The organism is Micromonospora sp. NBC_00860, assembly GCF_045207375.1.
Taxonomy (GTDB): Bacteria; Actinomycetota; Actinomycetes; order Mycobacteriales; family Micromonosporaceae; genus Micromonospora; species Micromonospora vinacea.
Map to the genome: position 1 here is coordinate 6,516,822 of NZ_CP108825.1, position 226,261 is coordinate 6,743,082.

Here is a 226,261-nt window from a genome sequence, read left to right on the forward strand (position 1 = left end):
GTGCAGGTGGTACGGCTCGTCGTCGTGCTCGATGAGCTGGGGGAGCGCCTTGTGCTCCAGCAGCAGGCCGTTGACCACCGCGACGATCTCGGGTGGCTCGGCGTACCAGATGCGGCGCAGTTGGGGCCGCAGGTCCCGGACCGCCCGCAGTTCGGCGTCGGTGTGCTCGTGCCGGCCGCTGTAGGAGTAGCGGACGAAGAACGCGTCCAGCGCCGCGATGTCGGGCAGTAATTCACCGTCCCGACCCGCGGTGTTGACCAGCGCCGCGGCGGCGATCAGCGAACACTCGGTGTCATGAGCGAATAGCAACTTGACTCCTGTCATGGCTTCCGCCTAGCGTCATCAGCACGAGGATAGTTTGCTCATGACATGGTGCCCATCCCGAGGAGCGCGACATGCACTCACGACCTGCTGCCGGCGTCGGGTTGGCGCTGCTCTCCGCAGTCACCTTCGCCACCTCCGGAACCTTCGCACGGTCGCTCATCGACGCCGGCTGGTCGGCCGAAGCCGCGGTGATCGCCCGCGTCGGCGTGGCCGCCCTGGTGCTGGCGATCCCGGCCCTGCTGTCGCTGCGAGGCAAATGGGACGTGCTGCGGAGCAACGCCACCTCCATCGGGTTGTTCGGGCTCCTCGGAGTGGCGCTGGCCCAGGTGTGCTTCTTCAACGCCGTGCGCTACCTGCCCGTCGGTGTCGCGCTGCTGCTGGAATACCTGGGCATCATCCTCGTCGTGGTCTGGATGTGGCTACGGCACGGGCAGCCGCCCCGCCGACTCACCGTCGCCGGGTCGGTGGCCGCACTGGCCGGGTTGGCGTTCGTACTCGACCTCGCCGGCACCGCCGACTTCCACCCGGTGGGCGTGCTCTGGGGGTTGGGCGCGGCGTTCGGCCTGGCCGGATACTTCGTGCTCGCCGGCCGGGTCGACCCCCGGCTGCCCTCGGTCGCCATGGCCAGCGGCGGAATGGCCGTCGGCGCCGCCGTGCTGCTCCTCATCGGGCTGACCGGCCTGCTGCCGCTGCACGCCACCTTCGGCGAGGTCACCTTCGCCGGGCAGCCCACCAGCTGGTTGGTGCCCATCGCCGGGCTGTCGCTGGTGGCCGCCGTCATCGCGTACCTCGCCGGGATCGCCGGCACCCGGATCCTCGGCCCCCGCCTGTCGTCGTTCGTCGGACTGACCGAGGTGCTCTTCGCGGTGCTGATCGCCTGGCTCTTCCTGAACGAGCTGCCCACCGGCTGGCAGTTGTTCGGCGGCGCGCTGATCGTCGCCGGAGTCGCCCTGGTACGCCTCGACGAGTTGCGAGGGTCGCCCGCGACGCCCGCGCCGGTCACACCCGAGCCCGAACTGGCGCTCGACGGGCGGTGAGGTTCGGCGGTCCTACTCCTGATGGTCGGCGCTTGTCGGCGGGCGGTGAGTTCGACGGTCGGTGAAAGAGTGGGCGTCGTGCTGACCACTGTGGTGTTCGATGCTGACGAGACGCTGCTGGACCTGCGTCCGGCGGTCACGGGCGGGCTGATGGCCGTCCTCGACGAGATGCGGCGACGCACATCGGCGGCGGCCGGGGTGACGCTCGCCGACCTGGAGTCGGACTGGCGCGCGGTCTTCGGCGAACTGAGCGCCCCGGTGACGGAGATCCGGCGCGCCGCACTGGCACGGTCGCTGGCCCGCGCCGCGCTGGTCTACCACCTGGACGAGATCGCCGACCTCTTCTTCGCCCAGCGCTTCGCTCTCACCCGACCGTTTCCCGACGTACCGCCAGCGCTGGCCACGCTGCGCCGCCAGTACACGCTGGGCTTCGCCACCAACGGCAACAGCCGCGCCGAACGGTGTGGGCTCGATGGCGAGTTCGCCTTCGAGTTGTACGCGCACGAGAACGGCCTGCCCAAGAAGCCGGCCCCGGAGTTCTACGCCGCTGTCGTCGCGGCGGCCAGGGTGCCAGCCGGGCAGATCGTGTACGTCGGCGACTCGTGGGAGCACGACGTGGTGGCGCCTCAGCGGGCCGGCCTGCGGTCGGTGTGGCTGAACCGGCTCGGCCTGCCCCGCCCACCCGGCTGCACGCCCGACGCCGAGGTCTCCAGCATGGCCGATCTGCCGGCCGCACTGGCGAGATTCACTGCCATAACGGGCGCTCAACTGGCGTAATCCGAAACGATGTTGTGTGATGGCTGCCACGTCCCTCAACGAGAGGATCCGATGTGGTGAGCAAGCGCTTCACCGCCCGCACGGTCGCGACCGCGGCAGTGCTGGCACTTACGGCTACGGGGTTGGGTGTACCGGCCAACGCCGCGCCGAGCGACTCCCGCACCTTCACCGTCGTCGCCGAGGATGGCGTCGCCGCCGACACGGCCATCGCCGCGATCCGGGCAGCTGGCGGCACTGTCGTGTCCCGGTCCGACGAGGTCGGGATGTTCCAGGTCAGCAGCGACCGGGCCGACTTCGCGACCAGGGCGACCGCCGCGCCGACGCTTATCGGCGCCGCCGAGCAGAAGGCCATCGGCCGCAAGCCGAAGCTGGACCGGGTCGAGCAGGAGCACCTGACGGCCGGTGCCCGTGCCGGTGCTGCCGGTGCTGCCAAGAAGGGCGCCAAGCTCGATCCGCTCGATGACAAGCTGTGGGGTCTGGAGATGATCCAGGCCGATAAGGCCCGCAAGATCGAGCCGGGCGACCGTCGGGTGACCGTCGGCGTACTGGACACCGGCGTCGACGCCAGCAACCCGGACATCGCGCCGAACTTCAACTGGTCGCTGTCGCGCAACTTCGCGCCCGACCTGACCGACGTGGACGGCCCCTGCGAGGTGTCGAGCTGCCTCGACCCGGTCGGCACCGACGACGGCGGGCACGGCACCCACGTGGCCGGCACCATCGGCGCCGCGGCCAACGGCTTCGGCCTCTCCGGCGTCGCCCCGAACGTCTCGCTGGTCGAGCTCAAGGGCGGCCAGGACTCCGGCTACTTCTTCCTCGACCCGGTGGTCAACGCGCTGGTCTACGCCGGCCGGTCCGGCATCGACGTGGTCAACATGTCGTTCTACGTCGACCCGTGGCTCTACAACTGCACCGCCAACCCGGCCGACTCGCCCGAGGACCAGGCCGAGCAGCGGGCCATCATCAAGGCGATGAAGCGGGCGCTGATCTTCGCGCACAACAAGGGCGTCACCCTCGTCGGTGCGCTCGGCAACAACAACGAGGACCTGGGCGCGCCGCGTACCGACGTCACCAGCCCCGACTACGGCGCCGCCCCGTACCCGCGACCGATCGACAACGAGAGCTGCTGGGACCTGCCCACCGAGGGCCCGCACGTGATCGGTGTTTCGTCGGTCGGCCCGTCCGGCAAGAAGTCGGACTTCTCCAACTACGGCACTGAGCAGATCTCGGTCGCCGCGCCGGGTGGTTGGTTCCGGGACGGCTTCGGCACCGACACCTTCCGTACCGACGCCAACATGATCCTCTCCTCGTACCCGAAGCACGTGCTTCAGGAGGAGGAGTCGGTCGACGCCGACGGCAACATCGTCGCCGGCTTCGAGAACTCGGTCTTCAAGCAGTGCAAGGCCAACGGTGAGTGCGGCTACTACACGTACCTCCAGGGCACCTCGATGGCGTCCCCGCACGCCGCCGGTGTCGCCGCGCTGATCGTCAGCCGGTACGGCAAGGCGCAGGGTCGGACTGGCTTCGGCATGTCGCCGGACCAGGTCGAGCAGCACCTCTACCGCACGGCCGCCGAGCACGCCTGCCCGGAGCCGCGCCTTCAGCAGTACCGCAACGAGGGCCGGGACGAGACCTACGACGCGTACTGCGCCGGTGGGGTCAACTTCAACGGCTTCTACGGCTACGGGATCGTCGACGCCTACGCGGCGGTGAAGACCCCGCTCAAGCCGAACGCCCGCCCGTAACGCACATCGCACTGCGGTGGCGGCCCAACCGCCACCGTCCCCCGGGGCCCGGTCGACACGTCGTCGACCGGGCCCCGGGTCGTCTGGGCCTGTTGTCACCGGCCGTCGCCCGACGCCCGACGCCCAGCGCCGTCGCCCGACGCGCGGCCATGATCGACTCGGTTTCCTTGAAGGCGCGGTGTTGGCGCCTGAAGGATGGCGCGGTTTCCAGGAACCCGAGTTGATCCTGGTCATCTGGGCGATCCCTGTCGCCAGCCACGGCTGGCCAGCGCGTCGCGTACCTCTCGAAGCACCGCCGGAAACTCGCCGTGCAGCCGTCGGCTGGTCACGTGCAGGACCAGCCAACCCGCGGCGACCAGCTGATTCAGCCGACGGCGATCGCGGTGCAGTTGCTCCGGGTCGGAGTGCCACTTCCCGTCGTATTCGACCGCTACCCGGTACTGCGGCCAGGCCAGATCGGGGTGCAGAACAACGCCGGTGGGCAGGCGTACCGGATGTTGAACCGCTGGGCGCGGCAGCCCACCCAGCACCAACCGCACGCGCAGCTGTGACTCCGGCGGAGACTCGGCTCCGCCGTCGGCCAGGTCGAACACCCAACGTGCTCGTCGCCCACCGGGCCGGTCAGCATTGCGGGCAGCCATGGCGGTCAGGGTGTCGCGTTCGGCCAGCCCCTGCCCGAGCAGCGAGTCGACTATGGCGACCGCCCGGACCGGGTCGAGCCAGACCGCCGTCTCCCAGGCGGCCCGCCCGGGGTCGGATCGGGCGATTGGGAAGTCCCGCCCCATGGTCCTGGGCGTGCTCGCCGCCGCCCACCCATCGCCCCTACCGGCCGCCACCATGCCCCCTGCTCCGACGGACACGGTGGCCGGGCGGGACAGGTGCCGTGCTGGGCGTGGCGACAATCCCCCGGCAGGTGGGCGGCCTACTCCCGTAGGTCGCCCTGCATCACGTGGACGTTCTGCGCTCGGCGGTCGTTCTGCGTCCGGCGGTCGGCCTGCACCTGGGAGTCGGCCTGCGTTTGGCGGTCGACTCATGGCTGATTGGCGGCCTGCGTCTGGTGGCCGGCCTGCGTCTGATGGTCGTCTCGTGCCTGCCGGTCGTCGTGTGGTTGGCGCGGCCAGCTCAGCGCTCTCACTCGCCATCAGCGGGATGATGGCGTTGACGTGCACGCGGAGGCCGCGCTGTGGGCCGATCCGCAGCGGTCGGGGCACGAGGACGTGCACATCGTCGGTGAAGCTCGCGGCATGTTGGACGCCGTGCAGGTAGGCGGCCGACGGACCGCCGACCACCACTCCGGGTGGGAGCCGGAGGAGGGCGGCGCGACACGCGAGGGCGTGGTCCCGGTCCAGCCGCGAATCGGCGTAGATGTCGTGGCGCAACCGCACCCAGGCGGAGTTGCGCAGCTGATGTTCGGTGAGCAGGCCGTCCCGGACAGCGTCGGAGCCGCGGAAGACCTGCCAGGCCAGGGCATCGGGGCGATGCGGACGTGGGGGCATGTCGAGCAGCGTGCCGACCGCCGACCGGCCACCGAAACCCCTGTGGACAACCCGGCCCGCGCGTGCCGCCGGACCTGTGGACAACCACGAATCCGCCTGTCGATCGTGCTATGGCACCGGCGGAGTGGCCGACCAATCAGGCATTCGGGCCGCCGATGTGCCGTGATCCACTCGCGTTCCTGGAAGTCGGGCGGTCGCCGGCTCTGGGACACCGCGACTTCCGTGAACCCGAGTTGATCAAGCCACGGGAGCGGGCGGTGGGCGGCGGCGAGGGGGCCCGGGGGTGAGGTGGGTCGGCGCTCGGGGTCAGCTGAGGGCGGTGGCGATGGCCCGGGCGGCGGCCAGCACCTGCGGGCCGATGGTGTCGACGTCCAGTGGGGCGAGCGCGACCACGCCGACGCTGGCCTCCAGGCCGGGTACGCCGAGCACCGGTGCGGCCACCCCGTACGCCCCGGCCTGCAACTCTCCACTGCTGCTCACCGGCTCCGCCACCCCGGCTCGGCCGGCCAGGATCGCCCGGCCCGCCGCTCCCCGGTCCAGTGGATGCCGTGCCCCGGCCCGGTACGCGACGTGGAACGACGTCCAGCTCGGCTCGACGACGGCCAGGGCGACGCCCTCTCCACCTTCGACGACGGTCAGATGCGCGGTCGCGCCGGCCTGTTCGGCGAGGCGGCGTAGCGCGGGCAGCGCGCCCTCGGCGAGCAGCGGCTGGGCACGTCGGGCCAGGTGCAGCAACCCGGCTCCGAGGCGCAGCCGACCGTCTCCGTCGCGGCGCAGCATGCCGTGGCCGGTCAGCGCACTGACCAGTCGGTAGACGGCGGCCCGGCCGACGCCGAGCCGATTCGCGGCCTCGGTGACGGTCAGACCGCCAGGGGCGTCGGCGACCAGGTGCAGCAGCCGCAACCCCCGGTCCAGCGTCTGCGACGTCTCCCCGCCCCGCCCGGCAACCGCGTCGGTCCGTCCCGCGCCAATCTCGGCCGGCCCGGAGGCCGCGTCGGCCGAGCCGGAGGCCCGCCCGAAGGCCGCGTCGGCTCGCCCTCCACCTGCGTCGGCCGAGCCGAAGGCCGCATCGATCGGCCCGGCGGCCCGCCCGGAGGCCGGGTCCGTGGGGGTGGTGGGGTTGGCTGGCGGGTCACCGGAGCCACCGGAGCGTGCGGTCGCATCCACGCCTGGCAGCGTACGACCCGGCACCGGCGGACCCGGACAGGCACGGACAGCTACCCTTGTACGGTGACGCTACGCCTGTATGACACCGCCACCCGATCGGTGCGGGACTTCGTCCCGCGGGAAGCCGGCAAGGTGGGGGTCTACCTGTGTGGTCTCACCCTCCAGGCCCCGCCGCACATCGGTCATCTTCGCTCCGGCGTCAACTACGACGTGCTGCGCCGTTGGCTGCTGGCCGCCGGCTACGAGGTCACCTTCATCCGCAACCTGACCGACATCGACGACAAGCTTCTGGTGAAGGCGGGTGAGCAGGGTCGGCCGTTCTGGTCGATCGCGTACGCCAACGAGTTGCTGCTGGCCGAGTCGTACCGGTCGTTGAACGTGCTGCCGCCCACCTATGAGCCACGCGCCACCGGGCACATCCCGGAGATGCACGAGCTGATCACGAAGTTGATCGCCGACGGGCACGCGTACCCGGCGACTGACGGCTCCGGCGACGTCTACTTCGACGTGGCGTCCTGGCCGGCGTACGGGTCGCTGTCGGGTCAGTCTCCGGATGCCATGCAGTCGGCCGGGGACGCCCCGGATCGGGGCAAGCGGGACCCGCGCGACTTCGCGCTGTGGAAGGGCGCCAAACCGGACGAGCCGGCGGACGCCTACTGGCCCTCGCCGTGGGGGCTGGGCCGTCCGGGCTGGCACATCGAGTGCTCGGCGATGTGCTGGCGTTATCTCGGTCCGGAGTTCGACATCCACGGCGGTGGCCTGGATCTGACGTTCCCGCACCACGAGAACGAGATCGCCCAGTCCAAGGCGGCCGGGTTGCCGTTCGCCCGCTACTGGGTGCACCACGGCCTGCTGAGCATCGGCGGGGCCAAGATGGGCAAGTCCGCAGGCAACGCGCTTGACCTGGCGTACGTGGACTCGCTCGGGGTGCGGCCGGTGGAGCTGCGCTACTACTACGCCGCCGCGCACTACCGCTCGGTGATCGACTACTCCGAGGATTCGCTGCGCGACGCGGCCACCGCGTACCGGCGGATCGAGGGTTTCGTGCAGCGGGCCGCCGAGCGGGTCGGTGGTGGGCAGCTCGGTGAGCTGCCCGCCGGCTTCGTCGCGGCGATGGACGACGACCTCAACACGTCCGCCGCGCTGGCCGTGCTGCAACAGCACATTCGGGACGGCAACACCGCGCTGAGCGTCGGCGACGATGTGACCGTCCGCACCACGCTGGCCGTGGTGCGGGCAATGCTGGATATTCTCGGGATCGACCCCCTCGACCCGGCCTGGACCGGCGGCGGCCGATCGGACGATCTTCGTGCCGTGGTGGACTCCCTGATCGCGCTGGCCCTGGAGCAGCGTGCGCAGGCGCGGGGCCGCAAGGACTGGGCCGCCGCGGATGCGGTGCGTGACCAGCTCAAGCTGGCCGGCGTGGTGGTCGAGGACACCCCCCAGGGCCCCCGTTGGACTATTGGAGAGCAGGACTGATGGCCGGCAACTCGCAGCGCCGTGGCCGGCGACTGACGTCGAAGGCAGGCGCCCCCAAGGGCACCGGCGGCAAGAACAAGGACTCGTTGGCCGGGCGGGGTCGCACCCTGCCCGCGGACGAGCGGCCGTGGCACAAGGGCTACTCGGGCACCGAGAAGCTGCCCCAGCGCACCGCCTGGAAGCAGGACAAGGAGCGCCGCGCGGCGGCCGAGGAGGGGCGCGCCCCCAAGATCGGTCAGCCCGGTAGCAAGGACACCACCTGGGGCCGGGGCGGCGGTCGGGGCGTACCGGTCGGTCGGGGTGCTGCCACCGGCGGACGGGGCGGCAAGCCCACCGGGCGGTCTGGCCCCCGGGTCACGCCGGGGCGCAAGTCCAACCCGTCCAAGGACACCCCGGAGCTGCTGGTCGGGCGTAACCCGGTGCTGGAGGCGCTGCGCGCCAACGTGCCGGCGACGGCGCTCTACACCGCCCAGGGCATCGACATGGACGACCGGATCAACGAGATCATCCGGACCGCCGCCGACCGGGGCATCGCCAACCTGGAGATCAGCCGCGCCGAGTTGGACCGGATGACCGGCGGAGTGCTGCACCAGGGTGTCGGCTTGCAGGTGCCGCCCTTCGCGTACCAGCCGTTCGAGGACATGGTCGCCGCTGCCCTGGAGCAGCAGGCTCCGTTGCTGGTCGCGCTGGACGGTGTCACCGACCCGCGCAACCTGGGCGCCGTGATCCGGTCGGCTGCCGCGTTCGGTGCGCAGGGTGTCTTCGTACCCGAGCGTCGCGCCGCCGGGATCACCGCGACCGCCTGGCGGACCAGCGCCGGCGCGGCTGCGCGGGTGCCCGTGGCGCAGGTGACCAACCTGACCCGGTCGCTGAAGGCGTGCCGCGACGCCGGCTTCATGGTCGTCGGCCTGGATGCCGACGGCGACACCGACCTCTACAACCTGGAGGCCGCTGTCGGTCCGCTGGTGGTGGTGGTCGGTTCCGAGGGGCGCGGCCTTTCCCGCCTGGTCGGGGAGACCTGCGACCTGACCGTCAGCATCCCGATGATCTCCGAGGTCGAGTCGCTCAACGCCAGCGTGGCCGCAGCGGTCGCCCTGGCCGAGGTCGCCCGCCGGCGCTCCGTCGAGCTGTAGCGCACGTCGACGAAGGCCCTCTCCCGCCGAACGCGGGAGGGGGCCTTCGTCGTCAGGCGCCCAGGCAGGGTGAAGAACCGCTTCGGGTACGACGAAGGGGCGGCCCGCCGAAGCGGACCGCCCCTGTCGGTACGGCGTTACGTCAGATCCGGCCACCGGTGGAGGCGTGGAAGACGTGGCTGCGACCGGCGACCGGCTTGACGAACACGGTGTCACCCATGTTCGGCATGTTGCGCCGGTCGGTGCGGACGACGAAGCGCTCCGAGTTGCCACCCAGCGCGGCGTGGCCGTAGACGTTGGCGTCCGAGCCGAGGTCCTCGACCAGCTCGACCACGACCGGCATGCCGCCCTCGGTCGGGCTGACCAGCTCGCAGTCCTCCGGGCGGAAGCCCACGGTGACCTTGCCGTCGCCACCCTCGGCGCGGGCCGCCTCGACCTGCTCCCGGGTCAGCGGGATCTGCAGCTCGGCGAACTCGGCGCCCCGCTCGTTCAGCGGAACGGTCTTGATGTTCATGGCGGGAGAACCCATGAAGCCAGCGACGAACACGTTGGCCGGGGTGTCGTAGAGCGCCCGCGGGGTGTCCACCTGCTGAAGGACACCGTCGAGCAGCACCGCGACCCGGTGACCCATGGTCATGGCCTCGACCTGGTCGTGCGTGACGTACACAGTGGTGACGCCCAGCTTGGCCTGGAGCGACGCGATCTGGGTACGGGTCTGCACGCGGAGCTTGGCGTCGAGGTTCGACAGCGGCTCGTCCATGAGGAAGACCTGCGGCTCGCGGACGATCGCCCGGCCCATCGCCACACGCTGACGCTGACCACCGGAGAGCGCCTTCGGCTTACGGCTGAGGTACTCCTCCAGCTGGAGCAGCCCGGCCGCCTCCTTGACCCGCCGGTCGATCTCCGACTTGGAGGTCTTGCGGAGCTTGAGGGCGAACGCCATGTTCTCGTACACCGTCATGTGCGGGTAGAGGGCGTAGTTCTGGAAGACCATCGCGATGTCGCGGGCCTTCGGGGGAAGGTGGGTGACGTCACGCTGGTCGATGTAGATCGAACCGGCGTCCACGTCCTCCAGGCCGGCGAGCATCCGCAGGCTGGTGGACTTACCGCAACCGGAGGGGCCGACCAGGACGAGGAACTCGCCGTCGCCGATCTCGAGGTCCAGCTCGTTGACGGCGGGACGCTCTTGGCCCGGGTAGACCCGGGACGCCTTGGAATAGGTGACCGTAGCCATGGTGAAGCGCTTCCTTTCACCGGCAGGAACGTGCCGGACGATCCGAGTGAAGGAGCAACCGGCACGTGTCCGTGCCGGTCAGCGGACGGCGGCCGGTCGCGGGGGCGCCCGATCATCGTCCGTGTCAGTGAACCGTAAACGCGTTTACCCCTGCTGCCAAGGCGGGGGTCCGCCGAGCCCACCAGGCGGGCTACGCATTCCGGTCACTCGGGCACGGTCAGACATCAATCGACGCAGCGTCAAACGGTTGTGCGTCGGGTTGTTGACGATTCCCGTTGTCGGGAGGCCACGCGATCGGGATATTCGGACGTCAGTCGCTATGCTGACCTCGACGCACGCGCCCCTGTAGCTCAGCTGGCCAGAGCACTCGCCTTGTAAGCGAGATGTCGCCGGTTCGATCCCGGCCGGGGGCTCCAATTCCATCAGACCTTTCCGAGTGGCGCTGCCACGAGGGTTCTCGTGGTGACCGTCAGGTGGTCGGCTGAGGCCGTCGGATGAACTGTTGGTCGCGAGCGGTGACCGAGGCCGTTGGGCTGGCCGCTCGGAGGACGACATCGAGGACCAGGTCGGGATCCGCCAAGTAGGCGCCGCTGGCCCATGCGGCGTTTGCCTCGATCACGGCCCAACGTCCGTCGACCAGTCCTACGTCTACGACGATGGCGGAGGGCAGGGTGTGCCCAAAGCCGGCGACGAGATCGGTGCCGAAGGCCAACGCGTCGGGCGACGGCGGGCCGAGGTGCAACCGGCCGTGCGCGGCGTACTGGCTGCCGGTGTGGACGACAGCGTCGAGCAGGTGCAGCCGGTACTCGGCGGTGAAGTCGACGATGTCGCTGACGAGCACCGGAGTTCGTCGCTCGACGGCATCCGGGCCGGGCAGACGGGAACCGTCGGTGTAGATCATCGCCGTGATGTTCTTGTCGTTGGGGGACTTGATGAACGCCGGTCGACGGAGTTCGTATGCCTCGCCGATGGTCACCAAGGTGATCTCGCGGCGGGTGAGTTCACGGGGTAGGCCGGTCAGCCAGCCAGGCGCAGCCTCCAGGGGCGCGATCCCGAGCAGTGGTGCGACGACGTCAGCGAAGCTCGGTCCCGCATGGAGGTGGTCAGCACGCAGTCCGGCAGGTACTTCGAAGGTGGGCAGCTGGACGGTCTGTAGACCGCGTCGATGGGCGGCGTCGCGCAAGCTCTGAGCCGAGGCTGTCAGGCGCGGCGGCAGGACGAGTGTCACGGCCGATGATCCTGCCCAATGCGCCGTCACAGTTACCAGTCCGGTCAGCGGTTTCTCGACCGGCGCGGGCTGTGCCTCTGCCGGCCCGCTCCGAGGGGCACCGACGCGCTGGTGGGGCCGCCGACTTCTACTACCGCTAGTGACAGCTCAGCCGTACCCGGCGGTAGCCTGGGCTGCGGCGGCGAGCGAAGTGAGGCCGGGGGGTCGATGAGTCGCGCTGTGGAGGAGTCGAACCGGGCGATGCTGCGCGCACGGGACGCGATGGACCGGGCGTACGCCGAGCCTCTGGACATCCCGGCGCTGGCCCGGATCGCGCACGTCTCGGAGGCGCACTTCATCCGTACCTTCCGGGCCACCTTCGGTGAGACCCCGCACCGCTACCTGCAACGTCGCCGGGTGGAGCGGGCGATGGCGCTGCTGGTGGAGACCGACCGGGACGTTACGGACATCTGTTACGCCGTCGGCTTCGGCAGCCTGGGTACGTTCAGCCGGACGTTCCGGCAGATCGTCGGGCAGTCGCCCTCGGATTTCCGGCGTCAGCGCGTCGCGCCGGCCAACGTGCCGTCGTGCTTCACCAAAGCCTGGACCCGACCCAGCAGTTTTGGATAAGCCGCAGGTCACGGTCTACCTCTAGCGTCATGGGCATGACGATGAACGCGATCAGCCGCTCCCAGATCTACGTCCTCGACCAGGACGCCGCGCTTGACTTCTACGTCAACAAGCTCGGCATGGAGGTCAACACCGACCAGGACCTCGGCTTCATGCGGTGGCTCACGGTGAACCTGCCCGGCGACCCGGAGCGGGAGATCCTGTTGGAGAAGCCGGGCCCGCCCGCGCTGGACCCGGCCACCGCCGAGCAGGTCCGGGAGCTGCTCACCAAGGGTGCCCTCGGCGGGTACCTCTTCATGACCACCGACGACGCCCGCAAGACGCACGAGGATCTTGTGGCGAAGGGCGTCGAGATCACCGACGAGCCGACCGAGCGCCCGTACGGGATCGACTTCGGCATCCGGGACCCGTTCGGCAACCGGATCCGCATCGGCCAGATGTTCCCCCGGGCGTAGGGGGCGGGTGATGAGCCAGGCCGCGACGTTTCCCGTGGTACGACCGGCAGCTGTTGGTCGGGACCGTCTGCTGCTGATCGGCGGGGTGCTCGCCGGCCCGATCTTCGTCGCCTCGGCGATCGTGCAGGCGGCGACCCGGGACGGCTTCGACTTCCGTCGTCACCCGGTCAGCGTGTTGAGCACCGGCGAGCTGGGCTGGATCCAGATCGTCACGTTCCTGGTCACCGGCGTGCTCTGCGCGCTGGCCGCTCAGGCGCTGCGCCGCCGTACCGGCACGGGGTCGGTCTGGCTGCCCCGGCTGCTCGCGCTGTACGGCCTGGGCCTGGTCGGGGCGGCGATCTTCAGCGCCGACCCGGCCGACGGGTTCCCGACCGGTACGCCTCGGGGCGCCGGTGAGATCAGTTGGCACGGGGGCCTGCACTTCCTGGTGGCGGCGGTGGCCTTCGTGTCGCTGATCGTGGCGACGGTGGTGGCCGCCCGTCGGGCCGCCCGGCAGGGTGCGCGCGGTCGAGCCGCGTACAGCCTGGTGACCGGGATGTTCTTCGCGCTGGCGTGGGTGACGCTGATCGTTCGGCCGGCACCGGCCGTGATGGTGGCGTTCGGCCTGGCGGTGACGGCCGGCTGGCTGTGGGTGTCGGTCACCTTCGCGCGGGCGACGTCCGGTCGGGCCGACTGAGCCGACAGGCCGCAGGACCGGGAGGTGCGGGTGGAACCCGTACCTCCCGGTGTGTTGAGGTGAGGGCCATGGTGACCCGGTTGCTGTACCTGACCCGACACGCCGAGCAGGACCTGTCCGAGCTGAGTGGGACCGATGCCGGCGAGCCGGACACCGGCCTGTCGGAGCGCGGGCGGCGGCAGGCCACCCTGCTGGGCGAACGACTGCGAGCCCGCCGGTTCGCCGCTGTTCATCACGGGCCGCTGCGCCGGGCCGCGCAGACCGCCGAGCTGATCGCCAAGTCGCTGCCCGAGGTTCCGGTGTACGAGACGGAGCTGGCCGGTGACCACCTCCCACACGACACGGACCCGGCTGGCCTGCCGCCCGCGTACGCCGAATTCCTGACCCAGTTCTCGGAGGCCGAGCGGGTCGACGGGCCGCGAGTGACAGCGGACGCGGTGCGGCGGTTCGCCGGTCCGGTCGGTGAAGGGCCCGCTGGCGGCGAGCCGGTCCGCGAACTGGTCGTGACGCACAGCTTCCTGATCGCCTGGCTGGTGCGGCATGCCCTCGACGCGCCGGAGTGGCGGTGGTTGGGTTTGAACTCGCACAACGCGGGGCTGACCGTCATCCGGTACAGCGCGGCCGGCCCGCCGAGTCTGATCGCCGTCAACGATGTGGCCCACCTACCGCCGGAGCTGCGCGGGACCGGCCTGCCGCCGGACTATCTGACGTAAGTCTCGGTGGTTCGCAGGAGCAGGTTGACCACCGCCTGGGTGGCCGGCGGTGGGGTTCCGTCCTCGGGGCAGGTGGTGTATCCGGTGTCGTTGCTGGCCACGCTGAGGCGGTAGTGCATCACGTCCGAGCACCTGGTCGCGGTGGTCGGCTGCCGGGCCTCGGTGGCGAGCCGGGGGTCCGCGGTCAGTCCCGCGAGGGTGCCCTGGTCAGCAGGGGTGAGCCGTCCGTTGCGCCGACCGCCGGCCCGGTCTGTCACGGTCCACTGACCGTCCGGCTCGACGACGATGGACTCACCGCGCCCGGCGAAGCCGCCGGAGATTCGCAACGTCACCCGGGGGGCCACACCGCTGGTCCCGGCGCTGACCGTCGGGGCGGTGGTCGGCTGCGAGGTGCCGGTGGTCGGGTCAGCCGGGCCGGTAGCGGTGGTGGTCGAGGGTTGGGTCGGGGTGGCGGTGGGGGCTCGGTCGACGCTGGTGCAACCGGTCAGGAGCGCGGCCAGGAGCGCTACCGTGGCGACGGTCGTCGATGCGGGTCTCATCTCCGTCGGACGCGCGACCCCAACCGTTGGTTCCCCCCAGTGCGCCTGTGCCGCGCCTGACCGATCGTCTTCGCTATGGTCGCCGCACCGGCGCGCGACGCCGGCGGCCAGATTGGCGGCGTCGCTCCAGGTGACGCGGGAAGGAGCGGATGTGTCGGACGCGGAGTTGACCGTCGAGGTGGCCGGGCCGGTCGCCACCGTGGTGATCCACAATCCGGCCCGGCGCAACGCGATGACCGCGGCCATGTGGCGTCAGCTCCCCGAACTGCTCGACCGCCTGGAGCCCGACCCCGCGGTACGGGCGTTGGTGCTCACCGGCGTGGGCGACGCGTTCTGCGCGGGCGCCGACCTCGGTGACCTGGCCGAGCTGTTGGACGCCGGTGACGCCAGCATCGCGGTGACCGCCGAGGAACGGCTGGCCCGGTTCTCCAAGCCGACAATCGCGGCCATCCGCGGCGCCTGCGTCGGTGGTGGGGCTCAGCTCGCTGTCGCCTGCGACCTGCGGATCGCCACGGACGACGCCCGTTTCGGCGTACCGCCGGCCCGACTCGGACTGGTCTACCCGGCGCCGACGACGCGCCGACTGGCCCGGCTGGTCGGCCCGTCCGCCGCCAAGCATCTGCTGTTCACCGCCGAGCTGATCGACGCCGAGCGCGCTCTGCGGATCGGTCTGGTCGACGAACTGCTGCCGGCCGACCGGCTCGCCGCACGGGTGGACGAACTGACCGCGACCATCGCCCAACGATCGCCGCTGAGCATCGCCGCCGCGAAGGAGATCATCGACGAGCGGGCCGAGCCCGCACGGATCGCCTGGTGGCACCGGAAGGTGGCGACCACCGGCGAGGCCCGCGAGGGGGTAGCGGCGATGACCGAGCGGCGTACGCCCCGCTTCGCCTGGCGGCCACCGACCGGCGACTGACCTCTGCGGGTGGCGCCGCGAGCCGCTCCCACTCATCGCAACACCTCGATCCCGGGTACCCGGAACCCAGGTCGGTACGGCAGGCTGTCGGTCGTGCAGCGTGATCAGTTGCTTGCGGGCCGCTACCGGCTCCTGGAACGCCTCGGCAGTGGCGGAATGTCGGCGGTGCACCGGGCGTACGACGAGGTGCTCGAACGGGACGTGGCGGTGAAGGTGCTGGTCGCCTCGGACACCAACGCCCGACAGCGGATCCGGGGCGAGGCCAAGGCCGCGGCCCGGCTGTCGCATCCACACGTCACGAGCGTCTACGACTACGGCGAGTCGGCGCTGGACGGTGCCCAGGTCCCGTTCGTGGTGATGGAACTGCTCGGCGGGCACACCCTCGAACACCGGTTGGTGGTCGGGCCGTTGCCGCCACGCGCCGGTCTGCGGGTGTGCGCCGAGGTGGCCTCGGCGCTCGCCGCCGCCCATGAGCAGGGTTTGGTGCACCGCGACATCAAGCCGGGCAACGTGATGCTCACGCCGACCGGCGCGAAGGTGCTCGACTTCGGCATCGCGGCAGCCGCCGGCGCCCCCGAGATCGACTTTGAGGGGCGGCTGCTGGGCACACCGGCGTACCTGGCGCCGGAGCGGTTGCTGGCCGGCGAGGTGCTGCCGGCCAGCGACGTGTACGCCCTCGGTCTGCTGCTGCACCGGGTGCTCACCAGCCGGCTGCCCTGGCCCGCCGAGGCGCAGACCGGGATGCTCCGCGCGCACACGCACGTCGAGCCGGACCCGCTGCCCGAGATCGACGGTGTCCCGCCCGAGGTGCACCGTCTCTATCGCTGGTGCCTGGCCGGCGATCCCGCCGACCGCCCGCCGGCCGCCGACGCGGCCCGCATCCTGCTCGCCGCCGCCAGCGGAGCCGCGTCCGAGGGCGCCGCCGTTGTCGCCGCCGAACCGGCGGCAAACGTCGCCGAGCGGACCGGCACCGCGACCGGCACCGAGCCGACCGGCGTTGAATCGGCCGACAAAGGACCAACTGGCGAAGGCTCGGTTGGCACCGCGGCCGGCGCCGGGCCGGCCCGCGACTCGGCGGCGCCGATGAGGCGCGGGCCGTGGCGTCGGCGGCGGGCCATCCTGACGGTCGGCGGTGCCGTGATCGCCGCGGTGGCGTTGGCCGGGTCACTTGGAGACTCCAGCAATCGTCGACCGGGGCAGAGCGCCGCGCCGACCGGCAGCGGTCCGGGCACCACCACTGTGGGGATGCCCCGCAGCGAGGAGCCGACCGACGCGCTCGACGCCGGACCGTCCGCAGTGCCGCCGACCAGGATCACCGCGCCCGCTACCCGGAGCGGCCCCGCGACCGGCCCGGGCGGAACAGTGGCCCCGGGCCCGACGCCCACCACCGCGGGCCCGACCCCGACCCGGGCCACGCCGACTCCCACCCCCGGCGCCGGCGTACCCGTGGACGCTCGCGGCGGGACGGTCACCGTTCGCTGCGTGGGGAGGTCGGTCGAGGTGGTCGAGGTGGTGCTCGCGCCCGATTTCCGGGTCGAGGCGTACGACCCGGGGCCGGCGAGGCAGATCGTGGTCGAGTTGACCTCCACGGCGTACCGCAGCGAGATCCGGGTGCAGTGCCCCAACGGCCAACTGAAGTCGAAGGTCAAGGAAGGCGCCGCCTGATCGGGGGCCGGCGGGTGCCGCGCCCGGGACGTACCCGGGACGCGGCCCCCCGTTCCCGCCGGCCGGTCCGTCACCGCCCGGCCAGCGCCCCCCAGCCCGGGTTCACCGGCTCGCGGCGCAGCGGCATGCCCGCCTCCGCTGGCGTCCGGTCCCCCTTGCGCTGGTTGCAGGCGTAGCAGGCGGCGGTGGTGTTTCGCCAGGTGTTCCGGCCGCCGCGTGAGCGGGGCAGGATGTGGTCGATGGTGGAGGCCGAGCCACCGCAGTACGCGCAGCACCGATCGTCGCGGCGCAGCACACCGGCGCGCGACCAGGCCGGCCCGGAGTTGAACCTCCACCGGGTGACCACGAAGCGGACCAGCCGTACCACCCGGGGCATCGGGAAGACCCCGATCACCCGGTCCGGCTCGGCCTCGTGGATCTCGGCCACCCGACGGCAGAGCATTCGGACGGCGTGTTGGACGGTGACCCGGTGCAGCGGGCCGAGGTCGGCGTTGATGACGAGGACGGCGTCCACCGGGACTCCTTTCCAAAGGTGCCGGACAGCAAGAAGCCGCCCGGTCCGGCTGTCGGACGGGGCGGCTCGGCGCGTACGGGTACGCGTCAGTCGGGCCGGCCCGCCCGGGGACCTTCCGCTCGGCAACCGTCACCGGGCAGCGTCGACGGCACGGTGGTGACGTGCGACATCGTCATGAGCTGCTCCCGCGGTGGTGGTTGACCTTGCGCGCTCACGGTAGGTCGACGCGGGAGGCAGGGGCAACGTATTTCGATCGGCCGGTCTCTACGGGACGCCGCTGGCGGCGGGTGCGGGGAGTCGCTTTCGCCGCGACCTGGGCGGTGGTCAGGGGCCGGTTCAGCCGCAGTGACATCCGTGCGGTGAGTTCGCTGTCCAGCAGGGGCCGGTTGACCTCACCGGCGACCGCCAGGGCGGGCCCGGAGACCGACCGCCAGATCGCGGCCAGCCCGGCACCGAGCCCCACCAGGGCGACTGTGGCCCGGGTGGTCGGTGAGCCGGCGGCCGCGGCGGCACTCACCCCGACGACAGCGAAGAGCACCAACAGCAGGGGTACGAGCACCGGCCAGAAGATGCCCCGGGCCGCCTGCGCCACCAGCCGCCGGTCCCGGATGATCAGGTTTCTGGCGATCACCGCGTAGTCATCCTCGTCGAGCAGGTCACGCGGGTGCAGACCGCCGGTGAGCACGTCACGCCAGAGGTCACCCTGGCCGCGCAGCGCCCGGCTCAGGGCGGCGGGTGTCGGCTCGGTCGGGTCGCCGTGGCCGGACCGGTCGACAGCGCTCGCCCAGGCGGCCAGTGACCGGCGCACCACTGCGGCCGAGTACGGCGGCAGCACGCTGGCCAGCTCGTCCAACCATCTGCTGATCTGGACCTGTCGGCCGCCGAACTGGCGCAGCAACTGTGTGACGTCGCCGGCCCGGACGGTGTCGGCCACTGATCGGCCCAGCCGGTAGGCCAGCCCGACCCTGTGGTTGGCGGCCATCGCCCACCGCAGCACCTCCACGTTGAGGTCGTCGAGGGCGAGCAGCAGCGGCACCGGGTCGGTGGGGTCGGGCTGACCCAGGTCGGGCAGCAGGGCTCGGGCGGCGGACGTGTCGGGTACCGGCCCGGTGTGCCGGGTGAGGTCGGCGATCTGGGCCAGGGCGACGTCCACCCCGTCCAGGTACATCCGCATCCGCCGGTGGGCGGACATCTCGGTGAGGTTGGAGAGTTTGGCAGGTGGTACGGCCGGGCGGGTCTCGGTGAAGGCGCGCGGCTCGGCGTGCTGCCCGTGGTGGTAGGCGTCCGCCATCCACCAACCCAGCCGGAGCGCGGTGACGATGCAGGCACGCTCGTCGCGGATCAGCGGGGACGCGTCGTCGCGGCCGATCTCGTCGATCGACGAACCGTTCTCCGCGCCGGCGCGGTGCAGTGGTGACATCTCCCGCTGCCCTCCCGCCCGGCCGATCGACGGTTGATCATTCGAGCGTACGGCAGCGCACGGTGGCTTATGTTGTGTTTTGTCGATTTGGCCTGCCGGCCAGCAGCCCACGCGGTCGGATCGAGCGCACCGGCTCGGCCGCACCACCCTCGGCACGCAGGATGTGGTTGGCGGCGATGATCCCGGTCGCGGCCGAGCGTTCCATCAACGCGCTCGGGAAGTCCGTCGCGATGCCGTCGCCGGCCAGGTAGAGGCCGTTCGCGTCGGTGCGTACCCCCGGTCGCCAGGCGTGGCTGCCCGGCGTGAACGCCGGCGCCTGCGCCTCCACCCGGGCCCGCAGCTCGCGGACCCGCAGGTCGCCGGCCTCCGGCCAGAGCGCGACCAGCTCGCGGCGCATCCGCTCGGCCAACTCCTCGGCCGGCACGCCGGGCTCGCAGGCGTACGCGTGCAACTCGATCACCGACCCGCCGGTCTGCTGCGCCCAGCGCCGCGGCTCGTTCTCCAACCGGTGGTAGAGCGTCACCGAGTCCAGAGTGGGCTGGCGGGACACACCGCTGAACACCGCCCGCTCGGCGGCCACGTCCCCGTCACACCAGTACCGCGCCACCGCGTACGGCGGGCCGGGGGTGCCGAAGGCCGGCATCCTCCTCGCCAGGTCGGGGGCCTGCTCGGCCAGGTCCGGGGAGGCGGCGACCAGCGCGGCGAGCGCCGGCGGGTCGACGGCGAGCACGACGTGCCCGGCCGGATGGCTGCCGCCGTCGGTGGTCGTCACCCGCCACCCCTCGGCGTCGCGGTGCACCCCGGTGGCGGCGTAACTGGTGAGCACCCGGCCGCCGTGCTTCTCCACGTGCCGGGTCAGCGGCTCCCAGATCGCCGTGGCGTAGTCCTCGTCGGGGCAGTCGAAGGCCAACCCCTCCGGGTTGCCGAGCAGGTAGAAGTGGAACTGGGCGACCATCTCGGCCGCCGACATCTCCGCCTCGTGGTTGAAGAACGAGTGCGAGAAGACCTCGAACAGCATCGCCCGCGCCCGGTCCGGCAGTCGCAGCGACGCCAGCAACTCGTCGGCGGTGGTGTCGTCCAGCTCGGCGTAGGTGCGCACCGGGTCGTAGCTGAGCAGCGGCAGCGCCGCGTCCCGGTCCATCAGTCGCAGGTCGGACAGGCGCAGGCTGGGACTGCGCAGCAGCAGCGCGAGCAGGTTCGCCGGCGGCGCGGGTGGCAACCTGCCGAACTCCTCGGTGGGCCACTGCTCGCTGAGGATCGGGTAGCCCGGAATGGGCTTGAGGAAGCCCAGGCCAGGATCGATCCGGCGGAGGATCGACCGCCAGTTGTAGTACTGCCGGAAGAACGCGTGGAAGCCGTGCTCGTTCTGCTGGCTGCCGTCGGCGAGCGCCTCCGGCCAGGCGCCCAGTCGACCGCCGAGCGTCGGTGCCGCCTCCAGCACGGTGACCGCCACACCCCGTTCGGCCAGCACCACCGCCGCCGACATGCCGGCGATGCCGCCACCCACCACGAGCGCCGTGGTCGGTCGTGGCACCCGGTCGGCGCCACCACCGCCCGGGTCCACCTGGTGCTGCCGTACGCCGATCAGCCGACCTACCACTTGCGACAGCGCCATGGGGCCCAGTCTGCCCCACCTCGGATCAGTCGGCTGGCAAGCAACGGCGGGGACGGTCGGAGGCGGGCCAGACGTACTCCAGGTCCTCCGGCACGTCGTCGCCGAACAGCGGGCGGTAGTGCGCCGGGTCCTTGCGCAGCAGCGACGAGCGGTGACTCAGGTGCAGGTCGTCGCGGCCAAGCCATGGTGGCAGCTCACCTGCTCGGGCCAGCTCGTCCTGGGTTCGGATCACGCCGGCCCCGCAGGCGGCGGCGAGGTCGACGGTCATGGTGGTGGCGCAGGTGTCGGCCCGCCCCGGCTCGGTCCAGACCGCGCACATGTCCAACCCGTAGCGGACGAGCGCCTCCTCGTACCCGGCCCACATCTTCACGGCCGGGTGGTTGCGCCAGCCGTACCCGGGTCGGGTGAGCCCGCGCAGCACCTGGATGGCCTCCACCCGCTGCTTGCCCAGCCGCTTCTGGTCCAGCGTGCGGGCGCTGGCCAGAAAGCCCGGGTACGGGAGGAACGTCTGCATGTCGCTGCTCTACCCGTCGCCGGAGCGGACATACCTGGCCACGGGATGATCCGGACGGGGTCGCCCACCATGGCCGTGCTGACTACGATCCGGGCATGGCTGAGCCGTGGCGGGACCGGGCGCGACGGGCGGTCGAGTGGAACTGGCGGCTGCGATCCGTCGGTGATCCACGCCCGCACTACGTGATCTGCGGGAAGGACGCGCTCGCCTACTACGTGGCCCGGGCGATGCTCGAAACCGAGCTGCCGGCGGGTGGGGCCCGGGTGACCGTCGTGGTCCCCGAGCGTTACCGCAGCAACGGGCCGGACGTGGCCGGGCTGCGCGGGGTCCGGGTGGTCCGCTCGGACCGGCTGGATGTGGCGACCTTCGAGGCCGCCGGCCTGGCCGGCGCGACCGGGCTGGCCCTGCTGCAGCAGGACGACGTGGGCAACCTGCACGCCGCGCTCTGTGCCCAGGCCGTCGACCAGCGGGTCCGCCAGGTGCTGCGGATGTTCAACGGCACCCTCGCCGACGGCGTACGCAAGCTGCTCAAGGCCCCGGTCGAGGTGCTCTCCGACGCCGAGATGGCCGCGCCGGCCTTCGTGGCCGCCGCGCTCAACGAGGTCGACCCCAGTTCCTTCCAACACCGGGACAAGACGCTGCGGGTGGCGCGGCGGGCCGACGTCCGACCGCAGGACGTGGTCTGCGCGCTGGCGCACCTCAGCGAGGTGCAGGGGGTGGAGCTGCTGCCGGCCGAGCAGGCCGGCGCCGACCTGGTGCTCGCCGAGGCGACCGGCCAGCCGCCGGGCACCGAGGTCGCCGCCCGCCGGCTGGTCCGCGCGCGTCGGCGGCGCCGACCGGTCGCGGTGGTGATGGGTGCGGTCCGCGGCTTCGCCACCCGCAAGATCGGCATCGCGGTGATGGCGGTGCTCGCGCTGATCGCGGTGCTGGGGGCGTTGATCTCCCGTGCCGAGGACGTCTCCCCGCTGGAGGCGCTGTACCTGACCCTGGTCACCACCCTCAGCGGCGCCGACCCGGACACCACCAAGACGGCGGACGCACAGATCATGCAGGTGGTGCTCAACCTGGCCGGGTTGGCGCTGATCCCGCTGATCACCGCCGTCGTGGTGGACGGCATCGTCAACGCCCGGCTGGCCCTGCACACCGGCCGCCTGCAACCCGCGCGGGTCGGGCACGTGGTGGTGATCGGCCTGGGCAACGTCGGCACGCGGGTGATGGCACAGCTGCGCGAGTACGACGTCGAGGTGGTGGCGATCGACAAGGACCCGGAGCCGCGCGGCGCGGCCCTGGCCCGCCAACTGGAGGTGCCGCTGATCGTCGGTGACGCCGCGTTGCCGGAGACGCTGGCCTCCGCGTCGGTGGCCGACTGCCAGGCGCTGGTGGTGGCGTCCACCGACGACGTGGCCAACCTGGAGGCGGCGCTCGCCGCCCGCGATCTCCGTGCCGACCTGCGCGTGGTGCTTCGGCTCTTCGACGGTGACTTCGCCGAACGGGTGGAGGAGACGTTCGCGCTCGGGGTGTCCCGGTCGGTCTCCTACCTGGCCGCCCCGGCATTCATCGGGGCGCTCACCGAACGTGCCGTGATCAGCACCATCCCGGTCGACAGGCACGCGCTGCCGGTCGCCGAGGTGCCGGTCGCCCCCGGTTCCGAACTGGACGGTCGGCCGCTGGACGTGGTCAACCGGGACGGGCAGGTCCGGCTCATCGCGCGTACCCCGGCCGGTGGTGCCAAGACGATCTGGTGGAAGGACCTCGATCCCCGGCAGGTGATCTTCGCTGGTGACCGGCTGACGGTGGTCGCCCGGCGTCGCGGGTTGGACTGGCTGACGCGGCAGTGCGCCCCGCCCGCCCACCCGGTCCCGGTCCCTCGGCCGGGCGGGGTTCCCGGCGGGTTGAAAACCCCAGCGGCGGCGTCTCCTCCGGTGCCCGGTCCGACGGACTCCGGGGTCGCCGCGTCCGCGCCCGGCGCGGCTCATCCCGTTCCCCCCGCCGAGGGTGGCTCTTCGACGACCAACGGCGGCCCACCTGACGAATTCGAGCTGACCCGCCGGCATGACGGGACCGGCGAGGCGAGCTGACACCATCCGGCGCGGCCAGAAACGGCCGGCACTGAGCGACAATCCATGGCATGCGTTTCCGCATCCTGGGGCCGACCCAGGTGGTGCTGGCCGACGGGCGAGAAGTCCCCGTGGGCGGTCCGCGGCTGCGCGCGTTGCTGGCGCTCCTCCTGCTCGACGCGGGCCGGGTGGTCTCCGCCGAGCGCCTGATCGACGGCCTGTACGGGGAGCATCCGCCCCGGGGCGCGGCCAACGCGCTCCAGTCCCAGGTGTCGCGGCTGCGCCAGGCCCTGCCCGCCGGGCACGACCCGGTCGAGTTCCACCCGGCCGGCTACCGCCTCGCGGTGGATCCCGAGGACGTCGACGCGTACCGGTTTGAGCGGCTCGCCGAGGCGGGGCGTCACGCGCTCGCCGACGGCGACTGGACCCGGGCGTCGGCGGTGTTGCGTGAGGCGCTGGAGCTGTGGCGTGGTCCCGCTCTGGCCGATGCCATCGGCCCTGCCGGCGCGCCCGTGCAGGCGGCCCGGTTGGGCGAGCTGCGGCTGGCCGCCATCGAGGATCGGGTCGAGGCGGACCTGGCGTTGGGGGCACACGGCACGCTGGTCGCGGAGCTGCGAGAGCTGGTCGTCGCGCATCCTCTGCGGGAGCGCTCGCGGGGCCAGCTCATGCGCGCCCTGGCCGCGCTGGGTCGGCCGGCCGAGGCGCTGGCCGAGTTCGAGGACGCCCGGCGCGCCCTGGCCGAGCAGTTGGGTGCCGACCCGTCGGCGGAGCTGGCCGCGATCCACCTCGCGGTGCTGCGTGGCGAGGAACGCGGAGCGGCCGAACGGGCGCTGCCGGGCCAGCTCACCACGTTCGTCGGCCGGGAGGAGGAGCTCAAGCGCGTCGGCGAGCTGCTCGGTGAGCGTCGGCTCGTCACCCTCACCGGCCCCGGGGGAGCGGGCAAGACGCGCCTGGCGATCGAGGCGGCGGGCCGGGTCGACGGGGAGGTCCGTTTCGTCGAGCTGGCCGGGCTGGCCGATGGTTCCGACGTACCGCAGGCGGTGCTGAGCGCGCTCGGCCTGCGTGACGCAGGCCTGCGCGCCCCGGCCGAGTCGGGCTGGCAGACCACCGACCGGCTGGTCGAGGCGCTGGCCGAGCGGCGACTGCTGCTGGTGCTCGACAACTGTGAACACGTCCTCGTCGACACGGCCCGGCTGGCGGCCCGGTTGCTGAGCGCGTGCCCGGCGATGCGCGTCCTGGCCACGAGTCGGGAGCCGCTCGGGCTGGCCGGTGAGGCGCTGTGCCCGCTCACCGGGCTCGCCCTGCCACCGCTCGGCGCGTCCGCACTGGATGCCGACGAGTACGCGGCGGTCGGCCTCTTCGTCCAGCGGGCCGTCGACGTCGCGCCCGACTTCACTGTCACGCCGGTCAACGTCGAGATGGTGTTGCGGATCTGCCGCAGCCTGGACGGCCTGCCGTTGGCGATCGAGTTGGCCGCCGCGCGTCTGCGGGCGCTGTCCGTCGCCGAGGTGGCCGCCCGTCTCGACGATCGGTTCCGGCTGCTGTCGACGGGCAGCCGGGCCGTGTCGCCGCGACACCGCACCCTCCGGGCCGTGGTCGAGTGGAGCTGGGATCTGCTCGACGACGCCGAACGGGAAGTGGCCCGACGGCTGACCGTCTTCGCCGGTGGGGCCACGCTGGAGGCGGCCGGGCGGGTCTGCGGCCTGCCCACCGCCGGGTTCGTCGACGCGCTCACCGGTCTGGTCGACAAGTCCTTCGTGGAGATGACCGGCGGTCGGTACCGGATGCTCGAAACGGTGCGGGCCTTCTGCGCAGAGCGCCTCGCCGAGGCCGGTGAGGCCGACCAGCTCCGCCGCGCGCACACCGCGTACTTCCTGGAGTTCGCGTGGACCGCCAGCGACCACCTGCGGTGCGCGGAGCAACTGCACTGGTTGCGACGGCTCGACGCCGAGCGGGACAACCTGCATGCGGCGTTGCGCCGGGCCACGGCCGCCGGTGACGTGTCCGACGCGGCCGGAATGGTCGCGGCCCTGTCGTTCTACTGGTGGCTGCGCGGCATGCGCGGGGAAGGGGCGCGGCTCGCTGCCGACGTCCTCGAACTGCTCGGCACCGAAGCGCCGCCGGGGCTGGGTGAGGAGTTCGCCCTCTGCGTCTACAACGCCTCGCTCGCGGGCTCCCTCCACCTGCCGTCCCTCGGGACGCAGTCGTCAGTGATCCGCAGTCTCGACCGGCCACCGCGACAGCCGTTCCTGCTGTACCTGTCGGGGATCTCGACCGGGCCGCCGTCCGGCGGTGCCGAGGATGTCGACGAGCTGATGGCGGAGCTGCGGCGGCTGGTCGGCCCGGACGAGTGGATCAACGCGCTCGGCGCGATGGGCAGCGGCTCAGCGCTGATGTGGAGCGGCCATTGGGACCGGGCCAGGGCGGCGCTGGCCACCGGGCTCGACGGCTTCCGCAGCACCGGGGACCGATGGGGCACCATGATCACGCTCGGTGCTCTCGGCGAACTGGCCGCCTGGCAGGGCGATCCTGAGACAGCGGGCGCCCACATGGATGAGGCCATGGGATTGGTCGAGGCCCTCGGGTCGGCCGTCGACCAGGCCGACATGCTGCGTACCCGGGGGGAGATAAGGCTGCGCGCCGGTGACCTCGCGGCGGCGCACGACGACTTCGCCACTGCGCTGCTCCTCGCGCAGCGCAGCGGCGCGCCCGAGTTCGTGGCCAGCGCCCGACTGGGCCTCGCCCAGGTGGCCCGCGTGCGCGGGGACCTGGCAGCGGCGAGGCGGTTCTGCGAGGAGGCGCTGACCGGCGGCCTCACCGGCTGGTACGTCGGCGAAGCCGCCCGTGCGGAGATCATTCTCGTCCTGAAGGAGATCACCGAGGCGGAGAAGGCCGGTGCGCCGCCGTCAGCGGACGGTGCGTGATCCGTCAGCGCCCGACCGCATCGTGGGGGCATGACGACATTCGAGGTGGTCGCCGAGGGGCTGGGCAAGCGGTACGGCCCGACCCGCGCGCTCGACACGTTCGACCTGGCAGTGCCGGCCGGCACGATCCACGGACTGCTGGGGCCGAACGGCGCGGGCAAGACGACGGCCGTACGGATCCTCACCACGCTGCTGCGCTTCGACACGGGACGGGCCACAGTGGCCGGGTACGACGTGCTGCGCCAGCCGGACGAGGTGCGCGCCCGGATCGGGCTGACCGGGCAGTACGCCGCGGTCGACGAGATCCTCAGCGGCCGACAGAACCTGGAGCTGTTCGGCCGGCTGTTCCGACTCGGCCGACGGGAGGCCCGCCGACGCGCCGGTGAACTGCTGGAACGGTTCGGGCTCGACGAGGCGGCGAGTCGCTCCGCCGGTGAGTACTCGGGTGGGATGCGCCGCCGTCTGGACCTCGCCGCCAGCCTGATCCGCACGCCGCGCGTGCTCTTCCTGGACGAGCCGACGACCGGCCTGGACCCGCGCAGTCGCAACCAGGTGTGGGACCTGGTCCGCGGTCTCGTCGCGGACGGAACCACCGTGCTGCTCACCACGCAGTACCTGGAGGAGGCCGATCAGCTCGCCGACCGGATCTCGGTGATCGACACCGGTCGGGTGGTGGCCGAGGGGTCGCCGGACCAACTGAAGGCGATGACCGGCGGCGACCGGATCGAGGTGGTGGTCCGCGACGCGGCCGAGTTGAGCCGCGCTGCACGCCTCGTCGCGTCGACCTGCGGCGCGGAACCCGAACTCGACCCGGAGGTCCGACGGCTCAGCGTACCGGTGCTCGATCGCGTCGCCGGCCTGGTCGACGTGGTACGCGCGTTGGACGACGCCGGGATCGCGGTCGAGGACATCGGCCTGCGGCGCGCGACGTTGGACGAGGCGTTCCTGCACCTGACCGGGCACCGGCCGGACGAGACCCCCGAACCCGTCGGGGCTGGACGAAAGGTGGACGTGGCATGACCACCGCTATCGCCGACGGCTGGACGATGACCAGGCGGAACATGACCCATGTGGTCCGCGCGCCGGAGGAGCTGATCCTCTACTTCTCGCTGCCGATCATGTTCGTGCTGGTCTTCGGGTACGTGTTCGGCAGCGGCATGCAGGTGGCCGGTGGTGGTGACTACCGCGAGTTCCTGCTGCCGGGGGTCTTCGTGATGACGATGCTGTACGGGTTGGGGGCCACCGCGACCGGCGTGGCGCTGGACCTCAGCCGGGGTGTCGTCGACCGGTTCCGGTCGATGCCGATGGCGCGGTCCGCCCTGATGACCGGTCGCAGCGCCGCCGACCTGCTGCGTGCCCTGCTGGAGATGTCCACCCTCCTGGTGTGTGGCCTACTCGTCGGGTGGCAGTGGCGACAGGGCGTCGGCAAGGCGTTGCTCGCGGTCGGGCTCCTCCTGCTGCTGCGGATCGCCATCACCTGGGTCGGGATCTACCTGGCGTTGTTGGTCCGCAACCCGGACACGGTCGGCGTGATCGTCTTCCCGGCGGCGTTCCCGTTGAGTGCCATCTCCAACGTCTTCGTGTCACCCGAGCTGATGCCTTCGGTCATCGGGACGATCTCGGAGTGGAATCCGTTGTCGGCCACCGTCGCGGCGATCCGCGAACTGTTCGGCAACCCGGGCCTGGGTGGCGACTCCTGGCCGGCGGAGCACGCGATGCTGTTGGCGGTGTTGTGGCCGGTGCTGCTGATCGCGACGTTCGCCCCGTTGGCCGTGCGCCGATACCAGCGGTTGAGCCGCTGACTCCGGCCGCCTGCCACTGTCAGCGACGCGCCCGCAGAGCGTAGAAGGCGGCACCGGCGGCGAGCACAGCGAAGCCGGCGAGAACGCTGCCCAGCGGCAGGTTGACCGCCAGCAGCAGACACCCGGCCAGCCCCAGGCCGGCGAGCACCTGCACCGGCAGCCGACGACCAGACTCGCGGCCCAGGGTGAGCGCCGCCGCGTTGGTGATCGCGTAGTAGACGAGCACAGTGCAGCTGGAGAAGCCGATCGCGTCGCGGACGTCGCCGAGCAGCACCACCACGATCACCACGGCGGCGACCGCCAACTCGGCGCGGTGCGGCACCTGGTGCACCTGGTGCACGGCGGCCAGCGCGCCGGGCAGGTCACGGCGGCGGGCCATGGCGAGGGTGGTCCGGCCGACCCCGGCGACCAGGGACAGCAGCACCCCGACGACGGCGATGGTGGCGCCGGCGCGGACCACCCACGCCAGGCCGGGCAGCCCGGCGGCGGTCACCACGTCGACCAGGGGCGCGGCGGAGCCGGCCAGCCGGTCGGCACCGAGCACGCCGAGGGCGACCACGGCCAGCACCAGGTAGATCACGAGCACCACCCCGAGCGCCAGCGGCACGGCGCGCGGAATGGTCCGCTGCGGGTCGCGAACCTCCTCGCCGAGCGTGGCGATCCGGGCGTACCCGGCGAAGGCGAAGAACAGCAGCCCGGCGGCGGTGAGCACGCCCCGCGCCGATCCGCCGGGCTCGCCGAGTCGGTCCAGGTGCACCGGCCCGCCCACCACCCCGACGACGGTGACCACTGCCAGCACCGCGAGCACCAGCACGACCAACGCCCTGGTCACGGTGGCGGTCTTGCCGATGCCGCGCAGGTTCACAGCGGTCACCGCGAGCACCGCGCCGGCGGCCACCAGCCGGGCCTGGCCCGGCCAGAGGTACGCCCCGACGGTCAACGCCATCGCCGCGCAGCTCGCCGTCTTCCCGACCACGAAACCCCAGCCGGCGAGGAACCCGGCGAACGGCCCGAGGCGCTCCCGGCCGTAGACGTAGGTGCCGCCGGACTCCGGATAGCGGGCCGCGAGCCGCGCCGAACTGGTCGCATTGCAGAAGGCGACGAAACCGGCCAGCACCAGCGCGGGCAGCAGGCCGGCGCCGCCGGCCGCCGCCACCGCCGGGCCGAAGACCACGAAGACGCCCGCGCCGAGCATCGAGCCCAACCCGATGACAACCGCATCGGGTACGCCCAGCCGCCGCGCCAGTTGATCCACGATCCAAGACCCTAGGGGTACGAGGTGAACGGCCGGTCCCACCCGCGTAACCGGCCGGGGAGCGGCACGCCGTCCCAGGGCGCCCGGTACAGCAGCCGGTCCAGGATCAGGCCCAGCAGCAGCCCGGCCACCGAGTCGGTCAGCCAGTGCCAGCCGAGGTAGGTGGTGGTGGTGAGGACGACCAGCGGCGGCACGACGCGGATCACGGTGACGAGCCGGGTCGGTAGCTGGCGGCCGAAGCTGCGGGCCAGCGGGGCGAGCAGCAGCGCGATGACCCCGTACCAGACGATGGCGTTGGCGACGTGCCCCGACGGGTAGGACTGGGCGAACCGCACCGGCAGGTCGTCGTGGAACAGCGGCAGGGTCTGCTCGGGAGTCAGGAACGGCTCCTTGACGCTGGCGCTCGGTGCCGCCCGCGCGGTCCAGATCTTGAGCGGGCCGATCGTCAGGTTGGTCAGCACGAACGCGACCACCGGCGGCAGGATCGGTCGCACCGACCGCAGCCGGACGGCCAGCAGCACGCCCAGCCCGGCGGCGATCAACGTGAGCGGGGTGCCCTGCCCGAGGAAGTTCAGCACCCGGGCGACCCAGTACGCGGCGGCCGGCCGGTGCCCGTCGGCCCAGTCGGCGATTGCCCGGTCCAGCCCGAAGAGTTGATCGGCGGCGAGCGCCACTGTCAACCCGACCAGACCGACCAGCAGGAGCGCGTCGAACCACCAGCCGGCCGGGCGGACGGGCCGTAGCCGCAGGTCACGTCGTACCGCTGTGGGTTTGAGCACGCGACCACGCTACCGGCCCGGCGCGAGGCCGGGGTGTGCGGCGCTGTGGGCCCAACCACGATCAGGAGCGGATGCGGGGGGCGACCAGTCATGCTTGTGCCCGTGCGGATCACGTCTGCCCTCGTGGACCCAGCGCTGCTCGACCTACCCTGGTCGACACCGCTGGAAGAGTGGCCTGCCCAACACCTGGTGGCGCTGCCGCAGGGCATCTCCCGGCACATCGTCCGGTTCGTCCGGTTGGGCGACTACGTGTACGCGTTCAAGGAGACCCGCGAGCGGATCGCCGAGCGGGAGTACGACCTGCTGCGGGCCCTGGAGCGGATCGACTTTCCGTCGGTCGAGGCGGTGGCGGTCGTCGCCGACCGGCAGACCGAGGACGGCGAGCCGCTCGAATCGGTGCTGATCACCCGGCACCTGCAGTTCTCGTTGCCGTACCGGGCGCTCTTCTCGCACACCCTTCGGCCGGAGACGATGAGCCGGCTGCTCGACGCGCTCGCCGCCCTGATCGTGCGGATGCACCTGACCGGCTTCTTCTGGGGCGACTGCTCGTTGTCGAACACGCTGTTCCGCCGGGACGCGGGCGCCTTCGCCGCCTACCTGGTGGACGCGGAGACGGGCGCCCTGCACAACTCGCTCTCCAACGGTCAACGTGGTGAGGACCTGGAGATCGCCCGGGTGAACATCTTCGGTGAGGCGCTGGACCTTCAGGCCGCCGGCCTGTTGCACGAGTCCATCGACCCGGAGGTGGTCTGCGAGGAGGTCGTGCAGCGCTACGAGCGGCTCTGGCACGAGATCACCTATGAGCAGGCGATCGAGCGGGAGGCCCGGCACGACATCGAGGGCCGGATCCGCCGCCTCAACGAGCTGGGCTTCGACGTCGCCGAGGTGGCCATGTCGTCCATCGACGGCGGGCGGTTCCTGGTTCGGCCGAAGGTCGTCGATGCCGGCTACCACACCCGGCGGCTGTTGCGGCTGACCGGGCTGGACGCCGAGGAGAACCAGGCCCGCAAGCTGCTCAACGACCTGGACGCCTACCGCGCGGAGAGCGACCTGATCGACGAGCAGCAGGCCGCCCACCGCTGGCTCACCGAGGTCTTCGAGCCGGTGGTCCGGGCCGTCCCCGCGCACCTGCGCCGCAAGCTGGAGCCGCAGGAGCTGTTCGCCCAGATCATCGAGCACAAGTGGTTGCTCTCCGAGCAGGCCGGCCGGGACGTCGGGATGCGCCACGCGGTCCAGTCGTACCTGTCCGACGTGCTGGTGCACCGCCCCGACGAGCAGGCCGTCCTCGGCGTCGAAGTTCCCGCCATCGGCTGAGCTGGGCCGCCGCCTGCCGTTGGCAGTATGGGATAGCGGCCCTTTGGAGCTGATGTCGTAAACGAATCGGCGCCCGGCGGTCGCACGCCCGGCGGTCGCACGCCCGGCGGTCGCACGCCCGGCGGTCGCACGCGCGGTCGCCGCACGCCCGGTCGCCGAACCCGTCGGCACGAGGCTGATGTTCGCCAGCAGGCCGATGTCGTAAACGATTCAGCTCCAAAGGCAATGCCGCGTACACATCGGACCCGGCCGAGACGACCCGGCGGATGCGAGCGGCGACGGGGACACCCCCGTCACTTCACCCAGGAGCCTCCGCGCAGCACGCGCACCACGTTGAGGTCGTCGTCGAGCACCACAAGGTCGGCGCGGAGACCCACCTGGAGGGACCCGACCCGGTCGCCGAGGCCGATGGCCCGCGCCGGGGTGGTGGCCACCATCCGTGCGGCGTCGGCGATGGGGATTCCAGCGTTCACGGCGTGCCGCAGCGCGGCGTCCATGGTCAGCGTGCTGCCCGCGATCGCGCCGTCGCGGGCCAGCCGGGCCACCCCGTCGGCGACGGTGACGGCCTGGCCGCCCAGCTCGTACTCGCCGTCGGGCATTCCGGCGGCGGCCATCGCGTCGGTGATCAGCGCGGCGCGGTCCGGGCCGGCGGTCGCCGTGGCGAAGGTCAGCATGCCGTCGTGCAGGTGCACCCCGTCGGCGACCAGCTCGCAGATCACTGTGGGCGCGTCGAGCAGGGCCACCACCGGCCCCGGCTCGCGGTGGTGCACCGGCCGCATCCCGTTGAACAGGTGGGTGCCGACACTGGCGCCGGCGGCGACCGCGGCGCGGGTCTGCTCGTACGTGGCGTCGGTGTGACCCACCGCCGCCACCACCCGCTGCGCGGTGAGCAGCTTGATCGCCTCCAGCGCGCCGTCGCGCTCCGGGGCGAGGGTGACCATCCGGATGGCACCGCGACCCAGCTTGATCAGCTCGGCCAGCTCGTCGGTCGACGGGTCACGCAGGTACTCCGGGTTCTGCGCGCCGCAGCGGGCGGCCGACAGGTACGGCCCCTCGAAGTGGACCCCCGCCAACACGCCCTCGTCGACCAACGGGGCGAACGCCTCGGTTGCCGTACGCATCAGCGGGAAGGGTGCGCTGACCAGGCTTGCCAGCAGTGTGGTGGTGCCGTGCGAGAGGTGGAAGTCGGCCGCCTTGCGGGCCTCGTCCGCGTCACCGGTGGTGAAGGTGTGGCCGCCACCGCCGTGCGTGTGCATGTCGACGAAGCCGGGCAGGATCCAGTGCCCGTCGCGCACCGACGGATACTCGGCCACCGCTGTGATCCGATCGCCGTCCCACTCGACGCAGCCCTGCCGGACGACTCCGGTCGGGGTCACCACTCGGCCGTTCACCCGTACGGTCATCGCTTCTCCTGAAGGTCACGGACACCGACGGCGTCCAGGGCGAGCAGGGCGGCACCGAGGCAACCGGCCTCGTCGCCGAGGGCTGCCGCGACCAGCTGCGGCTCCCGGTGGAAGGTCATCCGTTCGTGCAGCGCCGCCCGCAGAGGCTTCAGCAGCCGGTCCCCGGCCTGGGCCAGGCCGCCGCCGAGCACGATCGTCGCCACGTCGAACAGCGCCTGCCCGCTGGCGAGGCCATCGGCGAGCGCCTCGATCGCCTCCTGCCAGACCTGGCCGGCCAGCGGTTCGCCGGCCGCGGCCCGTTCGGCCACCTCTGCCGCGGTCACCGGCACGTCGGCGGTCTCGCCGGCGAGTTCGGCGTAGCGGCGGCCGATCGCGGCGGCCGACGCCATCGCCTCCAGGCAGCCGGGTCGGCCGCAGCCGCAGCGCGGACCGTCGGGCCGGACCAGGATGTGGCCGATCTCCCCGGCGGCGCCGTGGGCACCCACCGCGGCCGTGCCGTCGACCACATGCGCGGCGGCGATGCCGGTGCCGATCGCCACGAACAGCACGTGCCCGGTGCCGCGTCCAGCGCCGAGCCGGGCCTCGGCGAGACCACCGACCCGCACGTCGTGGCCGAGCGCCGTCGGCAGGCCGAGCCGCGTCACCGTCAGGTCCCGCAGGGGTACGTCCCGGAAGCCCACGTTCGCCGACCAGACCGCGACTCCGCGTGCCTCGTCCACCACCCCAGGCACGGCGATGCCGACAGCGATCGGGGTGAGCCCGTCGGCGCGGGCCTTGTCGGCCAGCCCACCGGCCACGTCAAGGATGGTGCCGACCACGGCGGCCGGGCCGCGTGCGGCGTCGGTGGGGTGCCGCTCGGTGCGGACCACGACGCCGTCCGGGCGGACCAGCGCGCACTTCATGCCGGTGCCGCCGACGTCCAGCGCAACGACCACGCTGTCGTCGGTCATGGCGCGAGAACCACGGACCGGGTCAGGTGTCGGGGCGCGTCCGGGTCGAGACCCCGGCTGGTGGCCAGCGCAACCGCGAAGCGCTGGGCCAGGATCAGGTCGGCCATCGGGTCGACCGGGGTACGGCCGGCGGACCAGCTGCCCAGCACCGTGCGCCAACCGTGCGTGCGGCTGTGCACGAAGGCCGCGCCGGTGGCGGCCACATCCTCGGGCAGCCCGTCGGGCAGCTCACCGAACGCCCAGACCAGCCGGCCCGGCGCGGCGACCGAGATGGGGCCGTGCCGGTAGTCCATCGCCGGGTACGCCTCGGCCCAGAAGGTGGCCGCCTCGCGACACTTCAGCGCGGCCTCCTGGGCCAGCCCGATCGTCCACCCCCGACCGAGGAAGGTGGCCTGCTCGATGGTGGCCGGGTCGATCGGCAGCGGGGACCGCACCGCCACCTCCGCGTCGGCGGCGAGCGCGGTCACCGGGTCGCCGAGCTGGGCCCGGAGCAGGGCCAACGCGGTGGTCGCGAAGCGGGTCTGCACCACCGACCGTTCGTCGGCGAAGGGCATGGCCACGGTGGCGGCGGCCAGCTCGACCGCCGGGGACGTGGGGTCACCGACGATGACCGTGGTGGGTGTCTGTCCGCGTAGCGCGGCGAGCAGTTCCAGCACTTCGGTGGTGGTGCCGGAACGGGTGATCGCGATCAGCCGGTCGTAGCGGCGGCCGGCGGGGAACTCGGACGCCTGGAACGCGTCGGTCTCACCCTGGCCGGCCTGCTCGCGGCGGGCCGCGTACGCCATCGCCATGAACCACGACGTGCCGCAACCCACGACGGCGACCCGCTCCCCGGGACGCGGCAGGTCACCGCGTACGACCTCGGCCAGCCTGGCCGCCTCCCGCCAGCAGTCGGGTTGGCTCGCGATCTCCGCGTCCACGTGCGCCATGGGAAACTCCTCGCAGGGCCGGTCGGTGCTCAATACGGCTCGTTAGACCCGCATTTCGCGCGTTATTCTGCGCGAACGCAGGTGACCATGGCAACCGGCCGGTCGATCGCGCAGGTCAGTCTTTTGCGCCAGCCTAGTTTCGCGCACTAGTGTGCACGCAATCAATCACCGTCCGTGCAGTTGCTGGGAGGGCCCCCGCAGTGGACCGGTACGCCAGATGGAACGCGTTGCTCGAAATGCTGACCGACAACGGCCGGGTCAGCGTCGAGGCGGCAGCCGAGCGGCTGGACGTCTCCCAGGCCACCATCCGGCGTGACTTCGACCAGCTCGCGCAGCAACAGATGATCACGCGAACCCGGGGTGGCGCGGTCGCCAACGGCGTGTCGTACGACCTGCCACTGCGCTACAAGACGGCCAAGCACTCGGCCGAGAAGCAGCGGATCGGGGCTGCCGCCGCGGCGCTCGTCACGCCGGGCACCGTGGTCGGCCTGAACGGCGGCACCACCAGCACCGAGGTGGCCAGGGCGCTCGCCGTACGGCCGGACCTGAACACCAGCGCCGAGGGCGCCCAGCTCACAGTGGTGACAAACGCGCTGAACATCGCCAACGAGCTGCTGGTCCGATCGCGGATGAAGGTCGTGGTGGCCGGCGGCGTGGTGCGACCGAAGTCGTTCGAGTTGGTCGGCCCGCTGGGCGGGGCGTTGCTGCGCGAGGTCACCCTGGACGTCGCCCTGCTCGGGGTGGACGCGATCGACCCGCAGCTCGGCGCTGCCGCCCACCACGAGGGGGAGGCGGCGATGAACAACCTGATGGTGGCCCGCGCCAAGCGCGTGGTGATCATCGCTGACTCGTCCAAGCTGGGGGGTCACGCCTTCGCCCGGATCTGCCCGGTCGAGCGGGTGGAGACGCTGGTGACCGACTCCGGTGCCGCGCCGGAGGTGGTGGACGCGTTCCGCGCCGCCGGTGTGCAGGTCGTCTGCGCCTGAGCGGTCACGCTCCGTCAATGAATTAACCCGTTCGGCGCGTCGATGCATACCGCGTATTGCGCGGTCCTGCATACCGCGTATGGTGTCGGCTGTCACGCCCACCCATCGGGGGAGGTGCAGCTTGCCAGCTGTCCTGGAGATCGAAGGTCTACGTAAGACGTACAAGAGTCGTCGACGCGGCACCCGCAACGCGCTCGACGGCTTCGACATGCGGGTCGACGCGGGGCAGGTGCACGGCTTCCTCGGCCCGAACGGGTCCGGCAAGACGACCACGCTGCGTACCCTGCTCGGCCTGATCCGACCCGACGGCGGCCGGATGGCGCTGCTCGGGCACGAGGTTCCCGACGCGCTGCCCACTGTCGCCGGCGAGGTCGGCGCGATCGTGGAGAGCCCGCAGTTCTTCCCGCACTTCACCGCCCGGGACACGCTGTCCCTGCTCGCGGGGGCGGGCGAGGTGCCACAGATCCGGGTCGACGAGGTGTTGGAACTCGTCGGGCTACGCGACCGGTCGGGTGAGCGGGTCAAGACGTACTCGTTGGGCATGAAGCAGCGGCTCGCCGTGGCCTCGGCCCTGCTGAAGAACCCGAAGCTGCTCATCCTCGACGAGCCGGCCAACGGCCTCGACCCGGGCGGCATCCGGGAGATGCGCACGCTGATGCGCACCCTCGCCGAGTCCGGAATGACAGTGGTGCTGTCCAGCCACATCCTCGGTGAGATCCAGCTGATCTGCGATTCGGTCACCATCATCTCGCTGGGCCGGCGGGTCGCGTTCGGCCCGGTCGACGAGGTGCTCGCGCAGCACTCGTCCGGTGCGGTCCGGATCCGACTGGAGGCGGTCAGCGACCTGCCGGTGGCCACCGAGGCGCTCACCGCGGCGGGGATCCGGGTCACCGGTCACCCGGACCACCTGATGCTGGCCGGCGTCGACAAGCCGGCGTCGGTGACCCGACTGCTTGCTGAGAAGAACCTCTACGTCAGTGAGTTGGCGCCGATCGCCGTCGACCTGGAGAGCGTCTTCCTCGAACTGACCGCCACCGCGCCGGTACCCGGACAGCACCGGCAGGTCGACGAGTCCATGAAGGTCGGTGGGACGGGTCAGCCCGGTCCCGCCGGGGGAGGGTGGGGCGCGTGAGCCTCTTTCGTACCGAGCTGCGCCGGCTCAGCAAGCGGCGTTTCACCCGCTACATGTCGCTGCTCGGCCTGCTGGTGCTGGCCGCGGTGGTGGTCGGGGTGTTCTTCACCAACCAGAAGATCGACGCCGGCCAGCTCGCCCAGGCCGAGCGTCAGGCTGACCAGCAGTACCAGGAGCAGGTGCGCTGGAGCGAGCAGGAGCGCGCCGCGTGCGAGCAGGCCAAGACGGCCGGCACGGCGACCGACGGCCGCTACCCGCCCGACTGCTCGATGATCACGGCCCCGTCCCGGGACCAGATCGAGGCGAGCTGGTTCCTGCCCTCGACGTTCGACTTCAAGGAGACGTTCGACGAGACACTGATCCCGTTCGCGGCGATCCTCGCCCTGGTCGGGTTCGTCATCGGCGCGTCCTTCGTCGGCGCCGAGTGGAGCACCGGCGGCATGATGAACCTGCTGCTCTGGCGGCCGAAGCGGCTCACCGTACTGCTCACCAAGCTGGCCGCGCTGCTCACCGGCATCCTGGCGGTGACGCTTCCGGCCGCGGTGCTGTGGTTTGCCGGGTTCTGGGCGGTCGCCAACTTCCGGGGCAGCACCGAGAAGATGACCTCCGGGGTCTGGCAGTCGTTCATGCTGACCGGTGTACGCGGCGTGGTGCTGGTGTTGGTGCTCACCACCATCGGCTTCGCCCTCGCCTCGCTGGGTCGGCACACCGCGATGGCCCTCGGTGGCGTGGTGGCGCTGATGGTGGTCGGCCAGTTCGGCCTGGGCATCCTGCTCTCCATGGCGGGCGTGCGGTTCGCCGAGGCGTGGCTGCTGCCCACGTACGCGCTGGCCTGGATGACGAAGACGGTCAAGCTGGAGGACTGGAACGCCTGCAACGCGACCTACTTCGGGGAGTGCAAGCCGGCCACGATGGAGATCACCTGGCAACAGTCCTCCGTCCTGCTCTCGGTCGGGGTGGTGGTGATCCTCGGGGCGGCGCTCTGGGCGATGCGTCGCCGCGACATCACCTGACCCGACCGAAGTGACGCGGCGCGGTCGGCCCGGCCGTCGGGGTTCCCGGCGGTACGGACCGGCCGCGCCGCCTGCTGCGTCAGTGGTCGCCGCTGACTAGGCTGAACGACATGTCCGCCGACACCACCCCGGCCGCCCCCGAGCCGTCCATCGACGCTCGTCCGGGTGAGGTCACGGGTGCCGCCGGGCCGACCGTCCCGAATCCCCGACCCGCGCCGCCCATCGAGACCGACGAGTCGGCGTCGCCGGCGGACGAGTCGGCGCAGCCCGCTGATCCCGCGCCGGGGTTGACCGAGCGGGAGCGGGCCATCCTCGCCTTCGAGCAGCAGTGGTGGCGGCACGCCGGCGCCAAGGAGCAGGCCGTCCGGGACACCTTCGGGATCTCGTCGACCCGGTACTACCAACTGCTCAACGGTCTGCTGGACAATCCGGCCGCCCTCGCCGCCGACCCCGTGCTGATCAGCCGACTCCGCCGGTTGCGCTCGTCGCGCGCCCGCAACCGCCGCCGTTGACCTCTACGCGCCGGGGCAGGAATGTCGCCGGGCCCAAGGGGTACGCGGGCAGCCGGAGGCGACGGAGGGGACGGGCTATGACGGGCAGCAATCCGGCGGGGGAGCACCGGTGATGCGGGTACGCTCCGCGTCCGCGCCGGCCCCGGGCCGGCCGGTCAACGAGGATCTGGTCTTCCGGTTCGGCCCGTTGGTCGGTGTCCTGGACGGCGCGACGGTGCCGGACGGCTTCGACACCGGTTGCGTGCACGGGCCCGAGTGGTACGTCCGGCACCTGGCCGCCCGGATCGGCGTCGCCGAGGCGGTACGCCCGGCCGCCCGGCTGACCAGCAACCTGGCCGCGGCCATCCTCGCGGTCCGCGCCGACCACGGCGGGCAGTGCGACCTGGACCATCCGGGCACCCCGTCCAGCACTGTCTGCCTGCTGCGGGACTGCGGCGACCAGGTGGACTACCTGGTGCTCTGCGACAGCCCGCTGGTCCTCGACACGGGCGGGCAGGTCAGCGTGGTCACCGACAACAGGCTGGACGCGGCGATGGCGGAGCTGCGGGAGACGGTGGCCATGGTGCCGGGCGGCGCGGCGGACCCGGTCACCCGGTTCCGGCACGCAGTGAGCGTGCAGCGGGAGCGGATGAACCGTACCCACGGCTACTGGGTGGCGGCTTCCGACCCGGACGCCGCCTTCCACGCGGTCACCGGGACCGCACCCCGGCACGGTCCGGGGGCGCTACGGCGGGCGGCCCTGCTCAGTGACGGCGCGTCCAGCGCGGTGGAGCAGTTCGCGTTGACCGACTGGGCCGGTCTGCTGGACCTGCTGACCGCCGACGGTCCGGGCGCGTTGATCGACCGGGTGCGGGACGCCGAGCGCGACCACCCCGATCGGCTGCGGCGGCACAAGTCCACCGACGACGCGTCCGTGGTGTTCTGCGAGTTCGGGTAGCCGGTTTGAGCGTTCGCCACCCGTCCGGGTGACAACAGAGCGTGATGCGAAACACCCGGGCCGCCCGACCGGCCGGTACCGCTGACCAGACCGCCAGTGGATGGCCAATGGGGTGGACTTCGGCCGATGAGGGCGGCAGACTGCGGCACGTGGCGGGTGCGGTCCGGCTGGAGCCGGTGGACGAACGGAACCTGGAGCCGTTGCTCTCCGTAGCGGCTGCGGAGGCGGAGCCCGGTGATGTGATGCCCCCGGTCGAGGCGCCCGCCGGCTGGTCGCTCGCCCGTCGCGAGGCGTTCCGGGATTTCCATCGGGCCAGCTTCGGCGGGCTGGACGGCCCGACCGGTTCGCAGATGTACGCCATCCTCGTCGGCGGCGAGGTGCTTGGCATGATCCGGATGACGCGCTGTGACGAGCCGCGCACTGTGGAGACCGGGATGTGGCTCGGCCGGTCGGCACGGGGGCAGGGGATCGGCGCGGCCGCCCTGCGGGAGTTGCTGAACGCCGCCGCTCGGGCGGGTATGCGGGCGGTGGTCGCCGAGACGACCCCGGACAACATCGGCGCCGTCGCCGTACTCGAAAAATGCGGTGCGAAACTGCGCGAGGACGGCGGCAAGGTACGCGCCGAGATCTGCCTCGACTCGACGCCGCCTGCTCGCTGAGTCGCCCATGGGGCCGGCGACGACCACAGCGGGCCGCCGCCGACCGCCTGGATCAGGCCGGCAACCTGACGATGTCGTAGTCGGTGCTCGGCGTCGACTCCACGTCGAACCGGCCGTTCACCACGTACAACGCTGAGCCGAGCAGGTCGCCGGTGGCCGGCGACCGCAGCTGCGGGCCGGTGACCTCGCGCTGCACCACTCCGGCGGTGTACCCGGCGTTCATCCGGACCACCGCGACGACGTTGGTCAGGTTGCGGATCACGTACAGGGTGCGCCCGCGCAGCACCAGCCCGTCGGCCCGTTCCACCGAGTAGCCGCCCAGGTCGACGAGGCGGCTGCCGCCGGTACGCGGGTCGACGCGCACGAGTTGACCGGTCAGCATCTGCGCGACCAGCAGATCGCCGTCCGGCAGTGCCACGATCCCGTTGTGGTAGACGTCCGGGGTGGCGGCCGGACCGCTGAGTTGCAGCACCCGGAAGGCGGTGGGGGCCGGAAGCCGGCCACCCGGGCCGAGGGGCACCACGTAGAGCACCTGCCGCGCGGAGTCGGTGAAGTAGACCGCCCGCTGGGTGATCACCAGGTCGTTGACGTAGCTGCCCGGCACGTCGGTGAACTGGTAGTGGGCCAGCTTGGTGCCGGTGTCGGCGTCGTACACGCTCGCGCCGCCACCGGAGAAGTCGGCGGTCCACAGCCGTCCCTGCGGGTCGAGCTTGAGGCCCGCCTTGTCGGTGCCGGGTGTGCCCGGGATCAGCACCGAGCCACGGCCGGTGCGTAAGTCACCCCGCCAGACCGCACCATCCAAGATGGAACCGACGAACACTGTGGTGCCCCGGCCGATCGTCAGCCCTTCCGGGGTGAACCCGTTCGGCAGCGCGATGCGGGCCGGGAACGGCTTCGCCGGATGAGCCGCCGCTGGTGCGCCGACCGAGACCAGTGTCGCCGCCGCCACGAGGGGGATGAGGAGGAGGGAGAGCCGCTTGCGCAAGGAACACCACCTGACGTCGCAGTGGATGACTCCACTGAGGAATGTGACGTACTAGGAACGTCCCGGGCACGACGAAAGGTTGTACTGCTCTGATCACTCCCGGTTGGCGGCGTACGCGGCCAGGGCGGCGACCTGGCCCGGGTCCAGCGACGGGCGTACCCGGGCCCGTGCCGTCGACACGTGCCCGGCGGTGACCGTGGCGGCGGCGAGCGACTCCCGCATCGCCGCGAGCGCCGCCTCGCGGACCAGCGCCGCGCAGTCCGCGGCGGAGAAGCCGGTCAGCTCGTCCCCGAGGGCGGACAGGTCGACGTCCGGCGCCAACGGCACCTGCCGGGACGCGGCCCGCAGGATCTCCGCGCGGGCGGGCCCGTCCGGCGGTGGCACGTAGACCAGCCGCTCCAGCCGGCCCGGCCGCAGCAGCGCCGGGTCGACGAGGTCCGGCCGGTTCGTCGCGCCGACCACCACCACGTTGCGCAGCGTCTCGATCCCGTCCAACTCGGTGAGCAGGGCGGCGACCACCCGGTCCGTGGTGCCACCGTCGGTGGCCTGGCCACGGACCGGCGCCAGCGCGTCCACCTCGTCCAGGAAGATCAGGGTGGGGGCCGCCTCCCGGGCCCGACGGAACAGCTCGCGGACCGCGCGTTCGCTCTCACCGACCCACTTGGAGAGCAGTTCGGCGCCCTTCACCGACAGCACGTTGGCCCGCCCCGACCCGGCCAAAGCGGTGACCAGGTAGGTCTTGCCGCAGCCCGGCGGCCCGTAGAGCAGCACGCCGCGCGGCGGCTGCACGCCGAGCCGGGCGAAGGTGTCCGGGTAGGTCAGCGGCCACAGCACCGACTCGGTCAACGTCTGCTTGACCTCTTCCAGGCCACCCACGTCGTCAAGGGTCACCGACGCCAGATCCAGTGTGGACGCCGCCATGGTGGTGGGCCGGACCACCTCCCGGGCGGCGGTGAAGTCGGCCATCGACACGGTCGGCGTCTCGGCGGACTTCTGTCGCAGCGCGGCGCGTACCCCGGCCTCCCGGACCAGCGCGGCCAGGTCCGCCGCGACGAACCCGGGGGTACGCCCGGCCACCTCGTCCAGCCGGACGTCGTCGGCCAACGGCACCTGCCGGGTCAGCACTGTGAGCTGTTCGCGGCGCAGCGCCTGATCCGGGAGCGGAACGCTGATCCGCAGCGACAGCAGGTCGGGGGAGCGCAGTGCCGGGTCGACCGCCTCCGGCCGGCCGGTGGTGCAGACCACGGCGACGCCGGCGCGGATGCTCTCCGCCAGCACCTGACGGAACACCGTCGCGACCGGACCGGGATCGTCAGCGGGGGCGAGCGCCTCGACGTCGGTGACCAGCAGCACCGCCGGCCCGCCGGCCCGGGCAGCCGTCGCCGCGTCGCGCAACCGCTCGGCGGCGGCCTGACTGGCCAGCGCGGCCACCTCCGGTGCCCAGAGCGGGTGAACGCGGGCACCGACCCGGGCGGCCACGGCCCGGACCAGCGCCGACTTTCCGGAGCCCGCCGGGCCGACGAGCAACACCCCCAACGAGATGGTGGTGCCGAGCCGGCCCAGCACCTCCCGGTGGTGGAAGCCGAGGTCCAGTAGTTCGGTCAGCTCCTCGGCCTGCGCCCGCAGCCCGGGCAGCTCGTCCACGTCGGGCGCGTCCTCGACCGGAACCGGGTCGGCGCTCGGACCCGGCCGGGCCGGCGCGGTGCCGACCGGGGCGGGCCCGCCGTGGGTGGTCGCGCCGTGCTCCCAGGCGACCGATGTGCCCATGGTGACCAGCGCACCGGCCGCCGGCTCGACAGTGACCACCTTGAGCAGGGTGCTGGTCCAGGCGAACCCGACGGTGTTGGCGAGGCTGCGTCGCGCCGCCTCGACCAGGCTGCGGACCGAGGCGTCCGGCAGCACGTCCTGCGGCAGCAGCGACACGTCATCCCCGGCGGTGAGCACCTTGCCCAGCAGGGCGAGCCGGAGCATCTCCGGGGTGACCGCCGCGATGACCCCCACCGGCCCGGCCAGGACCACCCGGGTCGCCGGAACCAACGGCGTCGGGCTCACCCGCACCTGACCGCCGTCGCGCAGACCCAGGTTGCCCAACGTCAGGTCGTCGGCGTACAGCAGGGCGCTGCTCGCGCCCGGCCCGGCCGCCGCCGCGATCCCGGCCGTCTCCCGGCGGCCGGCGAGGCGGACCGGGTCGCCGGGGCGCAGCCCCAGCGCGGTCAGCGCCTCCGGGTGTAGGCGCACGATGCCACGTCGGGCGTCCAGCGCCGCCGGCCGCAGGCTCGCCGTCAAGGTCAGGTCGGGTTGCGCCACTGCCCGACCGTAGCCGCCGGCAGCCACCCCCGCCGGTCAGCGCCGCGGATCCAGCTCGTCCAACAGCGTCGGGTCGCTTCGGATCAGCTCGGCCAACCGGGCCGCCGGGTCCGGGGTCAGACCGTCCGGACCGGGCGCCCAGGCCGGTACCGTCCGGCCGGAGAGCGGCCAGGCCGGCGGGGGTTCCACCGGCGTCGGCGGGGGCACCGGTCCGACCGTGACGTTGGGACCGTCCCAGGAGACCCGCATCGGGTACGTCCGCCCGGCGTGCTCCACCTGCACTGTTACCACCAGCCCGGGGTAGGCCCCGACGACCTGACGGACCGCCTCGGCCACCTCCTCGACCGGGCCCCATCCGGCCACCTCGCTCGGGGTCTCCACCCCCGCGTGCCGGCCCGGCCGGGCGTTGCGGGTGTCGCCGCCGAGGCCGGGCGGGCTCGACGGTGCGGTGGTGTCGTCGCGGTCGGCGGCCCGACGGCGCGACGCCTCCTCACGTCGGGCCAGCCGGGCCAGCGTCTCGTCCAGGTCGCCCCTCACAGATCACCTCTTCCCGCCACGGCCGGAGCTGGTCGGCTCAGGCCCTCCTGTCCCGGGTAGCGCGGTCCAGCGCGCGGTCCAGGACGACCAGTAGGGCGTCCCGCACCGAGAGCCGGTCGCGGGCATCGAATTGCACCAGGGGAACATGATCGCCGATAGCCAGTGCCCAGCGGATCTCACTGAGCTCCAGCGCCAACCGCCCGTCGAAGGCGTTGACCCCGACGACGAACGGCAGCCCGGCCCGCTCGAAGAAGTCGATGGCCGGGAAACAGTCGTCCAGCCGTGCGCTGTCCGCCACCACGAGGGCGCCGAGCGCTCCCCGGGCCAGGTCGTCCCACATGAAGCCGAACCGGGTCTGCCCCGGCGTGCCGAACAGGTAGAGCTTCAGGCTGCGGTCGATCGTCACGCAGCCGAAATCCATCGCCACGGTGGTGGTGGTCTTCGTGGACCGGGCACCCGGGTCGTCCACGCCGATCCCGGCGGTCGTCATCTCGGCCTCGGTGGTCAGGGGCGCGATCTCGGAGATCGCACCCACTGTGGTGGTCTTGCCCACCCCGAACCCGCCGGCCACCAGGATCTTGACCGGGATCGGCGGTGCGGCCGGCTTACCGGCAGGAGGCGGCACCGACCCCGTCCCGGACGGGGGCCGGTACGGCGGCGGTGCCGTCGGCGGTGGGCCGGCCCGCCCGACTATCGGCCCGGTGCCCGGGGACATGCCGTAACGGGCGGCGGCGCTGTTCGCGGCGACCCCGCCGAGCGGGGCGACCGGCCATTCAGGAGATCGCACGGAGTCCATCAATCACTCGCAGGATGAGATCGGGGTCGACAGCGTCGTCGGTGTCGGTGACGTGCACGTCCAGGTGCCCGGCGGCCCGTAGGTCGCCGACCAGGACCCGGGTCACGCCGAAGTGCAGTCGGGCGCGTGCCGAGATCTCGGCCACCGAGATCGGCTCGGCGCAGAGCGCGATGATCGTCTGAAGTTCCGGTGCCAGCAGGGCGCCGGGGGTGCCGGCCCACCAACCACTGTCCATGCGGGCGGTCACCTGGGTCTCCAGCCCGATCGCCGGGTCGGCGCCCGCCACCCGCCCCGAGGTGAGCACGAACGGACGGGGACCGGGCGGCTGGCCCCCGTCCGGCTCCGGCTCGGGCAGGGCCGGGGTCGCCGCCGAGCCGTCCCCGGTCGGGGGTGGCGTGCGCAGGTACGGGCGGATCCGAACCCTGGGTTCCGGATCCGGATCCTCGCCGGCGACGTCGGGGCTCACTGCTGAACGGCGTTCTTCAATTCGACGATCAGTCGCGGGGTCAGGGCGCCACCGGCCCGCCCGGCGAAGAGCGTCATCTCGTACGCGACGGTGCCCAGGTTCGCCGAACGGTCGGCGACCACCCCGAGCACGGAACCGCTGCTGATCGCGCTGATCAGCAGGTAGCCGTCGGCCATGTCGACGATCACCCGGTTCAGGCCGCCGAGCGCGTACCAACTGGCGGCCCCACCGGCGAGGCTGGTCATCCCGGACACGACGGCGGCCAACCGCTCCGCGTTGGACCGGTCCTTGATCGCCGACATGGCCATCAGCAGACCGTCCGAGGAGACCGCGATCGCCTCCAGGACCCCGGCCGTGCTGGAGGTGAAGGAGTCCAGCAGCCAGTTGAACGTACGGGCCTCCGGGCTGAGGTCCCCATTGGCGCTGGGCTGACTCTGGTCGACGTTTTCGTGCAGGAAGGGGCTGGTCACCGTGATGATCCTTCTTCGTTCCGGTGGTCGGGGCTGACTTCGCGGAGAGCGCGGGCGACGCCCGCCTCGAACTCGCTGATGAGGTCGCGGACCTCGGCCGGGTCGCCGAGGTGGGTGATCGGCGGTTGGCAGGCCGGGATGGCGGTGAGGTTCGCCCCCGGTACCCGTCGGCTCAACCGGGGCCGCTCCGGTGCGACGTCAGTAGAGCCGCCACCATCCGGCACCGTGGGGCCGGCGCCTCCCGGGGTGATTGGCAGGTCGACTGTCATGCCCGGGTCCATGACTGCTGCCCCGGCACCGGCCGACGGGTCGTTCGCCGTCCGCGCCGGCGCACCGCCGAGGCCCGTTGCCCCGTGCAGTTCGGCGCGGCGTACCCCGGCCTGGAAGGCCTCGACCAGTGCGCGGGCGGCGGCGGGGTCCGCGCCGGTGGCGTCCACCGGCCGGGTCGTCGCGGCGGTGGCGTGCAGAGTGGCACCGGGCACCCGCTGCCGCACCCGTGGCCCGGCCGGCTTGCCCGCCGGTTCGGGGCTCGGGGGTTCGGGAGCGGCCTGCTCCGGCTGGCCCTGCCCGAACGCGTTCCAGGACGGGCCGGCGTCCAGGCTGCGGGTGGCACGGCTGAGCAGGTCCGAGTCGAAGCGGGCCGGCACGGCGACGGCCACCGCACGAGGCTGCGCGTCCTGCTCGGGGTCGGGCGTCGGCGTCGTACGCCGGTCCCGGGCCGGCACCGCGGCGCGGGCCACGGTGGCCCCGGCCCGGTCGGCGCGGCGTAGCACCAGCGACGCCGACGGGATCTCCAGCTGCGCGGTCACCCCACCGCCGCCGGTGGCGGCCAGGGCAACCTGCCAGCCGTGCCGACGGGCCAACCGGCCCACCACGAAGAGACCGAGCACCTCGGTCGGGGCCAGGTCGAGCCGTTCCCGGCGGGTGAACCGGGCGTTCTCCTCAGCCAGCCGTTGCTCGCTCATGCCGATGCCGTGGTCCACCACTGTGATCCGCGCGCCCAGGCCGGACGTCTCGGCGGCCACCAGCACCCGGGTGTGTGGCGGCGAGAAGACTGTGGCGTTCTCCATCAGCTCGGCCAGCGCCAGGACGAGGTCACCGACCACCGCCGGCGCGGCCGAGACGCCCGCCGGAACCTGCACCTCCACCCGGGTGTAGTCCTCGATCTCGCCGAGCGCCAACCGGACCACGTCGGCCAGCGGCACCGGCGCGGTGTGCGCGTCGGCCCCGGCCGAGCCGGAGAGCACCACGAGGCTGCCGGCGTTGCGTCGCAACCGGCTGGAGATGTGGTCGAGGCGGTACAGGTGCTCCAGCCGGCCGGGGTCGGCCTCCTGCTGCTCCAGCCGGTCGATCAGCGCGATCTGGCGACCCACCAGGTTCTGGGTACGCCGCCCGACGTGGCCGAACATCTGGGCCACGTTGCGCCGGCCGGCGACCTGCCGCTCGACCAGCTGCGCAGCGGTGTTCTGCACCCGGTCGAAGGCCCGCGCCAGGTCGCCGATCTCGTCGTTGGCGCGGATGTCCACCGGTTCCAGACGGACCGCCTGCGGTTTCTCCGACTCGTCGTCGGTGACCCGGACCAGCTCCGCCTCGGCGACCCGGGCGACCCGGTCGGCAGAACGGGTGAGTCGGGTCAGCGGTCGGGCCACCGTCCGCGCCACCGCCACGCTGAGCAGCACCACAAGCGTCAGGATCAACGCCGTCACGGCACCGACCAGGTACGCGGCGGTCAACGCCCGCCGCTGCTCGGCCGTCACCTCGGCCAGCACGTCGGCGACCAGCTTCTTCTCGACGAACTGACCGAGCCGGATCATCGTGCGGACGGCCGGGAAGAGCGCCTCCAGCGGCACGTCACGGACCGCGCCGGCCGGATCCCGGGCGCTGGTGACCAGGAAGTCGGGGCTGGTACGCGCGGCCACGGCCGCCTCGTTGAGCTGGGCCACAGTGAGCTGCTCGGGCGTGATCAGGCTGCGGAAGCGGGCGTTGTCGACCTGGAGCGCGGCGATACAGGCCACGTACCCCGCCGTGGTGTCGGGGGTGCCGATCGCCTTGACCAGCAGGCTCAGGGTGGCGCAGGCGCCCAGGCCCTCGTCGGCGCGGAGCAGCCCGTCGAGGGCGAGCACCTGACGACCCGGCAACGTGTTGGTGTCCACGCTGAACGACAGACGCAGCGACTCGATGATCCCCTTGTTGACCGGGCCGAACGCGTCCATCACCTGACCCGGGTTGGCGGCCTTGGCCAGGACGGCCGTCCGCAGGTCGATGAGGCTGGACACGCCGTCGAGGGCGCTGTCGACCTGGTCGGTCAGCGCGTCGCTCCGTGCCGCCCGGAGGTCGGCCACCCGGTCGTCCACGTCGGCGGACTTGCGGACCAGCTCACTGCGGTCGACCCGGCCGAGCAGGAAACCGACGGAGAGGATGCGTTCCTGTTGGAGGTCCTGGACCAGGCTGCCGACCCGGCTGGCGAGCCGTACCCGTTCGGCGGTGTCGGCGGCCCGCTGTGCCGCGGCGACCCGGTCGAGCATCACCGGCACGGCCAGGCCGACCATGCTGAGCAGCGGAATCACCACGAGCAGCGCGAGCTTGCCGCGGATCCGGAGCCTACCGAGCAGCATCGAATGCCCCCCACGGCGCGGTCTCCGGGTCACGGGCCGCACCGGCCGGCTGCAACGCACGGGGCTCGTCGACCGGCGGTTGCCAGAGGTCGTGGTGCGGTGGGGTGTCCGGACTCTCCGCGTGGGTGGCGGCCAGGGCGGCCCGACGTCGTGCCCGGCGACCGGCGGCGACCAGCAACGCGGTGAGCCAGCCCAGCAGCAGGGCGGCGGCGACCGCCGCCCCGACGGTCAGCCAGCGGTCCCGGTTGAGCCGATCGATGCGCTCGACAAGCAGCGCGTCCAGCTCGTTGAGGATGACCGGTTGGAGTTGGCGGGCCGAGCGGTGCGAGTTGAGGGCGGCGGCACTCAACTGCCCCGGGTTGACCACGCCGGTGTCCTTGCCCGGCAGCGAGTACGCGGCAAGTGCCTCCACCGAACGCTGGTAGGTGTCCAGCGGGGTCAGCACGTTGGCACCGAGGTCGGTGCTCTCCGAACCGTCCACGGCCGAGCGCAGGTTGTCGACGAGGTCGGCGGCGGGTGTCAGGGCGGTCACCCGCAGGCCGGTCAGCTCCATCAGGCCGCGCGGTTGCTCGGCGGCCGGCCGGCGGGAGACCAGCGTGCCCAGGTCGGCGAGCCGGCCGGCGGCGACCACCGCCTCGGGCAGCTCCTGGCCGACGCTGTCCTGGAGGAAGAACGAGTCGGCCTCGGGGTCGCGGACCAGCCCGGAGCTTTCCCTGACCTTCCGGTGCAGGGCCAGCAGCAGGTCGGAGACCTCGCCGTACGCGGTGTACGCGGCCTCGGGGTCGGTGGCGCTCCGGCCGCGCAGCGCCTCCAGCTTGGCCCGTACGCCGGCCCAACGTTCCTGGCTGAGCAGCTCCCCGCCGATGCGGGCGTCGACCGCGGCGGCCTCCTCGACAGCCCCGTTCAACGCCTCCCGGGCGACGGGGCGGCCGTTGACCGCGTTGGACTGGGCCTCCACGAGGGCGTCGGTGACCGCCGCCAGAGCGGTGAGGTACTGCACGCCGAGTCGTTCCCGGGCGGCAAGGTCCCGGTCGGCGGTGATCTGCCGCCAGTTCGACGTGACGAGCAGGCCCAACGGTGCCAACAGCGCTCCGATGAGCAGCAGGGGCAGCAGTCGGCCCAGCGTGGACGGCCGTCGACGGGCCCGCGGCGCGGGGACTGTCATTGTGTGTCTCCTCCGGCGTGGGGCGCGGATGGGCGCCGGCGTCGAGCCAGCCGACAAGTCCCGTCCACCGGACCGGAAAACTAATCGAACCCCCGACTGGTCAGACCTCACTCAGCGAGTCAGGTTCGCGTCACTTCGAGCCATGTCACCATTTGTCCGCGTTGCCGGCACGCTCTGTGTCAGCCGTGGGTGTGACATGGAGGGATCGAGGTGGATATCCGCGATTGATCGGAATTCACGGGATCCGAATTCAACTCGCTGTGCCGCGCCGGACGCTGCGCGCTCGCACCCCACTCCGCACCGATCGGGGCAACCGGACGGACGTACGGCGGATCTCAGCCAACGCTCAGGCTCCGGGCCGTACCGTGTGCCGCATGACATCGCCGTCGCCGGCCGCGTGGTTCCGGCGTGCCCTGCCCACCCGCCGCCGCGCGACCGCCGCCGCGGTGGTCGTCGTGCTGTTGGCAGCCGCCGTGACCTGGGCGGTGTGGCCACAGGGACCGGGGGTACGCACCGAGAGCGCGATGCTCACCGTCCGCTCCGGACCGTCCGGCGACCAACCGGTGAACCTGGACACCACCTTCTACCTGCCGGCCGACGCCTCGTCCGGTCGGAAGGTGCCGGCGGTGCTGTTGGCGCACGGGTTCGGCGGCACGAAGGAGTCGGTGCGTTCCGACGCGGAGGAGTTCGCCGGGCGCGGCTACGCGGTGCTCACCTGGACCGCGCGGGGTTTCGGCCGCAGCGGCGGTGAGATCCACCTGGACAACCCGGACTACGAGGTGCGCGACGCGGAGCGGCTGCTGGACTGGCTGGCCGCTCGGCCGGAGGTGCGCACCGACGCCGCCGGTGACCCGAAGGTCGGTGTGGTCGGCGGCTCGTACGGCGGCGGACTGGCGTTGCTGCTGGCCGCCCAGGACCGTCGGGTCGACGCGATCGTGCCCATGATCACTTGGAACGACCTGTCCCGCGCGTTCCTGCCGGAAAGCACCGGCGCAGCGCCGACCGAGGGCGTGTTCAAGAAGGGCTGGGCGGGCCTCTTCTTCGGCGGGGGCGGCAACGTGGGCTCCGGCCCGGCCGGGCTCTCCGGCGGGACCGCCGCCCAGCCACAGGGCGCACCGGCGTCGGCCGGCCCACCCAGCCCCGGGCCGGGCGCCGGCCCGGGCACCGGTCCCGGGGGCGCCCCGGCCGGTGCCGCCGACCCGTCCTGCGGTCGGTTCGCGGCCGACGTGTGCGCCGCTTACCTGCGGATCGCCACCACCGGGCGCGCCGACCAGGCCGCCGTGGATCTGCTGCGACGCTCCAGCCCGGCCGGTGTGCTGGACCGGATCAAGGCACCCACCCTGCTGGTGCAGGGCGAGGCGGACACCCTCTTCCCGCTCGGCGAGGCCGACGCGAACGCGCGCGGCATCGCCGCCGCCGGCACCCCGGTACGGGTCGCCTGGTTCACCGGCGGGCACGACGGCGGCAGTGGACCCCGCTCGGACGAGGACCGGGTGAAGTTCCTGACCGTCCAGTGGCTCGACCACTACGTCAAGGGCGAGGGCGATGCGCCCGGCGACGACTTCACCTGGTCGCGGATCGCCGGCTTCGACGCGCTCGACAGGGGTCTCGTCGCCACCGGATTCCGCCGCGCCGACTACCCGGGCCTGACCGGCAACGCCCGTCGTGAGGTGACGGTCACCGGTCCGGCGCAGCCGATCGCGAACCCGCCGAACGGCAACCCGGCGGCCATCTCCTCCATCCCGTTCGCGGGCGGGCTCGCCTCGCTGTTGGACGGGGTGGCCGGCGACGTACCCGGTCAGCACGCCCGATTCGAGTCGACCCCGCTGACCGAGGCGGTCGACGTGTCCGGTGCGCCCACCGTCACAGTGCGGGCCGCGTCGCCGACCGGCGAGGCGGTGCTCTTCGTCAAGCTCTACGACGTCGACCCGGACGGCGCGGCCACCCTGCCGAACGGTCTGGTCGCCCCGATCCGGCTCACCGGCCTACCGCAGCGGGTGCAGGACTCCCGCCCGGTCACCGTGACGCTGCCCGGGATCGTCCGACGGGTGGAGGCCGGGCACCGGTTGCGGCTGGTGGTGGCCACCTCCGACCAGGCGTACACCACGCCCGCCGCGCCGACCGTCTACACGGTGGCCGCGGACGGCGCGGTCAGCCTGCCCACAGTCGACGGCGAGCCGATCCCCACGGCCGCGACGGTCTGGCGCTGGGTGCTCGCCGGCCTGCTCGCCGCCATCGTGATCGGGCTCGTCGTGGTCGTCGCCCTGGTCCGCCGCCGGCACCGCCGCCAGGACCGGTCGGTGCATCCGGAGTACGCGGACACCCCGCTGGCCGTGCGCGCACTGCGCAAGGAGTACGCGGACGGCTTCGTCGCGGTGTCGAACGTGGACTTCGAGGTGCACCCCGGTCAGGTGGTGGGTCTGCTCGGGCCGAACGGTGCCGGCAAGACCACCACCCTGCGGGTGCTGATGGGGCTGACTCAGCCGACCGCCGGGGAGATCTACGTCTTCGGCCGTCGGCTGGTGCCCGGCTCGCCGGTGCTGTCCCGGATCGGGGCGCTGGTGGAGGGGCCGGGCTTCCTGCCGCACCTGTCGGGTCTGGACAACCTGAAGGCGTACTGGCGGGCCACCGGGCGGCCGTGGGAGGACGCGCAGTTCGACGCGGCGCTGGAGATCGCCGGGCTGGGTGACTCCGTGCAGCGGAGGATCAAGAACTACAGCCACGGGATGCGCCAGCGCCTCGCCATCGCCCAGGCCATGCTCGGCCTTCCCGAACTGCTGGTGTTGGACGAGCCGACCGACGGGCTCGACCCGCCGCAGATCGCCGAGATGCGCCGGGTGCTCCAGCGGTACGCCACGGACGGCCGAGCGGTGCTGGTCTCCAGCCACCTGCTGGCCGAGGTGGAGCAGACGTGCACACACGCGGTGGTGGTGAACAAGGGCCGGATCGTGGCGTCCGGGCCGGTGGAGGAGATCGTGGGCGAGTCGCCGAGCGTGCTCTTCGACGTCACCGACCCGGTGGCCGCGCGGGCGGTGCTGGACCGGCTGCACGGGGTCCGGGTGTTGCCGGAGAGCGACGGCCAACTGGTGGTCGACACCAACGGCACGGCCCGCAGCGAGGTGGTGGCGGAGCTGGTGCGCGCCGGCATCGGGGTGGACCGGGTGGTGCCTCGGCGGCGCCTGGAGGACGCGTTCCTCGCCCTGGTGGGCGACAACTCTCGGGGAAGCGGTGACCGGTGATGGCTGTTACTGACGCGGGTGAGGCCCGCGGTTATCGGCCGTCGGCCACCATGCCGTTCGCGGCGGAGTTCCGTCGGCAGGCGTCCCGGCGGCGGACCCAGCTGGCGCTCGGGTTCATGGTGCTGCTGCCGCTGATCATCCTGATCGCGTTCCAGTTCAACTCCGGTGGCGACGACGACAACGGCAACAACGAGTTCGCCAGCCTGGTCGACCTGGCCACCTCCGGCGGACTCAACTTCACCCTGTTCTCGATCTTCGTGTCGGCGTCGTTCCTGCTGGTGGTGGTCGTCGCGCTGTTCTGCGGCGACACGGTGGCCAGCGAGGCGAGTTGGGGCAGCCTGCGGTACCTGCTGGCGATCCCGGTGCCCCGGGCGCGGTTGCTGACGGTGAAGCTGGTGGTCGCGCTCGCGTACTCGGGGTTGGCCCTGCTGCTGTTGGCCGGCACCGCGTTGCTGGCCGGCACCCTGCGCTACGGCTGGTCGCCGCTGCGCAGCACTGTCGCCGCCGAGCTGGAACCCACCGAGGGGCTGCTCCGGTTGCTGGCCGTGCTGGGCTACCTGGCGGTCGTACTCCTGGTCGTGGCCGGCCTGGCATTCCTGCTGTCGGTGATTACTGACGCCGCGTTGGGCGCTGTCGGTGGTGCGGTGCTGCTCTGGATCCTGTCCAGCATCCTGGACCAGATCACCGCCCTGGGCGCGCTGCGCGACTTCCTGCCCACCCACTTCAGCAGCGCCTGGTTGGGTCTGCTGTCGACTCCGGTGCAGACCGACGATGTGGTGCGTGGCTGCATCTCGGCGATCAGCTACGCGACGCTGTTCTGGGGGTTGGCGTTCTGGCGCTTCACCCGCAAGGACATCACGTCGTAGCGGGTCGGGTCACAGCCGGCCGTCGGGTGGGCTCACCGACGACGGCACCGCGCTCGGCGCCGGTGGCGGGGCCGGCCGGGACGGCACCGGCGTGGACGGGTCGGCCTTCTTCCAGGCGCTGACGCCGATCCGGCCGGTGTTGCCGAGGTCGATCGGCCCGTCCGGGTCGACCTCCTCGGCCGGCTGCCCGGCGGCGGGCGCCACGGTCAGGAACTCGCCGTTGGTGGCCACCACTGTCGAGTCGGTGACCAGGTTGCGCCAGAGCACCACGGCGGTGGCCCGCTCCCCGGCGGCGAGGGTGACCTCCCGGGGTGGTTGGTCGAAGCCGGAGGTGATTTCCTTGCCGCCGTTGACCACCCGCAGCATCACCGGCTCACGCTCCTCGTCGAACACGTGCAGCACCGGGTACCCGTTGAGCTGGTAGGGGCGCTCGCCGCAGTTGACCAGCTCCAGGCCGAGGGCGCGCAGGCCCATCGCGGCGTCCCCGCCGGTCGACCGGATCCGAACGCCGCTGGCCGGGCACCCTGCCGGCGGCTCGGTGCTGGCGGTCGGGCCCGCCTCCGCCCTCGCTGCGGGGGGCGTCCCGGTCGGGTCCCCGCCCTGGCCCCGATGGTCGCCAGGGGTGCAGCCGCCGAGCGTGAGAGCCATCGCGAACGCGGCGATGATGCGGCGCCGTGCTGCCGTGTCGCGGGAGACCATTCGTTGATCCTCGCCCACGTGGACGTGCCGCCGCCGCCCGGCCCCAACAGTCCGGCGCTGTATCGAGCTGCTCCTACCTGGGCCGGCTTCCCTGTGCATGGCACTGCCCCCGTCGATCATGGAGTTGTGGTGGGTGGCAAAGCACCTGGACCATGCCAAACCAGGCACCACAACTCCTTGATCGACGGGGGCGGGCTGACCCTCCTCCGCGATCTTGCACTTTCTGTCGCGACACAAGCGGGCATCTCGACCATATCGGCGACAGAGACTGCAAGATCCACGCGGGCGGGGGCGTACCCCGGACGCTCGCGGCGTGAGACTCGTGCGCAATCGCCTCCGTGGGCCGGCTGGCTGTAGTCAGAGGTCGAGCTGCACGGCCGCCCGCTTCACTGGCTGCTCGTCATCTCCGGTGCTGGGTCTGTGCCCTCCTTGTGGTGAAGTTGCTGTGTGGCGCCGCCCCCGGGCCGGGAATGCCCCTGATCCAGTTGGTCTGCGCGGCGTGCTGGTGCTGGTGCGGGTTCGGGTCCTTCGCCCGACCCGCCGCGCTGCTCGCCTGCCGGAGCCTCGCCAAGCGGCTTCGGCGGCGCGCCCGGTCAGGGGCGGTCGACGAACCTACGCCCGGGGGTCAGTCGACGAGCACGGTCGCGGCGGCGGGAACTCGCTGATGTCGTAGACGATTCAGCTCCAAAGGAGCGTCGGTGGCAGATGCCACCCGCCAACGGTGCCGTGCCGCCGGCCGACCGGCTGGTGCGGCCACGCGGACCGCAGCCGACGGGCGAGGGCGGGACGGTGTCAGGCCGGCGGGCGCTGGGTGAGGACCGCGTCCAGGAGGCCGGGGTAGAGCTTGTCCAGCTCGTCCCGGCGGAGCCGGACCAGTCGGCTGGTGCCGGCGGCCCGGGTCCGGGTCAGGCCCGCCTCGCGCAGCACCTTCAGGTGGTGGCTGCGGGTCGCCTTGGAGACGCCGAAGTCGAAGCTGCCGCAGGCGGACTCGCCGCCCTCGGCGAGCGCCCGGACGATCTGTAGCCGCACGTCGTCGGCGAGTGCGGCCAACACGCTGGTGACCGGTACGGCGGTCAGGTCGGGCTCGTGCGGCTCCATGTGACCAGTGTAACCATTGTTCGACAATAATCGAACAACACCCTATGGTCGGTGTCGTTGGTTCGACGATACTCGAACATTGGAGTTGCCGATGCGATCCCGCGCCACCGCGTACCCACTGGTCGCCGTGCTCGGCTGGGGCGTCATGTTCCCGATCCTGGCCAGCGCGCTCAACCGGGTCGACCCGCTCAACCTGACCACCGCGCGCTACCTGCTGGCCGCCGTCGTCCTGGTCGCCATCCTGCTGCTCCGGGAGGGTGCCGGCGCGCTGCGGCACGGTGGCCGGGCGCTGGAGGTGGTGGTGCTCGGAGTGGTCGGCTTCGCGGGCTTCAACCTGCTCACCAACCTGGCGCTCGAACACGCCGCCCCACAGCAGATCTCCCTCTTCGTGGCCACCACTCCGGTGATCACCCAGCTCGTTCGCTGGGCCCGCGACGGCGTACGCCCGAAGCCGCTCCTGCTGGCCCTCTCCCTGGTGGCGCTCCTCGGAGTCGGCCTGGTGATCACGCGCGGGAGCCTGGCCGGGCTCGGCCAGTTCGGACTCGGCGGGCTGATGATGGTCGGCGCGGTGCTGGGCTGGGGCATCTACACCCACGGTGCCAGCCGGTTCGGCGAGTGGTCCCCGCTGCGCTTCACCACACTGACAGCGCTCGCCGGCACGGCCGCCATGCTCGCCCTGAGCATCGGCGCCGACGCCGTCGGCTGGCAGCACGCGCCGGCCGCCGCCGACCTCGTGGCGGTCGCGCCGCAGCTGGCGTACGCCGTCCTGGTGGGTGCCGTGATCGCGGTCCTGGCCTGGAACACCGGCGTGCAACGACTCGGCGCCGCCAACGCCGCGCTGTTCATGAACCTCGTCCCGGTGACCACCTTCGCGGTGCAGATCGCCCGCGGCTACCGGCCGGAGCCCGTCGAACTGGTCGGGGCTGCCATCACGATCGCCGCCCTGATCGCCGCGAACCTCGCCGCCCGGCCCCGGACCGCGTCGCTGCCCCTGCCGAGCGCGGTGACGGACCCGGTCGCGGTGACCGACCCCGTGGCGGTGAGTGCCCGCTGACCCACTCTCTGGGATCTGCGGTAGCAGCGGCCGACAGCGTTGTCCTAGACTCGACGGCACAACTGAATACCTCATCCAGAGGGGCTGAGGGATACGGCCCGACGACGCCCCGGCAACCACCCCGCGCGCTCACCGCTGAGCGACCCGCGGGGCAGGTGCCAATTCCGTCCCCGCCGCACCGTGCGATGCGGGGAAAGATGAGAGGACTCTCGACATGACGTCGACGCTCGTCACCTCCGGCATCGACACCTCTGCCAGCCCCGCCCGCGCCCTGGTCTGCCGTGCCTGCTCGGCCCGCTACCCGCTCGCCGCCCAGCACGCCTGTTACGAGTGTTTCGGCCCCCTGGAAGTCGACTACGACACCGCCGCGCTGGCCACCGTCACCCGCGAGCAGATCGAGGCCGGCCCGAACAACATCTGGCGGTACGCCGCCCTGCTCCCCGCCGGTCAGGACCCGGCCAGCCGGGTCACCCTCGACCCGGGGCTGACTCCACTGGTGGCGGCCCCGCACCTCGCCGCCGAGCTGGGCATCACCGCGCCGCTCTGGGTCAAGGACGACAGCGCCAACCCCACCCACTCGTTCAAGGACCGGGTCGTCTCGGTGGCGCTCACCGCCGCCAGGGCGCTCGGCTTCACCCGGTTCGCCTGCGCGTCGACCGGCAACCTGGCCAACTCGGTGGCCGCCCACGCCGCCCGCGCCGGGGTGCCCTCGGTGGTCTTCATCCCCAGCGACCTGGAGCAGGGCAAGGTCATCACCACCGCCGTCTACGGCGGTGAGCTGGTCGCCATCGACGGCTCGTACGACGACGTCAACCGGCTCTGCGGCGAGCTGGTGGAGACCGACGAATTCGAGGACACCGCTTTCGTCAACGTGAACGTCCGGCCGTACTACGCGGAGGGCTCCAAGACCCTCGGCTACGAGGTGGCCGAGCAACTCGGCTGGCGGATCCCGGCCCAGGTGGTCATCCCGATGGCCAGTGGCGAGCTGCTCACCAAGATTGACAAGGCGTTCTCCGAGCTGGTGGAGATCGGCCTGGTCGAGGCGCCGGCCGGCGGCTGGAAGGTCTTCGGTGCGCAGTCCGCCGGCTGCAACCCGATCGCCACCGCGCTGCACGCCGAGACCGACACGATCATCCCGGTCAAGCCGACCGGGATCGCCAAGTCGCTCAACATCGGCGACCCGGCGGCCGGCCTGTACGCCCTGGAGGCGGTCCGCCGCACCGGCGGCTGGATGGAGTACGTCGACGACGACGAGATCCGTGCGGGCATCCGCGACCTGGCCCGCACCACAGGGGTCTTCGCCGAGACCGCGGGCGGGGTGACAGTGGCGGTGCTGCGCAAGCTTGTCGAGTCCGGCCGGCTCGACCCGACCGCCGAGACCGTCGTGTTCAACACCGGCGAGGGCCTGAAGACCATCGATGCGGTGGCCGGTCAGGTTGGTCCGACCCACCACATCAAGCCCTCGCTGCGCGCCGCCCGCGACGCCGGCCTCCTCGGCTGACCCCGGGGGGTCGAGTCGATCAGCGGGTAACTGGGTTTTCGCTGTGAGTGTGGAAAACCCGCCGCTACGGACTTGACGGCAGGAACCGGACGGCGCAAGATGCTCCGTGCGGGAGGGCATTTCGCCGAAGACTTTTGAAGTTCTTGCGACCCAACGCCGGAGGCGTTGTGCGAGTGTCCCTCCCGACCACGTTCGATCAGGCCAGCGATTAATTCGCTGGCCTGATCGCTTTTCCGGGGTGCACCCTCAGCGGCATGAGCATCACGATCGCGCCGTTCGACGGCGCCGACCGGACGTCGGTCGACGAGGCGTACCGGATCGGGGCGGCGACCAACGACGCCGATCTGTCGGACTTCCCGCCCTTCTGCCGCCGCCGCTTCGACGCGCTGTTCCACACCCCGATGCCCGGCACCCGGTCGCTCTGGGCGCTGGCCCGACTTGACGGCGTACCGGCCGGCTACCTCCAACTGGACCTGCCGCAGCTCGACAACACCGACAACGCCACCGCCGAACTGCTGGTGCATCCCGAACTGCGGCGCCGAGGGGTGGGTCGGGCCCTGCACGAGTACGGGCTGCGCCTGCTCCGCGAGCACGGCCGAAAGCGGGTCGTGGCGATGGCCGTCTCCGCGCTGCCCGGCGGGCCGGCCCGAAGCGTGGCGGGCGACGCGTTCGCCGCCGCGACCGGAGCCCAGCCCGCCCTCACCGAGGTGCGTCGCCGACTCCACGTCGGCGAGATCGACCGGATCGCCCTGCGGGCGGCGCTCGCCGAGGCCGGACCGCGAGCCGAGGGCTACCACTCGGTCTGCTGGCAGGGGACGACCCCACCGGAGTACGTCGCCGACATCGCCTACCTCGACGGCCGGCTGTTGATGGACGCCCCCATGGGCGACGTGCAGTGGGAGCCGGAGCAGGTGGACGCCGAGCGCATCCGCGGCAACGAACGGGCACTCGACGCGCGGGGCCGGCGGCGCTACCACCTCGGGATGCGGCACGAGGCGTCCGGCCGGCTGGTCGCCTGGACGCTGCTGGACGTGGGCGCCTCCGCCGACTGGCACGCGTTCCAGCAGATCACCATCGTCGACCCGGACCACCGTGGGCATCGGCTCGGCCTCATCGCCAAGGCGGAGAACCTGCACCATCTGCTCACCCACGAACCAGCGGTACAGGTGATCGACACCTTCAACGCCTCCAGCAACAGCTACATGGTGGCGATCAACGAGCAGCTCGGCTTCCGCCCGGTGGACTCCTGGACCGACTGGCAGCTCACCCTCTGAGCCGACCGTTCACTCGGCCGTCCGTTCCAGGCGCTCGACCAGCTCGCCGATCGCGGCGTGGAAGTCGTCGTCGGGAGTGAACCGGTGGCCCTGCACCGGTGGGGGCACGGTGTCGGTCGGTGGGATGAGCAGTCCCTTCGGATCCCGTACCCGACGGTCGACCCGGGCGGCCGGGTCGTCGGGTCCGTCGACGGACGGGACGAACACCGGTCCGCCCACCGCGTCGGTGTACCGCCACAGGTTGATCCACCGCCAGGCCAACCGGCCGCCGACCTCGCGCACCATTTCGTCGCTGACGTACGCCGGGAAGATCCGCCGGTAGCGGTTTCCGAGCGGGGAGCCGTAGGTGAGCAGGGCCACCCGCCGGCGGCAGTGCTCGGGCAGTTGGAGGACCGTCGCCGCCGCGAGCACGCTGCCGTGACTCTGCCCGGACAACACCACAGCGTTCCCGTCGGCGGTGAGCTGCCCGATCCGGCGGGTCAGCTCCGGGACCGCCCGTTCGACGTAGCACGGCGGGGCGAGTGGATGCGCGGCACGCGGCCAGAAGGTGGCCAGCTCCCAGAGCACCCCGACCAGCCGGATCGCGCCGGACCGGTAGGCGACCAGCCCCAGCACGGCGAGGATCGCGGCGAACAGCCCGACCAGCAGAGCGCCCAGGTCGGTCACGAAGATCACCGGACGGGCCAGCGGTTCGCCGCCCAGCTGCAGAGCGAGCGCACCCGGGCCGGGACCGACCAGCGAGAGCCCGGCCGCCGCGAGGGTGAGCAGTGCCAACACCACGTACGCCGTGGCCAGCAGCCCTCCGAGCCGATCCGTCAGCCGGGCGCGGACGATCGCGTCGCGGACGGCCCGAGCCCGCTCGGGGGCCGCCCGGGAGGCTTCCGGATAGTCCCGTCGCACCAGTTCCTCGGCCTCCCGGCGGCGACGATCCCGGCCGATCCGGGGTACGAGCAGTGCCGTCACGAGCACCACGAGCACGGCGAGGGAGAAGCCGAGGGTGGCCCAGCGGAAGGCGATCGGCGGCGACAACGGTGGCGCCCCGGGCGGCAGCGGCCGTGCGGGCGTCGGGCTGGAACCACGGTCCAGATACTCGGCGAGCCCGTAGGTCAGGCCCGAGTCGTAGGCGACGCCCAGCCCGATCGCGACGGTTGTCAGCACCGGCGCACCCAGCCCGGCCAGCAGGAAGAGGGGTCGGGGAAGGGAACGGCGCTGCACCACGACCACCAGGCCGAGCATCGCGAGCAGCACCACCTGCCCGGCGAACAGTCCGGCGGCCACCGTCCCGTACCCGGGCAAGGTTCCCTGGGCCGTCCACGGCGGCCGTGGCGCCAACGCGTAGCCCAGGGTCAGTACGGTGAGCGCGATGGCCGCCCAGCGGATGGTCCGCGAGCTCCACTGGTCCCGCTCTCCGCGCCGCTCTATCGCCGGCCGGCAGAGCAGCACCAGCGCGGCGGCGAGCAGCGCCACGTCCGCGGCCAGCAGCAGCCAGCCGGGCACTGTGGCGTCGTGCGGTGCCAGAGCCAGCAGCAGAGTGATGTTGAGCGTGCCCAGCGCCACCGCGACGTGAACCGAGCGCAGGCGGCGCAGCAGCGAGCGAGTGTCCCAGAAAGCGGGCGCGTCGAGCCGGTCCGCACCGACACCGGGCGACGGGTCGCTGTCCTCGGGAAGTTGCCAGGTCCGGGCACCGAGGCGCCAGATCAGGACGATCGCGATGATCGGCGGTACGGCCAGCAGCGCGAGCCGCTGCCCGGGTGGCACGCCGCCCAGCCAGGAGATCTCCCGCCGCCCCTCCAGACACCTCGGGTAGGCAGCGCACTGCCAGGCGATCAGGTCGACTGACACCCCGACGGCGGAGAGGACGTACATCGAGGTCATCGTCGCGGCGAGCAGTCGGCACAGCGCCCGCGCGGCCTGGCCGCCGCGACCGGTGACCGGAAGCATCCAGACGGCGATGTTGCTGAGCATGAACGGTAGGAGCAGGACCAGGGAGAACGTCCGGGTGGCGGTGCCGCCGGTCAGCCGGCTCCAGCGGTACGCCTCAAGCGTCACCCCGTCGCGGTCCGTAGGGGCACCGTAGCCGGGCCGCGGCCGGTAGAAGCCGGCGTTGTCGTCTCCGGCGACCCGCGCGACGATCGGTCGGTCGAGGATCGCCTCGGGTCCCTTGTCGGCGACCCCGTGCACCCGGATCTCGGTGATCCTCACCCGCCGCCCTCCCTGGCCGAAGGCCTGCGGTTACCCGCTGCCGCCGTGCGCAACCCCGCGGCCATCGGCGCTTCTGCTCCGGAACCCGACTGCGGCATGAGCCGCTGTCGGGCATTCGCGCTACTGCTCACGGACCGGGCTCAGGCATGATGGCGGGCATGACGGAGACCCCGCATCCCCTGTACGACAGGCACGCCGACACCCTCAACCGTGCGCTGACCGCGATCACGGAGCGGGGCTACTGGTCCGCCTATCCCGAATCCCCCAGCCCCCGGGTGTACGGCGAGACCGCCGCCGCCGACGGTAAGTCCGCCTTCGAGGCGTACCTCGGTGGTGACTTTCCGCTCGACCAGCCCGGCAGCGGCGACCGGGTCGCCACCGAGACGAGCCCGTTCGGGGTGGAGTTGGCGGTGCGGTACCCGCACGCCGGCCCCGGCGAGCTGATCAGCGCCGCCTCCGCCGCGCTGCCGGCGTGGCGCGACGCCGGCCCGCAGGCCCGGGTCGGCGTCTGCCTGGAGATCCTCGACCGGCTGCACAAGCACATCTTCGAGCTGGCCAACGCGGTGCAGTTCACCAGCGGTCAGGCGTTTGTGATGGCCTTCCAGGCCGGTGGCGCGCACGCGCTGGACCGGGCGCTGGAAGCGCTGGCGTACGCGTACGCCGAGATGACCCGGCACCCGGGCACGGCGGGCTGGGAGAAGGCCGCCGGCAAGGGTGACCCGCTGCGGATGACCAAGACGTTCCACGTGGTGCCGCGTGGGGTGGCGCTGGTGATCGGCTGCAACACCTTCCCGACCTGGAACTCGTACCCCGGCCTGTTCGCCTCGCTGGTCACCGGCAACCCGGTGATCGTCAAGCCGCACCCGCGCGCGGTGCTGCCGCTGGCCATCACCGTGAAGTACGCCCGGGAGGTGCTCGCCGAGGCCGGGTTCGACCCGAACCTGATCATGCTGGCGGCCGAGGCGCCCGGCGAGAAGCTCGCCAGCGACCTGGCCCTGCACCGCTCCGTCAAGATCGTCGACTTCACCGGCTCCACCGAGTACGGCGACTGGCTGGAGACGCACGCCCGGCAGGCATCGGTCTACACCGAGAAGGCCGGCCTCAACACCGTCGTCATCGACTCCACCGACGACTTCACCGGCATGTGCCGCAACCTCGGTTTCACGCTGACCCTCTACAGCGGGCAGATGTGCACCACCTCGCAGAACATCCTCATCCCGGCCGGAGGCATCGAGACCGACCAGGGGCACAAGAGCTTCGACGAGGTGGCCGGCGGAATCGCCGCCGCCGTCGGCAAGCTCACCGCGGACCCGGCCCGAGGTGTGGAGCTGACCGGCGCCATCGTCAACGACGGGGTGCTGGAGCGGCTGGCCGAGGTGACCAAGGTCGGCGAGCCGGTGCTGGAGTCGCGGACCGTCGCCCACCCGTCGTACGCCGACGCCGTGGTGCGTACCCCGACGATCGTCAAGCTGACCGCTGACGACACGGAGACGTACGGCCGGGAATGGTTCGGGCCGATCTCGTTCGCCATCGCGACCGACTCCACAGCGCACAGCCTGGAACTGCTGCGCCGGACGGTCGGCGAGAAGGGCGCGCTCACCGCCGGGGTCTACTCGACCGACGAGACCGTGCTGGACGCGACCGAGGCGGTGGCGGTCGAGGTAGGGGTGCACCTGTCCTGCAACCTCACCGGCGGTGTCTTCGTCAACCAGTCGGCGGCGTTCTCCGACTTCCACGGCAGCGGGGCCAACGCGGCGGCCAACTCGGCCCTGACGGACGGGGCGTACGTGGCCAACCGGTTCCGGATCGTGCAGTCGCGGCGTCATGTTTGATCTTTAGTTGCGGTGGGGGTTTCCGGGGCAGCCCGACCCACTCCGGGCGGTCAGGCTTGATCCCTGCGTGGGTCGGGCTGCCCCGGAAACCCTGCCGTGGGCACGGTTTCTCGGACGCTTCCGCTTTTTGAGGGGCATCAGACTGGTTCTGCCTTGGGATGAGTTCTCTTGGTTTAGGCGGTTCGGCGCATCTGTAGTTCGGTGAGGGCTGGGATGGTGGGGTGGGGGACCCGTACGCCGGTGTCCTTGAAGCCCAGGCGCTGGTAGGCGCGGTAGGCGCGGTCGTTGCCGACCACCACTTCCAGCAGCAGCTCCGGTCGGCCGCAGGCTCGGGACCAGGCGGCCACCCCGTCGATCAGTTCGCCGAGCAGCCCACTGCCGCGCCAGGTCGGCGTGACGTACACGGCGTAGATCACGGTCAGGCCGGGTTCGTTCGGGGCGGTGGTGCCACCGGCGTGGCCGACCAGCCGGCCGCCCGGGTCGGCGATGAACTGCGCGTTGCTGGAACCGGCCGAGGTGTACGCGACGCGGGCGGCGTACTCGTTGTGCGGTCGGGCCGCCGCGTCCGCAAGGGTCTCCAGAAAGGCCAACGGCGCGTCGGCCAGCATCTCCAGGCGCAGCGCCCGGGCCCGGGCGGCGTCCTCCGGTCGGACCCGGCGGATCTCCGCGAGCCGCAGGGCCGGCGAGCCCATGTCGGTGGTCATGCCCGCATGCCTACCACAGCGGATTTTCGTGGGCTGCGCCCGATAGCCGTCACCGCCGGGGGCGCCTCGGGGCCCTTCGCCCATTCGCAATGACGCGCGCGAATCCGGTGGATCGGGAATCCGACCGGTCAGTGCGGCTGCTTTGCCCCCGAAGTGTGTCTGATTTGTGGCAGTGCGCGGCCGTCAGTGCTCGTGTAACGTGCGATTTCGGTCACCTGATTCAATGGCGGTCATCGATCGCTGAGTCGGTGGTCGGGGCACCCGGCCGCGCCGTGCGCCGGGTCAGGCAAGACCGCGCAGAGTGAGGGAAGTGCACCGTGGCACAGGGCACCGTGAAGTGGTTCAACGCCGAGAAGGGCTACGGCTTCATCGCCGTCGACGGCGGTCAGGACGTGTTCGTCCACTTCTCCGCCATCGAGATGGACGGTTACAAGGCGCTGGACGACGGTCAGCGGGTCGAGTTCGAGGTCGCCCAGGGCCAGAAGGGCCCACAAGCGGAGCACGTACGCGTCATCGGCTGAACTTCCTGGCCGATTGCCCCGTGAGTCGGGGCTGCGGCAGGGGCCCGCAGCCGGGAAGATCGTGAACCGTTCCAGCCCAAGCTGAGGAGCGTTCATGACCGACCAGCCACCCCCGCCCACTCCGTCCCCCGGGTCGGGGGAGCCGGACCCGTCCTCGCCCGCCGGCAGCCCTGGCCACTCCGGTCCGCCGCCCGGCTGGGGGCCGGGCATGCCTCCGGCCGGCCACTCCGGTCCGCCGCCCGGCTGGGGGCCGGGCATGCCTCCGGTCGGCCAGGCCGGTCCACCGCCCGGCTGGGATCCCGCGCAGGGTGCCTGGGGTGCGGCCCCGCCGCCGCAGGGCTGGGTGTTCCCGCCCACCGGGGGTTACCCGCCCGGGTCGGGTCCCTACGGCGGGCAGCAGTGGTATCCGGGGGCGCCGGTTGGCTGGTACCCGCCGGGTTACGGGTTCGACCCGAACGACGCCCTGGTCACGCCGCCCGGTGCCGGCATCGGCGGTTGGTTCAACAGGTGCGGGGGAGCGCTGCGTCGGGGCTGGCGGCAGTTGGTGCCGATCATGCTGCTCACCCAGGTGCTGCCGGCGGCGGTGCTCTCGGTGATCGCCCTCGGGGTGGACCCGTCGGCGAAGTGGGCCGCCCAGGCCGATGGTGCTCCTGGCGCCGCGCTGCCGGACAACTTCGCCGCCGAGTTGGGGAGCCTCCTCCTCGTGCTGGTCGGCGGCAGCCTGTTGGTGGGCGTGGTGCAGGCCGTCGGGTGGGCCTCGGGCAGCTGGGTGATCACCCGCCAGGCCGCCGGCCAGCCGGTCAGCCTGGAGTCGGCGCTGCGCTACGGCCTTCGTCGGGCGCTCGGGCTGTGGGGCTGGACCCTGTTGGTCAGTCTGCTCATCGGCGTCGGTGTCTGTTTTTGCGTGCTGCCGGGCATCTACCTGGCCTTCGCGCTGAGCATGGCCGGCCCGGTCTATCTCTTCGAACGCCACAACCCGATCGGTCGTTCGTTCCGGATGTTCCACGACCGGCTCGGCCTGCTACTCGGGCGGGTCGCCCTGGTCGCCCTGGCGGTGATCATCGTGAGTGTGGTCTCCAGCTCCCTGGAGGGGGTGGGCACCTCCGCCTTCGGTACGGATCCGTTCGCGTCGCCGGGTAACGCGGCCGGAGTGGTGGTCGTGATCGGGATCACCGCCGTGCTGGCCCTGCCGGCCCACCTCGCCCAGATGATCGGTCTGCTGGTGACGTACGCCGAGCAGCGCGCCCATGAGGCGCCGGTGAACAGCCCTGGACTGGCTGCGGAACTCGGCTGAGCGGCGGCATCGTGCTTGCACTCGGCAGGGGAGAGTGCTAAACAAGTCATTGGCACTCGCATACCGTGAGTGCCAATGGTCGGGACGGTGGGGCCAGGTTGCACCGGCGTGGAGACGCCGGGGCGACACATGGCCGGTCGTCGCGGGCTATCCGGCCCGGCCGAAGGACGTCGTCGTCGCCAGGTGGCGACGTCCCAAGGTGCGTACACCAGGCGGCCCATCCGGGGCACACATCTCGGGTGGCCCGTGAGTGTCCAGGAGGACAACGCCGTATGGCCAAGATGATCGCGTTCGACGAAGAGGCGCGCCGCGGCCTCGAGCGGGGCATGAACCAGCTCGCCGACGCCGTAAAGGTGACCCTCGGCCCCAAGGGCCGCAACGTCGTGCTCGAGAAGAAGTGGGGTGCCCCCACCATCACCAACGATGGTGTGAGCATCGCCAAGGAGATCGAGCTCGAGGACCCGTACGAGAAGATCGGCGCTGAGCTGGTCAAGGAGGTCGCCAAGAAGACCGACGACGTTGCCGGTGACGGCACGACGACGGCGACCGTCCTGGCCCAGGCCCTGGTTCGCGAGGGCCTGCGCAACGTGGCCGCTGGCGCCAACCCGATGGCCCTGAAGCGGGGCATCGAGGCTGCTGTCGCGAGCGTCTCGGAGGAGCTGTCCAAGCTCGCCAAGGACGTCGAGACCAAGGAGCAGATCGCCTCCACCGCCTCCATCTCCGCTGGCGACAGCACCGTCGGCGAGATCATCGCCGAGGCGATGGACAAGGTCGGCAAGGAAGGCGTCATCACCGTCGAGGAGAGCAACACCTTCGGGCTGGAGCTGGAGCTCACCGAGGGTATGCGCTTCGACAAGGGCTACATCTCGGCCTACTTCATGACCGACCCGGAGCGTATGGAGGCCGTCTTCGACGACCCGTACATCCTGATCGCCAACAGCAAGATCTCGTCGGTGAAGGACCTGCTCCCGATCCTGGAGAAGGTCATGCAGTCGGGCAAGCCGCTGCTGATCATCGCCGAGGACCTGGAGGGCGAGGCCCTCGCCACCCTGGTGGTCAACAAGGTCCGTGGCACCTTCAAGTCGGTCGCCGTCAAGGCGCCGGGCTTCGGTGACCGCCGCAAGGCCATGCTGACCGACATCGCCATCCTCGCCGGTGGCCAGGTCATCAGCGAGGAGGTCGGCCTCAAGCTCGACGCCGCCAGCCTCGACATGCTGGGCCGCGCCCGCAAGGTCGTGGTGACCAAGGACGAGACCACCATCGTCGACGGTGCCGGTGACGCCGAGCAGATCCAGGGCCGGGTCAACCAGATCCGGGCCGAGATCGACAAGAGCGACTCCGACTACGACCGGGAGAAGCTGCAGGAGCGGCTGGCCAAGCTGGCCGGCGGCGTTGCGGTGATCAAGGTCGGCGCGGCCACCGAGGTCGAGCTCAAGGAGCGCAAGCACCGCATCGAGGACGCCGTTCGCAACGCGAAGGCGGCCGTCGAGGAGGGCATCGTCCCGGGTGGTGGCGTCGCGCTGGTTCAGGCCGGCAAGACCGCCTTCGACAAGCTCGACCTGGTCGGCGACGAGGCGACCGGTGCGAACATCGTCAAGGTCGCGCTGGACGCCCCGCTGCGGCAGATCGCCGTCAACGCCGGCCTTGAGGGCGGCGTCGTGGTGGAGAAGGTCCGTAACCTCGAAGCGGGTCACGGTCTCAACGCCGCCAACGGCGAGTACGTCGACCTGCTGGCCGCGGGCATCATCGACCCGGCCAAGGTGACGCGCTCGGCGCTGCAGAACGCCGCTTCCATCGCGGCGCTCTTCCTCACCACCGAGGCTGTTGTCGCGGACAAGCCGGAGAAGACCCCGGCTGCCCCGGCTGGCCCGGGTGGCGGGGACATGGACTTCTGAGTCCAGTTCTTACCCCGAACGGGGCGGGCCGCTGACGCGGTCCGCCCCGTTCGTCGTCAGGTCGGTAGTGGGCGCTGGTTGCGCCGTTTCTGTGCCCGGTTGTACGGCGGAGGCAGTGTGATCGGCGCGTCCACCATCTCCTGCGGTTCCTCGGCCACCGAAGGCTCGCCGTCGGTGCTCATCTCGGCCAGTTGCTCGGCGTCGCCGTAGTCGAGCCTGTCGAACGGCAGTTGTCCGGGGAGTTCACCCACCGGTTTCCAGGTGATCGGCGGGCCGTCCTCGGTCTGGTTGTCATCCGTGGTCATGGCTGCCTCCTCTACCAAAACGGTAGGGGGCGGCGATAGCCGATGCGGGCGAATGGATCTATGTCCTGTTTGTCCCGGTTACGCCGTCGGTAGGCTTCGCCGGTACAGGAAGAAGACCCGCTCGATCCGCGCTCCCGCGCTGCCCGAATAGAACGGCACCGGCCCCACCCAGCCAATCTGGGCCCGGTCCAGCCCCGCCGCCCGCTGGTCCCGCAGGCAACGCCGCAGCAGCACCCCACCGATGCCCGACCCCTCCGCGGCCGGCGCGGTGCCCATCGGCCCGAACCAACTCGGCCGGGACGACCCGTACGCGGCGAAGCCGAGCACCTCGCCGTCCCGCTCCGCCAGGTGACAACCGGCGTCGGCGCGCCCCACCGACCCGGCCAACTCGCCGTCCCACGAGCCGCCGAAGGTGGACCTGGCGAACGCCGTCAACGCCGGCAGGTCCGCAGGCTCCGCCCGGCGTACTGTGACGCCCTGGTCGGCCAGCCGCCGCTCCGCCGCCTCGGTGGACCGCAGTGCCGGCGACCCGTCGTACGACAGGTCGGCCGTCATGTTCCAGGCGGTCCGGTCCTGCTGGTAGCCGAGCGCGAGGGCGGCGCAGACCGCCGACGTGTAGCGGACGTCGATGCCCGGCCACGCGTAGTACGGCGGGTTTCCGGCCAGCAGCACCTCGATCGCCCCGCGCTCGCCGAGCACCCGCTCGGCCCGCTGGAGCAGCGCCCGGCCGACGCCCCGACGCCGCTGATCCGCACGGACCGCGACCAGATCCACGTGCCCGATCCCCGACTCGGTGGACGACACCGAACAGATCAGCACCCCGACCAGGTCCGCACCCCGGTACGCGCCCAGCCCGACCACCGTCCGGTCGGCGGCGGCCCGGGTCCAGAGCACGTCCACGATGGAAGACGCCTCGGCGGCGTCCTCGGGCAGGTCGAGAGCCTGCTGACAGAGCTGTACGACGCTGGGGGCCAGGTCGGCGGTCAGCTCGGTGACGGTGATCTCGGCGTCCATGGTCGCCGACCCTAGATCACCGGGTGGAGAGGCGCATCCTCGGCTCAGCGCTTCAGGAAGGAAACCTGCCTATTGTTGGGCGGCGCGAACGGCGGCGTAGGCGTCGACCTGGCCGGCGCCGGTGACGTTCGACGGGCCACCGCAGGCGTCGGAGGGGCTGTCGGAGCGGTAGGTGGGCGTCGCCGCCGTGGCGGTGTCCCGGAGGATCTGCCGGGTCCGGGTCACGTCGCCGACCAGTGCCGGGTTCGCCGACCACATCAGCGCCACCACCCCGGCCACCTGGGGGGTCGCCATCGACGTGCCGTCCAGCGCGGCGTACGTGCCGCCCGGCATGGCCGACACCACCCCCACCCCCGGTGCCAGCACGTCCGGCTTACCCGACCCGCCCGGCACCGGTCCGCGCGAGGAGAACTCGGCGACCCGCCGCTGGGCGTCCACAGCACCCACCGTCAGCACGTCCGCGTACGGGGCTGGCGGATCGTCGATCGACGCGCACCACGGGCCGGTGTTGCCGGCCGCGGCGACCACGAAGATCCCGGCGGCGTCCAGGGCGGCGGTGGCCGGCCGCAGGACCCGCTGGTCGCAACCCTCGATCGACGGGCAGCCCCACGAGTTGGTCAGCACGTGCGGGGCGCGCTCCGGCCGGCCGTCGGTGAACGGGTCACCGCCGGTCGGAAAGGGCGCCAACATGAACTGGAGACAGTCCAGGTAGTGCGCGGGGCTGCCCAGGTTGCGATCCAGGTTGACGCAGCCCACCCACTGCGCGTCCGGGGCCACCCCGATGCCGTCCCGACCGACCGCGCTGCCCACCGTGTGGGTGCCGTGCCCACCCTGGTCGGTCGGGCGCCGGGTGTCGTCCCACGGGTCGTACCAGGAGTCGTCGCCGCCCCGGAACCCGGCTTGCAGCGCCGGATGGGTGCCGTCCACCCCCGAGTCGGAGCTGCCGACCACGATGCCCGTGCCGGTGACCCGAAGTTGGGACCACACCCGGTCGGCACCGATCTGGCGGATGTTCCACTCCGGGCCGGTGGGCTTGGGCGCGCTGCCCCGGTTCTGCCCGGCCGGGGCCGGCAGCGGGCGCAGGCGCTGGCTGACCAGCACCCGGGCCACCTCCGGTCGGCGGGCGAGCCAGGCCCGCACCGCCGGGCCGCCGTCCACCTCGACAGCGTTGACCAGGTAGTACGACACCGGGTCGAGTCGCAGCCGGTTCAACCCCCGCAGCAGGTCGCGCTGGCTCTGCTCGGCGGTCGTCACCAGCCGCCGGTAGACCTCCGCCGCGCGGGCGTCCCGCCCGGCCCGACCCGGCGCGCCGGCCGGGAGGCCACCCAGGTCGGCCTGCGCGCGCAGCACCACGAAGAGCCGCTCGCCGTACAGGCCGGGCTGACCGGGGCCGAGATCGACCACGCCGAACGCCACCAGCAGCACCACGGCCGCCACCGCGGCGGCCCGCCTGTTCGGGGTACGTGCCGTCGGCCGGGCGAGCAGTACCCCGTACCCGATGGCGACCAGGACCGCGACGGCGAGCCCGACGCCGGCCGCGGCCGCCACCCAGAACGGGACGTCGCGGGTACCGACCAGCAGCAGGGTGATCTCTTCCGGGTCGGTGAAGGCCAGTGGGCCGAGCGCCGCCAGGCCCACGAGCCAGCCGGTCGCGGTCCGGCCGGCACGGGTGGCCTCGGCCGGGTCGGCGCCGGACCGCCAGGTCGCCGCCCAGAGCGCGGCCAACGCGAAACCCACCGGCGGCACTGTCAGCAGCGCTGGCAACTGCGCGCCGGACTGGCCGGCCCCGGCCGCGAGCAGCAGCAGCGCCACCCCGGCGACCAGGCCGCCCACCAGCACCAGCCGAGCCGGCCGGGGCGGTCGCCCCACCGCGAACAGGGACCAGAAGGGGGCATCCAGCAGGGTCGCGGCCAGCACCCCGAGCGCGGCGGCCGCCAGCAGCGCGAGTGCGGTCTCCAGGAGGCCGCCGAGCGCGCCCAGCCAGGCCCACGGCAGCAGCAGCGCCAACCCGGCGGCAACCGCGAGCAGCGGCACGGGGCCGGGCCGGCGCACGCGCCGCCCGACCGGCTCCGCGTTCCCGGTGGCCTCGGGCCGCGTGGCGTCGCCGTTTCCGGTGGGTGCCGGGCCGCCGACCGAGCCGACCAGCCCGGGGTACGCCCACCGGCGCGCCGACCAGCGCACGGTGAGTGCGCTGAGTAACGCGACGCCGGCCAGCGCGGCGAGGTACGCCTCGTGGTGCACAGGTGGCACGACACGCAGCAGTGTGAGCACGCCGAGAGCGAGTGCCCCGATCAGCCAGGCCCGCCCGGTGGCCCGGACCGCTGCCGATCGGGGCAGCACGGCAAGCAGCAGGGCGGGCGTGCCGAGCAGCACCACGGTGGCCAGGCCGAGCACCGGCCAGAGCCAGCCGAGCCGGTCCCGCCCGAAGCCCAGCAGCACCTGATCGGTGAGCCAACCACCGGTCTGGGTGCCCACTGTGACCGCAACCGTCCAGCAGCCGACGAACACGGCAGCGACCACCGGCCACGGGCTGGCCCTGCCTGCCGGTGGCGTGGGGGGAGGCGGCATGTGACCCGCGGGTGGCGGAGGCCCGACCTGCATGACTCGCACAGTACGGGGCGGGCGGCGAATGTCGGCACGGTGGCACGGCGGTTACGGTGGACGGGTGCGCGACCCCAATATCTCCCGATCCGTCGCCGGTCAGCTCTCACCGGTCCGCCGTGCGTCCGACCTGCGTCGACTGCGTGCCGAGCGCTTCGACGTGCTGGTCATCGGGGGCGGGGTGACCGGAGCCGGCGCGGCCCTGGACGCGGCGTCCCGGGGCCTGAAGGTGGCGCTGGTCGAGGCGCGTGACCTTGCCGCCGGCACCTCCAGCCGGTCCAGCAAACTCATCCACGGTGGCCTGCGCTACCTGGAGCAGTTGGAGTTCCACCTCGTCCACGAGGCGCTCACCGAGCGCGGCCTTCTGGCCACCCGGCTCGCGCCGCACCTGGTACGCCCGGTGCCGATCATGGTGCCGCTGCCGGCCGGGCGGGGCCTGCGGGACCTGCCGGCCCGGATCTTCCGCCGCTCGTACTACGGCGCGGGAGTGGCCGCGTACGACGCCTTCGCCGGGGTCTTCGGCGGTGGCCGGGGCATGCCCCTGCACCGGCACCTGACCCGGGAGGGCGCGCGACGGATCTTCCCGAGTCTGCGGGCCGACGCGCTCGCCGGGGCGATCCGCTACTACGACGGGCAGGTCGACGACGCCCGGCTGGTGGTCACCCTGGCCCGCACTGCGGCCAGCCTCGGCGCCACTGTGGTGAGCAGTGCCCGTGCCGTCGGGTTGATCCGGCAGGCGCGCGAGGTGACCGGCGTCCGCGTCCGGGACCTGGAGGCGCCGCCGGGCTCGCCGAACGCGGAGTTCGAGGTGCAGGCCCGTACCGTCATCGCCGCCACCGGTGTGTGGAGCGACGACATGTCCCGGATGCTCAACGACGTGGGCCTGCGGCCCGGCGTCCGGGTGCGCGCCTCCAAGGGGGTCCACCTGGTGGTGCCCCGCTCGGCGATCACCGGCGAGACGGGGCTCATCCTGCGTACGGCGAGTTCGGTGCTCTTCGTCATCCCGTGGGGTGGGCACTGGATCATCGGCACCACTGACACCGACTGGCGGCTGGACCGTTCCCACCCGGCCGCCTCGGCCCGCGACATCGACTACCTGTTGCAGCAGGTCAACACCGTCCTGGACCGGCCGCTGACCACGGCTGACATCGAGGGCGTGTACGCCGGGCTGCGGCCGCTGCTGGCCGGCGAGGCGGACTCCACCTCGAAGCTCTCCCGCGAGCACGCGGTCTTCGAGCCGATGCTCGGGCTGCTGCTGGTGGCCGGTGGCAAGTACACGACGTACCGGGTGATGGCGTCCGACGTGGTCGACCGGGCCGCTCGCCGGCTCGGTGGCGCCCGCTCGTCGCGCACCGCGGACCTGCCGCTGCTCGGCGCCGACGGGTACCCGGCGATGTGGCGGGACCGGGCCGACCTGGCTCGCCGGCACGGCGTGCCGGTGGGCGTGGTGGAGCACCTGCTGGAGCGGTACGGCACCCTCACCCTGGACCTGCTGGCGCTTGTCGACGCCGATCCACTGCTGGCGTCTCCGCTGGCCGGTGCCCCGGAGTACCTGGCGGCGGAGGTCGCCTACGCGGCGCGGGCCGAGGGAGCGCTGCACCTGGAGGACGTGCTGACCCGGCGGACCCGGATCTCGTTCGAGACCAGCCACCGGGGGTTGGAGTCGGCGGAGCACACAGCGGAGTTGATGGGCGCGGTGCTCGGTTGGGACGCGGCCACCCGGGCTCGCGAGGTCGAGCACTACCGCGCCCGGGTGGAGGCGGAGCGGCAGTCCCAGTTGATGCCGGACGACGCGGCGGCGGACGCGGCCCGGCTCGGCGCTCCGGACGTCCGGGGTTACGCCGCTGACCGGGGCGACGACGATCAGGTGGAGCTGCGCCCGTCCGCTCGATGACGAATTGCGACGTTACCGATGGGTAACCATCGATACCGGCCCGGATGGTGGTTTCGAACGCTACCTACGGTGGGGTAGGTTTCCGCGCGTGCTACCCCGCGCGCGCCCTCGTCTGCTCGTAACTCTGCTCGCCGTCGCGCTCGTCGGCGCCCTGACCGGGTGCTCACTCCTCGACCGGGACAAGCCGAGCACCCCTGCGGCGCAACCGACAGCCGGCACCGCTGGTGGCGGATCCCAGCCGGAGATCCCCACCACTGTCGCCGCCGGTCAGGTCAGCCTGCTCCAGCGGCTCGGCGAGGACGGGCCGATGCGCACCCTGAGCGTCGAGCGGAACGGCGCGTGGCAGTGCGTCGACTGCGCCGGCGACGGCGTGACCTCCCGGGGCACCCTCGCCCCGGAGCTGACCGAACGGCTCCAGGTGCTGCTCGCCAACCCGGGGCTGGCCGACGAGACCGATCAGGCCCGGCGGTACCGGACCACCTGCATCGACGCGCTGACGTCCAGCCTCATCACCTCGACCGGGCTGATCACCTCGCAGGACTGCCCGGGTGAGGAACTCACCCCCGTCGCCGGGGAGATCCTGCTGCTGCTCACCCAGGCCACCCCGGCCGAGGTCAAGGGCTGACCCCAGCCGGTCAGAGCACCTTGCCCGGGTTGAGTAGGCCAGCCGGGTCGAGCGCCGACTTGATCGCCTGATGCACCCGGACGCCGACCGGCCCGATCTCCCGGGCCAACCAGTCCCGCTTGAGCAGCCCCACCCCGTGCTCGCCGGTGCAGGTGCCGCCCAGGTCCAGGCCGAGCCGCATGATCTCGTCGAACGCCCGCCGGCCCCGCTCCACGCTCGCCGGATCGGCCCGGTCGACCACGATGTTCGGGTGCATGTTGCCGTCCCCGGCGTGCCCCACCACGCCGATCGGCACGTCGCACTCGGCAGCGATCCGGGCCACCCCGTCCAGGAGCGCGGCGAGTGCGCCGCGCGGCACCGCCACATCGTCGATCACCAGGCCGCCGTTGCCGCCCGGGTAGGAGTCCGCCGCGAACTTCTCCATGGCAGGGTGGGCCAGCCGGCGAGCCTGGAGCAGCGCCGCCGCCTCCACCGCGTCGGTGGCCGCGTAGACCTCGTCGGCGCCGACGGCCTCGCACACCTCGGCCAGCACCGCCAGGTCGTCGGCCGCCCGGGCACCGGTGTCGGCGGCGGCCAGCAACAGGGCCTGCGCGTCGGTCCGCAACCCCATCGGCTGGTACGCCTCGATCGCCCGCAGGTGGGTCTGGTCAAGCAACTCCAGCAGGCTGGGGGTGAGCCCGCGAGCCGCGATCTCGGCCACCGCCGCGCCGGCAGTGGCGGTGGATCCGAAGACTGCCACCAGGGTCAGCGACTCGGCCGGAGCGGGCCGCAGCGCCACTGTCACCTCGGTGATCACGCCGAGGGTGCCCTCCGAGCCGACGAACAGCCGGGTCAGGTCGTAACCGGCCACCCCCTTTGCCGTACGCCGGCCGGTGCGCAGCACCTCGCCGGAGGCGAGCACCACCTCCAGGCCGAGCACGTACTCGGTGGTCACGCCGTATTTCACGCAGCACATGCCGCCGGCGTTGGTGGCCACGTTGCCGCCGATGGTGGACGACTCCCAGGAGCCCGGGTCCGGCGGGTACCAGAGGCCCTGTTCGGCCACCGCCCCGGCCAGCGCCGCGTTGACCACCCCCGGTTGGACCACGGCGATCCGGCTCACCGGGTCGATCTCCCGGATCTCGGTCATCGCGACGGTGCTGAGTACCACAGCGCCGTCCACAGCGTTCGCCGCGCCGGCCAGACCGGTCCGCGCGCCCTGCGGCACCACCGGTACGCCGTACCGCGCCGCCGCCTGGACCACGGCGACCACCTGCCCGGTGTCGCGCGGGCGGGTCACCACCAGCGGGACGCCGGCGGCGCACAGGTCGGCCTCGTCCCGCTGGTGCATGCGCAGCAGGTCCGGGTCGGTGAGCACGGCGTCGTCACCGAGCGCGGCGCGCAGGTCGTCGAGGAGCGCGGTGGGGGCCATGCAGCCGAGGCTAGGTCGCCGACCGGCGATCATCAACATGATCGACTGCGCGGGATAACTTGGGCACCATGCTCTACCTGGACCGGCCGGCCTGGCCGTGGCGCGGTCGGCTCTGGTCGCACCTGATCAGTGACGTCTCGTACGCCGAGCTGCACGCCTTCGCCGAGACGCTCGGCGCGCCCCGGCGCGGCTTCGACAGGGACCACTACGACATTCCGGCCGACAGGTTCGCGGCGGCGGTGTGGCTCGGCGCCCAGGTGGTGCCGAGCCGGGAACTGGTCCGGTTGCTCCGCGCCGCCGGCCTGCGCCGACCGAAGCACCTGGTCAGCCCGCGTTCTCCGGCTCCCCGGTGAGAGCGGCCAGCTCGCGGCGCACATTGTCCCGGGCGGGCTCTTCCCACCGGCTCGCCAGCGGTGGCGACCGGAACAGCGCGGGCAGCGACAGCAGGCCGGTCAACACGGCGGCCCGCCCAGCCCGGAAGGCCGGCTCCGGCACGTGGGCGTACTCCCGGCGGATCGCCGCCGCGTACCGCTCGTAGCGGGCCGGCGGCGCGGCCAGCACGGCCAGGTCCGCGTCGCAGAGCAGCGCGCCGTCCCGGTCGCCCGGTGCCACAGTGTGCCCGGCGGTGAGCAGGACCAGCCGACGCACCTCGGCCACCATGGGCGCCGGCACCCCGAGCCCGGTGAGCATGCTCTCGGCCAGTGCCGCGCTGTCCCGTTCGTTGGCGTCGCCCGCCGCCCGGGGGTCGTAGACCGCGTCGTGGAACCAGGCCGCCAGCCGCACCAGGTCGGCATGAGCGGCCAGGTCGGTGTGCTGGTCCACCACGTCGAGCACCGCCGTCAGGTGGGCCAGCGTGTGATAGTGCCGGTGCGGCTCCCGCCACCTGACGATCAACTGCTCGCCGGCCCGGGTGGTATCCGGATCGGGGCTTGCGCCGGCGCCCCGGGCCGCCGCCCGCCACCGGTCCAACAGATCAGCCACCGCCCGAGTCTGCCGCATCCGCCCGCGACGCGCGGGAAGGGAGGATTCAGCGGGGCCACCACGGGTAGTCGCGCCCATGGCCGTGGCCCGGGACAAGCGACAGCCGATGGTGCGACGTACCGCGCTGCGCCAAGGACTGGTGGACATCGACGGCGCGCGGATCGCCGAGGCCACCGAACAGCTGCGGCACCGCGGTCGCGCCACCCTGCACGACCGGCTGCACCGGGTACGGATGGCCGGCGGACTCGCTGTGCAGGCCGGGCTGGCTGCCGGGCTGGCGTACCTGATCTCGCACAAGCTGCTCGGCAACCCGCAACCGGTCTTCGCGCCGATCTCCGCGGTCGGCACGCTGGCCGCGTCTGTCGGCCAGCGGTTCCGCCGGACCATCGAGTTGATCGTCGGGGTGGGAGTCGGGGTGGCCGTCGGCGACCTCCTGATCTACCTGCTCGGCACCGGGGCGTGGCAGCTCGGCCTGGTGGTCACCGTGGCGATCCTGCTCACCATCTTCGCCGGGGCGAGCGTGGCCATCGTCATCCAGGCGGCGGCCACGGCGGTGCTGATCGTGACGCTGAGCCCGTCGACCCAGAACCTGGAGATCCCCCGCTTCGTCGACGCGTTCCTCGGCGGTGGGATCGCGCTGCTGGTCACGGCGGTGTTGCTGCCACTGAACCCACTGCGAGTGATCAACCGGGCCGCCCGACCCGCCCTGGACCTGCTCGCCGCCCAACTCGACGCCACAGCGGACGGGCTGCGTAACCGGAACCGCGCCACCATCCAGGCCGCCCTGGAGAGGCTGCGCAACAACAAGGAGGAACTGGCCACGCTGGGCGAGGCCATCGAGGGGGCGAAGGAGACCGCCACCCTCTCCCCGGCCCGCTGGCACCGCCGCGACGAACTGACCCACTACGCGGAGGCGGCCGACCCGATCGACCGGGCGATGCGCAACAGCGGCACGCTGATCCGCCGGTCCGTCACGTTGATCGAGGACGAGGAACCGGTGCCCGATCCGATGCCGGACGCGGTCGGCCACCTCGCCGAGTCGGTCCGGCTGCTCAAGCACGAGTTCGCGTCCGGTGAGGAGCCGGAGAAGGCCCGGGAACGGTCGCTGCGGGCGGTCAGCGAGGCCGGCCGGGCGTACGGCGCCGGGGTCGGTTTCTCCGGCAGTGTGGTGGTCGCCCAGATCCGCACCACAGCGAGCGACCTGCTGGTCGCCTCCGGGATCGAGCAGGAGGAGGCGAACCGGTGGATCCGCACCGCCTTCGGCGAGCAGGAGCGCCCGGTCGGTGAGCCCGCCGAGCACGACGAGGCACCGAAGCCACCCACCGCCCCGCCGGTCGGCTGAGCGCGGGCCACCCCCGGGCCTCAGCCCAGCTCGGCCAACGCCGCGAGCAGCCGGTCCACCTGGGCCGCCGTGCTGCCCAGCCCGATGCTGGCACGCAGCGCGGTGGGCGGCAGGTCCCGCCGACCGGTACGCCCTGCCGCCTCGCTGAGCAGACGCCGGGCCAGCGGGTGGGCACAGAACAACCCGTCCCGTACGCCGATGTGGTGCTCGGCGGCCAGCCGGGTGGCCACCTCGGTGGAGTCCCAGCCGGCGACCACGAACGAGACGATGCCGACCCGGGGCGCGTCCGGGCCGAAGGTGCGCAGCTCGACGACGTGCGGCAGGGCGGCCAGGCCGGTGCGCAGCCGGGCCAGCAGGGCCTGCTCGTGGGCAGCCAGCGCGACCTGGTCCGCCTCGTCGAGCGCCGCGCACACCGCCGCCAGCGCAACAGCGCCGAGCAGGTTCGGGGTGCCGCCCTCGTGTCGGGCCGGGCCGGTCGCCCAGGTCACGTCGTGGGTGGCCGGCCCGACGTGGCTGGTGGCCCCACCACCGGCCAGGTACGGCGGCGCGGCGTCCAGCCAGTCCGCTCGGCCGATCAGCACTCCTGCGCCGAACGGCGCGTACAGCTTGTGGCCGGACACCGCCACATAGTCGACGTCGAGCGCGAGCAGGTCGACCGGGGCGTGCGGGGCGAGCTGCGCGGCGTCGAGCACGATCCGGGCGCCGTGCCGGTGGGCCACCCGCGCCAGTTCGGCGACCGGCCACCGCTCGCCAGTCACGTTGCTCGCACCGGTCACCGCGACCAGCACCGGCAACGCCGGGCTGCTGCCCCGGCGCAGCTCGGTGAGGGCGGCGGCGAGGTCGCGTACCGCCCCGTCGGGGTCGCTGGGCACCGGCAGCCGCACCGACCCGCGCGGCCAGGGCAGCAGGTTGGCATGGTGTTCGCCGGCAAACGTGACCACCGTGGTGCCGGCTGGCACGGCCCGCGCCAGCAGGTTGAGCGCGTCAGTCGTGTTGCGGGTGAAGATCACATGATCGTCGGCGCGAGCGCCGAAGAAGTCGCCGATCGTCTGCCGGGCCTGCTCGTACGCGAGGGTGCAGCGCCGCGACAGCGCTCCCGCCCCGCGATGCACGCTGGCGTACCAGGGCAGCAGTTCGGCCACCGCGTCGGCGGCGGCCCGCGCGCACGGTGCGCTGGCCGCGTAGTCCAGGTTGATCTCGCCGGGCACGCCGAGGACGTCGAGCGGCGCGGACGGCGCCGACGGCACGGCGGGCAGGGTGGGCAGCGAGGGGATGAGAGTGACGGACACGCCGGAACCTCCGGGGTCAGGGACCCCGGGTGCGGCATCGGGACGGGGTCCGCGCTTGCCCAGCACACCGATCGGGCTGGGCCCGGTCATCACCCGGGGCACCCCACCGCGAACTCGACGAGGGTTGCCGGCCAGCAAGCCGGGGCTTGACGCTGGCGCTCGTGACCTGCCGGCAGCATAGCGGCTACCGATGCGGCCGAACCAGTCGGCGGCGGATGGCTACGCTGACCGCATGGCCGACACCCCGCCCGGTTCACCTCTGCCGCCGTCGCCCGCCGCCCCGCCCGCGCCCGCCGCTCCGCCGGAGGGTGAGGCGCCCCGGATGCCGCTGCGCCGACTGGGCTGGCGGCGGTTCCTGGCGCTGGCCGGGGTGGTGCTGCTCATCGCGGCGTGCGCGGTGTTCATGGTCTTCACGCTCGGCCAGTCGCTCGGTGCGCAGGCCCTGCTGATCGGGGTGGTCGCGGCCATCCTGCCGGTGCCGGTGCTGGTCGCCTGCTTCCTCTGGCTGGACCGGTACGAACCGGAGCCGCTGAAGTACCTGATCTTCTGCTTCGCCTGGGGTGCGTTCGTCTCCACCGCCGCCTCGCTCACTGTGAACGACTTCGCGGCCAACCGTTTCGCCGACTGGGGCCTGCCGTCCGCGCTCACCGGGGTGCTGGTGGCGCCGTTCATCGAAGAGCTGACCAAGGCGCTGGGTCCGATCCTGCTGCTGGTGTTCCGCCGCCGCGAGTGGTCCGGGATCACCGACGGCCTGGTCTACTGCGGGCTCGCCGCGGTCGGCTTCGCGATGGTGGAGAACATCCTCTACCTGGGCGGGTTGGGGTACGCCTCCGGGGCCGACCGCTACGGCCCGGCCACCGGCATCCAGCAGGTCATCGCGATCTTCATCCTTCGGATCCTGCTGTTCGGGTTCGCCCATCCGCTTTTCACCTCGATGACCGGTGTGGGACTGGGCATCGCCTCCCGGACGGCCGACCGGCGCATCCGGGTGCTTGCCCCGATCGGCGGCCTGCTGCTGGCGATGATGCTGCACGGCACGTGGAACCTGCTGCCCACGCTGACCCAGGCCACCGGCGAGGCCATGATCATGCTGTACGGCTTCCTGGGCCTCATGGTCCCGGTCTTCTTCGGCACCGTCGGGTTGGCGCTGTGGCTGCGCGCCTGGGAGGGGCGGCTCACCGAGCGGGTCCTGCCCGACTACGTCCGCGCCGGCTGGCTCAGCCCACCCGAGGTGGCCGCGCTGAGCAGCCTCGGCCGGCGGCACGCCGCCCGCAGTTGGGCACGGCGGGTGGCCGGCGACGCCGGGGTGCGGGCGATGCGGGGTTACCAGTCCGCCGCCACCCGGCTGGCCCTGCTGCGCGACGGGGCGCTGCGCGGCCTGGACCGCAAACCCGCCGACCAGGAGCGAACAGCCCGCGAGGAGCGGGAGCTGCTGGACGCGATCACCGCGTACCGGTCGTTCTTCGTGGGTCGGGACCCGCAGGCCCCGGCGGGGGTCTGGGACGGCAGCCGCTACCACCTGCGCTTCCCGGACGGCTCGCAGCGCCCGGTGGACGCGCCGGACGAGCCGGTGGTGCCGATCCCGGTGGTGCTGGCTCCCGCTCCGGTTCCGGTGGGTTACGCCCCACCCGGCTGGCCCGGCCCGCGATCGACGCCGCCCTGGCCGCCGACGCACCCCTGACGCTGACGGGCAGGTCGGCGGAGCGGCTCAGGCCAGTAGCGAGGTGAGGAAGTCACCGAGGCCCTGGAACATCGCGATCAGCGCGGCCCCGATCCCTCGGAACATCTGCGCGGCGCCGTCCGGCCGAAAGGCCATGAAGTAGATCAGGAACGCGACACTGCCCCAGGTCAACAGCTTCTTCACGAATACCGGCATCGTCCCTCCCCAGGGCCACGGTCGCCGGATGGCTTCCCGTCGTACGGCTGGGCAAACGGTGCGCGACGGGGCCTGGTGGCCGGGGGAGGTGCGTCAGAGGTAGAGGCCGGTCGAGTCGTTCTCGATCCGCTCGGCGGCCACGGCGTGCACGTCCCGCTCCCGCAGCAGCACGTAACCGCGGCCGTGCAGCTCGACCTCGGAGCGGTCGTCCGGGTCGAAGAGCACCCGGTCGCCGGAGACGATGGCGCGGACGTTCGGCCCGACCCCGACCGCCGTGGCCCAGGCGAGGCGCTTGCCGACCGCGGCGGTCGCCGGAATGACGATGCCGGCGGTGGAGCGGCGTTCGCCCTCGCTGCCCTCCATCCGCACCAGCACGCGGTCGTGCAGCAGGCGGATCGGCAGGCCGGCGTCGAGATCGTTGTCGGCGGTCACGCCGCAGACGCTACCGTGTGGCCGACGGCGGCCTGCCGGTGGTTACGCCGGAGATGGTCGGGGCATTGTGTGGCGGAACCGCCCTACGGTGTCAGGAACGGACGTATGCTGTCCGACCTGTCGCCGTCGGCGGGCCGGGTTTTCTGCCAGGAGGTGCGCTTGAGCCGCTTCGAGCGGGTACGCGGGCGGCTTCGCCGCGCCTACCAGTCACGACAGGAGTCGCCGCGCGTCGACGAGGGTGCAACGAACGACGCGCTGGACGAGGCGTCGGAGGCGGCCCGGGTGGCGTCGCCGGCCGTGCCGGGGCCGACCGCGCCGCCGACCGCGCAGGTCTACGGCGCGGAACCTCCGGTGGACCTGCACAGCTCCACCTCCAGTCGGGACGACGCCGACGTTCCGCACGGGCTGCGGATCGCCGCCGCGTGGTGTTGGCGACTGATCGTGATCGGCGTGGTGGCCTGGGCCCTGGTGGTGATCGTCAGCACGATCAAGATCGTGATCATTCCGCTGGCCATCGCTCTGCTGCTCTCCGCGCTGCTCGCCCCGGCGGTGGGCTGGCTGCTGCGGGCTCGGCTGCCCCGGTCGCTGGCGACGGCTGTGGTGTTGGTCGGCGGCCTGGCCGCGGTGATCGTCACGCTGACGCTGGTGGTCAACGAGTTCATCCGCGGGGTGCCGGAGCTGAGCGAGAAGTCGTCCCAGGGTGTCCGGCAGATCCAGAACTGGCTGAAGACCGGCCCGCTGCACCTCTCCGACACCCAGCTCGACCGCTACATCGACGAGGCGCAGGCCTGGATCAACTCCAACACCTCCAATCTCACCAGTGGCGCCCTGAGCACCGCCGCGACGCTGGCCGAGGTGCTGACCGGCACGTTGCTGGTGCTCTTCGCGACGTTCTTCTTCCTGCGCGACGGCAATCGGATCTGGCGTTTCCTGGTCCGGCTGCTGCCGGTGGCCGCCCGGTGGAAGGTCGACGACGCGGGTCGCGCCGCCTGGCACACGCTCGGCGCCTACGTCCGGGCGACAGTGCTTGTCGCCTTCATCGACGCGGTCGGCATCGGCATCTTCCTTGTCGTCTTCGACATCCCGTTCGCCTTCCCGCTGGCGGCGCTGGTCTTCCTCGGCGCGTTCATCCCGATCGTCGGTGCGGCGCTCTCCGGCGGCGTGGCAGTCCTGGTGGCCCTCGTCGACAGCGGTCCGGGGATCGCGTTGATCATCCTCGGTGCGGTGATCGGCGTGCAGCAGATCGAGGGGCACGTGCTCCAGCCGCTGATCATGGGACGGGCGGTCGCCCTCCACCCGCTCGCCGTGATCATCGGCATCGCCGCCGGTGTCGTACTCGCCGGGATCACCGGCGCGCTGGTCTCCGTGCCGCTCATCGCGGTGCTGAACACCGCGGTCCGCCGGCTTGCCGCCCGACGGGTCCCGGACACCCCGCCCGACGCCGTCGTGGTCGCCGCCCAAGCCCCCTAGACCCGCCTTCGGGTCAGGACTTGGCCAGGCGCTCCAGGGCGCCCCGGGCCACCTCGGGGCGGGTCGTGTACCAGAACGGGGGCAGCGAGCGGCGCAGGAACGGCCCGTAACCGCGGGCCGTCTCCAGCCGCGAGTCGAGCACCGCGACCACGCCCCGGTCGCCGGTCGCCCGGATCAACCGGCCCACACCCTGAGCCAGTCGCACCGCAGCGATCGGCACGCTGACCGCCGCGAAGCCGGAGCCGCCGCCCGCGTCCACGGCCGCCGCGCGGGCAGCCGCCAGCGGTTCGTCCGGGCGGGGGAACGGCAGCCGGTCGATGACGACGAGCTGGCAGGCGTCACCCGGCACATCCACCCCCTGCCAGAGTGACATCACCCCGAACAGGCAACTGGCGCGCTCCTCGCGGAAGCGACGCACCAACAGCGGCAGCGCCTCCTCACCCTGGAGCAACACCGGCAGGTCGGTCCGCGCGCGCACCAGCTCCGCCGCCTGCTGCGCGGCCCGCCGGGAGGAGAAAAGCCCGAGAGTACGACCACCGAGCGCCTCGACCAGCCCGAGCAGTTCCTCTCCGGCAGCCTCGGGCAGCCCGGAGACGCTGGGGCGGGGGAGGTGCGCGGCGACGTACAGGATGCCCTGCCGGGCGTAGTCGAACGGCGAACCGACGTCGAGTGACCGCCACCCGGGGCCCTCGGTGGCCGGTACGACGGCGTTCGTTGTGACGTCGCCGGCGAGGCGACGGCCCGGCGCCTCGGCGGCCGGCCGGCCCGGCCCGGTGCGGGCGGCAAGCGCGGCCGCGGCGGGGGTCGGCGGGGCGGGCGGTGGCGCGTCCAGCCCGAGAGCGCGGGCGACAGTGTCGAACCGGCCGCCCAGCGCCAGGGTCGCCGAGGTGGCCACGACGGTGCGTTCGTCGTACAGGTGGGTGGCGAGGGTGCCGGCCACCGAGAGCGGCGCGACCACCAGCGCCCGGCGGCTGCCGCTGTCGTTCTTCTCCACCCAGGCCACGTCGTGGTCGCCCTCCTCCAGCAGCCGCTGCGCGGTGGTGGAGAGCTCGTCCAGGGCGGCCTTGGCCTGCTGCTTGCGGACCGGGTCGGGGTCGTCGGACTTCACGTCGCCGATCGCGTCCAGGGCGGAGCGGGTCGCCGCGTCGAGCAGCGTGCACGCCTCCCGCAGTGGCGTCGGCAACCCCGAGGTGATCCGCCCGGCCGGCGCCTCGGCCAGGCCGACCGCCAGGGCGTCACCGGCGGCGGTGAGCGCCTCGGCGGTCTCCGGGCGCAGCAGCGTACGGGCCCTCCGGGTGGTCCGGTCGATCAGCTCCGGCACCAGCTCCGCCTGAGCCGCGGAGGAGACCCGGTCGGCCAGCTCGTGCGCCTCGTCGACGATGAGCAGCTTGTGCGGCGGCACGATGTGCCGGTCGGCGAGCATGTCGACAGCGAGCAGGCTGTGGTTGGTCACCACGATGTCGGCCTCCCGGGCGCGGGCCCGCGACGCCTCCGCGAAGCACTCCTGCCCGAACGGGCAACGGGTCGCCCCGACGCACTCGCGGGCCGGCATCGACACGAGCCGCCAGGCCTGGTCGTCGACGCCCGGGTCCAGCTCGTCCCGGTCGCCGGTGGCGGTCTTCTCGGCCCAGTCACGCAGCCGCTCGACCTGCTTGCCCAGCCGGCCCGCCTCACCGAGCCACTTCGTCCCGCCGCCGGGGCGCGCCGCGGGGGCGTCGAAGAGGGTGTCCTCCGGCTCCTCCTCGGTGGAGTTGTCCAGTCGGGCGAGGCAGAGGTAGTGGTGGCGGCCCTTGAGGACGGCGAAGGTGGGTCGACGGCCGAGCACCGGCTCGACCGCGTCGGCGAGCCGGGGCAGGTCGTGGTCGACCAGTTGGGACTGCAACGCCAGGGTGGCCGTGGAGACCACCACGGGGCCGTCCACAGTGAGCGCCGGCGCGAGGTAGGCCAGCGACTTGCCGGTGCCGGTGCCCGCCTGCACGAGCAGATGCTCGCCCTCGGCCACGCACTCCTCGATCGCCGTGGTCATCTGCAACTGGCCGGGGCGTTCCGCGCCACCGGGCACCGCGCCGACCGCCGCCGCCAGCAGCTCCGTGCCACTGGGCCGGGCACCCCGCCGCCGCCCCTTGGCACGGGCCGACGGGGTGGCGGAACCGGTGGCGGTGCGGGGCGGAGTCACCGTGCGACGGTACCCGGCGCCGCCGACACCGGCCGCGCCCATCCGCCGCGTGGCGCGATGCCGACCGGGCCGGCGTCGCGGCCGACCCCGTCCGGTTACGGCCGCGCTACGACGCGTTGGGCCGTATCGGTTAGGGTGCGAATCATGCCGAGCGACATGGTCCGCGTGATCTACCGCAAGTACGACGGCAGCGCCCACCGCGACTACCCGGCCCGCCGGCTCACCGAGGACGATCTCGGCATCTGGCTCGGCGTGCCCGAGGGCACCGAGTCCGTCTACCACGGCCGGCCCTCGGTGGAGAAGATCCCGTTCGTGCTGCTGGTGCCACATCGCGCCTGGTGGACGGCCATGTTCAACCCCCCGCCCCGCACCAGCGAGGTCTACTGCGACATCACCACCCCGGCCCGCTGGGAGTCCGACGACGTCGTCCACCTGATCGACCTGGACCTGGACGTCGTCCGGCGTCGGGCCACCGGCCTGGTGGAGCTGCTCGACGAGGACGAGTTCGCCGAGCACCGGGCCCGGTTCGGCTACCCGGACGACGTGGTGGCCGAGGCCGAGGCCGCGGCTCAGCGGCTGTTCGGGGCCCTGGGCGACGGCACCGAGCCGTTCGCCACCGCGTACCGCAAATGGTTGGCCCTGGTGGTCTGAGGCCGCGCCCGGTCGGGCCGGCTCACCAGCGTGGTGGCCAGCCGTCGGCGGCGTCCAGCGCCGGCAGGTCGGTCAGCTTCTCCGGGTTGAGCTGGTTGTAGATGGCGGTGATCCGGCCCTGGTCCACGGCGAACGCGGTGACCAGACGGATCGGCCGCCCGTCGCTGTGTGCCGTCTCCAGTTGGAGGCCGAGCGCGCCGTCGACGAGGACGGGCCGAGCCAGCACCCGGTCGGCGTACCGGCCGGTCCGGCCGAACAGGCCGAGCGTGAGGCGGCCCACGGCGTCCGCGCCGAGCACCGGCCGGCGGGCTGCCGGGAAGTGCCCGCCCGAGTCGCCGACGAAGACCACATCCGGAGCGAGCACCTTGAGGAGCTGGTCCAGCTCACCGGACTCGGTGGCGGCGACGAACGCCTTGAGCACCCGGCGCTGCTCGGCCGGGTCGGCGGTGTGCCTTGGCACGTCCGGCGCGCTGACCGCCCGACGGGCCCGGGAGGCGAGCTGCCGGGCGGCCACCTCGGTGGTGCCGAGCACCCCCGCGACCTGGGCGAACGGCAGCGCGAACACGTCGTGCAGCACCAGGGCGACCCGTTGCTCCGGCGCGAGCCGCTCCAGCACCACCAGCAGCGCCGTGCCGACCTGGTCGGTGCGGACCGCCCGCTCCGCCGGGTCGGGCGCGTAGCCGTCGGCCGGCGGTCGGTCGCCCAGCTGGCTCACCACCGGCTCCGGCAGCCACTGCCCCGGGTACGCCTCCCGGCGGACCCGGGCCGAGCGGAGCACGTCCAGGCAGATCCGGGCGCAGGCAGTGGTCAGCCACGCGGACAGGTCACGGATCTCGGCGCGGGCCGCCGGGTCGGCCAGCGCCCCGGCGTAGCGCAGCCAGGTCTCCTGCACCGCGTCCTCGGCCTCGCTGCGGCTGCCCAGCATCCGGTGGGCCACCGCGAGCAGTCGGCCCCGCTCGGCCTCGAACTCCGTCGCCAGTTCCCGCACGACCCACCACCCCTTCCGGTCGGCGTCCCCGGCCTACATCCTCCCGCCGAGCGGGCGCGCCGGCAGCCCCGCGACGGCCCGGCGGGCCGAAACCTCCGGCGGACGGAGGTTGGGGGCGCCGGTCGGCGGGCCAGGTCCGGGGGGTGGCGCCCGGCGGGCGGAATGGCGGTGGTTGGGCGATGATCCGTGCATGAGCGAACCCCAGCAAGGGCGGATCGCGGCACCGGACGCCGGCTCCGTGCGGGACCTGCTGCGGGTCACCGCGCCGGTGGATCTCGGCGCGATCGACCCGCGGTCCATGCCCGGACTGCCAGAGGCCGCAGGCCGTGGTGAGCACCGTAAGACCTGGGCCCGGGAGCAGGTGGAACTGGTCGGCGAGGAGCTGGGCCGGCAGCAGGAGATGCTCTTCGCGATGGCGAAGACCGGGTCGGAGCGGCCGGGGCACCGGGTGCTGCTGGTGCTCCAGGCCATGGACTGCGGCGGTAAGGACGGCACGATCAAGCGGGTGGCCGGCGCGATGAACCCGCTGGGCCTGCACATCCGCTCGTTCGGGCCGCCGACCCGCCAGGAGTTGCGGCACGACTTCCTCTGGCGGATCCGTCGGGAGCTGCCGCCGCCGGGGTACGTGGGGATGTTCAACCGTTCGCACTACGAGGATGTGTTGATCGCCCGGGTCGGCTCACTGGTGCCGGAGACCACCTGGCGGGCCCGCTACGACGAGATCAACTCGTTCGAGCGGGAGTTGACCGAGGGCGGCGTCACAGTGATCAAGGTGATGCTGCACATCTCGTACGACGAGCAGGGCAAGCGCCTGCTGGACCGGCTCACCGACCCGCGCAAGCACTGGAAGTACAACCCCTCCGACATCGACTCGCGGGGGCACTGGGACGACTACCAGGCCGCGTACGCCGAGGCCCTGAGCCGGTGCGGCACGGACGCCGCGCCCTGGTTCGTGGTGCCGGCGGACCGCAAGTGGTACCGGGACTGGGCGGTGGCCCACCTGCTGCGTGAGACGTTCGACACGCTCGATCTGGGGTATCCGGCTGCCGATTTCGACGTGGCGCGGGAGCGGAAGCGCCTGTTGGCTGGGGGAGCGGGTGCGGGTGGGGCAGCCGAGATGAACGGCAGGTGAACGAGCGGTGAATGGTGCCTGGCCAGGGGTGGGCCGGCGAATTCCCCGTTCTGCCGTTTCCTAGCATTCACCGAGCGGGCGCTCTCGGGTGCCGCCACCCTTCCACCGACGCGACGAGGTCTGTGCTGTGAAGTTTTCCTTCCGCCCCACCGAGGGCGCCTTCTACGAGCTCTTCACCAGGGCCGCGCAGAACCTGGTCCGGGGTACCGCGCTGCTCAACGAGCTGGCCCTGCCGGGCGTGGACGTGCAGTCGGTCAGCGAGCGGCTGACCGAGGTCGAGCACGACAGCGACCAGATCACCCACGACCTGTACAAGAAGATCAACTCGACCTTCATCACCCCGTTCGACCGGGAGGACATCTACCGGCTCGGCTCGCTGCTGGACGACGTGATGGACCACCTGGAGGCGGTCGGCGACCTGCTCTACCTGTACGGGCTGACCGAGCTTCCGGCGCTGCCCCGCGAGCTGCACGAGATGGTCAACGTGCTCGACCAGCAGGCCAAGCTGACCGCCGACGCGATGCCCCGGCTGAAGTCGATGAAGGACCTCGAGGACTACTGGATCGAGTGCAACCGGCTGGAGAACGAGGGCGACCGGATCAACCGGCAGCTGCTCGTCCGGCTCTTCTCCGGTGAGTACGACGCGTTGACGGTGCTGAAGATGAAGGAGGTCGCCGACGAGCTGGAGGCCGCCTGCGACGCCTTCGAGCACGTGGCCAACACCGTCGAGACCATCGCGGTCAAGGAGTCCTGATCCTGTGACTGTGACACCCGAACTCATCGCCGTGCTGGCGGTGATCGGGGTAGCCCTGGCGTTCGACTACACCAACGGCTTCCACGACGCCGCCAACGCGATCGCGACAAGTGTCTCCACCCGGGCGCTGACCCCTCGGATCGCCCTCGGGCTCGCCGCGGTCGGCAACTTCATCGGCGCCCACTTCGGCGCCGGTGTGGCCAAGACCGTCGGCGACGGCCTGGTCACCCTCCCCACCGGGGTGAGCAGCCTCGGTGTGGTCTTCGCCGGGGTGCTCGGGGCGATCGCCTGGAACCTGATCACCTGGTACTTCGGGCTGCCCTCGTCGTCCTCGCACGCGCTCTTCGGCGGCCTGGTCGGCGCGACCCTGCTGTCCACCGGCGGCATCGTGCAGTGGGTCAACATCGGCGAGAAGGTGCTGTTGCCGATGGTGCTGTCGCCGATCGTCGGCCTCACCCTCGGTTACCTGCTGATGCTGGCCATCCTGTGGCTGTTCCGGAAGGGGCAGCCGGGCAAGCTCAACCGGGGCTTCCGCTGGGCGCAGACCGCCTCGGCGGCCGCCATGTCGGTCGGCCACGGCATGCAGGACGCCGCCAAGACCATGGGCATCGTGGTGCTGGCGCTCTACACCGGTGGTTTCCAGGAGAGCAAGACGCACATCCCGGGCTGGGTGTTCTGGACCTCGGCGACGATGCTGGCCCTCGGCACGTACGCCGGCGGCTGGCGGATCATCCGCACCCTCGGACGCAAGATCATCGACCTGGGGCCGCCGGAGGGCTTCGCCGCCGAGACCGTCGCCAGCGCGGTGCTGTACTTCAACGCCCTGGTGCTGAAGGCACCGATCTCCACCACCCACACCATCACCTCGGCGATCATGGGTGTGGGCGCGACCAAGCGACTCTCCGCGGTTCGCTGGAACGTGGCCGGCAACATCGTGCTCGCCTGGATCATCACGTTCCCGGCCGCCGCGTTGATCGCCTGCGTCACGTACCTGCTGGTCCGGCCGCTCTTCGGCTGAGTCTTTCTAAAAGGGCCCCCGGTCACGGCGAGACCGTGACCGGGGGCCCTTTAGCTGTTCACACGTAGCGCACGCCGATCTGCTCGCGGACCGTGTCCAGCAGGGCCATCACCTCGAGGGTCGTGGCGTGCGGCACCGCCGGGCTCTCGGTCAGGCCGGCGGCCAGGCAGCGCTGCACCTCGATCGCCTCGTACTGGTAGCCGTTGCCGGCCCCGTCGGCGACGATCGTCTCCGGCTCCGCGCCGGCCCGGTGCACTGTCACCGAACCCGGCCGGAAGAACGGCTCCGGCAGGTCGATCCGCCCCGTGGTGCCGGTGATCGAGGCGGTCTGGCCGCTCAACCCGACCATGCCGCAGCTCAGGGTCGCCAGCGCGCCGCTGTCGTAGCCGAACAGCATGCCGGTGTTCTCGTCCGTCCCCTCCGGGCCGAGCTGCGCCCAGGACCGGATGTGCTGCGGCACCCCGAGCAGCAGGTGAGCCAGGCTGATCGGATAGATCCCCAGGTCGAGCAGGGCGCCCCCGCCCAGCGCCGCGTTGCGCATCCGGTGCTCCGGCGGGAACGGCCCGGCCACCCCGAAGTCGGCGCGGACGCCGGTCACCGTGCCGATCGCCCCGTCCGCGATCAACTCGACCACCCGCAGGATCAGCGGGTTCAGCCGCATCCACATGGCCTCCATCAGGAAGACCCCGGCGGCGCGGGCAGTCTCGATCAACTCGGTGCTGGTGGTCAGGTCGAGGGTGAACGGCTTCTCCAACAGCACCGCCCGCCCGGCGGTGAGGCAGGTCATCGCCGCCTCGTAGTGCGCGGAATGCGGGGTCGCCACGTAGATCGCGTCCACCTCCGGGTCGGCGGCCAACTCCACCCAGGAACCGTAGGCGCGCTTCGCGCCGTACGTGTCGGCGAAGCGCCGGGCGCTCTCCGCGGCGCGGGAACCGACCGCCACCAACTCGGCGTCCGGCACCAGCCGGAGGTCTTCGGCGAAACGGCTGGCGATGTGGCCGGTGGCCAGGATGCCCCAACGAGTCATGCCGGAACGCTAGCCGAGCCAGGTGAACCCCCCGCTGCCCGGCCGCCGGCCGTCTCATCCGTCGGGGCCCGCCGCGCTCTTGGCCGCCCGCCGTGCTTCTGGCCCCCTGTCGCATCCCGCGGTCGCCCAACCACCCTTACCCACGTCCTTTGCTCTGCTTCAACCGGCGCAACAGTGACCGGGCGTTTTTGTTGCCTCTGTTGAAGCAGAGCAAAGGACGCGTGTGGGGGTCGCGTCTGCTGGCCCGCGTCTGCCGGCCAGCGCCGGCTGGCCGGGGAACTAGGCTCGTGGCATGACGATCGACAGTGCCGGCTTCGTCGCCCCGGCCGCTCTGGTCGAGCACGCCCGCCGGTTCCAGGCCGAGGGCGGCACTCCGGCCACGCCGCGGGTCGCGGCCACCGTGCTGCTGCTGCGTCCGACCGACGCCGACTTCGAGGTGTACGTCATCCGCCGGGTCGCCGCGATGACCTTCGGCGGGATGTACGCCTTCCCGGGCGGCGGGGTGGACCGTTCCGACTCGGAGGCGCACCTGGACTGGGCCGGCCCGACACCGGGCGAGTGGGCGGACCGGCTCGGAGTGGCCCCGCAGGCCGCGCAGGCGGTGGTCTGCGCCGCCGCGCGGGAGGTCTTCGAGGAGGCCGGCGTACTGCTCGCCGGCCCGAACCGGGAGACCGTGGTGGGCGACGTCAGCGGCGACGACTGGGAGGCGGCCCGGCAGGACCTGGAGGGCCGCCGGCTGGGCTTCGCGACGCTGCTCGCCGACCGTCAGCTCACCCTCCGATCGGACCTGCTGCTGCCGTGGAGCCGGTGGATCACTCCCGAGTTCGAGCCGCGCCGCTTCGACACGTACTTCTTCATTGCCCTGTTGCCGGCGGGACAACGGACCCGCGACGTCTCCGGCGAGGCCGACCACACCCTGTGGATCCGCCCGGCGGACGCGCTGGCCCGCGCGCAGGCCGGCGAGCTGACCATGCTGCCGCCGACAGTGGTCACGCTGGCCCAGGTGGCGGCGGCCGGCGACCTGGCCGGGGTGGCGCGGGCGGCGGCCGACCGGGACGCCGCCAGCCCGGTCACCCCGCGCCTTGACCTGCCCCCGAACGGCGAACCCCGCTTCGTCCTGGGCTGACCCCTGCCCGCACCGGGACCGCGCCGCCCCCGCTCCGCGATCTTGCACTTTCTGTCGCGACACAAGGGGCAGCTCACCCATATCGACAACCGAAACTGCAAGACGCTTCTATGTATGTGGTGATCGGTTCGGCTGGTTGCCGCTAGGTTCGGCGTCGATGATCGCTTGGGTGGCTCATTGCCGATCCGGCCGCTCGGAGTGCGGGTGTGCCTTGTGCAAGACCTGTCCCCAGGTGGTCGTCGGCGCCGGCTCGGCCCACCTTGCTGGCCTGATCAGAAGCCTGCCCGTGCGAGCACACGTGGCCCATCACAGATTTGCCGCCGAGGTGACTGCATCCCGAGCCGACGCCGACTGTCCCGGTCGTCACTGGCAAAGGAGTAACAACCCGAGATGGCACAGATCGTAGAGCGGGTCACGGATCGCTATGACGTGGTGGTGGGGGTGGACACCCACACCGACACCCACACCGCTGCCGTGCTCGACCGGTTCGGGGCGGTGCTGGCGCAGGTCACCGTGTCCACCGACGCGGACGGGTTGAGCCGGCTGGTGGCCTTCGCCGCCGCGCACACCCCGCCGGACGGGCGCCGGTTGTGGGCGGTAGAGGGCACCCGGGCGCACGGTCAGGGACTGTGTCGGCTGTTGAGCGCTGCCGGTGAACCGGTCTGCGAGGCACCCAAACCCGCCCCGGCGGTCCGCCGCCGGGGCGGGAAGTCCGATCAACTCGACGCGGTCGCCGCCGCCCACGCGGTGCTGGCACTGTCCACCGACCATATCGCTGTGCCCCGCAGCGACGGACCACGCGAAGCGCTGCGTCTGCTGCTGGTCTGCCGCCGCCACCACAGCGACGCGCGCACCGCCACGGTCAACCTGGTCAAAGCGCTGATCCTGACCGCCGACGACGCCCTGCGCCACGCCCTACGCGGGCTGAGCACCACCCACCAAATCACCTACCTGACCGCCCTCGACCTACCCGAGAGCACCCACCTGCCCACCGAGGAACACACCCGCCGCCGCGAACTGGGCACCCTCGCCCGTCACATCCACACCCTCGACGCCGCACTGGCCGACAACCACCGACGCCTCCGCGCCCTCGTCACCGAACTCTGCCCACCCCTGCTCGACCAACCCGGAGTCGGACCCGTCACCGCCGCGATCGCCCTCACCGCCTGGTCACACCCCGGCCGCGTCCGCTCCGAAGCCGCCTACGCCACCCTCGCCGGCGCCGCCCCCATACCCGTCGCCAGCGGCCGCACCGACCGACACCGCCTCAACCGCGGCGGCGACAGAACCCTCAACAGCGCCCTACACACCATCGCCCTGACCCGCCGCCGCATCCACCCCGAAACCCGCGACTACATCAACCGACGCCGCGCCCAAGGCCGCACCACCAGAGAAATCAACCGCTGCCTCAAGCGCTACATCGCCCGACAGCTCTACCGCACCATCACCACCCACCACCGCACCCCTTGACAACCCCCACTCACAGATCGGCGCGATCTTGCTCACCGAGCACGGCGGGGCGGGGCTGGGCTGGGCTGGAGATGGCACCGGCGCCCACGCCGGAAGGCGGGGCGCCGGTGACCGGACGTGGTCGGCTCAGCCGAAGCGGCCGGTGATGTAGTCCTCGGTCTTCTTCACGCTCGGGTTGCTGAAGATCTTCTGGGTGTTGTCGTACTCGATCAACCGGCCCGGGTCGCCGGTCTTCTCGATGGAGAAGAAGGCGGTCCGGTCCGACACCCGCGCGGCCTGCTGCATGTTGTGCGTCACGATGATGATCGTGAACTTGTCCTTGAGCTGGAACATCAGGTCCTCGATCGCCAGCGTGGAGATCGGGTCCAGGGCGGAGCACGGCTCGTCCATCAGGACGACCTGCGGCTCGACCGCGATGGTCCGGGCGATGCAGAGCCGCTGCTGCTGACCGCCGGAGAGACCCGCGCCGGGCTTGCCCAGCCGGTCCTTGACCTCGCCCCACAGGTTCGCGGCGCGCAGGGCCTTCTCGGCCGCGTCCTCCAGGATCGACTTCTTGCGGACCCCGTTGAGCTTCAGCCCGGCCACCACGTTCTCGAAGATGCTCATGGTGGGGAACGGGTTCGGCCGCTGGAAGACCATGCCGATGGTGCGCCGGACCGCTGTGACGTCCACGTCCCGGTCGTAGATGTTCTGGTCGTCGATGGTCAGGCTGCCCTCGACCCGGGCCCCCGGCAGCACCTCGTGCATCCGGTTGATCGACCGCAGGAACGTCGACTTGCCGCAACCGGACGGCCCGATGAGGGCGGTGACCGTCTTCGGCTCGACCGTCAGGTTGATGTTCTCGATCGCCTTGAAGCCGCCGTAGTACGCGGTGACGTTCGAGGCGGAGACGCGCTTGGCCATGGTGGTACCTCCGGGGTTCATCGGCTGAGCCTGTTGCGACGGGCCAGCAGCTTCGCCGCGATCGTCAGGATGAGCACGAGGGCGACCAGGGTGAGTGCCGCGGTCCACGCCCGTGCCGGGGCGTACTTCGACGCGTCGCCGGCCTGCTGGTAGACGAAGAGGGACAGCGACGACTGGTTGTTCTCGAAGGGGTTGGTGTTGATCGCGGCGCCACCGCCGGCGACCAGCAGCACCGGCGCGGTCTCGCCGGCCGCGCGGGCGATGGCGAGCATGACGCCGGTGACGATGCCGGGCAGCGCCGTCGGCAGCACCACCCGCAGGATGGTCTTCCACTTGGGTACGCCCAGCGCGTACGCGCCCTCGCGCAGTGGCGCCGGTACGAGGCGGAGCATCTCCTCGGTGGACCGGACGATGGTGGGCAGCATGAGCACGCTCAGCGCGAGCGCGGCGGCGAAGCCGGAGAAGCTGGGCCGGCCGTCGTTGAACCACGGCGACACGATCAGCACCCAGAACGCCAGCACGAAGAGGCCGGAGACGATCGACGGGATGCCGGTCATCACGTCCACGAAGAACCGGATCGCGAAGGCGAACTTGCCCCGCCCGTACTCGACGATGTAGATCGCGCAGAGAACGCCGAGCGGGACGGTGATCAGGGTGGCGATGCCGACCTGCTCCAGCGTGCCGACGATCGCGTGGTACGCGCCGCCGTTGGCGTCCCGGGCCCCGATGTTGTTCATCGAGGTCTGGAAGAAGTTGACGTCCAGCCGGTCGGCACCCTTGCTGACCAGCGTCCAGACCACCGACACGAGCGGCAGCACCGCCAGCACGAAGGCGGAGTGGATCAGTGCGCTCCAGGTGCGGTTGCGGGCCGATCGGCGCCCCTCGACCGCGTTGGCGGCGGCGAAGAGCCCGACCAGGTAGAGGATCGCGCCGAGGACGACCACGAGGACGGGGCCGCCGATGCCGGCGCCGTAGACGATCACGGCGGAGAGCGCCAGGGCCGCCACGGCGATGGCCGGGGCGGCGTACCAGGGCAGCCGCCTGGCCCGCAGCGAGTCGGGCTGGGCCGGCGGCCGGGTGCGGTGGGAGGTGGCGGTTGTGGTCATGCGGCCGACTCCGTGAACTCCCGGCGGCGGTAGATGATCGCCCGCGCCGTGATGTTGACGATCAGCGTGATGGCGAACAGCACCAGGCCGGAGGCGATGAGCGCGCCCCTGCCGGTCTCGTTCGCCTCGCCGAACGCGTTGGCGATGTTGGCGGCGATGGTGTTGCCGCCGTTCTGGATCAGGTTGAACGAGATGCCGAAGGTGATACCGAGGGTCAACGCCAGGGCGATGGTCTCGCCGAGCGCCCGGCCGAGGCCGAGCATCATCGCGGCGATGATGCCGGGGCGGCCGTAGGGGAGCACCGCGGTGCGGAGCATCTCCCAGCGGGTGGCGCCCAGGGCGAGGGCGGCTTCCTCGTTCGCCGTCGGCGTCTGGAGGAACACCTCGCGGGAGAGCGAGGTGATGATCGGCAACACCATGATCGCGAGGACCAGGGCGCCGAGCATGACGGACGCCCCGAACGGGCCGTCGCCGCCGAAGAGCGGGATCCAGCCGAAGTGCTGGTTCAGCCAGACCGAGAAGTCCCGGACGGGGCTGCTGAAGACGTCCCGTCCCCAGAGGCCGAAGACCACGCTCGGTACGGCGGCGAGCAGGTCGACCAGGAAGCCGAGCGCGGTGCCCAGCCGGCGCGGCGCGTAGTGCGAGAGGTAGAGGGCGATGCCCAGTGCCACCGGCACCGCCATGAGCAGTGCCAGCGCCGAGCTGAGCACGGTGCCGAAGGCGAGCGCACCGATGCCGAACTTCGGCTCCGTCTCGTTGGGCGACCAGCCCTCGTAGGACCAGAAGTTCTCGGTGTTGGCGCGTAGGGCCGGCACCGCCTTGACGACCAGGAAGATCGCGATGGCGGCGATGATGACCAGAACGGCGGTGCCGGCGGCCAGGGTGAGACCGCGGAAGGCCCGCTCGGCGCCGAACCTACGGCTGCGCGGCAGCGCGCCGCCGCCGCCCAGCCCGGTGCCGCCCGGGGAACGGGTGCTGACTGGTGCCTCGGCCACACGCGCCGAGGCACCGGCGGGCCACTCGTGACTCTGGGTCACGCGCGTCCCGCCGGTGCCGGCGTCGGCCGAGCGGTGGGGGGTGTCACCCATCTGCTCGCTCGATTCGATTGCGGAGTGGTGTCGGTCAGGAGATGTTCTTGACTGCGGCCTCGACCTTGGTGCGGACGCTCTCCGGCAGCGGGGCGTAGCCCAGCTCGGTCATGGCAGCCTGGCCCTCGGTGCTGGCGGCGTAGCCCAGGAGACCCTTGACCAGCGGCAGCTTGTCGGCCGCGAGGCCCTTGCTGCAGACGATCTCGTACGTCGCCAGGACGATCGGGTAGGCCCCGGCCTCCTTGGTGTTGTAGTCGATCGACAGCTTGAGGTCGTCGCCCTGGCCCTCGACCTTGGCGCCGGCGATGGTCTTGCCGGCCGCCTCGGCGGTCAGCGCGGCGAACTCACCCGCACCGTTACCGATCTTGGACATCTTCAGGCCGGCGTTCTCGGCGAACGACCACTCCATGTAGCCGATGGAGCCGTCCGCACCCTTGACCCGGCTGGCCACGCCGTCCGAGCCCTTGGCGCCGGTGCCGCCCGGGGCCTTCCACGCCTTGGCCTTGCCGAGGGTCCAGTCGGCCTCAGCGGTCTTGGAGAGGAAGTTGGTGAAGTTGTCGGTGGTGCCCGACTCGTCCGACCGGTGGACGGTCTGGATGGTGGTCGCCGGGAGCGTGGCACCCGGGTTGTCGGCCTTGATCGCCGCGTCGTCCCACTTGGTGACCTTGCCGGCGAAGATCTTCGCCAGGGTGGCCGGCTTGAGCTGGAGGTTGTCCACGCCGCTGACGTTGTAGGCGACGGCCACCGGGCCGATCACCATCGGCAGGTGGATGGCCTTGCCACCGACGCACTTGGCGTCGGCCTGCGGCTGCTCCTCCGGCTTGAGCGCGGAGTCGGAGCCGGCGAAGTCGGCCGTCCCGGCGATGAACGCCTGGATGCCGGCGCCCGAACCGCTGGGCTCGTAGTTGATCGTGACACCCTGGCACTTCTGCTGGTACGCCTTGATCCATTCGGCCATGGCGTTCTTCTGCGCCGACGAGCCCTGGGCGTTCAGCGTGCCGGTAGCGCAGTCGACCGCGGCGGCCGAGCCCGAAGCGCTGGCGCCGGGGGTGGGCTCGTTGTTGTCCGAGCCGCATGCGCTGAGACCGAGCGTCGCAGCAAGGGCGAGGCCGGCAATCGCGCCGTACCGCTGGAGCTTCACCTGAGGGGTTTCCCTTCGCGTCTGACTTGGCGCCCCGATCCCGGGGCCCGAGGACCGGCACTGACCGGCTGACACGAAAGTTAGAAGTGCCAGGTAGCCGGTTCGCCGGTCGCAAGTGAACGCAAGGTGAACACGTACGGCCCTCGAGGTGACCGCTTGCTGAGGGTGAGTTGTCCGTTAAGTGAACCGGGGTACACCTGTCGGAAGTATGGGTATATTTCCGGTTCGTTGTTATGCCGCCGACGCCCGGCCGTTACCAGCCGGTGACCCGGTCGGAGCGACGGCCGACGGTCAGCCCAGGTGGTAGTTGATGTGCGCGGACCAGCGGGCGAAGCCCAACCGCTCGTAGAGCGCGACGGCCCCGGTGTTCGAGTCGTCCACGTAGAGCATCACCCGGTCCAGGCCGCGCTTGTCCCGCAGATGTGCCAGCCCGGCGGTGGTCAGGGCCCGGCCGAGCCCGCCGCCGTGCGCCGTCGGCTCCACCCCCAGGACGTACACCTCGCCGATCCGGGCCGAACCCGGCCGCTCGTGCACCTTGGTCCAGTGGAAACCGAGCAGCCGACCGGTCGCGGTCTCCTCGGCGAGGAGGAAGCCCTCCCTGTCGAACCACGGCTCGGCGAGGCGGACCCGCAGGTCGTCCGACGTCCACCGGCCCTGCTCGGGGTGCTCGGCGAAGGCCCGGGCGTTGAGGGCCAGCCAGGCCGCGTCGTCAACCCCGGGTCGGAACGCACGCAGCGTCACCCCGTCGGGCAGGCGCGGCTCACCCAACGGGGCGGCCAACGGCCGGCGCAACTGCCAGAGCACCCGGGCGCGGGTGAAGCCGAGATCCACGGCGAGCGCGGCGGCCGAGGGGTGGTCGCCGTGTGCCCACGCCCGCAGCGGCCCGGTGGCCGAGGCGAGTACGCCCCTGGCGAGCGCACGTCCGGTGCCCCGTCGCCGGTACCCGGGGTGCACCACCAGCTCGACCCCGATCCCGCCGACCGGGTCGGTGGTGTCCAGGTGCGCGTACCCGGTGAGGGTGCCGTCGTCGGCCCGGGCGATCAGATGCACGGCGGGGGCATCGGGGTCGCGCAGCCGGAGCAGGACGTGTTCGTCGAGCGGGTCGGCGCCGTCCGTGTCACCCGCGACGCTGACGAGGGCCAGTACGTCGGCGATCTCCGCCGACGCCAGTCGGTCGCTCCGGGTCACCTGGTCGCTGGTCGGCTCCGCGCTGCTCATTCCGCCACCGTATCCGTTGCGTGTCGTGACGCCCGGACCGTCGCCGCAAAGCCGCGGCTCAGGTCGGGTCGGTGGGGAGTGCCTCCAGCTCGAACCGGGCGGTCAGGTCGGGCAGGATCCGGCGCAGCGCCTCCACCGTGCCCTGCCGGTCCCCGCCGGCGTCGTGCAGCAGCACCACCGAGCCCGGTTCGGCCTGGCTCAGCACCGTCGCGGTGATCTTGCTGGCACCGGGGAGTTCCCAGTCGGAGGGGTCCACCGACCAGTGCAGCGGGGTCATGCCGAGCTGCCGGGCCACCGACACGACGGGGTAGGTCCAGGCCCCGCCCGGCTGGCGGTACCAGACGATCGGGGCATTCGGCACCGCTGCCCGGATCGCCGCGTTGGTGCGCAGGAGGTCGGAGCGGATCGCGTCGGCCGATCGGGCGCCCAGGCCGACGTCGTGGTGCCAGGAGTGGTTGCACAGGGTGTGCCCGGCGTCCACGATCGACTGGACCAGTTCGGGGTGGTTCTGCGCGTTCTCGCCGACCACGCAGAACGTGGCGCGCACGTCGTACTCGCTCAGCAGGGCGAGGACCTGCGGGGTGTAGCGGGGGTCCGGCCCGTCGTCGAAGGTCAGCGCGAGCCGTGGGGTGCCGGTGGTGGAGTGCGCGCCGAACAGGTTGTCGCCTCCGGCGTCCCGTCCGGACCCGTCCTGGCCGGCCTCGGCCGGGCCGGCGCTGCTGCTCGGGGCTGCGCCCGGCTCGCCAGTGCTGGGCTGGTCGGCGTAGTGCGGCCCGTCGGCGCTCGTGGTGGCACCGGTGGAGTGCGGAGGCGGCTGGTCGGAGACGAGGCTGCGGCCCAGCACGTACGCGGAGCCGAGCAGCCCCGCCACCACCAGTGTCACGATCCCCGCGGCCCGCGCGGTGGAGCTGCCCCGCGTCACGACGTCCGCCCGGCTTGCCGGTCACGCCGGCCCGTCGCCCCCGTGGTCAGTGCGCGCACCGTCGCCCCTTTCTCCGACAAACCCGGCAGTCAGAATAAAGCCGCCAAGCTGCGCAAAAAGGGCATATGGGAAATCGCCCGGAACCGGTCTGCGGGTCAGACCGGCAGGGGCGCGTGCTCCGCTTCGGGAAGCGACCGCGACGGCGGAACGACGAACTTGTAGCCGACCTGGCGGACGGTGCCGATCATCGACTCGTACTCCGAGCCGAGTTTGGCGCGCAGCCGCCGGACGTGCACGTCCACGGTGCGGGTGCCGCCGAAGTAGTCGTAGCCCCAGACCTCACGCAGGAGCTGGTCCCGGGTGAACACCCGACCCGGGTGCTGGGCCAGGAACTTCAGCAGCTCGAACTCCTTGTAGGTGAGGTCGAGCGGACGGCCCTTGAGTTTGGCCGCGTACGTGTCCGGGTCGATGTTCAGCTCGCCGGCCCGGATCGAGCCACCCGCACCAGCTGTCGTGTTGCTGAGTCGGCCCACCGCCAGCCTCAGCCGCGCCTCGACCTCGGCCGGCCCGGCCGAGGCGAGGATGACGTCATCGACGCCCCAGTCGGCGTTGAGGGCGATCAAACCGGCCTCGGTCACCACCGCGACCAGCGGCACGCCGAGCCCGGTGGCGTGCAACATCCGGCAGGTCGCCCGGGCCTCGCTCAGCTCCGATCGGGCGTCCACCATCACCGCGTCCGGGCTTGGGCCCGCGACCAGGGTGCGAACATCACGCGGCGCGGTGCGGACCGAGTGCGGCAGCAGGTCGAGTGCCGGCAGCACAGCCGACGGTTCACCTGCACGCGCGGTCACCAGCAGCAGGATCTCCACGATCACCTCCGTCCCGGCGGCGCACGGCCGCACGCGACCAGTCGCACTCATCAAGGAGTGCGCTGAGAAATTGCGTGGTCCCGGCGTCGCTGACGGGCGGGTAACGCGTTGAGCCTAACCGATCGCCTCGGCCGCGCCGTCAGGCCATTTCCTGTTTGTCTAGCTTGCCCCTGATCGCGACAAGGATTTTAACGTCGCTGAAACCCGTGACCGCCGTGTCGGGCGGTCGGTCTGGCACGATCGGGTCGTGTTTCCCTCCACCTCGCCCGAGGCCGGCCGCGAATCGTGGCCCGCCGGGCCCCAACCGGGCCCGGCCCCCGCACCGACGCGCGGCCAACCGCCCGCGCCGCGTACCGGTCCGGCCACCACCGACGGCGACCGCCGCGAACGGGGTGGGCCTCGCCGTGCCCGTCGCTCCGGCGAACCGGCCCGCCGATCCGAAGACGAGATCGACGAGCCGGAAGAGGAGGTCATCCCCCCGGTCGCTGTGCACCGCCAGTTGGCGCTGACCATCGCCGGCTTCGCCGCGCTGCTCGGTGTCGGCCTGGTGCTCGGCGCGCAGACGTCGGGCCCCGGTCACCGGCTGCCGTTCGCCTTCATCATCTTCGGCGTCCAACTGCTGTTCGTGCTCGCCTGGACGATGGCCATGCGTCCGCCGGCGTTGCTGGTGGTCGCCGGAATCAGCGCCGCGGTCGCGGCGCTCGCCGACATCGCCGCGGTGCAGACCGACGTCGCCGGTCTGGCCCCGCTGGGCTACCTGGCCGCTGGCGGTTTCCTCGCCGCGGTGCTCGGCCAACTGGTACGTCGGGTCGACCGGGTCCGGGTCACCGACTCCCTCGGCGCCACGCTGCTCATCGTTGTCGGGGTGGTGGCCTTCGGCACGCTGATCGTGCTCAGCCGGATTCCGGCCGGCACCCAGGCGATCACCGTCTGCCTGACCGCGAGCGGGGTTGCGCTCACCGTCGCCCGGCTCACCGACGCCGTACTGCCCTGGCCCCGACTCGCCCCGCAGGTGCCCCGGGGTGCCGCCGGCGTGGTGGCCGGCGCGATGGTCGGCACGCTGACCAGCGCCCTCCTCGGCAGCTACCTGGTGGCCCCGTTCACGCCGACCCGGGCCGCCGTGATCGGCCTGGTCGCGGCGGTCACCGCCGTCCTCTCCGACCTCGCCGTGGGGTACGCGGAGGCGGGCCGGTTGATGGCCGGCGAACCGCCCACGATGTGGGTGGCCCGGCACATGCAGGGCCCGCTCGGCGGCTTCGCCCTGGCGGCGCCCGCCGCGTACGCCATGTGCATGCTCTTCCTCTGAGTCACGGTTGAGCGCGGAGGCGGTCGGGTACCTACGGGTGCGCCGCCCCCGCGGCGTCGGTACGAACGACCCGTCGCGGCGCGACGGGCGGAGACAGGAGGCGGCGTGGCGCAGGACTATCCGGTGAACGAGGCGCGACCCCGACGGCGTGGCCGCAAGCTGCTCATCGGGCTGTTCGTTCTGCTCCTGCTGCTGGCGGGGTTGCTGGTGGTCGCCGACCGGGTCGCGGTCGGGGTCGCCGAGCGGATGATCGGCGACCGCGTGCGCCAGGAGATCGCCAAGCAGGACGCGCAGTCCGCAGCGCCCGAGGTGGAGGTTGGCGGAACCCCGTTCCTCACCCAGGTGCTGGACGGCCGTTACGAGCGGATCACCATCAACCTGCGGGACGTGCAGGCATCGGTCGAGGGCGACGCCGTCCGGCTCCCGGTGCTCGACGTGACCGCCCGCAACGTTCGGGCCTCGCTGGACACCCTGCGTACCGGCCAGGGTGACGTCGTGGCGGACACCGTCAACGGTGCCGGCACGATCAGCTACGAGAGTCTGGCCGCGCTGCTGAACCGCCCGGGTCTCACCCTCGGCGAGCAGAACGGCAAGCTCACCGTCAAGGCCCCGGCCGACATCCTCGGTCAGAAGCTCACCATCAGCGGCACCGCCGACGTCACTGTCGCCGACAACGGCGCTGTCGCCCTGCGGTTCAACGACCTGGACGCCGCGGGTCTGCCGAACCTGCCGTTGGCCCGGGCCTTCCTGAGCAACTACGCCAAGAGCATCTCCATCGACGTGCCCCTCCCGGAGCTGCCGTTCCAGCTCGCTGTCCGGGAGGTCCGTCCACTGCCGGAAGGGCTGGCGGTCACCGCCGACGCCAAGAACGTGCCGATCAACTCCGTCAACTGACGCCGGAAGCGCTGTGGGACGCCGAAATCCTCGGCGGCCCCGGCGATTCCCGGATGGTGGTCGGCTGAGTGGCAGCACGGTCACTGGCTGGTAGGCTCCCTGGCCATGGGGACCCACCTCACCAAACGGCGCGCGGTCGACCTGTGCCGCGTGGCCACCTGCCTGTGTCGCCCCGTCATCTGACGGCGGGGCTGTCTCCGGCCGCCTGACGGCGGCCACCGGCACAGGGTTCTCGCACCCTCCGGTCATCCCACCGAACGCCCGGCAGCGGCGCCGTCGCACGATCCCGTGATCCCGTCCTTCCGCTGGGTCCCGCGCGTGGTGCGACAGATACATCAATCGATTCGCGCGCGTTGGCTCACCATCCATCCTCACCAGGGAGTGATTCGATGAGTCGCGACACCGCACTCGTTTCGGCCGAGTGGGCCGAGAAGAACCTCGACGCCCCGGGCGTCGTCTTCGTCGAGGTCGACGAGGACACCTCGGCCTACGACACCGGCCACATCGCCGGTGCCATCAAGATTGACTGGAAGACCGACCTCCAGGACCAGGTCCGCCGGGACTTCGTCAACAAGACGCAGTTCGAGGCGCTGCTCTCCGAGCGGGGCATCAGCAACGACGACACCGTCATCCTGTACGGCGGCAACAACAACTGGTTCGCCGCGTACGCCTACTGGTACTTCAAGCTCTACGGCCACCGCGACGTGAAGCTGCTCGACGGCGGCCGCAAGAAGTGGGAGCTGGACGCCCGCCCGCTCGTCACCGACGCGGTGACCCGCCCGGCGACGCAGTACGTCGCGCAGGAGCCGGACACCACCATCCGGGCCTTCCGCGACGAGGTGGTCGCCGCGATCGGCACCAAGAACCTTGTCGACGTGCGCAGCCCCGACGAGTTCGCCGGGCGCCTGCTGGCCCCCGCCCACCTGCCGCAGGAGCAGGCGCAGCGGGCCGGCCACATCCCCACCGCGATCAGCGTTCCGTGGTCCAAGGCGGCCAACGAGGACGGCACCTTCCGGTCCGACGACGAGCTGCGCAAGATCTACGGCGACGCGGGGCTCGACGACGGCAAGGAGACCATCGCGTACTGCCGGATCGGTGAGCGCTCGTCGCACACCTGGTTCGTGCTCCAGGAGCTGCTGGGTCACCGCAACGTCAAGAACTACGACGGCTCCTGGACCGAGTACGGCTCGCTGGTCGGTGTGCCGGTCGCGCTCGGCGACGAACCCGGGGAGGCCTGATCATGACTCTTCCCACCGCCGCGGGTTGCGCCGCACCTGACCAGGCCGCGCCGCTGCCGGCCAGCCTGGACCTGGAGAAGGAAACCGTCATCACCGGCATCGTCCGCTCCGCCGAGGCCGAGCCGGTGCCGGGCGCGTACGTCCGGCTGCTCGACTCGACCGGTGAGTTCACCGCCGAGGTGGTCACCTCGGCCGCCGGTCAGTTCCGGTTCTTCGCCGCGCCGGGTTCCTGGACGCTGCGGGCGTTGTCCCGGCACGGCAACGGCGACACTGCCGTCACCGCCGGCCGGGGTGTCAACGAGGTAGCCGTCACCGTCGCCTGACCCACTGCTCTGATCGACCGGGGCCGGTCACCCTCCTGGGGTGGCTGGCCCCGGTCGTTTCTCCGCAGCGCGCCGACGCGCCGGGCGGGTGCCGAAATCCATTGGCATGCGTCACTATCTACGGGTGGAATTCAGGGATGAAAGTGGCGGGTCCGGCGAAGGGGTCCCCATCGTCCTCTGCGTGGGCCCTGACGTGTCGATGCGGGAGCGGGTGCTGAGCCAACTCGACGGCAGCGCCCCGGTGCTCAGCTGTTCCGATCTGACCGAGCTACGCGAGCTGCTGTCGTCGCCGACGGGCCCGGTGCCGGTCAATCCCCCAGCCCGTCCGCTCCGCGAGGCGCGGGGTCTGGTGGAGTGGGGTGAGCTGGTCGTCGACCGGGCCGGACACCAGGTCACCTGGCGCGGCGAGCCGCTCCCACTGACCCCCACCGAACGGGAGCTGCTCGTCCTGCTCATCGGCCCGCCGCTGGCGGTGTGGAGCTACGAACAGCTCTGCGCCTCCGCGCTGGGTGGTGCGGACACCGCAGCGCTCCAGTCCACGATCAAGCGGCTTCGCCGCAGGTTGCGGGGCCTGCCGGGCGGGCCGCAGGTGCACACCGTGCGAGGGGTCGGCTATCGACTCGACCCGCCGCCCCGGCGGAACGACCGCTGACCCACGGCCGCCCCCGGCCCTGCCGGACGCCTCCGCCGCCGGCCGGGCGGCGGGCGCGTGACACCATGGCCGGGTGAGCGGTGCTGTCCAGACGGGTTGGGCCTCTTCGGCCGGCCCCGCCGCGCCGGCGCCGGCCCGGTCGCGGCGGCGTTGGCTGCTGGCCGTGACAGTGGCCTGGGCTGTGTTGCTGGCCGGGCTCACCTGGGTGTCGGTGCGGGACGACCCGCCGACAGTGCGCGAACAGCGTTCCCTCGATCAGGCCGGCCCGGTGGTCGACCGGGCGGTCGGCGAATTGGCCCGCGCGGCGGGTGCCGCCGGTCTGCTGGAACTGGGCCCGGCGCGGATCGCGTCCGGCTGCCGGGTCACCCCGTTCGCCGACGGGGCGAGGCTGCGACGCGAGGTCGGGGTGCTCGCGGCCAACGGTGACGAGCGGGCCGTGCTGGCCGGCATCGCTGACCGGCTGCCGGCGAGCTGGCGCGCCGGGGTCGGGCCCGGGGTGGACGGCCCCGAGCTACGTGCCGACGCCGGAGACTTCGTGGCCGTCGAGGGTCGGCCGACAGTCGACGGCCGGGTGCGACTGGTCGTCGACACCGGTTGCCGGCCGGTCGGCGCCGGCTACACGCCGTCTCCGGCCGCCGCTGCCGGCCCGGAGACGGCCGCGCTGACCGCCGCGCTGCTGGCACTCGACCGGCCGGGTGACGCCGCGTCGGAGCTGGTCACCGCGCCCTGCCCGGGCGGCGGGGTCGCCCGCACCGCGTGGTCCGCGAACGGTTCCGGCCCGGCGGCCTCGACGGCCGCACTCGCCCCGCTGGCCGGCAACGCCCCACTGCTGGACCAACCCCCGGTGTACGCGTACCGCAGCGGTGCCGTCACGGTGCTGGCCGAGATCAGCCCGGACGCCACCCGACTGGCCGCCACCGTCGGCTGCCCGGGCTGAGCAGGGCGACCCGCTCGGGTCAGCCCTTGTCCGGCTGGTCCTCCGGTTCCCGGCTGCGGCCCAACGCGTCGACCATGCCCCACCGGCCGGGGATGTCCAGCAGCTCGACCCGGCCCATCCCCGGTGGCACGGCCGGGTCGATGATCAGGTGCTCGCCCTGCGGCTCCAACCCCAGCATCACCCGCAGCAGCAGCAGTGGGGTGCCGGTCGACCAGGCCTGCGGGCTGCACGCGGTCGGGTACTCCACCGGGTAGTCGGTGAGGTCCCGGGCGTAGCCGGCGAACGCCTCCGGCAGCCGACCCTCGAAGTAGCGGGACGCCGCCAGCATCGTGTCGCAGAGCAGCCCGGCCTCCTCCCGGAAGCCGTACCGCCACAACCCCCAGGCGATGATCGAGTTGTCGAACGGCCAGACCGTCCCCACGTGGTAGCCGATCGGGTTGTACCGCCCCTCGTCCGTGGCGAGCGTCCGCACCCCCCAGCCGGAGAACAGTCGTGGCCCGAGCAGGTGCTCGACCACCTTGCCGGCGCGCGACTCGTCCACGATGCCGCTCCACAGCAGGTGCCCGATGTTCGAGGTCAGCGCGTCCACCTGCCGGCCGTCGGCGTCCAGCGCGAGCGCGTAGTGCTCCCGGTCGGCGATCCAGAAGTCGCGGTCGAACCGCCGTTTGAGGTCGGCGGCCTGCTGCTCCAGCTCGTCGGCGAACTCCGGGTCGTTCCAGAACGTCCGAGCCAGCCGGGCGGCCCGGATCTTCGCGTCGTACGCGTAGCCCTGCAACTCGCAGGTGGCCCGCGGGAACCCGGGCAGCTGACCGTCCGCGTACGAGATGGCGTCCCAGGAGTCCTTCCAGCACTGGTTCTGCAGGCCGGTCTCCGGGTTGCGGGTCTGGTACCAGAGGTAGCCGGTGCCGAGCAGGTCACCGTACGTGTCGATCCACCGCAACGCCGCGCGGACCTGCGGCTCCAGCTTGCGGACGAGTGCGGCGTCACCGGTCCACCGCTCGTACTCGTCGAGCAGGATGATGAACAGGGGAGTCGAGTCGGCCGACCCGTAGTACGGCGAGTGGGGCTGCTCCTCGAAGCCGGCGGTCTCGCCGTACCGCAGCTCGTGCAGGATCTTGCCGGGTTCCTCGTCCCGGAAGTCGTCCACCCGGTGCCCCTGTAGTCCGGCCAGCATCAGGATGGTCGGCGGGACCAGCTCCGGCAGGAACGGCAGCACCTGCAACGAGGTGATGATGCTGTCCCGGCCGAACAGGGTCATGAACCAGGGCAGCCCGGCGGCGATCAGCCGTACGCCCAGGGCGATCGACTCGTAGCGCAGCGCGGCCAGGTCGTTGAGGCTGCGCCGGTACGCCCCGGCCAGCGGCTCGCAGTCGCAGCCGAGCTTCGGCGCCCTGTCGATCAGCTCCTGCTGTTCGGCCCGGATGGCGTCCGCGCTGCGGCTGCCGCCGTACGGGAGGGTGGCCCGGATGTCCTCGCCCCGGGCCCCGAAGACGACGCTTGACACGTGCAGCCGGGTGGTCCACCTGCCGTTGCGGGCGATCCGGATCCGGAAGGTCATTCCGGTGTGGTCGACCTGGGCCGGCGCGGTGGTGCGGACCACTGTCTCGCGGTGGAACGCCTCCCGCCGGTAGGTCAGCCGCAGCTCTTTCTCGGCGACAGTGACTGTGGTCCGGCCCCGCTTCTGCCGAGAGTTCTTGATCTCGAACAGGTCGGCGAAGTCGGCCCCCATCTCGATCCGGACGGTGCACTCGAGCTCCGCGCCGAGGTGGTTCAGCACTGTCAGCTCCTCCTCGAAGCTGCCCACGATCGCCCGGCTGCGGATCACCGACGCCTTGGCGTCCAGATAGTGCGTGGGTTCGCCGGGGGCGAGAAAGAACTTTGTGCGGTACGACTCGGCATCGTCGACGGAGAGGGCGTGCAGCCGTTCGCCGTCCAGAGTGAGCACCCAGGTGGACAGGAAGCGGGTGTCGAAGGAGAACAGCCCGGTGGGGAAGTCGTAGGACGGTTCGACGTCCCCACGCCGGTCGCTGACCAGGAAGGTGTTGCCGTCCAGAATGCTGACGAGGTCCTTCACCTGAGTCGCCCGGCTGCTCGACGGGCCGTTTCGCGGGGGTCGCGGGTGCCGGGCGGGTTCGGAAAGAACCGGCGGAAGGCGAGGAAGAGCACCACGTTCCCGCTGAACGTGCTCTCGTTGCGCAGCACCGCCGCGACCGCCTGGGCCTCGCCGCTGATCAGCTGGTCGAAGAGGGCGGCGCCGCTGTACCAGATGGCGTCGGCCGGGCCACGCCCCCGGCTGACCTGCACCGACCCGGGCCGCATCCGGACCCGCCAGTGTTCGGTGCGGTGGTCCTCGCCGAGGTCGATCTGGAGGGTGCCGTCGGCCAGGCCACCCAGCACGTCGGGAGCGCGCGACGGTAGTGCCTCGAAGAAACTCTCCGCCGCCTCGGTCACATCCGAATCGTAGGCAGCCGTCCGAGATGTCGGGTCGGTATCGGCACTCCGCTCGGATCAACCCGGCGCCGCCGTGCGGTCAGTAGACGAGCGCCTGCGCGCCCTCGGCCAACGCCTCCTCGACGAAGACCGCGGCACCGGCGATCCGGACCCCGGGGAGGACGTCGTCCGGGCCGATCTCCCGTCGGGCCGCGCACTGCGTGCAGGCGGTCACCCGGCCGCTGGTCAGGATGACGTGCAGCAACTCGGCCAGGGGCGCGGAGTGCGGCAGGTCGAACTGCTGGGCGCGACCGGGCAGCGCGAACCAGGTCGACTCACCGGTCAGCCAGAGTGAGACGTCCACCCCCGCCGCGACCGCCGTTGCGGCGACGGTGAATGCCTGCGCGCACCGCTCCGGGGCGTCCGCCCCAGCGGTGGCCTTGACGACGAGAGTGCGGGCCATGGGCCCAGCATAGGATGGCCGGGATGGTTACCGAGATCGGGTTTGTCAGCCTGCTGGTCGCTGGCCTGGGCGGGCTCGCCGGTGGCCTGGTCTACCTTGCCGTACGCATTTCGAGAGGACGCTGGTGAGCGCGAGGAGTGAGCCGGGCCTGCGAGCCCCGCAGTCGCGAACGAAAGAGGCGGGGTGACGCTGATGAGCGAGAACCCGCTGCAGCCGCCGTGGCTGAACGCGCCGCCGGTCGAGGAGTACCCGTTCGAGGAGAGTCACGACCTGCGGGTCGGGCCGAAGCTGCACCCCGCGCTGGATGCCCTGCTGCCGTACATCGGCCTGTGGCGCGGGCGGGGCAAGGGCGGCTTCCCCACCATCGACGACTTCGACTACGCGCAGGAGATCCGGATCAGCCACGATGGCCGACCGTTCCTGCACTACGAGTCGCGTGCCTGGATCCTCGACGAGCAGAGCAAGCCGGTCCGTCCGGCCGGTCGCGAGGTCGGCTGGTGGCGGCCGGTGCTGGTGGACGGGCGGGCGACCGACGAGTTGGAGGCGCTGCTGACCACCCCGACCGGGGTGATGGAGCTGCACCTGGGCAAGCGCACCGGCACGCAGGTCGAGTTCGCCACCGACGCGGTGATCCGGACTCCGACCGCCAAGGAGGTCACCGGCGGGCACCGGCTGTTCGGCATCGTCGAGGGCGCGCTGCTCTACGCCCAGGAGATGGCCGCCATGGGGCACGGGCTCAGCCCGCACCTGTCGGCCCGTCTCGTCCGGGTCGGCGGCTGACCTCGACGGTCGGCTGGTTAGACGGGGTAACCCAGCACTGCCTGTAGGGCGGGGGTGCGCGGGCAGCCTGCCCGACGCACCCCGTCCAGGCTGTGGACCTCGGCGGCTCCGCGCAGTGACGAGGTGAACCACACGCCGTCCGCCGCGTGCAGCTCGGCGGTGGTGACCATCCGCTCGGCGGCGCTCAGGCCCAGTTCGGTGGCGTGGGCGAGCAGCCAGGCCGCTGTGGTGCCGGCGAGGATGCCGGTGCTGGCGGCCGGCACCGTGCAGAGCGTGTCGTCGGTGAGCCACACCACATTGGCGGTGGGACCTTCCAGCGCGTACCCGTCTGAGGAGATCCAGAGCACGTCGTCCACGCCGGCCCGGCGGGCCCAGCGCCGGGCGGCGCTGTTGACCGCGTACGACGTGGACTTGATGCCGGCCGGCAGCCAGCTCAGCCCGGTGCGGGCGGCGGCGGGCAGCCCCAGCGGCAGGGTGGCCACAGTGATGCCGTCCCGACGGGCGGCTCGGGAGGCCGCCGGCACCTCGGCCAGCGTGGCGTAGACAGTGGGCGGGCCGCCGGCCTCCGGGCCTCGGGTGCAGACCAGCCGAAGTGCGCCCTCCACAGGCGCTGGCCAGCCTGTTCGTACCTCGTCCAGCAGGTCGATCAGCGCGGCGGTGGGGGGCAGGGGAAGCTCGACGGCGGCGGCCGCCGTGGCCAGGCGGGCCAGGTGTTCGTCGCGCAGCCACGGCTGGCCGTCGCGCAGGTGCATGGTCTCGAAGAGCCCGTCGCCGTGCAGTACCCCGAGGTCGTCACCGCGGAGCACCGGGTCGCCGGGCGGCACCGGGCCGCGGCCCAGAACGGCGATCCGCGCGGCCGGGTCGGCCGCGACCTTCCCGACGGACGACAGCACCATGACCGTCGAGCGTAGCGGTGATCGATCGCGGTGCGGAGAACAGCCTGGTGGCCGAACTATGATCGGACGGTGTCCGAATCCTCCCTCGCGGAAATGCTGCGGGCCCGTGGGCTGCGGCTGACGGCCCAGCGGCAGCTCGTCCTCCAGGCGGTGCTCGATCTGGGCCACGCCACCCCGGAGCAGGTGCACACCGCGGTCCGGGAGGTCGCCGCCGGCGTCAACATCACCACCATCTACCGCACGCTTGAGCTGCTGGAACGGCTCGGTCTGGTCACCCACACGCACCTGTCGCACGGCTCACCGACCTATCACGCCGCCGGTGAACACCAACACGTCCACCTGGTCTGCCGGGAGTGCGGCGCGATCGACGAGATCGATCCCGAGCTGCTCCGCCCCCTCGCCGACCAGCTGGCCGCGCAGCGCGGGTTCCGGGTGGACATCGGGCACGTGTCACTCTTCGGCGTCTGCGCACGCTGCGAGAACGGGGACGAGAAATGATCGACATCGCGGGTGCGGTGGCCGTCGAGAGCATCGACGAGGCCAGCCGCGACCAGCCGGATCCGGCGCACGTCGCGGTCGGCGTGCGGGGGGTGGCCGCGCACTACGGCGACCCGCTGCGTGAGCAGCGCACCCTCGACACCGCTGTGGGTCTGGTGGACCGGTCGCATCGCGGGGTCATCGCGGTGCCCGGGGAGGACCGGGCCGGCTGGCTGCACACGATCACCTCACAGCACCTGACTGCGCTCTCCGCGGGGGAGGGCACCGAGTTGCTGGTGCTGTCGCCGCACGGCCACGTCGAGCAGCACGCCATGGTCGCCGAGGACGGCGAGACCGCCTGGCTGGACACCGAGCCGGGGGCGACCGAGGGCCTGCTGACCTACCTGGAGAAGATGCGGTTCTTCAGCAAGGTCGAACCACGCGACGCGACGGCCGAGCGCGCGCTGTTGTCGCTGGTCGGGCCGGCGGCCATGGAGGCGCTGGGGACGCTCGGCGTGACCGGGCTGGCGGCACCGGACGTGGTCGCGGTGCCGGGTCCGAAGTTCGCGCACGGTGCCGTGCCACAGCGGGCCGGCGCTCGGTACGACGTGAAGCCGCTGCCGATCGGCGGCTGGGCCCGACGTGGTCCGCTCGGGGTGGACCTGCTGGTGCCCCGGTCGGCGATGGATCAGGTGGTGGCGGAGTTGCGTGGCGCCGGGGTGCCGGTCGCGGGGCTCTGGGCGTACGAGGCGATCCGGGTGGCCGCCCGGCAGCCCCGGGTCGGGGTGGACACCGACCACCGGACCATCCCGGCCGAGGTCGACCTGATCGCCCCGGCGGTGCACCTGGACAAGGGTTGCTACCGGGGGCAGGAGACGGTGGCGCGGGTGCACAACATGGGCCGGCCGCCGCGTCGCCTCGTACTGCTGCACCTGGACGGGGTGACCACCGACCAGCCGCCGGTGGCCGGTACGCCGGTGACCCTCGACGGCCGGGCGGTCGGCTTCGTCGGCACCGCCGTGCTGCACCACGAGTTGGGTCAGGTCGCCCTCGCGGTGCTGAAGCGGAACGTCCCGGACGACGCGGCGTTGCTGATCGGCGAGACCGCGGCGGCGATCGACCCGTCCTGAGCGGGGCGTCTAGGATCGCCGGCATGACGACAGGGACGTTGATCACGGTGGCCCCGACCGGCGCTGAGTCGGCCAAGGCGGAGGTGCCGGCGCTGCCGGTGACCCTCGACGAGTTGCTGCTCACCGCCAAGGAGTGTGAGGCGCTCGGCGCCGCCGTGATCCACGTCCACATCCGCGACGACGAGGCCCGGCCGACGCTCGACCCGGTGCGGCTGGCCGACACGGTGGCGGCGCTGCGGGAGAGCACCGACCTGATCGTGCAGCTCTCCTCCGGCGGCGCGGTGACCGACCCGGAGGCCGCCCGGCTGGCCGTGCTCGACGCCCGTCCGGACATGGCCTCCTGCACCATGGGCACTGTCAACTTCGGCGACGACGTCTTCCTCAACCGCTGGGAGTTCATCGTCGATCTGCACACCCGGATGCAGGAGCGCGGGATCGTGCCGGAGTACGAGATCTTCGACCTGGGCCATCTGTCCGCGTTGCAGCGGTTGCTCGGCAAGTACGGCCTGCCGGCCGGCGGGCACGTACACGTCGACTTCGTGATGGGCGTGCCGGGCGGTATGCCGGGCACCACCGAGACCCTGGTCGCGGCCCACCGGATGCTGCGGGACCTGCCCGAGGGCACCACCTTCTCGGCCACCGGCGTCGGTCGGAGCACCATCGCGGTGCTGCTGGCCTCGCTGTCGACCGGCGGGCACCTGCGGGTCGGCATGGAGGACACCGTGACGTACGCGAAGGGCCGCCCGGTGGAGTCCAACATGCAGCTGGTCGCCCGCGCGGTGGGTTTCGCCCAGCTCGCTCAGCGCCCGCCGCTGACCACCACCGAGGCCCGCGAGCTGCTCGGGCTGTAAGGCCGGGTCTGCCCCGCGCTCCTGTCACCCGGGCGGTGGACCTCCTGGTCACCCCGCCGCCGGGCACCCCCGGACCGTCGGTACCGTCCAGCGCGTGACGAAGACGTACGAGGGCGGCGCGCCGCTCGCCGAGGTGGTCCGGTCGGGGTTCGTGGAGGGTGTGCACCGCGGCTCGGTGGTGGTGTTGGACGCCGCCGGTGTCGCTGTGGCGTCCGCCGGGGACGTGACCTCGCCGGTCTTCCCCCGCTCGGCCAGCAAGCCGATGCAGGCGATCGGGATGATCCGCGCCGGTCTGGCCCTGACCGACCCGGCCGACGTGGCGCTGGTCTCGGCGAGTCACGCGGGCGAGGAGTTCCACCTGGCCCGGGTCGGTGCGCTGCTGGAGCTCGCCGGGCTGGACGCGTCGGCGCTGCACTGCCCGCCCGACCTGCCGGTGGGCGCCGCGGCCCGGGAGGCGGTGCTCCGCGCCGGTGGTGGCCCGAGCCGGGTGCAGATGAACTGTTCCGGCAAGCACAGCGGGATGCTGCTGACCTGCGAGGCCGCCGGTTGGTCGCGGGAGGGCTACTGGCGGCCGGAGCACCCGCTACAGCAGCGGTTGCGGGCCACCATCGAGGAGTTCACGGGTGAGCAGGCGGCGGCGGTGGGGGTCGACGGTTGCGGTGCCCCGGTCCTCGCGGTGTCGCTGACCGGCCTGGCCGGGGCGTACCTCCGGCTGGTCGACGCCGAGCCGGGCTCGGTGCCGCGCACGGTGGCCGACGCGATGCGGGCGTACCCGGAGATCGTGGGTGGCACCCAGGCCGACGACACCCGGCTGATGCGCGGGGTGCCGGGGCTGCTGGCCAAGGTCGGTGCCGAGGGCGTGATCGCCGTGGCGCTGCCGGGCGTCGGCGCCGTCGCACTGAAGATCGACGACGGCGCCGACCGGGCTCGGATGCCGGTGCTGGTCTCCGCGCTGCGTCGGCTCGGCGTGGACGCCCCGGTGCTCACCGAGTACGCCGAGGTGCCGCTCTTCGGAGGCGGGGTCCCGGTGGGGGCGGTCCGCCCGCTCTGGTGACTGTGCTCTACCTCAGGAAGTCGAGCAACGCGGCGTTGACCGGCTCCGGACGCTCCAGCGGCAGCAGGTGCGCGGCGTCCGGCACGTCGGGTAGTCGTACCGCGCCGGGGACCTCGGCGGCGATCCGGTCGGCGAGTCGACTGATGTCCGGCACGTCCGCGGCGCCGGCGGTGACCAGGACGGGGATCTTCAGCTCGCCGAGACGGCCGATCGCTGGCGGCGTCAGCTCTCCCACCTCGACCGCGCCCAACGCCAGCTCGGCGGCGAGGGCACGCTGGTCCATCTCCTGCGCGAACGCGAGCAGCTCCCTGTCGACGTCCTCCGGCTGGCGTCCCGGGCCGACCACCCAGAACCGCACCTCACCGGCCGCGCCGGCGGCGAAGTCGTCCGGGTCGACCTCGCCGACCAGGTCGTCCCAGAGGTCGTTCGCCTCGTCGGACCACTCGTTGCCGGAGACCGCCGTGTCGAACAGCGCGAGCGCGCTCACCCGGTCGGGGTGGGCCAGCGCGGTGTCGATGGCGACCGCCCCACCGAAGGAGCAGCCCACCAGGGCGGCCCGGGGCAGGTCGAGGGCGTCCAGCAGCCCGGCCACGTCGTCGTGGTGCGCGAACGGGGCCGGCGGGAGTTCCGAGTCGCCGTAGCCGCGCAGGTCCGGGACGATCACCCGGTGTCGGGCGGCGAGCGCGGACACCTGCTCCCGCCACATCCGCCGGTCGGCGATTCCGGCGTGCAGCAGGACGACTGGCGAACCGGTGCCGGCCTCGTCGTACGCGATGCTTGCTCCATTGACTGCGATCTTGTGCACGGACGGACCGTACGGACCGGGCGAGCGGCGCGCAAACGGGATGCTGAGACCTTGCTAACTATGGTTAGCGTTTTGCTTGCAGGAGCTAGCGCGGGCGGTTAGCGTCGCTGCCATGGCCACACCCAAGGACCTTCCCGACGTCGGCGGGTTCATCCGCGATCTGCGGCGCAACGCCAAGATCTCGCTACGGCAGCTCGCCGAGCAGGCGGGGGTCAGCAACCCGTACCTCAGCCAGATCGAGCGCGGCCTGCGCAAACCCAGCGCCGAGGTGCTCCAGCAACTGGCGAGCGCGCTGCGGGTCTCCACGCCGGCGATGTACCTGCGCGCCGGTCTGCTCGACGACAAGGAAGGCCACGGGGTGCTCGCCGCCATCGCCGTGGACGCCGACCTGACGATGGCGCAGAAGCAGTCGCTCAGTCAGATCTACGAGACGTTCCGCCGGGAGAACACCCGGCTGGCCGAGGCCCAGGCCGAAGCCGAGGCCCCCCAGCCCGACCAGCCAGCGGATCAGCCCGCCAGCCAGGCCGCCGACCTGGCCAATGTGGCTGCCACCGGCCCCACCACAGTGGGCGGCACCCCGACCGAGGCCGTGCTCGAGTCGGTCGCCGTCACCGAGGCGGGCACCGCCCCCGCCCCGGGCAGCACCAGCATCCCCCAGAAGAAGAAGGCCGCCGAGGCGGCCGAAGAGGAGACGTCATGAGCGAGCCGAAGACCAACCGCATCCCCGCCCCGATCTACGCCGCAGCCGGCGCCGGTGAGCTGGCCATCGAGCAGCTGCGCAAGCTGCCGGCCGTGGTCGGTGTCCTCAGCACCCGGGTCGTCGCCGACCTGGGTGGTCGGGCCGTGCTGACCGGCTTCGAGCTGAAGCAGAAGGCAACCGAGACGCTGCGCACCGCCAACGAGACCGCCGACCTGGCGAAGCTGCGCGAGGTGGCCGACATCGACAAGCTGCGCGCCGCCGCTACCCGCAACGCCGCCCTGGTGGTCGCGGGCGCCCAGGTCGCCCAGGAGCGCGCGTTCGCCGCGTACGGCGCGCTGGTCGCCCGGGGCGAGCGGGTCGTCGGTGCCGGCGTGCTGGAGGCCGCTGAGACGGTCAATGCCGACATCGAGGCCACCGAGGCCGTGACGCCGGCCGCCACCGCGGCTGTCACCACCACCCCCACCGCCGCGGCCCCCGCCGACGTGCCGACCCCGGCCGACGTGGCCGAGATCGCCGAGGCCAAGCCGGCCGCGGTCAAGAAGGTCGCCCGTGCGCCGAAGGCTGCCAAGCCGGTCGAGACCCCGTCGGCGAAGCTCCCCCGGGCCACCAAGCGGACCCGCCCGGCCGCCGAGTAACTACGTCGGGTCGACGACCCCGGCGGCGTCCTTGTCGGACGTAGCCGGGGTCGTGGACATAAACTGGCCGGCATGGCCAACGCCGCGCCGATCTTCGCGTTCGAAGTCCGCTACGTGATCGAGCTGATTCTGCTCGTCTTCGCGCTGATCATCCAGGGTGTCGCGCTGGTGCACGCCGTCACGCAGCGCTCCGACGCCTTCCCCGCCATCGGCACGCTGCCCAAGGGTGGCTGGATCGCCATCCTGGCGGTCTGCCTCGTGCTCACCCTGCTCGGCTTCGGTCCGATCAGCCTCTTCGGGCTGATCGGCATCGCCGCCGCGCTCATCTACCTGCTCGACGTCCGGGTCGGTCTGCGCGACCTGAGCGACGGCAAAGGGTTCTGGTGAGAGGTTTTCGCTGGCCGCCCCCACCCGACAGTGGGCCCCGCACCTGGGGGCCCGGGCCGGGTGGGCCGCGTACCGGCCGGCCGGCGCTGCCGGAACCGGAGACCGAGCTGGTCACCACCCCGCACGGCGTACGGCTGGAGCGGCTGGTCACCGGCACCGGTGATCCGGTGACCGTGTTCGCGCACGGCCTGGGCCAGGGCATCGCCACCACCCGCCCGTTCGGCAGTGGGGTGAACGGCCGCAAGCTGTTCTTCCAGTTCCGCGGGCACGGCCGTTCCGAAGCCCCGCCTGGGCCGTGGGACTACCTGGACCTTGCCCGGGACCTGCGGGCGATCGCCGACCTCGGCGGCGCCAGCCGGGCGTTCGGCGCCAGCCTCGGCGCGGGCGCCCTCTGCCGTCTCCTCACGGAGAGCCCGGAGCGTTTCGACAAGCTGGTCTTCTTCCTGCCCGCGGTCCTCGACGAGCCACGCGGGCCGACCGCCCGGGAACGCGTCACCGACCTGCTGGAGGCGGTGGAGAGCGGGGTGGCCTCGGAGGTCGCCGACATCGTCACGCTGGAGTTGCCCCCGGCGGTGCGCAACACTCCGGCTGGCTGGGCGTACCTGCGGCAACGGCTCGACCAGCTGCTCCGCGACGGGCTGGCCGACGGGCTGGCAACGCTCACCGACCAGACGCCGCTGCGCCAGATCGGTGACCTGACGGCGGTCACCGCGCCGGCGCTGGTGATCGGTTGCGCGGGCGACGACCTGCACCCGGTCGAGGTCGCCGAGCGGCTCGCCGTCGCACTACCCCAGGCCACCCTGCACGTGTACGACCGGCCCGGGGTGCTCTGGTCGGAACGCGCCGATCTGCGGGACCGCATCTCCGGCTTCCTGAACGAGTAACCTGCCCTGTCATGGGCGTCACACAGCATGGCCGGACGCACCGGCTGGATCTTGCCGACCCGACAGTGCGCGAATGGACCTCCACGGTCCTGCACGCCGACGCGGAGCAGGGCATCGTGCTGGACCGTTCGGCGTTCTACCCGGGCGGCGGTGGTCAACCACCCGACCACGGCGTACTGCTCTGGCAGGGCGTACAGACCCGGATCGTCGGCACCCGCAAGGGCGACGACCCGTACCTGATCCCCGCCGAGGGTGACCCGCTCCCGCCGGTCGGCACCGCTGTCGTCGGCGCTGTGGAGGACGAGCGCCGAACCCGGCTGATGCGTACCCACTCCGGGCTGCACGTGCTCTGCGGTGTGGTGTTCCGCGACTTCGGCGCGCTCGTCACCGGCGGCAACATGGAGCCGGGCGAGGCGCGGATGGACTTCAACCTCCCCGAGGTGCCCCCGGACTTCAAGAGCCGCATCGAGGAGCTGGTCAACGCCGAGGTGGCCGCCGACCGCTCGGTCGCCACCCGGGTGCTGCCGCGCACCGAGGCGCTGGCCCTGCCGGACATCATCCGCACCCAGTCCAACCTCATCCCGCCGGATGAGCAGGAGGTCCGGATCGTCGACATCGTCGGGCTGGACGTGCAGGCCGACGGCGGCACCCACGTCGCCTCCACCGCCCAGATCGGCAAGGTGCAGGTGGTCAAGGTGGAGAGCAAGGGTCGGGCCAACCGCCGGGTCCGGGTCCGACTGGTCGATTAGATCGAGTAACGAATTCGGACGTCGGTTGTCAGGTATTCCTGACAACGTCGCAGGCATGACGCAACCGCTCACCGGAAAGATCGCGCTCGTCGCCGGTGCCACCCGTGGGGCCGGGCGGCAGATCGCCGTTCAGCTCGGCGCGGCCGGTGCCACTGTCTACGCCACCGGTCGCAGCACCCGGGCCGGCCGCTCCGAGATGGACCGACCGGAAACCATCGAGGAAACCGCCGAGCTGGTCAGCGCGGCCGGCGGCACCGGCATCGCCGTCCAGGTCGACCACCTGGTGCCCGAGCAGGTCCGCGACCTGGTCGCCCGGATCGACGCCGAGCAGGGCCAACTCGACGTGCTGGTGAACGACATCTGGGGCGGCGACCCGCTGGTCACCTGGAACAAGCCGGTCTGGGAGCAGCCGCTCGACGCCGGCTTCCGTACCCTGCGACTGGCCGTCGACACGCACATCATCACCAGCCACTTCGCCCTGCCGCTGCTGATCCGCAAGCCCGGCGGGCTGGTGGTGGAGATGGGCGACGGCACCACTGCGTACAACGACGAGAACTACCGGCTGTCGGTCTTCTACGACCTGGCCAAGGTCTCGGTCAACCGGCTCGCCTTCAGCCAGGCGCACGAGCTGAAGCCGCACGGCTGCACCGCCGTGGCGCTCACCCCCGGCTGGATCCGCTCCGAGGCGATGCTGGAGCACTTCGGCGTGACAGAGGAAAACTGGCGCGACGGCGCCGCCACCGACCCGAACTTCCTCATCTCGGAGACCCCGGCCTTCGTCGGCCGGGCGGTGGCCGCGCTCGCCGCCGACGAGGAGAAGGCGCGCTGGAGCGGTAGATCCGTCGACGCCGGCACGCTGTCCAAGGTGTACGGCTTCACCGACCTCGACGGCAGCCAACCCGAGGGTTTCCGCTACATCACCGAGGTGGTCGACGCCGGCAAGCCGGCGGACGTGACCGGCTACCGGTAGAGCGCGGAGAGCCGCTCGGCGCTCTCCGCGAACAACTGCCGCAGCTCGGGTGGGTCGATGACCTCGACCTCGGGGCCGAGCCCCAACAGTTGGTGGTACGCCACCTGGACCGACTCGACGGGCAGCCGCGCCACCACCCAGCCCTGCCCGTCGGGCGGGCTCGCGGCGGCGACCAGCTCGTCGTACACGAAGGGGGCATCGACCAGGTGCCGGAGCTGGCGCAGGCCGGCGGGGCTCAGCCGGACGGCGACCTCGGCCCGCAGCATGGTCCGCAGGAACGACCCGGCCTGCTCGCGCCAGTGCCCGGCCAGGTCGAAGCCCTCGTCGCGATCGAAGTGCTCGTCGCCCACCTCGACAGCGGTGACCCGGTCCACCCGGTAGGTGCGCACGTTCTCGCCGACCCGGCCGACCAGATACCAGACCCCGCTCTTGAGGACCAGGCCGTACGGCTGGGCCCGGCGGGTCACCTCCCGGTCGCCGCGTCGGTAGCGCAGCTCCACCACCCGGTCGCCCCAGACCGCCCGGGCCAGTTCGGGCAGCCAGAGCGGTGGCGCGGTCTCCCGGAACCAGCCCGGTACGTCCAGGTGGAACCGCTGCCCGGCGCGGGCCGGCGCGTCGCGCAGGGCGGGTGGCAGCGCGGCGAGCACCTTCAGCTCTGCGGACGCGACGGCGTCGGCGAGCCCCATCTCGCCTGCCGGCCCGGGCAGCCCGGCGAGGAAGAGCGCCTCCGCCTCGTCCCGGGTCAGCCCGGTCAGTCGGGTGCGGTACCCGCCGAGCAGGCGGTAACCGCCGGCCCGTCCCCGGTCGGCGTAGACCGGCACGCCCGCCGCGGAGAGCGCCAGGACGTCCCGGTAGACGGTCCGCTCGGAAACCTCCAGCTCCCGTGCCAGCTCGCTCGCGGTCATCGACCCGCGCGCCTGCAACAGCAACAGCAACGAGATCAGTCGGGACGCGCGCATCCGCCCATCCTGCCCGGTGCCGTTCACCGCCCGCCGGGCGTCAGCAACCCCCTGTCGTACGCGGTGGCCACCGCCGCGGCCCGGTCGTTGACCCCGAGCTTGGCGTACACGTGCAGCAGGTGCGTCTTGACGGTGGCCTCGCTGATGAACAGGCGGTTCGCCGCCTCCCGGTTGGAGGCACCCCGGGCCACCAGGGTGAGCACCTCCAGTTCCCGTTGACTGAGCGGCTCCTCGGCGGGAGCGCGCAGCCGGCCCATCAGCCGGCCGGCGACGCTCGGCGCGAGCACCGACTCACCCCGGGCCGCCGCCCGGACCGCGCGAACCAGATCCTCCCGAGGGGTGTCCTTGAGCAGGTAACCGGTCGCACCGGCCTCGATCGCCGGCAGCACGTCCGCGTCCGTGTCGTAGGTGGTGAGCACCAGCACCCGGGCGGCGCTGCCGGCGCGGGCCAGCCTGCCGATGGCGGTCACCCCGTCCATCCCGGGCATCCGTAGGTCCATCAGCACCACGTCCGGCCGCAGCGTCGCGACCAGGACCAACGCCTCCGAGCCGTCCGCCGCCTCACCCACCACCTCGAAATCGGGGTCACCGGTGAACATCCCCCGCAGACCGTCCCGCACGACCGGGTGGTCGTCGACGATCAGCAGTCGTACCGGGGCGGTCAACAGGCACCTCCGGGTAGCGCGGGAACGGACGCCGAGATGGCGGTGCCGCTGCCCGGCTCGGACTCGACTGCCAACTCGCCACCGACCCGGGTCACCCGCTGCCGCATGGCGGTCAACCCGTACCCGCCACCCGGCTCGCGGGGCACCGGCCGGTCGGTGACGTCGAAGCCGGCGCCGTCGTCACGGACGTCGAGCGTGACCACGTCCGCCATGTACGACAGGGTCAGCCCGACCCGGGACGCGGCGGCGTGCCGGGCCACGTTGGACAGCGCCTCCTGGGCGGCCCGCAGCAGTGTCACCTCCACCTCCGGGTGCAACGGGCGGGGCGTGCCGGTGGTGGCCACGTCGGCCCGTACCCCGTTGAGGGCCGACCAGCGGCCGCCCAGCTCGACGAGGGCGTCGGGTAGCCGGGCCGTCTCCAACGGTTCCGGGCGGACCGCCTGTACCGAGCGGCGGGCCTCGGTGAGGCTCTCCCGGGCCAGCGCGAGCGCGTTGTCGACGTGCCGACGCCAGTCGGCGGACCGGTCGCGGCTCTGCTCGGCCGCCTCCAGTTGGGTGATGATGCCGGTCAACCCCTGCGCCAGGGTGTCGTGGATCTCCCGCGCCATCCGTTGCCGCTCGTCCAGCACGCCGGCCTCCCGGGCCTGGGTGAGCAGTTGGGCGTGCAGCCCGGCGTTCTCCCTGGCCGTCTCGGTGAGTTGGTGGTTTGCCTCGCCGAGTTCCGCCACCAACCGCTTGCGTTTCGCGTCCTCCTGTTCGGCGACCATCGCGAACCAGCTCACCGAGCCGGCCACCACCAGGTTGAACAGCACCAGCACCAGCCAGAGCGGCCAGTGCGACACCACCACCGACAGGCCTCCGCCCTGAGACGTGGCGACCAGGGCGGCCGTGGTGACCACGCCGGCGACCCGCCAGCGCCCGGGCAGCACCGGAAAGGCGTGGATGTAGCCGATCCAGGCGAAGAAGCCGTACCACGGACTGGCGGCCACCAGTGCGGCGGCGAACGTGAGCAGCCCGGCGTAGTAGACCGCCATCAGCCCACGCCGGCTCTGCCAGTTGGGGTGCACTGTGACGAACCAGGCGACCCAGCATCCGGCTGCCACGGCGACGGCGAGGGTGGGCAGCGCGCCGAGATGGTGGGGTGCCGGTGCGACGAGGGCCAGCAGGGTGCCCAGGGCCAGCCCGCCGAAGGGGAACACCCGGTAGAGGGTCGCCTCGCGCTCCCGCCAACTGGTCAGACGGTCGTGCCCACCGTTGCAGGTCATCGCATCTCCGCTCACTCCCAGCGGAACAGTTTCGCCGCGCCGGCGCCGGCCGCCACGGCGATCACCGCCATTATCCCCAGGTGCAGCGGCTGGGGCGGGGTGCCGGTCCAGGCGTCGAGGAGCGCCTGCACCCCGGGCGGCGTGTAGTCGCCGATCCGCGCCACGACGTCCGGGAGCAGGAACCGGGGCAGGTAGACCCCGCCGAAGAACATGGTGACCAGGAACAGCGGCACCGCCAGGGCCTGTGCCGCCTTCGTCGTGCGGGCCACGGCGGCGACCAGCAGGCCGAGCGCCAGCAGCGCCGCAGTGCCGAGGATGAACGCCAGCGTGAAGCCGAGCGGGTGCCGGGGGAGCGGCACCCCGAACGCCAGCCGGGCGACGACGATGAGGAGCAGTGCGCTGGCCAGGATCCCGGCCAGGGCCAGCACCAGTTGGGCGGCGAGCAGGGCCGCCGGATGCGCCGGGGTGGTCGCCAGCCGACGTAGCACGCCGCGTTCCCGGTAGGTGGCCAGCGCGGCGGGCAGGGTGTTCACCCCGACCATGGCGAGGGTGACCACCAGCAGCGACGGGGCGAAGTAGCTGACGAAGGTCTGCCCGTCGAATGTCGGATCCGGCTTACGGAGCGAGGGGACCAGCCCGAGCACCACCAGGATCAGTGTGGGCAGCCCGACGGTGACGAGCAGCGTCGGCAGGTCCCGCAGATAGAGCCGCGCCTCGACCTTCAGGATCTGGCGGAAGGCGTGCATGGTGGCTCCCTCTCAGTTGGCGGGCCGGTGCCCGGTCAGCTCGACGAAGGCGTCGTCGAGGGTGGACTGCTCCAGCCGCAGGTCCGCGGCGACGATCTGGTGACGGGCGAGCACCGAGGTGACCGCGTGCAGCAACTCACCGGTGCCGGTCACCACCACCTGGCTGCCGGTGCGGTGCACGGCGGACACCTCGGGCAGGTCGGTGAGGAGCCGGTCGTCGACCGGGGCCGACGGCCGGAACCGGATCCGCTGCTCCGGCGCCACCGTCGACACCAGGCCCGCCGGGCTGTCCAGGGCGACCACCCGACCCCGGTCGATCACCGCGACCCGGTCGCAGAGCCGCTCGGCCTCCTCCATGAAGTGGGTGACCAGCACGATCGTCACCCCGCTGTCGCGGACCTGTTCGATCAGACCCCAGGTGTCCCGGCGGGCCTGCGGGTCCAGCCCGGTGGTCAGCTCGTCGAGGATGGCGATCTCCGGGTTGCCGACCAGGGCCAGCGCGATGGAGAGCCGCTGCTTCTGACCGCCGGAGAGCTTCTTGTACGCGGTGTTCCGCTTCTCGCCGAGACCCAGCTTGTCGATCAACCCGGCCGGGTCGGCGGGGTCGCTGTAGAACGAGGCGTACAACTCCAGCGCCTCGGCCACCCGCAACCGGTCCGGCAGTTGGCTCTCCTGGAGTTGCACCCCGACCCGCTGGCGTAGCTGGGCCGCGTCCCGGCGGGGGTCGAGCCCGAGGACCGACACCCCGCCCCCGTCGGGGACGCGGAGCCCGGCGACGCACTCCACAGTGGTGGTCTTGCCGGCGCCGTTCGGACCGAGGACGCCGAAGATCTCCCCGGCCTCCACGGTGAGCGACACGTCGTCCACCGCCACCAGGTCGCCGTACCGTTTCTTCAGGTGGGTCACCTCGATGACCGGCATCGTGTCGCCTTCCGCCGCCGCTGACTTCGTACCCCTCAAGGGTCGTCGGGGTGACGCGGCGGCGAATCGACCGGTCAGCGACGAACCTCGGCGTTCGCGGTGGATCGCTGCCGTCCGTCAACCGGTTGATGCGTACGCGGCGAGCCGCTGCTAGCGCTCCGCCCGGCGGATCCGATCACGGCTGGTTAGGCTGCTCGATCGTGGATGCCAGCAGAATCGCCAGCCCGGTGACCGGGGCCGTCGGACGCTTCCTCGCCGGGGCGGGGCTGCTCCTGCGCGGGCTGGGCCTCTACGTTCGCAGCCCGGGGCTGATGCTGCTCGGCATCGTGCCGGCGCTGATCTCCGGCGTACTCTTCCTGGCCGCGCTCGCCACGCTCGTGTACTTCGTGGACGATCTCGCCGCGCTGGTCACCCCGTTCGCCGACGACTGGTCGAGCACCGGCCGCAGCCTGGTCCGGGTGATCGCCGGGCTGGCCTTCCTGGGGGTCGGCGGCCTGCTCGGCGTGCTCACCTTCACCGCTGTCACTCTGGTCATCGGCGACCCGTTCTACGAGAAGATCTCGGAGCAGGTCGAGCAGCGGTACGGCGGCACGCCGGACGCGGTGGACGTGCCCTTCTGGTCGTCACTGCGCCGCAGCCTCGCCGACTCGGTACGCCTGGTGGCGCTCACGGCGCTGGTCGGCATCCCGCTCTTCCTCGCCGGCTTCATTCCGGTGGTCGGCCAGACGGTCGTCCCGGTCATCGGGGCCGCCGTGGGCGGCTGGTTCCTCGCCGTGGAGCTCGTCGGCGCGCCGTTCTACCGCCGCGGGATGCGGCTGCCGCAGCGCCGGACGATCCTGAAGGCCGACCGGCCGACCGCGCTCGGCTTCGGCGTGGCCGTCTTCCTCTGCTTCCTGATTCCGCTCGGCGCCGTGCTGATCATGCCGGCCGCGGTCGCCGGTGCCACGCTGCTGGCCCGCCGCTCGATGGGCCAGTCGATAGAGGAGAGCTGACATGGAGATCACCCTGGTCGAGGGGGACATCACCACCCAGCGGGCGGACGCCATCGTGAACGCCGCGAACTCGTCCCTGCTCGGCGGCGGTGGGGTCGACGGTGCCATCCACCGGCGCGGAGGGCCGGCCATCCTGGCCGAGTGCCGGGCGCTGCGGGCGTCCCGCTACGGCAGGGGTCTGCCCACCGGCCAGGCGGTGGCGACCACGGCCGGGGAACTGCCGGCCCGCTGGGTGATCCACACCGTCGGGCCGGTCTGGTCGGCCACCGAGGACCGGTCGGCGCTGCTGCGCGACTGCTACGCCAACAGCCTCCGGGTGGCCGACGAACTGGGCGCTGGCACCGTGGCCTTCCCGCTGATCTCCGCCGGCATCTACGGCTGGCCGGTCGACGACGCTGTCGGTCAGGCGCTGGCGGTGCTGCGCGGGGCCACCCCGGCCACCGTCACCGAAGCCCGCCTGGTGCTCTTCGGCCCCGACACGTATGCCACCGCACGTCAGGTCTTCGAGAATCCGTAGTCAACCCGCGCTGAGGGGTCGATCATGGAGTTGTGCTGGGTGACAAAGTGCTCCTGCCGTAACAAAATGGGCACCACAAGTCCATGATCGACGAAGTCGAGCCGCGCCCTTCTCGCGATCTTGCACTTTCTGTCGCGACATAGGGGGTATTCCGCGCATTTCGGCGACAGGAACTGCAAGATCGGAGCGGGCGGGCGCGGGCAGGTCAGGTCAGGTCGGCCAGGCAGGTCCACTGGGATGCCACCGGTCGGTAGCCCAGTCGGGCGTTGACCGCGAGCATCGGCCCGTTCGCCGCGTCGTTCGAGGTGTACGCGACGCGCACGCCGTTCGCGGCAGCCTGGTGCAGCGCCGCTGTCTTGGCCAGTCGGGCCAAACCTCGACCTCGGTATGCCGGGATGGTGCCGGTGTAGTCCGACCACATCCGGTCCCCGTCGCGCTTGACCAGACTGAAGGCGACCACCTCCCCGTCGACCACGGCGGCGATGCTGGCTGTCTTGTCCAGGCCGAGGTTGTCCCAGACGTCGTACTGCCAACTCTGGTAGCTCTTGCTGTCGACCGGCACGTCGCCCGGCTCGTCGGCGGCAGAGGCCACGTCTGCCGCGTACAGCAGGTGCGGATCCAGGTCGGCGATCGGGCGCAGCCGTACGCCCGGGGGTGGATCGGGTAGCACGGGTGCCGGGTTCAGATCGAGCGCCGAGTAGCGCACCTCGCGGCTGGGCTCGTAGCCGTGCCGGCTGGCGAACGGCAGCGCCTCCGGTTGTGCCGTGGCACGCACCCGGCGGACTCCCAGCGGGCGGAGGTAGTCGGTCGCGGCCGCCAGTAGCCCAGTGCCGATGCCGCGTCGCCGATGCTCGGGGTGCACGTGCAGCAGGTTGATCCCACCGACGTTCGCCACCGATGTCGTGCCGATTTGTTCGGCGGAGACCCAGCCGACCACCTGGTGGTCGACCTCCGCCACGAAGGCGGTCCAGGCTTCCTCCGGCGGGGGCTCGGCGATCATCTTCCGGGTCGACTCGACCCCGCGCACCAGGTACGGAAAGACCATCGCCCGCAGGGCCACCACGGCCGGGGCGTCGTCCGGCTGCGCCACACGAATGCGCATGTCAGGCCCCCATCCGTACGGCGGCGACGGCCTCGACCTCGACGAGTTGGTCGGTGTAGCCGAGCACTGCCACCCCGAGCAGGGTGCTGGGCGGGTCGTGGTCACCGAAGAAGTCCCGCACCACCTCCCAGACGGTCACCAGGTCAGCCTGCTGCGACGACGCCACGTAGACAGTGGTCTTGACGACGTCGGTCAACCGCGCCCCGGCCGCGTCGAGGGCGGTCGCCAGGTTCGTCATCACCTGCCGGGCCTGCGCGGCGTGATCACCCGGCGCGACAGTGCGCCCCTCGGTGTCCAGCGGGCACGCCCCGGCGGTGAACACCAACCGGGCAGGTGCGTCGACGGTGGCCGCGTACGCGTACTCGGCTGCGTCGGAGAGGGCGGGGACGTGCAGCAGCGAGACAGGATCCGGCATGTCGGCGAGGCTAACCAGGATCGCCCGCCCGAGCGACGCATTAACGACACGCCCCCGCAGGCGCGACCGGGCACCAGGCAGCAACTTCAGGGTTATAGGGGCCTCCGGGCGCCGTGAGGCCACTATTTCCCTGAAGTTGTGCGGATCTTGCGGGCCGGGGCCCGGGCCTGGGCCCGGGCTCGGCGCGGACCGCGCGGCGGCGCCGGGGCCCGGGCCTGGGCCCGGGCTCGGCGCGGACCGCGCGGCGGCGCGGACCGCGCGGCGGCGCGGTCAGGCAGAGGCGCGGCGGATCAGCTCGGTGGGGAGCATGATCGCCTGCTCGATGGTTTCCCCGGCGGCCAGTCGGAGCAGTTGGCGGGTCATCCGGCGACCGAGTTCCACGATCGGTTGCCGGACGGTGGTCAGCGGCGGTTCGGTGTAGGCGGCGGTTTCGATGTCGTCGAAGCCGACCACCGCCACGTCGTCCGGCACCCGCCGACCAGCCTCGCGCAACGTCCGCAGGGCGGCGTGCGCCATCAGGTCGGAGGCGGCGAAGACGCCGTCCAGGTCGGGATGCTCGGTGAGCAGGCGGCGCATCGCCGCCGACCCGGATTCCCGGGTGAAGTCACCGATGGCGATCAGCTCGGGCAGCCCCGCGTCGGCGACGGTGCTGCGGTAGCCGCTGAGCCGTTCGATCCCGGCGACCATGTCCTGTGGCCCGGCGATGGTCGCGATCCGTCGACGACCGCTGTCGATCATGTGCCGGACGGCCGCGGTCACCCCGGCCACGTGGTCGACGTCGACGTACGGGACGGGCACGTCGCCGAGTGGGCGACCGCTGACCACCACTGGGATGCCGAGTCGGGCCAGGGTGCCGGGCAGCGGATCGGCACCGTGCAGGGAGGCGAAGAGCACGCCGTCGACGTGCCGCCCGGTGGTGTACCGCTCGACCCGGTGGTGCCCGGCCGGCGAGCCGGCGAGCATCAGCACCAGTTGCTTGTCGGCGGCCTCCAACTCCTGGCTGACGCCTCGGATGATGCCGGGGAAGACCTGGTCGTCGGAGAAGACCCGGGTGGCCGCCTCCGGCATGACCAGGGCGATCGAGTCGGTGCGCTGGGTGACCAGGCTGCGGGCGGCCAGGTTGGGGACGTACCCCAGCTCGGCGACTGCCCGGGTGACCGCCTCGCGGATCGGTTCGGCGACGGTGGTGGAGCCGTTGACCACCCGGGACACGGTGGCGCGGGACACACCGGCCCGCGCTGCCACCGCTTCGAGCGTCGGCCGCTGCGCCGTCGTCATCGCGACTTCCCCCCGCTCGTCACAGCCCGTTCCGGGAGATCACCTCCTGGTACCACCGGGCGCTGGCCTTCGGTGTGCGCCGCTGGGTCAGGTAGTCGACGTGCACGATCCCGAACCGCTTGCGGTAACCCTCCGCCCACTCGAAGTTGTCCAGGAATGACCATACGAGATAACCGCGCAGGTCCACGCCCCGGGAGATCGCCTCGTGCGCGGCGCGGAGGTGCCCGTCGAGGTAGGCGATGCGATCGGCGTCGATCACCTGCGCCGGACCGTCGGGCGAGTCGGCGCCCGGCTTGTCGGGGAACGCCCCACCGTTCTCGGTGATCAGCAGCGGCACCCCGGGGTAGTCGGTGGCGATTCGCTCCAGCAACCGGGTGAGCCCGGCCGGTTCGATCATCCAACCCATGTCGGTGAGCGGCCCGGCCGGCGGCAGGAAGTGCACAGCGCCCTCGGTGCCCGGATACGCGCCGTTGCCGGCGCCGTCGGGCCGACCGGCCACGTAACTCGGGGCGTAGTAGTTGATGCCGAGCAGGTCGATCGGGGCGGCGATCAGCTTCTCGTCGCCGTCGCGGATGAACGTCGGCTCGACGATCCGGGCCACGTGCTCCCGGACGTCGTCCGGGTAGCCGCCGGCCAGCAGCGGGTCGAGGAAGATCCGGTTGTGCAGGCCGTCGACAAGGCGGACCGCTGCGGCGTCGGCCGCGCTCTCCGGGTCGGCCGGGCGTACGTCGGCCGGGTTGACGGTGACGCCCACGCTGCGCGCGCCGGCCGCCCGCAGCGCCCGCGCCGCCAGGCCGTGCCCCAACAGCAGATGGTGTACGGCGGTGAAGGCCGCCGCCGGGTCCTGTTCGCCCGGCGCGTGCAGGCCGTTCGCGTAACCGAGGTACGCCGAGCACCACGGCTCGTTGAGCGTGGTCCACACGTCGATGCGGTCGCCGAGGCGGGCGTACACAGCTGTGGCGTAGGTGGCGAAGTGCTCGGCGGTGTCCCGGTTGGTCCAGCCACCCCGGTCGCCGAGGGACTGCGGCAGGTCCCAGTGGTAGAGCGTGACGATCGGGTCGATTCCCCGATCGAGCAGCGCGTCGGTGAGCCGGTCGTAGAAGTCCAGCCCACGCGGGTTGGCAGGGCCGGTGCCGTCGGGCTGGATCCGCGGCCAGGCGACCGAGAACCGGTACGCCCGCAGGCCCAGCTCGGCCATCAGCGCCACGTCGTCGGCGTACCGGTGGTAGTGGTCGCAGGCGACGTCGCCGGTGTGGCCCTGGTACACCTTGCCCGGCGTGCGGCTGAAGGTGTCCCAGATGGACGGACCACGACCGTCGTCGCGGGCCGCACCCTCGATCTGGTACGCGGCGGTGGCCGCCCCCCAGAGAAAGTGCTCGGGAAACCGGAGTTCGTCGACGCCACCGCTTCGCAGCGTCGTCGACGCCTCGTTGCTGTGCCTGCTGGTTCGCTCGCTTCGCTCGCTCACGCCTTGACCGCACCTTCCATGATCCCGCCGATGATCTGCCGGCCGAACAACACGAAGACCAGTAGCAGGGGCAGCGTCGCGATGGCCGTTCCGGTGAACACCTGCGACATGTCCTGGTAATACCCGTCCGACAGTGCTCGTAGGGAGAGTTGCACTGTCGGATTCGCCGGATCGTTCAATACAGCGTACGGCCAGAGGAAGTCGTTCCAGGTGGTCATGAAGGTGAGCAGACCGAGGACGGCGGCGGCGGGGCGCAGGGCGGGCAGGACGACGTGCCACCAGATCCGGGCGGTGCCACAGCCGTCCATCCGGGCGGCCTCGATCAGTTCGTCGCTGATGGCCTGGCCGGCGTACTGCCGCATCATGAACACCCCGAACCCGGTGACCAGCACCGGGACGATGACCGCGGGCAGCCGGTCGTTCCAGTGCAGCTTGGTCATGAGCAGGTAGAGCGGGATCACGCCGAGCTGCGTCGGCACCATCATGGTCGCGATGATCACCAGCAGCATGGCGTTGCGGCCACGGAACCTGAGCTTGGCGAAGGCGAACCCGGCCAGGCTGGAGAAGAACACCACGGAGACGGTCACAGTGGTCGCGACGACCGCCGAGTTGACCAGGCCGGTCAGGAAGTACGCGTCGGTGTTGTCGAACAGGCGGGCGATGTTCGCGCCCAGGTTGCCGCCGGGGGTGACCGGGGGTGGCAGTTGGCCCATCGCGTCGTTGCTGCGGCTGGCGACGACGAACATCCACCAGATCGGGAAGACCGACAGGCCGCCGGCGACGACCAGGGCGAGGTAGGTGAGCGGGCTGGCCCGCCAGAGCCGGCTCATCGGGTGGTTCCTTTCCGGGCGTTGGGGCGCGCTCCGCCGCCGAGTCGACGCAGGATCAGCACGTTGACCGCCGCGACGATCGCGATGAGCGCGAAGAGCAGCCAGGCCACGGCCGAGCCGTACCCGAAGTTGTAGTGCGGGGCGAAGGCGTTCTCGAACATGTACATGGTCAGGGTCTGCGACTCGCGCAGTGGTCCGCCGCGGATCGGGTTGGTGCCGGAGTGGAACATCCGGGGCTCGGTGAAGAGTTGCAGGCCGCCGATGGTGGCGATGATGGTGCAGAAGATGATCGTCGGCTTGAGCAGCGGCACGGTGACCGACCAGAACTGTCGGACCCGGCTGGCGCCGTCGATTGCCGCCGCCTCGTACAGGTCGCGGGGGATGGCCTGCATCGCGGCCAGCAGGATCAGCGCGTTGTAGCCGGTCCACCGCCAGTCGACCATGGCGGAGATGGCCACCCAGGACGCCAGCCGGTTGGATTTCCACTCGATCGCGTCCAGCCCGACCAGGTCGAGCAGCCAGTTGATCATGCCGAACTCGCGCCCGAAGAGCACCCCGAACACGATCGCCACGGCGGCCGTTGAGGTGACGTTCGGGACGAGCACCGCCATCCGCCAACCGGTGCGGGCCCGCAGCCCTCGGTTCAGGAGGTTGGCCAGCCAGAGCGCGGCGAGCAGTTGCGGCACCGTGGAGATCACGAAGATGCCCAGCGTGTTGACCAGCGCGTGCCAGAAGTCGGTGTCGGCGAGCAGCCGGGTGTAGTTCTCCGCGCCGACGAAGGGGTGGTCGGCGCCGAGCAGGTCCCAGTCGTGCAGCGACACCCAGAAGGTGTACGCCAGCGGGTACGCCCCGAAGACGCCGAAGATCAGGAAGAACGGGGCGATGTAGAGGTACGGCGAGAAGCGGGTGTCGAACCGACTGAGCCGACCCGAGGATTGGCGGGGGTTACCGGTTGCCGGTGTGGCCGGTGGACGGGCGTCGAGCTGGACGGTCATGCCCGAGGACTCCTTTCCGTAGCGGCGGGCGGGACCTCTGCTCCGAGGCCCGCCCGCACGCTCGCTCGGGCTACTTGGCGGCGGCCTTCTTCGCGTTGTTCACCGCGTCGGTCCAGCCCTGCGCGGGGTTGCGCTGACCCAGCTCCACGGTCCGTACGGCGTTCTCCACCTCGGTCCGTACGGCCTGGTTCTTCGGGCCCATGTAGACCGGCTTCAGGCTCTTCGCGCCGGTGCCGAAGATGGCGCCGACCGGTGCCCCCGAGAAGTACGCGTTGGTGGCGCCGGTGATCGCCGGGTCGTCGAGCGCCTGCGGGGACGAGGGCAGCGGACCCTTGGCCTTGAACGCCCCGATCTGCCCCTTGGCGCTGGTCAGGAACTTGGCCAGCTCGATCGCCTCGGCCTGGTGCTTGCTCTGCTTGGGCACGGCGAGGTGCGAGCCGCCCCAGTTACCGCCGTTGCCGGGCACCCGGGCGATGTCCCACTTGCCCTGGGCGTCGGTGCCGGCGTTGGCCTCGATGACACCGGTCATCCAGGCGGGGCAGGCGATGGTGGCGAACTTCGACTGCTTGAAGGCGGAGACCCACTCCTCCGACCAGGAACCGTACTTTCCGGAGAGGCCCGAGTCGATGATGTCCATTGTGGTGTCCCACGCCTGCCGTACCGATGGGTTGCTGTCGACGACGAGGTTGCCGCTGGTGTCGTAGTAGCTGTAGCCGGTCGTGTTGCCGGCGGTCTGCAGCAGGATGGTGTTGAAGGTGTTTGTCGCCCCGTCGAGGAAGGACGCGCCGGTCTTCGCCGCGGTGAACCGCTCGCCGGTGGTGATGTAGTCCGGCCAGGTGGGCCAGAGCTTGGAAACCGCGTCCCGCTCGGTGGGCAGGCCGGCCTTCTCGAAGAGGTCCTTGCGGTAGCAGATGGCGATGCCGCCGACGTCGGTGCCGAGGCCGATGAGCTGCTTGCCGTCGGCGGTCAGGCCGGCGTTCCACTTCCACTCCAGGAAGTTGCCCTTGAGGTCGGCGGCGCCGTGGTCCAGCAGGTTGACGAAGTTCGCCGGATTGGCCTTGTACTCGACCAGCAGGCCCTCCTCGATGGCCACGACGTCGCCGGCGCCTCGGCCGGCGGCGAGCCACTGGGTCAGCTTCGGCGAGTACTCGTCGAGGTTGGTGCCGGTGCCGCGCTCGACGATCTTCACGTCGGGGTTCGCGGCCATGTACTCCTGGTAGAGCTGCTCGTAGCCGAACTGGCCGAAGACGTCGACGGTCAGGGTGATCTTTCCGTCGCCCGGCTCGTCGCCGCCACCGCAGCCAGCGGTGACGAGCAGGGCTGTGGCGGCGGCGAGGGCCACCGCGGCGAGGCGGCGGCGCGGGAAGACAGCCATGGTTATCGACCTCTCTCAAGGCGGGTGGGTGATGGCGAATGGCTAAGAGAGCGCTCTCACGACACTGTGGTGGGTGGCCAACCCACTGTCAAGAGAGCGCTCTCTCAGCGTTGCGTTCCCGTGATGAACGCTCGCCGGGGCGCAGCACGACGGATCCCCGTACGCGACGAGGGCGCCACCCCCGCCGGGGTGACGCCCTCGTTCGTTCTGAATCGGTCAGCCGGTGCGCAGGCCGTCCAACAGGGCGCGGTCGCCGACCACGTCCAGCGTCTCGAAGCTCACCCGCCCCCAGACCGCCAGCAACAGGTCGCTCGCGGTGCCACTGACCTGGGCGCGAGCGTGGTGATCGTCGTGGTCGAAGATGGTCGCGGTGTCGAGCAGCGCCACCCCCTCGCCGCGCAGCCGCAGATACCACTCCTGGGCCGCGTCGGTCGCGCAGAGCTGCACCACCCCGTGCCAGTCACCCGGCACCTGCCTCCGACCCGCCGGCAGCCAGGTGTCCAGCACCTCACTCACCCCGTCGGCCGCGAGCTTCGCCTCCACCGGGTCACCAGCCCCGATGGCGAGTTGGGCGTCCCAGCGGTGCACAGCCGTCTCGTGCGCCATCCGACGCGGCCAGAAACCGGCCTTCTTCGGCTGCGGGGCCCAGTTCCACGCCGGTGCCTCCGGGTCGAGCCCGTCGAAGAGGGTCATCACCCGGTCGTAGCCCTGCTGCCACAGCTGAAGCGCATTCACGCCCGGGTCGGCCTCAAGCTGCTCCCGCCGAGGCGGTTGGCTGGTCTGACCGGAACCGGCGAACGACGACACCCAGTGGTAGATGCCGGCCATGTGCAGTGTGAGGTCGTTGACCGTCCAGCCCGGACAGGACAGCACCGGTGTCTCCGGCGGCGCCTCGGCCACCGCCGCCGCGAAAGCCGGACCCTCCGTCCGGAGCGCCCCGATCCAGAAATCCTTGCTGCCCTGCAGTCTGCTCATCGCCATCCTCCCGGGGGTGCCGGGCGACCAGTGGGTGCCACGGCTACTTGTCAGCCTAAGGTGAAGGGCGTGCCAGACGCCTCCGCCCAGCCGACAACCGACGCCGATCGTGCCATCCCCGGTCCACTCGCCGGGTACACCACCCTGCGAACGGGTGGGCCGGCCGAGCGGATCGTCGCCGCCGGCAGTGCCGACGAGCTCGTCCAAGCGGTGCGGACCGCGACGGAGCCGGTCCTGATCCTGGCCGGGGGCAGCAACGTGGTGATCGGCGACGACGGCTTCCCCGGCACCGTCGTCCTGGTGCGCTCCCGTGGCGTGCGGGTCATCGCCGAGGACGCCACCTCGGTCACCGTACGGGTCGACGCCGGCGAGCCGTGGGACGACCTGGTCGCCACCACGGTCGCCAACGGCTGGGCCGGGCTGGAGTGCCTCTCCGGCATCCCCGGCTCGACCGGTGCCACCCCGATCCAGAACGTCGGCGCGTACGGCCAGGAGGTCGCCGAGACCATCACCGGCGTCGAGGTGTACGACCGGGTCGAGGGCACCCGCCAGGTCATCCCCGCCGCCGACTGCGGCTTCGCCTACCGGGGCAGCATCTTCAAGTACATGGACCGCTGGGTGGTGCTCTCGGTCGACTTCCGGCTCACCCGGTCGCCGCTGTCCGGGCCGGTGCGCTACGCGGAGCTGGCGAGGGCTCTCGGTGTGGAGGTGGGCGACCAGGTGCCGCTGGCGGACGCCCGATCGGTGGTGCTGCGGCTGCGTGCGGGCAAGGGGATGGTGCTCGACGCCAACGACCCCGACACTCGCTCGGTCGGCTCCTTCTTCACCAACCCGGTGCTCGACCGGGCGACGTACGAGCAGCTCCTGGAACGTTCCGCCGAGGTGGGCGACCCGCCCGCCTGGCCCGGGGCGGACGGCCTGGTCAAGGTGAGCGCCGCCTGGCTGATCGACAAGGCCGGCTTCGCCAAGGGCCACCCCGGCGAGGGTGGGGTGGCCATCTCCAGCAAGCACACCCTGGCGCTGACCAACCGCAGCGGCACCGCCCACACCGCCGACCTGCTCACCCTGGCTCGCACCATCCGCGACCAGGTCCACACCCGCTTCGGCGTGACCCTGCACCCCGAACCAGTCCTCATCAACTGCACCCTCTAGCTCCCACCCACCCACGCTCGCCCCCTCTACTCCCGCGATCTTGCAGTTTCTGTGGGGGAAAAAGGGATGAAAAGGTGCGAATCGTCGACCGAAAACGCAAGATCGGCGTGCGGGGGCGGGGCGTTGTTTAGGGGAGGGGCCAGGGGACGGTTAGTTCGCCCTGGCGCCAGCGGGTGGGGTTGTCGAGGATGGGCCAGCCGGTCTCGCGGAGGCTGGTCACCGCGCGCAGCCAGCGTTGGCGGGGGCCGAAGGTGGCGTACGGGGCGGCGGCCTGCCAGGCGTCGTCCAGGGCGCGGATCAGGGCGTGCACCGGCTCACCGGGAACGTTGCGGTGTATCAGCGCCTTGGGCAGCCGCTCGGCCAACTCGGCGGGACTGCCCAGCGTGGTGAGCTTCGCTGCCACTGTCAGCGTCCGGGGGCCCTCGGCGTCGATCAGCAGCCAGCTGGCGAGCCGCCCCAACTCGTCACACGTGCCCTCGACGAGCGCCCCACCGGGGGCGAGCGCGGCGGTCATCGTCTGCCACGCCTCGGCCACATCGCTTTCGTCGTACTGTCGCAGCACGTTGAACGCGCGGACCAGCACCGGCCGGAGCCCGGCCAACTCGAACCCACCCCGGGCGAACGTCAGCCCGGGTGGGTCGGCGGCCGGCGCCGCGGCGGCCACCCGGGCCGCGTCGATCTCCAACCCGACCAGCCGTACGTCCGGACGGACCCCGGCTGCCAGTCGGGCGCGCAACTCCACAGCGGTCACCGGGGTGGCGCCGTAACCGAGGTCGACCACCAGGGGGTCGTCCGCCGCCAACAGCCGGTCGGCGCAGGTGGCGACGATCCAGTTGTCCACCCGACGGAGCCGGTTCGGATTCGTCGTGCCGCGGGTGACCACGCCGAACGGCCGGCGCCGCGCCGCAGGGCTCATGTCGACCTCCGGGCCAATCTCCGTTCGCGACTGCGGGCCTCGAAAACCCGGCTCAAACCTCGCTAGACCCGGTGCACCTTGTGCTGCGCGGCCTGTGCCCGGGGCCGGACCACCAGCCGGTCGATGTTGACGTGCTCCGGGCGGGTGGCGCACCAGGCGATGCAGTCGGCGACGTCCTCGGCGACCAGGGGCCCCGGCACCCCGGCGTAGACGGCGGCCGCCCGTTCCGCGTCGCCCTCGAAGCGGACCAGCCCGAACTCCTCGGTCTTCACCATGCCCGGGTCGATCTCGATGACCCGCAGCGGCCGGCCACACAACTCCAGGCGCAGTGTGCCGGCGATGGCGGTCTGCGCGTGCTTCGCTGCGGTGTAGCCGCCCCCACCCTCATAGACGGTCAGCCCGGCGGTGGAGGAGACCACCACGATGGTGCCGGAACCGGAGGCCTCCAGCGCCGGCAGCAGCGCCTGGGTGACCCGGAGGGTGCCGAGCACGTTCACGTCGTACATCCACTGCCAGTCGGCGACCGAGCCGGACTCCACCGGGTCCAGTCCGCGCGCACCGCCGGCGTTGTTGACCAGCAGGGTGACCGGCCCGGGTGCCTGGGCGGCGGCCTCGGCCAGCCGGGCCACCGACTCGTCGGAGGTGATGTCGCAGGTCACGGCGGTGGCCTGCCCGCCGGCGGCGGTGATCTCGGCGACCAGTTCGGTGAGCCGGTCGGCGCGGCGGGCGGCGGCGAGCACGTGGAAGCCCTCGGCGGCGAGCCGGCGGGCGGTTGCCGCGCCGATCCCGCTGGACGCTCCGGTGACGATGGCGACTGAGGTCATCCCGACATTGTCACAGCGGGCGTACGACCCGCCCCGACCGGGCGTACGGCGGCCATTGGTGGGCGTCCGGTGATGAGGTCCGTCACGCCGAGGTGCCGCGCCGGGGAATTTCCGAAGCCCGATGGGGAAGATGACATCCGGCGTACAGGTTGACCGAGAAGCGCCGGTCGTGCGAGACGGCATCAACCGTGAAGAAGGAGCGGATGTGGCGGATATGCACACCGGTGTCGGGCGTCAGCGAGGTGCCCAACCGTGGCCCCGGCCTCGCCGAATCGCGACCCTGTCGGTACACACCTCCCCCCTGCACCAGCCCGGCACGGGTGATGCCGGCGGAATGAACGTCTACATCCTCGAAGTCGCCCGGCGTCTCGCCGAGGCCAACGTGGAGGTGGAGATCTTCACCCGGGCCACCTCCGGCGACCTCCCCCCGGTGGTCGAGATGGCGCCCGGCGTGCAGGTCCGGCACATCACCTCCGGCCCCCTGGAGGGTCTCACCAAGGAGGAGCTGCCCGGTCAGCTCTGCGCCTTCACGGCCGGGGTGCTGCGCGCCGAAGCGTCCCGCCCGCCCGGCCACTACGATCTGATCCACTCCCACTACTGGCTCTCCGGCCAGGTCGGCTGGCTGGCCAAGGAGCGCTGGGGGGTGCCGCTGGTGCACACCGCGCACACCCTGGCGAAGGTCAAGAACGCCCAGCTCGCGGCCGGTGACCGGCCGGAGCCCAAGGCCCGGGTCATCGGCGAGGAACAGGTCGTCGCCGAGGCGGACCGGCTGGTCGCCAACACCCGGGTCGAGGCCAGCGACCTGCTCGACCGGTACGACGCCGACCCGACCCGGGTTTCCGTGGTGCAGCCGGGCGTCGACCTGGCCCGGTTCCGGCCCGCGCCGGGCGACCGGTCCGCCGCCGCCCGCCAGGCCCGTCGCCGGCTGGGGCTTCCCGTCGACGGGTACGTGGTTGCCTTCGTCGGTCGGATCCAGCCACTCAAGGCCCCCGACGTGCTGATCCGCGCGATCGCCGCGTTGCGGGAGCGCGACCCGGCGCTGGCCGACCAGGTGACAGTGGTGATCTGCGGCGGGCCCAGCGGCAGCGGGCTGGACCGGCCGACCGCCCTGATCGAACTGACCGCCAAGCTCGGGGTCAGCGACGGGGTGCGGTTCCTGCCGCCGCTGACCGGGGACGACCTTCCGGCCCTGTACCGGGCGGCGGATCTGGTCGCGGTGCCGTCGCACAACGAATCGTTCGGGCTGGTCGCCCTGGAGGCGCAGGCCTGCGGTACGCCGGTGCTGGCCGCCGCCGTCGGAGGGCTGGTCACCGCCGTCCGGGACCAGGTCAGCGGCGTACTGATCGACGGGCACGACCCGGTCGACTGGGCCCGGGCGCTGGGCAGTCTGCTGCCGAACCGGGCGCTCCGGTCGGTGCTGGCCCGAGGTGCCGAACAGCACGCACGGCACTTCTCCTGGGACCGTACGGTCGCTGGCCTGCTCGGGGTCTACGGCGAGGCGATCGCCGGACACCGCGCCCGGCTCGCGGCCGACCTGGCGGGTGACCCGGCGCTCTCCTGTTCCTGGTGAACCGGGGCGCCCGTCGTCACCCGGTGCGCGGGCCGAGTCGGTCGTAGAGTGGGTCCGGTGAGCCCGAAGAGCGATCTTGCGACCCTGATCGAGTCGGTCTGCGCCGAGCGGGGCCTGGCCTGGGAGTCGACCGGCCCCGGCTCGTACGCGGTGACGTTGCCGGGCACCCACAAGCTCAAGACGATCTGCAACCTGATCGTCGGCGAGCACGCGCTGCGGATCGAGGCGTTCGTGATGCGCCAGCCGGACGAGCGCCGCGAGGAGCTGTGGGCCTGGTTGTTGCAGCGCAACGCCCGGATGTACGGCGTCTCCTTCTCCACCGACGCCGTCGGCGACGTGTACCTGACCGGTCGGGTCAACCCGGCCGGTGTGGACGCCGACGAGTTGGACCGACTGTTCGGCGCGGTGCTCACGTACGCCGACGAGTCGTTCGACACGATGCTGGAGATCGGCTTCGGCAGTTCGATCCGGCGCGAGTACGAGTGGCGGGTCAAGCGGGGCGAGTCGACAGCCAACCTTGCCGCCTTCGCCCACCTCTTCGAGCCCTCCGGCGCCGGCCCCGACCCAGCCTGACTCAACACCCCGCGCCCGCGGACTTGTGGTAGATCACCATGTCCCGGGCAGGAGGAGCGCGCCGATCTTGCGTTTTCTGTTGTCGACATGAGTGGATATGCCCCTTCTGTCGCGACAGAAATCGCAAGATCGCGGAGCAGGCGAGGCAGTGGTGTCGCCGACGTGGTTCGGAGTGCTCCTGACGGGTATGCCGCACCGCGCGGTGCGGCAAGGGACCCCCGCGCGCCGATGACGGAGTGCCAAGGAGCGGAGCGTCCCATGGCTCAGCGGAACAGCTCAGGTCGCGGCGCGACTGCGACCAGGACGAAGCGACAGGCCGGCAACCAGACGCCGGCAACGCCCGGAGTCTCCGAGTCGGAGATCTCCCGGATGCGGGTGGACGACATCCGCGGGCAGTTGCGCAAACGGGGGGTCTCCGGGATCTCCGCACTGCGCAAGCCCGACCTGGTGAAACAGTTGGTGCGCTCGATGCGGGCCGGCGCGGGTCGGAGCAGTACCGGCCCGTCGGGCCGGGCCACCGGCAGCCGGTCGTCGGCGGGTCGCGCCGCCGCCACCAAGAAGTCGGCGGCCAGGCCCGCGTCGAGCCGCGCGAAGGCCGCGCCGGCGAACAAGAGCGCGCCCGCGAAGCGGGCTGCCGCAACGAAGGCGACCGCCACGCGGAAGTCGACGGCGGCGGCGAAGAGGGCACCGGCGAAGAAGGCGACCGCCGCGAAGAAGGCACCAGCGAAGAAGGCTCCAGCGAAGAAGGCGAGCGCCGCGAAGAAGACGACAGCGGCCGCCCGCAAGACCACGGCCGCGAGCAGGACGACCGCCGCCCGTAAGACTGCGGCGGCCCGTAAGACCACGACGGCCCGTAAGACAGCGACGGCGCGTACGGCGCCCGCGCGGAAGGCGCCGGCGAAGAAGGCACCGGCGCGACCGGCGGCGAAGCGCGCGGCGCCGGCCAGGAGTGCGGCGGCGAAGCGCACGTTTACGCCGTCGACCGGTGGCGGGACGACGGCCGGTGGGATCCGGACCGGACGGGGTACGGGTCGGTCGGTCCGTAGCTCGCAGGTGATCTCGTCCATCGCGGACCGGCCGGAGCGGCCGGGGCGGAGTCTGATCACGGCGAACCATGAGGTGATCCAGCGCTGGGCCCGGGAGCGCGGGGCGAAGCCGGCGACCATCGCGGGCACCGAGCGGGATGGCCGGGCGGGTGTGTTGACCTTCAACATTCCCGGATATCGGGAAAGCAGCCGGATCCGCGAGATCACCTGGGATGACTGGTTCCACACCTTTGACCTGCGGCGGCTGAACCTGATTTATCAGGAACAGATGCGGGACGGCCGGCAGAGCAACTTCTTCCGGACCGAGTCACCCGATCGGGAGGACGGTTGAGGTGTTTGCGGGAATGGCCGACGGGTACCCGGCTGTTGCCAACGGACGAGGCCGGAGCAGCGGATACTCGCCAGTTGTGACCGGCGAGACAGCCGTTCTGGGTTGAATCCAGAATCCGGGCGAACTAGCTTTATTGCACCGCGCCACGTTTGGAAACGTTCGGGGGAGCGGCGGATCGATCAGATCCGCGCACCAGACGAGGCGCGAGGGGACGGGTGGATTAACCGTTGGGGGACGGTTCCCACCTGTTTGGACCGGCGGCGTGAGCGGGCGATGCTTACGGGGGTGAGTGTTGCCCGCCGCCGCCGGCCCCACCGGCGGGCGCCCACCATGACCTCAGGGACATGGTGGGCGCTTTGCGTGGTTACCCTGTCGGTACGCGGTCTGCGGGGTTTGTCGGTTCCGGGTTGGTGATCCGGCGGCGCAGCGCGGCGACGTGCCGCTCGCGGGGTGGTCCGGCGAGCAGGTGCCCGAGCGCGGCCAGCAGCCCCAGCCCGCCCACGATCAGCCAGTGCCGGTCGCCGAGGTGCTGGAGGCTCACCCCGCCGAGGGTGGGCGCGACGAATGCCGCGGCCGGGAACGTCAGGTAGAAGACCGACTGGTAGCGCGCGCGTAGCTGCGGTGGTGCCAGGTCCGCGTTGATCTGCGCGTTGGGCGGGGCGGCGAGCATCGAGCCGACCGTCCAGACCACTGCGGCACCCAGGTAGATGGCCAGTTCGTCGGCGATGGCCAGCGCCCCGAAGCCGAGCGCGAGCAGGGCGGTGGAGGCGGCCAGCACGACGTCCTTGCGGTGCCTGTCGATCAGCCGGGGCACGAACAGTTGCCCGACCACGATCAGCGCGCCGCCGAGCGCCACCACCAGCCCGTACGCCGATGGCCCCAGGCCGTCCGCGCGCATGGCCAGCGGCATGATCGTGGACGTCTGCATGGTGAGCACGGCCAGCACGAAGGTGAGCCCGACGAAGACCAGGAAGGTGCGGTCGGTGAGCGCGGTGTGCAGTCCCGGCCCCCGGGTCCGGACGGACCTCTGTGCCGTGGGGGTGGCGGGCGGTGGGCCGGCCACTGGCCGGGCCAGCCGCAGGGTTTCGGGCACCTTCCAGCCGATCACGGCGGCGGCGGTCAGTGTGGCGCCCGCGTCGACCAGGAACAGTGCGGTGAAGCTCGCCTCGGCCAGCACCCCGGCGAGCAGCGAGGCGACCGCCATGCCCAGGTTGAACGCCCAGAACTGGAGGTTGAACGCGCGCGAGCGGCGTTCGGCGGGCACCACGTCGACGATCGCCGCCACGAACGCCGGGCTGGGCATGGAGTGGACCACGCCGATCAGCGCGGAGAGCACAGCGATCAGCAGCAGGGGTCGGGTGAAGGCGAGCGCCACCATGAGGCCGACAGTGGCCAGGTGCGCGGCGAGCAGGGTCGCCCGGCGGCCCCACCGGTCGGCGAGCACCCCGCCGAGCAGGACGCCGGCCGCCCCGCCGGCCCCGTACGCGCCGACCACCGTGCCGGCCAGGCCTTCGCTCGCGCCGCGTACGTCGGTGAGGTAGAGCGAGAGGAACAGCATGGCGAAGGCGCCGGCCCGGTTGATCAGCAGGCCGGCCCAGAGATACCAGAAGGTGGCGGGAAGTCCGCCTGCGGTGTCGTGCCACCAGCGCCGCAGGGCGTGCACCCGACCTCCCGACAGTTCAGGTTGTTAACTGTTTCCACTGCACAGTAGGAAATCCGGCACCGCCGCGCCACTCATTACGCCTCGGCGGGCTGCGGGGTCCGGGAGGCGGTGGTCGGTGCCAGTGCCTCGCCGGAGCGGCGCAGTGCGACCGCCCGCCGTTCCCGGGCCGGCCCGGACACCAGGTGGGCCACAGCGGTCAGGAGGCCGAGCGCCGCGCAGCCGTACCAGAGCGTGTCGTTGCCGGCGTGTTCGCGCACCAGTCCACCGAGGATCGGCGCGCTGGCCCCGGCGATCTGCCACGAGAGGGAGAACACGCCCTGGTAGCGACCGCGCAGTTCGGCCGGGGACAGCTCGGCGATCAGCGTGGAGTTGGAGGGCGAGTTCAGCATCTCCCCGACCGTCCAGATCAGCACGGTCAGCCCGTAGAACCAGGGGGTGCCGGCGAACGCGGTCAGCCCGAACCCGACGCCCATCACCACGGATGCCAGCGCGAGCACGTGTGAGCGGCTCCGTCCGCGGATCAGTCGGGGCACGAAGAGTTGGCCGACCACGATGAGGATGCCGTTGAGTGCGATCACCGAGCCGTAGGTGGCCGGGCTCAGACCGTCGTCACCCATCGCGATCGGCAGCATCGAGATGTGCTGGAGGAACACCAGCGCGGCGAACAGGTTGAGTGCCACGAAGCCGAGGTAGACCCGGTCGGTGAGGATCGTGCGCAGCGCGCCTCGCGGAGCCGCTGCTGACGTGACGGCGGTGGCGGGGCCGGCCTGCCGGGTCTCCGGCACCTTGCTGAAGATGATCAGCGCGGTGATCAGCATGGTGGCCGCGTCGACCACGAACAGCAGCAGGTAGTCGGCCTGGGCGGCGAGGCCGGCGAGGACGGCGGCGCAGGCGAAGCCCAGGTTGATCGCCCAGTAGTTGAGCGAGAAGGCGCGCAGCCGGTCCTTCGCCGGCACCACGTCGATCATCATCGCCCCGAACGCGGGTCGGGCCGCCTCGGCGAACATGCCGAGCAGCAGCGCGCCCAGCGCCACCGCCCAGAGGTCCCGGGCCAGCCCGAGCGCGAGCATCATGGCCGCCGCGCCCACGTGGGCGGTGAGCAGCGTCGGCCGGCGGCCCCACCGGTCGGCGAGGGTGCCGCCGGCGGTGGTGCCGAACGCCCCGCCGACGCCCCAGAGGCCGATCACCAGGCCGGCCTGCGAGGCCGAGAAGCCACGTTCCTGGGTCAGGTAGATGGCGAGGAAGACGAGGACGAACGAGCCGAGCCGGTTGATCAGGGTGCCGGACCAGAGGTACCAGAAGGTGGTCGGTAAGCCGCCGGTGGTGTCCCGGAACCAACTCCGCATCGTCCGCATATGGCGCCCCGCTTGCAAGTAATGACCGATGTGACTGGCGTGCCTTACAACCCTAGTGGCGGGCGGATCCGCTGGTCATCAGCTTTTTCACGTGGTGGTCGTCACGACGGCTGCCCGCGTGTCCGTCGGGCGGTTGAGGCAGGATGATCCGCATGACTGCGAGCGAAGGGCCCACCGTCGGGACGCTGGTCCTGCTGCGACACGGTGAGAGCGACTGGAATGCCAAGAACCTCTTCACCGGCTGGGTGGACGTCGACCTGACCGAGAAGGGCGAGGGCGAGGCGAGGCGCGGCGGCGAGTTGATGCGCGAGCACAGCCTGCTGCCGGACGTCGTGCACACCAGCGTGATGCGTCGCGCCATCCGCACCGCCGAGCTGGCGCTCAACGCCGCCGACCGGCACTGGATCGCCGTACGCCGGTCGTGGCGGCTCAACGAGCGGCACTACGGCGCCCTGCAGGGCAAGAACAAGAAGCAGACCCTCGACGAGTACGGCGAGGAGCAGTTCATGCTCTGGCGCCGCTCGTACGACACCCCGCCGCCGCCGATCGACGACAACGACGAGTGGTCGCAGGTGGGTGACCCGCGCTACGCGCTGCTGCCGACCGAGCTGATGCCGCGCACCGAGTGCCTCAAGGACGTCGTCGAGCGGATGCTGCCCTACTGGTACGACTCGATCGTGCCGGACATCCTGGCCGGCCGGACGGTGCTGGTGGCCGCGCACGGCAACTCGCTGCGCGCCCTCGTCAAGCACCTCGACCAGATCTCCGACGAGGCGATCGCCAAGCTGAACATCCCGACGGGCATCCCGCTGCGCTACGACCTCGACCCGCAGCTGCGCCCGCTCACGCTGGGCGGCACCTACCTCGACCCGACCGCCGCGAAGGCCGCCGCCGCGGCGGTGGCCAACCAGGGGCGCTGAGCCAGCCAAAAGGGGCCCCTCGTCATCGCGGAGAGCGATGGCGAGGGGCCCCTTTCCGTGCCGGTCAGTTGCTGTTGGGCGCGCTCTCCCCGGTGATCAGGTAGATCACGTGCTCGCCGGCGTTGACAGCGTGGTCGGCGAAGCGCTCGTAGAAGCGGCCCAGCAGGGTGGCGTCGATCGCCGTCTCCACCCCGTACGGCCAGTCGTCGCCGAGCAGCACCGCGAACAGGTTCTTGTGCAGCTCGTCCATGGCGTCGTCGTCGCGGTCCAGCTCGCCGGCGAGGTCGGCGTCGGGCTTCGCCAGCACCGAACCGATCTTCACGGCCATCCGGTCGGCGATCTCGGACATCTCGGTGAAGACCGTCCGCAGCTCGGCCGGGACGGCGGGGGAGGGGTGCCGGCGCAGCGCGGTCTTGGCCACGTGCTCGGCGAGGTCGCCCATCCGCTCCAGATCAGCTGCCACGTGCAGCGCGGTGATCATCGCCCGGAGGTCGGAGGCGACCGGCGCCTGTCGGGCGAGCAGGTCACAGACCCGCTCCTCGACGTGCCGGTAGAGGTCGTCGATCTCGGCGTCCCGCTCGATGACCGTCTCGGCGGCCTGCCGGTCGGCGGTGAGCAGGGCCCGGGTGGCCTGGCGCATGGCGGCGCGGACGCCCTCCGCCATGTCCACCAGCAGTTGGCTGACGATCTGGAGGTCGGCCCGGAACTCGTCGCGCATCATCACGTCCTGTGGTCGGTCGCCGCCGACGGGTGCCGGCGCAGGGGGTTGAGCAGGTGCGACGCCAACGGTAGGGCGCGTGGACGGATCCCGGATGAACCACGGTGAACGACGCCAGACGTGGGGGTGAACACTTCCGTAAGTGAGGGTAGTTCGTCCCGGTCTGTGTGGTAGCCAGGTTAACAATGACCCTACGATCGCCGGGTGGAGTGGGCGGTGGCGGTCGTGGTGGCCGTGGCGTTGGTGGCCGGGATGGCCGCCGGTCTGCTGCTGCCCCGGTTCCTGCCGAGGCGGGACGGTCGCTCCACGTCGACGGGGAGCGTCAGCTTCCGCTGGAGCAGGGGGAGGCCCGCGATAGCCGACGAGCAGCAGGCCGGGCTCGGCCGCCGGACGATCGACTCACTCCGGGCCGGTGTCGTGGTACTGGACAACGACGACGTCCCCGTGTTGATCAACCCGGCCGCCCGGGCGATGGGGCTGCTGCGTACCGGCAGCACCCCCGGCTCAATCGCCGCGCACCCGCTGATCCGTACCCTTGCCGGCCAGGTGCGACGCACCGGCGTGCGGCGCGAGATCGAGCTGGACCTGCCCCGGGGTCGCGACAGCGCGGGGGAGAACCCGCTCGGCGTGCACCTGCGGGCGATGGGTCTCGGCAACGGCTTCATCGCTGTCGAGGCGGTCGACGTGACCGAGTCACACCGGCTGACCCGGGTGCGACGCGACTTCGTGGCCAACGTGAGCCACGAGCTGAAGACCCCGATCGGGGCCCTGCAACTGCTCGCCGAGGCGTTGCTGGACGCGACCGAGCCGGCCGACGTGGCGACGCCCGACCTCTCCGAGGACCTGGTGGCCGCCCGCCGGTTCGCCGAACGGATCCAGCACGAGTCGACCCGGCTGGGTCGGCTGGTGCAGGAGTTGCTGGAGCTGACCCGGTTGCAGGGGGCTGAGCCGCAGCCGCCACCGGAGCCGGTCGCGCTGGACTGGGTGATCGCCGAGGTGGTCGACCGGACGCGCACCACGGCCTCCGCCCGGGGTGTCGCGGTGACGGTGGACGGGCAGCGTGGCCTGACCGCGTACGGCAGCGACTCCCAACTCGCCACGGCGGTGGCGAACCTGGTGGAGAACGCCATCAACTACTCGGGCGAGGACACCACGGTCCGGGTGACCCTGCGCGGCGACGACGAGCACGTCGAGGTCGCCGTCGCCGACCAGGGCATCGGTATCGCCCCCACCGACGTCGATCGGATCTTCGAGCGGTTCTACCGGGCCGACCAGGCCCGCTCGCGTGCCACCGGCGGCACCGGGCTCGGCCTGGCGATCGTGAAACACATTGCGAGCAACCATGGCGGACGGGTCGAGGTGTCGAGCACTCTTGGTGGTGGATCGACGTTCACCCTCCGGCTGCCCGCCAGTCCACCGGACGACCTCCTGGCGACACTGCCGCCGGTTGGGATCGAGTCCGGTCCGACTGGGCTACGGCAGGTCTGACAGCAAATGGAAAGGAAATCCCCGTTGAGCCGCGTTCTCGTGGTCGAGGACGAGGAGTCGTTCTCCGACGCCTTGTCGTACATGCTCCGTAAGGAGGGCTTTGAGGTTTCGGTCGCCGCGACCGGCACCGACGCCCTCACCGAGTTCGACCGGACCGGCGCCGACATCGTGCTGCTCGACCTGATGTTGCCCGAGATGTCGGGGACCGAGGTCTGCCGGCAGTTGCGGCAGCGCTCCGCCGTGCCGATCATCATGGTCACCGCCCGGGACAGCGAGATCGACAAGGTGGTCGGGCTGGAGATCGGCGCTGACGACTACGTCACGAAGCCGTACTCGCCGCGGGAACTGGTCGCCCGGATCCGGGCGGTGCTGCGCCGGCAGAGCCCGGAGGTGGCCGAGGCGGGTGCGCCGACGCTGGCCGCCGGCCCGGTGCGGATGGACATCGAGCGGCACGTGGTGACAGTCGACGGCGGGGCCGTACAGCTGCCGCTGAAGGAATTCGAACTGCTGGAGCTGCTGCTGCGCAACGCGGGCCGGGTGCTCACCCGCGGCCAGCTCATCGACCGGGTCTGGGGCGCCGACTACGTCGGTGACACCAAGACGCTCGACGTGCACGTCAAGCGGCTCCGCTCCAAGATCGAGCCGGAGCCGTCGGCGCCGCGCTTCATCGTGACCGTCCGGGGTCTGGGCTACAAGTTCGAGCCGTGATCGGCGTACTCGAAGGGGGTCCGCGTCTCGACGCGGGCCCCCTTCGGCCTGTCGGCCCTCGGTCAGCGGACGACCTTGATGTTGAACATGGCGGTGTCGAGCCGCCCGTAGAGTCGTAGCCAGAGCGGCAGCAGCATCTCGACGCCCCGGGCGGTCGAGATGTCACCGAGGTCGATGACGTCGGTGTGCCCGAAGCTGACGAGCAGCTCGGTGACGATCCGTTTGGCTTCCGCGTCGTCGCCGGAGACGAAGACGCTGTGCGCGCCGTCGGCGAGCTGACGTGGGCGCACCATCAGCTCCGCCGTCAGCGTGTTGAGTGACTTGACGACCTTGGTCTGCGGAAACTCACGCTGGATCCGTTCGGCGAGGGAGTCGGTGTTGTGCACCGACAGGGTGGGCGGGAAGCCCGCACCGAAGTCGAGCGGGTTGGAGATGTCGAGCACGATCTTGCCGGACAGGTTCGCCGCGCCGGCCGCGGTGAGCGCGGGCAGGGAGCCGTCGCCACTTGTGGCGTTGACCACCAGGTCGGCGTCGACGGCCGCGTCTGCCTGGGTCGCCAGGCCCACCTCGGGATGCTGCGCCGCCCAGGCCGCGTACTCGCCGGCCCGGGTGGTCGCGACGTCCCGGGTGCCGATGGTCACCTGGTGGCCCAACTCCACCGTACGGGCGGCGATCGCCCGCCCGACCGATCCGGTTCCGAAAACTGCGATACGCATGTCGATCGCTCCTCCGTCGTGGCGCGGAGCGGGCTCGCGCCGAATGACGAGCAGGCTAACAGACAGGTCTGTCTACTGCTGTCCCCTTGCCGCGTCCCAAGGCTGGCGCCGCCCTGCGGACGGCCCCTGCGGTGTGCGATGAGGATGGGGATGGACTCTGCCGGAGGACCTTTGGAGCTGATGTCGCAAACGAATCACCCGCTGATGTCGTAAGCGATTCAGCTCCAAAGGCCGTCCACCTGACACCCCCGCCTCCTCGCCCGCGTCACCGCACCGGGGCCGACAGACGGAACTGTCGGTATGATCAAGCCGACACCAGCAGATCAAGGGAGTACCGATGCCCGCGCCACGCACTCCGGCCGGCTCGGCCCGGGACCGGATCCTGGACACCGCGTTCCGACTCTTCTACGCGCACGGGCCGCGTGGCGTCGGGGTGGACACGGTCATCGCCGAGTCGGGCGTGGCTAAGGCGACGCTCTACAAGCACTTCCCACGCAAGGACGATCTGGTACTGGCCTACCTGGATCGGGTCGACCAGGCGTGGTTCGGTGCGCTGCGGGCCGCGGCAAGGGATGCCGGCGACGAGCCGCGCGACCAGCTGATCGGGATGTTCGACGCGTTGGCCGGCGCCTGCCGCCGCGACGGCTACCACGGCTGCGCGTTCATCAACACCGCCGCCGAGTCACCTGCCGGCGGCCCGGTGCACGCCCGGACGGTCGAACACAAGACCGTGGTCCGCGCCTGGGTGACCGAGCTGGCCCGTCAGGCGGGCGCGGCCCACCCGGAGTTGCTCGCCCGGCAGCTCACCCTGTTGCTCGACGGTGGGCTCGCCAGCGGCGTACTGGACGGAGACCCGGCGATCGCCGAGGCGGCCCGGCGCAGCGCCCGCACGATCGTCGACGCGGCGTTGAGCTGACGGGCGCCCAGCTCAGAACAGCTTGCGTAACGCCGCGGCGATCTCGGCCACCTCCGTCAGCCGGCTCTCGGTAACGCTGATGACCAGGTCGTACGCGATGTCCTGGTCGACCTCGTCGAGCTGATCGATGGTGACGGCGTGATTTTGGAGCAGGAAGGTGATGGCCACGATCCAGCCGATCCGCTTGTTGCCGTCCACGAACGGGTGGTTGTTGACAAGCGAGTGCAGCAGTGCCGCCGCCTTGGTCCACAGGTCGGGGTAGGCGTCTTCACCGAACACGCTCGTCTGCGGCCGGGCCACCGCCGACTCGACGAGACCGGCGTCCCTGATCCCAACGCCGATCTTGCGGGCGATGCTCGCCACGTCAGCGAGCGTGGGGTAACGGATCTCCGTCATCACTCCGCCAGGCGAGCGAGCAGCGTGGCGTGGCGTTCGATGATCTCGTCAGCGAGGTCGCCGAACTCCTTGGCGTTCCGCCGAGCGAGGTAGTCGTCGATCGCGGTGACGACGACGGCGTGCATCGACCGCGCCTCTTCGTCCGCAACGAGTCGGAGTCGCCGTTCACGGTCGTCGTCAAGTCGAAGCGTCATAGCCATGACCTGAATGGTAGCAAGATTGCTACCAAGATCCGCTAGACCTCGTCGGCCGGGTGCGGGGCGATCATGCCCTGCTTCGTCCTGGTCGCGCACAGCTCGGCCAACCGCTCGTACGCGGCAGCGCCGATCAGCGCGGTCAGCTCCGGACCGTACGACAGGTACATCGGCTCGGTGCCGACGTGCGCGTCCGTCGAGGAGGTGCACCACCAGTCCAGGTCGTGCCCGCCGGCTCCCCACCCCCGCCGGTCGAACTCGGACAGCGTGGAGACCAGCACCTTGCTGTTGTCCGGCCGCTTCACCCAGTCCTGATCGCGGCGGATCGGCAGCTGCCAACAGACGTCCGGCTTGTATTCCAACGGGTGCACCCCGTCGCGCAGCGCTTGGGCGTGCAGGGCGCAACCGCCCCCGCCGGCGAAGTCGGCGTCGTTGAGGAACACACACGGACCGTCGGCGCCCTGGGTGGCGGTGCGGCGGGCCGGGTTCTTGCCGTCGATGGTGTCCTCGTCGGTCCAGTTCTTGAAGCCGCGACGGAAATGCTGCCAGGTCGACGGGGCGAGCCGCCGGACGGCGTTGCGAACCCGCTTCTCGTCGTCCGAGTCGGTGAAGAACGCCCCGTGCGAGCAGCAACCGTCGGCGGCCCGGCCGGCGATGATGCCGTGGCAGCCCTTGCCGAAGATGCAGGTCCAGCGGGAGAGCAACCAGGTCAGGTCGGCTCGGATCAGGTGCGTCTCGTCGGCCGGATCGGTGAACTCGATCCACTCCCGAGGGAAGTCCAGGGGCACCTCGCGGCTGCGCGGGTCACCCGGGTCGTCCACCAGCACACGGAGCTCCATCGTCACTCGGCCCAGCGTACGCGCGGTCACGTCCGCAGGCCGGTGAGCCGCGCAAACGTGTTGCGCCTAGGGTCTTCACCATGCGACTGGGTGTCCTCGACGTCGGATCCAACACGGTGCATCTCCTCGTGGTGGACGCGCATCACGGCGCGCACCCGTGGCCGGCGCACTCCGAGAAGGTGGTGCTCCGGCTGGCCGAGCAGATCGGCCCGGACGGCGCGCTGACCGAGGCGGGCGCGGACGGCCTGGTCAAGGCGGTGGGCATGGCCAAGGCGGCGGCCACCGGGTTGGCGGCCGACGACCTGATCGCGTTCGCCACGTCCGCGGTGCGCGACGCCACAAACGCGGCCGAGGTGCTGGCCCGGGTCCGGGACGAGACCGGCGTACGCCTGGCGGTGCTCTCCGGTGCGGACGAGGCGCGGATGACGTTCCTGGCCGTGCGGCGGTGGTTCGGCTGGTCGGCGGGCCGGCTGCTGGTGCTGGACATCGGCGGCGGCTCGTTGGAGATCGCCGCCGGCATCGACGAGGACCCGGACGTCGCTGTCTCCCTGCCACTCGGGGCGGGTCGGCTGACCCGGGAGCGGCTGCGGGTCGATCCGGCCAGTACGGCCCCGCCGTCGGCGGAGGCCGTCGACAAGCTCCGTGAGTACGTGGACGGCCGGCTGGACAAGGTCGTCGACCAGATGACCGAGGTGGGCTGGGGTCGGGCGGTGGCCACCTCGAAGACGTTCCGCACCCTGGCCCGACTGGCCGGGGCGGCCCCGTCCGGTTCCGGGTTGTGGGTGCGACGCAGCCTGACCCGGGCCGGCCTGCGGCAGGTCATCGGCTTCATCCGGCATATCCCACCGGCGCAGTTGATGGAGTTGGAGGGGGTCAGCACGGGTCGGGCACACCAGTTGCTGGCTGGTGCCGTGGTCGCCGAGGCGGTGATGCGCCGCCTGGATCTGGACTCGCTGGACATCTGCCCGTGGGCGCTGCGGGAGGGTGTCATCCTCCGCCGGCTCGATCAACTGGAGCCGATCTGATCCGGAGGCCGTTTTCGGTAGGTTTGCCGGCGCTCGTCACGATGCCCCCGGCGCTGCCGGGCTACGCTGGCTGATGTGACTTCCCGCGTTCCCGTGCTCCTGTCCAGCTCGTCGGTCTTTCCCGAGCCGACCGCGGCGGCGTTCCAACTGGCCGCGGCGCTCGGTTACGACGGCGTCGAGGTGATGGTCTGGACCGACGTGGTCAGCCAGGACGCGGGCGCGCTGCGCGGCCTGTCCACGCACTACGACGTGCCGGTGCTCTCGGTGCACGCGCCCTGCCTGCTGGTCACCCAGCGGGTGTGGAGCCCGGACCCGTGGGAGCGGCTGCGCAAGGCCGCCGAGTTGGCCGAGACGCTGGGCGCGCCGACCGTCGTGGTGCACCCGCCGTTCACCTGGCAGCGCGAATACGCGCGAAACTTCGCCGAGGGTCTCGCCGCCGTCGCGGACCGGTTCCCCGGGCTGCGTTTCGCCGTGGAGAACATGTACCCGGTGCGGATGGCGGGTCGGCAGTTCGTCCCGTACGTGCCCGGCTGGGATCCGACCGACGCCGGCTACCCGTCGTACACCCTGGATCTGTCGCACTGCGCGGCCTCGCACAGCGACCCGCTGGAGATGGCCGACCGGATGGGCGCCGGGCTGGCGCACGTGCACCTCGGTGACGGCACCGGCGAGGGCCGCGACGAGCATCTGGTGCCCGGGCGGGGCACCCAGCCCTGCGGGGAGCTGCTCTCGTCGCTGGCCGGTCGAGGTTTCACCGGGGCGGTCGCGGTGGAGGTCGCCACCCGGGGCGCGAAGAGCCGCGCGGTGCGCGAGGCGGACCTGCGCGCCGCGCTGGAGTTCGCCCGCCAGCACCTGACCGCGTCGTCACCTGTCGACGCCTGACCCGTCCGCCCACGATCGGGCGGTGGCGGCGTCAGCTGACCGGCGAGAGGGAGTCTGCGGCGGAGGTCGGCTGCGGGGCGACAGTCACCTGCTCGCCGACCGCCGCCCGCTTGCGGGCGCGGTGCGCGGCGACGTGCGAGCGGGTGGCGCAGCGCTCCGAGCAGAACCGCCGGCAGCAGTTTGACGACGTGTCCAGGTAGACGTTGCCGCACCGCTCGTCGGCGCAGACCCCGAACCGGGCGCTGCCGTACTCGCAGAGCCAGACCGACAGCCCCCAGACCGCGCCGGCCAGGTATTCAGCACTGACCGAGGCACCCCGACTGGTCACGTGCATGTGCCAGTCGCTGGAGTCGTGCCCGGAGATGCGCGGCTGCACCGGGAACGCCTCCAGCAGCGCGTTCAGCTCGGTGACCGCCTGGGCGTCCCGCCCCGAGGTGCCGTACTCGAAGACGTCGCGCAACCGCTTCTGCGCCCGGCGGAAGATCGCCACGTCCCGGTCCGCGACCTCGTCGCGCATCCAGGCGTTCTCGTCGGGGAAGAGGGCTCGCAGGTCGTCGAGGTCGTCCAGGCGGGCGTTGACCAGGTCAACGCCGGTCCGGGCGTACGCGTCGAAGTTCACGCCCCCAACGGTAGACGACTCAGCGGGTGCGCGGCGCGTCGATGTAGTGCGGCAGGAACCGCGCGTAGCCGTCGGTGATCAGACTGGCGCTCTCCCGCACGCCCACGCCTGCCGACTCGCCGTCGACGATCCAGCTGCCCAGCACCATTCGGTTGCCGGCGAACTGCGGCAACGCCCGGAACTCCTGATAGCACCAGCCCTCGTCGCCGTAGATCCCCGGATTGGTGATCTCCTCATCGGCGGTGACGATGCGTACCGAACCGCCCTCGCGGCCGAGCAGTGGCTTGGCGACGTACTCCGGCATGCCGCGCGGCGAGTCGAGGTACGCCGGGAGCAGGTACTCGTGGCCGGGGTACAGCTCCCAGAGGACCGCGAGCAGCGCCTTGTTGGAGAGCAGCAGTTTCCAGGCCGGCTCGATCCAGGTGGTCGGGGTGCCCGGGGCCAGGGCCGCCGGCCCGTACGGCTCGGCCAGCATCCACTCCCACGGGTAGAGCTTGAAGCAGGTGGTCACCGGGCGGTCGTCGGCGTCGACGAAGCGTCGGCCGTCCCAGCCGATCTCCTGGATGGGTTGGAGCTCGACGGTCAGGCCGGCCTGCCGGGCGGTCTCGGCGAGGTAGCCGGCTGTCATGTGGTCCTCGCCGGACTCCTCCTCGTTCGACCAGAGCACGTGCACCCGGGGGTCGTGCAGCCCCGCCCCGATCTTGGCCCAGGCGCCGACCAGCCGCTCGTGCAGGCTGTTCCACTGGTCCAGCTCCGGCCGGGTCTGCTCCAGCCAGTACCACTGGATGATGCTCGCCTCGACCAGCGCGGTGGGGGTGTCCGCGTTGTACTCCAACATCTTCGGCGGCCAGGTGCCGTCGTACGCGAGGTCGAAGCGCCCGTACAGGGTGGGTGGCGCCTCGCGCAGCGACCGGGCCACCGCTTCGGCCGCCCACTCGGGGATGCCGAACTCGGCGTACCGGCGCTGCGCCACCACGTGCTCGGCGGCGGCCACCGACATCCGGTGCAGCTCCTCGGTGGCCTCCTCCAGCCGCAGCACCTCGTCGAGGTCGAAGGCGTACGCGGCGGTCTCGTCCCAGTACGACATGATCCCGCCGTCGGGCAGTTCGGTGTCGACGTAGACCAGCCCCTGCGACCGGATGGTGGCGTCCCAGTCGGGGCGCGGCGTGACCGACTCGCGGCGCACGTCAGCCGCCGCAGGCGGCGAGGTGGGTGCCGAATCCGCCGCGCTCGGGCAGGGCCGCCGTGGTCGGTTCCGGGGCGGTGCGACCGGCGGCCGGGTCGCTCACCCGCATCGCCAGCGCGACGGTGCCGCCGCCGCCGACCGGGCCGAGGGCGCAGTCGTCGTCATCGTCGTCGTCCGAGGTCATGTTGCAACCGGAGAGGGCAAGCGCGAGAGCGGTGAGCGCGCCGAGTTGCACGGAGGCCGATCGGAGCCGGCGGCGGGGGCGTTGGTCCACGGCATCGTTGTAGCCGATCGGCGCCACCGCCGCCGCCCCGCCCCCCGTGCCGAGCTGCCCGGCCGCCCCTCGGCAAGGGCCCTGGCAGGGGCGTTACGCTCGGCTCATGCTCCGTTCCGTCATCCTCGCCGCCTCCCGGTCATCCCAGGTCGAGCGGCTCGTCGCGACCGCCCCGTACACCCGGGACGTCGTCCGCCGGTTCGTCGCCGGCGCCGCCACCGACGACGCGTTGCGCGCGACCCGCGGGCTCGTCGACGACGGCCTCGCTGTCACCCTCGACCACCTCGGTGAGGACACCGTCACCCCCGAGCAGGCCACCGCCACCCGGGACGAATACCTGAAACTGCTGAAGATGCTCGGCGCCGCGGGGCTCACCCCGGCCGCCGAGGTGAGCGTGAAGCTCTCCGCCCTCGGCCAGATGTTCGACGAGCAGTTGGCGTACGACAACGCGCGGGCGATCTGCGCGGCGGCCGACGCGGCGGGCACCACCGTCACCCTGGACATGGAGGACCACACCACCACCGACTCGACGCTGGAGGTGCTGAGCCGGCTGCGCAAGGACTTCCCGTCGACCGGCGCGGTGCTCCAGGCGTACCTGCGCCGGACCGAGTCGGACTGCCGGGAGCTCTCCTCGGCCGGGTCGCGGGTGCGGCTGTGCAAGGGCGCCTACAAGGAGCCGGAGTCGGTGGCGTACCAGTCGGCCCGTGAGGTGGACAAGTCGTACGTGCGCTGCATGAACATCCTGATGTCCGGCGACGGGTACCCGATGCTGGCCACCCACGACCCGCGGATGATCGCCATCGGTGAGGACCGGGCCCGGTGGTTCGACAGGGGGCCGGAGCGCTTCGAGTTCCAGATGCTCTACGGCATCCGCCCCGAGGAGCAGGCCCGGCTGGCCGGCGAGGGCTACACGGTGCGCACCTACGTCCCGTACGGCGACGAGTGGTACGGCTACCTGATGCGCCGGCTCGCCGAGCGCCCCGCGAACCTGGTCTTCTTCGGCCGCGCCCTGATCTCCAAGAAGTAACCTCTCCGACTCGGCCGACGGGCCGGCGGCGACCCGAAAGGTCGCCGCCGGCCCGTTTCGGTTTATCAGACTTGCCATCGTTGGCTAAGTGACTTAGCTTTAAAGCTATGACAACTAGCCAGGTGCGGCGGGACGGCGGACACATCGCGTACGAGGTGCGGGGCGACGGGCCACTGGTGGTCCTCGCGCACGGCATGGGGGAGAACAGGGCGAGCTTCCGGCACCTCGTTCCGCTGCTGGTGGCCGCCGGGCACCGGGTCGCCTCGGTCGACGTCCGGGGGCACGGCGAGTCCAGCGCCGGCTGGCCCACGTACGCCCCGGCGGAGGTCGGCGCGGACCTGCTGGCCGTGGTCAGCGACCTCGACGCCGGTCCGGCCGTGCTGGTCGGCAGCTCGTCCGCCGCGGCGGCGGTGGTCTTCGCCGCCACCGACGCGCCCGAGCTGGTCACCGGCATCGTGCAGATCGGCGCGTTCGTCGGTCAGCCGAAGCTCAACCCGCTGCTGCGGATGGCGATGTGGTCCGTGCTGCACAGCCCCCGACTCTTCGGGATGTTCCACAACACCCTGTTCCCGGTGCACAGGCCCGCCGACGACGCCGCGTACCGCCGCTCGATGGTGGCCAACCTGCGCGAGCCCGGCCGGATGGCCGCCACCCGTGGCGTGATCGCACCGGTCGAGCCGCACTGGACCGCCCGCGCCCCGCAGGTGCGGCAACCGGTGCTGGTGCTGATGGGCTCCAAGGACCCGGACTTCCCCGACCCGGGCGCGGAGGCGCGGGCCGCCCGCCGGCTCTTCGGCACCGCCGAGGCCCGGATGATCGAGGAGTCCGGTCACTACCCGCACGCCGACCGGCCGCAGCGCACTGCCGAGGAGTTGCTCGGCTTCCTGGCGGTGTGTACCGGTGCCTAGGGTCGGCCTCAACCAGCAGGCCGTCGTACGGGAGGCGGCCCGGCTGGCCGACGAGGTCGGCTTCCAACAGCTCACCCTCGCCGCGCTCGCCAGCCGGCTCGGGGTCGCGCTACCGAGCCTCTACAAACATGTGAAGGGCGCCGACGCGCTGGTCCAGAAGCTCGCCGCACTGGCCACCGCCGAGCTGGCCACAGCGATGACCACCGCCGCCGTCGGCCGCTCCGGTGGCGACGCGCTCCGGGCCATGGCAGACGCCTACCGTGACTACGCCCTCCGGCACCCCGGCCGCTACCCGGCCACCCAGCGGGTGCCCGACCCGGCCGACGCGGAGCACGTCGAGGCGGGCGAACGCGCCGTCGGCGCCATCTTCGCTGTGCTGCGCGGGTACGGGCTCACCGGCGACGACGCCGTGGACGCGACCCGCGCGCTGCGCAGCGCCCTGCACGGTTTCGTGACCCTGGAGGCCGCGGGCGGCTTCGGCCTGCCCCGAGACGTCGACCGCTCGTACCACCAGTTGGTAGCGAGCATGGACATCTCGTTCCGCTCCTGGCCGCGCAGCGGCGGGTGAGCGGGCGGCCGGGCCGACCGGTCCGGGGCGGCCTCGCCGCGTTCAGGGTTTGGTCGTACCCTTCGGCGGGTGACTGACGAGGTGCAGCAGCCAGCACCACGGCGGCTCTGGCCGCTGTGGACGGTGCTCGTGGTGGTCGTTCTGCTGCTGGGCTGCGGCCTGCCGGCGGCGCTCGTCGTCGGAGTGATCCGGGAGACAGGCGCGCGCCCCACTGTCAGCCGGGTCGGTGCCTCGGCGGCCGACGACCCGGCCACCGCAGTTGCCCGCGGGTTGTCCGACCGGATCACCGCCCAGCTCCACCGGCAGTCCGCGGCACTCCTCGGCGGTGACCGCGCCGGCTTCCTCGCCGTCGCCGATCCCGCCGCCCACAACGAACTGCGCCGACGGTTCGCCGCACTACGCGAACTCAAGGTGACCGGCTGGCGAGCCGAGCCGAGTGGGCTGCCTGTGCCGATCATCGGCAAGCCCGGCGAGTGGCGGCTGCTGGTGCGCTTCCAGTACTGCTTCGTCACGCCGAACTGCCGGCCCAGCCCAGTGCTGATCGGCACCCGGTGGCGGGAGAACGGTGACCAGCCCCGGATGGTCGCCATGGAGGAATCCAAGTCGGTGGAGACCGGCACCCGACCGTGGGAGATCAGCGACCTGGCGGTCGCCATCGGCGCGCGGACCATCGTCGCCACCACCCCGGCGCTGCGCGGCAAACTGCCCGGCCTGCTCGCGCAGGCCGAAGCGGCGGCCAAGGTCGCCGACGGATACGCGGTGACCGGATCACCGCCGGACCGGTACCGGATCTTCTACGCCGGCCGCACCGAGTGGCAGCGCTGGTACGGCGGGGAGCGCCCGGAATGGACCGGCGGTTACGCGGTCACAGTGGGCGGCGGCCACCACGAGGTGGTGCTCAACGCCGAAGGGCTCACCAACAGCGGCACCGACGACCTGCTCCGGCACGAGCTGACCCACGCGGCGTCGCTACCGGAGCGCGGCTACCCGGGCAAGCTCACCTGGTGGTTGGTGGAGGGCCTGGCCGAGTTCGCCGGTGCTGGCAGCCAGGCGGTCGACCGGTACGAGGGGATCGCCGACGTCCGCAAGATGGTCCGGGGCGGCTGGGACGGCAAGTTGGAGGGCGTCAACCCCGCCGACGACGCCTCCGCCGAACGGGTCGCCGCCAGCTACGGCATCGGTTACCTGGCCGTCCGGCACCTTGTCGACAGGTACGGGCCGCTGCGGCTGCTGACCTTCTTCAAGACGGTGGTGCACGACGGCCGGACCATTGAGGCGGCCTCCGAGAAGGCGTTCGGTGAGCAGTGGTCGACGCTGCACGACGAGTGTGTGGCGTACGTCCGCGCCACCGCCGGCTGACGCAGCTCGGGGGTGGTGTGACGGTGCGCCGTACCATCGATGGGTGCGCCGTCCCCAGTCGTCACGGCCCGCCAGCACCATGCGGCCCCGCCTGCTCATCGCCCTGACCGCCGTCGTCGTCCTCACCGCCACCACCGCCGCCTCCTGCGGTGACGAAGGCCCCGACCTCGCGCTGGCGTCGGCCGCCCGTAACCCGGTCACCGAGGTGATCGACGCCCCGGCCACGGTGACCGCTCGCGCCGCCGCCACTCTCACCGCTCCCGCCGACGGCACCCTGGCCAGCCTGCGGGTCCAGCCTGGACAGCGGGTCAAGCGCGGTCAGGTGCTGGCAGTGGTCGACTCGCCGAGCGCGCAACAGCGTCTCCGTCAGGCCAAGGAGGCGCTGACCGCCGCGAAGCGCGCCGGCCGAGGCGTCGGAGCGGGCAGCCTGACCAGCAGCCGGCGCGGCACCGACAAGGCCGCCGACGAGGCGTTCGACGCGGCCCGCAAGGCCGCCGAGAAGATCGCCGACCCGCAGTTGCGGGACGCGCTGCTGACCCAGGTGACGTCCGCGCAGCGCCAGTACGCGGCCGCCGCGCGCAGCGCCGACCAGGCGGTCCGTGCGGTGCAGCGGGGGATCAACGGGTTGAGCTCCGCCGTCGGCGCGCTCTCCGCGGCGCAGCGGCTCCAGGCCCAGCAGGCGTACGACCTGGCGAAGGCGACAGTCGACGCGCTGACCCTGCGCGCCCCGATCGCCGGGGTGGTGCAGCCCGGTGGCACCCGGGCCGCTGGTGGCGCGAACGGCGGCCTGGCCGGGCTGTTGGAGCAGGCCGGCGGCGCTGGCCTCGACCCGTCCGCGCTGGCCCCCAGCCAGGGCGGTCCGCCGGCCGGCGTTGACGACGCCGTCGCGGTCGGCGGGCTGGTCACCGCCGGCACGCCAGTGCTGACAGTGGTGGACACCGCGCAGTTGGGTCTGCTCGCCGAGGTGGACGAGACCGACGTGCTGCTGGTCAAGGCCGGCGTGACCGCCACGGTCGAGCTGGACGCCGTCACCGGCGCCAGCTACGACGCCACCGTCCGGTCTGTCGACGTGCTGCCCACCAGTTCCGCGCAGGGCGGGGTCACCTATCGGGTACGCCTGGCACTGGGCGCCGGGAAGCTGGCCGAGGACGAGCCGGCCCCGACGCCCCGCCCCGGCATGAACGCGATCGTGCACCTGCGGGTACGTGAGGCCACCGACGCGGTGACCGTCCCCGCGTCGGCGGTGTTCTCCGCCGACGGCCGGGACGCGGTCTGGGTGGTCCGTGACGGTAAGGCGGACCGGGCGTCGGTGACTGTGGGCGTCCAGGGGTCCGACCTGGTGCAGATCCTCAACGGTGTCCAGCCCGGCGACCGGATCGTGGTGCGCGGCGCCGACCAGGTCCGCGACGGCCAGGAAGTCCGGTGACCGAATCCGCCGTCGCCGGTTCGCGTGGCGATCGGCCGGCTGCGGAGCGCGTCCCGGCCATCGAGGCGGTGGACGTGTCCCGGACGTACCAGCTCGACGGGGTGTCCGTGGAGGCGCTGCGCGGGGTGTCGCTCACCGTGCAGGCGGGGGACTACGTGGCCCTGGTCGGCCCGTCCGGCTCGGGCAAGTCCACCCTCATGCACCTTCTCGGTGGGCTGGACCGGCCCACCGGTGGCCGCCTGGTGATCGGCGGGCGGGACGTCAACGCCCTGGCCCCGCCGGAGATGGCGATCCTGCGCAACGAGACGATCGGCTTCGTCTTTCAGGCGTTCCACCTGCTGCCGCGTACCTCGGCGGTGGAGAACGTGGCGTTGCCCCTGGTCTACCGGGGGGTGTCGGCCCGGCAGCGGCGAGAGCGGGCGGCGGCGATGCTCGGCCGGGTCGGTCTCGGGCACCGGCTGGACCACCGACCCAACCAGATGTCCGGCGGTGAGCAGCAGCGGGTGGCGATCGCCCGCGCGCTGGTCACCGAACCGACGGTGCTGCTGGCCGACGAGCCCACCGGCAATCTGGACAGCGTCACCGGCGCCGCCGTACTGGAACTGTTGGAGCAGTTGAACGCCGAGTCCGGGGTGGCGCTGGTGATGGTCACCCACGACCAGGAGGTGGCCGCCCGCGCCCACCGCCGGATCACCATGCGCGACGGCGTGGTCGTCGCGGACAGCGCCGCCCCGCCCGCCGCTCATGATCGACCGCCGTCCGTTGATCACGGTCGACCTGCGACACTGGTCCCCGCTCCCAGCGCGGAGCCCCGGTCCGCGTCCGGAAGCGGTCCGGGGCACCCGTCCGGTGGCTCCGGTGGCGCCGCCGGAGCCACCGGGCGCCTTCCGCAGGACGGGGGTACGGCGTGAGAGTCGCCGAGGCGTGGCGGGTCGCGCTGGACGCCCTCCGGGCCAACCGGCTGCGCAGCGCGCTGACCATGCTCGGCGTGATCATCGGGGTGGCCTCGGTGGTCCTGCTGGTGGCCATCGGCACCGGCACCAAACAGAAGGTCGAGCAACAGGTCGAGGGCCTCGGCTCCAACCTGCTGCTGGTCGTCCCCGGCCGGATCGAGGTGGGCAACGCGCCGGTCGTCTCGCCGCTGACCCTCAAGGACGTGGACGCCGTCACCCGGGTGGTCGGCGACCCCGACCGGGTGGCAGTCACCGTCGCCTCCGGGGCGACAGCGCGGGCCGGCGCCCGTTCCGACTTCACCACCGTGCAGGGCGTCCTGGAGACGACCCCGGCGGTGTTCACCCGGTCGCTGGCCCGGGGACGCTATCTCACCGGCACCGACGTGGACACCAGCCGACGGGTGGCGGTGCTCGGCGACTCGGTCGCCCGTGCGCTCTTCCCCGACCGGGACCCGCTCGGCCAGCAGGTGGCGCTCGCCGGGGTGCGGTTCCGGGTGATCGGGGTCTTCGCGCCCCTCGGGCAGAGCCTCGGCGTCGACCGGGACGACGAGGTGCACGTGCCGGTGACCGCCGCGCAGCGACTCTGGGGCACCCAGCGGGTCGACGGCATCGCTGTGAAGGCGCCGGACCGGGAGCGGATCGACGAGCTGGGCGAACGGATCGTCGCCGAGCTGAACCGCCGTCACCCGGACACCGAGTTCAGCGCGGTCACCCAGCAGCAGATCCTCGGCGTGCTCGGCGACATCCTCGGTGTCCTCACCGGCGTACTGGCGGCCATCGCCGGCATCTCGCTGCTCGTCGGCGGCGTCGGCGTCTCCAACATCATGCTGGTCAGCGTGCGGGAGCGGACCCGGGAGATCGGGCTGCGCAAGGCCGTGGGCGCCCGTCCCCGCGACATCGGCGTGCAGTTCCTGCTGGAAGCGGTGCTGCTCACCACCATCGGCGGGCTGACCGGAATGGCGCTGGGTGTGGGAACAGCCCTTCTGGTCGACGCGCTGTCGCCAATCCCGGCGGCGATCACCTGGTGGTCGTTGGCGCTCGCCTTCGGTGTGTCGGCGGTGGTGGGCATCGTCTTCGGGGTGGTTCCCGCGCAGCGTGCCGGCCGTCTCGACCCGGTGGTCGCGCTGCGCACCGAATGAGCAGCACCCGGAACAACCGGACGACGGACGCGCACGGGCAGATACCGGGAGCGCGGATCGGGTGAACCGGCCACCGAAACATGATCAGTTGCAGGAAGGGATCGCGCCGGTCACAACCGCCCCGCTACCGTACTGGTAACACGCGCGTCGCCGGCTCGGCCCGGAGCATCCGTCGGGTTGGCACGCGCCGGGCATGGGATGGGTCGGTGAGCCATGGCCGGGTCACAGTCCGACGGACGGCTGTCGGAGGTCAAGTTCCTGACCGTCGCGGAAGTGGCGACGGTCATGCGGGTGTCAAAGATGACTGTCTATCGCCTTGTGCACAGCGGTGAGCTCACCGCCGTCCGGGTCGGCCGGTCGTTCCGAGTGCCCGAGCATGCGGTGCACGAATATCTCCGGGGTGCCTTTCAGGAGACCGCCTGAGCCACCACACCGCCCTCCGATCGCCGGCTGACCGGCATCGGTGGGCGTAGTGAGCGGGCTTGCGCGCCCCGCGGTCGCGAGCCGAAGGCAGCCGCGACGGGGGCGCGTTGGTCCGGCTGACGCCCTCCGGCTACCCTGGAGCCCGACCGAGACCCCACCGGTGCGCCCCGCCGCCCAGACTGGTCCGGTCCGTTGTCCGCAAGCGGTCGCCGTCGCCACCTGCGTGGTGTCATCCGGTCCGCCCCGCACGTTGTATCGAAAGGCTGTCGTATGGGCTCGGTGGTCAAGAAGCGCCGTAAGCGCATGGCTAAGAAGAAGCACCGCAAGCTGCTGCGCAAGACCCGCGTCCAGCGTCGCCGTCTCGGCAAGTGATCGCCGCCGGGCTCTCGGCCCGGCATTCGGCGTCACTTGCCAAACTGTCGACCTCCGGAGGCTCAGGTGATCAGGCCGTGGTCGTCCCGGCTCGGTCCATCCTGCCGGGGTAGGTGCGTCAGATGACCCTCGGTGGCACCTCAGGTGCCCCGGGGGTCGTCGTCGTCACCGGGGTGGGCCGCTACCTGGGCGCCCACGTGGCGGCCCGACTGGCCGCCGACCCGCGCATCGAACGGGTCATCGGGGTCGACGCACCGGATTCCGGCACCGAGTTCACCGACCTGCTGGACCGGGTCGAACGGATCCGCGTCGACAACGGTTCGCTCGGTGACCTCCTCGCCGACCTGGACGTCGACGCGGTGGTGCACCTCGCGCTCGTCACCTCACCCGACCCGCAGCACGGCGGCCGGTCCGCGATGAAGGACCAGAACGTCATCGGCAGCATGCAGATGCTCGCCGCCTGCCAGCGGGCACCCCGGCTGCGCAAGCTCGTGGTCCGCTCGTCGACAGCCGCATACGGGGTGTCGTTCCGGGATCCGGCGGTCTTCACCGAGGAGACCGAGCCCCGCGAGGTGCCGCGCGGCGGTTTCGGCCGCGACATCCTCGACCTCGAGGGGTACGTCCGCGGTTTCCGCCGCCGCCGGTCCGACGTGACCGCCACTGTGCTGCGCTTCGCCCCGTTCATCGGTTCGACCGCCGACACCACGTTGACCCGCTACTTCTCGCAGCCGTTCGTGCCGACCGTCTTCGGCCGTGACCCCCGTCTGCAGTTCCTGCACTTCGACGACGCGTTGGAGGTGCTGCACCGGTCGATCGTGGAGGACCATCCCGGCACGTACAACGTCGCCGGCCCGGGGGTGCTGTCGCTGTCCCAGGCGATCCGGCGTGCCGGCCGGGTGGCCGTGCCGGTGCTGGAGCCGGGTCTGTCCGGGGCCGCCGCGCTGGCCCGCACCATGGGCTTCGGCCGCTACGGCCTGGACCAGGTCGACCTCTTCGTGCACGGCCGGGTGGTCGACACCAGCCGGCTCGAGCAGGAGTACGGCTTCACGCCCCGGTCGACCGCCGAGGCGTTCGAGGACTTCATCCGCGCCCATCACGGTGGGGTGGTGGTCACCCGGGACCAGTTGGCCGCCGCCGAGCGACTCGTCCTGGACGGCATCCGGCAGGTCCGGTCAGCTGTGCGGGAGCGGCCGTCATGAGCCGGCCGGAGGAGGGGCGCGACCCGCAGTCGGTGGGGCGTTTCGACGTACCGCAGCAGGTGCCCGCGCCGGACGCGGAGCCGGCGCGGCGCAACGGACATCGACCGGCAGCGCAGGCCCCGCCGACCCCGGCCGCAACGCCGACCCCGGCCGCAACGCCGACCCCGGCCGCTACGCCTACGCCGACGCCGGCTGACCCGGTCGACGCCGGTTTGCCCGGCGGCACCGAGCCGGCGGTGTCGGACCAGCCCGGGGACCACTGGGACCGCAAGGTCGCGAACGGGTTGGCGTTCCTGCGCCGGCGGCTCTCCGGTGACTACGAGGTCGACGAGTTCGGCTTCGACTCGGAGTTGACCGACGCGGTCTTCCACCCGCTGCTGCGGCTGCTCTACCGGGACTGGTTCCGTACCGAGGTCAGTGGGGTGGAGCACGTCCCCGTGGACGGGCCCGCCCTGGTGGTCGGCAACCACTCAGGGACTGTGGCACTGGACGCCCTGATCCTCTCGGCGGCGCTGCACGACAAGCATCCCGCCCACCGCTACCTGCGGCTGCTCGGCGCCGACCTGGTCTTCCGGATGCCGGTGGTGTCCGAGCTGGCCCGCAAGACCGGCGGCACTGTGGCCTGCAACCCGGACGCCGAGCGGCTGCTGGGCGGCGGCGATCTGGTCGGTGTGTTCCCCGAGGGTTTCAAGGGCATCGGCAAGCTCTACGCCGACCGGTACAAGCTGCAACGCTTTGGGCGGGGCGGGTTCGTCTCGGCGGCGCTGCGCACCGGCACCCCGATCGTGCCCGTCGCCATCGTCGGCGGCGAGGAGATCTACCCGATGCTCGCCGACATCAAGCCGCTGGCGCGGCTGCTGAAGCTGCCCTACTTCCCGGTCACGCCGACGTTCCCGCTGCTCGGCCCGCTGGGCATGGTGCCGCTGCCCAGCAAGTGGCTGATCGAGTTCTGTCCGCCGATCCCCACCGCCCACCTGACCGATTCGGCGGACGACCCGCTGGTGGTCTTCAACCTCGCTGACCAGGTGCGGGAGACCATCCAGCAGACCCTGCACACGCTGCTCGAGCGACGGCCCGACCCGTTCGGCCCTTAAGGCCTCGGCCGACTTGACGTTTTGACTCCCGTGCTGAGCGGGCGGCTCAGCCGGTGCGGCGGCGGCGTTGCAGGGCCAGGCCGGCGGTGACCGCACCGGCGACCAGCCCGGCCGCCGCTGTCGACGGCACGGCGATCTTGACCGCTCGGCGGCCGGTGCGGAAGTCCCGTACCTCCCAACCGTGCTGGCGGGCCTGCCGCAGCAGGGCACCGTCCGGGTTGACGGCCACCGCCCGGCCCACCGCGCTGAGCAGCGGCAGATCGTTCGCCGAGTCGCTGTAGGCCGCGCAGCGGGTCAGGTCGAGCCCTTCCACGGCGGCGAGCTGGGTGACCGCCTCGGCCTTGGCCGGCCCGTGCATCAGGTCACCCACCAACCGCCCGGTGTACGCCCCATCCACCACCTGGGCCACCGTGCCGATCGCACCGGTCAGGCCGAGCCGGGCGGCGATCACCCGGCCGATCTCGACGGGGGCGGCACTGACCAGCCAGACCCGCTGACCGGCGTCCAGGTGACGCTGAGCGAGTTGGTGGGTGCCGGCCCAGATCCGGGGGGCCATCATCTCGTCGAAGATCTCCTCGGCGAGGTGTTCGACCTCGTCGACCCGCCAGCCCTGGACGAAGGCCAGCGCCGCCTCCTTGGCCACTGACATGTCACCGGCGTGTTCCCGGGCCAGCAGCCGGAAACGGAGCTGCTGCCAGGCGAAGCGGGCCAGGTCGGCGGTGGTCACGTAGTTCCGGGAGGCGAGCCCCCGGGCGAACCAGTAGATCGACGCGCCCTGCATCATCGTGTTGTCCACGTCGAAGAACGCCGCGGCGGTCGGGTCGGGTGCGCTGACCGGGGCCAGGTCGGTCTCCGCCCAGCCCGCGGTGTGCCCCTCGGCGTCGGTGCTGACCGTCACCTTACGGCTACGCGCCACGCGATTCCCTTCCTCACCGGTACGACGGATGCTTCCTCGCGAGGGTATCCGCCGTAGACGGGCGACCGGCCGGGCACACAGCGAACTGTGGCGCGGCCGGTCGGACGTGCGGTATAGGAGCGCGGGTCAGCGAGCCCCGGGGCAGGCGCTCGGGGCCGGGCCGAGGGCGTCGCTGGCGGTCGGTGCCGGCAGACCGCAGGTGATCGCCGCGCGGAGGTCGTCCGAGCGTTCCCGGATGGTGTCCAGCAGCAGCAGCGACCGTTGGGTCCGTTCCCGGTCGACGCGGGTGCTCCCGTCGAGCAGACCGCGTACGGCCCGGCGCTGACTCGTCACGAAGGTGTTGAGGGTGTCCAGGCTGCCCGGCTCGGCCCGCTGCACCGCGGCCGAGGTCAGCAGGCGAACTCCCTGCCGACTGTCGGCGTCCATGTCGTCGAGGACCGCGCTGTAGCCGATCCGGTCACCGCGCAGCTTGGCGGCTTCACCGACCCGGGTCCGGGCGAAGTCCAGGAAGAGTTGGCCTCGGCTGATGTCCGAGCTGGCCAGGGCGAGCTGTGCCCGTTCGGTGGAGCGCTTCATGCCGTACAGCGCGTCACCGGGCACCGCGTTCTCGCTGGCGGCGGAGATCCCGGAGACGGCGATGGCCCCGGCGGCGATGCCGACCAGGATCGCGCCCCGGGCTCGGGCCCGCCGGGCGGTGACCGCCGGCAGTAGCCGCCCGCGGGTGGTCGTGGCGGCCGGTTCGCTGACCGCCGCTGGTGTGGTGCCCAACCCCTCCCGCTCGGCCGTGGCGAGCAGCATCGCCCGCAGGCCGGTACGGAAGTCCTGGTCCACCTCGACAGCCGGGGGGTCGACGCTGAGCCGCTGACCCACTGCGACGAGCGGCGCGAGCTGGCCGTCCACCCGGGATCGCACGTGGTGTCGTCGAGCGCCGTTGGCCTCGTCGAGAAGCTGCGCGAAGCGCTCCGCGCGCCGGCGGGAGAAGAGGGTGTTGTCCACCGCAGGCACCTCCTCTCGCTGGTCACGGCCGGTCGGCCGCCGTCGTTGCCAGCGACCGGGCGGCAGTGTGACACCACGGAGGTGAGGTGCCGCCGGCATGCCGGTCGGACCTCGGTGACCCGGGCCTGCCGGGACATCCACCGGTCGCACCCGGAGAAACGCGGCGGACCGGGCACGGGTTACGGGCCTGGCGGAGCGGAAATTACAGAAAGTGATGGTCATCACCGGGCGGGACCGACTCTGAGCTGCGCGGACGCTGATCGACGCCCGTCGGTCCCGCCGTAACAAACTACGGCTGGAAGCCGTCGGGCAGCAGGCGGGCCAGGGCGCGGACGGCGCGGTACTGAAGGGCCTTGATGGCGCCCTCGTTCTTGCCCATCGCGCGGGCCGTCTCGGCGACCGAGAAGCCCTGGAGGAAGCGGAGCACGATGCACTCCTGCTGCTCCGGATTGAGCTGCTTCACGGCGGTGAGGAGTGCGACGTTGGTGATGTGCTCCACCACCGCCGCCTCCGGGCTGCCCTCCGGGCCCCGGTCCTCCCGGTCGGCGTCGAGCACGTCGCCGGTGGTGACCTCCAGCCGGTACCGGCCCGACTTGAAGTGGTCCGCGACGAGGTTGCGGGCGATCGTCACCAACCAGGCGCCCAGGTCACGGCCCTGCCAGGTGAAGCTGCCGATCCGCTTGAGCGCGCGCAGGAAGGTGTCCGAGGTGAGATCCTCGGCGAGTTGCCGGTTGCCGACCCGGAAGTAGACGAACCGGAAGACGGTGTCCACGTACCGGTCGTAGATCAGCCCGAACGCCTCGGACTCGCCGGCCTGGGCCCGCTCGATCAGCGTCCAGACCTCGGTTGCCGGGTCGGATGGGTCCGGGCGGCTCGGGAAACCGGTCGGGGTGGTGGCGGTGGTGGCCGGCACCGCCGGGATCACCGCTGTCTCACCCGCCGCCGGGTCGGTGGTGACCGCCGGTGTGTCGCTTACCCGACGGCCCTGCACGGGCATTGTGGGTCGTGGCGGCACGGCGACCCGGCCGCCGGCCGGCTTCGCGTTCCCACCGGGCACCGCGGGCCGCGGCGGTGGTTCGTTGTGGTGTGGCCGGCTGCGGATCCGTTGTGCCCCGCCGTCACCCCGCACCACGCCGCCGTGCTGCTCGTCCATCGGGGCACGGGCCGCTGGCCGTTCGTTGACGTGGGAGCGGGCCGGCTGTCCGGTCAGGCCGACCGGGCGTTCCGCGTAACCGAAGGTGGTCACCGTGTTGCCCCCGTCCCGTTGGTCGCCGGGCGGGCCGGTCTGGGTCTCGTCGGGGCGGACCGACCGGGTGACCGGTCGGGCAGGACTGTCGCGGGAGTTGCCGACGGGCGGCAATTCCCCTGGAGGTGCTGGTCCAATGCGCTCACAGGCACGGGGGCCTCCTCGGGCTGAGGGGTGTCGACTCACGGCAAATGGGGTGACCCGACCCGAGTGATGATAGGGCCAACGTCACCCGCGCGTGGCAAGTCCGTTACACAAGGCGGAAGTATTTCCCGCTCCCTCGCACCGGCGGCGGACCGGTTGTCCGTCGTGTGCGATTGACTTTCCGCCGACCCGGTGTTCCAGGATGGATGCCCAGGTGGGGGGCGTACCGCCCGTTCGGTTGGCCCGGCGCGCCGGCCGGTCGGACGGGGGCGGCCGAACTGCCCGCGGTCACCCCCGCACGTCCCATCGACAGGACCCGATCGGATCGCCGGTGGCACACCGGACAGTCCCGTGCATGGGACTGTCCCGGCGTCGTCCTCCGGGCCGGGCCCCGACCGTCGGGCGTGGCCCGTCGCCGTCCGCTGTGCCAGACTCGATCACCGTGCAGGACGCCTCGGGAAACCCCGCGCCGAACCTCGCCGACCGGGTTCGCCGGGCGGCTCTCGACCACGCCGACCGGCCCGCGCTGCACTGGCGTGAGCGCACCCTCAGCTGGTCCGAACTGGACGCCGAGGTGGACGCCGCCGCCCGCGGCCTCTCCGCCGCCACGCCATCCACCGACCCCGGCGGTACGCCATCACGCGTCGCCATCGCGCTGCCCAACACACCGGACTTCGTGATCGCCTGGCTCGGCGCCCTCCGCGCCGGGCTGGTCACCGTGCCGGTCAACCCCGGCTTCACCGCCCCGGAGCTACGGCACGTGCTGGCCGACTCCGGCGCGTCGGTGCTCATCGCCACCGACCGCGTCCGGGACCTGGTCGTCGACGTGGCCGCCGAGCTGCCCGCGCTCACCTCAGTGCACGGCACGCCACCGACCGCCGAAGCGCCCGGACCGGCACCCCGCCCCCGACGAGGCGGTACCGATCTGGCTGTACTGCTCTACACCTCCGGTACCGAGGGACGGCCCAAGGGGGCGATGCTCTCGCACCGGGCGCTGCTCGCCAACCACGAACAGGTCGCGGAGATCGAGCCTTCGGTGGTCGGGCCGACGGACACTGTTCTGCTCGCGTTGCCGCTGTTCCACGCGTACGGGCTCAACTCCGTGCTCGGCGCGGTCGTGCACCACGGCGCGACCGGCGTGCTGCTCGACGAGCTAGGCCCGACGGCGGGGCTGGATGAGATCGCGCGGCACCGGGTCAGCGTGCTGGTCGGCGTACCGTCGATGTTCCTGACCTGGGCTGGCGCGGAAACGGCCCGCGCGGCCACCGCGTCGGTGCGGGTGGCGGTCTGCGGCGCGGCACCGCTCGAACCCGCTGTCGCGGCGCGCTTCACGGCGGTCACCGGGCATCAGGTGCACATCGGGTACGGCCTCACCGAGACCGCGCCGGTGCTCACCTCCACCCTGGTCGGCGGCGTGGCCAAGCCGGGTTCGATCGGCCGGCCGCTACCCGGGGTGCGGCTCCGCCTGGTCGGCGCGGACGGGGTGGACCTGTGGCGCGACGGGCTGGCCGTTCCCGACGACGACCCGGATGAGCTGGACATCTCCGACGTGGCGCCGGGCACCGACCCGGGGCAGATCGTGGTGTCCGGTCCCAACCTCTTCACCGGCTACTGGCCCGACGGTCGGGGTGGCCCGGACGCCGAGGGTTGGTGGGGCACCGGTGACATCGCGTACGCCGACGAGGACGGCGACCTCTTCCTGGTCGACCGGCTCGGCGAGTTGATCCTGGTCAACGGCTTCAACGTCTATCCACACGAGGTCGAGCTGGTGCTGGCCGGGCACCCCGGGGTGGCCGAGTCGGCGGTACTGGGTGTGCCGCACCCGCGGACCGGCGAGACTGTGCGGGCGTACGTGGTGCCGGCGCAGGGCCGACCGGTGACCAGCGAGGAACTGCTCGCCCACTGCGCGCGGAACCTGGCCCGGTTCAAGTGCCCGACCGCCGTCGAGTTCGTCGACGCCCTGCCACACTCGGCGATCGGCAAGGTACGCAAGACCCAGCTCCGGTCGGCGACGCCGACCGACCGCACGGAGGTAACCGATGGCCACTGACGCCCGACTCGCCCTGATCACCCGACCCGGCTGCCACCTGTGCGACGACGCCAAGGCGGCGCTCGACCGGGTGGTCGCGGTCACCGGCGACAAGTGGGTCGAGTGGGACGTCACCGGCGACGAGGGGCTGGAGCGGGAGTACGGCGACCGGCTGCCGGTGGTGATGCTCGACGGCAAGGAGCACGGCTACTGGCGGGTCGAGGAGGACCGGCTGCTGCGGGACCTGACCACGCCGCAGCTCTGAGGAGTGCCTATGGTGCTCTGATGACCACTGCGCCCCCGCACCTCGTCTGGGACTGGAACGGCACCCTGCTCAACGACCTCAGCCTGGTGGTGTCCGCCACCAACGTCGTGTTCGCGAGCCTCGGCGGGCCGACGGTCAGCCTCGACGAGCACCGGGTGCGGTTCCGCAGACCGATCGCCGAGTACTACGCAGAGGTGCTCGGGCAGGCCGTGGACGACGACGAGTTCGGCCGACTGGACAAGATCTTCCACGACGCGTACCGCACCGGGTTGACCACCTGTGAGCTGGCAGCCGACGCTCGGGCGGCGATGGCCGCCTGGCCGGGCAGTCAGAGCCTGCTGTCCATGTGGTTCCACGAGGAGCTGGTCCCGACCGTGCACACGTACGGGTTGACCAGCCACTTCACCCGCGTCGACGGGCTGCGGACCACTGTCGGCGGCGGCCGCAAGGCCGAGTCGCTCCAACTGCACCTGGCCGAGCTGGGCGTGGACGGCGCCGCTGTGGTGCTGATCGGCGACTCCATCGACGACGCGGACGCGGCGCTCGCGGTCGGCGGCCGTGCCGTGCTCTACACCGGCGGGTTCACCGACCCGGCCCGGCTGCGCGCCTCCGGTCACCCGGTGGCCGACACCCTCACCGACGCGGTGGCCCTGGCTCGGGAGGTCAGTTCCGCAGATAGGTGAGGACAGCCAGCACCCGCCGGTGCTGTTCGGTGTCCGGTGGCAGGGTGAGCTTGGTGAAGATGTTGCGCACGTGCTTCTCCACAGCGCCGTCGCTGACCACCAGGGCGCGCGCGATGGCGGTGTTCGAGCGCCCCTCGGCCATCAGGGCCAGCACCTCGCGCTCGCGGGGGGTCAGCTCGCGCAGCGGGTCGTCCCGGCGACGTCGGGCGAAGAGCTGCCCGACCACCTCCGGGTCCAGCACCGTGCCGCCGCCCGCGACCCGGCGCAGCGCGTCCAGAAACTCGTCGATCGCCGCAACCCGGTCCTTGAGCAGGTAGCCGATCCCGCCGCCGGCGCCGCCGGTGGTGGCGAGCAGATCATCGGCGTACGAGACCTCGACGTACTGGGACAGCACCAGGATCGGCGTACGCGGCACCAGCCGGCGCGCCTCCACCGCGGCCCGCAGCCCCTCGTCGGTGTGCGACGGCGGCATCCGGACGTCGACGATCGACACGTCGGGCCGGTGCTCGACCACCGCCTCGACCAGGGCGTCACCGTCCCCGACGGCGGCCACCACCTGGTGCCCGCTCTCGGTCAGCAGCCGGACCAGCCCCTCTCGGAGCAGGACGGCGTCGTCGGCGATCACGATGCGCATGGCTGTGTTGTCTACCACGTCCGGCCCGTCGAACGGGCTCGGCGCGGTGCCGGACCGGTCACAGCGTCTCCATCGTTCGCGACTGCGGGGCTCGCAAACCCGGCTCACTCCTCGCGCTCACAGCGGCAGCTCGGCGCGGATCTCGGTGGGGCCGCCGGTCGGGCTGACCACCAGCAGTTCCCCGCCGGCGGCCCGGACCCGGTCGGCGATGCCGGCCAGTCCGTGCCCCTTCGCCAGGTGCGCGCCGCCCTGCCCGTCGTCGCCCACCCGTACCTGCAGGTGGGTGCCCTGCCGGGCCACGGCCACGGTGGCCTCGGTGGCCCGGCTGTGCTTGGCGACGTTTGTCAGCGCCTCGGACACCACGAAGTACGCGGTGTTCTCCACCGCCGGGTCGAGCCGTCCGGCCGGGGTACCGAGCTGCGGGTCCACCTGGAGCTCGATCGGGATCAGCCCGCGGCCGGCGATCGCGGCCAGGGCGCTGGGCAGGCCCCTGTCGACCAGGATCGGCGGGGCGATGCCCCGGGACAGCGCCCGCAGCTCGGCCAGCGTGTCCCGGGTCTGGGTGACCGCCTCGTCGATGGTGCGGCCGGCCGCCTCCGGGTCCGAGGCGAGCTGCATCCGGGCCCGGCTGAGGTCCATGGCCAGCCGGACCAGGCGCTGCTGGGGGCCGTCGTGGATGTCACGTTCCAACCGGCGCAGCGCGGAGGCCTCGGCGGACACGGCGGCCCGCTTCTGCTCCTCCAGCACGGTGATCCGGTCACGCATCTCGGCCACCCCGGTCAGCATGGCCTTGGCGAAGCTGGCCTGGAGCAGCGCGCAGCCCCGCACCACGATCGGCAGGGTGATCAGGAAGAACACCCCGAGCGCGGTGTACAGGCCGATCCGGGCGGTGGTCGAGTCGCCCAGGCCGAGCAGCTGCGCCAGGTCCTGGTCACCCTCGCCGTCGGCCCGGGGCAGGGCCCAGTCGTAGGCCCAGTAGAGCGAGCCGGCGATCGCCGCGGCCCACCAGGACACCGTCACCACGAAGGTGCCCACCGCCGCGATCAGCCGCAGGATGCCGTGCGCCAGGTCGAGCCAGGACTGGGCGTCCCGCATCGGCACGAAGATCCGCCGCCAGGCGTTCGCGCCCGCCTCGGGCAGCCGGTAGTGCGGCCGGATCCGGGGTTGGTGGAGCACCGCGGGCAGCCGCAGCCGCTCGACGTCGGCCAGCCCACGGGCGGCGTACAGGGTGCCGCTGAGGATCGGCAGGCCGATCACCGTGACCACCAGGCCGATGCCGACCGCGAGGCCGACGATGAGGACGACGAAGCTGGCCACCGCCAGGGGCAGGCCGAGCACCACGTACCCGGAGTCGACGAAGAGCTGGCGGGGGATGCTCGGTGCCAGCGTCGGTCTCTCGCTGGTGGCGGCAACGGCGGTCATGCTCAAAGGCTAGGCAGTTGGGCTCGGTGTCCCCATCCCGAAACCCCGCCTCTCCTCCGTAGTGCTGCCCCTACCACCGCCGGAACGACCCCTGGACAGGGCCGGCGCGGGATTGGTCAGAGAAGTCGGGATTGAGCAATAATCGCCCGGGCGGCGCGCGGACCAGGCCGTTCAATCGATCTTGTGGAATGGAGGGGCTGGTGGGGTCGCGCCACGCAGCGGCAAGATCGCGATTTGTGCACGTCTTCACAAGCGCCTACGCTGTGACTCCGACGCGCCCTGCTAGCACAGCCGGCAACCTCGGTCGCCAGCGGGAGTCCACAAACGGCCCACCAGCGGAGTTGGCCGAGGATCGCACCGCACGGAGTCTCATGAGTCAGCACCGTCACCCAGGCGCGCCCGGCCGCGCCGGTGCCGTACCGGCGCTCCCGGATCTGCCCGAGGCGACCGTCGCTCGGCTCCCGGAGTACCTGCGCGCGCTGCACAACCTCGCCGACACCGGGCACGAGACGGTCTCCAGCGAGGGTCTCTCCGCGGCCGCCGGCGTCAACTCCGCCAAGCTCCGCAAGGACCTCTCCCACCTCGGCTCGTACGGCACCCGAGGAGTCGGCTACGACGTCGCTCTGCTGATCGAGCAGATCGAGTATGTGCTCGGGCTCACCCAACGCCGGGCGGTCGCCCTGGTCGGCGTGGGTAATCTCGGTCACGCTCTGGCCGGCTACGACGGCTTCGCCAGCCGGGGCTTCCGGATCGCCGCACTGCTCGACGCCGATCCCTCCCGGGTCGGTGAGGAGATCAACGGGCTGGTGGTCAGGCATGTTGACGACCTGCCGACGGTCGCCGCCGAGGAATCCCTCGCGATCGGCGTGATCGCCACCCCGGCCGCCGCCGCCCAGCAGGTCGCCGACCAACTGGTCGCCGTCGGCGTGACGAGCATCCTCAACTTCGCGCCGTGCGTACTCTCGGTTCCGGAGGGGGTCGACGTGCGCAAGGTCGACCTCGCCATCGAGCTGCAGATTCTGTCCTTCCACGAACACCGCAAGGCGTCGCTGACCGCGCTGCCCGCCACCGGCGGGTCCGCGCTCACCGCCCTGCCGGGCGGGTTCGCGGCCACCGAGACCCAGGAGGCGATCGGCACGTGAAACTGCTCGTCGTCGGCGCGTCCTACCGGACCGCCCCGGTCGCCACGCTGGAGCAGCTGGCCGTGCCCCCTGCCGACCTCACCCGCACACTCGACCGCCTGGTCGCCCAGCCGTATGTGGCCGAGGCGGTGATCGTCTCCACCTGCAACCGGGTGGAGGTCTACGCCGCCGTGTCCGGTTTCCACGGCGGGCTCGGCGACGTCTGCGCCGTGCTGGCCGAGCAGGCCGGCAGCTCCCCGACCGCGCTCGCCAGCCACCTGTACGTGCACTACGACACCGCCGCCGTGGACCACGTCTTCCGGGTCGCCAGCGGTCTGGACTCGATGGTGGTGGGCGAGGCGCAGATCCTCGGCCAGCTGCGTGACGCGTACCACTGGGCCACCGGGGCCGACTCCGCCGGCCGGCTGCTGCACGAGCTGATGCAGCAGGCGTTGCGGGTCGGCAAGCGGGCCCACGCCGAGACCGGCATCGACCGGGCCGGCCAGAGCGTCGTCACCGCCGCACTGGAGTTGGCCGCCGGGCACCTCGACGGTGACCTCGTCGGCCGCCCGGCCCTGGTGGTCGGCGCCGGCGCGATGGGTTCGCTCGGGGTGGCCACGCTGTCCCGGCTGGGCGCCGGGCCGCTCACCGTCAGCAACCGGGGCGCCGACCGCGCCGTCCGGCTCGCCGAGTCGTACGGGGCGAGTGCCGCGCCGATGACCGAGCTGGCCGACACCCTCTCCACAGTGGACATCGTAGTGGCCGCCACCGCGTCCACCGAACCGGTCCTCACCCGGGCGGTGGTCACCGCGGCGCTGGCCGAACGCGACCCGGCCCGGGGCCCGCTGGTCCTGCTCGACCTGGCCGTCCCGCGCGACGTCGAGGAAGGCGTCGCCGAGCTGCCCGGCGTCGAGGTGATCGACATCGACCGGATGGCGGCGCTGCTCGCCGACGGTCCGGCGGCCGCCGACGCCGCCGCCGTCGAACGCATCGTGCTCGGCGAGGTGGAGGGCTTCCTCACCTGGCTGCGCGGCGCCGACGTGGCACCCACAGTGGCCGCGCTGCGCGGCCGGGCCGACGACGTGGTCACCGCCGAGCTGCGCCGACTGGCCCAGCGTCGCCCCGACCTCGGTGATGACCTGCGGGCCGAGGTGGCCCGCACCGTGCACCGGGTCGTCCAGCGGCTGCTGCACCAGCCCACCGTCAAGGTTCGCCAGTTGGCCGCGGAGCCCGGCGGCGACCAGTACGCGGCACTGCTGCGCGAGCTGTTCGACCTTGAGGTGCCGCAGACCTCGCCGGTCGACACCGTCCCGGACGTGCTGACCGCCGACCTCGGCCTGGCGCTCACCGGCACCGATCCGGTGTCCGGAGCCGACGCCGCCGAGCCGACCCCACCCACCGGAGGTGCGCGATGACCGCCCCCCTGCGCCTCGGCACCCGGGGCAGCGCCCTGGCGATGGCCCAGTCCGGCCAGGTCGCCGAGGCGGTGACCGCCGCCACCGGCCACCCCGTCGAGCTTGTCGAGGTGGTCACTGCGGGCGACCGCTCCAACGCGCCGGTGCACCGTCTGGGAGTCGGGGTGTTCGTCTCCGCGCTGCGCGACGCGCTGACCGCCGGAACGATCGATTTCGCTGTGCACTCGTACAAGGATCTGCCCACGGCTGCCGCCGGTGGGCTGCACATCGCCGCGGTGCCGGCCCGGCAGGACCCGCGCGACGCGTTGGTGGCCCGCGACCGCCGGACGCTCGCCGAACTGCCGCCCGGGGCCACCGTGGGCACCGGCGCGCTGCGCCGGATCGCCCAACTGCACGCCCTCGGCCTGCAACTGGAGGTCACCCCGATCCGCGGCAACGTCGACACCCGCCTGGCGCGGGTGCTCGGCCCCGAGGCCGACCTCGACGCCGTCGTCCTGGCCCGGGCCGGTCTGGCCCGACTCGGCCGGCTCGACGTGATCACCGAGTCGCTGGACCCGATGCTGATGCTGCCCGCGCCCGCTCAGGGGGCGTTGGCCGTGGAGTGCCGGGTCGACGACCAGGACCTGGTCGAGCTGCTCGCAGTGCTCGACCACGCACCGTCGCGTGCCGCGGTCACCGCGGAACGCGCGTTTCTGGCAACCCTGGAGGCCGGGTGCAGCGCACCCGTCGCCGCCTATGCCGAACTCGCCGAAGGCGAGACCGGCGATGAGATCTACCTGCGCGGGGCGGTGATCAGCCCGGACGGCACTCGTGACCTCCGGCTGTCCCGCACCGGAACGCCCGCCGACGCGGCGGAGATCGGTAAGGCACTCGCCGCCGAACTCCTCGAACTCGGCGCCGACTCGATCCTCGGCCACGAAGGACACACCGGCCCGGGGACCCAGCAATTTGGGAGCACAGAATGACCCGCACCCGTAAGCCCGTCGGCCGTATCGCGTTCGTCGGGGCTGGCCCCGGTGACCCGGGCCTGCTGACCCGTCGGGCCCACGACGCCCTGGTCGACGCCGACCAGGTGATCTACGACCGGGGAGTCCCGGAGTCGTTGCTCACCGTCGTTCGCGCCGAGGCGAGGGACGATGCCGAGTTCACCCCGGCCGAGGGCGCGCCGGGGGACGTGGCGAAGGTGCTGATCTCCGCGGCCCGCTCCGGGCTGAACGCGGTGCACCTGGTCGCCGGCGACCCGTTCGGGCATGACTCGGTGGTCAAGGAGGTGCAGGCGGTGGCCCGCACCGCCGCCCACTTCGAGGTGGTGCCCGGCGTCGGCCAGGCCGAGGGTGTGGCCACCTACGCCGGGGTCCCGCTGCCGGGTGTGCGTACGGCCGCCGACGTCGAGGACGTCAGCGCACTGGACTTCGAGGCGCTGGCCACGGCCGTCGGCCGGGGTTCGCTCGCGCTCGCCGTGGACGCCGGTGACCTCGCGGCCGTCCGGGACGGGCTGCTCGCCGCCGGGGTCGACGGCACCACCGGCGTCGGGGTGACCGGCGACGGCACCGGCGAGACCCAGTACACGACCACGTCGACAGTGGACAGCTTCGTGGCCGCCGCGCTCGGCTTCACCGGCCGGGTGGTGCTCACCGTCGGTGTCGGCGTGGGGCAGCGCGACAAGCTGAGCTGGTGGGAGAACCGCCCGCTGTACGGCTGGAAGGTGCTCGTACCCCGCACCAAGGAGCAGGCCGGCGCGATGAGCGCCCGGCTGCGCGCGTACGGGGCGATCCCGTGCGAGGTGCCGACCATCGCGGTCGAGCCGCCGCGCACCCCGGCGCAGATGGAGCGGGCCGTCAAGGGCCTGGTCGACGGCCGGTACGCCTGGGTGATCTTCACGTCGGTCAACGCGGTCCGCGCGGTCTGGGAGAAGTTCGCCGAGCACGGCCTCGACGCCCGGCACTTCGGCGGCGTCAAGATCGCCTGCATCGGTGAGGCCACGGCGGACGCGGTCCGCGCGTTCGGCATCCAGCCGGAGCTGATCCCCGCCGGGGAGCAGTCCTCGGAGGGCCTGCTCGCCGAGTTCTCGCCGCACGACGAGATCCTCGACCCGGTGGGCCGGGTGCTGCTGCCGCGCGCCGACATCGCCACCGAGACGCTCGCCGCCGGGCTCACCGAGCGCGGCTGGGAGGTCGACGACGTGACCGCGTACCGGACGGTGCGGGCTGCTCCGCCGCCCGCCGAGATCCGCGACGCGATCAAGTCGGGTGGCTTCGACGCGGTGCTCTTCACCTCGTCCTCGACCGTCCGCAACCTGGTCGGCATCGCCGGGAAGCCGCACGCCCGGACCGTTGTTGCCGTCATTGGGCCCAAGACGGCGGAGACCGCGACGGAGTTCGGCCTGCGGGTCGACGTCCAGCCGCCGCACGCCTCGGTGCCCGACCTGGTGGAGGCGCTCGCCGCCTACGCCGTCGAGCTGCGGGAGAAGCTGGCCGCCATGCCGGCCAAGCAGCGCCGTGGCTCGAAGGTGCAGGGCCCGACCGCCCTGCGCTTCCGGTAGTCGTTCGAGGAGGCCTGCCATGTCGTACCCCGAGATCCGGCCCCGCCGGCTGCGCCGCAACCCGGCGGTCCGCCGGCTGGTGTCCGAGACCCGGGTCGACCCGGCCGAGCTGGTCGTGCCGATGTTCGTCAAGGAGGGGCTGACCGAGCCCCGTGCCATCGGGTCGCTCCCGGGGGTGCTCCAGCACTCCCGGGACTCGCTCCGCAAGGCCGCGGTCGAGGCGGTCCAGGCCGGCGTCGGCGGGATCATGCTCTTCGGCGTGCCGGAACAGCGGGACCCGACCGGCTCCGGCGGCACCGACCCGAACGGCATCCTCAACGTCGCCATCCGCGACGTGGTGGCCGAGGTGGGCGACGCCACTGTGGTGATGAGCGACCTGTGCCTGGACGAGTTCACCTCGCATGGGCACTGTGGGCTGCTCACCCCCGACGGTGAGGTCGACAACGACTCGACCCTGGCCGCGTACGCCGAGATGGCGGTGGCCCAGGCCGCCGCCGGGGTCGGCATGGTCGGGCCGTCCGGGATGATGGACGGCCAGGTCGGCGTGGTACGCCGGGCGCTCGACGCCGCCGGCTACCAGGACGTCTCAGTGCTGGCGTACGCCGTGAAGTACGCCTCCGCGTTCTACGGCCCGTTCCGCGAGGCGGTGGAGTCGGCGCTGGAGGGCGACCGGCGCACCTACCAGCAGGACCCGGCCAATCTGCGTGAGTCGCTGCGCGAGGTGGCGCTCGACGTCGCCGAGGGCGCCGACCTGGTGATGGTCAAGCCGGCGCTGCCCTACCTCGACGTGGTGTCGGCGGTGCGGGCCGCGGTGGACGTCCCGGTCGCCGCCTACCAGGTCTCCGGCGAGTACGCGATGGTCGAGGCGGCCGCCGCGAACGGCTGGATCGACCGGGAGCGGGTGATGCTGGAGACGCTCACCTCGATCAAGCGGGCCGGCGCACAGGTCATCCTCACCTACTGGGCTGTCGAGGCCGCCGGCCTGCTCCGCCAGCGCTACTGAGCGACCCCGCCGACGACCGTCGCCTGACCGCACACCGCTCGTGACGCGCGCGGCGAAGCGGGCACCGTAGGTCGCCTTGACGGCTGGGCTCCCTGCCTCGTCGGCGGGTTCCTGGCCCCGACGCCGTCCCGCCTCGCGGATCCTTGGTCCCGACCTCTCCATGCCAGCCTTTGCTCTGCACCCGCGGATGCGACAGCTACGGACCGCGACCGGTGCGTATCGGGGTGCAGAGCAAAGGCAAAAGTTGGGGGTTGGGGTTCCCGCTCCCTTGCGGCGAGGGCGCGCTGCACGATTCCCACGGCTTCGCCGGTCCCGCGGGAGCCACCCTCCCTGCGGTGACAGCCGCTCGGTTGTCCACAGCTCCTTCCGTTGTCCACAGGCTCGCCGAACGGGACTGCGAGGAACACGGCGAGCCGGGACGGTGGCGGCATGGACGATTCACCGACACCCCCGGATGTAGGAGCACCCAGCGCCGACGGTTGGATCCCCGACGGTCCGAGCCCCAGCACCGCCCAGCGGAAAGTCATACTCAGCGAGCCCTCCGACACTCCATGGCCGGTCGTCGGCATCGTCCGGGCGGTCCGTCGTCACGCCGACCTGAGCCAACGTGAGCTGGCCCGGTGGGCCGGGGTGCACCATGCGACCATCGGCCGCATCGAGGCTGGTCGGACTGTTCCGAGCATTGATCTCCTCCGCCGGATCGTCGGGGTCGTCGGATGTCGGCTGGCCGTCGTCGACGAGTTCGGCCGGGTGCTCAGGCCGATGCGGGACTGGGAAGACACGCGCGACGGTGCGGGGCGCCGCTACCCGTCGCACCTGGACACCATCCTCGACCCCGAGCCGGGGGAGTGGTGGGCGGACATCTACGGGCTGGCCCGCCCGCCGGAGACGTTCTACCGCAATCGGGAGGTCCGGGACGCGATGCGTCGGCGCAGCCAATGGGAGGTGCGGGTAGCCAGGCACCGCGGCGACCCGCCGCCGCCACAGCTCTGGCGGTTGCGCTGACGCAGGATGGACGACGGCCCGCCGAACCCCAATCGGGACGGCGGGCCGTCGTCGACCACCCCGACGATCAGTCGTCGTTGGTGATCGTTCCGGTTGCGAGTGGGTCGGCCAGCCGCAGGCCGGGCACGCCTGCCACCAGCAGCGTCAACTTCTCGTCCGACTCCCGCTTGCGGTCACCGCGCACCGGCACCGGGAAGGCCACCGACGTCTGCCCGGCGGCCAACACCTTGCAGCCGGCGTACGGCTCGAAGTCCGAGCCCGCCTGCGCCGTGAGGCCGACGGTGGCGGCGCAGAGCAGCACCGACTGGGACAGCGGCCGGGACACGGTGGCGGTGAAGGTGAGCTGCCGGGTGCCCTGGTCGCCCTCGACCACCGTCGCGTCGGCCACTGTCAACGACGCCCGGGACCGGAACCGGGCCACCTGCGGGTCGTGGTCACTGGAACCCCGTGACCCGTCACCGGCGAACTCCGCCGGCCAGTCGGCGTTGATGTGCGCCGCCCGCACCTGCACCAGGTCGCCGTAGAACGCGTCGTTGACGAACAGGTGGTCGAGGGTCTGCGCATGCCCCTCGAAACTGTACGAGTAGGCCGAGGCCGGCACGTCCGCGACGAGGTTGTCCCACAGGTTGTGCAGGCCCGCCTCGTAGAGCGGTGCGAGCTGGTCCGACGGCGTGGGCTGCTCGCCGGTGGCGATGGGATCGTCCGGGCGGGGGAAGACGTTCAGGTCACCGCCGTAGACCACCCGGGCGGTCTGGTCGGCCGCCTCGATCGCGGTGACGATCGCCGCGCCGTAACGCGCCTGCTCCCGCCGCTGCCCGACCCGGCTGTCCGGGCCGGAGGAGTAGTGGTTGCTGAGCGCGTACAGGGTGAACCGCTCGGTCGAGCCGGGTGCGGCGGCCACGCTGAACTTGCCCAACTGCGGAGCACGGGTGAAGACGTTGTTCCCGTCCCGACCGGTCGAGGTGTCCACATCCGCCGGCAACACCGCGTTCAGGGCCTTCGGGTTCTGCACGTCGGCGTTGGCCGGCAACCCCGGAGCCCGGTACTGAACTGTCGGTGCCGAGCCCAGCAGCGGGTCGTTCGCCGTCGCGGCCGCCAGCGACACCCGATCCGTGCGGTACAGGAAGGCGGCGGTGATACCGCGGGCGTCCGCGCCGGTCCGGTCATAGGCAGCGGCGTACGCGGGCCCACCGGCCGCCGCCACCGTGAGCGCCAACTCCTGGATGCTGTCCGGAGCGCCATCGGCGTTGTTGGTGTCGCCGCAGCTCAGCGCCGCCCCGGAGACCGTGCAGATGTCCTGGTCCTCGGCCTCCTGCACCAGGATCAGGTCCGGTGCGTGCAGGTCCTTCACGATCTGGTCGGCGAGCGCGGCCAACTGCTCGCGGTATTCCGCCTCGCTGCCCGGCACGTAGTCGAACGGCGGGTCGACGCCCGCACAGCCGGCGTTGCCGGCGAAGTCGCAGCCGTCGAACGGGTCGTCGCGGTAGTCGTACAGGTTCTCCACGTTGTAGGTGGCCACGGCCACCTCCTGCGACCGGTCGGCCGGCTTGGGCGGGTTGTTCTTCGACGGATCGGCCCCGGCGGCGAACTCCGCCCGCTCGACCTGGACGCCGTACTTCTCGAACGAGTAGTAGACGCCGCCCACCGCGTCCGCCCGCAGCGTGTCGAAGGTGTGCGCCGGCGGAAGAAGCGTGGCGCTGTCCCCGGCGGTGGCCTTCACGCCCATGCTGCCGAGCAGCGTCCTCTGGCCGTTGCCGTCGTCGAAGAGGCGGGTCGGGTCGTTGTCCAGCGGGTGCGAATCACGGAAGACCCTCCGGGAGTACGGGTCGGAGCGGTCGAGCAGCGGGTCGTCGCGGTCGACCACCCACAGCTCCGCGTCGGCCGTGGAGGAGAAGACGTCCCGGCCGCTCACCGCGCCGCTGCCCGCGCGTACCCGCATCCGGGAGCCCTCGTGCCGTTCCCAGAAGCGCTGCGCGTCAGTCAGCACGGCCGGCGGCACCGCGTCGGTCACCGCCACCGCGGTGTCCACGGCCAGGTCGCTGGCGATCCGGCGGACCAGCGACGCGCCGGAGAGCTGGGTGAAGGTGTAGTACTCCGACACCCGGGCCCGCAGGACGACCTCGTCGCCCACCGTCGGCACGTAACCGCCGATCAGCGAGGTGAACGTGCCCATGAACACGAAGATGCCGTCGGAGCTGGTCGGGTCGCCGTCGGTGTCACCAACGCGGCTCTGCAGGAAGAACCCGTGCTGCTCCGCACCGGCCGAGGTACGGGCCAGGGTCAACTGGGTGATCACGCCGCGTACGTCGTACAGCGTGCTGCTCGTGCTGTTGCCGCTCGCCGGTGCGAGCGGTGACCTGTCGCTCGGACCGGACTCGGCGTCGGTGGTCGGACCCTGCACCTCGCCGACGGTCAGCTCCCTGGTCACCTGCACGACCAGCGCGCAGCTGGCGGTGCCACCGCCCGCGTCGGTCGCGGTGAGGGTGACCGTGTACGCCCCGGCGGCGAGGTCGGCGCTCACACCGACCGTGGCACGTGCGGTGCCGCCCACCCCGTCGGCCGGGGTGAACGCGGTGCGGGTGATCGAGCCGGAGGCCGGGGTCGGGCTGATCGCGGTCACCGCCAGGTCGACGATCGTGTCGTCGGGGTCGGCGGCGGTCACCTCGCGGCTCGCGGGAGTGCCGGAGGCGGTGACCAGCGGCCCACCACAGGTCAGCGTGGCCGGCACGTCGACCGGGCCACCGCCGTCCACTGCGTGCGCGCCCAGCCCGTCGAACGTGTCGACGGGGAAGCCGGCCCACTGCGCCGCGGGGTCGAACGCGTCCGCCGGGTCGGTGTCACCGGCAGCCACGCTCGGCGACCGGCGCAGAGTGTTGTCCGCGGTGCTGGTGACGCCGGCACCCCACTCGGTGCCCGGGTCGACGCCCACCTGGCCGATCGAGTCGAGCACCGTGGTGCCCCGGCGCAGCACTATCGCGTCGTCACCGTTGAAGAGGCTCGCCCCGGTCGTCTGGTCGGCCTGGGCGAGGATGGCCGCCCCCGCCGAGGCGCTGGCGAACACGAACGCGTCACCGGCCGCCACGCTGCCGGTCAGGGCGATCGTGGTGGCCGTGGTGGCGCCGTTGAAGTAGAGCTGCAACTGGTAGCCACCGGCCGTCAGGTCGACGGCGGCGCCAGTGCCGTTGAACAGCTCGATCGCCTTGTTGTTCGACGAACCCTCGACGTACTCCGAGATGAACAGGTCGGTGGGCGCGGCGCTGGCCGCGGTGGGTGCGACGCCGAGCGCCGTGAGTGTCACGGCGGCGGTGGCGGTCGCGAGCGCGGCGATTGAGCGGCGCGGGCGCATAGGGCCTCCACGATGGGTGGATGGGGGTCAACGCACGTTAAGGTGCGCGACTGTCCACCGTCCATCCCCTAATGGACAGTTTCGTGAATTCCTCAGCGCGGTGGGTCGAGGCGGTGCACCAGCTCAGCGACGTCGACGCTGTATTCGCACCAGTCCCGGTCGGGGCGGTAGCCCAGCTCCGCGTTGACCTTGAGCATCGCCTCGTTGGCCTGCGCGTTCCAGGTCTGCACCTCGATCAGCTCCGGCTCGGCGGAGCGCAGCTCCAGCAGCATCCGGGCCTTGATCGCCCGATCGATGCCGTAGCCCCGGTGATCCTGCGCCACGATCGTGTCGTACTGGTCGGCACGGGTCGGGTGCTGCGCCGGCACCACCACCTCGGTCAGGCCGGCCACCTCGCCGCTCTGCTCGTGCCGGGCGAGCACGATGTACGGCTTCATGCCCCGCCGGTGCAGCGTGTCGAGGCTGTCGCGCAGCCGCTCCGGGTCGTAGGAGCTGGGCCGCAGCTCACCGTCATCGACGTCGCGCACCTCGGCCTTGGCCCGCGCGTACGCCTCGATCAGGTCGTCCGGCGGGCCGCCCGGGAAGAACTCCAACTGGTAGCCCGCCCCGATGCCGGTGGCCATCTCGGCCAGCTCGGCCCAGTCCACCGAGGTCAGGTCGAGCACGCTGCGCGTCTCCACGTACTCCCGGGTGAAGCCGAGCGACTCGTAGAACCCGATCGCGGGCGTGTCGCCGACGACCTCGACCCCGATCGACCGGAAGCCCTCCTGGTAGACCCGGCGCGCGGCACGCAACACCAGGTCACGGCCGAGGCCGGTGCGCCGCGCGGACGGGTGCACCAGCACCTCGATCACGCCGATGTCACCCAGAAGGAGTACGTGCACCTGGCCGAGCACCGCGCCCGGGTCACCCGGGGTGGTCGGCTCGGCCTGGGCGATCCAGGAGATCCGCCGCTCGCCGGGCATCACCTCGGCGAGGTATTCCCGCAACGAAGTCTCCCGCCAGGGCGGGTCCTGCGGCAGATCGGCCGCCAGGACCGCGTTCAGCGTGGCCAGCAGCGACGCGATCTCGGCGGACGACGCGGTCCTGGGGTCCCACTCGCGCACCATCACCCGTCTAGCTTGCCGCTAACAGAGGCCCGGGGGAAGTGTCCAGTTCTCCAACGTATCGAGACGATCACTTCACGACCGACTGGCCCGTCCGTACCGGTTCGCGGTGTCGTAGACGTCCTGGGCGTACCGCCGGACATCGTTGTAGGAGAGGATCGCGTTCCACCAGTCGCCCGGAATGCTCAGGTTTCGGCCGCCCTTGCAGAGGTAGTTGCCCGCTGCCAGGGCGGCGTCGTCCAGGTCGTGCGGGTCCTTGCGGCCGTCGTTGTCCGCGTCCGCGCCGATCTCCTGCCAGGTGGTCGGGATGAACTGCATCGGCCCGATGGCGCGGTCGAGGGTGGCGTCCCCGTCGAGCGCGCCACGGTCGGTGTCGATGATCCGCATCCGACCTTCCTTCCCGTCCAGCGGCAGCCCGATGATGTTGGGCACCGCCTTGCCGTCCTGCCCCAACCGCGCGCCGTTGGCCGAGCCGTGTCCCGATTCGACCTGCCCGATCGCGGCCAGCGTGGTCCAGCTCAACGCGCAGCTGCGGTTGGTCTGGGCGAGCACCAGCTCGGCGTAGCCGTACGCCTGCATGGCGATCGCCGGGACGCCGACCTTGGCGCCGACCTGCTGCGCCCAGCCGGCCAGGGCGTCCGACGGTCGGCCCCCGATCGCCGGCCCGGTCGGCAGCCCGTTGCCGGGCAACCCGCCGCTGGGCAGCGGGACGGTCGGCAGTGGCCCGGTGGGCAGCGGGCCGGTGGGCAGGCCGGACGGCGCCAGCGGCGGTGCGACCCCGGGCGTGGCCGAGACGTCGACAGCGACCGGGCGCGGTGCGCGGATCGCGGCCGGTACGAGCAGCGCTCCCGCCGCGGCGGTCGCGGCCACCAGTGCCAGCAGGAAGACGCCGGGGAGGGTCAGCCGACCGCTCGGCCGGCGGGCCCAGGCCCGGGTCGCCCGAGCCGCGGTGGCTGCTGCCCGGCGTGGCGGCACACGTAGGGCGTGTGCGAACTGCACCCGCCGCCGACGTGCCGGGTCGGACGCCGGCACGACCGGGACCTCATCCACAGTGGTCTTCGCCGGATCCGCGGCACCGGTCTTCGCGGCGTCGATCTTGGGCGCCTCGGCCTTCGGGTCCTCGGCCTTAGGGTCCTCAGCCTTCGGGTCCTCGGCGTTCGCGGTCTCGGTCTTGGGGGTGGCCTCCGGGCCGGCGGTCGGGACGGGCTCAGCCGGGGTCTTCGCGCCGGTGGCACTCGCGTCCGGTTCGGACCTGGCGAGGTCGGTCGCGGTCGGCTCGGCGGCTGGTGGAGCCGGTGTGGTGGCCGGTGGTGCGGTTGGCGCGGTGGCCGGTGGTGTGGTCGGCGCTTCCGCCGAACGCCCGCTCAGCCAGGGACGGCGGGGGCGGGGCACCTTGCGCCCCGGTTCGGGCGCGGCTCCCGAGCCTTCGAGCGGCCCGTCCAGCGGCGCGGCCGGTCGTAACGGTTGCACACGCGTGTCGTCCTCGCCGTCCACCACCTGTCGAGTATCACCCATGCTTCGCGAACCGTCAGATCCACGTACCCTGGGTGGCATGCCCCGGTACGAGTTCCGCTGCCGCGCCTGCGGAGACACTTTCGAGGTCAACCGTTCGATGGCAGCGGCCGGTGAGCCGGCCAGTTGCCCACAGGGACACGCCGACACGGTCAAGCTTCTTTCCGCGGTCGCGGTCACCGGCCGGGGTGGTGGCGCCCCGGCACCCGCCGGCGGTGGCTGCTGCGGCGGTGCCTGCGGCTGCTGATCGGGCCAATTCGTCGACGACTGGTGGGCCGCCCTTGCCGGGAGCGGGTCCGAGTGGCACGTTGAGGCGGCTATTGCCCGGCCGTTCTCACGATGTGTGATCGTCCGGACTCAGGCAGCATGAACCCGACGTCACGGGCGGAGGTTCCTCGCATGTCGCCACGGATCCAGCTCCCGAGCGGTTGGGTGACCTTCGTGTTCACCGATATCGAGGGCTCGACCCGGCTGGCCCAGCTGCTCGGCCCGGACTACCGGCCGGTGCTCGCCGAGCATCGCCGGCTGCTGCGCCGCACGCTGGCCAGCACGGGCGGCGCGGAGCTGCTGACCGAGGGCGACTCGTTCTTCCTGGCCTTCGAGGAAGCGACAGCGGCGATGACGGCGTGCCTGACCGCTCAGCGGGCACTGTCCAGCCACGACTGGCCCACCCCCGAAGCCGCGCCCCGGGTGCGGATGGGCCTGCACACCGGCTATGCCGAGCCACGCGACGGCGAGTACGCCAGCGCCGAGGTGCACCGGGCCGCCAGGGTGGCCGCGGCCGCGCACGGCGGGCAGGTGCTCTGCACGGCGTCCACCGCCCGTCGGGCCGAGCCGATGCCGCCGGGCGCCACCCTGCTCGACCTGGGCCTGCACCGCCTGCGCGGTTTCGACGACCGGGAACGACTGTTCCAACTGGTCGCCCCGGGTCTGGAGCGGCAGTTCCCCCGGCCCCGCACCGCCGACGCGGTGGCGCACAACCTGCCGACCCAGGTGACCTCGTTCGTCGGCCGTCAGGCCGAGCGCATCGAGTTGGGTCTGCTGGTGCGACAGCACCGCCTGGTCACAGTGCTGGGCGCCGGCGGCGCGGGCAAGACCCGACTCGCGGTGGAGTTGGCCAGCGGAGTTGTCGAGGCGTACCCGGACGGGGTCTGGTTCGTCGACATCGCCTCGGTGACCGACCCGGGGCTGGTCGCGTTCGCCATCGCCGCCGTGCTCGGCCTGCGCCCCGAGCCCGGCCGGCCGATGCTGGACACCCTCGTCGAGTACGCGGCCGGCCGCCGGATGCTTGTCGTACTGGACACCTGCGACACCCAACCGGCAGCCTGCGCCGAGGTGATCGCGCGTCTGCTGTCCGGCGGGGGCGGCGTACGGGTGCTGGCGACCAGTCGTGAGTCGTTCAGCCTGCCCGGCGAGGTGGTGTGGCGGATTCCGCCGCTCTCGGTCGACCCGAGGGCGGACGGTGCGGAGAGCGACGCCGTGGCGCTGCTGCTGGATCGCACGGCGGCGGCGCGCGGTGGTCGGCAACCGGACCCGGAGGAGTCCGCCGATCTGCGTCGGGTCGTGCAGCGGCTGGACGGTCTGCCGCTCGCCATCGAGTTGGCCGCCGCCCGGCTGCGGGTGCTCTCCGTCGGCCAGCTCGCCGAGCGGCTGGACGATGTCCTCGGCACCCTGGACGCCGGCCGGGAGGACCCGGATCCGCCGCCGGTGGAGCGGGGCTGGTCCGGCAACCAGCAGGACACCGTGGACCTGGTAGCGGCGGCGGCCGGTGCGTCGCCGCCCACCCCGGCGAGTCGGGCGGTGCAGCGGTCGGCCACCGAGCGGCACATGACCATGCAGGCCACCGTCACCTGGTCGTACCGGACGCTGGGGCCCCGGGCGGCCCGTCTGCTGCGGTGGCTGGCGGTCTTCGCCGGGCCGGTGGATCTGGCGACGGTGGAGTGGCTGCTGGGTGACGACCCGCTGGACCCGCTCTCGGTCCTGGTGGACAAGTCGATGGTGTTGGCCGAGCCGCGTGCCGCCGGCAGCACCTACCGGATGCTCGACCCCATCCGGGCGTACGCGGCGCGGCGGTTGGCCGAGGCGGGTGAGGAGCAGGCCGCTCGGGACCGGCACGTGGCCTGGTCGGCGCACGCGTTGGACCGGGCCCACCTGGGCCAGGACGGCCGGCCGGTGACGCTGTCGTTGTATGCCCTCGACCCACTGGCCGGGGAGCTGCGCGCCGCGCTGCGCTGGTGCGCCACCGGCGGCAGCGCCCGTGCCGGTCTCGGTCTGGCGGGTGGGCTGGACCAGTGGTGGCTGGAGCGGGGCCTGGCCCGGGAGGGCCGGCTGTGGCTGTTCCGGCTGTACGGGCGGATCGCCGAGACGGGGGAGCGGATCCCGGAGGCGGAGCTGGCGGCGGCGTACCACATGCATTCACTGCATGCCAGCGCCGACGGCGAGTTCGCCGAGGAGCTGCGCTACTCCCAGCGGGCGGAGGCGGCGGCCCGGCAGGCCGGCGACGCCGGGTTGTTGGCCCGGGTACTCGCCGGCCGGGCAGCGCCGCTTGTGGACATGGGGCAGTTCGTCGAGGCCGAGCGGGTGTGCCGGGAGGTCATCGACTGGGCGCACGGGCAGGACGTGGTCGGCGAGGCGCTGTTCGCGGTGTTCAGCCTGGCCGAGCTGCTCTGGCGGCGGGGTGCCCTGGAGGAGGCGGCGGAACTGCTGGGCGCGGTACGTCCGGTGGAGGCGGCCCGGCCCGTGGAGCGGGGCCGGCGTTCGGTGGACATGCTGCTCGGCATGGTCGCGCTGGCGCGGGGCGACGTGATCGCCGCGCACGAGCATCTGCTGGTGGCGCTGCGCTCCCGGATGGGTCACGGCTACCACGGCCGGGCGTGCGACACCTTGAACGCGGTCGCGGTGCGCTGCATGATCGGCGGGGAGCGGTTGACGGCCGCCCGCCTGTTCGGGGCCGCGCAGGCCACCCGGGCGAGCATGCGTGCCACCCCCGGCATCTTCGGCGGTTACTGGGCCGAACAGCAGGTGGAGTTGCGCGCGGCGCTGGGCGACGCTGCCTTCGACGACGCGTACGGCGAGGGTGCCGAGCTGGGGCTGGACGAGGCCGCAGCGCTGGCACTCGACGTGGAACACCCGGACCTGGCGGCGGACTCGACCCGCTTCAGCACCGGCCTGTCCCAACCAACCCCCCGCCGTCCCGCCAATCCCGACCGTCACCCAGCCACCCGAACCGAACGCGCCTGACCCCACCCACCCCTCTTGCACGGTTGATCATGGGGTTAGCGGGTGCGACACGCCGAGCGGACCGCCGCTAACTCCATGATCACCGGGGTTTGGCAAGGGGGATGGGGTGGGTCGGGGGTGGGTGGGTGAGGGGTTTAGCGGGTTGCTGCGTTGGCTTCGGCTTCGGCCTTCATTCGGGCGGCGCGGTCGATGTCGGCCTGCTGGACGGCCGCTACCGAACCGAAGATGCTGACCGCCTGGTAGTAGGTCCAGGCCAGGCTGTAGCAGGCCGGCCGGACGACCGAGTTGTACGTGGTGCAGACGCGCTTCAGGTCCTCGTAGAAGGCGCTGTCGAGGCGGGACTTGTTGGCGGAGAACTGGCCGACCGCCTTGTAGTTGCGGTAGCCGAAGTCGTGCCGGTAGCAGCCCAGGTTGAAGGTGAAGCCGAGCGGGTTGTCCGGGCTGGACGAGCAGTAGTCGGTGGACCAGTTGAAGTTGTACTCGGCCCACGGGGCCCGGTTGATCCGGGCGCTGTTCCACGAGTTGTAGCTGGACGCGCTGGTCTGGGTCCAACTGGACAGCACGGAGAGCCGTTGGGCGGTGGTGACGGCGGCGGCGGGGGAGGCGATGGTGAGGGTGGCGAGCAGCGCTAACGCGCCCGAGGCGAGCAGGGTGGCGAGACGTCGGGGCACGGGTTACCTCCGCAGGGGTGAGCGGGTGGGACGGAAGTTACCGGCGGGTTACCGGATGTCGATGAGTGTCGATCAGCTGATCAACTAGGCGGTATGCGCGTCGCCAACTATTGGTGACATACGTTGAAACAGACGAATGCCCCGGACGCGCGAGGCGTCCGGGGCATTCAGGGAAGCGGGTCAGTGCCTGACGAATGCCGGCGGGCTCGCGGGGCTCTCGTTGGCCGAACGGTCGAGCGCGGTCAGCTGGTAGGTGTAGCGCCGACCGGGCTCCGCCGAGGTGTCCACCCAGGACTGGGTGCCACCGGGAGTCGCCCGGACGGTGTCGACCAGGTGCGCGGCGTCGGCCGTGGCGCACCGGCCGGGCAGCGTGGTGCCGTCGAAGCGGTAGATCGCGTACGAGGTGGCGGTGCCGAGCGGGCCGACGCCGTCGGCGGGCTGCCGCCAGGTGAGCCGGACCCCGTCGGCCTGCCGGGTCGCCTTGCTGACCACCGGGAAGAGCAGCGGCCGGGCCGGCAGGTGGGGCATGGCCGGCACCAGCGCCGGGCGGGAGTAGTGCTCGGCAGCGTAGATGTCGGTGGCGCCGAGCCGGTTGGCCCGCACCTGCACCGCGGAGAAGTGCACGTTGCCCTGCACCTCCGGGTACGACCGGTTGAGCGTCAGGTGGTCGGACAGCTCACGCGGGTTCTGCCAGTACGGCCCGTACGCGGGGTCGCCGCTCTTGTAGTCGGCCTGGCCGATGTAGAGCTGGACGCGGGTGCCGCGCACCGTCTCGGCCCACCACGGCACCAGGCGCGCGTAGTCGGCGGCCGGGTACTGGCCGATGTACCAGTAGAGCTGCGGCACCACGTAGTCGATCCACTCCTGCTTGATCCACTTGCGGGTGTCGGCGGAGATGATGTCGTACGACTGGCTGCCGGTGGTGTCCGAACCGAGCGGGTCGGCGGTCTTGTTGCGCCAGATGCCGAACGGGCTGACGCCGAACTTCACCCACGGCTTCGCCGCCTTGATCTTGCCGTTCATCTCCTGGATCAGCAGGTTGATGTTGTCCCGCCGCCAGTCGGCCCGGTCGGTGAAGCCCCGGTTGTGGGCGGCGAAGGTCGCGTCGTCCGGCACCTGGTAGGTGCCGCTGGGGTAGGGGTAGAAGTAGTCGTCGAAGTGGACGCCGTCGATGTCGTACCGCTTGACGGCGTCCATCATGGCGGTCTGGACGAACTCGCGGACCTCCGGAATGCCGGGGTTGTAGTAGAGCCGGCTGCCGGCCACGCCGGCCGGTGGGTAGGCGAAGGTCCAGTCGGGGTGCTGCCGCGCCGGGTGGCCGGGGGCGAGTTGGGCGAGGTCGGCGCCGGCGCCGCCGGGGGCCGGCATGGAGACGCGGTACGGGTTGAACCAGGCGTGGAACTCCAGGTTCCGCTTGTGCGACTCGTCGACCAGGAAGGCCAGCGGGTCCCAGCCCGGGTCCTGGCCGCGTACCCCGGTCAGGTATTCCGACCAGGGCTCGTACGGTGAGGGCCAGAGCGCGTCGGCGGTGGGCCGGACCTGCACCACGACGGCGTTGTGGTGCAGTCGCCCGGCCAGGTCGAGCAGTTCGCGGTATTCGGCCTGCTGGGCCGCGATCCGGTCCGGGTTGGTCTGGGACGCCTTGCTGGGCCAGTCGATGTTGACCACCGACGAGATCCACATAGCCCGGAACTGCCGCTTCGGGGTGGCCGGGTCGGTGGCGCAGGTGGCGGTGCTGGTGGTGTCGGCCGCGCTGGGTGCGGCGCTCGCGGGGGTGGCGGTGACGAACGTGCCGAGCAGGGCTGCGACCAGCCCGGCGACTCCGAGTCGGGTGGCTTTCATGCGGTCTGTCCCTTCGTTGGGGCTCCCGGATGTTTCGCGCGGCGCACGGCAAGATTCGCCGCCGATGTCCGCGTTGCTGGTAGGAAATTTTCACAGTCTGGCCATCGCCGCAAGAGTTCGTGGTTGACGAATCGCGCCGGTGGGTAGCAACGGCGGTCACCGGCCGCCACGGAGGTGGTCGCACGGTGGGAGGGGTGACCGGGTGTCCGTGCTGCGCACAAAACCAATCAAGGACGTGATAGCCCAGGGTGAGGCGGACGGCAGCGACGGCCAGTTGGGGCTGAAGAGGCGGCTCGGCGCTATCGACCTCACCGGCTTCGGCATCGGCATCGTGATCGGCACCGGCATCTTCACCCTCACCGGGATCGAGGCCCGGGACAGCGCCGGGCCGGGCGTGGTGATCTCCTTCGCCATCGCCGGCGTGGTGGCCCTGCTCGCCGCCCTCTGCTACGCCGAACTCGCCTCCAGCGTTCCGACCGCCGGCAGCGCCTACACCTACGCGTACGCCACGATGGGCGAGATCGTCGCCTGGATCATCGGCTGGGACCTGCTGCTGGAGTTCGCGCTCGGCGCCGCAGTGGTGGCCCGAGGCTGGTCCGGCTACCTCGCCGAACTGCTCGACCTGCCGACCCGGTGGTTCGGTGAGGAGGGCAGCACCGTCAACGTGGGCGCCATCGCGATCGTGCTGATCCTCGGCGTCGTGGCGATCGTCGGCATTCGGGAATCCGCCCGGATCACCAACCTGCTGGTACTGGTGAAGGTGGCCATCTGCGTCTTCGTGGTGGTCGCCGGGCTGTTCTTCGTGAAGGCCGCCAACCTCACCCCGTTCATCCCGCCGGCCGAGCCCGCCGGGAGCGGCGACGACGGCATCAAGCAACCGGTCACGCAGGCGCTCTTCGGGCTGGAGCCGTCGGTCTTCGGCTTCGTCGGGGTGCTCAGCGCCGCCGCCGTGGTCTTCTTCGCGTACACCGGCTTCGAGGCCGTGGCCAACCTGGGCGAGGAGACGAGGAAGCCCAAGCGGGACCTCACCCTGGGTCTGCTCGGCACGCTGCTGATCTCCACGGTGCTCTACATCGGCGTCTCGCTGGTGGTGGTCGGGATGGTGCCGTACACCGAGATCGACAGGGGCGCTCCGATCGCGTCGGCCTTCGAGTCGGTCGGCGCCGGCTGGGCCGCCGTGCTGGTCTCCATCGCCGCGGTCGCGGGCCTGACCAGCGTCATCCTGGTCGACCTGGTGGCGATGGGCCGGATCGGCTTCGCCATCGCCCGGGACGGGTTGATCCCGCCCTCGATCGCGAAGGTGCACCCGCGCTGGGGCACGCCGTACCGGATCTCGGCGATCATGACGGTGGCGGTCGCGCTGCTGGCCGGCTTCCTGCCGCTCTCCGCGCTGGCCGACCTGGTCAGCATCGGCGCGCTCTGCGCGTTCGTCCTCGTGTCGGTGGCGGTGCCGATCCTGCGCCGCAAGCGGCCGGACCTGGAGCGGCCGTTCCGGGTGCCGTTCTCGCCGGTGCTGCCGATCGTCTCGGCGCTGGCCTGCTTCTACCTGATGCTCAACCTGTCGGTGGAGACCTGGCTGCGGTTCCTGGCCTGGATGCTGCTCGGCGCGGTGATCTACTTCGGTTACGGCCACCGCCGCAACCGGCTGGTCCAGCACGAGCCCGCCGTGCAGGGGGGTCGCTGACGGTATGGTGCGCCCGTCACCTCGGGGAGGTTGTGGCGTGCGACACAGACTCAAGGACGTGGCCGAACGGGCCGGCGTCTCCGTCAAGACCGTCTCGAACGTCGTGAACGGCCACCTGCACGTGCGGCCGGACACCCGTGCCCGGGTCGAGGAGGCGATCGCCGAGCTCAACTACCGGCCCAACCTCTCGGCCCGTCACCTGCGCAAGGGCCGCACCGGCGTGATCGCGTTGGCCGTTCCGGAACTGGACGTCCCGTACTTCGCCGAGCTGGCCCGCCACGTGGTCACCGCCGCCGCCGAGTACGGCTGGACGGTGCTCATCGACCAGACCGAGGGCCGGCGTGACCAGGAACGGGTGCTTGCCTCCGGTATCACCGACCACCTGATCGACGGGCTCATCCTCAGTCCGTCGGCGCTCACCGCGGCGGACCTGGCCGGCCTGGACGGCACCCCGATGGTGCTGCTCGGCGAGCGGATCGAACACTGCCCGGCGGATCGCGTGGTGATCGACAACGTGGCGGCGGCCCGGAAGATCACCAGCCACCTGATCCAGATCGGTCGCCGTCGGATCGCTGCCGTCGGCGCGCAGCGCACCGACGTGGGCGCCAGTGCCCGGCTGCGCCTGGCCGGCTACCGCGACGCGCTGCGCGCCGCCGGGCTCGACTACGACCAGGCCCTGGTGGCGTCCGCGCCGGCCTGGCACCGCGCCGACGGCGCGGCCGCTATGCGCGGCCTGCTCACCTCCGGTGTACGCCCCGACGCCGTCTTCTGCTTCAACGACACGCTCGCCCTGGGTGCCCTACGCGCCCTACACGAGGCCGGTCTGCGGGTGCCCGAGGACGTGGCGGTGGTCGGCTTCGACGACATCGAGGACGGCCGGTTCTCCGTCCCCACCCTCAGCACGGTTGCACCGGACAAGGAGAAAATCGGCCAACTGGCGGTCGAACTCCTCGCCAACCGCCTGGACGGCGACCGCAGCGCCCCGGCAAAGGAGCTGTCCGCCCCCTACCGGCTGGAACTTCGCGAATCAACCCAGACCCCCTGACCCCTGGGCCGGCGGCTCAGTCGAAGAAGCGGGCCAGGTGGGCTTGGGGCGCCGGGTCGGCGTCCGGGGGGAGGGGGGTCAGGTCGGCGAAGATCGACGCGCCGTCGCAGCCGGCGTGCAGTGGGTACCACCGCGGCGTGCCCGGTGGCCGGAGCTGGCAGATTCCCTTGAACGTCTGCACGTCCATCAGCCGGACGTGGGTCGGGTCGGCCACCGCGTTCACATGCCCCCACCAGGGGCTCATCACGTGCAGCACGCCTCCGGGGCGGAGCACCCGATGACACTCGTCGACAAGCGGCAGGAAGTCGATCAGGTGCTCCAGGATGTGCACCGCGAAGAGGACGTCCACCGAGTTGTCGGCGAGCGGCAGGGAGCCGGACAGGTCCGCGACGGCGTCCACGCCGGGCGCCGGGTAGATGTCCAGCCCCAGGTTGCTCGACCACTGCTTGGTCGGCCCGCACCCGAGGTCCACGACCACGGGCGCCCGCCCGCCGATGCCGACCCGGCACCAGACGCCGTAGACACCGGCCAGCCGCCCCACCAGGTCCCGCACCAGCCGTAGCTGGGTGGGCTCGGCCACGTCACCGCTCAGATGGGCCACCCCCCGGTCGAACCGCACCTCGACCGCCAGGTCCCGCAACCGATCATCGTGGCGGACCTGGTCCGCCCAGGCCTGCGCGAGGAATTCGTCGATCGCCCGCAGCCGGTCGGCCGAGGGCGGAGTCTGTGCCAAAGCGACCATTCGGGCCACCTCCCGCCGCGCGTTACCCGCAATCACGCCCGTTATGCCCCGCTCGTCCACCTCGCCGCCCGCGGGGGCGCGGCCCGCGCACGAGCGTGTCGCGGGATGCGGGCTGGGGCCGCAATCAGCCTGATGCCACACAGGCATCAAGATGACTCACAGGCATCACGGTCAACGGAGGCACCGGCTCCGCGCTGGCACGGCCGAGCCGCGAAGCGGTCGGGTCAGCCCGAGAGGGTGCGGCGGCCACCGCGGATCCGCTGGCGGGGCGGCGGGTCGGCGGGCTTCGGCCGCTTGAGGTGGTAGCGGTGCAGCTCGTTGTTGCCGGGCAGGGACGGATCCTCGCTCATCGCGACCAACTCCCAGCCCTGGTCGCCGGCCCGGTTCAGGTGGGCCAGGGCGGTGTCGCCGTACGGCGTCACGTCGACCATCGAGCCGTCCGGGCCGTACCAGACGAAGACGACCTCCCAGCCGAGGTCGTTGGTCGCGGCCTGGCGGCGGCGGACCAGCAGGGCGTACTCCCACTTGAGCATGGCGTCATTCTCACCCCGCGCCGGCCCGCCGGCACGGATCAATCCTCGGCGATCCGCCCGGCGTCGACCCGCAGCCGCCTGTTGGTCTCGATGGCGGCCAGCATCCGCCGGTCGTGAGTGACCAGCAGCAGCGTTCCGGGGTAGCTGGCCAGCGCCGATTCCAGCTGCTCGATGGCGGGCAGGTCCAGGTGGTTGGTGGGCTCGTCCAGCACCAGCAGGTTGACCCCACGGCCCTGGAGCAGGGCCAGCGCGGCCCGGGTGCGCTCACCGGGTGAGAGGGTGGCCGCCGGCCGGGGCACGTGCGCCGCCCGCAGGCCGAACTTGGCCAGCAGGGTCCGCGCGTCCGCAGGCGACAGATGGGGTACGGCCGCCTCGAACGCGTCGATCAGCGGTACGTCGCCGAGGAACAGCCCGCGGGCCTGGTCCACCTCACCGACCACCACTCCGGGCCCGAGCGAGGCGGTGCCGGCGTCCAGCGGCAGCCGCCCCAGCAACGCGGCCAACAGGGTGGACTTGCCCGAGCCGTTCGGCCCCGTCACCGCGACCCGGTCCGCCCAGTCGATCTGGAGGTCGACCGGGCCGAGGGTGAAGCCACCCCGGCGTACCACCGCTCCACGCAGCGTGGCCACGACGGCGCCGGCGCGGGGCGCGGCGGCGATCTCCATCCGCAGCTCCCACTCCTTGCGGGGCTCCTCGACCACGTCGAGCCGTTCGATCAGCCGTTCGGTCTGCTTGGCCTTCGCGGCCTGCTTCTCACTCGACTCGCTGCGGAACTTACGGCCGATCTTGTCGTTGTCGGTGGCCTTGCGGCGGGCGTTCTTCACGCCCTTCTCCATCCAGCCACGCTGGGTACGTGCCCGAGCCTCCAGCCCGGCCTTGGTGTCGGCGTACTCCTCGAAGTCCGCGCGGGCGTGCCGGCGGGCCACCTCGCGCTCCTCCAGGTAGGCCGCGTAGCCGCCGCCGTAGTGGTGCACCTGCTGCTGCGGCAGGTCCAGCTCCAGGACCCGGGTCACAGTGCGGGTGAGGAACTCCCGGTCGTGGCTGACCAGCACCGTGCCGGCCCGCAGCCCGGTGACGAACTCCTCAAGCCGCTCCAACCCGGCCAGGTCCAGATCGTTGGTCGGCTCGTCGAGCAGGAACACGTCGTACCGGCTGAGCAGCAGCGACGCGAGCCCGGCCCGGGCCGCCTGACCGCCGGAGAGCCCGGTCGTCGGGTGGTCCAGGTCGACGGCGAGCCCCAGGTCGGCGCTCACCTGCTCGGCGCGTTCGTCCAGGTCCGCGCCGCCCAGGGCGAGCCAGCGCTCCAGCGCGTCGCCGTACGCGTCGTCGGCACCCGCCGCCCCGGCGGTCAGCGCCTCGGTCGCCGCGTCCAACGCCGCCTGCGCGGCGGTCACCCCGGTCCGGCGGGCCAGGAAGTCCCGTACCGTCTCGCCCGGTCGCCGTTCCGGCTCCTGCGGCAGGTGGCCGACGCTCGCTGTGGGCGGGCTGAGCCGCACGCTGCCGGCCTCGACCGGCAACAACCCGGCGAGGGTACGCAGCAGCGTCGACTTGCCGGCCCCGTTCGGCCCGACCAGCCCGACCACGTCGCCGGGGGCGACCACCAGGTCCAATCCGGCGAAGAGGGGGCGGTCGCCGTGCCCGGCGGCCAGGTCCTTGACGATCATCGTGGCGCTCATCAGGACGGCAGCCTATCCGGCCGCCCGCATACCACCGGCTCCCAGCGGGCAGACTCAACGACGTGGTGACCACACTGGCGATCGACTGTGGCGGCGGGGGCATCAAGGCGTCCGTGCTCGACGAGGCGGGAACGATGCGGGCCCGGCCGTTGCGGGTGCCGACCCCGTACCCGCTGCCACCTGCGCTGTTTGTCCGGACCCTGCTGGATCTGGGCGGTCGCCTGCCGACGGCGGACCGGCTCACGGTCGGCGTACCCGGGATGATCCGGCACGGTGTGGTGGTGAGCACTCCGCACTACGTGACCCGCAGTGGCCCCCGCAGCCGGGTCGACCCGGACCTGCAAGCCGAGTGGTCCGGCTGGGACGCGCGCGGCGCGCTGGCCGACGCCTTCGGGGTGCCGGCGCTGGTGCTCAACGACGCCGAGGTGCACGGCGCCGGAGTGGTCGCCGGCACCGGCTGCGAGCTGGTGCTGACCCTGGGGACGGGGCTGGGCAGCGCGCTCTTCGACGGCGGGGTGCTCGCACCGCACCTGGAGCTGTCGCACGCCCCGGTGCGCTGGGGCACCACCTACGACACGTACGTCGGCGAGCCGGAACGGCGGCGGCTCGGCGACGCCTTCTGGTCCCGTCGGATCCGGCAGGTGGTGGACGGGCTCCGCCCGGTGTTCCGCTGGGACCGGCTCTACCTGGGCGGGGGCAACTCCCGACTGATCCGGCCCGAGCAACTGGCCCGGATGGGCGACGACGTGGTGGTGGTGCCGAACACCGCCGGAATCGTCGGTGGCGTCCGTGCCTGGGAACTCTCCGTCGGACGCCGGGACGCCCGCACCTGACCGGATCTCGTCTGATCTCGCCCCCGGGAACAGTCGCCAAACTCCCGGTGTTGTGCCAGCGTCGGAACAGGTGACGGTGCGACCCGAGGAGGTGGCAGATGGATCTTCTGGCGGACTACCGGCGGGCGACCATGTTCTTCGAAACCGGTGACCCCAGCGGGGCAGCCCGACTGCTGGAGCCGATCATCGACGCCGAACCCGGCAACGCGGCGGTACGGCAGTTGCTGGCCCGGGCGTACTTCCAGTCGGCCCAGCTCAACCGGGCCGAGGAGCATCTGCGCGAACTGGTCGAACGGGACCCGAGCGACCACTACGCGCACCACGTGCTCGGTCGGACGCTGGAGCGGCTGAACCGGCACACCGACGCGCTGCGGCACCTGCGGATCGCCGCCGCGATGTACGCGGCCAACGACGACTACCGGGCCGCGCTGGAACGGGTGGAGACCCGCCTCGGCGGCCGGCGCTGAGCCTGACCCGGTGACAAGTGCGGGGGCGGTCCTTCGGGGCCGCCCCTTCGTCGTCTGGCGGGCGACCTGTCGGACGTGCCTAGGATGGCGACATGGGACCTGACCGGCCGGGGGCTGCGGCATGAAGCTCAAGCTGGACCTGCACGAGATCTTCAACAAGGGCCAGGACATCGACCGGGCGTTGCGCGGGATCATGGACGAGGCGGTGGCGAAGAAGGCCACCCTCGTCGAGATCATCCCCGGCAAGGGGTCCGGCCAGCTCAAGAAGCGGGTGCTGCGGTTCCTCGACCAGAAGGACGTCAAGCAGCTCTACCACCGGGTGGAGAAGGACTCGAAGAACTTCGGCCGCCTCTTCGTCCACTTCCGCTGGAAGTAGGAACGACATAGCCTCTGACCTGCATAGCCGGCCGTTGGCAGGGCCGATTAACCATGATCATGCCGTGTCCAGGCCGTCAAGGGCTTGCGGAGCGTCGTTGCCGGCCTGGTCTTCACCGAGTGCCTTGTCGATGGCCCGGCGGGTGCGATCCTCGCTGGCCGGCAGTAGGTGGGTGTAGGTCCGGAGGGTGAAGCCCGGGTCCGCGTGGCCCAGGTAGGCCGACAGAGCCTTGATGCTTTCCCCTGCGTCCAGGAGGACCGAGGCGTAGGTGTGGCGCAGGACGTGCATCCCGTTGTGTCGGTCGTCGGGGATCCCGGTCGCGCGGATCGCGGGCTTCCAGACACCGGAGTTGAACATCGAGCGGGACAGCGCCAGACCGGCGGGTGTCGTCAGGTATAGCTCGACGGTTCGCGGCTCGCCGGTCAGCGTCTCCCACGGCAGGGTCACCGGGACCGGCGGGCAATCTTGCGCATGTTGCTTGAGCCTGGCGGCTACCGAGTCGGGCAACGGGACCTCGCGGGACTTGCCGCCCTTCGGTGGGGCGAAGATCAGCGAACCTCGAACCAACTTGATCTGCCGAGTGATTTGCAGGACCGGGCGGGTCGGGTCGAGGTCCCCGGGGCTGACCGCAAATATCTCCCCTTGTCGTAGACCGCATCCCGCGCCCAGGTCCACCGCGATCCGGTACCGGGGACGCACGTTCTTCCGGAACGCAGTCAACCGGGTGACCGGCCACGGCACCACCTTGGTCGGAGCGGGTTTCGGCCGGCGAATGCTCTTGACCGCGAACGGGTTGCTGACGATCTTCTTGTCGTCCACCGCCGCGTTGAGAATCATCGACACGTCAGTGAAGAGGACCCGGCGGTAACCCACCGACAGCCCTTTCTCTTGGATTTTCCGCGCCCACTCCCGGATCGTCGTCGGCTGGATGGACGCGATCGGCTTGTGCCCGATGACCGGGTACACGTGCAGGCGGAGTTCGTACTCGATGCGGTCGCGGGTGAGCACGTCGGTGGTCGCGGCAGCGAGCCATTCGTCGGCGTACTGCTTGAAGGTCGTGCGGCCGGCGTCGGGGTCGACGTAGGTGCCCTTGAGGATGTCGGCCTGGACGTTGGCGAGAAATGCCTGTGCGTCGCGCTTCTTCTTGTCGGGGAACGACTGCGATTTCTCTTTGCCGTCAGGGGCGAGGTACCGAACGCGGTAGCGCATTCCCTGCCCGCACTCTGGCTTTGGTTCTTGCCGGGACTTCCCATCCGGACCGACAACCGTCTTGTACCAGCGGTCAACGATGTGAGCCATGTCAGGCCGCCTTGGACTGGTCGGTGAACCAGGCGCGCACCGAAGCCGGGTCGTAGCGCAGATGCCGGCCGACCCGGGCGGCGGGTGGGCCGTACTTGCGTTTGCGCCACTGGTAGAGCGTCTGCACTGGCACCCGCAGGTAGGCGGAGACATCTTCGATTTCCCAGAGCGGTTCGGGTGTAGGCGGTGCGGTCATCGTGGCTCCTTCCGGGTGATGGTGATGTAGGTGCGGCTTTCGCCGCTGTAGCCGGCGGGTCGGGTGCTGGTGCGGCAGGTGACCCGGTCGCGGCCGTAGTAGGCGGTCAATTGGGCCGCCAGGGTGGCGGCGTGGGCGGTGACGGTGGCGGTCGGGCCGATGAGCCGGACCGCGACCAGGGGGCGGGGGCGTGTGGGCATGGGGCTCCTTCCGGTGTCGGGTGGGTGGGGTGTTGCGTGCGCTGTGGAGTTGTCAAGGAACGGCTTCACGGGCGTTGACACGTACGTGTCAAGCGGCCAAGGGTTGGACCGCGCGAGCGGCGGTGAGTTCGTCGGCCAGGGCGTCGATGCCGGCGAGGTGTTGTGCGCGGGCCATGGCGGCGGCGGTGTTGGCGAGCAGGGCGTCTCCGGTGGTGATCCAGCCGGTTGCCTGGTAGCCGAGTTCGTAGATGACGCGTTCGGTCTGCTCGTCGTCCCAGGTGTGCGGGTGGCCTTCGGTGCGCCGCCAGATGGTGCGCTGCAAGCGGAGGAAGCCGAGGGTGACGGAGAACGCGCGGCTCTTGGTGGCGATGTGTCCGCCGTAGCCGAACTGGTGCGCCCAGCGGCGAAGCCGGGCGTAGTCGGGGTGCTCGCCGATGTCCCAGCACACCCGGATGAGCCGGCCGAGGTGGGTGCCGGGGTCGCCGTGGACTTCGACGGAGAGGTCGTCGACGCGGCGCAGGCTCAGGCCGGTTACCTCGGTGCTCTTGGTGACGTACTTGGCGATGTAACCGGTGATCTGGGCGAGGTTGACCTCGTGGCCGGGGGCGTTGACGTGCTTGAGGTCCAGGCCCTTGTCGCCCCACGCGATGTGCCAGCCCTGCCCGCCGTTGGCCGGGTGGCCAGCAGAGGTGTAGGCGGTCTTTACGAACGCGGTCCGGACGGCCTGCTCGAAGAGATCCCGGCTGATGGCGCGGGGCGGCGGGACGATCGCCTCGGGGCAGTCGGGGTTGTAGCCGTCGAGGCGGATCAGGGCGTGATAGTGGATGACGCCGCGTACCTGGAATTCGTAGACCTTGATGTAGCGGCGGCGCAGGTCCACACCGTGGGTGCGGCCGAGGCGGCGTAGTTCCCGGTCGGCTTGTTGGATGGTGCGGCGCCACAGCTCAGGTGCTTCGTGGTTCCACACGACCTGGCCGGCATGGTCGTAGCAGTCCAGGCACAACGGCTGCCCGAGGTTCGCCTCTGCGGCTTTGTGGCGTTGCCCGCAGCGCAGCTCCACACCGTGCGGGCAGGTCCGGCCGAACGGGTGGCACACCGAGGGCCGGCAGGTGCAGCCGTCCTTCTTGCGGCAGTCCGCGGAGTGCACCTTCACCACCCGGTGATGAACCCGGCCGAACGATGGGGCGGTGGCGGTCAGGAAGATCGCGATGTGCTCGTCGAGCGGCGGCAGTCCCCAACGGTCGCCTTGCAGCCCAGCTTTGATCAGGTGGTAGGTGTCACGGCGGTACAGCTCAGCGCAGGACGGACAAACGGCGGCGCGGCGGTTGCCGCAGGGGGTGTAGATCGCCCCGTCGGGCATGTCCTCGGTGTCGACGGTCGCCATCCGGTTGCCGTCGGCGTCGTTGACGTGGATCTGACCAGCCAGGCGGATCGGGTGCTTGCACGCCGAGGCGGCGCGGACGTGGCCAAGCCAGTCGGGGTAGTCGGGGTCTTGGGCGCGGGCGCGGCCGGATGCGACGGTGCGGGGGTCGTGGCCGCGTACCCACCCGTCAGCGGTCAGGTTGCGGGTGGTGCGGGTGGGCGTGGCCCAGGGCCAGTAGTCGTTTCCTGCTACAGCGGAGGCTCCCGTGCCCGAAACCGTGGTGGTTTCGGGCGCGAGAGGCAGCGTCGAGGAGGTCACGCAGAGGCTCCAACAGCGGTGCCGTTGTGGGTCTTGTCGTTGATGGTCGGTTGAGTGGTGAGGGCCGTCAGAATGTCGGCGGCCGTTTGGGTGGGGACGCGCAGTCGCACAGCGAGTTGGCCGGGGGTGATGGGTTCACCGTGGGCTTTCTCGTGGGCCGTGGCGACGATGCGGGCGTTGGACAGCATTGCCGGGGCGGGCTTGACCGCTGGATTGGCGGGTGCAGCCGGCGGGGTCGCCGGGGCCGGGATGTCCTCGGTCGGAGTGGTCTGCGGTGCTGCGATCGCGGGGGTGTTCTTCTTCGCCGGAATCGCGGGCTCGTCGGTTGTGATCTCTTCGATGGGTGCAGTGGCCGTGATGGTCGCGGCTGCCGGGCGGACCTTCGCATCGGCGGTGATGTCGGGTGACGACGCCGGGGCGGAGGTGGCCGGCACGGGTGCCGGGACATGGTTGGTGGGCCGGGTTGCGGTGAAGACGAGCTTGGACAGGGCGAAGAAGGCCAGCGCGGGCAGCGCGGAGACCATCCAGCCGAAGACGGTCGGCTTGGCGACGGCCAACTGTGCGGTCAGGGACAGTCCGACGGCGGCGATGAGCAGGAACATCGGATAGCCGATCGGGCCGCCAGTTTTGCGGCGGCGGATGATGACGATCATTGCGGCGATCGGGATGAGTTCGGTGATGACCGCGTTGGCCCAGCCGAACCAGTCGGCGGTTCCGGTCGGGCTGTTGCTGATGGTCCAGTCGTGGACGTGGTTGAAGGAAGCTGCTCCGGCCATGGCTCCGACGAGCAGCACGATGAGGACCAGGACGCCGTCTTGCAGACGCGCTGTGCGCGTGGACTTGGGCGTGGTCATGACGCCGCCTGCGGGGCGGGGTCAGCGAGGGGGGAGAAGGCGATGACGGTGACGTTGGTGCGGCCCCAGCCGCGAATCATCGTGGTGAGCTTGTCGATGTCGTCGTAGCCGGCGATGGGGCTGGCGGGCTGGTACTCGAAGAATTCGAGGGTGTCGCCGTTGGCGGTGGTGTGGGTGAAGGTGACGTAGTAGCGCATGGTCGTGTCCTTTCGGTTAGGCACAGTCGAGGCAGGTGCCGGTTCGGCGGGGGATGTAGTAGGGCTTGACCTGGCCGCAGTCGGGGCAGGTACGCCGCGCGGTGAGCGCCTTGTCGATGGCCGCCAGTTGGGCGGCGGTGGCGGTGCGCTTGGGCATCGCGAGGTCGAGGCGGAACAGGTAGGCGACGCGCTTACCGCGACGCCACATGATTTGCGCGGCGGGGTCTTGGCCGCCGGGGCGCAGGTTTCGGGTGCGCAGTTGCCGGCGGGTCAGCAGCCCGTCGGGGGCGAATTTGAAGGGGTAGGTCGGCAGGCCGTAGCGCTCGCCGGTCGGGTCGTAAAAGACCATCGGGTCCTCCGAGTCGTCGTCGGCCTGGTCGTCGTCGCCGGCAGGAGTGCTGGCGGTGGCGAAGGTGGGGTGTTCGTAGGTGTCGCGGTCGATGTCCTCAGGCAGGAACGCCGCCGAGCAGACCGCGCAGACAATGGGGCCTTCGTCGAAGGCGGCCTTGGAGATGCGCAGCTTGCGGGGGCACTCGCATTCGCACGAGACGCCGTTGTTGTTGTTCGTGCGGGTCTTGCCTTCCCCTGTCGGTTCGGGGTGGCGGTAGAAGCGCAGCGCCTCGGTCAGGCCGGCGATGGTCGTCCGGTAGCGGGCGCGGGTGAGGTCGGTCAGGGTGCAGGGCGAGTAGCCGAGCTTGTCGTCCTTGGTCGTTGCCAGGCCGAGTTCAGCGGCCAGGGTGGCGAACTTCTTGTTGTGCCAACGGCCCTGCCGGGAGGTGTCCTGAATGCCTCGCACGTCGGCGAGGGCGTGGGTGGCTTCGTGCAGGAGCGTGGTGAACACGGCTTCCGGTTCGCGGGACAATCCCTCACCGGAGATGAGGATTTCGGGCAGTTGTTGTTCGCCGGCTTGCCAGCGAAGGGCGGCGAAGTGGCCCCACTTCATGCCCTGACTGGGCTTGGTGGGAGAGCCGGAGCCGACCACGAGAACAGCGGCCGGGACTTCGGAGTGCTGGTCGCGGATGGCCGACCAGGCGGCTTCGAGTGCGCCGACGAGTGCGGCGGTGGAGATGTCGTTTTGACACGTACGTGTCACGTCGGTGATCTGGGCGGCGGTGCTCATGCGGCCCTCCGAATGGTGTGTCGGCGGTAGGCGATAGCGGCGGCGCACAGCGCCTCGATGACGTCGGCCGGGGTGCGGCCGGGCAGGGTTTCCCAGTCGAAGACCGGGGCGTGCAGGCCGGCGTGGCCGACGGCGATGAGGTAGGTGTTGAACCACTCGACGGCGGCGCTGTAGGCGTGCTGGTCGGCGTCGGTGATGCCGGTCAGGTACCAGCGGGGGCGGCCGAACACGGCGGCCCGGATCGCGCCGAGGATCGACGCCGGGTAGGTGCCGGTGCGGTGACAGGCGCACTTAGCGGGGCAGGCGTCGTGGGCGTCGTAGAGGCCCGTCGGGGTCCAGCCGTAGCGGCCCAGGTAGAGGGCGGCGCGGTCGAGGACGGCGTGAACGTTGCCGGTCGGCAACGCGGCGACGGTGCTCATCGGGTAGCCCGCCAGACGAGGAACCCGGAACGGGTCGGCAGCCGTTCCTGGCTGTACTCGTGTTCGGCGTAGGTTTCGAGGTCGTCCTCGGTGGCGTGGGTCCAGTCCCACTCGTCCGCCGCGTCGCGCAGCGTGGAGATGACCTGCTCTGCGGTCTGGCTGTCGCAGTCGTTCCATCCGGTGACGTCGGAGGGAGCGGGGTCGAGATACGGGTCGTAGCCGGTGTAGAGGCCGATGCCGATGTCGTTGAGGTGGCTGTTGAGCTGGTCTGCGGCGCGTTGGCAGTCGCGCAGGGTGTCGGCGTCTTCGTCGGTGGGAAGGTCGGTGTATCGGCCGTGAGAGGCCATGCCGATGGCACCGAGGGCGCAGGCGGCGGGGAATGCGCCGTCGTTGGGGGCGTAGTAGCTGCCTTGGTGCCAGCCTCGGATTTCGAGGTAGCGGGCGGCGCAGCGCAGGGTGTCGGCCGGGGTCAGGTCGGCCAGCGCGGCGGGGGTGGTGGGCTGTTTTTGGGTAGGGTTCATGGCGGCCACGTCCTTTCGTGGGCGGTGGTTGGGTCGGCAGACCGGGCAGCTTTTCCAGGGCCTTGGCCGGTCTGTCGGCCGCTTCTATCGGTGGTGCAGGTGGAGCCGGAGAATCACCCGTTGCCTGCCGTCGCTGACCGGAGCGGGTGCGGAGCGGAAGACCAGGGCGCCCGCGTGTCGGGCGATGGCGGTCAGGGCGGCGATGTCCTCGCCGTCACCGATGAGCACGAGGTCCAGGACGCGGGTCGGGGTAGCGGTGGTGGTGCTCATGCCGCTGTCCGCAGGTCGGCGGGGGCGACGAGGCCGCTACGGCGGCGGGTCCAGGTGGCGTAGTCCGCGACGCGGATAATGTCGGCGTCGGTCATGTAGGCGGCCTTCACCCGGTTCGGGATGCCGCCTTCGGCGATGAGGTAGCCCTCGCCCTGGTTGTTCGGGTCGATGCTGTTGGAGGAGAAGCCGCGGGCGTACCAGCCGTGTCCGAGCACGATGTCGGAGGACACGTCGTTGGTGCACCGGCCAGCGAACCGCCACGCGAACAGGTCCCGCAGTGACGGCGGGATGATGTCCGACGACGGGCGCTGAGTCGCGGCGGCGACGATGATGCCGACGGCGCGGCCCCGGGCGACGATGTCGCGCAACAGCGCGGCGAACAGGTCCTGGTCTTTCTTGTCGCCGGCGGTGGCGGAGAAGTAGGCGATCTCGTCGCAGGCCACGAGGATCTGACCGAACAGGTCGTTGGGGCCGATCTTCCGGCGGCGGTGCGACAGCAGGAACGCATACCTGTTGTCCATCACCGTCTGGACGCGGCGAAGGGTGCGGATGGCGTGGTCGATGTCGGGGCCGACGAACACGTCGGCGGCGTCCTTCCACAGACCCAGTTCGACCTGCTTGCCATCGAGCAGGCACAGCCGCACATCCGGGCACAGCGCCGCGTGCCCAACGATGGTGTTCAGCAGCGACGATTTGCCCGCTCCGGGCTCACCACCGATGAGGATGTTCCGGTAGATCATCGGCAGGTAGGCCGGGTGGCCGAACTCATCGATGCCGAGGAAGACCGGGTCGAAGATGGACAGGCCCGCCCCGACCGGAACCGTGTCCGCCGGGTTGGCCGGGGTGGGTAGTTCGATGGTGTCGGTGAGGTCCACAACGACTCCCGAGGGTTGGTTGACACGTACGTGTCACAGCGGGTGGGGGCTTGGGTGGGGCGCGGACGCTTGACCCGTCGGGGGTGCTTGGTCCGCGCCGTCCCGGTGGTTAGGCGTAGTCGGAGGGGTCGAACCCGGTCGGGCTCGCAGTGGTGGTGGGGTTGCGCGGCTTGCGCTGGCGGGGCGCATCGGCCGATGCGGTGGCCGGCTGGTCTGGCACGTCGGGCAGGTCGAGGCCGACAGGCGGCATGCCCGGAGAGGTAGGGGCGTTGGCCGGGATGTCCGTGGGGACGTAGTCCGGCAGCGGCGACACAACGGTGTGTGCCAAGGGTTCGCGGCGGGTGATGTCGATGCGGATCAGCGCGGCGTACTTGCGACCGGCGCGCATGACACGGACCTCGTTGGCCCAACACGCCACAGCGAGCTTCTGCATCTGGCCGTCCTGCTCCAGATCCCGCAGAGACAGGCCGGGGCGCAGCCACACCCAGACCCGTTCGCCGGCCGGGGTCGGCTTGGCGAGCAGGATCAGCGGGAGCGAGCCGTGCCGGTTGGTGGCGATGAACGCCGCGAAGCACAACCGCAGACGGTGCCGGACGATCAGGCACCAGATCCAGGCCATGACTCGACGACGGGTCGGACCGATCGCGGCGGGGACGCCGACGACCAGGGCGACGATGAGCAGCGAGCCCCACAGCGGGGTCGACTGCATCAGCGTGGTCCAGCCGTAAACGGCGGCCAGGCCGAGCAGGATCTCTGGCAGCCAGTGCCAGAAGACCCGCAGGACCGGCCACGCCACGATCAGCGCGAACAGCACCGCGCCGAGCACCGCGCCGAGGACGACGCCGAGCAGACCACCCAGGATCGGGTGCATGTACTCAGAGGCCACCGTGGCGGCCAGGAGGCCGACCACACCGAGGGTGACCCAGAACGCGATGGTGGCCCGACGACGGTACGAGCGGGCAACCGGCGCTTCGATGACAGTGACGTTGTTGCCCCCACGGTTCGACCAGCCGAACGGGGACCTCTGGCTAGACTTGGACACGACAAGTCCTCCCTACCTAGGGACCTTGTTGGACAGGACGCGGGGTCGCAGACGACGCCAATCAACGGCGACCCCGTGTCCACATCTCGCTTCTGTGGAGCCGAACAGGAGCACCGGCCGCTAGGCGGCGACGGTGTCCAGTGCGGTCAGAGCCGAAGCCCGGAACGCGACACCCGAGCGGACCTTGCCGTCCCGGTCGTTGACCCAGGGCAGCGCCTCCAGGTTCACCGGCACGACCGGCTGACGAACCGTGACCGCCGGCATCACCGGGCTGACCACGGTCACGTTGATGACCTCAGCGCTACCGTCCGCGAGGGCGTAGAGCTGCACCGCCCACATCGGGGCCTTCGTCTCCCGGTCGAACTTCTGCTGACCCGTCTGGTCCAGCTTCGGAACCGGGTTCACCGCGACCTCGTACGACACCCGCGAGGTGTCCAGCAGCAGACGTCCCATGACTGACTCCCTTCAACTAGGGCTCGCTCACCTTGAGCGATTGCCCGTGTTCGATGGGATCATCGTAGCCCGTACAAAAGTACGTGTCTAGTACTTCATTACGGGCCATCGATTGAAATCTTGGTACGAAGAAGGGCGCCCCGCTGTGGGACGCCCTTCGGTGCAGCTCGGAACGTGTGACGGTAGCTAGGCCACTCCTACTCGGCGAGCCAAGGCAGCCAGTCGGTCAGAAGGGGCGGGTTCCATCCGTACAAGGTCGGAAACCATCGTCTCGACCACCGGGTGTCCCTTGACCTGCTCCGGGGTCAGCGCCTCAGCCTGCTCAAGCGCATCGACCGCCTCAGAGACCCTGCGCCGCTGAGTCCAGGCGCGTGCCACGTACATGAGGAGCCGAGCCTGCCGCTCAGACGAGAGGCCGGACGCGTCGATCCGCTCTGCCGTCCGGAGCGCAGAACCGGCGTCGCCGAGTTCGACTGCCACCGCGACCTCGTGTAGCTGGACATTCGTGGGGCCAAACTCGGTCTCGTAATCGTTGCGGTCGACTCCCAGGAGCTGAGCTGCCTCTCGCGCTACTCCGAGATACTCGTGAGCCCTCTGGTCATCTCCCATCCGCGCAGAGGCCACAGCCAGTTGCAGATTCAGCGCGCCGAACAGCGACACAGCCGCCGGCTTGTCCGCCGATACCTCGGACTCAAGCGCTGCCGCAGACGACGATGCAGCGCTTATGACCTGCTCGAATTGCCGCCCGCCCTGAAACACCAGCGCAAGGCGGAACGTTCCAGCGGCGACCAACAGCGGGTCTCCGACCTGCTCCGCAACGAGCAACGCCCGATCGATTGCGACCCAGGCCGCTTCATGCTGACCAAGCTTCGACAGTGCGGCTGAGAGGGCGTGATATACCGACGCTAGCTCGGTGAGGTATGTCTTTCGCGCCTCGCCTTTGGCGGATCGTGTTGCTCTCTCCAGATCCGGCAGTAGTCCCCGCAGCAACTCGGCCAGGTCCTCGTAACGGGCGGCATGTGCGTATGTCCAGCACAGATCGGCTCGCTCGGCGGTTTGCGGCAGGGGAAGCTCTCGGTCCTTGCCTAGGATCGCGGCCATGAGGTAGCTGGTACTTAGCACCGAGCGTAGGGCGGCAGCCGCCGAGGGAACCTCAGCGCTCTCCGGATCCGCAGTGCCCGGGGCCAGTTCGGCCATCGGGATGCCGAGCGCACCCGCAATTCGCTCCAAGATGGAAACCCGGTCAATCGAACGTACCCCACGCTCGACCTGGGAAAGCCAAGCCTCAGACCGCCCGATCATCTCGGCAAACTCACGTTGAGAAAGTCCACGCTTTTGCCGCCGCGTAGCTATAAGCCGACCTTGCTCGTTGCTGTCAGGCATTCAGTGAACCGAGGCCCTTGCTGGGTCCGACCGTTAGAAACTCAACCCGCGCGGCCTGCGTGTACGGTTCGCGCTCCTTGTGGAAGTGGATCACGTGAGGTTGCACTTCGTGCGCCTCGAATGCTTCCCGGTCCGCGTAGCACTCGTAGAAGACTCGGGCAAGAGGTTCCCCCTCGACAGAGTGCGTCGCATAAATCAGCGTCCCTGGTTCGCGGGCACGGATCTCAATCCCAGTCTCTGCGACAAGCGCGTCAAACGCTTTCGCGCTCTCTTCGTCTTTCAGATCGAAGCGCACTACCAGTGCGAACATGTAGCCACCCTTCCTGCTCAGCCGAGAGTTGCGGCTTGCGTACGCAACTCTAGCCGTACTGACGTCCGGCCACCCGTATTCTATTACGGATCTGACTGGCAGGGTAGTCGGTGGCCAGTTGAGCGCTCTGAGGCGAGTAGCGTGCCTAGTCCCACCACATGCTTGACGGATCCGTCCCAGGACATGCTTGACGCAGAACCTAGCCCGCCCGGTCCGGAACTCGGGTGACCGTGCCCCCGTGCGAGGTGCCACGATCGCCCGGTGAGCCATCGTGACTGGGAGCGCCTGACGAACGTCGAGCGTGCCTTCTTCACCAACGCGTTTGAGTCGGACCTCCTGGCGGGCGTCTTCGGCGACCTGGACCCAGCCGAACGCGACATGCCCCTGGGCGAACTGGCCCAGATCCTGTTGTCGCTGGTGGACCGCGGCTTCATCGAAGTCCGCCGGTACGCCCGGTGGATCGCCGACGACGGACGGGAAGGACTGACCCCAGGCGAGGTCATACCCAGGCGCGACCTTCCACAGCTACTTGCTGACCCCGAGACCTGGGAGTATCCCGACGACTCCAGCTGGGCCGGAGCCATCACCTTGGTCGAGACGGACGCCGGCAGGAGTCTCAGCCGGATCTCCCCGGATGAGATGCTCCACGACGAGCCGTAGCGGATGCGGCGACTGAAGGCCAGCCACCCGCCTCCGCCCCTCCTCAGAGAAGGTGGCCCGAGGCCATCTCGCTAGGTGTCAAGCATGTGGTGGGACGCGAGTGTCGGGCATGTGCCGTGACGGGACACTGAGGCGAGTAGCGCCTGTGTGAGAACTTTCTGTACGGGATCAAGGCGGCCCGCTTCGCAGGCCGCTCGCGCCGCCGACCAGGGGCCGACCGACACCGGTCGCCGATCGGGGACCCCGCGCCCTTAGCGCAAGCGCACGGGCGCACCCCGAACGGTTGCAGCCCCGCCGGCGGCGCGACATACGAAGAAGCCCCGGGCCGCCACGAGTGATGGCAGATCCGGGGTTTCGATGTTGAAGGCGACGACCAGGGCGTGCCTCCGGCGGGGCGCTCAGGCGCTCTGGGATGGTGGGCGCCATCCCGACAACCTCCGTCCGGGCAAAGCCGAGCAGGTGTGGCCTGCCCGGTCAAGGTCGTTCAGACAGTGGGGTGCTCCACCTTGACCGGGCAGGCCACACCCACTCCACGATGTGCGGACGAAGGCCGACGGGATGGCTTGAGGGCGGGCGAAGTAGGGGGCGAGGTTCGAAGCAAGGCAGCGAGATCACGAGCCGATCTCGCGGGATTGCGCACTTCGCTGTGAATGTACTGATGCAACAACCATAGGTGTTTGCAAGAGGATCAGGTCAACCGGGTGAAACCGGGTCGGTTTATCAACACGGTGTGGCCGTCCTGGTGTGCGCCTGATGGTTCCCTCTACTAGTACCGCCCTGCCCTGGTAGTGCCATTCCCAAGCCTCTTGATAGAGATCCATGGGGAGTCGCACGAGGATTTCGCTCTGCTGGCCTTGGCGCATCGTTGATATTGCTACCTCGCCGAATGGATCATCCTGGCTTTCGTGGCGCAACTGAACGATCGTGCCGGAGAAGACTCTGCTTCCTTCAACTTTCTGTTGACGCATCGATTCTGCGGCACGCTTTACGAGTTCAACCGCCTCGGATCCTATGGAGACGCTTCTTGGCATGGTCACCGGGGCGGGTATGGCAGGGGCCCAGGTCACACTTGCCTCGAACTCTGATATGTCCTTTTGTCTCAGAATTCCTGCGAGCGCAGAACAGAACTCTCGGCTAACGCCGCGATAGACAAGTTCGTGGATCTCGTTACGTCGTGGTGCCCTAGCCGGTTCTACGATCAGTTCCCTGACGGCTTGCATCGACTGCGCAAAAGTCCGGACTATTCGACGTTCATATGGCTCGGTCGGCGATCGGTGAAATTCCGGCCGGTCGTGGTCTAGCGTGGGTCGGTGTAGGTCGGCTTCCGCTGGTTCAGGAAGCGGGATCAGAACGGGTATCACGTAGGAGCCCCGCTCGGTGTGCCCCATCAGCGCCTGCCGTATGACCTCGTCCCCTAGCTTTGAATACGAACTTCCGATGTGGGGCCTCTCAGCACGAGCTGTTGTTGCCGTCGCTCGGAACATTGTGCGAGCGGAAGTAAGGATCCTAGCCCCGGTCTCTAGGGGAATCGAATCGGTGATCGAGAAGCTGTTTTCCGCCCGCAGGTGCGTTATGTCGAAAAGGAGATACTTGACACTGCTGACGACGTCTCTCTTGTTACGTTTTTCGACTGCGGAAATCCTGTCGAGAGCGCTAGTGATCAGGTCAGGGTCAGGATCGCTGGGTACTCCGACCCGCAAGCCGTCCCTCGTCCACAGTGCGCCTGCCGGCCCTGGTGGCTGCTCGCTCCAGCCGTTGAACCGCAAGTAGGCACGAAGGTCCCGGACGCTAGGCAATACCAACTCAGTCATCGCTGCCGCCCCGCACCTGTGCCGTCCAGCACGCGTCAACGTCTGAAGCCCAGTGGCGAAGAGTGTCCGCAGTGAGCCGCTGACTCTTTGGAACCTTGATACCCGATGCCTCCGACATCTGATCAACCCTTACCCAGAAGGCCGCCGCCCGATGCAGAGTGCCGTCAGGACGATGATCAAGCCACTCGGGCTGATTGTCGGGGTCCATCACAACTAAGACGAAGTAGACCGGTATTTTTGACTTGTGCCATCTGTTCCACCAGTGTTGCTCGGCTGGCCAGGTCGCCGAGTCGCCACCGTTGATCCGAAACTTTCCGGTGCACTTCACTTGGATTCTGGCTATGGAGGCCTCGAACTCGACCATGCCATCGATCGCGAGGACGTCCTCGTCTATCGAGGTCTCCGTGAAACCCACGCCCGCCTGGCTGCATATAGCTCGCAGGAAGGCCACCCCGAACCGGGCCTTGCTTCCGTTAGCAGCCAGGGTGGCGATCTCTGGCGGGCTCGGCTGATGGGGGATCATCATGACCAACATCATGCGCGTGGAGGCGCACAGAAGGTAGACCGTAAGTAGCTCAGAGCTACTGTGGCTTGCTGTCTGGATGCCGACACTGGATCTGTGTCTGCTGGATCATGTCCTGCGCGGGGCGCGCTACGGCATGGAAGGCCGGTGGGTCGCAGGGCGTCGGGCGCGAGGCTGCGACGAGCAAGATCATGCCGTTTCCAGGCCGTCGAACGAGGGCCAGCAATGACCATCGTTGACCATCCCTGCCAGGTGTAGCAGCAGCTCAGGGGAGCAGTCGTCCGATTTGATCGACTACCCTCCTGCCCTAGATCAATACCGCTGGAAGTAATGACGGGACCGCCGTCCGCGACAGAGGTCGGATACTGGGCGGGTGACGGAGGAGCAGGTTACCGAGTCGACGCGGTGGACGATTCACGGTGAGCGGGTGGTGGATGGCAGCCGGCGGGCGCGGTTGAGCATCGCCGACGTCGAACTGCCGGATGGGGTCCGTTTCGAGCAGTACGTGATCCGGGCACCCCGGTCTGCCATGGTCGCGGTGCTTGACGAGCAGGAGCGCCTGCTGCTGATGCGGCGGCACCGGTTCGTGTTCGACCGGTGGGTGTGGGAGCTGCCTGGGGGTTACGTCGACGACGGTGAGCGGCCGGCGATATGTGCGGTCCGGGAGGTCGAGGAGGAGACCGGATGGCGTCCTGGTGCCGTGGAGCCGATGCTGTCGTTCCAGCCGTGGGTGGCGACCGCGGACGCGGAGAATCTGTTGTTCCTTGCGCGCGACGCGGTACATATTGGTTCGCCGGTGGACGTCAACGAGGCCGAGCGGGTGGCCTGGATGCCGTTGGCGGAAGCGCGGGATCTCGTGTCCCGGGGTGAGATCGTGGGATCTGGCACGGTGATCGCGGTGTTGGAGCTGGTAGCGCGCAAAGCCCGAGGTGAGCTGTAGTCAGCGGCGTTGACCGAGGGTCACGTCGACGCGGTTGATGAAGTGTCTGACGGCTGGCCGGCGGCGGTGCACTGTGAGGTCGGCTTGCAGGTCGCGTAGGTATCGGACGGCTCGGGCCGACCGCAGTTGAGAGGTCAGCGTGAGCGCATTGGTCCCGATGGCGCTGGCGCGATCGGGCTCGCCGCGGTGGGCGTGAATGGAGGCGAGGAGGGTGAGGTTGAAGGCCTTCCCGCGTACGTAGCGTTCGTCCATTTGCAGTGAGCGGACGGTGAAGCGTTCGGCCTGCTGGTGGTGGCCGAGGGCATGGAAGCAGTGGCCGAACTTGGCTGACAGGTATGCCTCGTCGAAGTAGCCGAGCCATTGCGGGTCGCTGCTGCGGTCGGCCCGGTCGAGAGTCTGTTCTGCCTGGTGCAGTGCAGTGGTGCAGGCGCGTTCGTCGCGCGCGGCGGCGTGGGCATGGGCTTCCATGACCAGCGCCTCGGCGGTCAGCACCGCGAGGCCGGCGCGTTGTGCCGTACGCCGGGCGGCGCGGGCGAGATCGACGCCGGTCGCATTGTGACCGAGGTAGGTGGCTTGGTGGCTCATCGCGGCGAGGATTTCGGCGCCGAGCCCAGCATCGTCGGCCGCTCGGGCGAGGTTGAGGGCGTGGGTGAGATAGCGCTGGGCGATGCCGTGTTCGGCCGTGTCGTATGCCTGCCAGCCGGCGAGCTGAGTCAGCTCGGCGACGGCTGCGAGTAGCTTTCGGCCGGTCTCCGGATCGTAGTGGCCCTTGGTCAGCAGGGGCGTGACCTCGTGGTTGAGGTAACGGGCGAGGGTTTCGCGGGAGTGGCCGCCACCGTGCTGGTTGTCGAGTCGCCGGTAGGTGGAGGTCATCTCGCGGATGGTGTCGATGTCGGGCTGACCGACTGATCGGTGACCTTTCTGTGTGACGGGTTGTGTGGTGGGGGCGGTGAACCAGCGCAGCGCGGGCAGGGTGTAGCCAGCGGAGCTGAACATTGTCTGACGGAGGATGTCTCGGCGGTTCACGTCGCCTTCCCACAGCTGCGTGGCGGCGCGGATGTCCTCGCGCCAGGATCGGTCGTTTGGCACATCACCCCGCGGGCTGCCTGGGGTGGGGCGACGTGCTTGACGGCGCGGTGCAAGGCCGAGCGACATCCGGGTCTCGTCGGGCATGCCGCAGCCGTCGGCGATCCGCTCCAGCACGTCGATGGAGGTCACCTTCCGGCCGGCGATCACCCGGCTGACGTAGCCCTGTTCCAGGCCGACCACCGCCCCGATACGCGTCTGACTCGCCCCCGTGTGCCGGGCAAGCAGCCGAAACAGAGTCCCGATGTCGCGGACACGTACAGCGGTCCTGACGTCCTCCCGCGCCCAGAAGCCGTCCGGAGTCCGAAGCTGGTCGAGCAACACAACCGCTCCCGCCGTCGTCGAGTGACTACGCATCGTGCTCAACCTGGAGCCTAGGTCCGGTGCCTGTGCAGGTCGAGCCTGCTCATGTCACCGTGACATGGCTAGCGGACATGGCCTCAGGACCGCAGCCGGCGGGACGGTCTTGGGCATGTTGTTCGATGTCGATAACCCACCGATCGAGCCGCCTGACGGCTGCCGCCACCGGCTGCTGTGGCGTCTGTGCCGAGCACTGTGGCAAGACCACCGCCCCGACCGAGCCAGCCACTACGCCATCGTCGGCTGCGTGCACGACGACCAGCTCGTGCCGTGTCGCCTGGCACGCCTTGCCGTAAAAGGTCTGCGAACCGCTAGCGGCGAGCAGGCCGTCGCGTCGCCGCTGTGGCTCGATGTTGCCCGGAGCCGCATCGCCAGGGGCGACATCAACCTCGCCGCCGCGCTGGCGGAGGCACGCTGGCACCGTCGCCGTGCAGGCCTGACGGGCTGAGGATGGCTGCCATTTACGGCCTAGAGGCCCTCATCGACCATGCCCAGGCTCAAGTCGACGCTGCCGACGAACTCCTGACCCGCCACGACGAGGTCGGCCTCGACCTGTGCCGGTGCGGCCGGCCCCACCCCTGCCCGGAGCGACTGCGGTGGCTCCAGAGGCGGGCGCACTTCGTACACCTTGTCGGCGACCCACGGTGACCACCCACGGCCCGGTGATGCCGATCTGGACCTGCGGAGGCTGCAACGCGCCTTGGCCCTGCCGGACCCGACAGCATGAACTACGCGCTGAGTACGAGGGCGCATCCGTTTCTCTGGCGCTCTACATGAGCGCTCAACTGGTCTGCGCCTCGCGGGACCTGACCTGGGTGCCGGCAGGGGTCCTGCACCTTCGCTTCCTCGGTTGGACCCGATGAGCATCCTCCGGCGGGGCGACGAAAAGTTCCACTACAGCGATGGCTCCCACAAATGGATTCCGCCGGGCCCGGAGTACGACCAAGCGGTCTGGGACGAACAGGTCCGCCAGCACAAGCAAGCCCACCTGAGAAACGAGCACCCGAAGGTACGCCTCCAGCGTCTCGTCTGAGCCCAGTGATTGTGCAACTCGTGCCAGCAGGAACGGACCGAGATGCGCCCGAACAGGCGGATGGCCTTGAGAGCTACAGCGCAACTCGGATCGGCGCACTCCGCGACATAGGCCACGACCCCAGACGGCCTGGCTGCCTGGCGCTGGCTGCCGCCCCTGCATGTGGGTTTCGATCGATGCCGGGTCTCAGGATCTGCGTGACAGATCGGTCTCAAGACGTGGGTGACAAGCCCGGATACATGATCTAGAGGTCCTGAGTCCAGACGCCCGCCGGATGGTCGTCGGGGCGGTTCCAGAGCTGAGGCTGACGTCGATGGAGTTGCGCGTCATTGTCGCTGTCCCAATGAAAGCGGCCCTGCCGATCGGGCCAGACGACTTGCAGGAAGGGAATGGGCGGCCGGCGGTAGAAGGCGATGGCACGACCGAAGAATGCCTTGTACCAGCGGTAGTCGATCGACTTGAGATGGACCTGGTATCCCTTGATGGCATCGTCGCGTGCCTGCTCGGCCTCCAGCGCGACGCCGTCGCTTGCCCTGTCTCCCAGTTCGTTGAGGCTCATCTGCGATAGCTCAACATCCAGGCCGAAGATGGCGAGTTCCGGCATCCGGTGCGTGTGCCAGAGTCCTATCGTGTAGGCCCAGCCAGGTCCCTTGTCGTCCTCAGGAATCGTCGTGACGCCCCAGCCGTGCTGCTGGACGTGCCTGATCGTGGTCAGTTCCATCGGGTGCCGATCGCCGGAGTCGCCGTAGTCGTGGCAGAGGATGCAGCGGCAGAGCGACCCGACTTGATTCACGCCGCGATCGTACGGGCTGCCCTCGTGGCACAGGTGTCATGAACGTCCTGATGCCAATCTGTCACGCAGGCCCCGAGACCGGGACAATCGCCGATCAAGTTGCCTGGTCTCGGATGATGTTTGACGGAACGGCGTCGGAGGATCCTTGACGCCAGATCGTGATCGATTAGGTCTACTGCCTATGGTCGATGGTAGGGCTGGTTACCCGCGTGAGGCGGAAGGGCTAGCGTGTTCGTGTGCCTGAGGAACCCGACGAATATTTTCTGATGCACGAGGAGCCGGTGTTGGCCAGTCTGGTCGAGCTGTCCGGCGTCGAGATTCTGTGGTGCGACGACTTCTACGATGGAGCGATCGACGGGCTGGCCCGGTGGGATGGACGAGAATTCTGGTTTGCGGGGGTCTATCCACTGGACCATCGCCCCCGGCGCTATGTCCTGCATGAGATCAGGGCCGTGGACGTCGAGGCGGCGTCAGCGCTGCACCGTCAGCTGGGCGCATACGCTGAGGCATCCCGCCACGGACGCTTGGACTCGACACAAAAGAGAGCGTGGGGCCAGGTGTGGGCGAGCCGGCCGGATTATCGCGGTGCCCCGGCTGTTGGGTGGTTCGCCGCCTAGCCTCAGGCTCAAGGTTCAGCCAGTGGTGCTGATGTTCGACGGTGGGCGTGGTGGCCGGTGGTGGGATCGGGGAGGCGGGTCGGGCGTCGCGGATGCGGCCGCAGGCGGTGGGCGGCAAGGGGCAGCGCAGGGTGCGGCGCAGCTGCGCCCGATTTGGCCGACTACGGTCCTGCCCTAGATCAATACCGCTGAAAACAGCAGCGCCTTGTCGATGGTGCGTAGGTGCGACACGGGCGGCGACAGGTCATGACGCGGCATCATCGGCAGGCGTTGGGGGTACAAACCGTCGATGCGTCTACATCCCGGTGAGACCGAGGCCGTTGGCTGGCGGCTGGTGACCTTGTTCGACGCCGTCCGGCAGCTACGCGACGCATCACCGGATGTCACCGGACGCCCGCGGGTGATCGCGATCGACGGCCGGGGTGGTGCAGGTAAAACGACCCTGGCTGAGAGGCTGTGCAAGGTGGAGCCCAACTCCGCCATCGTGCACACCGACGACGTCGCCTGGAATCACGCCTACTTCGACTGGGGCGGCGTGCTCGCCGAGCACATCCTGCAACCCCTGCACCGAGGGGAGTCGGTGAACTTCCGTCCCGATGCCTGGATCAGCCACGACCGAGCCGGATCGATCACCATCCCTGCCGGCGCTGACTTCGTCTGGGTCGAGGGCACCGGCGTCATCCGGGACGAACTCGGCCCGTGGTTGGACGCCTCGGTGTACCTACAGGGTGATCTTGATGAGCAAGAGCGCTTACTCGTCGCTCGCGACGGCGACTCTTCCGAACAGCAGGAGCACGTGACGAACTGGCTGCGGGAGGAACTGCCCTTCATGCTGCGAGAACGACCGTGGTCCCGAGCCACCCTGATCGTCGCCGGCCCTCCGCGGATTGACCACGACCCGGACACCGAACTCGTCGTAGCCGCGCCGATTCGATGAAGCTCGCGGCCATGGAGCGTTACCGGGTCCAGACAGGTTCCGAAGCTCGATTGCCGGTGGCCGGAAAGCCATACTCGGCGCGCTGCGGCCCGTCCTGCCAGCGGTAGAGGTCGCGCAGCAGGGAGATCTCGGCGCCGTGATGGATCAACTCCCTGTTGATGTGCAGGACGATGCCCTCCATCGGAAACCGCTCGGGGCCCACCGGGGGCGGATTCTCCAGGTCGGCGTCCGAGAGCTCCCGGACCCCCGCGTTCCACCTCCCATACATCTCGTCGAGCTGTCTCAGCGCCTCGTCAGCGGTCCCCGCGTAGGCGAACGTCTGGGAGTCGACGTCCTCGCCACCGAAGTGCCATCCGACCCGATAGCCCAGGCAGGAGACGATGATGTGCGCCAGCCTCCAGGCGATCGTGGTCACCGGCGCCGGAACCGGGTCAGGGGACGCGAAGTCCATCGTCCATTCCCCCGAACCTGCCGACATCGGTGCGGCCGACGTGCCACGTGGGCGGATGCTCCAGCAGCCACGCACCGGCTCCCAGAAGTACTCCTCATCGGCAAGACCGTCCAGCCGCGGCCGCAGGTTCTTGTGCCAGTGCCGGTCCAGCTGGTCCGCGATTCGCTCGCTCCTTGTCATCTCCCGCACGTTACCTACAGCGGGGCTGGTTCATGGCCCCGGGCGCATCAGGCCGCCATGCCGTCGTGGGCGTCGACGGTGGCCGTCGGCCCGTAGGGTGTCCTGATGTCGACGGTGAACCTGCGGCGATCGGCGCGTGCGGTCGTCGTCGATGAGGACGACAAGGTTCTGCTGCTCCGACTCGCCATTCCCGATCCGGCCGGCACGATCGCCGTTTGGATCACTCCCGGGGGTGGCGTCGAAGACGGTGAGACGCCACTGGCCGCCCTGCGGCGGGAGCTGCGCGAAGAGGTCGGTCTTGCTCTCGAGGTCGACCCGCCTCAGGTCTGGCGCCAGGAGATAGTCGCCGCCGGCTTCGCGCCCGGCCACGATGGCGTCGTGAACGACTACTTCCTCGTTCGCACCGCGTCGTTCACGCCACGCGGTGCGATGAGCGATGAGGAGCTCGCCGCCGAGCACGTCATCGGCTGGCGTTGGTGGTCGCTGTCAGAGATCAGGGAACACCGCGGACCGGAACTATTCTCGCCACGGGACCTCGCCACACCGTTGGCCGCATTGATCGGTGACGGAGTACCAACCCAACCCGTCGCGCTCGGCCTCTGACCACACCCCTACCGGACATAGCGCCCGGCGAGTGCGATCGATCCATGATCATGTGATGAAAAGTAGGTTCGAGGAGCGAGTTTGACCTACTTCTCATCACATGATCACCGCGCTGAGGAAGCGTCAGCCCGTGAGGGCGTCGGCGCGGGTGCCGTGGCCGGCGGGGCGTCGGGACCAGCATTGTGGGCGCTGCCGGACGGCGAGCTCCAGAGCCTGATGGTCGGACTCGATCATTTCCCGGGCTATTCGACGCGCCATTTCCAGGCGGTCGACGTGCATGTCAAGATCCGTCGGGCCGGCGCCTGCCATCTCGAACTCCTTGTCAGCGTTCGAACTAGTCGCATCATGCGTCACGCCGAGAATCGTCACCATTCCCCGATCGGTGGAAAGCTTCCGCCGTACGGTTCGGTGTCGCGTACCCCGGTTGTGCCGATGGTAGCGGTGGCCGCGCCAACTCGCCCGGAACTGCGGATACCTCGCCTTGCCTGCGGTTTGTACATTGCACGGTGCGCGGATCGGGGGGCGCGACAAGTTCGGTGAGGGATCTTCGTTACGGGAGGACCGCCGTGCAGCATTCGAGCACTACCGATCCCTTTTTCGTCGCCGTCGAATCCGAGTCGATCACCCGGGCGGATGTCGCCGGGCTCATCGCGGGGCGGCTTGCGGCCGTCCGGGTGCCGCGATTGCTCTCCGCGGCCCGCTGTCACGCGATCACCGCCGCCCTCGCCAACGCGCCGATGGACCGCTACGACGAGAGCCGGGTCTTTCCCGTCGTCGCCAAGTTCGGCCCGGCCATCAACGATCACCGGTCCGCCGGTGAACTCCGCGAGGACTACTGGGACGCGGCCCGCGCGGCCGAGAAGAGCTGGTCAACGCTGGGTCTGTCGGACTCGCCCCGGGCCCTGTGCCTGGCCGCGTTCAGAGGCGCCTGGCCGGACGTCGCACCCGGGCGGCGGCAGGGTCGGGAGATGCACGTCGGCATCGTCCGCGAGATCAACGCGGGGCTCCAGGTGCACTTCGACGACGCGGTCCGGGAGTACGCGGGTCGGCTGCTCGACAGCGAGGTGGTGGCGCAGTTGGCGTTCAACATCTACATCCGGGTGCCGCCGGCCGGTGGGGAGACCGTGCTGTGGCGGCGGCGCTGGCAGCCGGACGACGAGCCGCTGCGGATCCCCGGCGGGTACGGCTTCCAGGAGGCGGTGGGCGCCGACACGCAGTCGTTGACGCTGCGCCCCACGCTCGGGGAGGGCTTCCTGTTTGATCCGCGGCACTACCACACGGTGCGTCCCGCGTCGGATGGCCGACGGATCTCCATAGGATGTTTCGTCGGGCTCACCGACGATGGTCGACTGGCCCTCTGGTCGTAGTGAAGGGCGTTCCCCATGGTGGACAGAAGCGACGTCGAGGCGGCCGCAGCCCTCGTCGAGGGGCGGGTCCGGGAAACCCCGGTCATCGCCGTCGACGGTGCCGATCTGGGTGTGCCCGGGCAGCTCAGCCTCAAGTTGGAGTTGCACCAGCACACCGGCTCGTTCAAGCCGCGTGGCGCGTTCAACCGGATGCTCCAGGGTTCGTTGCCCTCGGCCGGGGTGATCGCCGCGTCGGGTGGCAACCACGGCCTCGCCGTCGCGTACGCGGCCCGGTCGCTGGGCGTGCCGGCGGAGGTCTTCGTGCCGGTCACCGCCTCACCGGTGAAGGTGCAGCGGTTGGCCGGGTTGGGCGCCCAGGTGCGCCAGGTGGGCCAGCACTACGCCGAGGCGTTGGCGGCGAGCACCCAGCGGGCCGGGGAGACCGGCGCGCTCGTCGTGCACGCGTACGACCAGCCGGAGGTGGTGGCCGGTCAGGGCACCGTCGGCCGGGAGCTGGAGCGGCAGGTGGACGGGATCGACACAGTGCTGGTGGCGGTCGGTGGCGGCGGGTTGGTCTCCGGTATCGCCAGTTGGTTCGGTGGGTCGGTACGCGTCGTGGCGGTCGAACCGGAGCAGATCCCCACCCTGCACTCGGCCCTCAAGGCGGGCCGGCCGGTCGACATCGAGGTGGGTGGCATCGCCACCGATTCGTTGGGTGCCCGGCGGATCGGCGAGATCGCCTTCGACACCGCCCGCCGCACCGAGGTGGTGTCCGTACTGGTTCGCGACGAGGACCTGGTGCGGGCGCGCCGGTTGCTCTGGTCGGAGCTGCGGGTGGCGGCCGAGTTGGGTGGTGCCGCCGCGTTGGCCGCGCTGGTCGGCGGCGCGTACGTGCCGCAGCCGGGGGAGCGGGTAGCCGTGATCATCTGCGGTGGCAACACGGACCCGAGCGACCTGGGCCCGGCCGCGCCGCACTGACCGTTCAGTCGCCGTTCCGCAGCCGGCGCAGCGCGTGCTCCACCTGGAGGGTGTCCAGGTGGGTGTCGCCGAGGAGCCGCCGGCGGTCGGCCAGCAACTGCTCGTACACCTCGATCGCCGCGTCGACCTGCTCCTCCAGCAGCAGCACCAGTCCCAGGGTGGACCGGATGGCGAGCACCTCGCTGCGGTCGGCGTGCCGGGGTTCCACTGTGGCCAGGGTGGCCCGCAGTTCGGCCTCCGCCTCGGCGAGCCGGCCCTGCGCCTGCATGCAGCGGGCCAGCGTGTGCCGGGCCTGCCAGGTCTCCGGTTGGTTGAGCGGCCACAACCGGTAGCGGACCTCCAGGATGGCGTGCAGCATCTCCTCTGCCTCGGGTGCCCGTTGCTGGGCGAGCACCGCCAGGGCCAGGCTGTGCCGCACGATCATGGTGTCCCAGTGTTCCGGGCCGCGTACCTGGTCCTCGGCGGCGACGATCTGACGCAGCTCCAACTCGGCCTCCGGCCACTGGCGCTGCGCCATGATCGCCTTGGTGAGCTTGTGTCGGCTGGCGAGGGTGTCGGCGTCGTCGCTGCCCAGCACCCTGGTGCGGTCCGCGATGACCTCGCGGAGCACCCGGTCGGCCATCTCCGGCTGGTTGCGCTCCAACCAGGTGCGGCCCAGCTCGTGGCGCAGCGCCAGCACCTGCGGCCGGTCCAGGTCGTGGTCGTACGCGGCGCAACCGCGCACGATCGGGTCGAGGATGTCGAAGGCCGAGCCGGGTAGGCCGACCGCGATGAGGTAGCGGGCGGTGAGCCGGGTCAGCTCCAGCGCCCGGCGTACCGTCTCGGGGTCGTGCTTGTGTTTCTGCGGCACGAGGTATTCCCGCACGGCCTCGACCAGGTGTGGCACCAGCACGTCCCAGTTGGTCCAGGCCGCCGAGTCGTCCGGGTTCTGCCCCTCGGTTGCGGCGAGCAGCAGCTTCATGACCAGCCCGTGGTATTCGGCGATCTGCTCACGCACCTCGTCGCGGTCGCGGAACATCGCGTGCACGAGTGGGTGCAGCGAGAGCACGTGCGCGAACGCGGGGTCGGTGACCTCCTCGTGGACGTCGAAGTCGACAAGTGCCAGGTTGCCGATGCCCTCCAGCACCTTCACCCGCTGCCGGCTGGTGAGCCCCTTGAAGAGCGGTGACCCGGCCAGGATGGCCGGCTTGAGCACCACCTCGTAGGGCACCGGGGAGGTGCTCAGGCAGGCCAGCACGTGGAGCAGTGGTCGGCTCTGTTGGAGCTGGCGGCGGGCCAGCAGGTCCAGTGAGATGTCGTCGACCTCGCGGACGATCTCCAGGCCGAGGGACTCGTCGAGGTCGACGTCGGCGGCGTCGCGCGGTGAGCGGAACCGACGCTGCACCGCCGTGCGGTAGTCGGCGAAGGTGGTGATGGTGGACGAGCCCTGCCAGACCGGGCTGGCGTTCACCGACCGCAGGTAGTTGCCGGCGGCGCGCAGGGCGAGGGGTAGCCCGCCCAGCTCGCGGGCGAGTTCCCGGGCGTCGGCCAGGCCCCCGGCCTGGGCGCCGGCCCGGTCGATCAGCACCTGCGCGCCGGCGTCGGCGTCGAGCGGGCGCACCTGGTGCAGCACCGACCAGGTGCCCCAGGTGGACCGGTTGCCGTCCCGGCTGGTCACGATGACCATGCCGTCGTCGGCCTCCGGGCTGCGCAGCCAGCCGGTGCCGTCGGCGAGCACTCCGTCGGTGGGGCCCAGGCTGGCGGGCTCGTCCGCACTGTCGAAGATCAACAGCCAGGGTTGCGCGGCCTGGTTGAGGTAGCGCCACACCAGGTCGGTGGCGCTGATCATCCCGGCCCAGGCCTGGTCGACCTGGGTTTCCGACGCGCCGAGTTGGCTGACCACCTCCCGCATCCCGGAGTTGAGCCGCCCAGCCTGCACCCACCACACCGTCCGGCCGTCAGCCCGGGCGCGGCGGGCGATCTCCAGCGCGACGTGGCTCTTGCCGGAGCCACCCATGCCACACAGGATGTGCACCGAAGGGCGGCCCCCGGCGGTTTCCCCCGGTTGGACGATCTCGTCGATCAGGTCGTCGCGCCCGTGCAGCGGGCTGTCCAGTCGCCCGAGCGGTGGATCGACGGAGACACGACTCGGCCGGTCGTACGCGGGCCGGGGCGCGCCGGCATCCTCGGGTGGAACGTCCGCAGTCAATGCGGTCCCCCTTTGGTGGCGAATTTCGCAATGGGGCCGGCGGCGAAAGATCCTGTCCATCTGATGGACAGTCGGAGGGATTGCCACCCGCACCATGTCGACCGCAAGCGTATCCATCCCCGTACTGGGTTGCACACTCTCCGTTTAGGCCGCCGGGCTGACCGGAATCGGTGCCGGAATTCCCAATTCGCGGCTGATTCCAGCCGATCCGCCGGGCGCGGCACTCGACAGGTGCATCCACGATGGACCTATGAACTGGTCGCCAATCCAGGACGTCATCGACTGGGGTTCCGTGCCGGACTGGTTCGGCGCGGTCGGCTCGATCGCCAGCGTGCTCTTCGTCTATCTCGGATTGCGGCGGGAGATTCGCGCCCGTCGTAGCGACGACCTGCGGATCCGGGCCACCCAGGCCCGGTTGGTGTCGGCGGTGGCCGAGATCCGCGGCACCTCGGTGCTGCGGGTCGCCGTGGCCAACGAGAGTGACGCCCCGGTGCTGGACGTGGTGGCGCTGGCTCGACTGGTCCCGCCCGACGATCCGGACGCCCCGCCGGTCGGGTTGGCCCCGGCGAAACAGGTCCGTCGGATTCCTGGTCGCGATGTGCACGACCTCTTCGTCACCGTCGCGGCGGAGCACCGGCTCCGCCCGGGCGACACCGTTCTGGTGGACCTCACCTTCACCGATCACGACGGTAATCGCTGGCACCGGGTCGGTACCGGCCAACCGGAGCCGGTGGGCTGACCGGAAAGGGTGGTCCGGCGGAAGAACGCTCCCGCCGGACCACCCCGTTTCACCTCAGAGGGGATAGGTGCGGGCGACCGCCAACATCTCCGAGCTGTGCGACCCGACGACGCCGACAGCCGGCGGCCGGGGGCGGAAGCCGGGCAGCGCGTCCAATCCGTCACTGGCGTCCATCGCCCGCAGCGCGACCTGCCCGGCGATCGGGCGCACTGTCAACGTGACCTCGACGCCCTCCGCCGGCGGGGCGTGGAACACCAGCCCGAAGCCCCACTTCCCGTCGCGGGGCTCCACCGGCACCGACCGCCCCGCCACGTCGGCGCGCAGCACGGTGGCGGTCGACGTGTCGACGTGCAGGGTGGCGAGCCGGGCCGCCCGCTGTGGGGTGAGCCGCAGCCGCAGCGTGCGTTCGCCACCCGCGGTGGCGTCGGCCACCACCTCCAGCTTCGGCGCCGGCAGGTTCGCCGACTGCGCCGGGCCGGCCCGCAGCTCGCCGTCGCCGAGGCCGGGGAAGTCGTCGCCGACGTCGGTGACCCCGTCCACGTACCCGTCCGTCCACGGCTGCGGGTCGCTCTCGTGGCTGAGCCAACGGGCCTGGCCGGTGCCGGCGTCCATGGCGTACATCAGGTGGGTCGGCGCGGGGTGGGCGGCGTCGAAGCGGTCCACGGCCAGCCCGACCCCGGCGAGCACCACCGCCGCGACGGCGGCGGCACCGGCCGGCAGCACCGCGAGCCGCCGGGCCCGCAGCGCGAGCAGGCCACGCTGGCCGCCGGCCTGCGGGTGCAGCAGGTCGACCACCGGCAGGGCGACCAGGCCGAGCAGCACCGCGACCAGCGCGGCCACGCCGCCCATGGCCATCCCCAGCGCGGGGAAGAGCAGCACCACTGTGGGCAACAGGATGACCACACCGACGGCCGCGGCGGCCGTCACCGCCACCACCGGCCACGGCCCGGTCTGCCGGGTACGCAGTGCGACCAGCCCGCCGAGGGCGCCGGCCAGCGCCGGCACTGTGGTGAGGTACGCCCCACCCGGCACTGCCACGGCGAGCAGCACCCCGAGCACTGCCAGCCAGGCCAGCCCGCCGACGGCGAGCGCGGCCGGGCCGATCCGGCGGCGGGTCAGCGCGTACCAGGTGAACACGATGGCGGTGGCGAGCGCCAGGACGGCCAGTCGGTACCAGATCGGCCGGTACGGGTCGAGCAGCTCCGCGTACCCCGGTCGGATCGTGGTGATGGCCAGCCAGAGCAGTTGGGCGGCGACCGGCGCGGCGACGATCGGCACCAGGGCCAGCGCGAAGCCGGCGGCCAGCCGGCCGGTGCTGGTCCGGCCGCTGCGGCGGGTCAGCCAGCCCAGGGCGGCCACCAGGGCCACCGCGAGCAGGGCCAGCGGCACCGTGAGCCAGCCCGGGTAGCGGACCAGCCCGCCGGGGACGGGGAAGTAGGTGGCGTCGTGCCCCGAGCGCAGGTCGGTCAGGTCGGTGCCACCGAACTCCCGGGCCAGGCCCAGCGCGTTGTCACCGTGCTGCTGGAGGCTGCCCCGGTCCATGGCTGCCGGAGTGTCCAACGGCGTGTGGTAGATCGCCCCGCCGTCGATGTACGCCGA

222 protein-coding genes, 1 tRNA gene, 3 pseudogenes and 2 riboswitches (2 of these 228 only partly in view) are annotated in these 226,261 nt (G+C 71.5%); of the genes and pseudogenes, 112 read left to right on the top strand and 114 right to left on the bottom strand.

What is annotated here, in order from left to right; genetic code table 11:
• Positions 1-324, bottom strand: partial view of a CGNR zinc finger domain-containing protein gene (locus tag OH804_RS30065; protein WP_406060983.1) — the 5' portion only. 237 nt of this gene lie to the left of the window's left edge; the window shows 324 of its 561 coding nt (coding positions 1-324); it begins with the start codon at positions 322-324; its stop codon lies off the left edge, out of view.
• 71 nt (positions 325-395) lie between these two features.
• Between OH804_RS30065 and OH804_RS30070 the strand changes: the two genes are divergently transcribed.
• From OH804_RS30070 to OH804_RS30080, 3 genes are all read left to right on the top strand, one after another.
• Complete coding sequence (locus OH804_RS30070) at positions 396-1,361, top strand: EamA family transporter (RefSeq protein WP_406060985.1); 966 nt, start codon at positions 396-398, stop codon at positions 1,359-1,361.
• A 78-nt stretch (positions 1,362-1,439) separates the two neighbouring features.
• Positions 1,440-2,138: an HAD family hydrolase gene (locus tag OH804_RS30075; protein ID WP_406066728.1), complete on the top strand. Its 699-nt coding sequence runs from the start codon at positions 1,440-1,442 to the stop codon at positions 2,136-2,138.
• 56 nt (positions 2,139-2,194) lie between these two features.
• Complete coding sequence (locus tag OH804_RS30080; RefSeq protein ID WP_196920056.1) at positions 2,195-3,883, top strand: S8 family serine peptidase; 1,689 nt, start codon at positions 2,195-2,197, stop codon at positions 3,881-3,883.
• Between the two features lie 230 nt (positions 3,884-4,113).
• Here the strand turns inward: OH804_RS30080 and OH804_RS30085 are convergent, their stop codons facing one another.
• Together OH804_RS30085 and OH804_RS30090 are read right to left on the bottom strand one after the other, a co-directional pair.
• Positions 4,114-4,668 (bottom strand): endonuclease domain-containing protein, encoded by a 555-nt coding sequence (locus tag OH804_RS30085; protein ID WP_406060987.1) that lies wholly within the window; start codon positions 4,666-4,668, stop codon positions 4,114-4,116.
• Between the two features lie 1,017 nt (positions 4,669-5,685).
• Complete coding sequence (locus OH804_RS30090; protein WP_406066730.1) at positions 5,686-6,351, bottom strand: IclR family transcriptional regulator; 666 nt, start codon at positions 6,349-6,351, stop codon at positions 5,686-5,688.
• Positions 6,352-6,609: 258 nt separating this feature from the next.
• Here OH804_RS30090 and cysS point away from each other — a divergent pair, with 258 nt between their 5' ends.
• Positions 6,610-8,025 (top strand): cysteine--tRNA ligase, encoded by a 1,416-nt coding sequence (gene cysS / locus OH804_RS30095; RefSeq protein ID WP_196920054.1) that lies wholly within the window; start codon positions 6,610-6,612, stop codon positions 8,023-8,025.
• Positions 8,025-9,158 (top strand): 23S rRNA (guanosine(2251)-2'-O)-methyltransferase RlmB, encoded by a 1,134-nt coding sequence (gene rlmB / locus OH804_RS30100; protein ID WP_196920053.1) that lies wholly within the window; start codon positions 8,025-8,027, stop codon positions 9,156-9,158. Before cysS ends, rlmB begins: the two co-directional genes overlap by 1 nt.
• Before the next feature lie 142 nt (positions 9,159-9,300).
• Here the strand turns inward: rlmB and OH804_RS30105 are convergent, their stop codons facing one another.
• On the bottom strand, positions 9,301-10,392 hold the full coding sequence (locus tag OH804_RS30105; RefSeq protein ID WP_196920052.1) for an ABC transporter ATP-binding protein: 1,092 nt from the start codon (positions 10,390-10,392) through the stop codon (positions 9,301-9,303).
• Between the two features lie 339 nt (positions 10,393-10,731).
• Here OH804_RS30105 and OH804_RS30110 point away from each other — a divergent pair.
• Positions 10,732-10,808 (top strand) — tRNA-Thr (locus tag OH804_RS30110).
• A gap of 53 nt (positions 10,809-10,861) precedes the next feature.
• On the opposite strand, the gene OH804_RS30115 is transcribed toward OH804_RS30110, so the two are convergent.
• Positions 10,862-11,620, bottom strand: a complete 759-nt coding sequence (locus OH804_RS30115) for an ATP-grasp domain-containing protein (protein WP_406060990.1) — start codon at positions 11,618-11,620, stop codon at positions 10,862-10,864.
• Positions 11,621-11,827: 207 nt separating this feature from the next.
• Here OH804_RS30115 and OH804_RS30120 point away from each other — a divergent pair, with 207 nt between their 5' ends.
• From OH804_RS30120 to OH804_RS30135, 4 genes are all read left to right on the top strand, one after another.
• Entirely contained in the window at positions 11,828-12,229 is a 402-nt protein-coding gene (locus OH804_RS30120) for a helix-turn-helix domain-containing protein (RefSeq protein WP_196920050.1), read from the top strand.
• A 35-nt stretch (positions 12,230-12,264) separates the two neighbouring features.
• Positions 12,265-12,684, top strand: coding sequence for a VOC family protein (locus tag OH804_RS30125; protein WP_088952055.1), 420 nt, complete (start codon positions 12,265-12,267; stop codon positions 12,682-12,684).
• 10 nt (positions 12,685-12,694) lie between these two features.
• Positions 12,695-13,360, top strand: coding sequence for a DUF998 domain-containing protein (locus tag OH804_RS30130; RefSeq protein ID WP_406060993.1), 666 nt, complete (start codon positions 12,695-12,697; stop codon positions 13,358-13,360).
• A 68-nt stretch (positions 13,361-13,428) separates the two neighbouring features.
• Positions 13,429-14,073, top strand: a complete 645-nt coding sequence (locus OH804_RS30135; RefSeq protein ID WP_196920048.1) for a histidine phosphatase family protein — start codon at positions 13,429-13,431, stop codon at positions 14,071-14,073.
• Here the strand turns inward: OH804_RS30135 and OH804_RS30140 are convergent.
• The gene (locus tag OH804_RS30140) at positions 14,061-14,612 is read right to left on the bottom strand and encodes a hypothetical protein (RefSeq protein WP_196920047.1); all 552 of its coding nucleotides are present in this window, start codon (positions 14,610-14,612) and stop codon (positions 14,061-14,063) included. The genes OH804_RS30135 and OH804_RS30140 overlap by 13 nt on opposite strands.
• A gap of 151 nt (positions 14,613-14,763) precedes the next feature.
• On the opposite strand from OH804_RS30140, the gene OH804_RS30145 reads away from it, so the two are divergent.
• Together OH804_RS30145 and OH804_RS30150 are read left to right on the top strand one after the other, a co-directional pair.
• Positions 14,764-15,531, top strand: a complete 768-nt coding sequence (locus tag OH804_RS30145) for an enoyl-CoA hydratase/isomerase family protein (RefSeq protein WP_406060995.1) — start codon at positions 14,764-14,766, stop codon at positions 15,529-15,531.
• Positions 15,532-15,624: 93 nt separating this feature from the next.
• Complete coding sequence (locus OH804_RS30150) at positions 15,625-17,196, top strand: serine/threonine-protein kinase (RefSeq protein WP_406060997.1); 1,572 nt, start codon at positions 15,625-15,627, stop codon at positions 17,194-17,196.
• A gap of 70 nt (positions 17,197-17,266) precedes the next feature.
• Here OH804_RS30150 and OH804_RS30155 read toward each other — a convergent pair whose 3' ends face one another.
• The 4 genes from OH804_RS30155 to OH804_RS30170 all read right to left on the bottom strand — a co-directional run bounded on the left by OH804_RS30155 (position 17,267) and on the right by OH804_RS30170 (position 21,259).
• Positions 17,267-17,710, bottom strand: coding sequence for an HNH endonuclease (locus OH804_RS30155; RefSeq protein ID WP_196920045.1), 444 nt, complete (start codon positions 17,708-17,710; stop codon positions 17,267-17,269).
• Between the two features lie 211 nt (positions 17,711-17,921).
• Complete coding sequence (locus OH804_RS30160) at positions 17,922-19,130, bottom strand: hypothetical protein (protein WP_406061000.1); 1,209 nt, start codon at positions 19,128-19,130, stop codon at positions 17,922-17,924.
• Positions 19,131-19,197: 67 nt separating this feature from the next.
• On the bottom strand, positions 19,198-20,745 hold the full coding sequence (locus tag OH804_RS30165; protein ID WP_406061002.1) for an FAD-dependent oxidoreductase: 1,548 nt from the start codon (positions 20,743-20,745) through the stop codon (positions 19,198-19,200).
• 25 nt (positions 20,746-20,770) lie between these two features.
• The gene (locus tag OH804_RS30170) at positions 20,771-21,259 is read right to left on the bottom strand and encodes an MSMEG_6728 family protein (RefSeq protein WP_196920042.1); all 489 of its coding nucleotides are present in this window, start codon (positions 21,257-21,259) and stop codon (positions 20,771-20,773) included.
• A 95-nt stretch (positions 21,260-21,354) separates the two neighbouring features.
• Here OH804_RS30170 and OH804_RS30175 point away from each other — a divergent pair, with 95 nt between their 5' ends.
• The 4 genes from OH804_RS30175 to OH804_RS30190 are packed head-to-tail and all read left to right on the top strand — an operon-like array spanning position 21,355 to position 28,042.
• Entirely contained in the window at positions 21,355-23,337 is a 1,983-nt protein-coding gene (locus OH804_RS30175) for an NAD-binding protein (RefSeq protein ID WP_406061004.1), read from the top strand.
• 50 nt (positions 23,338-23,387) lie between these two features.
• The gene (locus OH804_RS30180; RefSeq protein WP_406061006.1) at positions 23,388-26,240 is read left to right on the top strand and encodes a BTAD domain-containing putative transcriptional regulator; all 2,853 of its coding nucleotides are present in this window, start codon (positions 23,388-23,390) and stop codon (positions 26,238-26,240) included.
• 30 nt (positions 26,241-26,270) lie between these two features.
• Positions 26,271-27,260 carry an ATP-binding cassette domain-containing protein gene (locus tag OH804_RS30185; protein ID WP_406061008.1) on the top strand — a complete coding sequence of 330 codons (990 nt, stop codon included), beginning with the start codon at positions 26,271-26,273 and terminating at the stop codon, positions 27,258-27,260.
• Positions 27,257-28,042 (top strand): ABC transporter permease, encoded by a 786-nt coding sequence (locus OH804_RS30190; protein ID WP_196920039.1) that lies wholly within the window; start codon positions 27,257-27,259, stop codon positions 28,040-28,042. The genes OH804_RS30185 and OH804_RS30190 overlap by 4 nt, the downstream gene beginning before the upstream one ends.
• A 19-nt stretch (positions 28,043-28,061) precedes the next feature.
• Here the strand turns inward: OH804_RS30190 and OH804_RS30195 are convergent, their stop codons facing one another.
• Positions 28,062-29,297 carry an APC family permease gene (locus tag OH804_RS30195; RefSeq protein WP_196920038.1) on the bottom strand — a complete coding sequence of 412 codons (1,236 nt, stop codon included), beginning with the start codon at positions 29,295-29,297 and terminating at the stop codon, positions 28,062-28,064.
• Positions 29,298-29,308: 11 nt separating this feature from the next.
• Positions 29,309-30,046: a phosphatase PAP2 family protein gene (locus OH804_RS30200; protein ID WP_406066732.1), complete on the bottom strand. Its 738-nt coding sequence runs from the start codon at positions 30,044-30,046 to the stop codon at positions 29,309-29,311.
• 120 nt (positions 30,047-30,166) lie between these two features.
• On the opposite strand from OH804_RS30200, the gene OH804_RS30205 reads away from it, so the two are divergent.
• Positions 30,167-31,390, top strand: a complete 1,224-nt coding sequence (locus tag OH804_RS30205) for a DUF4032 domain-containing protein (protein WP_406061011.1) — start codon at positions 30,167-30,169, stop codon at positions 31,388-31,390.
• Between the two features lie 293 nt (positions 31,391-31,683).
• Here the strand turns inward: OH804_RS30205 and nagA are convergent, their stop codons facing one another.
• The 3 genes from nagA to OH804_RS30220 are packed head-to-tail and all read right to left on the bottom strand — an operon-like array spanning position 31,684 to position 34,672.
• A complete protein-coding gene (gene nagA / locus OH804_RS30210) occupies positions 31,684-32,793 on the bottom strand; it encodes an N-acetylglucosamine-6-phosphate deacetylase (protein ID WP_406061013.1) in 1,110 nt (369 codons plus the stop codon).
• A complete protein-coding gene (locus OH804_RS30215; protein ID WP_406061015.1) occupies positions 32,790-33,743 on the bottom strand; it encodes an ROK family protein in 954 nt (317 codons plus the stop codon). Before OH804_RS30215 ends, nagA begins: the two co-directional genes overlap by 4 nt.
• Positions 33,740-34,672, bottom strand: coding sequence for an SIS domain-containing protein (locus tag OH804_RS30220; protein WP_196920034.1), 933 nt, complete (start codon positions 34,670-34,672; stop codon positions 33,740-33,742). The genes OH804_RS30215 and OH804_RS30220 overlap by 4 nt, the downstream gene beginning before the upstream one ends.
• Positions 34,673-34,872: 200 nt before the next feature.
• Here OH804_RS30220 and OH804_RS30225 point away from each other — a divergent pair, with 200 nt between their 5' ends.
• From OH804_RS30225 to OH804_RS30250, 6 genes are all read left to right on the top strand, one after another.
• Complete coding sequence (locus tag OH804_RS30225) at positions 34,873-35,658, top strand: DeoR/GlpR family DNA-binding transcription regulator (RefSeq protein ID WP_053654382.1); 786 nt, start codon at positions 34,873-34,875, stop codon at positions 35,656-35,658.
• Positions 35,659-35,779: 121 nt separating this feature from the next.
• Positions 35,780-36,790 carry an ABC transporter ATP-binding protein gene (locus OH804_RS30230; protein WP_269215241.1) on the top strand — a complete coding sequence of 337 codons (1,011 nt, stop codon included), beginning with the start codon at positions 35,780-35,782 and terminating at the stop codon, positions 36,788-36,790.
• On the top strand, positions 36,787-37,803 hold the full coding sequence (locus OH804_RS30235; RefSeq protein WP_406061018.1) for an ABC transporter permease subunit: 1,017 nt from the start codon (positions 36,787-36,789) through the stop codon (positions 37,801-37,803). Before OH804_RS30230 ends, OH804_RS30235 begins: the two co-directional genes overlap by 4 nt.
• Before the next feature lie 110 nt (positions 37,804-37,913).
• Positions 37,914-38,315, top strand: coding sequence for a DUF3263 domain-containing protein (locus tag OH804_RS30240; protein ID WP_406061020.1), 402 nt, complete (start codon positions 37,914-37,916; stop codon positions 38,313-38,315).
• 112 nt (positions 38,316-38,427) lie between these two features.
• Positions 38,428-39,252, top strand: coding sequence for a hypothetical protein (locus tag OH804_RS30245; protein ID WP_196920031.1), 825 nt, complete (start codon positions 38,428-38,430; stop codon positions 39,250-39,252).
• Between the two features lie 149 nt (positions 39,253-39,401).
• A complete protein-coding gene (locus tag OH804_RS30250; protein WP_406061022.1) occupies positions 39,402-39,911 on the top strand; it encodes a GNAT family N-acetyltransferase in 510 nt (169 codons plus the stop codon).
• Between the two features lie 52 nt (positions 39,912-39,963).
• Here OH804_RS30250 and OH804_RS30255 read toward each other — a convergent pair whose 3' ends face one another.
• From OH804_RS30255 to OH804_RS30290, 8 genes are all read right to left on the bottom strand, one after another.
• Positions 39,964-40,896, bottom strand: coding sequence for an SMP-30/gluconolactonase/LRE family protein (locus OH804_RS30255; protein ID WP_406061024.1), 933 nt, complete (start codon positions 40,894-40,896; stop codon positions 39,964-39,966).
• A gap of 93 nt (positions 40,897-40,989) precedes the next feature.
• Positions 40,990-43,203, bottom strand: a complete 2,214-nt coding sequence (locus tag OH804_RS30260; RefSeq protein WP_406061026.1) for an AAA family ATPase — start codon at positions 43,201-43,203, stop codon at positions 40,990-40,992.
• Positions 43,204-43,239: 36 nt separating this feature from the next.
• Positions 43,240-43,740: a hypothetical protein gene (locus tag OH804_RS30265; protein ID WP_196920019.1), complete on the bottom strand. Its 501-nt coding sequence runs from the start codon at positions 43,738-43,740 to the stop codon at positions 43,240-43,242.
• Positions 43,741-43,777: 37 nt separating this feature from the next.
• Positions 43,778-44,536 carry a GTP-binding protein gene (locus tag OH804_RS30270; RefSeq protein ID WP_406061028.1) on the bottom strand — a complete coding sequence of 253 codons (759 nt, stop codon included), beginning with the start codon at positions 44,534-44,536 and terminating at the stop codon, positions 43,778-43,780.
• Positions 44,514-45,002, bottom strand: a complete 489-nt coding sequence (locus tag OH804_RS30275) for a DUF742 domain-containing protein (protein ID WP_406061030.1) — start codon at positions 45,000-45,002, stop codon at positions 44,514-44,516. Before OH804_RS30275 ends, OH804_RS30270 begins: the two co-directional genes overlap by 23 nt.
• Positions 44,999-45,472, bottom strand: coding sequence for a roadblock/LC7 domain-containing protein (locus OH804_RS30280; protein ID WP_196920016.1), 474 nt, complete (start codon positions 45,470-45,472; stop codon positions 44,999-45,001). The genes OH804_RS30275 and OH804_RS30280 overlap by 4 nt, the downstream gene beginning before the upstream one ends.
• On the bottom strand, positions 45,469-48,087 hold the full coding sequence (locus OH804_RS30285; RefSeq protein ID WP_406061032.1) for a nitrate- and nitrite sensing domain-containing protein: 2,619 nt from the start codon (positions 48,085-48,087) through the stop codon (positions 45,469-45,471). The genes OH804_RS30280 and OH804_RS30285 overlap by 4 nt, the downstream gene beginning before the upstream one ends.
• Complete coding sequence (locus OH804_RS30290; protein WP_196920014.1) at positions 48,074-49,252, bottom strand: hypothetical protein; 1,179 nt, start codon at positions 49,250-49,252, stop codon at positions 48,074-48,076. Before OH804_RS30290 ends, OH804_RS30285 begins: the two co-directional genes overlap by 14 nt.
• 374 nt (positions 49,253-49,626) lie before the next feature.
• Here OH804_RS30290 and OH804_RS30295 point away from each other — a divergent pair, with 374 nt between their 5' ends.
• Positions 49,627-52,491, top strand: a complete 2,865-nt coding sequence (locus tag OH804_RS30295; protein ID WP_406061034.1) for an alpha/beta fold hydrolase — start codon at positions 49,627-49,629, stop codon at positions 52,489-52,491.
• The gene (locus tag OH804_RS30300) at positions 52,491-53,357 is read left to right on the top strand and encodes an ABC transporter permease (protein ID WP_406061036.1); all 867 of its coding nucleotides are present in this window, start codon (positions 52,491-52,493) and stop codon (positions 53,355-53,357) included. Before OH804_RS30295 ends, OH804_RS30300 begins: the two co-directional genes overlap by 1 nt.
• A gap of 9 nt (positions 53,358-53,366) precedes the next feature.
• Here the strand turns inward: OH804_RS30300 and OH804_RS30305 are convergent, their stop codons facing one another.
• On the bottom strand, positions 53,367-54,056 hold the full coding sequence (locus OH804_RS30305) for a DUF4232 domain-containing protein (protein ID WP_406061038.1): 690 nt from the start codon (positions 54,054-54,056) through the stop codon (positions 53,367-53,369).
• A 792-nt stretch (positions 54,057-54,848) separates the two neighbouring features.
• The gene (locus OH804_RS30310) at positions 54,849-55,154 is read right to left on the bottom strand and encodes a helix-turn-helix transcriptional regulator (protein WP_112601087.1); all 306 of its coding nucleotides are present in this window, start codon (positions 55,152-55,154) and stop codon (positions 54,849-54,851) included.
• A gap of 91 nt (positions 55,155-55,245) precedes the next feature.
• On the opposite strand from OH804_RS30310, the gene OH804_RS30315 reads away from it, so the two are divergent.
• The 3 genes from OH804_RS30315 to OH804_RS30325 all read left to right on the top strand — a co-directional run bounded on the left by OH804_RS30315 (position 55,246) and on the right by OH804_RS30325 (position 58,983).
• Positions 55,246-56,208 carry a DMT family transporter gene (locus tag OH804_RS30315; protein WP_406061041.1) on the top strand — a complete coding sequence of 321 codons (963 nt, stop codon included), beginning with the start codon at positions 55,246-55,248 and terminating at the stop codon, positions 56,206-56,208.
• Positions 56,209-56,276: 68 nt separating this feature from the next.
• Positions 56,277-56,412: riboswitch (SAM riboswitch) on the top strand.
• A 10-nt stretch (positions 56,413-56,422) separates the two neighbouring features.
• Positions 56,423-57,709, top strand: coding sequence for a threonine synthase (gene thrC / locus OH804_RS30320; protein ID WP_196920007.1), 1,287 nt, complete (start codon positions 56,423-56,425; stop codon positions 57,707-57,709).
• Between the two features lie 254 nt (positions 57,710-57,963).
• Positions 57,964-58,983 carry a GNAT family N-acetyltransferase gene (locus tag OH804_RS30325; protein WP_406061043.1) on the top strand — a complete coding sequence of 340 codons (1,020 nt, stop codon included), beginning with the start codon at positions 57,964-57,966 and terminating at the stop codon, positions 58,981-58,983.
• Positions 58,984-58,992: 9 nt separating this feature from the next.
• Here OH804_RS30325 and OH804_RS30330 read toward each other — a convergent pair whose 3' ends face one another.
• Entirely contained in the window at positions 58,993-61,185 is a 2,193-nt protein-coding gene (locus tag OH804_RS30330) for a hypothetical protein (protein ID WP_406061046.1), read from the bottom strand.
• Positions 61,186-61,343: 158 nt separating this feature from the next.
• On the opposite strand from OH804_RS30330, the gene paaN reads away from it, so the two are divergent.
• Positions 61,344-63,017: a phenylacetic acid degradation protein PaaN gene (gene paaN, locus OH804_RS30335; protein ID WP_406061048.1), complete on the top strand. Its 1,674-nt coding sequence runs from the start codon at positions 61,344-61,346 to the stop codon at positions 63,015-63,017.
• A gap of 173 nt (positions 63,018-63,190) precedes the next feature.
• On the opposite strand, the gene OH804_RS30340 is transcribed toward paaN, so the two are convergent.
• Positions 63,191-63,721, bottom strand: coding sequence for a GNAT family N-acetyltransferase (locus OH804_RS30340; protein ID WP_406061050.1), 531 nt, complete (start codon positions 63,719-63,721; stop codon positions 63,191-63,193).
• A 317-nt stretch (positions 63,722-64,038) separates the two neighbouring features.
• On the opposite strand from OH804_RS30340, the gene OH804_RS30345 reads away from it, so the two are divergent.
• From OH804_RS30345 to groL, 3 genes are all read left to right on the top strand, one after another.
• Positions 64,039-64,242 carry a cold-shock protein gene (locus OH804_RS30345; protein WP_196920002.1) on the top strand — a complete coding sequence of 68 codons (204 nt, stop codon included), beginning with the start codon at positions 64,039-64,041 and terminating at the stop codon, positions 64,240-64,242.
• 94 nt (positions 64,243-64,336) lie between these two features.
• A complete protein-coding gene (locus tag OH804_RS30350) occupies positions 64,337-65,536 on the top strand; it encodes a hypothetical protein (protein WP_406061053.1) in 1,200 nt (399 codons plus the stop codon).
• Between the two features lie 272 nt (positions 65,537-65,808).
• Positions 65,809-67,431 carry a chaperonin GroEL gene (groL, locus tag OH804_RS30355; RefSeq protein ID WP_030490078.1) on the top strand — a complete coding sequence of 541 codons (1,623 nt, stop codon included), beginning with the start codon at positions 65,809-65,811 and terminating at the stop codon, positions 67,429-67,431.
• A gap of 56 nt (positions 67,432-67,487) precedes the next feature.
• Here groL and OH804_RS30360 read toward each other — a convergent pair whose 3' ends face one another.
• The 3 genes from OH804_RS30360 to OH804_RS30370 form a co-directional block, all read right to left on the bottom strand.
• A complete protein-coding gene (locus tag OH804_RS30360) occupies positions 67,488-67,736 on the bottom strand; it encodes a hypothetical protein (RefSeq protein WP_196920000.1) in 249 nt (82 codons plus the stop codon).
• Positions 67,737-67,814: 78 nt separating this feature from the next.
• Complete coding sequence (locus tag OH804_RS30365) at positions 67,815-68,750, bottom strand: GNAT family N-acetyltransferase (protein ID WP_406061056.1); 936 nt, start codon at positions 68,748-68,750, stop codon at positions 67,815-67,817.
• 69 nt (positions 68,751-68,819) lie between these two features.
• The gene (locus OH804_RS30370; protein ID WP_406061058.1) at positions 68,820-71,351 is read right to left on the bottom strand and encodes a S8 family serine peptidase; all 2,532 of its coding nucleotides are present in this window, start codon (positions 71,349-71,351) and stop codon (positions 68,820-68,822) included.
• A 79-nt stretch (positions 71,352-71,430) separates the two neighbouring features.
• On the opposite strand from OH804_RS30370, the gene OH804_RS30375 reads away from it, so the two are divergent.
• Entirely contained in the window at positions 71,431-73,245 is a 1,815-nt protein-coding gene (locus OH804_RS30375) for a glycerol-3-phosphate dehydrogenase/oxidase (RefSeq protein ID WP_196924670.1), read from the top strand.
• 88 nt (positions 73,246-73,333) lie between these two features.
• Complete coding sequence (locus OH804_RS30380; protein ID WP_196919997.1) at positions 73,334-73,870, top strand: hypothetical protein; 537 nt, start codon at positions 73,334-73,336, stop codon at positions 73,868-73,870.
• A gap of 10 nt (positions 73,871-73,880) precedes the next feature.
• Here the strand turns inward: OH804_RS30380 and OH804_RS30385 are convergent, their stop codons facing one another.
• Positions 73,881-75,281, bottom strand: coding sequence for an FAD-binding oxidoreductase (locus tag OH804_RS30385; protein WP_196919996.1), 1,401 nt, complete (start codon positions 75,279-75,281; stop codon positions 73,881-73,883).
• 68 nt (positions 75,282-75,349) lie between these two features.
• Here OH804_RS30385 and OH804_RS30390 point away from each other — a divergent pair, with 68 nt between their 5' ends.
• Entirely contained in the window at positions 75,350-75,634 is a 285-nt protein-coding gene (locus tag OH804_RS30390) for a DUF4031 domain-containing protein (RefSeq protein WP_196919995.1), read from the top strand.
• On the opposite strand, the gene OH804_RS30395 is transcribed toward OH804_RS30390, so the two are convergent.
• Entirely contained in the window at positions 75,606-76,262 is a 657-nt protein-coding gene (locus OH804_RS30395) for a metal-dependent phosphohydrolase (protein ID WP_196919994.1), read from the bottom strand. The genes OH804_RS30390 and OH804_RS30395 overlap by 29 nt on opposite strands.
• Positions 76,263-76,368: 106 nt before the next feature.
• Between OH804_RS30395 and OH804_RS30400 the strand changes: the two genes are divergently transcribed.
• Complete coding sequence (locus tag OH804_RS30400) at positions 76,369-77,604, top strand: FUSC family protein (RefSeq protein WP_196919993.1); 1,236 nt, start codon at positions 76,369-76,371, stop codon at positions 77,602-77,604.
• 20 nt (positions 77,605-77,624) lie between these two features.
• Here the strand turns inward: OH804_RS30400 and OH804_RS30405 are convergent, their stop codons facing one another.
• Complete coding sequence (locus OH804_RS30405; RefSeq protein WP_372432938.1) at positions 77,625-78,893, bottom strand: aminotransferase class V-fold PLP-dependent enzyme; 1,269 nt, start codon at positions 78,891-78,893, stop codon at positions 77,625-77,627.
• Between the two features lie 46 nt (positions 78,894-78,939).
• Positions 78,940-79,060, bottom strand: a riboswitch (SAM riboswitch).
• 23 nt (positions 79,061-79,083) lie between these two features.
• On the opposite strand from OH804_RS30405, the gene OH804_RS30410 reads away from it, so the two are divergent.
• Positions 79,084-80,574, top strand: a complete 1,491-nt coding sequence (locus tag OH804_RS30410) for a PrsW family intramembrane metalloprotease (RefSeq protein ID WP_406061062.1) — start codon at positions 79,084-79,086, stop codon at positions 80,572-80,574.
• Positions 80,575-80,601: 27 nt separating this feature from the next.
• Here the strand turns inward: OH804_RS30410 and OH804_RS30415 are convergent, their stop codons facing one another.
• Both OH804_RS30415 and OH804_RS30420 read right to left on the bottom strand, forming a co-directional pair.
• Entirely contained in the window at positions 80,602-80,769 is a 168-nt protein-coding gene (locus tag OH804_RS30415) for a hypothetical protein (RefSeq protein ID WP_167362445.1), read from the bottom strand.
• A 93-nt stretch (positions 80,770-80,862) separates the two neighbouring features.
• Complete coding sequence (locus OH804_RS30420; protein WP_030327790.1) at positions 80,863-81,201, bottom strand: co-chaperone GroES; 339 nt, start codon at positions 81,199-81,201, stop codon at positions 80,863-80,865.
• Positions 81,202-81,306: 105 nt separating this feature from the next.
• Here OH804_RS30420 and OH804_RS30425 point away from each other — a divergent pair, with 105 nt between their 5' ends.
• Positions 81,307-82,671: an AI-2E family transporter gene (locus tag OH804_RS30425; protein WP_406061065.1), complete on the top strand. Its 1,365-nt coding sequence runs from the start codon at positions 81,307-81,309 to the stop codon at positions 82,669-82,671.
• Positions 82,672-82,684: 13 nt separating this feature from the next.
• On the opposite strand, the pseudogene OH804_RS30430 reads toward OH804_RS30425, so the two are convergent.
• A pseudogene (locus OH804_RS30430) lies at positions 82,685-83,380 on the bottom strand (ATP-dependent DNA helicase); the annotation flags it as partial.
• A 111-nt stretch (positions 83,381-83,491) separates the two neighbouring features.
• A pseudogene (locus OH804_RS30435) lies at positions 83,492-84,889 on the bottom strand (ATP-dependent DNA helicase); the annotation flags it as partial.
• Between the two features lie 102 nt (positions 84,890-84,991).
• Between OH804_RS30435 and OH804_RS30440 the strand changes: the two are divergent.
• Positions 84,992-85,498, top strand: coding sequence for a DUF402 domain-containing protein (locus tag OH804_RS30440; RefSeq protein WP_196919989.1), 507 nt, complete (start codon positions 84,992-84,994; stop codon positions 85,496-85,498).
• 22 nt (positions 85,499-85,520) lie between these two features.
• Here OH804_RS30440 and sigJ read toward each other — a convergent pair whose 3' ends face one another.
• A complete protein-coding gene (gene sigJ / locus OH804_RS30445) occupies positions 85,521-86,486 on the bottom strand; it encodes an RNA polymerase sigma factor SigJ (RefSeq protein WP_406061068.1) in 966 nt (321 codons plus the stop codon).
• Positions 86,487-86,676: 190 nt separating this feature from the next.
• Here sigJ and OH804_RS30450 point away from each other — a divergent pair, with 190 nt between their 5' ends.
• From OH804_RS30450 to OH804_RS30460, 3 genes are all read left to right on the top strand, one after another.
• Positions 86,677-87,618, top strand: a complete 942-nt coding sequence (locus tag OH804_RS30450) for a PPK2 family polyphosphate kinase (RefSeq protein ID WP_406061070.1) — start codon at positions 86,677-86,679, stop codon at positions 87,616-87,618.
• Between the two features lie 127 nt (positions 87,619-87,745).
• A complete protein-coding gene (locus OH804_RS30455; RefSeq protein WP_053655020.1) occupies positions 87,746-88,372 on the top strand; it encodes a DUF47 domain-containing protein in 627 nt (208 codons plus the stop codon).
• Positions 88,373-88,382: 10 nt separating this feature from the next.
• Positions 88,383-89,390, top strand: coding sequence for an inorganic phosphate transporter (locus OH804_RS30460; protein ID WP_196924668.1), 1,008 nt, complete (start codon positions 88,383-88,385; stop codon positions 89,388-89,390).
• A gap of 58 nt (positions 89,391-89,448) precedes the next feature.
• On the opposite strand, the gene OH804_RS30465 is transcribed toward OH804_RS30460, so the two are convergent.
• The gene (locus OH804_RS30465) at positions 89,449-90,417 is read right to left on the bottom strand and encodes a Gfo/Idh/MocA family protein (protein WP_196919986.1); all 969 of its coding nucleotides are present in this window, start codon (positions 90,415-90,417) and stop codon (positions 89,449-89,451) included.
• Positions 90,418-90,709: 292 nt separating this feature from the next.
• Here OH804_RS30465 and OH804_RS30470 point away from each other — a divergent pair, with 292 nt between their 5' ends.
• Both OH804_RS30470 and OH804_RS30475 read left to right on the top strand, forming a co-directional pair.
• Positions 90,710-91,543, top strand: coding sequence for an NUDIX hydrolase (locus OH804_RS30470; RefSeq protein ID WP_406061072.1), 834 nt, complete (start codon positions 90,710-90,712; stop codon positions 91,541-91,543).
• 390 nt (positions 91,544-91,933) lie between these two features.
• Positions 91,934-93,013, top strand: coding sequence for an IS110 family transposase (locus OH804_RS30475; RefSeq protein WP_406061074.1), 1,080 nt, complete (start codon positions 91,934-91,936; stop codon positions 93,011-93,013).
• Positions 93,014-93,139: 126 nt separating this feature from the next.
• On the opposite strand, the gene pstB is transcribed toward OH804_RS30475, so the two are convergent.
• The 7 genes from pstB to OH804_RS30510 all read right to left on the bottom strand — a co-directional run bounded on the left by pstB (position 93,140) and on the right by OH804_RS30510 (position 100,266).
• Complete coding sequence (pstB, locus tag OH804_RS30480) at positions 93,140-93,916, bottom strand: phosphate ABC transporter ATP-binding protein PstB (RefSeq protein WP_196924667.1); 777 nt, start codon at positions 93,914-93,916, stop codon at positions 93,140-93,142.
• Positions 93,917-93,933: 17 nt separating this feature from the next.
• Complete coding sequence (pstA, locus tag OH804_RS30485) at positions 93,934-95,022, bottom strand: phosphate ABC transporter permease PstA (protein WP_196919984.1); 1,089 nt, start codon at positions 95,020-95,022, stop codon at positions 93,934-93,936.
• On the bottom strand, positions 95,019-96,110 hold the full coding sequence (gene pstC / locus OH804_RS30490) for a phosphate ABC transporter permease subunit PstC (protein WP_196919983.1): 1,092 nt from the start codon (positions 96,108-96,110) through the stop codon (positions 95,019-95,021). The genes pstA and pstC overlap by 4 nt, the downstream gene beginning before the upstream one ends.
• Before the next feature lie 34 nt (positions 96,111-96,144).
• A complete protein-coding gene (gene pstS, locus OH804_RS30495) occupies positions 96,145-97,251 on the bottom strand; it encodes a phosphate ABC transporter substrate-binding protein PstS (protein ID WP_196919982.1) in 1,107 nt (368 codons plus the stop codon).
• 291 nt (positions 97,252-97,542) lie between these two features.
• Positions 97,543-98,469: a mycothiol synthase gene (gene mshD / locus OH804_RS30500; protein WP_196919981.1), complete on the bottom strand. Its 927-nt coding sequence runs from the start codon at positions 98,467-98,469 to the stop codon at positions 97,543-97,545.
• A gap of 58 nt (positions 98,470-98,527) precedes the next feature.
• A complete protein-coding gene (locus OH804_RS30505) occupies positions 98,528-99,391 on the bottom strand; it encodes a polysaccharide deacetylase family protein (protein ID WP_406061077.1) in 864 nt (287 codons plus the stop codon).
• 155 nt (positions 99,392-99,546) lie between these two features.
• Positions 99,547-100,266, bottom strand: a complete 720-nt coding sequence (locus OH804_RS30510; protein ID WP_196924666.1) for a response regulator transcription factor — start codon at positions 100,264-100,266, stop codon at positions 99,547-99,549.
• Between the two features lie 241 nt (positions 100,267-100,507).
• Between OH804_RS30510 and OH804_RS30515 the strand changes: the two genes are divergently transcribed.
• From OH804_RS30515 to OH804_RS30545, 7 genes are all read left to right on the top strand, one after another.
• Entirely contained in the window at positions 100,508-101,566 is a 1,059-nt protein-coding gene (locus OH804_RS30515; RefSeq protein WP_196919979.1) for a hypothetical protein, read from the top strand.
• Between the two features lie 105 nt (positions 101,567-101,671).
• Complete coding sequence (locus OH804_RS30520; protein WP_406061079.1) at positions 101,672-102,460, top strand: DUF2993 domain-containing protein; 789 nt, start codon at positions 101,672-101,674, stop codon at positions 102,458-102,460.
• A gap of 105 nt (positions 102,461-102,565) precedes the next feature.
• A complete protein-coding gene (locus OH804_RS30525) occupies positions 102,566-102,643 on the top strand; it encodes an Ms5788A family Cys-rich leader peptide (protein ID WP_310503780.1) in 78 nt (25 codons plus the stop codon).
• Between the two features lie 206 nt (positions 102,644-102,849).
• Positions 102,850-103,698 (top strand): sulfurtransferase, encoded by an 849-nt coding sequence (locus OH804_RS30530; protein WP_196919977.1) that lies wholly within the window; start codon positions 102,850-102,852, stop codon positions 103,696-103,698.
• A gap of 2 nt (positions 103,699-103,700) precedes the next feature.
• Positions 103,701-104,021: a DUF1416 domain-containing protein gene (locus OH804_RS30535; RefSeq protein ID WP_091402852.1), complete on the top strand. Its 321-nt coding sequence runs from the start codon at positions 103,701-103,703 to the stop codon at positions 104,019-104,021.
• A gap of 199 nt (positions 104,022-104,220) precedes the next feature.
• A complete protein-coding gene (locus OH804_RS30540; RefSeq protein ID WP_406066736.1) occupies positions 104,221-104,673 on the top strand; it encodes a winged helix-turn-helix domain-containing protein in 453 nt (150 codons plus the stop codon).
• A gap of 73 nt (positions 104,674-104,746) precedes the next feature.
• Complete coding sequence (locus OH804_RS30545; RefSeq protein ID WP_406061082.1) at positions 104,747-105,610, top strand: hypothetical protein; 864 nt, start codon at positions 104,747-104,749, stop codon at positions 105,608-105,610.
• Between the two features lie 19 nt (positions 105,611-105,629).
• Here OH804_RS30545 and OH804_RS30550 read toward each other — a convergent pair whose 3' ends face one another.
• From OH804_RS30550 to OH804_RS30560, 3 genes are all read right to left on the bottom strand, one after another.
• The gene (locus OH804_RS30550; RefSeq protein ID WP_196919973.1) at positions 105,630-107,684 is read right to left on the bottom strand and encodes a glycogen debranching N-terminal domain-containing protein; all 2,055 of its coding nucleotides are present in this window, start codon (positions 107,682-107,684) and stop codon (positions 105,630-105,632) included.
• On the bottom strand, positions 107,681-108,061 hold the full coding sequence (locus OH804_RS30555) for a hypothetical protein (protein WP_406061084.1): 381 nt from the start codon (positions 108,059-108,061) through the stop codon (positions 107,681-107,683). Before OH804_RS30555 ends, OH804_RS30550 begins: the two co-directional genes overlap by 4 nt.
• Positions 108,062-108,140: 79 nt before the next feature.
• Positions 108,141-108,503, bottom strand: a complete 363-nt coding sequence (locus tag OH804_RS30560) for a DsrE family protein (protein ID WP_196919971.1) — start codon at positions 108,501-108,503, stop codon at positions 108,141-108,143.
• 23 nt (positions 108,504-108,526) lie between these two features.
• Here OH804_RS30560 and mtfM point away from each other — a divergent pair, with 23 nt between their 5' ends.
• Both mtfM and OH804_RS30570 read left to right on the top strand, forming a co-directional pair.
• Complete coding sequence (gene mtfM, locus OH804_RS30565; protein ID WP_030327764.1) at positions 108,527-108,631, top strand: small membrane protein MtfM; 105 nt, start codon at positions 108,527-108,529, stop codon at positions 108,629-108,631.
• A 61-nt stretch (positions 108,632-108,692) separates the two neighbouring features.
• Positions 108,693-109,283, top strand: coding sequence for an FABP family protein (locus OH804_RS30570; RefSeq protein ID WP_196924664.1), 591 nt, complete (start codon positions 108,693-108,695; stop codon positions 109,281-109,283).
• 17 nt (positions 109,284-109,300) lie between these two features.
• Here the strand turns inward: OH804_RS30570 and OH804_RS30575 are convergent, their stop codons facing one another.
• On the bottom strand, positions 109,301-110,179 hold the full coding sequence (locus OH804_RS30575) for an aminotransferase class IV (RefSeq protein WP_406061087.1): 879 nt from the start codon (positions 110,177-110,179) through the stop codon (positions 109,301-109,303).
• A 69-nt stretch (positions 110,180-110,248) separates the two neighbouring features.
• On the opposite strand from OH804_RS30575, the gene OH804_RS30580 reads away from it, so the two are divergent.
• From OH804_RS30580 to OH804_RS30595, 4 genes are all read left to right on the top strand, one after another.
• Positions 110,249-110,677: a Fur family transcriptional regulator gene (locus OH804_RS30580; protein ID WP_124820328.1), complete on the top strand. Its 429-nt coding sequence runs from the start codon at positions 110,249-110,251 to the stop codon at positions 110,675-110,677.
• On the top strand, positions 110,674-111,786 hold the full coding sequence (locus OH804_RS30585) for a folate-binding protein YgfZ (RefSeq protein ID WP_196919969.1): 1,113 nt from the start codon (positions 110,674-110,676) through the stop codon (positions 111,784-111,786). The genes OH804_RS30580 and OH804_RS30585 overlap by 4 nt, the downstream gene beginning before the upstream one ends.
• A gap of 23 nt (positions 111,787-111,809) precedes the next feature.
• Positions 111,810-112,637: a 3-keto-5-aminohexanoate cleavage protein gene (locus tag OH804_RS30590; RefSeq protein ID WP_210782456.1), complete on the top strand. Its 828-nt coding sequence runs from the start codon at positions 111,810-111,812 to the stop codon at positions 112,635-112,637.
• Between the two features lie 94 nt (positions 112,638-112,731).
• Entirely contained in the window at positions 112,732-113,691 is a 960-nt protein-coding gene (locus OH804_RS30595) for an asparaginase (RefSeq protein WP_406061090.1), read from the top strand.
• 7 nt (positions 113,692-113,698) lie between these two features.
• Here OH804_RS30595 and OH804_RS30600 read toward each other — a convergent pair whose 3' ends face one another.
• Positions 113,699-114,496, bottom strand: coding sequence for an alpha/beta fold hydrolase (locus tag OH804_RS30600; RefSeq protein WP_196919966.1), 798 nt, complete (start codon positions 114,494-114,496; stop codon positions 113,699-113,701).
• Between the two features lie 112 nt (positions 114,497-114,608).
• On the opposite strand from OH804_RS30600, the gene OH804_RS30605 reads away from it, so the two are divergent.
• From OH804_RS30605 to OH804_RS30630, 6 genes are all read left to right on the top strand, one after another.
• Positions 114,609-115,196: a helix-turn-helix transcriptional regulator gene (locus OH804_RS30605; protein WP_196919965.1), complete on the top strand. Its 588-nt coding sequence runs from the start codon at positions 114,609-114,611 to the stop codon at positions 115,194-115,196.
• Complete coding sequence (locus OH804_RS30610) at positions 115,193-115,831, top strand: hypothetical protein (RefSeq protein ID WP_406061093.1); 639 nt, start codon at positions 115,193-115,195, stop codon at positions 115,829-115,831. Before OH804_RS30605 ends, OH804_RS30610 begins: the two co-directional genes overlap by 4 nt.
• A gap of 72 nt (positions 115,832-115,903) precedes the next feature.
• Positions 115,904-116,218 (top strand): DUF2516 family protein, encoded by a 315-nt coding sequence (locus tag OH804_RS30615; protein ID WP_030327754.1) that lies wholly within the window; start codon positions 115,904-115,906, stop codon positions 116,216-116,218.
• Complete coding sequence (locus OH804_RS30620; protein ID WP_196919963.1) at positions 116,215-117,102, top strand: alpha/beta fold hydrolase; 888 nt, start codon at positions 116,215-116,217, stop codon at positions 117,100-117,102. The genes OH804_RS30615 and OH804_RS30620 overlap by 4 nt, the downstream gene beginning before the upstream one ends.
• 11 nt (positions 117,103-117,113) lie before the next feature.
• Positions 117,114-117,851 carry an alanyl-tRNA editing protein gene (locus OH804_RS30625; protein ID WP_406061095.1) on the top strand — a complete coding sequence of 246 codons (738 nt, stop codon included), beginning with the start codon at positions 117,114-117,116 and terminating at the stop codon, positions 117,849-117,851.
• A gap of 55 nt (positions 117,852-117,906) precedes the next feature.
• The gene (locus tag OH804_RS30630) at positions 117,907-118,821 is read left to right on the top strand and encodes an SDR family oxidoreductase (protein WP_406061097.1); all 915 of its coding nucleotides are present in this window, start codon (positions 117,907-117,909) and stop codon (positions 118,819-118,821) included.
• On the opposite strand, the gene OH804_RS30635 is transcribed toward OH804_RS30630, so the two are convergent.
• From OH804_RS30635 to OH804_RS30655, 5 genes are read right to left on the bottom strand one after another with little or no spacing between them, the layout of a single operon-like run.
• Complete coding sequence (locus tag OH804_RS30635; RefSeq protein ID WP_406061099.1) at positions 118,812-119,780, bottom strand: helix-turn-helix transcriptional regulator; 969 nt, start codon at positions 119,778-119,780, stop codon at positions 118,812-118,814. The genes OH804_RS30630 and OH804_RS30635 overlap by 10 nt on opposite strands.
• A 23-nt stretch (positions 119,781-119,803) precedes the next feature.
• Entirely contained in the window at positions 119,804-120,445 is a 642-nt protein-coding gene (locus OH804_RS30640) for a response regulator (protein WP_406061101.1), read from the bottom strand.
• Positions 120,442-121,710, bottom strand: a complete 1,269-nt coding sequence (locus OH804_RS30645) for a sensor histidine kinase (RefSeq protein ID WP_406061103.1) — start codon at positions 121,708-121,710, stop codon at positions 120,442-120,444. The genes OH804_RS30640 and OH804_RS30645 overlap by 4 nt, the downstream gene beginning before the upstream one ends.
• An 11-nt stretch (positions 121,711-121,721) precedes the next feature.
• Positions 121,722-122,456, bottom strand: coding sequence for an ABC transporter permease (locus tag OH804_RS30650; protein WP_406061105.1), 735 nt, complete (start codon positions 122,454-122,456; stop codon positions 121,722-121,724).
• A gap of 12 nt (positions 122,457-122,468) precedes the next feature.
• The gene (locus OH804_RS30655; protein ID WP_196919957.1) at positions 122,469-123,377 is read right to left on the bottom strand and encodes an ABC transporter ATP-binding protein; all 909 of its coding nucleotides are present in this window, start codon (positions 123,375-123,377) and stop codon (positions 122,469-122,471) included.
• Between the two features lie 200 nt (positions 123,378-123,577).
• Between OH804_RS30655 and OH804_RS30660 the strand changes: the two genes are divergently transcribed.
• Positions 123,578-124,369, top strand: coding sequence for an EI24 domain-containing protein (locus tag OH804_RS30660; protein WP_406061108.1), 792 nt, complete (start codon positions 123,578-123,580; stop codon positions 124,367-124,369).
• 1 nt (position 124,370) lies between these two features.
• The gene (locus tag OH804_RS30665) at positions 124,371-124,886 is read left to right on the top strand and encodes an O-acetyl-ADP-ribose deacetylase (protein WP_406061110.1); all 516 of its coding nucleotides are present in this window, start codon (positions 124,371-124,373) and stop codon (positions 124,884-124,886) included.
• Between the two features lie 205 nt (positions 124,887-125,091).
• On the opposite strand, the gene OH804_RS30670 is transcribed toward OH804_RS30665, so the two are convergent.
• From OH804_RS30670 to OH804_RS30705, 8 genes are all read right to left on the bottom strand, one after another.
• Positions 125,092-125,988 carry a GNAT family N-acetyltransferase gene (locus OH804_RS30670; protein WP_406061112.1) on the bottom strand — a complete coding sequence of 299 codons (897 nt, stop codon included), beginning with the start codon at positions 125,986-125,988 and terminating at the stop codon, positions 125,092-125,094.
• 1 nt (position 125,989) lies between these two features.
• Positions 125,990-126,403: a RidA family protein gene (locus OH804_RS30675; RefSeq protein WP_196919953.1), complete on the bottom strand. Its 414-nt coding sequence runs from the start codon at positions 126,401-126,403 to the stop codon at positions 125,990-125,992.
• 270 nt (positions 126,404-126,673) lie between these two features.
• Positions 126,674-127,681 carry a LacI family DNA-binding transcriptional regulator gene (locus OH804_RS30680; protein ID WP_406061115.1) on the bottom strand — a complete coding sequence of 336 codons (1,008 nt, stop codon included), beginning with the start codon at positions 127,679-127,681 and terminating at the stop codon, positions 126,674-126,676.
• Between the two features lie 19 nt (positions 127,682-127,700).
• Entirely contained in the window at positions 127,701-129,095 is a 1,395-nt protein-coding gene (locus OH804_RS30685) for a GH1 family beta-glucosidase (RefSeq protein ID WP_406066738.1), read from the bottom strand.
• Between the two features lie 50 nt (positions 129,096-129,145).
• Positions 129,146-129,979 carry a carbohydrate ABC transporter permease gene (locus OH804_RS30690; protein WP_406061117.1) on the bottom strand — a complete coding sequence of 278 codons (834 nt, stop codon included), beginning with the start codon at positions 129,977-129,979 and terminating at the stop codon, positions 129,146-129,148.
• Positions 129,976-130,974, bottom strand: a complete 999-nt coding sequence (locus tag OH804_RS30695) for a carbohydrate ABC transporter permease (protein WP_196919950.1) — start codon at positions 130,972-130,974, stop codon at positions 129,976-129,978. Before OH804_RS30695 ends, OH804_RS30690 begins: the two co-directional genes overlap by 4 nt.
• Positions 130,975-131,044: 70 nt before the next feature.
• Positions 131,045-132,349, bottom strand: coding sequence for an ABC transporter substrate-binding protein (locus OH804_RS30700; protein WP_196919949.1), 1,305 nt, complete (start codon positions 132,347-132,349; stop codon positions 131,045-131,047).
• A 216-nt stretch (positions 132,350-132,565) separates the two neighbouring features.
• A complete protein-coding gene (locus OH804_RS30705; RefSeq protein ID WP_406061120.1) occupies positions 132,566-133,324 on the bottom strand; it encodes a maleylpyruvate isomerase family mycothiol-dependent enzyme in 759 nt (252 codons plus the stop codon).
• Positions 133,325-133,438: 114 nt separating this feature from the next.
• On the opposite strand from OH804_RS30705, the gene OH804_RS30710 reads away from it, so the two are divergent.
• Entirely contained in the window at positions 133,439-134,476 is a 1,038-nt protein-coding gene (locus OH804_RS30710; protein WP_406066740.1) for a UDP-N-acetylmuramate dehydrogenase, read from the top strand.
• A 127-nt stretch (positions 134,477-134,603) separates the two neighbouring features.
• Here OH804_RS30710 and OH804_RS30715 read toward each other — a convergent pair whose 3' ends face one another.
• From OH804_RS30715 to OH804_RS30725, 3 genes are all read right to left on the bottom strand, one after another.
• Positions 134,604-135,392, bottom strand: a complete 789-nt coding sequence (locus OH804_RS30715) for a class I SAM-dependent methyltransferase (RefSeq protein ID WP_406061122.1) — start codon at positions 135,390-135,392, stop codon at positions 134,604-134,606.
• Between the two features lie 62 nt (positions 135,393-135,454).
• Positions 135,455-136,216 (bottom strand): SDR family oxidoreductase, encoded by a 762-nt coding sequence (locus OH804_RS30720; RefSeq protein WP_196919945.1) that lies wholly within the window; start codon positions 136,214-136,216, stop codon positions 135,455-135,457.
• A gap of 82 nt (positions 136,217-136,298) precedes the next feature.
• The gene (locus OH804_RS30725; RefSeq protein WP_406066788.1) at positions 136,299-136,466 is read right to left on the bottom strand and encodes a hypothetical protein; all 168 of its coding nucleotides are present in this window, start codon (positions 136,464-136,466) and stop codon (positions 136,299-136,301) included.
• Here OH804_RS30725 and mshA point away from each other — a divergent pair.
• From mshA to OH804_RS30740, 3 genes and pseudogenes are all read left to right on the top strand, one after another.
• Positions 136,422-137,786 (top strand): D-inositol-3-phosphate glycosyltransferase, encoded by a 1,365-nt coding sequence (mshA, locus tag OH804_RS30730; protein ID WP_406061124.1) that lies wholly within the window; start codon positions 136,422-136,424, stop codon positions 137,784-137,786. The genes OH804_RS30725 and mshA overlap by 45 nt on opposite strands.
• 57 nt (positions 137,787-137,843) lie before the next feature.
• A complete protein-coding gene (locus tag OH804_RS30735; RefSeq protein ID WP_406061126.1) occupies positions 137,844-138,359 on the top strand; it encodes a YbjN domain-containing protein in 516 nt (171 codons plus the stop codon).
• Positions 138,360-138,920: 561 nt separating this feature from the next.
• Positions 138,921-139,736 (top strand): annotated as a pseudogene (locus OH804_RS30740) (hypothetical protein); the annotation flags it as partial.
• Positions 139,737-140,100: 364 nt separating this feature from the next.
• Here OH804_RS30740 and OH804_RS30745 read toward each other — a convergent pair.
• Together OH804_RS30745 and OH804_RS30750 are read right to left on the bottom strand one after the other, a co-directional pair.
• Positions 140,101-141,399: an MFS transporter gene (locus OH804_RS30745; protein WP_406061128.1), complete on the bottom strand. Its 1,299-nt coding sequence runs from the start codon at positions 141,397-141,399 to the stop codon at positions 140,101-140,103.
• 74 nt (positions 141,400-141,473) lie between these two features.
• On the bottom strand, positions 141,474-142,754 hold the full coding sequence (locus OH804_RS30750) for an MDR family MFS transporter (RefSeq protein ID WP_406061130.1): 1,281 nt from the start codon (positions 142,752-142,754) through the stop codon (positions 141,474-141,476).
• 152 nt (positions 142,755-142,906) lie between these two features.
• Here OH804_RS30750 and OH804_RS30755 point away from each other — a divergent pair, with 152 nt between their 5' ends.
• The gene (locus OH804_RS30755; protein ID WP_196919940.1) at positions 142,907-143,674 is read left to right on the top strand and encodes a phosphoglyceromutase; all 768 of its coding nucleotides are present in this window, start codon (positions 142,907-142,909) and stop codon (positions 143,672-143,674) included.
• Between the two features lie 64 nt (positions 143,675-143,738).
• Here OH804_RS30755 and phoU read toward each other — a convergent pair whose 3' ends face one another.
• The gene (gene phoU / locus OH804_RS30760) at positions 143,739-144,392 is read right to left on the bottom strand and encodes a phosphate signaling complex protein PhoU (protein WP_196919939.1); all 654 of its coding nucleotides are present in this window, start codon (positions 144,390-144,392) and stop codon (positions 143,739-143,741) included.
• A 204-nt stretch (positions 144,393-144,596) separates the two neighbouring features.
• Between phoU and OH804_RS30765 the strand changes: the two genes are divergently transcribed.
• Positions 144,597-145,880, top strand: coding sequence for a sensor histidine kinase (locus tag OH804_RS30765; RefSeq protein ID WP_406061133.1), 1,284 nt, complete (start codon positions 144,597-144,599; stop codon positions 145,878-145,880).
• 24 nt (positions 145,881-145,904) lie between these two features.
• On the top strand, positions 145,905-146,588 hold the full coding sequence (locus tag OH804_RS30770) for a response regulator transcription factor (RefSeq protein WP_030329696.1): 684 nt from the start codon (positions 145,905-145,907) through the stop codon (positions 146,586-146,588).
• A gap of 62 nt (positions 146,589-146,650) precedes the next feature.
• Here OH804_RS30770 and OH804_RS30775 read toward each other — a convergent pair whose 3' ends face one another.
• Positions 146,651-147,304 (bottom strand): NADPH-dependent F420 reductase, encoded by a 654-nt coding sequence (locus OH804_RS30775; protein ID WP_406061135.1) that lies wholly within the window; start codon positions 147,302-147,304, stop codon positions 146,651-146,653.
• A 337-nt stretch (positions 147,305-147,641) separates the two neighbouring features.
• On the opposite strand from OH804_RS30775, the gene OH804_RS30780 reads away from it, so the two are divergent.
• The gene (locus OH804_RS30780; protein WP_196919936.1) at positions 147,642-148,220 is read left to right on the top strand and encodes a TetR/AcrR family transcriptional regulator; all 579 of its coding nucleotides are present in this window, start codon (positions 147,642-147,644) and stop codon (positions 148,218-148,220) included.
• A gap of 12 nt (positions 148,221-148,232) precedes the next feature.
• On the opposite strand, the gene OH804_RS30785 is transcribed toward OH804_RS30780, so the two are convergent.
• Genes OH804_RS30785 through OH804_RS30795 form a run of 3 tightly spaced genes read right to left on the bottom strand, consistent with a single transcriptional unit; the run spans position 148,233 to position 149,649 of the window.
• Entirely contained in the window at positions 148,233-148,616 is a 384-nt protein-coding gene (locus OH804_RS30785) for a type II toxin-antitoxin system death-on-curing family toxin (RefSeq protein WP_406061137.1), read from the bottom strand.
• Positions 148,616-148,816, bottom strand: coding sequence for a CopG family transcriptional regulator (locus OH804_RS30790; protein ID WP_145790112.1), 201 nt, complete (start codon positions 148,814-148,816; stop codon positions 148,616-148,618). Before OH804_RS30790 ends, OH804_RS30785 begins: the two co-directional genes overlap by 1 nt.
• A 35-nt stretch (positions 148,817-148,851) precedes the next feature.
• Positions 148,852-149,649 carry a hypothetical protein gene (locus tag OH804_RS30795; RefSeq protein ID WP_196924662.1) on the bottom strand — a complete coding sequence of 266 codons (798 nt, stop codon included), beginning with the start codon at positions 149,647-149,649 and terminating at the stop codon, positions 148,852-148,854.
• 80 nt (positions 149,650-149,729) lie between these two features.
• Between OH804_RS30795 and OH804_RS30800 the strand changes: the two genes are divergently transcribed.
• Together OH804_RS30800 and OH804_RS30805 are read left to right on the top strand one after the other, a co-directional pair.
• On the top strand, positions 149,730-150,674 hold the full coding sequence (locus OH804_RS30800; protein WP_406061140.1) for a Ppx/GppA phosphatase family protein: 945 nt from the start codon (positions 149,730-149,732) through the stop codon (positions 150,672-150,674).
• A gap of 75 nt (positions 150,675-150,749) precedes the next feature.
• Positions 150,750-151,556 carry a sugar phosphate isomerase/epimerase gene (locus tag OH804_RS30805; protein ID WP_196919933.1) on the top strand — a complete coding sequence of 269 codons (807 nt, stop codon included), beginning with the start codon at positions 150,750-150,752 and terminating at the stop codon, positions 151,554-151,556.
• Between the two features lie 31 nt (positions 151,557-151,587).
• Here the strand turns inward: OH804_RS30805 and OH804_RS30810 are convergent, their stop codons facing one another.
• Genes OH804_RS30810 through OH804_RS30820 form a run of 3 tightly spaced genes read right to left on the bottom strand, consistent with a single transcriptional unit; the run spans position 151,588 to position 153,635 of the window.
• On the bottom strand, positions 151,588-152,175 hold the full coding sequence (locus tag OH804_RS30810; protein WP_091402753.1) for a CGNR zinc finger domain-containing protein: 588 nt from the start codon (positions 152,173-152,175) through the stop codon (positions 151,588-151,590).
• A gap of 19 nt (positions 152,176-152,194) precedes the next feature.
• Entirely contained in the window at positions 152,195-153,361 is a 1,167-nt protein-coding gene (locus OH804_RS30815; RefSeq protein WP_196919932.1) for a glutathionylspermidine synthase family protein, read from the bottom strand.
• 1 nt (position 153,362) lies between these two features.
• Positions 153,363-153,635, bottom strand: a complete 273-nt coding sequence (locus OH804_RS30820; protein ID WP_307788538.1) for a hypothetical protein — start codon at positions 153,633-153,635, stop codon at positions 153,363-153,365.
• Between the two features lie 106 nt (positions 153,636-153,741).
• Here OH804_RS30820 and OH804_RS30825 point away from each other — a divergent pair, with 106 nt between their 5' ends.
• From OH804_RS30825 to OH804_RS30875, 11 genes are all read left to right on the top strand, one after another.
• The gene (locus tag OH804_RS30825; RefSeq protein ID WP_196919931.1) at positions 153,742-154,662 is read left to right on the top strand and encodes a proline dehydrogenase family protein; all 921 of its coding nucleotides are present in this window, start codon (positions 153,742-153,744) and stop codon (positions 154,660-154,662) included.
• 107 nt (positions 154,663-154,769) lie between these two features.
• The gene (locus OH804_RS30830; RefSeq protein WP_406061143.1) at positions 154,770-155,570 is read left to right on the top strand and encodes an alpha/beta fold hydrolase; all 801 of its coding nucleotides are present in this window, start codon (positions 154,770-154,772) and stop codon (positions 155,568-155,570) included.
• Complete coding sequence (locus tag OH804_RS30835) at positions 155,563-156,138, top strand: TetR/AcrR family transcriptional regulator (protein WP_196919929.1); 576 nt, start codon at positions 155,563-155,565, stop codon at positions 156,136-156,138. Before OH804_RS30830 ends, OH804_RS30835 begins: the two co-directional genes overlap by 8 nt.
• Positions 156,139-156,207: 69 nt before the next feature.
• Positions 156,208-157,497 carry a hypothetical protein gene (locus tag OH804_RS30840; RefSeq protein WP_406061146.1) on the top strand — a complete coding sequence of 430 codons (1,290 nt, stop codon included), beginning with the start codon at positions 156,208-156,210 and terminating at the stop codon, positions 157,495-157,497.
• A 79-nt stretch (positions 157,498-157,576) separates the two neighbouring features.
• Complete coding sequence (locus OH804_RS30845; protein WP_406066742.1) at positions 157,577-158,923, top strand: efflux RND transporter periplasmic adaptor subunit; 1,347 nt, start codon at positions 157,577-157,579, stop codon at positions 158,921-158,923.
• On the top strand, positions 158,920-159,834 hold the full coding sequence (locus OH804_RS30850; protein ID WP_406061148.1) for an ABC transporter ATP-binding protein: 915 nt from the start codon (positions 158,920-158,922) through the stop codon (positions 159,832-159,834). The genes OH804_RS30845 and OH804_RS30850 overlap by 4 nt, the downstream gene beginning before the upstream one ends.
• Positions 159,831-161,015 carry an ABC transporter permease gene (locus OH804_RS30855; protein ID WP_091402733.1) on the top strand — a complete coding sequence of 395 codons (1,185 nt, stop codon included), beginning with the start codon at positions 159,831-159,833 and terminating at the stop codon, positions 161,013-161,015. Before OH804_RS30850 ends, OH804_RS30855 begins: the two co-directional genes overlap by 4 nt.
• Before the next feature lie 213 nt (positions 161,016-161,228).
• The gene (locus tag OH804_RS30860) at positions 161,229-161,438 is read left to right on the top strand and encodes a helix-turn-helix domain-containing protein (RefSeq protein WP_007465625.1); all 210 of its coding nucleotides are present in this window, start codon (positions 161,229-161,231) and stop codon (positions 161,436-161,438) included.
• Positions 161,439-161,708: 270 nt separating this feature from the next.
• Complete coding sequence (locus OH804_RS30865; RefSeq protein ID WP_007465623.1) at positions 161,709-161,810, top strand: 30S ribosomal protein bS22; 102 nt, start codon at positions 161,709-161,711, stop codon at positions 161,808-161,810.
• A gap of 122 nt (positions 161,811-161,932) precedes the next feature.
• Positions 161,933-163,009 carry an NAD-dependent epimerase/dehydratase family protein gene (locus OH804_RS30870; RefSeq protein ID WP_196919926.1) on the top strand — a complete coding sequence of 359 codons (1,077 nt, stop codon included), beginning with the start codon at positions 161,933-161,935 and terminating at the stop codon, positions 163,007-163,009.
• 212 nt (positions 163,010-163,221) lie between these two features.
• A complete protein-coding gene (locus tag OH804_RS30875; protein WP_406066744.1) occupies positions 163,222-164,103 on the top strand; it encodes a lysophospholipid acyltransferase family protein in 882 nt (293 codons plus the stop codon).
• A gap of 46 nt (positions 164,104-164,149) precedes the next feature.
• Here OH804_RS30875 and OH804_RS30880 read toward each other — a convergent pair whose 3' ends face one another.
• The 3 genes from OH804_RS30880 to OH804_RS30890 all read right to left on the bottom strand — a co-directional run bounded on the left by OH804_RS30880 (position 164,150) and on the right by OH804_RS30890 (position 167,261).
• Entirely contained in the window at positions 164,150-165,019 is an 870-nt protein-coding gene (locus OH804_RS30880; protein WP_196919925.1) for an HAD family phosphatase, read from the bottom strand.
• Positions 165,020-165,145: 126 nt separating this feature from the next.
• A complete protein-coding gene (locus tag OH804_RS30885; RefSeq protein ID WP_196919924.1) occupies positions 165,146-166,015 on the bottom strand; it encodes a DUF5667 domain-containing protein in 870 nt (289 codons plus the stop codon).
• Between the two features lie 289 nt (positions 166,016-166,304).
• Positions 166,305-167,261, bottom strand: a complete 957-nt coding sequence (locus OH804_RS30890; protein WP_196919923.1) for an ECF subfamily RNA polymerase sigma factor, BldN family — start codon at positions 167,259-167,261, stop codon at positions 166,305-166,307.
• 586 nt (positions 167,262-167,847) lie between these two features.
• Here OH804_RS30890 and OH804_RS30895 point away from each other — a divergent pair.
• The 3 genes from OH804_RS30895 to OH804_RS30905 are packed head-to-tail and all read left to right on the top strand — an operon-like array spanning position 167,848 to position 170,382.
• Positions 167,848-169,455, top strand: coding sequence for an AMP-binding protein (locus OH804_RS30895; protein WP_406061152.1), 1,608 nt, complete (start codon positions 167,848-167,850; stop codon positions 169,453-169,455).
• The gene (locus OH804_RS30900; protein WP_030329740.1) at positions 169,445-169,699 is read left to right on the top strand and encodes a glutaredoxin family protein; all 255 of its coding nucleotides are present in this window, start codon (positions 169,445-169,447) and stop codon (positions 169,697-169,699) included. The genes OH804_RS30895 and OH804_RS30900 overlap by 11 nt, the downstream gene beginning before the upstream one ends.
• Before the next feature lie 20 nt (positions 169,700-169,719).
• Positions 169,720-170,382 (top strand): HAD family hydrolase, encoded by a 663-nt coding sequence (locus OH804_RS30905; protein WP_196919921.1) that lies wholly within the window; start codon positions 169,720-169,722, stop codon positions 170,380-170,382.
• Here OH804_RS30905 and OH804_RS30910 read toward each other — a convergent pair.
• Together OH804_RS30910 and OH804_RS30915 are read right to left on the bottom strand one after the other, a co-directional pair.
• Entirely contained in the window at positions 170,363-171,016 is a 654-nt protein-coding gene (locus tag OH804_RS30910) for a response regulator transcription factor (protein ID WP_030329744.1), read from the bottom strand. The genes OH804_RS30905 and OH804_RS30910 overlap by 20 nt on opposite strands.
• 117 nt (positions 171,017-171,133) lie before the next feature.
• Positions 171,134-172,438, bottom strand: a complete 1,305-nt coding sequence (locus OH804_RS30915) for a sensor histidine kinase (RefSeq protein ID WP_406061155.1) — start codon at positions 172,436-172,438, stop codon at positions 171,134-171,136.
• Positions 172,439-172,809: 371 nt separating this feature from the next.
• On the opposite strand from OH804_RS30915, the gene OH804_RS30920 reads away from it, so the two are divergent.
• The 6 genes from OH804_RS30920 (at position 172,810) to OH804_RS30945 (ending at position 179,524) form a co-directional block, all read left to right on the top strand.
• The gene (locus tag OH804_RS30920) at positions 172,810-173,580 is read left to right on the top strand and encodes a redox-sensing transcriptional repressor Rex (RefSeq protein ID WP_406061157.1); all 771 of its coding nucleotides are present in this window, start codon (positions 172,810-172,812) and stop codon (positions 173,578-173,580) included.
• Positions 173,577-174,974, top strand: coding sequence for a glutamyl-tRNA reductase (locus tag OH804_RS30925; protein WP_196919919.1), 1,398 nt, complete (start codon positions 173,577-173,579; stop codon positions 174,972-174,974). The genes OH804_RS30920 and OH804_RS30925 overlap by 4 nt, the downstream gene beginning before the upstream one ends.
• Positions 174,971-175,939: a hydroxymethylbilane synthase gene (hemC, locus tag OH804_RS30930; protein ID WP_406061160.1), complete on the top strand. Its 969-nt coding sequence runs from the start codon at positions 174,971-174,973 to the stop codon at positions 175,937-175,939. The genes OH804_RS30925 and hemC overlap by 4 nt, the downstream gene beginning before the upstream one ends.
• On the top strand, positions 175,936-177,516 hold the full coding sequence (locus OH804_RS30935; RefSeq protein ID WP_112584249.1) for a uroporphyrinogen-III synthase: 1,581 nt from the start codon (positions 175,936-175,938) through the stop codon (positions 177,514-177,516). Before hemC ends, OH804_RS30935 begins: the two co-directional genes overlap by 4 nt.
• Before the next feature lie 19 nt (positions 177,517-177,535).
• A complete protein-coding gene (gene hemB / locus OH804_RS30940; RefSeq protein ID WP_406061162.1) occupies positions 177,536-178,519 on the top strand; it encodes a porphobilinogen synthase in 984 nt (327 codons plus the stop codon).
• Positions 178,520-178,948: 429 nt separating this feature from the next.
• On the top strand, positions 178,949-179,524 hold the full coding sequence (locus OH804_RS30945) for a helix-turn-helix transcriptional regulator (protein ID WP_406061164.1): 576 nt from the start codon (positions 178,949-178,951) through the stop codon (positions 179,522-179,524).
• Positions 179,525-179,591: 67 nt separating this feature from the next.
• Here OH804_RS30945 and OH804_RS30950 read toward each other — a convergent pair whose 3' ends face one another.
• From OH804_RS30950 to OH804_RS30960, 3 genes are all read right to left on the bottom strand, one after another.
• Complete coding sequence (locus OH804_RS30950; protein ID WP_406061166.1) at positions 179,592-182,870, bottom strand: lamin tail domain-containing protein; 3,279 nt, start codon at positions 182,868-182,870, stop codon at positions 179,592-179,594.
• A gap of 92 nt (positions 182,871-182,962) precedes the next feature.
• On the bottom strand, positions 182,963-183,979 hold the full coding sequence (locus tag OH804_RS30955) for a GNAT family N-acetyltransferase (RefSeq protein ID WP_406066746.1): 1,017 nt from the start codon (positions 183,977-183,979) through the stop codon (positions 182,963-182,965).
• Between the two features lie 72 nt (positions 183,980-184,051).
• Positions 184,052-185,491, bottom strand: a complete 1,440-nt coding sequence (locus OH804_RS30960; RefSeq protein WP_406061168.1) for a lytic murein transglycosylase — start codon at positions 185,489-185,491, stop codon at positions 184,052-184,054.
• A gap of 37 nt (positions 185,492-185,528) precedes the next feature.
• Between OH804_RS30960 and OH804_RS30965 the strand changes: the two genes are divergently transcribed.
• A complete protein-coding gene (locus OH804_RS30965) occupies positions 185,529-185,735 on the top strand; it encodes a zinc ribbon domain-containing protein (RefSeq protein WP_196919914.1) in 207 nt (68 codons plus the stop codon).
• 152 nt (positions 185,736-185,887) lie between these two features.
• The gene (locus OH804_RS30970) at positions 185,888-188,728 is read left to right on the top strand and encodes an ATP-binding protein (protein WP_406061170.1); all 2,841 of its coding nucleotides are present in this window, start codon (positions 185,888-185,890) and stop codon (positions 188,726-188,728) included.
• A 134-nt stretch (positions 188,729-188,862) separates the two neighbouring features.
• Here OH804_RS30970 and OH804_RS30975 read toward each other — a convergent pair whose 3' ends face one another.
• Positions 188,863-189,399, bottom strand: coding sequence for a phospholipase (locus OH804_RS30975; protein ID WP_196919912.1), 537 nt, complete (start codon positions 189,397-189,399; stop codon positions 188,863-188,865).
• Between the two features lie 180 nt (positions 189,400-189,579).
• On the bottom strand, positions 189,580-191,241 hold the full coding sequence (locus OH804_RS30980; RefSeq protein ID WP_406061172.1) for a glycoside hydrolase family 10 protein: 1,662 nt from the start codon (positions 191,239-191,241) through the stop codon (positions 189,580-189,582).
• Positions 191,242-191,443: 202 nt separating this feature from the next.
• Here OH804_RS30980 and OH804_RS30985 point away from each other — a divergent pair, with 202 nt between their 5' ends.
• Both OH804_RS30985 and OH804_RS30990 read left to right on the top strand, forming a co-directional pair.
• Positions 191,444-192,925 carry an amino acid permease gene (locus OH804_RS30985; RefSeq protein ID WP_406061174.1) on the top strand — a complete coding sequence of 494 codons (1,482 nt, stop codon included), beginning with the start codon at positions 191,444-191,446 and terminating at the stop codon, positions 192,923-192,925.
• A 37-nt stretch (positions 192,926-192,962) separates the two neighbouring features.
• On the top strand, positions 192,963-193,970 hold the full coding sequence (locus tag OH804_RS30990) for a LacI family DNA-binding transcriptional regulator (RefSeq protein ID WP_406061176.1): 1,008 nt from the start codon (positions 192,963-192,965) through the stop codon (positions 193,968-193,970).
• 16 nt (positions 193,971-193,986) lie between these two features.
• Here the strand turns inward: OH804_RS30990 and OH804_RS30995 are convergent, their stop codons facing one another.
• The 3 genes from OH804_RS30995 to OH804_RS31005 form a co-directional block, all read right to left on the bottom strand.
• Complete coding sequence (locus tag OH804_RS30995) at positions 193,987-194,712, bottom strand: methyltransferase domain-containing protein (RefSeq protein ID WP_406061178.1); 726 nt, start codon at positions 194,710-194,712, stop codon at positions 193,987-193,989.
• Positions 194,713-194,936: 224 nt separating this feature from the next.
• On the bottom strand, positions 194,937-195,245 hold the full coding sequence (locus OH804_RS31000) for a hypothetical protein (RefSeq protein ID WP_196919907.1): 309 nt from the start codon (positions 195,243-195,245) through the stop codon (positions 194,937-194,939).
• Positions 195,246-195,283: 38 nt separating this feature from the next.
• Positions 195,284-196,921: an ABC-F family ATP-binding cassette domain-containing protein gene (locus OH804_RS31005; protein WP_406061181.1), complete on the bottom strand. Its 1,638-nt coding sequence runs from the start codon at positions 196,919-196,921 to the stop codon at positions 195,284-195,286.
• Positions 196,922-196,983: 62 nt separating this feature from the next.
• On the opposite strand from OH804_RS31005, the gene OH804_RS31010 reads away from it, so the two are divergent.
• The 3 genes from OH804_RS31010 to OH804_RS31020 all read left to right on the top strand — a co-directional run bounded on the left by OH804_RS31010 (position 196,984) and on the right by OH804_RS31020 (position 198,597).
• Positions 196,984-197,754 (top strand): ROK family protein, encoded by a 771-nt coding sequence (locus tag OH804_RS31010; protein ID WP_406061183.1) that lies wholly within the window; start codon positions 196,984-196,986, stop codon positions 197,752-197,754.
• 98 nt (positions 197,755-197,852) lie between these two features.
• Entirely contained in the window at positions 197,853-198,221 is a 369-nt protein-coding gene (locus OH804_RS31015) for a M48 family metallopeptidase (RefSeq protein ID WP_196919904.1), read from the top strand.
• A 121-nt stretch (positions 198,222-198,342) separates the two neighbouring features.
• A complete protein-coding gene (locus OH804_RS31020; protein WP_007465523.1) occupies positions 198,343-198,597 on the top strand; it encodes a Smr/MutS family protein in 255 nt (84 codons plus the stop codon).
• Between the two features lie 57 nt (positions 198,598-198,654).
• On the opposite strand, the gene OH804_RS31025 is transcribed toward OH804_RS31020, so the two are convergent.
• From OH804_RS31025 to OH804_RS31095, 15 genes are all read right to left on the bottom strand, one after another.
• Positions 198,655-199,806, bottom strand: a complete 1,152-nt coding sequence (locus tag OH804_RS31025) for a tyrosine-type recombinase/integrase (RefSeq protein WP_406061186.1) — start codon at positions 199,804-199,806, stop codon at positions 198,655-198,657.
• 91 nt (positions 199,807-199,897) lie between these two features.
• Positions 199,898-200,092, bottom strand: coding sequence for a helix-turn-helix domain-containing protein (locus OH804_RS31030; RefSeq protein ID WP_196929376.1), 195 nt, complete (start codon positions 200,090-200,092; stop codon positions 199,898-199,900).
• Positions 200,089-200,292, bottom strand: a complete 204-nt coding sequence (locus OH804_RS31035; RefSeq protein WP_406061188.1) for a hypothetical protein — start codon at positions 200,290-200,292, stop codon at positions 200,089-200,091. Before OH804_RS31035 ends, OH804_RS31030 begins: the two co-directional genes overlap by 4 nt.
• Before the next feature lie 88 nt (positions 200,293-200,380).
• Positions 200,381-201,973 carry a replication initiator gene (locus OH804_RS31040; protein WP_406061190.1) on the bottom strand — a complete coding sequence of 531 codons (1,593 nt, stop codon included), beginning with the start codon at positions 201,971-201,973 and terminating at the stop codon, positions 200,381-200,383.
• On the bottom strand, positions 201,970-202,827 hold the full coding sequence (locus tag OH804_RS31045; RefSeq protein WP_406061192.1) for a hypothetical protein: 858 nt from the start codon (positions 202,825-202,827) through the stop codon (positions 201,970-201,972). Before OH804_RS31045 ends, OH804_RS31040 begins: the two co-directional genes overlap by 4 nt.
• Positions 202,824-203,024 carry a hypothetical protein gene (locus tag OH804_RS31050; RefSeq protein ID WP_406061194.1) on the bottom strand — a complete coding sequence of 67 codons (201 nt, stop codon included), beginning with the start codon at positions 203,022-203,024 and terminating at the stop codon, positions 202,824-202,826. The genes OH804_RS31045 and OH804_RS31050 overlap by 4 nt, the downstream gene beginning before the upstream one ends.
• Positions 203,025-203,040: 16 nt before the next feature.
• The gene (locus OH804_RS31055) at positions 203,041-203,373 is read right to left on the bottom strand and encodes an RRQRL motif-containing zinc-binding protein (RefSeq protein WP_406066748.1); all 333 of its coding nucleotides are present in this window, start codon (positions 203,371-203,373) and stop codon (positions 203,041-203,043) included.
• A gap of 767 nt (positions 203,374-204,140) precedes the next feature.
• A complete protein-coding gene (locus tag OH804_RS31060) occupies positions 204,141-204,563 on the bottom strand; it encodes a hypothetical protein (RefSeq protein ID WP_406061196.1) in 423 nt (140 codons plus the stop codon).
• The gene (locus OH804_RS31065) at positions 204,560-205,084 is read right to left on the bottom strand and encodes a hypothetical protein (RefSeq protein WP_406061198.1); all 525 of its coding nucleotides are present in this window, start codon (positions 205,082-205,084) and stop codon (positions 204,560-204,562) included. The genes OH804_RS31060 and OH804_RS31065 overlap by 4 nt, the downstream gene beginning before the upstream one ends.
• A gap of 84 nt (positions 205,085-205,168) precedes the next feature.
• Positions 205,169-205,354: a hypothetical protein gene (locus OH804_RS31070; RefSeq protein WP_406061200.1), complete on the bottom strand. Its 186-nt coding sequence runs from the start codon at positions 205,352-205,354 to the stop codon at positions 205,169-205,171.
• Entirely contained in the window at positions 205,351-206,229 is an 879-nt protein-coding gene (locus OH804_RS31075) for an FtsK/SpoIIIE domain-containing protein (protein WP_406061202.1), read from the bottom strand. The genes OH804_RS31070 and OH804_RS31075 overlap by 4 nt, the downstream gene beginning before the upstream one ends.
• A 109-nt stretch (positions 206,230-206,338) precedes the next feature.
• Complete coding sequence (locus OH804_RS31080; RefSeq protein WP_406061204.1) at positions 206,339-207,271, bottom strand: hypothetical protein; 933 nt, start codon at positions 207,269-207,271, stop codon at positions 206,339-206,341.
• Between the two features lie 120 nt (positions 207,272-207,391).
• The gene (locus tag OH804_RS31085; protein WP_357970768.1) at positions 207,392-207,724 is read right to left on the bottom strand and encodes a hypothetical protein; all 333 of its coding nucleotides are present in this window, start codon (positions 207,722-207,724) and stop codon (positions 207,392-207,394) included.
• Positions 207,725-207,910: 186 nt separating this feature from the next.
• A complete protein-coding gene (locus OH804_RS31090) occupies positions 207,911-209,107 on the bottom strand; it encodes a helix-turn-helix domain-containing protein (RefSeq protein WP_406061206.1) in 1,197 nt (398 codons plus the stop codon).
• Positions 209,100-209,417, bottom strand: a complete 318-nt coding sequence (locus tag OH804_RS31095) for a putative quinol monooxygenase (protein ID WP_406061208.1) — start codon at positions 209,415-209,417, stop codon at positions 209,100-209,102. Before OH804_RS31095 ends, OH804_RS31090 begins: the two co-directional genes overlap by 8 nt.
• 261 nt (positions 209,418-209,678) lie before the next feature.
• Between OH804_RS31095 and OH804_RS31100 the strand changes: the two genes are divergently transcribed.
• Positions 209,679-210,077 carry a hypothetical protein gene (locus OH804_RS31100; protein ID WP_406061209.1) on the top strand — a complete coding sequence of 133 codons (399 nt, stop codon included), beginning with the start codon at positions 209,679-209,681 and terminating at the stop codon, positions 210,075-210,077.
• Between the two features lie 611 nt (positions 210,078-210,688).
• Here the strand turns inward: OH804_RS31100 and OH804_RS31105 are convergent.
• Both OH804_RS31105 and OH804_RS31110 read right to left on the bottom strand, forming a co-directional pair.
• Positions 210,689-211,114, bottom strand: coding sequence for a hypothetical protein (locus tag OH804_RS31105; protein ID WP_406061211.1), 426 nt, complete (start codon positions 211,112-211,114; stop codon positions 210,689-210,691).
• Positions 211,115-211,880: 766 nt separating this feature from the next.
• Complete coding sequence (locus OH804_RS31110) at positions 211,881-212,414, bottom strand: DUF4365 domain-containing protein (protein WP_406061212.1); 534 nt, start codon at positions 212,412-212,414, stop codon at positions 211,881-211,883.
• Positions 212,415-212,784: 370 nt separating this feature from the next.
• On the opposite strand from OH804_RS31110, the gene OH804_RS31115 reads away from it, so the two are divergent.
• Complete coding sequence (locus OH804_RS31115; protein WP_196919903.1) at positions 212,785-213,351, top strand: NUDIX hydrolase; 567 nt, start codon at positions 212,785-212,787, stop codon at positions 213,349-213,351.
• On the opposite strand, the gene OH804_RS31120 is transcribed toward OH804_RS31115, so the two are convergent.
• A complete protein-coding gene (locus tag OH804_RS31120; protein WP_196919902.1) occupies positions 213,352-214,761 on the bottom strand; it encodes a helix-turn-helix transcriptional regulator in 1,410 nt (469 codons plus the stop codon).
• 148 nt (positions 214,762-214,909) lie between these two features.
• On the opposite strand from OH804_RS31120, the gene OH804_RS31125 reads away from it, so the two are divergent.
• Positions 214,910-215,245, top strand: coding sequence for a hypothetical protein (locus tag OH804_RS31125; protein WP_196919901.1), 336 nt, complete (start codon positions 214,910-214,912; stop codon positions 215,243-215,245).
• A 20-nt stretch (positions 215,246-215,265) separates the two neighbouring features.
• Here the strand turns inward: OH804_RS31125 and OH804_RS31130 are convergent, their stop codons facing one another.
• Positions 215,266-215,415: a hypothetical protein gene (locus tag OH804_RS31130; RefSeq protein ID WP_196919900.1), complete on the bottom strand. Its 150-nt coding sequence runs from the start codon at positions 215,413-215,415 to the stop codon at positions 215,266-215,268.
• A gap of 26 nt (positions 215,416-215,441) precedes the next feature.
• On the opposite strand from OH804_RS31130, the gene OH804_RS31135 reads away from it, so the two are divergent.
• Positions 215,442-215,660, top strand: coding sequence for a hypothetical protein (locus OH804_RS31135; protein ID WP_307788536.1), 219 nt, complete (start codon positions 215,442-215,444; stop codon positions 215,658-215,660).
• 414 nt (positions 215,661-216,074) lie between these two features.
• On the opposite strand, the gene OH804_RS31140 is transcribed toward OH804_RS31135, so the two are convergent.
• A complete protein-coding gene (locus OH804_RS31140; RefSeq protein WP_196919899.1) occupies positions 216,075-216,623 on the bottom strand; it encodes a DUF4262 domain-containing protein in 549 nt (182 codons plus the stop codon).
• Between the two features lie 236 nt (positions 216,624-216,859).
• Here OH804_RS31140 and OH804_RS31145 point away from each other — a divergent pair, with 236 nt between their 5' ends.
• Entirely contained in the window at positions 216,860-217,240 is a 381-nt protein-coding gene (locus tag OH804_RS31145) for a hypothetical protein (RefSeq protein WP_196919898.1), read from the top strand.
• A 334-nt stretch (positions 217,241-217,574) separates the two neighbouring features.
• Positions 217,575-218,177, top strand: coding sequence for a hypothetical protein (locus OH804_RS31150; RefSeq protein WP_307788535.1), 603 nt, complete (start codon positions 217,575-217,577; stop codon positions 218,175-218,177).
• Between the two features lie 19 nt (positions 218,178-218,196).
• On the opposite strand, the gene OH804_RS31155 is transcribed toward OH804_RS31150, so the two are convergent.
• Entirely contained in the window at positions 218,197-218,808 is a 612-nt protein-coding gene (locus tag OH804_RS31155; RefSeq protein WP_406061216.1) for a DinB family protein, read from the bottom strand.
• Positions 218,809-218,913: 105 nt separating this feature from the next.
• Here OH804_RS31155 and OH804_RS31160 point away from each other — a divergent pair, with 105 nt between their 5' ends.
• The gene (locus OH804_RS31160) at positions 218,914-219,411 is read left to right on the top strand and encodes an NUDIX hydrolase (protein ID WP_406061218.1); all 498 of its coding nucleotides are present in this window, start codon (positions 218,914-218,916) and stop codon (positions 219,409-219,411) included.
• Between the two features lie 123 nt (positions 219,412-219,534).
• Here OH804_RS31160 and OH804_RS31165 read toward each other — a convergent pair whose 3' ends face one another.
• Complete coding sequence (locus OH804_RS31165) at positions 219,535-219,783, bottom strand: hypothetical protein (RefSeq protein ID WP_196919896.1); 249 nt, start codon at positions 219,781-219,783, stop codon at positions 219,535-219,537.
• A gap of 194 nt (positions 219,784-219,977) precedes the next feature.
• On the opposite strand from OH804_RS31165, the gene OH804_RS31170 reads away from it, so the two are divergent.
• The gene (locus tag OH804_RS31170; RefSeq protein ID WP_406061220.1) at positions 219,978-220,778 is read left to right on the top strand and encodes a proline hydroxylase; all 801 of its coding nucleotides are present in this window, start codon (positions 219,978-219,980) and stop codon (positions 220,776-220,778) included.
• 15 nt (positions 220,779-220,793) lie between these two features.
• On the top strand, positions 220,794-221,735 hold the full coding sequence (locus tag OH804_RS31175) for a threonine/serine dehydratase (protein ID WP_196919894.1): 942 nt from the start codon (positions 220,794-220,796) through the stop codon (positions 221,733-221,735).
• A gap of 4 nt (positions 221,736-221,739) precedes the next feature.
• On the opposite strand, the gene OH804_RS31180 is transcribed toward OH804_RS31175, so the two are convergent.
• Positions 221,740-223,923, bottom strand: a complete 2,184-nt coding sequence (locus OH804_RS31180; protein ID WP_196919893.1) for a tetratricopeptide repeat protein — start codon at positions 223,921-223,923, stop codon at positions 221,740-221,742.
• 250 nt (positions 223,924-224,173) lie between these two features.
• On the opposite strand from OH804_RS31180, the gene OH804_RS31185 reads away from it, so the two are divergent.
• Positions 224,174-224,662 carry a hypothetical protein gene (locus OH804_RS31185; protein ID WP_196919892.1) on the top strand — a complete coding sequence of 163 codons (489 nt, stop codon included), beginning with the start codon at positions 224,174-224,176 and terminating at the stop codon, positions 224,660-224,662.
• A 54-nt stretch (positions 224,663-224,716) separates the two neighbouring features.
• On the opposite strand, the gene OH804_RS31190 is transcribed toward OH804_RS31185, so the two are convergent.
• Positions 224,717-226,261, bottom strand: the 3' portion of a protein-coding gene (locus OH804_RS31190) for a M28 family peptidase (RefSeq protein ID WP_406061223.1). The gene runs 876 nt beyond the window's last position; 1,545 of the gene's 2,421 nt are visible here — the last part of the coding sequence; its start codon lies off the right edge, out of view — the gene reads right to left on this strand; its stop codon occupies positions 224,717-224,719.

Excerpts from the sequence above, each read along its gene's own strand:
- groL (WP_030490078.1), top strand. The coding sequence starts at position 65,809 with ATGGCCAAGATGATCGCGTTCGACGAAGAGGCGCGCCGCGGCCTCGAG.
- OH804_RS30700 (WP_196919949.1), bottom strand. The coding sequence starts at position 132,349 with ATGGCTGTCTTCCCGCGCCGCCGCCTCGCCGCGGTGGCCCTCGCCGCC.
- OH804_RS30935 (WP_112584249.1), top strand. The coding sequence starts at position 175,936 with ATGACCCGCACCCGTAAGCCCGTCGGCCGTATCGCGTTCGTCGGGGCT.
- OH804_RS30370 (WP_406061058.1), bottom strand. The coding sequence starts at position 71,351 with ATGCAGGTCGGGCCTCCGCCACCCGCGGGTCACATGCCGCCTCCCCCC.
- OH804_RS30720 (WP_196919945.1), bottom strand. The coding sequence starts at position 136,216 with ATGACCTCAGTCGCCATCGTCACCGGAGCGTCCAGCGGGATCGGCGCG.
- OH804_RS30960 (WP_406061168.1), bottom strand. The coding sequence starts at position 185,491 with ATGGGTGATACTCGACAGGTGGTGGACGGCGAGGACGACACGCGTGTG.
- OH804_RS30790 (WP_145790112.1), bottom strand. The coding sequence starts at position 148,816 with ATGGCTATGACGCTTCGACTTGACGACGACCGTGAACGGCGACTCCGA.
- OH804_RS31015 (WP_196919904.1), top strand. The coding sequence starts at position 197,853 with ATGGATCTTCTGGCGGACTACCGGCGGGCGACCATGTTCTTCGAAACC.
- OH804_RS30905 (WP_196919921.1), top strand. The coding sequence starts at position 169,720 with ATGACCACTGCGCCCCCGCACCTCGTCTGGGACTGGAACGGCACCCTG.
- OH804_RS30625 (WP_406061095.1), top strand. The coding sequence starts at position 117,114 with ATGGGCGTCACACAGCATGGCCGGACGCACCGGCTGGATCTTGCCGAC.
- OH804_RS31005 (WP_406061181.1), bottom strand. The coding sequence starts at position 196,921 with ATGAGCGCCACGATGATCGTCAAGGACCTGGCCGCCGGGCACGGCGAC.
- OH804_RS30425 (WP_406061065.1), top strand. The coding sequence starts at position 81,307 with ATGCTGTCCGACCTGTCGCCGTCGGCGGGCCGGGTTTTCTGCCAGGAG.
- OH804_RS31085 (WP_357970768.1), bottom strand. The coding sequence starts at position 207,724 with ATGGGACGTCTGCTGCTGGACACCTCGCGGGTGTCGTACGAGGTCGCG.
- OH804_RS31000 (WP_196919907.1), bottom strand. The coding sequence starts at position 195,245 with ATGCTCAAGTGGGAGTACGCCCTGCTGGTCCGCCGCCGCCAGGCCGCG.
- OH804_RS30950 (WP_406061166.1), bottom strand. The coding sequence starts at position 182,870 with ATGCGCCCGCGCCGCTCAATCGCCGCGCTCGCGACCGCCACCGCCGCC.
- OH804_RS30240 (WP_406061020.1), top strand. The coding sequence starts at position 37,914 with ATGTCCGCCGACACCACCCCGGCCGCCCCCGAGCCGTCCATCGACGCT.
- mtfM (WP_030327764.1), top strand. The coding sequence starts at position 108,527 with ATGGTTACCGAGATCGGGTTTGTCAGCCTGCTGGTCGCTGGCCTGGGC.
- OH804_RS30170 (WP_196920042.1), bottom strand. The coding sequence starts at position 21,259 with ATGCAGACGTTCCTCCCGTACCCGGGCTTTCTGGCCAGCGCCCGCACG.
- OH804_RS30085 (WP_406060987.1), bottom strand. The coding sequence starts at position 4,668 with ATGGGGCGGGACTTCCCAATCGCCCGATCCGACCCCGGGCGGGCCGCC.
- OH804_RS30780 (WP_196919936.1), top strand. The coding sequence starts at position 147,642 with ATGCCCGCGCCACGCACTCCGGCCGGCTCGGCCCGGGACCGGATCCTG.
- OH804_RS30305 (WP_406061038.1), bottom strand. The coding sequence starts at position 54,056 with ATGGTCTCCCGCGACACGGCAGCACGGCGCCGCATCATCGCCGCGTTC.
- OH804_RS30410 (WP_406061062.1), top strand. The coding sequence starts at position 79,084 with ATGCGGCCGAACCAGTCGGCGGCGGATGGCTACGCTGACCGCATGGCC.
- OH804_RS30350 (WP_406061053.1), top strand. The coding sequence starts at position 64,337 with ATGACCGACCAGCCACCCCCGCCCACTCCGTCCCCCGGGTCGGGGGAG.
- OH804_RS31050 (WP_406061194.1), bottom strand. The coding sequence starts at position 203,024 with ATGCGCTACTACGTCACCTTCACCCACACCACCGCCAACGGCGACACC.
- OH804_RS30860 (WP_007465625.1), top strand. The coding sequence starts at position 161,229 with ATGGCCGGGTCACAGTCCGACGGACGGCTGTCGGAGGTCAAGTTCCTG.
- OH804_RS31125 (WP_196919901.1), top strand. The coding sequence starts at position 214,910 with ATGTTGTTCGATGTCGATAACCCACCGATCGAGCCGCCTGACGGCTGC.
- phoU (WP_196919939.1), bottom strand. The coding sequence starts at position 144,392 with ATGCGCGACGAGTTCCGGGCCGACCTCCAGATCGTCAGCCAACTGCTG.
- OH804_RS30535 (WP_091402852.1), top strand. The coding sequence starts at position 103,701 with ATGACTCTTCCCACCGCCGCGGGTTGCGCCGCACCTGACCAGGCCGCG.
- OH804_RS30205 (WP_406061011.1), top strand. The coding sequence starts at position 30,167 with ATGCTTGTGCCCGTGCGGATCACGTCTGCCCTCGTGGACCCAGCGCTG.
- OH804_RS30830 (WP_406061143.1), top strand. The coding sequence starts at position 154,770 with ATGACAACTAGCCAGGTGCGGCGGGACGGCGGACACATCGCGTACGAG.
- OH804_RS30715 (WP_406061122.1), bottom strand. The coding sequence starts at position 135,392 with ATGAGCCCTGCGGCGCGGCGCCGGCCGTTCGGCGTGGTCACCCGCGGC.
- OH804_RS30900 (WP_030329740.1), top strand. The coding sequence starts at position 169,445 with ATGGCCACTGACGCCCGACTCGCCCTGATCACCCGACCCGGCTGCCAC.
- OH804_RS31095 (WP_406061208.1), bottom strand. The coding sequence starts at position 209,417 with ATGTTCGCACTGGTAGTGCGCTTCGATCTGAAAGACGAAGAGAGCGCG.
- OH804_RS31035 (WP_406061188.1), bottom strand. The coding sequence starts at position 200,292 with ATGCCCACACGCCCCCGCCCCCTGGTCGCGGTCCGGCTCATCGGCCCG.
- OH804_RS30315 (WP_406061041.1), top strand. The coding sequence starts at position 55,246 with ATGCGATCCCGCGCCACCGCGTACCCACTGGTCGCCGTGCTCGGCTGG.
- OH804_RS30965 (WP_196919914.1), top strand. The coding sequence starts at position 185,529 with ATGCCCCGGTACGAGTTCCGCTGCCGCGCCTGCGGAGACACTTTCGAG.
- OH804_RS30615 (WP_030327754.1), top strand. The coding sequence starts at position 115,904 with ATGGCCAACGCCGCGCCGATCTTCGCGTTCGAAGTCCGCTACGTGATC.
- OH804_RS30385 (WP_196919996.1), bottom strand. The coding sequence starts at position 75,281 with ATGGCCCCCACCGCGCTCCTCGACGACCTGCGCGCCGCGCTCGGTGAC.
- pstB (WP_196924667.1), bottom strand. The coding sequence starts at position 93,916 with ATGGCCAAGCGCGTCTCCGCCTCGAACGTCACCGCGTACTACGGCGGC.
- OH804_RS31025 (WP_406061186.1), bottom strand. The coding sequence starts at position 199,806 with ATGCGCTACCGCGTTCGGTACCTCGCCCCTGACGGCAAAGAGAAATCG.
- OH804_RS31045 (WP_406061192.1), bottom strand. The coding sequence starts at position 202,827 with ATGACCACGCCCAAGTCCACGCGCACAGCGCGTCTGCAAGACGGCGTC.
- rlmB (WP_196920053.1), top strand. The coding sequence starts at position 8,025 with ATGGCCGGCAACTCGCAGCGCCGTGGCCGGCGACTGACGTCGAAGGCA.
- OH804_RS30290 (WP_196920014.1), bottom strand. The coding sequence starts at position 49,252 with ATGACAGTCCCCGCGCCGCGGGCCCGTCGACGGCCGTCCACGCTGGGC.
- OH804_RS30340 (WP_406061050.1), bottom strand. The coding sequence starts at position 63,721 with ATGACCACCGACATGGGCTCGCCGGCCCTGCGGCTCGCGGAGATCCGC.
- OH804_RS30865 (WP_007465623.1), top strand. The coding sequence starts at position 161,709 with ATGGGCTCGGTGGTCAAGAAGCGCCGTAAGCGCATGGCTAAGAAGAAG.
- OH804_RS30530 (WP_196919977.1), top strand. The coding sequence starts at position 102,850 with ATGAGTCGCGACACCGCACTCGTTTCGGCCGAGTGGGCCGAGAAGAAC.
- OH804_RS30400 (WP_196919993.1), top strand. The coding sequence starts at position 76,369 with ATGGTGCGACGTACCGCGCTGCGCCAAGGACTGGTGGACATCGACGGC.
- OH804_RS31090 (WP_406061206.1), bottom strand. The coding sequence starts at position 209,107 with ATGCCTGACAGCAACGAGCAAGGTCGGCTTATAGCTACGCGGCGGCAA.
- OH804_RS30120 (WP_196920050.1), top strand. The coding sequence starts at position 11,828 with ATGAGTCGCGCTGTGGAGGAGTCGAACCGGGCGATGCTGCGCGCACGG.
- OH804_RS30915 (WP_406061155.1), bottom strand. The coding sequence starts at position 172,438 with ATGACCGCCGTTGCCGCCACCAGCGAGAGACCGACGCTGGCACCGAGC.
- OH804_RS30980 (WP_406061172.1), bottom strand. The coding sequence starts at position 191,241 with ATGAAAGCCACCCGACTCGGAGTCGCCGGGCTGGTCGCAGCCCTGCTC.
- OH804_RS31165 (WP_196919896.1), bottom strand. The coding sequence starts at position 219,783 with ATGGTGACGATTCTCGGCGTGACGCATGATGCGACTAGTTCGAACGCT.
- OH804_RS30325 (WP_406061043.1), top strand. The coding sequence starts at position 57,964 with ATGAGCATCACGATCGCGCCGTTCGACGGCGCCGACCGGACGTCGGTC.
- OH804_RS30300 (WP_406061036.1), top strand. The coding sequence starts at position 52,491 with ATGGCTGTTACTGACGCGGGTGAGGCCCGCGGTTATCGGCCGTCGGCC.
- OH804_RS30525 (WP_310503780.1), top strand. The coding sequence starts at position 102,566 with ATGGGGACCCACCTCACCAAACGGCGCGCGGTCGACCTGTGCCGCGTG.
- OH804_RS30665 (WP_406061110.1), top strand. The coding sequence starts at position 124,371 with ATGGAGATCACCCTGGTCGAGGGGGACATCACCACCCAGCGGGCGGAC.
- paaN (WP_406061048.1), top strand. The coding sequence starts at position 61,344 with ATGACGGAGACCCCGCATCCCCTGTACGACAGGCACGCCGACACCCTC.
- OH804_RS30215 (WP_406061015.1), bottom strand. The coding sequence starts at position 33,743 with ATGACCGACGACAGCGTGGTCGTTGCGCTGGACGTCGGCGGCACCGGC.
- OH804_RS30645 (WP_406061103.1), bottom strand. The coding sequence starts at position 121,710 with ATGACCTGCAACGGTGGGCACGACCGTCTGACCAGTTGGCGGGAGCGC.
- OH804_RS31155 (WP_406061216.1), bottom strand. The coding sequence starts at position 218,808 with ATGACAAGGAGCGAGCGAATCGCGGACCAGCTGGACCGGCACTGGCAC.
- OH804_RS31060 (WP_406061196.1), bottom strand. The coding sequence starts at position 204,563 with ATGAGCACCGTCGCCGCGTTGCCGACCGGCAACGTTCACGCCGTCCTC.
- OH804_RS30675 (WP_196919953.1), bottom strand. The coding sequence starts at position 126,403 with ATGCCGGATCCTGTCTCGCTGCTGCACGTCCCCGCCCTCTCCGACGCA.
- OH804_RS31065 (WP_406061198.1), bottom strand. The coding sequence starts at position 205,084 with ATGAACCCTACCCAAAAACAGCCCACCACCCCCGCCGCGCTGGCCGAC.
- OH804_RS30125 (WP_088952055.1), top strand. The coding sequence starts at position 12,265 with ATGACGATGAACGCGATCAGCCGCTCCCAGATCTACGTCCTCGACCAG.
- pstA (WP_196919984.1), bottom strand. The coding sequence starts at position 95,022 with ATGACCACAACCGCCACCTCCCACCGCACCCGGCCGCCGGCCCAGCCC.
- OH804_RS30670 (WP_406061112.1), bottom strand. The coding sequence starts at position 125,988 with ATGCGCATTCGTGTGGCGCAGCCGGACGACGCCCCGGCCGTGGTGGCC.
- hemC (WP_406061160.1), top strand. The coding sequence starts at position 174,971 with ATGACCGCCCCCCTGCGCCTCGGCACCCGGGGCAGCGCCCTGGCGATG.
- OH804_RS30220 (WP_196920034.1), bottom strand. The coding sequence starts at position 34,672 with ATGGCGCACGTGGACGCGGAGATCGCGAGCCAACCCGACTGCTGGCGG.
- OH804_RS30870 (WP_196919926.1), top strand. The coding sequence starts at position 161,933 with ATGACCCTCGGTGGCACCTCAGGTGCCCCGGGGGTCGTCGTCGTCACC.
- OH804_RS30390 (WP_196919995.1), top strand. The coding sequence starts at position 75,350 with ATGCTCTACCTGGACCGGCCGGCCTGGCCGTGGCGCGGTCGGCTCTGG.
- mshD (WP_196919981.1), bottom strand. The coding sequence starts at position 98,469 with ATGAGCAGCGCGGAGCCGACCAGCGACCAGGTGACCCGGAGCGACCGA.
- OH804_RS30650 (WP_406061105.1), bottom strand. The coding sequence starts at position 122,456 with ATGCACGCCTTCCGCCAGATCCTGAAGGTCGAGGCGCGGCTCTATCTG.
- OH804_RS30190 (WP_196920039.1), top strand. The coding sequence starts at position 27,257 with ATGACCACCGCTATCGCCGACGGCTGGACGATGACCAGGCGGAACATG.
- OH804_RS30680 (WP_406061115.1), bottom strand. The coding sequence starts at position 127,681 with ATGACGACGGCGCAGCGGCCGACGCTCGAAGCGGTGGCAGCGCGGGCC.
- OH804_RS30785 (WP_406061137.1), bottom strand. The coding sequence starts at position 148,616 with ATGACGGAGATCCGTTACCCCACGCTCGCTGACGTGGCGAGCATCGCC.
- OH804_RS30635 (WP_406061099.1), bottom strand. The coding sequence starts at position 119,780 with ATGCGCGCGTCCCGACTGATCTCGTTGCTGTTGCTGTTGCAGGCGCGC.
- OH804_RS30655 (WP_196919957.1), bottom strand. The coding sequence starts at position 123,377 with ATGCCGGTCATCGAGGTGACCCACCTGAAGAAACGGTACGGCGACCTG.
- OH804_RS30070 (WP_406060985.1), top strand. The coding sequence starts at position 396 with ATGCACTCACGACCTGCTGCCGGCGTCGGGTTGGCGCTGCTCTCCGCA.
- OH804_RS30605 (WP_196919965.1), top strand. The coding sequence starts at position 114,609 with ATGGCCACACCCAAGGACCTTCCCGACGTCGGCGGGTTCATCCGCGAT.
- OH804_RS30995 (WP_406061178.1), bottom strand. The coding sequence starts at position 194,712 with ATGGTCGCTTTGGCACAGACTCCGCCCTCGGCCGACCGGCTGCGGGCG.
- OH804_RS30945 (WP_406061164.1), top strand. The coding sequence starts at position 178,949 with ATGGACGATTCACCGACACCCCCGGATGTAGGAGCACCCAGCGCCGAC.
- OH804_RS30540 (WP_406066736.1), top strand. The coding sequence starts at position 104,221 with ATGCGGGAGCGGGTGCTGAGCCAACTCGACGGCAGCGCCCCGGTGCTC.
- OH804_RS30440 (WP_196919989.1), top strand. The coding sequence starts at position 84,992 with ATGCCGAGCGACATGGTCCGCGTGATCTACCGCAAGTACGACGGCAGC.
- OH804_RS30415 (WP_167362445.1), bottom strand. The coding sequence starts at position 80,769 with ATGCCGGTATTCGTGAAGAAGCTGTTGACCTGGGGCAGTGTCGCGTTC.
- OH804_RS30160 (WP_406061000.1), bottom strand. The coding sequence starts at position 19,130 with ATGTCACCACTGCACCGCGCCGGCGCGGAGAACGGTTCGTCGATCGAC.
- OH804_RS30795 (WP_196924662.1), bottom strand. The coding sequence starts at position 149,649 with ATGGAGCTCCGTGTGCTGGTGGACGACCCGGGTGACCCGCGCAGCCGC.
- OH804_RS31070 (WP_406061200.1), bottom strand. The coding sequence starts at position 205,354 with ATGAGCACCACCACCGCTACCCCGACCCGCGTCCTGGACCTCGTGCTC.
- nagA (WP_406061013.1), bottom strand. The coding sequence starts at position 32,793 with ATGACCGTACGGGTGAACGGCCGAGTGGTGACCCCGACCGGAGTCGTC.
- OH804_RS30310 (WP_112601087.1), bottom strand. The coding sequence starts at position 55,154 with ATGGAGCCGCACGAGCCCGACCTGACCGCCGTACCGGTCACCAGCGTG.
- OH804_RS30705 (WP_406061120.1), bottom strand. The coding sequence starts at position 133,324 with ATGAGCAGACTGCAGGGCAGCAAGGATTTCTGGATCGGGGCGCTCCGG.
- OH804_RS30295 (WP_406061034.1), top strand. The coding sequence starts at position 49,627 with ATGACATCGCCGTCGCCGGCCGCGTGGTTCCGGCGTGCCCTGCCCACC.
- OH804_RS30920 (WP_406061157.1), top strand. The coding sequence starts at position 172,810 with ATGAGTCAGCACCGTCACCCAGGCGCGCCCGGCCGCGCCGGTGCCGTA.
- OH804_RS30630 (WP_406061097.1), top strand. The coding sequence starts at position 117,907 with ATGACGCAACCGCTCACCGGAAAGATCGCGCTCGTCGCCGGTGCCACC.
- OH804_RS30470 (WP_406061072.1), top strand. The coding sequence starts at position 90,710 with ATGACGATCGACAGTGCCGGCTTCGTCGCCCCGGCCGCTCTGGTCGAG.
- OH804_RS31175 (WP_196919894.1), top strand. The coding sequence starts at position 220,794 with ATGGTGGACAGAAGCGACGTCGAGGCGGCCGCAGCCCTCGTCGAGGGG.
- OH804_RS30180 (WP_406061006.1), top strand. The coding sequence starts at position 23,388 with ATGCGTTTCCGCATCCTGGGGCCGACCCAGGTGGTGCTGGCCGACGGG.
- OH804_RS30575 (WP_406061087.1), bottom strand. The coding sequence starts at position 110,179 with ATGGTGCTGTCGTCCGTCGGGAAGGTCGCGGCCGACCCGGCCGCGCGG.
- OH804_RS31185 (WP_196919892.1), top strand. The coding sequence starts at position 224,174 with ATGAACTGGTCGCCAATCCAGGACGTCATCGACTGGGGTTCCGTGCCG.
- OH804_RS30755 (WP_196919940.1), top strand. The coding sequence starts at position 142,907 with ATGACTGCGAGCGAAGGGCCCACCGTCGGGACGCTGGTCCTGCTGCGA.
- OH804_RS30590 (WP_210782456.1), top strand. The coding sequence starts at position 111,810 with ATGACGACAGGGACGTTGATCACGGTGGCCCCGACCGGCGCTGAGTCG.
- OH804_RS30910 (WP_030329744.1), bottom strand. The coding sequence starts at position 171,016 with ATGCGCATCGTGATCGCCGACGACGCCGTCCTGCTCCGAGAGGGGCTG.
- OH804_RS30175 (WP_406061004.1), top strand. The coding sequence starts at position 21,355 with ATGGCTGAGCCGTGGCGGGACCGGGCGCGACGGGCGGTCGAGTGGAAC.
- OH804_RS30270 (WP_406061028.1), bottom strand. The coding sequence starts at position 44,536 with ATGGACTCCGTGCGATCTCCTGAATGGCCGGTCGCCCCGCTCGGCGGG.
- OH804_RS30245 (WP_196920031.1), top strand. The coding sequence starts at position 38,428 with ATGCGGGTACGCTCCGCGTCCGCGCCGGCCCCGGGCCGGCCGGTCAAC.
- OH804_RS31110 (WP_406061212.1), bottom strand. The coding sequence starts at position 212,414 with ATGATGATCCCCCATCAGCCGAGCCCGCCAGAGATCGCCACCCTGGCT.
- OH804_RS30750 (WP_406061130.1), bottom strand. The coding sequence starts at position 142,754 with ATGCGGACGATGCGGAGTTGGTTCCGGGACACCACCGGCGGCTTACCG.
- OH804_RS30365 (WP_406061056.1), bottom strand. The coding sequence starts at position 68,750 with ATGGACGCCGAGATCACCGTCACCGAGCTGACCGCCGACCTGGCCCCC.
- OH804_RS31055 (WP_406066748.1), bottom strand. The coding sequence starts at position 203,373 with ATGGTCTTTTACGACCCGACCGGCGAGCGCTACGGCCTGCCGACCTAC.
- OH804_RS30165 (WP_406061002.1), bottom strand. The coding sequence starts at position 20,745 with ATGGCGCTGTCGCAAGTGGTAGGTCGGCTGATCGGCGTACGGCAGCAC.
- thrC (WP_196920007.1), top strand. The coding sequence starts at position 56,423 with ATGACGTCGACGCTCGTCACCTCCGGCATCGACACCTCTGCCAGCCCC.
- OH804_RS30970 (WP_406061170.1), top strand. The coding sequence starts at position 185,888 with ATGTCGCCACGGATCCAGCTCCCGAGCGGTTGGGTGACCTTCGTGTTC.
- OH804_RS30690 (WP_406061117.1), bottom strand. The coding sequence starts at position 129,979 with ATGAGCCGGCTCTGGCGGGCCAGCCCGCTCACCTACCTCGCCCTGGTC.
- OH804_RS30140 (WP_196920047.1), bottom strand. The coding sequence starts at position 14,612 with ATGAGACCCGCATCGACGACCGTCGCCACGGTAGCGCTCCTGGCCGCG.
- pstC (WP_196919983.1), bottom strand. The coding sequence starts at position 96,110 with ATGGGTGACACCCCCCACCGCTCGGCCGACGCCGGCACCGGCGGGACG.
- OH804_RS30585 (WP_196919969.1), top strand. The coding sequence starts at position 110,674 with ATGATCGACATCGCGGGTGCGGTGGCCGTCGAGAGCATCGACGAGGCC.
- OH804_RS30285 (WP_406061032.1), bottom strand. The coding sequence starts at position 48,087 with ATGCTGCTCGGTAGGCTCCGGATCCGCGGCAAGCTCGCGCTGCTCGTG.
- OH804_RS31160 (WP_406061218.1), top strand. The coding sequence starts at position 218,914 with ATGTCGACGGTGAACCTGCGGCGATCGGCGCGTGCGGTCGTCGTCGAT.
- OH804_RS30185 (WP_406061008.1), top strand. The coding sequence starts at position 26,271 with ATGACGACATTCGAGGTGGTCGCCGAGGGGCTGGGCAAGCGGTACGGC.
- OH804_RS30800 (WP_406061140.1), top strand. The coding sequence starts at position 149,730 with ATGCGACTGGGTGTCCTCGACGTCGGATCCAACACGGTGCATCTCCTC.
- OH804_RS30825 (WP_196919931.1), top strand. The coding sequence starts at position 153,742 with ATGCTCCGTTCCGTCATCCTCGCCGCCTCCCGGTCATCCCAGGTCGAG.
- OH804_RS30475 (WP_406061074.1), top strand. The coding sequence starts at position 91,934 with ATGGCACAGATCGTAGAGCGGGTCACGGATCGCTATGACGTGGTGGTG.
- OH804_RS31030 (WP_196929376.1), bottom strand. The coding sequence starts at position 200,092 with ATGACCGCACCGCCTACACCCGAACCGCTCTGGGAAATCGAAGATGTC.
- OH804_RS30130 (WP_406060993.1), top strand. The coding sequence starts at position 12,695 with ATGAGCCAGGCCGCGACGTTTCCCGTGGTACGACCGGCAGCTGTTGGT.
- OH804_RS30775 (WP_406061135.1), bottom strand. The coding sequence starts at position 147,304 with ATGCGTATCGCAGTTTTCGGAACCGGATCGGTCGGGCGGGCGATCGCC.
- OH804_RS31020 (WP_007465523.1), top strand. The coding sequence starts at position 198,343 with ATGAAGCTCAAGCTGGACCTGCACGAGATCTTCAACAAGGGCCAGGAC.
- OH804_RS30135 (WP_196920048.1), top strand. The coding sequence starts at position 13,429 with ATGGTGACCCGGTTGCTGTACCTGACCCGACACGCCGAGCAGGACCTG.
- hemB (WP_406061162.1), top strand. The coding sequence starts at position 177,536 with ATGTCGTACCCCGAGATCCGGCCCCGCCGGCTGCGCCGCAACCCGGCG.
- OH804_RS30560 (WP_196919971.1), bottom strand. The coding sequence starts at position 108,503 with ATGGCCCGCACTCTCGTCGTCAAGGCCACCGCTGGGGCGGACGCCCCG.
- OH804_RS30465 (WP_196919986.1), bottom strand. The coding sequence starts at position 90,417 with ATGACTCGTTGGGGCATCCTGGCCACCGGCCACATCGCCAGCCGTTTC.
- OH804_RS30610 (WP_406061093.1), top strand. The coding sequence starts at position 115,193 with ATGAGCGAGCCGAAGACCAACCGCATCCCCGCCCCGATCTACGCCGCA.
- OH804_RS30955 (WP_406066746.1), bottom strand. The coding sequence starts at position 183,979 with ATGGTGCGCGAGTGGGACCCCAGGACCGCGTCGTCCGCCGAGATCGCG.
- OH804_RS30360 (WP_196920000.1), bottom strand. The coding sequence starts at position 67,736 with ATGACCACGGATGACAACCAGACCGAGGACGGCCCGCCGATCACCTGG.
- OH804_RS30845 (WP_406066742.1), top strand. The coding sequence starts at position 157,577 with ATGCGGCCCCGCCTGCTCATCGCCCTGACCGCCGTCGTCGTCCTCACC.
- OH804_RS30105 (WP_196920052.1), bottom strand. The coding sequence starts at position 10,392 with ATGGCTACGGTCACCTATTCCAAGGCGTCCCGGGTCTACCCGGGCCAA.
- OH804_RS30450 (WP_406061070.1), top strand. The coding sequence starts at position 86,677 with ATGAGCGAACCCCAGCAAGGGCGGATCGCGGCACCGGACGCCGGCTCC.
- OH804_RS30695 (WP_196919950.1), bottom strand. The coding sequence starts at position 130,974 with ATGACCGTCCAGCTCGACGCCCGTCCACCGGCCACACCGGCAACCGGT.